The sequence below is a fragment of the Massilia sp. Leaf139 genome (assembly GCF_001424165.1).
GTDB lineage: Bacteria > Pseudomonadota > Gammaproteobacteria > Burkholderiales > Burkholderiaceae_D > Telluria.
In genome coordinates, this window is the sequence record NZ_LMOJ01000027.1 from 1 (window position 1) to 165,867 (window position 165,867).

Below are 165,867 nucleotides of genomic sequence, written 5' to 3' on the forward strand. Positions count from 1 at the left end.
AAGCGCCGGCACAGCTTCAGCAATGACTTGTCGCCGGTCGAGTATGAAAAGCAGTATTTCAAGCGGCTCGCGAGTGTCTAGGAAACTCGTGGCGATTCATATAGCAGTGTGATGAGCATCAGAAATACTTGCGTACGCTAATATGGCGCCCACATATAACAAAGTAAATACAACAAACACCATGAGGGCAATTCGCCTGTAGTTGTTTAGAAGAATTTTATTCTTATCGGTCATTGAAAATTCGGTCGCGGGCGATTAATTGCGTCGACAATTAAAGTATCAACTCTTCGAACTATATCGCCGTTTTCGCATGCAAAGATACCTCCCTACTACCTTGCATTGTCCCTACCGATCCCTTCTAATTGAGAAAGCTGTCGACACTATGTTCCTCGATACGGAGCGGGCTCAATAAAATTCTGTCTGCAATACTGCTCGATCTTTTGCCGCTGTATTTTTATCGCCGTCACATCGTTAACATCAAACCCAACATCACAGCGGCCGCTCTTCCAGCACAAATACCGCAAGACAGTTTCGCCGACCTGCGCCCCACCCGCGTGAAAATATTGTTCAAAAGCGTTTGGATGCGTATTCAGGAACAATACGTCCCGTTCGGCCAAAGAACGCGGTCGTCTAGATGCCTGAGCAGATAGATGAAAGCGCCGTTTTCATCCTTGACGATTTCATCCATCGCCCGCTGTTGCCGCGCGGGCGTGACAGTCAGTTCATCGACCAAAAAGGCGATACGATCGGCCCGGTTGAGGTAGTGGAATTCGTTTTTGATCGACCAGATCCCTGCAACAGCGCAGGCCAGGGCAGCAAGCAACCCGATGCCAAGGGCAATATGGTGCTTCCTGCCGAGTGGTCGAAAACTCATGCTGCCCATCTCCTATCCTTGTCTGGTATATGCGCTAATGGTTCGCATCACTACGCACTCTGGCGATACGCATGTTCTTTTGCTCATGTTCGCATGAACGCTTCAACTGATCATCAAAATTGTTAGCAATGGCAACCGTAAAGTAGCCCCTGCGGTTGGAGCTACGTTGCTAACGCACCCGCTCCGCCTTGTCGCACATGGCGCTGTTCCACGACGCCATCCTGGCCGCCCCCCGCGCGGAGCCGCTAACGTCCACGTTCAGAGCGATTCCTGATCCCGTTGATGAATGCCTCCTGCGATGCGACAGCCGGCACCTGCCTCGTCGCAGCCCAGATGCACTCGTCCTGCAGCGCTTTGAGTTCTAGCTAGCATTTTCGCGGACGAATTCGCGCGCGATCCGGATATTTCGCCGATGCTGGCGGATGAGGGGGCGCCGCATGAGGCCCTAAGGAAGCTGGGCGGCGCCTATGCGTCCGGCCGGGCTTGATCGAGCGCTTGCCCGCTTACACATTGAAACTTTACTTACAGCGAGAACGATCCTTATTTCAACTTTGGATGCCACACTGTGCCCGTACGTACAGAGCGAACTGAGCCATTGCCTTACGCTGGCTCCATTGTTTGAACAAGGAGTGATCGAATGAAAAATGCAACCCAATACATCAAGCACATTGCCGCCTTGCTGACCCTGGCGGCCGCGTCCACCTCGGCCTTTGCCCAGAGCGCCGATTATCGCCGTGGTTACGACGACGGCTATGCCGCCGCCCAGCGTGATGCGCGCGAGGATCGAGGCGGCGGGGATCGCGGCCGCGACCGTTCCTACCTGCAGATTCTGGAAGCGACGTATTACGCGCCGGACGGCTCGTGCAATGCACGCCGGGGCGTGCGCGCTGAAGTCGAGGAGAACCGCGGAGTGGTCGCCGCCAGCGACAAGCTGTGCGGCGACCCCGATGTCGGGGCGCGCAAGACCCTGCGCATCGTCTACCGCTGCGGCGACGACGCGCCCCAGCGGCTCGTCGTGCGCCAATACGAAAAGGCGCGCCTGAGCTGCCGCCGCGGCTGACGCCCTGAATTGTTAGCAATCGCAACCGGAAAGGCGGGCGCCGCGGCGGGCGGGTATGCTGGGAGCGCGTCCATTTTCCTTTGTTGTGACCCATGCCGCTCCCGTTCCATGTCCGTGCCACGCCTGTCCTTGCCGCCGCCCTGCTCGTCGCGGGCGGGGCACAGGCACAAAACGACAGCCGCCTCGTTGCCCTGATCAATGCCTACCGCGCAGCGCCGCAGGACTGCGGCGGCGCCCGTCCCGCGCCTGCGCTGAACACCAATGCCGCGCTGGGACGGGTGCGCATCGGCGCCGGCGCCTTTCCCGAGTCCGCACTCGAACGCGTCGGCTACCACGCGGCCCAGGTCGAGATCATTTATACGCGCGGCGCGCCGGATGCGGCGGGCGTGCTGGAGGCGATCCGCCAACCCTACTGCCGCGTGCTGGCGAACCCCGCGTGGCGCGACGTCGGCGCCAGCCGCCAGGGCGATGAATGGACGATCGTGCTGGCGCGGCCGCTGCTGCCGATTACCCTGCCCGACCAGGCCGTGGTCGGGCGCGAGATTCTGGCCTTCGCGAACGCCGCCCGCGCCGTGCCGCGCCGCTGCGGCGAGCGCGCGTTCGGCGCCGCGCCGCCGCTGGCCTGGGACGATTCTCTCGGCGCGGCGGCGCTGGCGCACAGCCAGGACATGGCAAAGCGCCGACACATGGCGCACCAGGGATCGGACGGCAGCGAAGTGGGCAACCGCGCCGCGCGCGCCGGCTACGGCTGGCGCCTGGTCGGCGAGAACATCGCAGCCGGCCAGACCTCGGCGCGCGAGGCGGTCGACGGCTGGATCGACAGTCCAGGCCACTGCGCCAACCTGATGAACCCGACTTTTACGGAGATGGGCGCCGGCTATGCGATCAGCCGCGCGCGCATGCCGGGCTTCGTGTACTGGACGCAGGTGTTCGGGTCGCGGCGCTGAGTCAGTCAACGCGTGGACGGCGCAGCCGTCGACCCAACCTGGCGGCTGGCCCAGCTGCCGATCAGCTGTAAAACCTGCGGCGAGATCGTTTCGTCGAGCGTCGTTACTTCCGCCATCTCTCCCGTCTGCGCGGTCTGGAAGAAGTGGTTCAAGCCCAGCAGGCGCTCTACCTGCGCGCGCGGGTTGCCGGCCAGGGCCTGCCGCAGCGCCGGAATGTTCTCGCTTGCCGTCACGACCCGATCCATTTCTCCGACCAGCGCCAGCACCGGACATTGCACCTGGCGCAGGGCCGCTTGCGGGTCGAGCGTCAGCAGCGTGCGCATCCAGGGGCTCGACTCTTGCGGGCCGCGCGCCTGCAGCAGCGCGCGCATCGGGACGCCGTTGCCCGCCATGAGCACGAGGAAGGCGATGCTCGGATCCTTGCCCGCCACCAGGGTGCCAATCAGGGCGCCTTCGCTGTGCCCGACCAGGCCGATGCGGCCGGCGTCGATCTCCTGGCGGCTGCGCAGGAAGGAGACGGCGGTGCGGATGTCGTCGGCGAAGTCGAGGGTGGTCGCGTTGTTGAAATTGCCGCTCGACTGGCCGAGGCCGCGCTTGTCGCTGCGCAGGACGGCGAAGCCGCGCCGGGTCAGGTCGTCGGCCAGCACGCGATAGGGCTGGTGCCCGAACAGCGCGCCGTCGCGGTCGACCTCGCCCGAGCCGGGAATCAGCACGATGGCCGGATGCGGGCCGGGCGTCGTCGGAACGGTCAGGGTGCCGGCCAGGCGCGCGCTGGCGTTGGCGAAGGCGACTTCATGGACGCGGTAGGGAAATGGCGCGCTGGGGGTTTGCGGCCGCTGCGGCGGCGCGGCGGGCCGCGTCCAGGCGAACAGAAAGATGGCGCCAAGGAGGAGCAGGCACACCAGGCTGGCAAGCAGGCGATGTCGGCGCGGGATCATGCTGGGCGGGTAGCGATGAAAACGCCAAGGGTAGCACCCGCGCCCCGCCCGAAAAGGCGCACATTGTAATGAATGTATGTCCTTACAACGCGGATTGAAAAACCGGCGCCGCGGCGCCGGTCAGACCCTGCGTCTTACCAGAAGATCACGCGCTCTTCCGGCTTCAGGTACATCTTGTCGCCCGGCTTGACGTCGTACACCTCGTAGAAGCCCGGGTGGTTGCGCATGCTGCCGTTGACGCGGAATTCCGACGGCGAGTGCGGATCGGATTTCACCTGCGAGATCAGGGCCGCGTCGCGCGCCTTGCCGCGCCGCGCCTGGGCCAGGCCCATGAACAGGCGCTGCTCGGCGGTGAAGCCGTCGATCACCGGCGCCGGCTTGCCGTTCAACGAAATTTTATAGGCGCGGGTGGCCATGATGGCGCCGGCGTTGTCGGCGATGTTCTCGCCCAGCGTCAGCTCGCCGTTCACGTTATAACCGGGCAGCGGGCTGTAGGCGCCGTACTGGGCCACCAGCACCTTGCCGCGCGCGGCGAATTTTTCCGCGTCTTCCTTCGTCCACCAGTTGCGCAGGTTGCCGTCGCCGTCGAATTGCGAACCCTTGTCGTCGAACGCATGACTGATCTCGTGGCCGATCGAGATGCCGACCGCGCCATAGTTCACCGCCGGTTCGGCGTTGGCGTCGTACAGCGGGTACTGCAGGCGCGCGGCCGGGAACACGACTTCGTTCAGGGTCGGGCTGTAATAGGCGTTGACGGTCTGCGGCGACATGCTCCAGGCGGCGCGGTCGACCGGTTTGCCCAGCTTGTCGATGCCGTACTGGTGGCCGAACTCGCGTGCGCGCAGCACGTTGCCGACCAGGTCATTGCGGGCGATTTTGAGCGACGAGTAATCGCGCCACTTGTCCGGATAGCCGATCTTCGCGTTCATCTTCGACAGCTTCAATTGCGCTTGCTTCTTGGTCTCCTCGCTCATCCAGTCGAGGGTCTGGATGCCTTCGCGGAAGGCGATCACGAAGTTCTTCACCATCGCTTCGACCTGCTGCTTGCGCTCGGCCGGGAAGTGGCGCTCGACATAGACCTTGCCGACGATTTCGGAGAGGTCGCGGTTGACCTGCGCGATCGCCAGCTTCTCGATCGCGCGGTTTTCCTTGGTGCCCGACAGGACGGCGCCGCGGAAGGCGAAGCTCTCGTCCACGAAGGGCTGCGACAGGTAAGGCGCGTAGCTGCTCAGCAGGCGGAAGGCGAAATAGGAACGCCAGGTCTCGACCGGGGTGGCGGCGATGATCTTGTCCAGGCTGGCCAGGTAGCTCGGCTGACTGACGATGAGCGAGTCGACCTTGCCCTGGATGCCCGTGCCCTTGGCCCAGGTGGCCCAGTCGAAGCCCGGCATCAGGTCTTTCAGCTGCGCGAAGCTCATCTTGTTGTAGCGCTTGACCGGATCGCGGTTCTCGACCGCGCTCCACTGCACGCGCGCCAGTTCGGTTTCCAGGGCCACGATCTGCGCGGCTTCGGCGGCGGCATCCTTGTGGCCGGCCAGGGTCAGCATCTTCTCGATGTGCGCCTGGTACTGGGTGCGGATGTCCTTCAGGCGCGCGTCGTCGAGCAGGAAGTAGTCGCGGTTAGGCAGGCCCAGGCCCGACTGGCCGACCGACACCACCAGGCGGGTCGAATCGCGGTTGTCCTGGCCCACGTACATGTCGAGCGGGGCGCCGGCGCCGATGCGCGAGAAGTGCGCGGACAGGGCGGCGACGCCGCGCTTGTCCTTCAGCGCCTGGACGCGCGCCAGTTCGGTTTTCAGGGGCGCCAGGCCGAGCGTGTTGCGGCGCGCCTGGTCGACGTAGGAGCCGTAGTAGTCGCCCATCTTCTGGTTGGCGGAACCGGCCTTCGCGTTCTTGTCGGCGGCGGCGCTCTCGATGATGGTGCGCACCTGGCCTTCGACGCGGTCGGCGGCGTCGTTGAAGGCGCCCCAGCTCGAACGGTCGGACGGGATCTCGACGTCCTTGAGCCACTTGCCCTGGCTATAGCGGAAGAAGTCGTCCTGCGCACGCACGCTCGGATCGATCGCCTTGACGTCGACGCCCGAGACGGCGGCGGCCACGGTCACCGATGCCTTCGGATGGTCGTCCGAGGCGCCGGCCTGGGAGGCGACGGCGAACAGCCCCGCGATCAGGGTGCTGCACAGGGTACGCTTCATGTTTTCTCCGTATTTCAATGTTGTAATCAAACGATCCTAAAGGAAAAGGCGGGCACTGCCAAGGGATGGGCCGGGCAATCGCATATGCATGGGGTTTTGGCACAACGCCTGTCAGTACAGGCGCTATCGAAAGCCCGGTCGGTGTATTGACGGCTTTTTCGCCATCGGCCGCGACTTCAGCCATAATGGCGGCACCTGCGCCCTGGATGCCATCGATGCCGCATTTCCGCCCTTCCGCTTCGCTCACCCGCTCCCCCTCCTTGGCCGGAGCGCGCGCATGAAGCCGACCTCCCGCGTGTCGCGCCTGTACGAGGTCATGGACTTGATGCTCGACTCGGTCGGCGATCCGCTGGCGCTGAAGAACCTGGCCGCCTCGGCGAGTTATTCGTCCTTCCACTTCGACCGCATCTTCCGCGAGCTGACCGGCTTTTCCGCCGTGGAATACCAGAGAAAGCGGCGCCTGCGCCGCGCCGCCCACCTGCTGCGCCACGAGCCGGACGTGTCGATCCTGCGCATCGCCCAGGATTGCGGTTTTCCCTCGAACGCAGCCTTCGCCAAAGCCTTCAAGCAGCAGTTCGCCATGTCGGCCAAGGCCTGGCGCGAAGGCGGCTGGCGCGCCTACATGGATCAGCAGGTCGGGCGAGAAAGCGACGTCAGTTATTTCGTCGCCGAGCCGGACAACCTGGACGTCATTCTCGCCCCCTACTGCCCGCCCGAGCCGGGCAGCGTGGCCGCGCGCATCCGCGTGCAGGCGCTGCCGGCCATCAAGCTGCGCTACCAGCGCTTCTTCGGCCAGTCCGGCGCCGCCCTCTCGATCGCCTGCAACGATTTCATTTGCGAGCGCGAACGGCGCGGCGATGCCCCGCCCGGCACGCCCTGGTACGGCGTGTTCGACGAAGACCCGGGTTTTACGGGCGAACGCGAATACTGCTACGACTTCGGCTTCGAAGGATTGGTGCGGCCGGATCCAAGCCTGGGCATGCGCCTGCTCCCGGCCGGCAGCTATGCCTGCCTGGATTTTTGCGGCGAGTGGCCGCGCTTTCGCTCGATGTACGAGGATTGGCTCGACCGCCAGACGGTCTGGCGCCTGGACAGCACGCGCCCGCACATCCAGATGGTCGAGCGCGCGCCGGAAGGCGGATGGCGCGGCTGGCTGGCCCTGCCCGTCAAGAAGCGCTGACGGCTTTCTCGGCGCTTTCCAGCCGCACGAAACAGCTCAGCACCAGCACCGGCAGCGCGCAGGCCAGCACCCACAGGAAGAAGGAGCGATAACCCAGCGCCTGCTGGATGTCGCCGCTGACCACCTTGAACAGCACGAAGCCGAGCTGCATGAAGCCGGTGCCGAGCGCATAGTGGGCGGTCTGGTACTTGCCGCTGGCGACCACCTGCATGATGAACAGGATCACGCCGACGAAGCCGAAGCCGTAGCCGAACATCTCGGCGCCCAGCGCCACCGCGACGACCGTGAGCGACTCGGGCTGGGCCGCGCTCAGGTAATAGAACACCAGGTTCGGCAGGTTCATCGCCAGGATCAGCAGCGGCATCGCGCGCTTCAAGCCGATCCAGGCCGTGAAATAGCCGCCAACGATCGAGCCGGCCAGGAAGGCCACCGTGCCGGCGGTGCCGTAGACGGCGCCGACTTCCGCGGTGGTCAGACCGAGGCCGCCCACAGTCCGTGCGTCGCGCAGGAACAGCGGGCCGATGGTCTGGATCTGCCCTTCAGCGGCGCGGAACAGGATGATGAACAGGATCGCCAGCCAGATGCCGTCCTTCGCGAAGAAGGCCTTGACGACGTTGACCAGGGTGGCGGCGATGGCGCGCGCCGACGTCGCCTCGGGCGGCACGTTGAGGGCGCCCGGCAGCGCCCAGGCGTGGTACAGGCCGAGCGCGGCCAGACCGGCGCCGAGCAGGCCGAACACGGCCGTCCAGGCGCCGGCCGTGCCGATGCGTGTTTCGAGGTAGCCGGCCAGGATCACCAGCCCGCCCAGCGACAGGAACTTGGCGCCGTTGAAAAAGGCGCCCTGCCAGCCGGCATAGGCCGCCTGCTGGCGCGCCGACAGGCTGGCAATGTACAAGCCGTCGGCCGCGATGTCGTGCGTGGCCGAGGCCACCGACACCAGCGCCAGCAGCGCGATCGCTACGCCGAACCAGGCCGGCAGCTGCAAGGCCAGGGCGACTGCCGCCAGAGACAAGCCGCCGGCGAGCTGGAACAGTACCACCAGGCGCTTCTTGCTGCGCGCCAGTTCGAGGAAGGGACTCCACAGCGCCTTGAACACCCAGGCCAGGCCGAGCACCCCCGTCCAGCGTGCAATCTGCTCGTTCGGCACGCCCAGGCTCTTGAACATCAATCCGGCCACCAATGCCACCGCATAGAAAGGCAAGCCCTGCGCCAGGTACAGGGTCGGCACCCAGGCCAGCGGGTGGCGCACGGGGGCGGCCGGCGTGGCGATGGCGGCATCAGGCATCGGGAACATCCTTCAGGTCGAGGGTAACGGCGCGGCTGCTGCGCCCGCGCGTGTCGAATGCGGCGATTGTAGCGCTGTGCGTACCCGGCGGGATGGAGAGCGGCGCTTCGTAGCGCGGGCTGCCGGCGTGCGGTGCTCCTTCGAAGCTGTAGCGCAAAGTAAGGCCCGGCAGCGCGGCGTTCGCGTGGATGCGGCCGGCGTCGACGACGGCGCCGGGCGGCGGCAGGCGATAGCCATAGGCCAGCGCGCGGTCGAGCTGGGGCAGCGTGCGCCGGCCTAGGCGGTTGGCGAATTCGTTCCAGTCGGCGTCGATGCGGCGTGCGCGCGCGGCCGGGTCGGCGATGCGTTCCCAATGCGGATCGGGACTCCAGGCCCGCTCGGCCAGCGCCAGCAGGCGCGGCGCCGCCAGGTATTCGACGCGCGCGCGCGAATGGGCGTTCTCCCCCCACAGCTGGCCTTGCAGGCCGAGCACGCGTTCGGGCGCAGCCAGCTTCACCTGGCACGCCGCCGCCTGCGGGTGTAAAGGCCGGCCCATCTGGTCGGCGCCCGGCAGCGCGGCCGTGTCCAGCGGGCAGAAGGCAAAGGCCGTGCGGGTGTCGACGAAGCCGGCCCAATAGTAACCCGGCTCCTCGGGATCCTTGGCATGGGCCAGGTCGAAATACAAATGCGCGGCATTTGCCAGCACGATGTCGTAGCCGGCATTCGCCAGGCGCCAGGCGCAGTCTTCCTGATTCGAACCGGTCGCATTGTTCCAGACGTAGACCTGGAAGCCCGGCCCGGCGAAGCGCGGATCGGCGCGCACGCCCTCTGCGCCGGGCGCAAGCGCGGTATCGTCCCAACCCGCGAAGGCGAGGCCGTGGCGCGCGAGGGTGGCGCGGCAGCGCTCGGTGAAGTCGGCGCGCAGTTCGTGCACGTCCTTCAAGCCTTCGCGCGCCATCCGTGCCTGGCAGATCGGTGAGCCGATCCAGGCGCCGGCCGGCACCTCGTCGCCGCCCAGGTGGATGGCGCGCAGCAGCACCCCGGCTGTACGGAACAGGTCGGCCACCTGCGCCACCACTGCGTCGACGAAGCGGTCGCACGAGGGCCGCGCGATGCAGATCACGTTGTCGTGCCAGAGCTGCACCGACTCGTACTGAGACACGTCGTCCGGATCGTCGAGCCGGTAGGCGTTCGCTCCTTCGACGTCGCCGGCCGCCAGCAGGCGGTCGTGACGCACCCGCATCGCCCGCACCGCCGCGCGCGCGTGGCCGGGCAGGTTGAATTCGGGGATGACCTCGATGTGGCGCGCCTGGGCATGGCGCAGGATGGCGACGAACTCTTCATGGCTGTAATGGCCGCTGCCGGCGGAAGCGGCAGGGTCTGGGCCGGAACCGAAGGATGGCGGCAAGCAGTCCGCGCCCACGCCGCGGCGCGCGCCGACCTCGACGAGTTCGGGCAGCGCGTCGACCGGCAGGCGCCAGCCTTCGTCGTCGGTGAGGTGGAAGTGGAAGCGATTCAGCTTATACAGGGCCATGCAGTCGAGCAGGCGCAGCACCGTGCCGACGTCGGCGAAGTGGCGCGCCACGTCGAGCATCATGCCGCGGTAGGCGAAGCGCGGCGCATCGAGCACCCGGCCAAGCAGCAGTCCGCCCTCGGCGTCGAGCAGCTGGCGCAGGGTTTGCAAGCCGTTGAAGACGCCATGGGCGCCGGCGCCGCGCAGGAGAACGGCGTCACCACCGATTTCAAGTAAATAGGCCTCATCGGGCGCCGGCGTGGCGGCATCGACGGCGCCTGTTTCGAGCACGATCGTCATCCCGGCGCCACCCGGCGCCAGGCCTGCCAGCAGCGCATGCAGGAAGGCGGCCTCGTTTTCCAGGCCCGCTTCGCAGCGCACGCGCGTGTCGCGGCCGATGCGGCAGTGTCCGTCACCAAAGCTTGCCGACAGCGGCCGCGGCGTGATGCGCCCGACCTCGCCGAGCGGCAGCAGAGACACCGCGCCGTTCTCGACGAAGCGGCGCGCCGCATCGCTGGGCGGCACGCGATCCTCGGCATGCCGCCGCAGCTGCGCCGGCCGCGTGAACGGCAGGATGCGCGGGTCGCCCAGGCCGGCCACCTCTCCTGCCGCCGTGACGAGATAAAACCCGAGCGGTGCATCGGTGCGGCTGATGGCCCAATAGCGCGCCTGATAGTCGAGCTCGAAACGCTCGTCCGGCAACCAGGGCGCGTCGTCCCGCCTGCGCAGTTCGAACAGGTCGCCGTTCACATGCGCGATGCTGAAGCCGCCGCTCACCGTCTCGGGCAGCACCTTGCGGCAGGTATTGAAGTACAGGCGCCAGCCCGCTGCGATCGGGGCCTGCGATACGTTGCGCAGGACGAGCCTGGCCGCGAAACGGTCGTCGCCCACGCAATTGGCCAGGCATTCCCAGTCGATCGCGACCGGGACGCCGTCCGGATGTGGTGTCGGCATCGTCTTCCTTTATCCGCATAAAAAAGGGCAAGACCGGAGCCGGCCTTGCCCGAAGCACCGCGCCTGGTATCAGAGCTTGCCGCGGATGCCGACGTAGAAGGTGCGGCCGTTGGAGTAGAAGGCGCGCGGACGGTCGCGGTTTTCGGCGTACATCTTGATGGTCTCGTTGGTGAGGTTCAGGGCGTCGAAGGTGAGCGTCAGCTGCTCGGTGAGCTTGACGTTGACCGAGGCCGCCAGAGACGGCATGTCGTCCACGTGCTGGCTGGCGCCGCGGTCGACGCCGGCTTTGTAGGCCGAGCGGAAGTTGTAGGCCAGGCGCGCGCTGAAGCGCTCGTTCTCGAAATAGCCGGTGAGGTTCCAGGTGCGCTTCGAGGAGTTGAGCAGCTCGCCGCCGTCATCGAGCTCGCCGTCAGCGAAGGTGTAGTTCGCCAGGAAGCCGAAGTTGTTCCACAGGGGCTGCTGCCAGCTCAGTTCCACGCCCTTGTTGGTGCCGGTGGTGTTGAAGGGCGAGGTGATCTGGTACTCAGCCAGGGCGCTACGCTTGTTGTTGTAGTAGGTGCCGGTGCTGGTGCCCTGGGCCACGATCGAGCGCAGATCCATGTAGAAGAAGCCGGCCGAGAGCAGCGCTTTCGGTGCGAAATACCATTCGGCCGAGAGGTCGAAGTTGGTCGAGCGCACCGGGTCGAGATTGACGTTGCCGCCGCTGCCGCTCAGGGCGTCGTCGTTGAGCGAAACCGAGCCGCCGAGCGCGGAATAGTCGGGCCGGGCGATGGTCTTCGCCACCGCCGCGCGCAGCACCAGGTCGTCGCGCGCATCGAATTTGACGTTCACGCTCGGCAGGTAGTCGCGGTAGGTGCGCTTGAAGGTAGTCGGCGTGTAGGGGCCGAAGGCCGACCCAAGGATCGGGTTGGGGCCGCCCGGCAGGTTCACGACCGTGGTCTGGCGCGTCTCCACCGCGCGCAGGCCGACGTTGCCGCTCCAGCGGTCGAGCGCGAATTCGGCCATGCCGTACAGGGCCGAGGTCTTTTCGCCGACCTGGAATTCGTCCATCCAGTTGTGGCGCACCACGTAGTCGAGCAGGCGGTTGCCGGGCGCCGCGCCCCAGGCGCCGAGGGCCGCGCCGTCGTACTTGAAATAGTTCGACGAGAGGTTGCCGCCGAGGTCATTGGCAAAGTCGGACGGGTACATCTGGCCGCTCCAGGCGGGGCCGGGATTGGTGAAGCCGAGCGGGCCGGGACGCGTCTCCAGCGGGTGTTCGGCCGTGCGGTGGTGGTCGGTGAAGCGCGCGCCGAAGCGCAGGGCGGTGACGAAGGAATCGCGCACGCGCCAGTCGGCGTCGAGCTGCGCATACTTTTCCTGGTCGACCGACTGCGCCTCGCCGCCGCCGGCCCAGGCCGTGCTGCCGGGCGAGGTCGTGTTCCCGCCGGGGTAGCTGACGGTGGCGGGCGAAAGGCCGTTCAAGGCATACACCATGCCGCCGTCGACGTTGTTCTGATAAAAGACGTCGTCGCGGTCGTAGCCGACACCGTGGGTCTTACCGAGCTTGCCGGAGATGCTCAGGTCGTCGCTGACCTTGAACTTGCCGTTGAAGTCGAGGTACCAGGATTCGCCGCCGGCGTTCGGGCGATAGATATTGTCGACCTCGCCGTTGTTGACGGCGAAGCCGGCGCCGACCAGGGTATTGCTGCGCACAACCGGGTTCTGGGGAATCTGGTTGGCGCTGTTGATCGAATTGGCGGGCGCGGCCAGCCAGTTGGTGTTCTGGTGCGGCGCCTTCAGTTCGGAATAGAAGCCGTTCAGGTCGAGGCTGAGGCCGCGCACCGGACGCAGTTCGATGTCGAAGGCGCCGCCGCTGCGCTTCTTGGTCTGCTCGAACAGGGTGGCGCCGATGAAGGTCGGCACCAGCACGCCGGCCAGGGACGGATTGGCCAGCGCCGCCGCGCTGCCCGCATTGATCGGCGTGTAGCCGAGAATCTCCTGGCCGTCGCGGCGCACGGCCGCCTTTTCGGAGAAGCCCTGGATCAGGAAGCCGGCCGTATTCGCCGCGTTCTTCCAGGCCACCAGGCCCGAGAGATGGGGCTCGGCCTTGTCCGACAAATCGTTGTAGTTGGCCTGCACCGAGCCCTCGACGGTGAGCTGCTGGCGGAAGTCCAGGGGGCGGCGCGTGATGACGTTGATGGCGCCCGAGACACCGCCTTCGACCAGGTCGGCGCTGGCGCTTTTCTGCACGACGATCGAGCCGACCAGTTCGGAAGGCAGCAGCGAGAAGCTGCTGGAACGGCCGACGTTGCCTCCGATCTGGTTCAGCAGGAACCAGTCGCCGGTGCTGATGGCGTGGCCGTTGAACAGGGTCTGCTGCAGGCTGGGGCTGGTGCCGCGCAGGCTGACGCGGTCGTTCTCGCCGAAGCCGCCCTCGCCGCCCGCGGAGGACTGCGTGTTCACGCCCGGCAGGCGCTGGATGGCGTCGGCCACGTTTTTATCGGGCATCTTGCCGATGTCCTCGGCGGTGACGACCTCGACCACCCCGTCGGCATTGCGCTTCTGGCGCAGCGACTGTTCCAGCGCGGCGCGCACGCCGGTGACGACGACCTGCTGCATGCCGGGGTCGGCGCCGTCGGCCTGCTGCGCCCGCGCCTCGAGCGCCACGCTCATCGTCAACACCATCACCGCGCAAGCGATCGCCGTGATCCTGTATTCCTGCCGTGCCATCGAGTGGTTCATGTTCGTCTCCAAAACATTATGGTTGGCGGGCGCGGCGCCTCGTCGGCGCAGCCGGTCGGTTACCGTGCAAACCCGTTTCGAATGTGTCGGGCGTCTTTTTTGATGGGCGCCTCACTCTTCGTATGGACGGCATTGTGTTGTTATTTTTGTGGCCATGTTTGTCAAATCTTGCTGAGCGCATGCGCGTGTCATATTTAAGACATGCGGGTGTGGCAAGCGGATGGCAAAAAAAAACGCCACCCGGAGGTGGCGTCGTGCCTGGCACGGGAGCCGGTCAGCGCAGGTTGATGGCCACCTGCTTGCCACCCGCCGCGAAGATATACAGCACACCGCGATCCGAGATCGCCAGCTCGCCGCCCAAGGGATAGTTCCACACGACCTGGTGGCTGGCGAGATCGACCGCCACCGTCGCGGTCGGCCCGCTGACGAACAACAGGTTCGATGTCACGGCCATGCGCGCGTACGGCGTGCGGGCCGACCAGTTGCTCAGCCCGGCCGACTTCCACTGGACGACGCCGGTCGCCGCTGCCCGCGCCTCGACCTCCTCGCCGTCATTGGCCAGCGTATAGACGATGCCGTTGGCGAACACGGGCTGGCCGACGGGCGTTCCTTCGGCCAGCCATGCGCGCGAGCGCGTGCGCAGGTCAAAGCCAAGCAGGCGCTTGCCGTGGACGACAAAGCCCATGCCATCCCCCAGCACCAGCGGAACTCCTCCTGGGAACCCGGCCACATTGCCTTGATCCGCGATCGTAAAGGCGACACTACCGTCCGCCGTGTTGAGCGCATACAGCTGGTTCGATGCAAAGGTGTACGCGAGGCTGCCGTCCACCACTGGTGCGCAGAGACTGCTTTCTTTCATGGGGCTGCTCCATTCGAGCAGGCCGGTCGCGGGGTTGAATTTGGAGATGCGGTTGAAGGAGTTGTAGACCATCCCGCCCGCCACCGTCGGCCCGGCCTGGCATTCCGAATAAATGTTCATCAGGTTAATCGCAAGTGCCTGTCCGCTGGCCTGGTCAAACACCGACAGCCTGATCATGCTGCCATACGCGGTGAGGACGACCTTGCCGTCCACGGCGGCCGGCGTACTCGCCTCGACGCCGGTGCCGATGCTGGTGTTCCACAGGATCTCGCCGCTAGCTTCGTCAATGGCGACAAGGTCGCTGTTGCCGAACCGGTTGCCGCGCACCGCAAACAGCTTGCCGTTCACGATGACGGGCGCGCCCAGGGAGCCCAGGGCGGTTTCGGGCTTGCTCCAGCGGCGCGTGAAGCGGGTCGGGTCGAAGCTGGCCGCCGCGTAGGCAGTGTGCGCCGCGTTGCCGCCGTAGTTGCTCCACGCAGCCAGTCCCGGCACCGCCCCCAGCGTCGTCAGGTTCGTACCCGGCTTGACCGTCACTTTTACCGGCACCGTCCAGGGCGATCCGATCACCGGGTTCTTGCACTCACGCGGGTCGTCGTAGCACAAGCGCACCAGGAGCGAGGAGCTGTGTTCGCCCAGCGGCAAGGAAGCCGCGCTGACCAGTTGCGCCCTGTATTGGCCGCGTCCGTCCTGGAAGACCGTCACGTTCGGTGCGATCACGCCGGCACCGCCTGCGACCGCGATCCCGACCGGCACGTCGAATGTGGAGTTGACGGTCACGCCGAGCTGCATCGAGACGGGCTCGCCTTCATAGGCCACCAGGTTGACGGCCGTTGGCATTGTCGTCACGCGTCCCTGTGCCTGCACGACAGGGGCAACTTCGACCGTCAGCGGAATCGACCAGGGCGAACCCGGCAAAGGTTTGCTGCAGACGGCGGCGTCATCCTCGCACAGGCGTACCTGAAGCTTGGTCGTGTGGGTACCCACAGCCAGCGGCACGGTACGCAGACTGAAGATGTACTCGAGGTCGGACTGCTTGCTGATTCCTACCTGGGTCGAGACCACGCCCTGGCTCTCGATGATCGCGACGTTAAAGGGCTTGTCGAACGTGCGGCTCGATTTTGCCCCGATCACGATATTGCTGGTCTCGCCGTGATAGTTCTTGAGCGATAGCGCAGCGGGAGTGAACGTCAGCCACGATCCGTCGGCGGCAACCGGCGGCGTTGCGCCGGTGCCCGGCGTGGTGCCGCCTGCGTTCGCCACTACCGGCGCACTGGCGCCGCCTCCGCCGCCCCCGCCGCAACCAGCCAGGAAGGCTCCGAGTAGCAGGGCCGCCGTTGCCGATTTCACGAAATGCATATCTCCACCTATCATTTTGTTATTAAAAAAAACAAACAAAATTATAAAGGTGAAATTTACTTTTAGATAATTTTTGTTGCCGAAAGGAGTGGCCGAGCAACATCGCGACGGCGCCGGCTGCGCGTGTTCAGCGCCGGAAGAACCACAGCACGATCGAGATGACGATCGAAATCACGATGCAGGTCGCGATCGGAAAACTGAAGCTGAAGCCTTCGCGCACGATGTGGATGTCGCCCGGCAGGCGGCCGAAGGGCAGCTTGCGCAGCCAGGGCCAGGCCAGGCCGATGGCGGCGATGGCGAGGCCGAGAACGATCAGCGTGCGCTGCATGGCGTCCTGCCCGGGGCGCGGGCGGCGGGCGGCAAGGCGCTGCGAGGGTCGGTCATGGTCGGCTCCGGTCGGCGTGAAATCGGCATCCATTGTGCCCCGGCCTGGGCGGCGGCAGGCGCGCGAAAGGCCGCGCACGGGCTGCGCCATGGGGTGCGTCGGGGTAGCGAACCCCGGTGCTATACTCGATTCAAGCGACGATCGAATGAAGATGAACCTGGTCGCGCCGATCGGGAGCCGGCTGTTTTCACTGCCGGCCACACTCGTCCGTGCTCCGCCCTCCGTCACGGCGGTCGGTTGGCCGATGTTCGATGCGTAGTGCCCATGCCGGGTGTACGCGGGCATCGGCGAACCTGACAGGGCTCATCTGTATGCGATCGCCGGTCTTTCGCGTTTGTACCCGGCTCAGGCACACCGCGCCTGGCTGCGGGATCGAACACTCATTCACGATTCATTATTGACAGGGGGTAGCATGCCAACAACCTGGATTATCACGGCCAACGCAGGCCGGGCGCGGTTCTTCTCCGAAGACGGTGCGGGAGAACCGCTGCGGGAATTGGAAGACATGGTCAACAACGGTGCGCGCCTGCGCGACCAGGAAATCAACACCGACCGGGTCGGCATCCTGGCGGCCGGCAAGAGCGGGCACGCCATCGGCGGGGCGCAGGGCAGCCCGGCACAGCATAACGCTCCCGCCGGCGCACCGAACAGCCAGTACGAGCCGAACCAGACGCCGGCCGAACACGAGACCGAACTGTTCGCGAAGGATCTCTCGCAGTACCTGCTCAAGGCCCAGCAGGAAGGCCGCTACCAGCACCTGGTGATCTCGGCCTCGCCGCAATTCCTGGGCACGCTGCGCAGCAATCTCGACTCGCACGTCAAGGCGGTCATCAAGCAGGAATTCAACAAGGACTACACGCAGGTGCCCGTCCACCAGCTGCGCGAACAGCTACAGGCGGCGCAGGCCAAGTCCGCAGAATAAAGCAGCACCGGGATCGAACCCGTCACGCCAGCCCGCACCGGCTGGCGTTTTTTTTCGTCCTGCGCCTGGCCCGATCCGCGCGCGGACGATTCGTGCGGCCGTGTTCGCCGTAGACCTCTACCATGGCGCTATCGAAGAACGAGGATCACCATGAACAAGCGATTGACTCCGACCCTGATCAAGGGAACGCTGCTGGCCACGGTCGTCCTGGTCGGCATGAAGGCCTGGGCCGCCAGCAACGAGACCCATCCGCGCAGCGACCTGGCGACGATACCTGCGCTCGACCTGCCGCGCTACCTCGGCACCTGGTACGAAATCGCCAAGTTCCCGAACCGCTTCCAGCGCAAGTGCGCCGGCTTTACGACCGCCACCTATACCGCCCTGCCCGACGGCCGGGTACAGGTCGAGAACCGCTGCCGCCTCGCTGACGGCGGCACCGACGTCGCCGTCGGCGTCGCGCGCCAGGTCGGCGACAAGACCTCGCCGCGGCTGAAGGTGCGCTTCGCACCGGCGCTGCTCTCCTTCATTCCGATGGTGTGGGGCGATTACTGGGTCATCGACCTCGATCGCGACTATGGCCTGGCCGCCGTCAGCGAACCGGGACGCGAATACCTGTGGATCCTGTCGCGCACGCCGACGGTGAGCAAACCCGCTTATGACGCCCTGGTGGCGCGCCTGTCGGGCCAGGGCCTGGACGTGCGCAAGCTGGTGCGCACGCCGCAGGAGTAAACCGCGGCCAGGTAGACTCGCGCGTGGTCATGGGCGGCGGCGCTATACTCGCCCTTTTCTCTTCTCCGCACCTGCCATGAGCTCCCTGCCGCCCTGCCCTGCCTGCCACTCCACCTACACCTACGAGGATGGCGCCAACCTGGTCTGCCCCGAATGCGGCCATGAATGGTCGGCGCAGGCGGCGCCCGCCGAGACGGCGCGCGTCTACCGCGACGCGGCCGGCAACGTACTGCAGGACGGCGACACCGTTACCGTCATCAAGGATCTGAAGCCGAAGGGCTCCGGCGGCGTCATCAAGCAGGGAACCAAGGTCAAGAACATCCGCCTGGTCGACAGCGACCACGACATCGACTGCAAGATCGACGGCTTCGGCGCAATGAGCCTGAAAACGGAATTCGTGCGCAAGGTGTAAAAGCCGCACGCACCGGACAAACGAAAACACCAGCGCGCGCGCTGGTGTTTTTGTATGACAGCCCGGCCGAACCGGGCCAATCAAGATTAACGGCCGCTGGTGCCGGTGGTCGTGGTGCCGGTACCGGACGTGCCCGAGGTACCGCTGGTGCCCATCGAACCGCTGGTGCCCGAGGTGCCGCTGGTGCCCATCGAACCGCTCGTGCCCGAGGTGCCGCTGGTGCCCATCGAGCCGCTCGTGCCCGAGGTACCGCTGGTGCCCATCGAGCCGCTCGTGCCCGACGTACCGCTGGTGCCCATCGAGCCGCTCGTGCCTGAGGTACCGCTGGTGCCCATCGAACCGCTGGTGCCCGAGGCGCCGCTGCCCATCGAGCCGGTGGTGCCGGTGGCGCCGGTCGTGCCGCTGTCCATCGAACCGCTGGTGCCGCTGGTGCCCGAAGTACCCGAGCTGCCGCTGGTGCCCGAGGTGCTGCCCGATCCGCCCGTGGTGCCGCTGCCGCTGGTGCCGCTGGCGCTGCCGCTGCCGCTGGTGCCCATCGAGCCGGTGCTCGAGGCGCCGCTGGAACCGCTGCTGCTGCTGCCCGACTGCTTGTTTTGCTTGTCCTTCTTGTCCTTCTTCTGCTTTTTGCTCGAACTCATGTTGCTGCTGCTGGAGGTCTGGTCACTCGCCTGCGAACCGGTCGAGCTGCTCGTCTGCGCATTCACGTTCACCGACAGCGCCATCGCGGCGGCGATCGAGGTACCAAGCAAGCCTTTTAACAGTTTATGCATTGTCATGATTATCTCCTAATGATTGGGGCTGGAAAAGCTCAACAATATCAATGACATAATTGAGTGATCCGAGGTGGCCGAGTGTAGAGAGGTCGAAGCGGGAGCAGCGCACGTTAGCCTGTCGGAAAGATATCGGACACATTTCACGGCCTCGCTGCACCCATCCCCACCGCCTGTGCCGCCAGCGTGCCGAGCGCGGTATACAGATCCATGACATTCGCCTTGTCGTCCGGGTAAACGCGGTTCGACAGGAAGACATAGAAAGTGCGCGAACCCGGGTCGATCCACAGCACGCAGCCGGTGAATCCCGTATGTCCGTAGCTGCCGAGCGGGAACACGGTGCCGCGCGGACGCTGGGCGAAGGACGAGTCGATGTCCATGCCGAGACCGCGCAGCGATGCGATGCCGGGCGGGGTCTGCACGGTGGTGAGCAGGCGCACGCTCTCCGGCGCCAGCACCCGCACGCCGTCGAGTTCTCCGCCTCCCAGCAGCATGCGTGCATAGCGGGCGATATTGTCGACGGTAGCGAATACGCCGGCCGATCCGGCCACGCCGCCGATACGGCGCACGGTCGGATCGTGCACGACGCCTTGCAGCAGCGCTCCGGTAGCCGGGTCGCGCTGCGTGGGCGCGATGGAATCCGGCGCCATGCGGCGCAGCGGCAGGTAGCCGGTGTCGCGCATGCGCAGCGGCCTGAACAGGCGCTGTTCGGCGAAGGCGTCCGGTTCCATATGCGAAACCTTGCGCACCAGCTCGCCAAGCAGCAGGTAGTTGATGTCGGAATAGCGGAAGTAGCTGCCCGGCACATGGGTCAGCTTTTGCGCGCAGGCCCGGGCATGAGCCGCTTCCCGTCCCTCCCAGGCCGGCTTGCGCGGCAGGCCGGCGGCCAGGCCCGAGGTATGGGTCAGCAGCTGGCGGATGGTGATCGCCTCCTTGCCCCCACCCGCGCATTCCGGAAGATAATCGACCAGCTTCGCATCGAGGTCGAGCTTGCCGTCCTCGTGCAGCAGCAGGATCGAGGGCGCCGTCGCCAGCACCTTCGACAGCGATGCGGCATCGAAGACGGTGGCCGTGGTCACCGGCGCGGCGTCAAGCGCATAGGTAAAACGGCCGTAAGCGCGCTGGTGGATGGCGCCATTGCGTTCCAGGTGAAAAACGGCGCCCGGCAGCTGGCGCGCGGCGATGGCGTTCTCGATTGCGGCGTCGATGCGCGCGACCTGGGCGGCGTCGAAGCGGGCCTGGCTACCGCTGTCCGGCAAGCCCGCACAGCCGGCCAGCATGGCGAGGCAACCCGTCACGGCCGCAGCCCGCCGCACACCGGAATCGGGGCGCTCCCAGCGGGAAAATATCCTTCGGCGTATCATGAAACGCATGATTCCATTCTCCATACTCGACCTGTCGCCCATTGCCGAAGGCAGCGACGCACGCACTTCCTTCCACCATTCCCTCGACCTCGCCCAGCATGGCGAACGCTGGGGTTTTAACCGTTTCTGGCTGGCCGAACACCACGGCATGCCGGGCATCGCCAGCGCCGCCACCTCGGTGCTGATGGGCTATGTCGCAGCCGGCACCTCCACCATCCGGGTCGGCGCCGGCGGCATCATGCTGCCGAATCACTCGCCGCTCGTGATTGCCGAACAGTTCGGTACGCTCGAATCGCTGTTCCCGGGCCGCATCGACCTGGGCCTGGGCCGTGCGCCCGGTTCCGACCACATCACGGCGCGCGCCCTGCGCCGCAACCTGGCCTCGGACGCGGACGAATTCCCGCAGGACGTGCTCGAACTGCAGGATTATTTCGCCGACTCACCGCGGCGCCAGGTGCGCGCCGTCCCGGGCGCCGGTCTGAACGTGCCGCTGTGGATCCTCGGTTCCAGCCTGTTCGGCGCCCAGCTCGCTGCCCATCTCGGGCTGCCGTATGCGTTCGCCTCGCATTTCGCGCCGCAGATGATGATGCAGGCAATCGAACTGTACCGCGCCAACTTCAAACCCTCGGCACAGTTGGACAAGCCGTATGTCATGCTCGGCTTTAACGTGTTCGCCGCCGACACCGACGAGGAGGCGCAGTTCCAGGCGACCTCGATGCAGCAGGCTTTCGTGAATCTGCGCAGCGGCCGCCCGACACGCCTGCAGCCGCCGGTGCGCGGCTACCTGGAAGCGCTGGGGCCGTCGGAACGGATGATGCTCGACGCGGTGCTGTCCTGCTCGGCGATCGGTTCGCCGGCGACGGTGGCGGCGCAATTAAAAGCGTTCATTGCGCACACGCGGCCGGACGAGTTGATGATCACCTCGCAGATTTTCGATCACGCGGCGAGGTTGCGCTCGTACGAGATCACGGCGCAGGTGCACGCGGCCGCGTAGGGCGGGCATGCCCGCGCGCGCACCGCGCGAACAACGCGGCGTCAAGCTTTATGCCTCGCCCGTCCCCGCCTGCAACGCGTCGATCAACTCGGCCGTCGTACGCACCCGTCCCATCATCCTGAACGTGTTCTTGCACGCGAAATCGTGCGCTTCCGCCGTGATGCCGCTCATCGCATCTTCGGCAAACACCAGCGCGTAGCCGCGGTCGTAGGCAGCGCGGGCCGTCGATTCGACGCCGAGGTTGGTGACGATGCCGCCCAGCACCAAAGTCTTGATCCCGCGCCGCCGCAGCAGCTGGTCGAGCTCGGTGCCGTAAAAGGCGCCCCACTGGCGCTTGGTGATGACGATATCGGTCGCTTCGACCCCGGCATCCGGGGCGAAGTGGGAAGCGTCCGGGGGCGGGGGCGGCGCGCCCGGAGCGCGTAGCGGCGCGTCGGCCGGCGGCGACTGCAGCTCGTTCATCAGCACGCGCACGAACACCACCATGCCGCCGCGGTTGCGCATCTCCTGCGCCAGCAGCACGCAGTTGCCGAGCACGGCCTGGCTCGAATACGGCGCCAGCGTGCGCGCCATGTTGCCGTTCTGCAGGTCAATCAGTACCAGGGCCGTGCCGGCCAGATCGATCGAAAAATCGTCCATCGTTGTCCTCCTGTGGGAACGAGTATCGGTCAACGGCGTGGCCGATGGCGCACGGCCGGGCATGCGTTCTGCGGCTCGCCTGGTGCCAGACTGGTACAGGAGGTGGCCCTGTTGACTTATTTGCATGCAAACCACTGCTAAAAGTTGTTAATTAACCGTCATCGTGGCGCAAAAACCGCGCATCCTCTGCAAAGATAACGAAATCGGAGTATCATCGTCGTTTCTGAACCTAGCGTAAGGATGTTCAATGAACCAGCGACGCTCTTTCCTCAAAAGTTCTGTTGTGCTCGCATCCGCGATCGGCATGCCGGCCTTGGCAAAAGCTGCCCAGACTGGCCCCGTCGAACGTAGCGTGCGCCTGTACAACACCCATACGGGTGAAAGCCTGCGTAGTGTTTTCTGGGCCGAAGGCCAGTTCATTCCGGACGCGCTCAAAGATATCAACAAGCTGCTGCGCGACCACCGCAACAACAAGATCGCCGAGATGGATCCGAAACTGATCGTGCTGCTGAACGACGTCAGCGAAAAATTCGGCGACAACCAGGTGCTGCACATCATTTCCGGCTACCGCTCGCCGGAATCGAACGCCAAGCTGGCCGCCGCGTCCGGCGGTGTCGCCAAGCACAGCATGCACATGGACGGCAAGGCGATCGACATCCGCCTGCCGGGCAAGAACCTGGCCCAGCTGCACAAGGCGGCCATGGCGATGAAGGCCGGCGGCGTCGGTTACTATCCCGACTCGCAGTTCGTCCACATGGACACCGGCCGGGTTCGTTACTGGTAATCGGCTGACCTACGCGATGCGCCCTCTCCTGCGCTGCCTCCCTCTCGTCTGCGCCGCCCTGGCGGCGGCGGGGGCGGGGGCGGGGGCGGCGCAGGAAATCAAACAGGAAGCACAGGAACCAGTTGCGAAGGTCAATGTCTCCACGACACGTGATCCGGTCGACAAGTCCTACCGCAAGATGATCCAGGGCATGGAACGCTTCGAGCGCGAACATGCTTTCGCTCCCCATGCGCCGCTGCGCTTCCAGCTGCTGCCGCGCACTCCCGACGTGAAAATGGACGGCATCACGCTGCGCGTGGCCGGCGATACGGTCTCGGTGCCGGTGCCGATCGGGCCTGACAACAGCTTCGTCCTTCCCCGCAACGAGCAAGCCCTGCGCGAAGACGCCGCCGTGCTCGCCAACCGCAAGACCACCAGCATGACCTGGCGCGCCCTGATCCGCACGCCCGGCTTGCCGCCCGACACGCGCCGCCTCGGCGACCTGCGCCTCGAATGCCGGGTCGGCACCGAAGCCGGGCTGGTGTCGAACAATTCGCAGCTGTTCGCCTGGCTGTCGAACGCCCTGCTCAGCGCCGACCAGGTCTGCAACAGCCTCGAAGGCAACTACCTGTTCTTCGCCGACCGCCCCCTCTTCGGCGTACGCTTGCGCGCCGGCGACCGGGTCGAGGATCTGCCTTTCAATATGCTGTATGCCGGCGGCAACCAGACGCCCGAGATGCTGCGTTTTTGCGATTGCCAGGTGCTGCTCGACCGCACTTATTATGCGCCCCTGTGGGACAAGAGCTGGCCCGACGACACCCTGGTCGAATTCGACTACATGACGGCCCCGGCCGCGCAGGCAGCGCCATGAAGACGCGCGCCTTCCTTCTCGCCACCCTCATCCTGGCCGGCTGCGCCACCGGCGAGACGACGCCCGGCACCCAGGTCGCGGCCGAGCGCCTTGCCGCCGCGGTCGTGCCCGGGCGCACCACCAAGGCCGAATTGCTCGCCGCTTTCGGCAAGACCAAGACCGTCGTGTTCGACAGCGGCTACGAGGCCTGGCTTTATCAGGCGCCCGCGGGCGGCGGCCGCTTCAGCGAATTCGTCATCCTGGTCGATCCGGCCGGGCGCGTTGTACGCACTCGCCAGCGCGCCCCTTCTACCCCTTAAAAGGACACAGAAAGAAATTGCCAGCACGCTCGCGTGCGCGGCTCTGCCGATTAGGCTGGCAGAATCTGCCTCACAGACGTTCCGTTCCCTGTGGAGGCCCACCATGCTGGTCGATCGCGTACGGATGTTCCTCGGCTCCCTGCTGGCGCTGCTGTTCCTGCTCGCCGGTTGCGGCGGTGGCGTCGGCAATCCGGGCACGATCGGCACACCGGACACGCCACCGCCGGCGGCCACCACTGGTTCACTGCAGGTGGTCATCAACGGCTTGCCGGCGGGCGTCAATGGCGCCGTCCGCGTCACCGGCCCGAATAACTATTCCCAGGATCTGACCGGCACGCAAACGCTGGCCAACCTCACGCCCGGCAGCTATACCGTGGCCGCCTCCAGCGCCACCCAGGGCAGCGCCAGCTATACCCCGACGCCGCTTACCCAGAGCGTGGCGGTCACTGCCGGCGCCACCGCCACGGCCACCCTCGCCTATGCGAGCACGGCGCTCACGCTGGCACTGGCCGATATCGGGCCGACCTTTACCAATCCCACCTTCGTCACCGCGCCGCCCGGAGACACGCGCCTGTTCGTGGTCGAGCGGCGCGGCGTGATCCGCATCGTGCAAGGCGGCGTGACACTGACCCAGCCCTGGCTCGACATCAGCCCGAACGTGTTCACCGGCGGCGAAGGCGGCCTGCTGTCGATGGCCTTCGACCCGGACTTCGCGCGCAACGGCTATTTCTACCTCTACTACACGGATCTGGCCCAGAACATCGTCGTCGAACGCTATGGCAGCTCGTCCAACGCCAACCTGGCCGATCCGACCTCGGGCCTGGTGATCCTGCGCGTTCCCCATCCGCAGTTCACGAACCATTTCGGCGGCCTGGTCGCCTTCGGCCCGGACAGCATGCTGTATGCCGGCACGGGCGACGGCGGCGGTAGCGGCGATCCGCAGGGCAATGCGCAGAACCTGAATTCCCTGCTCGGCAAACTGCTGCGGGTCGATGTGCGCGGCGCGACGGGCGCCCAGCCCTACACGATTCCTCCTAATAATCCCTACCTCAACCAGGCCGGACGGCGGCCCGAAATCTGGGCTTATGGATTGCGCAATCCATGGCGCTTCGCCTTCGACGGTACGCAGCTGTATGTCGCCGACGTCGGCCAGGACGCGCGCGAAGAGGTCAATGTGGCCGCCGCCAGCCAGGGCGGCCTGAACTACGGCTGGGACATCATGGAAGGCACGGCCTGCTTCGGCGCGGCCAGCTGCGACCGCAGCGGACTGACGCTGCCCAGCTTCGAATACGAACACGGCGCGAACGACGTCAACGGCTGCTCGATCACCGGCGGCTACGTGTACCGGGGCACGGCGCTTCCCGAACTGGCGGGGCGCTATTTCTATTCGGATTTTTGCCGCGGCTTCGTGAAAAGCTTTTTCCCCACCGAGCCGGCCATCGCCGAGCAGCGCGACTGGAACCTCAACACGGCCGGACAGGTGGTTTCCTTCGGGCGCGACGGTGCGGGCGAGCTCTACGTCGTCAACGCAGGCGGGCGCATATTCCGGATCACCCGAGGCGCAGGGGGCTGAGGCCAGGAACGCACTCCAAAGCGGGTAGAATGAGGAGATGGCACGCTTACACCTCCACTTCCCCGAAGACCAGTATTACTATTCCACGCCGCTGACGGTGCGCGTCACCGACATCAACGGTGCGAACCACCTTGGCAACGACTCGATGATCTCGATGATCTCCGAGGCGCGCGCCCGTTTCCTGTTCGAGTTCGGCGTTCCCGAAACCGAGCGCGACGGCACCGGCATCATCGTCACCGACCTCGCCACCACCTACCGCGCCGAAGCCCATGCGCGCGACCAGCTGCTGTTCGAAGTCGGCGTCATGGATTTTAATAAGTACGGCGGCGACATCACCTTCCGCATCACGCGCCCGAAGGACAAGGCCCTGGTCGCCATGGCTAAGTCGGGCTTCGTGTTCTACAACTATAAAACCAGCCAGGTGGTCGCCATGTCCGACGACTTCCGCAACAAATTTGAACGCGTGAACTGGGTGGACTGATCGAACAAGGCAAAAAAAACGGACTGCAGATGCAGTCCGTTTTTTCATGTGCGACTCATGTGCAACTCATGCGCCGCTTCACGCCCCGGTCGCGCCCACGCCGGCGCTCAGCAGCCACGACACCATCAGCAGGAAGCCCATCGCCAGCGCGAACAGCACCGACAGGCGGCGTCCTGCGACGCCATCCTCGAACAGCGCCGGCTTGCCGTAGTTGCGGCCGATAAAATATGCATAGAACACGGTAGCCAGGTAGTGCACGGCGCCGAACATCTCGCCCAGTTCGCCCTTGCGCGGGTGCTCGATCAGGATGTGCGACAGCGCCACCAGGGCCACGTAGACGACCGATGCGCCCAGCGGCGGCAGGTACAGGCCCATCTGTTCGATCCAGCGCTGCAGCCCCGGACGCTTGCGCGCCAGGAAAGGCAGCACCAGGTTGTGGGTCAGGCCGGCGACCAGGATCAGCTTGAGCAGCACGGTCTTGTGCAGGCTGCCGCTGCCGAGCGCCAGGTTGTGCAGGTTGGTTTCGGCCTGGCGATTATTTTCGAGGAAGAATTCCGGCGAGGCCACGTCCAGCACGCGCTGGAACCAGCTGATCTCTTCCAGGGCGGCCAGCGCCACCAGGGCGCTCAGGCCACCGAGCGCCAGCAGCTCCAACTTGCCGGCGCCAGGCTGCTTGAGGCGCTCGACGAACACGAAGCCGAGCATGACGGCGATCACCGCGAAGCAGAGGAACTGCATCCATTCGACGATGCCGTCTTCGCCCAGCAGGCGCCACAGCGCCTTGGTGTCCGGCCCCGACCAGGCCACCGCCAGTCCGAGCACGAAGACGTTGATGGCGATCGCCATGAGAATGACGGGATGCGTCTGCCATTTGTTAGTTGCCACTTACTGCTCCTTGCTTATTGAAAACGATTCCATCATTGCGGCGGCGCCCGCTACCGGCAAGACCGGTACTGGCTCGACGTCCGCTAGCGTGCTGCGCCGCGCCGCCATGCTGCCCAGCCGGCGCAGGCCGCGCCGTGCAAGCGAGGCCAGGGCCCAGCCCCACAGCAGCGGATCCAACATGGCGTCCCACAGGTTGCCGGTCGGCAGGCGAAGCAGGCTGAACAGCAAGAAGGCGCCCAGCAATGCCGGCGCATGCCAGCCGCCGCCGCGGCGCAGGATCGCCAGCACGCAGGCCGCGCTGCCCAGCAGCGCCAGCGCCGGCGCGGCAAAGGGGCCGAAGCCCGCGTAATACAAGCCCAGCGACAGCACGCCCATCGCATCCAGGTAGAGCACGCTGCCGGCGAGCGCGACCGTCGTCGACAGCGGCAAGGGAAGGAAGGAACCCGGCGCCCTGCCCTGCCAGCGCCGCGTCAGGCACAGTACGCACAAGCTCATCAGGAGACCGCTCGGATACTGGAAGGCCAGGCCGAGCTTCCAGGCCGGCGAGGCGTCGCCCGGCAAGGCCATCATCAGGCCGACGCCGCCCATCGCCACGGCGCAGGCAAGGCGCGGGCGCAGGATGGCGCGCGGCCACAGGGAAAGCAGCAAGGCGGCCAGCACGAACGTCCAGGCCAGCCGGCCATACACGAATTGCCATGCGAGATCCGGCAGGGTCATCAGATCGTTTCTCCGGTCTGGATACGGTAGGTGTGGTAGGCGATCGCCTCGCGCTGGTGGGTATAGGTCACGTGCAGTTCGTTGCCGACCTGGTGCATCGCAGGGTAGGAGAACTCGTCGCCCACCTTGCCGACGACGATGTCGTCGACCGTACGCCACACGTGGCCGTTCTTCGAGATCGACAGGCGCAGGATATTGCGCGCCGAACCGCCGGCGTCGACGTGGTTGTGCAGCATGAGGATGTCGCCGCTGCTGAGGCGGATGGCGGCCAGCGAGGTACTGTGATTCGGCATGTCCAGGGGCGGCAGGTCTTCCCAGCTGGCGCCGCCGTCGCGGCTGGCCGCGTGCTGGATGCGCTGCTCGTCGCTGGCGTCGCGCATCCAGGCGCGCACTTCCGTGTTCGACACCGGCACGATCGCCGGCTGCAGCGTCGACATGCTGCTGCCGATGCGGCCCAGGCGGGTCGGCTCGCCGTTCGCATCGAAGGCCATCAGCATCGGATACTTGATGCCCAGTTCGAAATACACCGGCAGCCACCAGCCGCCGTCGGCCAGCGCGATCGGCGAAGTGCGCACCAGCACGCTGGTATTGAGCAGGGGCGAGAGCGGCAGCAGGCGCCGCGTCGTGAAACTGGCGCCGGCGTCGTTCGATACCATGTGGACGATACGCGAGGCCGCCCAGCCGCCCAGGCCGGTGGCGACGACGTACAGGTGCACCAGGCCGTCGGGCGCCGTCCAGGCGACCGGATTGCCGATGCGGCGCACGCCGAAGCCGAGCGCGCGCCCGAGCGATTCGCGGCTGGCCACTTCCCAGGGCGCGCTCCACTTGCCGTCGCGGGTGCGCGCGGCATACACCTTGACGTCGGGGCCGCTCTCGCGGCTGCCGGCCCACCAGAAGGCCAGCATGCCGCCTGGTACGGTCGCCAGCGAGCTGGCATGCGCAGAAGGCACGTCCTGCGGCATCGGGATCAGCGAGCGCGACATCTCGACCAGGGTCGCCAAGCCAGTCGTGTTCCCAATGGCGCCCTGCGCGGCCAGCGGCACGTCCCCCTGCGGCGCCGCGCGCAGCCAGCGCCCGGCTTCGGCACACAGCGCGGCGAGCAGCGCCAGGGCGCATGCGGCGACGATCCAGTTGCGGCGAGACCGCGGTGATGTAGTGGAACTGTGCATGCTTGCGTGAGGGCGGTGAAAAAAGCGCTCGCCATGTGACGGCATCCGGTTCGCGTTAAACCGTGCCGATGCGTTGCGAGGGGTGAGCAAGGAGGACGCAAGACCGGGCGGCGCCCTACGCGCCGTGTTCGGTTTCTCGACCAGGGTCAGTCAGTTTTGATTGGCGTCAATGATACCAAAAAGCACCATCGGCCACATGCGGCGACCCTTTTTTCAGGCCCGAACGTTGTGCCGCGGACTCAAGGCTGGCGGCTTGTTTCAGCTTTGGCAAAATAAACTGGAACTTTTTCGGGCTCCCACCGGAATATGGGTGAGAGACGACCATGACGATCACACCGACCACGCCCGATGACGAATTATTACGCCGCATGCGCACCGGCGACGCGCAGGCCTTCGCCGCGCTCTACCGGCGCCACCAGGGTCCGCTCTATCGCTACGCCCTGCTGCGCTGCGGCTCGCCCGACACCGCGGCTGACACCGTCCAGGAGGCCTTCATGGGCTTGCTCAGCGGCCGCCTCGCCTTCGATCCGCTGCGCGGCACGCTGCCGAACTTCCTGTTCGGCGTGGTGCGCCTGCTGATCCTGAAGCACGAGGCGCCGCGCCGGCGCGAGTCGCCCTTGCCTGACACCGAGGACGACGACACCGAAGCGGCAAGTGAAGAAGCCTGTCCGCTGACGCGGGTGCTGGCCGACGAAGCGGCCGAGGAAGTGCGGCGCGCGCTGGCCCGGCTGGCGCCGCATTACCGCGACGCCGTCATCCTCTACGAAATGCATGGCCTGTCCTACCTCGAGATCGCCGCGATCTGCGCGGTCGACATCGGCACCGTGCGCTCGCGCCTGGCGCGCGGGCGTGCCGCCCTGGCCAAGGCCCTGCGCGCCCATGCCCTGGACGCTCACTGAATGGACACGATCATGAACAACGACACCCCCGACATAGATGCCGACCTGGACGCGCGCCTGGCGCACCTGCGCGGCGCCAGCGCCGGCCTCGACGCCCCGCGCTGCGTCGAAAAGGAATTGATGCAGGCGTTTAAGGCGCAGTTCGCGCGGCCCCGCCCGTGGTACCGGCGCCTCAATCTCCTCGAGTGGAGCGCGGCCGGCATCTGCGCCGCCGTAACCACCGGCGTGCTCGGCCTGCTGCTGGTGCCGCCCGACCTGGCATACCAGCCCGGCAGCAGCCCGCTGGTGCAGATCGACAACGGCGCCGCCTTCATCGCCCTCGATTCCTTCGAGCGCATCGAAGACGACCCGGCGCCGCGCCTGGTCGAGACCGAAGTATCACGCACCCTGCTGGCCGCGCTCGGCCTGCCGGTCGCACCCGAAGAGGCGGGCGAGGCCGTGCGCGCCGAAATGCTGGTCGGCGCCGGCGGCGAGCCGCTCGCGCTGCGCCTGACATCCATCGACTGATCCGAATTCGACATCACCTACCACGAGGACACCATGAACACGAACCGCCTGCTGCTTGCCGCCCTGCTTTCCTGCCTGCTGCCCCCGGCCCTGGCCGAGGACGCGCCCGCTCCCGCCCCTGCGCCGGTGCCGCATGTCGTACTGGCCAACGGCCTGGAAGAAGGATTGCGCGTCCTTCACCGTGGCCACGGCCAGCCCGTCAAGAATGCCCCCTACAGCGCCCAGGCCGTCACCGAACGCCTGCAGCAGCTGCCCGACGGGAATTCGATCGAGCGGCGCACCCGCTCGGCCACCTACCGCGACAGCGCCGGCCGCACCCGCCACGAGGTGCGCAACGACAAGGGAGAACTGCGCACGGTGACGATCAGCGATCCGGTGGCGGGCACGACCTTCATCCTGAATCCGCAGGAGCGCAGCGCGCGCCGGCTGCCCTCGCGCATGGACATCGAGCGCATCGCCCGCGAGGCCCGCGAAAAGGCGCAGGCCCGGATCGAGCGCCTGCGCCAGGAAGGCCGCCTGCCGGCGCGCGAAGGCCGCGTCGAAGAGCGGGTCGAGGTGAATGTGGAACGCGGCGAGGACGGCCGCCGCGAAGCCGTGCGCGTGATCCGCCTGCCACGCACGCCCGGTGCGGAAGGCGCGCCGCTTCCTCCGATGCTCGCCGGCGTCCTGTCGGGCGCGCTGGCCGACAATAAATGGTCGCGCAAGGCCGTCAGCCGCGAGCTCGGCACGCGCGACTTCGAAGGCGTCAAGGCCGAGGGCAAAGTGCGCAGCTACGAGATCCCGGCCGGCGAAGTCGGCAACCGCAATCCGATCGTGGTGGCCGACGAATCCTGGTACTCGCCGGAACTGCAGGTGACGGTGTATGCCAAGCACAGCGACCCGCGCAGCGGCGATTCCATCTACCGGCTCGAAGGCTTGAAACGCGGCGAGCCGGATGCGGCGCTGTTCACGGTGCCGTCCGACTACCAGGTGCGCGAGACCAGGGCCCCGGGACGCGCCGCGGGGAAAAGCGGAGAGTAAAAACGACGATGCCGGCGCGCGCCGGCATGCGGGGAGGCCGATGCGCCGCGCGGCAGGCGCGGCGGATGGGTCAGCGGCTGGCGAGCGGCACCAGGGTCTTCTCGAACCAGTTGTCGATCATGCGCTTTTCGTAGCGCACGATATCGCTGGGCATGTAGCGGTTGGGGCGATCCAGAAAGGCCGTATCGCGCAGTTCGGCATCGGCTTCGCTCACGACCTGCCCGTTGTTCTCGAGCGCATAGCGCAGATTGATGCGCGGCCACTCGCCGCGGGTCGTCACGCGCATGTCGGTGCGCGCGCCGGACGGCTGCTCGCTGCCGGCCATGTCGACATCCTGCACGTCGATGCGCAGCTTGTAGGCAGCCGGCAGTTTTGCCGCCAGCTTCTCGAAGTGGGCCGCGATGCCGCGCATGGCTTCGCCGCGCTCGCCGCCGGAAGGCAGGTCGGAAAATTTGTCGGAATCGATGTAGTTCACGGTCACCTCGGCGGCCGAGGCCGCAGCTGCCTCCAGCGCCATCAGGCTGCCGAGGGCGAGCTTTCGCATCACGTTGTTCATGACGATCCTTAGGTTGGAATATTGTTATAAACCAATTTAAATATACGCCCGTTTTGGCGGAAAACGGACTCTGTCTTGGGCAAAATTTTGTATCCGTTTTATTTCGTCCAAAAACAGACATGCCGGCACGGGCCGGCATGTCGGAAGGCGTCATGGCCCGGCAAGCATCGCCGGGCCGGTGCATTGGTCAGCGCTGGGCAGCGCGTTCGCGCGGCAGGATCGTGTTCTTGAACCAGTCGTCGATCATGCGCCGCTCGTAGCGCAGGGTGTCGCCGTCGGCATAGCGGCTGAGGCGATCCATGAAGGCCATGTCGCGCAGCTGGGCGTCGCCGCTGCTCACCACCTGCCCATTGCTCTCGAGCGTGTAACGCAGGTCGATGCGCGGCCACTCGGCGCCGTTGCGGATGATGCGCAGCTCGCGCATGCCGCGGCCGGGCTGCATGCGCCCGGCGAGGTCGACGTCCTGTACCTCGATGCGCAGCTTCTGTCCCGGCGGCAGCTTGGCGCCCAGGCTGGTGAAGTGCTCGGTCAGATCCTTCAGCACTTCCTCGCGCTCCCAGGGCGCGAAGGGCAGGTCGGAAAAGCGCTCCGGTTCGATGTAGCTGACGCTCACTTGTGCATTACCTTGTGCATTACCTTGTGCGGTCACTTGCGCGGGCGCCTGCGCCGAAGCTGCGCCGGCGGCAAATGCCAACAGGCCGCTGACGGCCAGTGTGCGAATCACGTTCTTCATGGCGATTCCTCTCTAATCGGTTTCTTGGTATTTATCGCTCGAATATACGCGCCTTTGCAAACGAGCGACGTCTACGGCAAGTAAATTCTGTATCCGATTGTTAGTATCCGCCTCCTCTGTTAGTCCTCGCACAGCCGGCTCCGCCACGGGGCACGCACACTGGCGGCAAGGAGGATCGCCCGTGCCCGAAGGACCATCGCTATTCATCTTGAAGGAAGAAACGGCCCGCTTCGTCGGCCAGCAAATCGTGGAAGCCGGCGGCAACGTGCGCGCCATCGACCCGACGCGCCTGCTCGGCCAGTCGATCCTGTCGCTGCGCACCTGGGGCAAGCACTTCCTGATCGAACTGCCGAACCTGGCGATCCGTGTCCACTTCCTGCTGTTCGGCACCTACCGGGTGAACGAGGATCGCGAAGGAAAGACGCCGCGCCTGTATCTGCGCACCGCCGCCGGCGACGTCCTGAACTTGTATGCCTGCGCGGTGCGCGAGATCGATCCCGACCTCGACAGCCAGTACGACTGGAGCGCCGACGTGATGGGCGACACCTGGGATCCGGCCAAGGCGCGCAAGAAACTGCGCGCCTGCCCCGACATGCTGGCCTGCGACGCCCTGCTCGACCAGGACATCTTTTCCGGCGTGGGCAACATCATCAAGAATGAAGTACTGTTTCGCATCCGCGTCCATCCCGCCTCGACGGTCGGCGCCCTGCCCGCGCCCAAGCTGCGCGCCCTGGTCGAGGAGGCGCGCCAGTACAGCTTCGACTTCCTCGCATGGAAAAAGCAGTATGTGCTCAAGCAGCACTGGCTGGCCCACGCCAAGAAGATCTGCCCGCGCTGCGACATTCCCTTCACCAAGGCCCACCTGGGACGCACGAATCGGCGCAGTTTTTTCTGCGAACGCTGCCAGAAACGCTATACCTGATAAAGGGTTTGACTCATCCGCCCAACACTTCCTTTTCGTTGCACTACGTCTCAATATCTTGCTTGTTGTTAATGCCGCCTAGCCGTACTACAATCGATTCGACCCTGAATGTATAAGGTTTTTCATTCGTATCGACTTTTTACGGTAACGGAAACACCATGTCTTTTCTGTCCCCCGCCACGCCCAAGCTCGCGCCCTGGAAGGTTCTGCTCGTCGATGACGAGCCGGATATCCACGACATCACCAAGCTCACGCTGAACCGCTTCCGCCTCGACGGCCGGGCCTTGACCTTCCTGCACGCCTACAGCGGCGCCGAGGCCAAGGAAATCCTGGCGCGCGAGACCGACATCGCGCTGGTCTTCCTCGACGTGGTGATGGAGCGCGAGGACAGCGGCCTGGAAGTGGCGCGCTGGATGCGCCAGGAGCTGGACAACCAGTTCACCCGCATCGTGCTGCGTACCGGCCAGCCGGGCCAGGCGCCGGAAGAGCGCGTGATCGTCGACTACGACATCAACGATTACAAGGAAAAGACGGAACTCGACCGCACCAAGCTGTTCACCACCACCTTCGCCGCGCTGCGCGCCTACCGCGACATCATGAAGGTGGAAGACGCCCGCCGCGTGCAGCAGAGCTACCGCGAGGGCCTCGAGCGCGTGCTGGCTGCCTCCTCGCACATCTTCAAGCAGCGCAATCTGAAGGACTTCGCCAGCGGCCTGCTGCAGCAGGTCGTGGCCCTGCTGCGCCTGGAGCAGAGCATGCTGCTGCGCCTGAAAGGCGCGAGCATGATCAGCGGCGAGAGCCAGTATGAGGTGCTCGCCAAGATCGGCGAGTTCGGCGACGGCATCGACCCGGCCCTGCTGGCCCAGCTGGACGAAGCGCGCCATAACCGCATCTCCAAGCTGCACGGCGACACCTATGTCGGCTACTTCCCGAACAACAGCGGCAAGGCCTCGCTGCTGGTGCTGCAGGGCGTCGAAGAGATTTCCGATATCGACGCCCAGCTGCTCGAGGTGTTCTGCTCGGGCGTGGCCATTGCTTTCGATAATATTCTGCTGAACCAGGAAATCACCGACACCCAGGCCGAACTCATCCTGCGCCTGGGCGACGTGGTCGAATCGCGCTCGAACGAAGCCGGCAACCATGTGCGCCGCATGGCGCAGGTCTGCCACCTGCTGGCCCAGGCCTCGGGTTTGCCGGAAGACGAGACGGCGGTGCTGATGCACGCCGCGCCGATGCACGACATCGGCAAGATCGCTACGCCCGACGCCGTGCTCCTGAAACCCGGCCGCCTGACGCCGGAAGAATGGGAAGTCATGAAGCAGCACCCGACGGTGGGCCTGCAGATCCTGGACGGCTCGAGCCGCCCGATCCTGAAAGCCGCCGCCGTCATCGCCCACCAGCACCACGAGAAATACGACGGCACCGGCTATCCGCAGGGTTTAAAGGGCGAAGCGATCCACCCCTATGCGCGCATCGTCGCCGTGGCCGACGTCTTCGACGCCCTCAGCCACGAACGCGTCTACAAGCCGGCCTGGCCGGCCGAGCAGGTGACCGGCTACCTGCGCGAGGTGGCGGGACAGCACCTCGACCCGTACTACGTCGACCTGCTGATCAAGAATATGGACAAGGCGGTGGAGATCAATCGGCAGTGGCCGGATTGATTACTGTCGTCGGTGGTATATAAGTAGGGTGGGCGCCCTGTGCCCACGCGGCACGACGCCAACATGACGCGGGCGCGCGCGTGGGCTCGGGGCGCCCACCCTACTAATCCACTCATCAGGCTGCGAGTTTTTGCTCGCGTCGGCTGCGCGGGAAACTCAGTTCATAACGTAAACCCGCCCCCGGTGCGCTCTCCACGCGCACGCTGCCGCCCAGCGGCCCCGTCACCAGGTTGTACAGGATGTGCGCGCCCAGGCCGCTGCCGCCGTTGCCGCGCTTGGTCGTAAAGAAGGGGTCGAACAGTTTGGCGAGGGTGTCGCCGTCCATGCCGGCGCCGTCGTCGGCGTAGGACAGCGAGACCGTCTCGTTGGCGAGCGCGGCCCGGATCGTGATCACGCCCTGCTGCTCGCGTTCGAAGCCGTGCACCAGCGAGTTCACTACCATGTTGGTGACGATCTGCGACACCGCACCCGGATAGCTTTCCAGTACCAGGTCGGCGGGGCACTCGACCTCGACCTTCACCGGCCGCCCTTTCAGCTTCGGCTGCAAGGACAGCAGCACTTCGTTCAGGTAGCTGCGCAGATTAAAGCTGCGCATGTCGTCCGAGGACTGATCCACCGCCACCTGTTTAAAACTGCGCACCAGGCTGGCCGCGCGCTGGGTGTTGGTGGTCATGATGCGCAGCGACTGGTCGACGATGTCGAAGAAGGAGTCCAGGCTGTCCTCGGTCATCTCGCCGGCCGCTAGCTCGGCGCGCGTCAGGCGCAATTCCTCGACCAGGTGGCTGGTCGCCGTGACGCAGATGCCGAGCGGGGTGTTGATCTCGTGGGCCACGCCGGCCACCAGTTCGCCCAGCGATGCGAGCTTTTCCTGGCGCACCAGCTCGCCTTGCGCCTGCTGTAATTGCGTCAGCGCCGTGTTCAGTGCGGCATTCTGCTCTTCCAGTAATTCCTTGGTCTGGCGCAGGCGGCGGTCGGCCTGCATGCGCGCCAGGGCCACGGCCACGTGGCTGGCCATGAAGGCAAGCAGATCCAGATCAGCCTTGGTGTAGACCACGGCCGGATCGTAGCTCTGCACCACCAGCACGCCATAGGGCTTGTCGTGCACCAGCATCGGCGCGCCCATCCAGCTGGCGATCCCGGCGTGGCCGTAAGCCTCCTGCACCTGGCCGCTCGCGACCAGGCGGGCAAAGCTGCCGGCGTCGTGGAGCTGCGCCTGTTTCGAAGCGAGCACGTACGACACCATGCCGCGGCCGTAAGGAAAACGTTCCACCGGCGGGGCGGCATCGTGCCGGTCGACGAAATACGGTACGCTGACTTCGTTCGTGTCCGGGTGATACAAAGCGATCAAGAAATTTTCCGCAACCATCAGTTCGCCGATGATGCGGTGCAGGGTGCTGGTCAGGGCCGCCTTGTCGGCCGCGCTCGCGGACAGGCTGGCGATCTGGTACAGCCCGTGCTGCACCTGCTCGGCGCGGCGCCGTTCGGCCACCTCGTGCGCCAGGCGCGCGGTGCGCTCCTGCACGGCGCGTTCGAGCCGATCCATGCTCTGCAGGCTTTGCAGGGCCACCGAGACGTGGTTCGCGATCACGCCGAACAAGGCCTGGTCCTCCGCGCTGTAGGTGTGTTCGGGGGTATAGCTCTGGATCACGATCGCGCCCAGCGGCAGCTGCTGCTGGTCGAGCAGCGGGCAGCCCATCCAGTGCTCGGCCGCGCTGCCGGCGCCGAAGTCGGAACCTTCCTCCGCGCGCGCCTGGAAATCGGCGGCCGTGACCACCAGGGTCTGGCGGTTCAGGATGACCCAGGCCGTGGGCGACTCGTCGGGGGACGCGAGCGCGACAGGCTGGTTGAGGGGCGGGCCTTCGTCGGATTCGTCGACGAAGTAGACAAAGCGTACGGTGCCGCCGTCGCGGTCGGACAGTGCCACGTAGAAGTTGGCCGCATACATGATGCGGCCCAGCGCGCGGTGCACGCCGCGGATGAATTCGGTGATGTCGCTGCAGCTGGTCGAGGTCTGCCCGATTTCGAGCAACATCGACTGCACCGCTTCCAGCCGGTCAAGACGTTCCATGACTTCCCTTGAAATTAATTCCCAAGGGAAATATTAGCAGCGTGCGCCGTGTAACGCACGCGCTGCGGAGGAAACTGTGGCGTGGCAGTCTCGCAGGGCTGGACAGGCACCCCGCTCGCGTCATCGTCAGCCGCGCGGCGCCTTGAATTCGTTCTCGATCCAGGCTGTCGCCGTGCTCGGCGAGAGCTTGAAGCTGGCCGGCACGCGCACCTGCGCCACCTGCTCGCTCATCCCGTCGGTCGCGGTCAGGATTGCATACGGATCGTCGTCGTCCGGCTTGATGTCGAGCGTGACCTTCAGCTCGCCGGTGGCCTCGGTCCAGACATAGATGCTTTTGTGCAGGATCGCGTGCAGGTGCTGCTCGTGGCGGCGGATGACTTCCGAAGCCGTCTTGATCAGCGTGTTGAAGGCGTTGACGTCGAGCGGCTTGGGATTTTTTTTGTCGCGGCCCATTGTCCAGGGGCCAACCAGCGCCGGCTCCGGCTCGCCATCCTTGTACATGGCGACGGCCCAGCCCTCGTCATCCTCGTTCTTGATCACGCGTGCAGTCCAGCCATTGCCTTGCCACAGGCGCGGCTCTTGCACCGGCGCATCGTCGTCGCCCGATTCCAGGTCGGTGTCGTGGTCGTTCATCGCTCGCTGCTTCCTTCTGAAAGGCTATCGCCCAAAGGTAAGATTTTACGGGAATAGCGGTCGCGATACGATAGCAAAGCTATAAGAACACACGAATGATTGCAGGGTAAACCTGGTCGCGGCCGGGGCGCTAGATGCGCATGCCAGGCAGGCTGGGCCGGCGCACCGGCGGTGGCGGCGGCGTGCGGAAGGGATCGATGATCCGCTCCTTTGGCGCTTCGCGATTGAAGGGATTGATGATGATGGGCGGGATGGTAGGCGGCGCCGATGGCGGCCCCTTCGTCCCTCCACCCGCCAGGCGGCGCGCTGGCGTCGTGCGATGCACCTTCATCGTTGAACTGACGACATGCATGGGAACCCTCCTACAACAGAGCAGGCTGTCAGTATAGGCGGCGACGTGCGCTTTGCAAGGTCGAAAAGCGCGGCCTTCGTCGGCCCCAGCTGCGCTCCGGCCCGTCAAACACGCCGCTCATCGCAGACGGATGGCGCACGGCGAGGTGCATGCCTAGAGTAAAGCCATCGACAACGCCTTTTCATCCACCTGCGAGAGACCACCATGAAAAAGATCGCCCCCTACCTCATCCTCTTCCTGTGCGCCCTGCTGCTCTGGGATGTGCTGTTCACCTTCGGCGACGCCAGCTTCCATATCGACGGCGAGGAATTCGACGGCCCGCTCGGCGCCATGTTCGGCATCCTGCTGGCAGGCGGCGGCACCCTGATCGGGCTGCTGGTCACGCTGGTGGTGGGGGTGGTGCTGGCGGTGGTGTTCGCCGGAGTCGGCGTCGTCATCATCGGCGCCCTGGCGATCGCCGGCGTCGCAGTGCTGTGCGCGATCGTGCCCTTCCTGCTGCCGCTGCTGCTGCCGCTGGCCGTGATCTGGTACCTGGTCAGCCGTTCGCGGCGCAACCGGGTGGTGCACAAGCCGGCCGTCTAGAACAGTAGGGTGGAGTCCCGACTCCACGCGGCTTTCTGCTCGAGCCTAACAAAACCGGTGGAGTCAGGACTCCACACTACGTCGCTGTTAGCCTTTCTCCGCCGCGAATTGCGCATAGCCCCGCGCGCGCAGTTCGCAGGCCGGGCAGGTGCCGCAGCCATAGCCCCAGTCATGGCGCGCGCCGCGTTCGCCCAGGTAGCAGGTGTGGGTCTCGAAACGCACCAGGTCGACCAGCGCCGTGCCGCCGGCCTGCTCGGCCAGTTGCCAGGTCTGTTTCTTGTCGATCCACATCAGCGGCGTCTCGACTTTCAAGCGCGTCGCCATGCCCAGGTTCAGCGCCACTTGCAGCGCCTTCATCGTGTCGTCGCGGCAATCCGGATAGCCGGAGAAATCGGTCTCGCACATGCCGCCCACCAGCACCGTCAGGCCGCGCCGGTAAGCCACCGTCGCCGCCACCGTCATGAACAGCAGGTTACGGCCGGGTACGAAGGTGTTCGGCAAGCCATTTGCCTGCATTTCGATGGCGACATTGCTGGTCAGCGCGGTATCGGAAATGCGCGAGATCAGCGACAGGTCGATCATGTGGTCTTCGCCCAGGCGCGCATCCCATTCCGGCGACAGCGCGCGCATCTTCTCGAGCACGGTCGGACGCACGCTCAGCTCGATCGCATGGCGCTGGCCATAGTCGAAACCGATGGTTTCCACCCGTTCATAACGCTGCAGCGCCCAGGCCAGGCAGGTGGTCGAATCCTGTCCTCCACTGAAGAGAACGAGAGCGGTGTCGGGAGCGTGCATGTGTGGTTTTCCGGGAAGTTAAACGTTCGCCATCATTTTTGCAATTCCGCTAAGATTCGCTCAGCTTTTACACTGACACGGAGAGACATGGTTCTCGCGACATCCAACCGAACCGCAAAGGCGGGGCCAAGGCAATCACGGATTTTGGCACAAATCATGCTCTCCGTGTATGGGTTGCTGGCCGCCCAGGCTGCGCATGCGCAGGCCGCGCCTGCGCCGGCGGCCAACGAACCGGCGCCCGCCATACCGGCGCCGGCCACGAAGGCGGTTAACTACACCGTGCGCATCGACGCGCCGGGGAAACTCGACGATCTGCTCGAGGATAACCTCGACCTGCTGCGCTGGCGCGGCAACCCGCGCGTCGACCTCGAACAGCTGCAGCGCCTGGTGAAGGCGGTGCCGGAAGAAGCGAAAACCTTGGTCGCCACCGAAGGCTATTATTCGCCCAAGATTTCCGCCGGCCTCGACAACAGCGGCGGCACCCCGGTCGCGCGCATCGTCGTCGACCCGGGTCAGCCGGTGCTGGTGAGCGACCTCGACCTCGTGCTGCAGGGCTTTGTGCCCTTCGAGCAGGGCGGCGCGCCCTACGACGCCGGCGCGCTGCGCAACCGCTGGTCGCTGCCGGTCGGCGCCCGCTTCCGCCAGGCCGACTGGGAAGCGGCCAAGCGCGATTTACTGCGCGAAGTGATGCAGTCGCGTTTCCCGCGCGCCCAGCTGGTCGAAACCAGCGCCACCGTCGACCCGGAAGCCTATAAAGCGTCCCTGCGCGTGGTGATCGACAGCGGCCCGGAGATGCGCTTCGGCGAATTGCGCATCCGCGGCCTGAAGCGTTATCCGCGCGAGGTCATCACCAACCTGAATAAAATCAAGCCGGGCGACATGTATACCGAAGCCGCCCTGCAAGCCCTGCAGGCGCGCCTGCAGGAAACCGGTTATTTCGCCACCGTCGAGGTCAGCGCCGACATGCGCGCCGTGCTCAACGCCGAGATCCAGGAATTGAAAGACGACGACACCGGCGCCGCGCCCGCCCCGGCCGAGCAGGACGCCGCCACCGGCCCCGACGCCGTGCCGGGCGCCGCCACGACCGGCGTCAAGCCGCCCACCGTCCCCGGCCCGACAGTGCTGCCGGTGCTGGTACGCGTCACCGAAAACAAGCAGAAGAACATCGAGGTCGGTCTCGGCTTCTCGACCAATACGGGCGGGCGCGCGTCCCTCAGCTACGACGACCTGAACGTGTTCGGCAAGCGCATGAAGAGCGACCTGATCTACGAGCAGAAGCACCAGCTGGCCCGGGCCGACTTCTACTGGCCGACCACGCCGAACGGCTACAACGACAGCATCGGCGGCGGCTTCGAGCGCACCGACCTGCGCGGCGAAATCACGACGACGGCCAGCGTCACCGGACGCCGCGCCTGGGGCACGCCGGAACTCGAACGCAGCATCAGCCTGGAGGCGCTGGCCGAACGGCGCCAGGTCGAAGGCATTGACACCGCCTACAGCAAGAGCATCCCGCTGACCTACAGCGTCACCCGCCGCAAGCTCGACAACCTGCTCTCGCCGACGCGCGGCTACGCGCTCAACTGGCAGCTGGGCATTGCGCCGCTGCCGCTGTTCACGGACGAAAAATTCATTCGCGGCTATGCGCGCGGCGTGTACTACCGGCCGATGGGCGACAGCGGCACCCTGATCCTGAAGGGCGAAGCCGGCGCCGTCGTCTCGAAGGACAAGACCGGCGTGCCGAGCACCTTCCTGTTCCGCGCCGGCGGCGACCAGTCGGTGCGCGGCTACGGCTACCAGCAGCTGGGCGTGCGCGAAGGCGCAGCCATCGTCGGCGCGCGCTACCTGCTCACCGGCGGCGCCGAATACCAGTACTGGTTCCGTCCGCCCTGGGGCGCCGCCGTCTTCGTCGACGCCGGCAATGCCGCCGACAAGGTCGGCGACCTGAAGCCCGAATTCGGCTACGGCGTCGGCGCGCGCTGGCGCAGCCCGGTCGGCCCGATCAACGTCGACGTCGCCTACGGCCAGGCGGTGCGCAAGGTGCGCCTGCACTTCTCACTTGGATTCACGTTCTGATGGACGACCACACTCCCTCCCCCAATACGTCGGCGCAGACGCCTGCGCCGCCACCCCGCGTGCGGCGCTGGCCGCGCCGCGTCGCCATCGGCCTGGCCGTCACCGGCGTCGTCGTCGGCGGCGCGCTCTGGTACCTGGGCCGCGAAACGACGCTGCAGATGATCGCGGAACGCGCCGCGCGCGCGACCGACGGCAAGCTGACCATGACCGGTGTACGCGGCTCGATCTACGGCGCCATGCACATCGACCGCATCGTCTGGCGCACCGAGACCCAGCTCGCCACCGTCACCAACATCGACCTCGAATGGTCGCCGCGCCAGCTGCTCTCGAAAGGCATCGAGATCAACAAGCTGCACGCGGCCGACCTGCGCATGGAAACCCTGAAGGAAACCGACGAGCCGACCACGATGCCGTCCTCGCTCGCGCCACCCTTCAAGATCGCGCTCGACGACGCGCGCCTGGCGAAAGCGACCTTCGTGAACAAGGGCGCCAGCACCGAAATCAGCAACGTGCGCATGCGCCTGCTGGGCGACAAGGTGCAGTGGCAGCTGCGCGATGCGGCAGCGACCACGCCCTGGGGCCAGCTCGCGGCCGACGGCCAGATCGGCGCCCAGAAACCGTTCAAACTGGCGGCGAACGCCAGCCTGTCGCAGGGGAAGGTCGGCCCAGGTGCGACGGTAAGCAGCACTGCGGCCGCGCTCAAACTGCGCGCCGGCGGCGACCTGAATCTGACCACCCTCGATGCCACCGGCAATGCCGGCCGCGCCGACGGTTCGGCGCGCATCACCCTGTCACCCTTCGCCGAGATCCCGCTGCGCACGATGGATCTGAACGCCCGCAACATCGACCCCGGCTTCTTCAACCCCTCGCTGCCGACAGCCGACCTGACCCTGACCATCGCGGCCAAGCTGGACGACGCGCGCGCCATTTCCGGTAATGTGAATCTGGTCAACGACGGCCCGGCCGGCACCATCGACCAGCAGCGCCTGCCGCTGCGCGCCTTCCGCGGCCAACTCGGCGGCAACCTGGACGAAATGCGCATCAGCGAGGTGCTGCTCGACTTCGGCGCCGCCGGCCGCTTCACGGGCAGCGGCAGCGTGCAGCGCGGCGGCGACAAGGACAACATCAAGGAGAAAAGCGACGAGGGCCTGGGCACCGCCAACTTCACCCTGCATACCGACAGCTTCGATCTGAAAGGCATCCACGGCAGCATGAAGCCGACCAGGATCGCCGGCGACATCGCGGTAGCCAATGTCGGCAAGGTGCAGACGCTCGACGTGCGCCTGGTCGAGCGCGGCCTGCGCCTGACGGCCAAGGCCAAGCTCGAAGACAACGTGGTCGACGTGCAGGATGCGCGCCTGGCCGCCGGCAATGGCACCGTGGTCGTCAACGGCAACATGAAGCTTGATGGCGACAAGGATTTCAAGGTGAGCGCCAACGCCAGCCGCTTCAACCCGGCAGCATTGGGCGACTATCCGCAGGCCGACATCAACGCCCTCGTCAACGCCAGCGGCGCCCTCGCCCCGGCCTGGCGCGTCAACACCGATTTCGCCCTGCGCCCGAGCCGCCTGTTCGACCAGCCGCTGTCCGGCAAGGGCAAGCTGGCGGCCGACGCCAAGCACGTCAGCGGCGTCGACGCCAGCCTGGCGCTGGGCCAGAACACGGTCAACCTGAGCGGCGCCTTCGGTGCGCCGGGCGAGCGCCTGGCCTGGCGCGTCGAAGGGCGCAACCTGGCGACCTTGCGCTCCGACCTGTATGGCGCGGTCAATGCCAACGGCGTCGTCACCGGCACCATGGCCAATCCACGCACGACCTTTGTCGCCGACGCCAACGGCCTCGGTTGGGTCGCGGCCCAGCGCAAGGCGAATACCAGCAACCTGCACGTCAGCGGCGAAGCCTGGCTCGCGGGCGGCGAAGGCGCCCGTTTCGTCGAGGCCAAGGGCAGCGGCAACATGGCGCGCTTCAACCCGGCCGCTTTCGGCAGCCCGCTTCCGGGTTCGATCAACGGCGCCTTCGACGCCAGCGGCCGCTCCGGCGCCGACTGGCGCGGCGCGCTCAATCTGAAACTCGAGGATTCGACGCTGGCGAAATCGCCGCTCTGGGGCCATGCGCGCCTGGCGGCCGACAAACGCCACGTGTCCGGCGCGGACGTCGACCTGCATGTCGGCGCGAACGTCATTGCCGCCAAAGGCAGCTTCGGCGCCGGCGGCGACCGCCTCGACTGGCGCGTCGACGCGCCGCAACTGGCAGCGCTCGGCCCCGACTTCGGCGGCGCCCTGCGCGGCGCGGGCAGCGTCAGCGGCACGATGGACACGCCGTCGCTGAGCGCGAACCTGGAAGGGCAGAACCTGCGCCTGCTCGGCGCCCATAACCTGAAATCCCTGCGCGCCAGCGCCAACCTGGGGTCGGGCCGGGGCGGCGCCGACCCGCTGGTGGCCGACATCCAGGTCATCGAGTACGCCAGCGGCGAAACGCGCATTGCCGCGGCCAGCCTGCAAAGCAGCGGCACGCGCGCCTCGCACACGCTGCGCGCGGCGGCGCGCGGCGACGACTTCGACGCGTCCACCGAAGTGCGCGGCGGCTGGAGCGGCAACGCCTGGGCCGGCACCCTGGCCGCCCTGCAGAACAAGGGCCGCTACGCCATGACCCTGGCCCAGCCGGTACCGCTGCGCATCGGCGTCGCGCCCGGCGCCGGCGTTACCGGCCTGGCGAAACCGGAGTCGCTCGCCTTCAACGGCGCCCTGATCCGCCTGCCCGCGGGCACCGTCAAGATCGATACGCTGACCAAGACCGGCCCGCGCTGGAACAGCCGCGGCGCCGCCGCAGGCGTGCCGCTGAACTATCTCGGCCAGTTCTCGGAAGCGCTGCGCGAGAACGTGCAGGGCAACCTGACCCTCGGCGCCGACTGGGCGCTGGATCTGCGCACGGCCACGGCCACCGGCGGCGCCCCTGCCCTGGCCGGCAGCGTGCACGTGTTCCGCGAAGGCGGCGACGCCCTGGTCGGTGCCGGCACGCCGGTGGCGCTCGGCCTGCGCACGTTTGATGTGCGCGCCGACGTGCAGGGCAGTTCGCTGCGCACCCAGCTCGCCATCGACGGCGCGCGCACCGGCACGGCGCGCGTGGACGGCACCGTGCAGATGATCGGCGGACGCGTCAACCGCGACAGCCCGCTGCGCATGACGGCCAATGCCGACATGGCCTCGATCGCCTGGCTGGCGCCCTTCGCCGGCCAGCGCGACCTGGAACTGGACGGCAGCCTGAAGCTCGCGCTGACGGGTGCCGGCACCATCGGCACACCCTCGCTGAACGGCAACGTGAATGGCGACGCGCTGGTGGTGCGCTGGCCGGAACAAGGCGTGCGCCTGCAGAACGGCCAGCTGCGCGCCCAGCTCGCGGGCGACCGCCTGGTGCTGCAGCGCCTGTACCTGCAGGGTGGCTCGGGCAATGCCACTGCCGACGGTTCGATCCGCTTCGGCGCGGGCGACCCGTCCATGCAGCTGAACCTGGTGGCCGACAAACTGGAAGCGCTGTCGCGTCCGGATCGTACCGTGATCGTCTCGGGCAATGCCGCGCTGGTGCGCGATGCGACCCGCTTCTCGCTCGAAGGCCGCGTCAAGGCCGACCGCGCGTTGATCGAGTTCGCGCCGCAGGGCCGGCCGACGATCTCCGACGACGTGATCGTGCTCGGCCGCGGCAAGCCCATGCCGCCGCAAAAGAAGCAGGCGGAGGTGCCCTTGACGGTCGACCTGCGCGCCGACCTGGGCGACAACTTCCACCTGCGCGGCCTCGGCATCGACGCCATGCTGGAAGGCAGTGCCCGCGTGCGCATGACGGGCGGCGGCGCGCCGCGCGTAAACGGCACCATCCGCGTCGCCAGCGGCAATTACGCGGCCTATGGCCAGAAGCTGGCGATCGACCGCGGCGTGATCACCTTCAGCGGCCCCTACGACAACCCGACGCTCGACGTGCTGGCCGTGCGCAAGCAGCCCGAGGGCACGCAGCTGAGCGAGACGAATGTCGAAGCCGGCGTGCAGGTGCGCGGCACGGCGCGCTCGCCGCAGGCCAAGCTGGTCTCGACGCCGAACGTACCCGACAGCGAAAAACTGTCCTGGCTGGTGCTGGGCCACGGCATGGAGGGCACGAGCGGCAACGAGAAGGATGTGCTGAGCGCTGCGGCCGGCGCCCTCTTGGGCGGCAAGGGCGGCACCGGCGGCATCCAGTCCAAACTGGCGAACTCGCTGGGCGTGGACGAACTGGGCATCGGCCAGGGCCGCAACGGCGAAGCCGAGGGCCTGGCCAACACCGTGGTCACGATCGGCAAGCGCATCTCGTCGCGCGCCTACATCAGCTTCGAGCAGGGCGCGAGCACGGCCTCCAGCCTGGTGCGCCTGCGCTATAAACTGACGCCGAAGTTCACGCTGCAGTTCCAGGCGGGGACGAACACGGCGCTCGACGTCTTATATGCCTGGGCCTTCGACTAAAAACAGACCCAGCAAATAATCGGGGTTCCAATGGAACCCCGATTCGTTTAATGCAGGCTGGGTTTCGGATCCGGCACGGGATCCTCGTTCTGCGGCGTATGCACCGGCGCATGGTGCGGATGCGGCGCGTCGAAGGGTTCCGGCAGCGGCTCGTCGGCCGGCACGGGATCGGGTGCGCGGTGCAAGTGCACCGGCATGGGGATGGCTGCGAACATGGGTGAGGTCTCCTGAAAGCGGTGTTGTCACCTTACCATGCCGCGCGCGGGTTCGACGCCCGGTTACAATGCCCGCTTCGACTCAACCAGTACCAACCGGATATCTGCCGCCCCGATGACCATCACCACGCTCGCCCTGCTCCTGTTGACGCCGATCCTCGTCTGGCGCATCTATACGCGCCTGAAAACGCAGATGGAGCGCCAGCGCTCGATCCTGTCGCGCCATTACACGGGCGTGCTGGTGTTCGCCGGGATGATCCTGGTGTCGCTGTCGGAAGTGCTGGTGCGCCCATACGCGCTGGGCGCGCTTGCGGCCGGCACCGCGCTGGGCGTGTTCTGGGGCGTGTTCGCGCTCAAGCGCACGGTGTACGAGGACACCGAGCTCGGCTACTTCTTCACGCCGCCGATGCGCCTCGGGATCGTGATGGCCATGGTGCTGGTCGCGCGCGTGCTCTACCTCGGGGTCGAGATCTACGCCAGCCAGCAAGGCAGCGGCCTGGCGGCGCCGAAGTTCACCGACAGCCCGCTGACCATGCTGTGCGTGGGGCTGACGGCGGGTTACTTCGCTGCGTATTCCGTGGGCCTGCTGCTGTGGCGCAGGAAGCTGCGGCAAGCGATCGAGAAGGCGTAATCTCCGCTCACATGTCCGCGTGGGCACGGGGCGCCTACCCTACAAGACCAAGATGGCCGGTCAGCATCGTAGGGGTGGGCGATGCCAATGGCATCGCTCACGGTTTCACCGGGCGCTCCGTGCCCACCAAACGCACGAACCAAATAAAAAAGGGGCCCTTCCGGGCCCCTTTGCTTTACGCGGCTTTCGCCTCTTCCTTCCGGCGCTGCAGCACGAAGATCGGCTGCGCCCACTGCGTGTCCTTCTTCTTCTTGCTCGTGATGAGCGTCAGTTCCGAAGGGTCGTAGACGTCGGTGTTGTGCGTCAGCGGTGTCGTCATCAGGTACTGGGCGTCGGTGTTTTTCAGGAACTCGCCGACCAGCTGGATGTTGCGGATGTCCAGGTGGGCAAACGGTTCGTCGATGAAGACGAAGCCGCCGGAGCCCTCTTCCGACTTCAGCAGACCGATCAAGAGCACCAGCGACTTCATCACCTGCTGGCCGCCCGAGGCTTCGCCGTCGTTCATGCCGATCTGATCCTTGCCGTCGAATTTGAAACGCACATGCAGGCCGGCCTGCGCCAGCTGCACGTCGTCGTTCTCGAGGCGCACCGGGTCGGCCTGGACGTCGATGCCGGCCAGCTCGCCCAAGTCCTTGATGTTCTTCGAATAGGTCTTGATCGTGTAGCGCAGGCGCTCGATGTAGGCGCCGCGCGCGTTGCTCGTCGCTTCGATCGCGCGGTTGTTCTGGTAGCGGCGCTCCTCGGTCTCGACCTGGCGGCCGGAGAGCTGGTCGTTCAGGCGCGCGTACTGGTCGATCACGGTGGCGTCGAGCTCCCAGTCGTCGCGCGCCAGGGCGTGTTCGAGCGAAGAGATGCGCAGGTTGACCTGGTGCGCGTTCTGGTGCTGCGACACCAGGGCTGCGCGCCGCGCCGCACGCTTCCACGCGGCCGGGATGTTCTTCCAGCCGCGGCGCAGCGCCAGCAAGGCCTTGGCGTGTTCGTCGCGCTGCTCGATCTGGCGGCGGTGGTTCAGGCGCAGGCCCGCTTCCGCTTCCGACAGCGCCATGCGCGCGTTCTGCCAGACGGTATCGGCGCGGGTGCGCGCGACCGTCGCGTTCTTGGTCAGGGTCTGCAATTCGCCCAGGCGCGCGCCGACTTCCAGGCGCTCCGCCTTGATCGGCGCGATGCTGCGCGCCGCTTCCTCGAACTCGGCCTGGCGTGCCGCCAGTTCCTTGGCCGCATCGACGCCGGCGATGCGCGCTTTCAGGGCGCCGACTTCGGCGGCGAGCTTGCTGATGGTGAGGGTCAGCGCGTCTTCCTTCGCTTCCAGCGCGGGTAGCGACTTCTGGATTGCCTCCAGACGCTGGGTTTTACCCGCGGCGCCGAAGCGGTAGCGCGAGGGTTCGACGAACAGCGAGCGGCCGCCGCGGCGTTCGCGGTGGTAGGCGTCCGGCGTGATCCATTCCTCGGTGCCCGATTTGAAACCGGCATCGACCGAATCGACGCGGTCGATGCGCGCCAGCTGGTCGATCAGCCAGGACGGCGCCGGCGCCGAGAAGTGCACCACCGACAGCAGGCTGTCGTCCTTCATCTTCGGCGCTTCGATGCAGTCGGGGACGATGAAGTGGCGATAGCGCTCCTTCTCCGCCAGGCGGTAGGCCGCCGGCGCATCCTTGGCGCGCTCCAGCAGCACCACCGAGGCGTAACCGCCGAGCACACCCTCCACTGCCCCCTGCCATTTCGGATCGGTCACTTCGACGATGTCCGACAGCATTGCGTGCGGAATGCCTTCGTCGCGCAGGGCGCGCCGCATCAATCTCTGGGCCTCGGGTTCCGGCATCGCGCTCTTGCCCTGCAGCGCGGAGATGGTCGCCATCTCGGCCGCGATCTTCGCACCCAGGGCTTCGCGCGCGGCCTTCTGGCGCGCCAGTTCCGCTTCCTTTTCTTCCAGTTGCGAAGCCACTTCCGCCATGTCGGCGCCGGCTTCCGCCGCCAGCTTTTGCAGGCGCTCCTTTTGCTCGACCAGGTTTTCCAGCGGTTTGATGCGGCTGTTGATCTGGGTGAGGCGGCTTGCCAGCACGGTGCCTTCCTGCTCGAGCAGGGTTTCCTGCTGCTGGGCTTCGGTCAGCGCGCGCTGGTGCGCGGCCAGGGCCTGGCGCTTCTCCGTCAGGATGCTGTCGACCTGGGCCAAGGGTTTGCGTTGCTCATGCAGCGCGCGGCTGATGTTGGCCGCTTTTTCGCGCGCCTCGTGGTATTCCAGGGTCGGCAGCACTTCTTCCTTGAGGTCGCGCCGTTCCTTGTGCAGGTCTTCCCACTGATGGTAATTGGCCACGCGCAGGCGCAGGCCTTCGAGGTTGATGCGCGAGGTCTCCAGTTCGGCCTCGAAGCGCTTCAACTCCGTCTCGGTGTCGCGCTGGTGGCGCTTGGCTTCGTCGTAGGCATCCAGCACCTCCTTGTCGCCGAAGACCTGGAACACCAGGTCGAGCAGCTGGCGCGGCGCGTATTCGCACAGTTTATCGGTCTCGCCCTGCTCCAGGGCCAGCACCTTCGACATCGCCGGCGACAAGCCTGCCGAGGCCAGGCGCTTGCGATAGTTCTCGACGCCGAGCCAGTCGGTCGCTTCGGTCACTTCCTCGATGTCGACATTCCCCGGACGCATCAGGTACTGGCGCTTCCAGTCGCCGCCGTTCTTCTGCACCTGGCAGAACAGCGTCACTTCGTCGTCGCTGAAGAAGCCGGAATGGCGGAACGGCCGGTTCGACAGCTGGCGGCCGACCGCCTTGTTGTCGACCACGGCGCGGATCCAGGCGCTTTGCTGGCCCGAGTGGCGCGCATAGTGTTTATAGGTACGCCCCATCGAGCAGTCGAGGCCGAACAGGGTGCGCAGCGCGTCGAGCAGCGTGGTCTTGCCGGAGCCGTTCTGGCCGGCGATGGTGATGATCTTGGCGTCGAGCGGGATGTTCTTGATGCGCTGCCAGTAATCCCAGTGCACCAGCTCGAGTGATTTAATGTGGAACATAGTGTCTCAGTTCGGAGATTCGGTGGTATCGGCGGGCTCGGCTTCGCTTGCGGCTTCATTTGCCGCGTCGTTGGCGGCGTCGACCTTGCGCGGCACGGCGGCCAGCGGCGCGCGCTTGAACACGTCGGACAGGGCGCCGTTGATGATGCGCTCCTTGAGCACGTCGGTGTCCATCATGAGGTCGAGCAGCGGGCCTTCCAGGATCACGTCGCCGCGGCGCTCGATGAAGCCGAGCTTCGAGAGCTGGCCCAGGTTCATGTCCATGCGCGTCTTCTTGCCCAGCTTGTCGCCGAAGTCCGACAGCAGCGCCGTGTAGGAGATGCCGATCGAAGTGTCTTCCGCGCGCGGGATCGGGCTGTCTTTGTCGAACAGGTCGTTCTGGTCGTCGACCACCGTGGTGTGGGTTTCCTGGCGCTCGCGCTTGGGCAGGATGATCTGCGCCCACAGCACGACCAGCAGCGCCACGCCGTCGCGCGTCAGGCCGAAATTATTGTTCTGCCAGATGTCCTTGGCGCCGAAGATCTTCGGCTCGACATTGCGGTGCAGGGCGATCGTCACGTGATCGGCATAGACGTTGTCGAGCAATTTGAGACCGCATTCCAGCAGGCGCTTGTCGACCTCGATGCGGAACTGTTCGTCCGACAGCGCGCGCTTGACCATCTTGTCGTCGCGGCGCAGGGTCTGGTGCGTCAGCAGACGCGCGATCAGGATTTGGGAGTCGTCATTCATGTTCCGGGCCCGGCTCTGTATTCAATGAAAGGGTTGCAAACGACATGGCCGCCACTTCGGGATCGTCCAACTGCACCAGCTCGTCGGTCGGCTCGAAGCGGATCGGCAGGCGCGCCAGTTCGGCGGTGGCGCCTTGCAGGCTGGCCTCGGCGGCGTCGCCCAGCAGCGGCAGCAGCGAGGCGCGATACGAGGCCACGGCGAAACCGGCCGGCAGCAGGGATTCGTGCAGCTGCACCTTCTTCGGCCCGGATTCCGAAAATTCGGGGAAGTTGCCGAGGTTGGCGAAATCGGCCAGCTTGTTGATCCAGTCGTCGAGTTCGGCCTGCATGGCCGGGTTGTCGTTGATGGTGAGGGGTGCGTCCTCGCCGCTCGGCAGGCCTTTCGGCCCGGCGACGATGGTACGTTCCGTCAGGAGTTCGGTCTCGGCCACGTCGATCATCTCGGCCGGCGTGCCGAACAGCGGCACCACCGGGCGGTCGATCGCATCTGCCGCCAGGCTGGCCAGATCCTCGTGCGCCAGCAGCCAGCGTTTGACGTCGGTGGTCGACAGGCCGGACTGGCCCAGGTGCACGCGTTGTCTCTCGATCTGGTTCAGGGCGCGCGAGAACATGCCCTGCATGTTGAGCAAGGCGCTTTGCGCGCGGCCGATCGCCTGGGCTGCTTTATGGGTCGCCGAGTCGGCGTTCGGATCGAGGGTGATGGCGCGCAGGATGACCGAGCCCTTCTCGACCCAATCGCAGGCCATGTGCCACTTTGCCTGCGAATTGCGCAGCTTGAATTCGGAACCGGAGGCGATCGCGTCGCGGAATTCTTCGGTCAGCTCGATCAGGCGCCCCAGCAGATGGCGCAGCTGTTCGACGGTCACGCCGCCGACCGCCTGGGCGCCGGCCACCTGCGACAGCAGGAAGCCCATCTCGGCATCGTCCTCTTCCGGCTTTGCCAGCGCAATCAAGGTATCCAGCGCGGACAGCACGTTGCGCGCGAGCGGCGTGATGCGGTAGACGGCCGAGGGTGCGTCCCAGGCCAGCAGGCCATGGGTGCGCAGGCGGTTCAGCACCGTCTCCAGGCTTTCCGGGATCAGGTAGGCGAGCTTGGTGTTGATGTCGGCGCGCGAAAACGCCGAGCTGCCGGTGTCGGCCGCCAGTTCGCGCAGCACCAGCAGGCGCACCAGGACGCCGTCCTGGCTGCCGTGGAACAGCGCCGTGAACGCGGACAGCATCGGCTGCGCGCGCTTGAGGTGGAAGACCTGCTCGATTTCGTCCGGGGCGATACCGTGCTGGAAATGGGCGGCGAGCGGATCGGGCTCGTCCTGCGTCAATCCATGGGGTTCCGCGGCAAGGGCCGCGCCTGCCTGTATGTCGATCATGTGGGATACCAGTTTTGCGAGCGCGGAATGAGGCGGCGTGTTGTCAGCCGTGTTTCCGCGGGGGGAGCAGTATAACAGTTAAGAACCGGCAACTAGGAGAGGAAAGCGGGAGCGTTGGCAGGAATGACACAAGCTTGGGCAAGGCCGCGTATTGACGCGTGGACGGGAAAACCCGTCCACCCTACGGCTTGCCGTGGCGTGGACGGCTCCGCCCTCCACGCGTCCATCACCAATTATTTCTTGGTGATCTTGGTCACCGTCTGCTCGATGGTCTCGCGTTCGTCGTCGCGAAAACGCAGTTTGACCGGATACCACTCCTGCCCCGGCGCCAGCCAGATGTCGACGCCCTCGCTCTTGCCCTCCGCGCGCGGCTCGCGCGTCACCAGCACGGTATCGAGTTCGCCCATTGCGGTCTGGATCTTCTCTCGCTTGACGACCTTGAACGTCCAGGGCTCGGCGTCGCGGCGGCCGGCGACGACGAAACTCCATTCGCTGCCCGGCTTGAACTTCGCCTCGCCGGCGGCGCGCGCCACCGAGGCCAGTTGCCAGGTGACCGAGGCGCGGTCCTGCTCGCCGCCCTTCAAGGCGCTCGGTTCCTTGGCGTCGGTGAAGGAGATCGATTTCGCATCGCGGTTGAAGGCGGTGGTGGTGGCATCCTTGCGGTAGCGCTTTTCGTAGAATTCGGCAGGGGCCAGGCCGTAGCTGTCGACGGTGCCGTGGCTGCGGTATTCGGTCAGCTTGCCGACCAGGGGCACGCGCGCCTCCACGTTCACCTCGTATTTGCCGTCCTCGCTGCGCCAGGCGATCAGCGCTTCGCCCTTCAGGCCGAAACCGCGCTGCTGGGCGTTCAGTTCATAGGCCAGGTCGGCCGACGGCGGCAGCTCGACCGCGCGCTTGGCCGGTGCCGCGGCCTGGGCGCCGGCGCCCAGCGCCAGCAGGGCCGCCAACAGAGCGCCCTTCAGAAGATTGCTTCGCATTATCATTTTCCTGTATCGGTAAGGGCTATATTATTCACGGTTTGCGTGGTCACTGCACCGTTGGCTTCCGTATTACGAATCTGCACTGGATACCAGCCCCGGCCTGGGGCCAGCCAGACGTCCAGGCGCGAGCGGTAGGAGCCCTCTTTCGGCGGGCGCGACAGGTGCACGGTCTGCAGCTTGCCGAGTTTGGTGTCGAGCTCTTCCTGACCGACGACGACGAAGCGGAACACGACGGCGTCGCGGTCTTCGCCGACCTGGATGTCGATGTCGCCGGCGAGCTGGTTCGGGTCGCCGCGTGCGATTGCCGCCAGCTGCAGCGGCACGCTGGCCTTGTCCTGCGCGCCGGCGACCAGGGGCACCGTCTTTTGCGAGCCCGAGAAGGTGATTTTATTGTGCCCCCAGTCGAAGTGCGTCGCCGTCAATGCGCGCCCGCGCCGCTTTTCCGTCATCTTGACCGGGGCGAAGCCGGTGGCGCCGAGCGCGCCTTCGCTGGTCAGCACGGCCAGGTTCACGCGCGTGAAGACGATGCGGATGCCGGCTTCGAATTCAATGCGGTAGCTGTCGTCGCGGAAGATCCAGGCCAATTGGGCTTCGCCGCTCCAGCGGGTGCCGTCGGCGTCGACCCGGGCCACGTCCATCGTGATGGTGGCCGGCGGCGGCACGTCGACCTTGTAGCGGCGCGCTTCGGGCACCGGTGGCGGTACCGGCGGCGCGGCTTCGGCCGGTGCGGGCGGCGGTTCGGCCGCAGCCACGGTGGCCGGCGCCGGCGCAGTGTTCTCGCCTGTTCCACCGCCGCCTGGTTCGACGGGCGGCCCGACGGCTTCCTCGCTCAGCACGGGCGCACTGTCCGGAGCCAGTTCCGGCAAGGGCAGCGGCGGCAGGGGCGCCGGCTTCGGCAGGGGCAGCGGTTCCGGCTCCGGCACGGCCGGCCGCGCCGGTTCCGGCAGCACCTGCGCCTGCACGAAGTCCATGCCGTTCGAGGCCGGCAGGCGCGGCAACGCGACCGTCCCGGCGATGAAGGAAAACAGCGCGGCGTGCAGGAGGACGATCAGGGCGCCGAGCAGCACGGCGCGGCGCGGCCGGAAGATGGTGGAAACGATACCCATGCCCGCTAGTGTACCCGCCCACGTGCACGCTTGCCGCTCGGCCGTCCGTGACGCCGATTGATACCCGTGTTATTTATCTGCTACGCTAAGAGCGTCTAACAAAACCCCCATGGCTGCGTTGCATCGTCTCGCCGTACTTGCGTACTGTCTTCAACGATGCGCCTTGCCCTGGGGGTTCTGTTAGACGCTCTACGTACATGCTCTAGAACGACAACCTAACGGAGACTTCCATGCTCAAACCACCCTCGCAGAATGTCCCCGGCATGACGGATACGCTCGAATTCGTGAAGAACCTGTGGGGCGGCATGGGCGTGCCCGGCATGGCCGCGATGAATACGGGCGGCCTCGGCAAGCCCGCGCTCTCGACAGACGAGCTCGACAAGCGCATCACCGACCTGAAGGCCGTGGAAAGCTGGCTGAACCTGAACCTGTCGATGCTGCGCACCTCGATCCAGGCGCTGGAAGTGCAGCGCGGCACCCTGGCCGCCCTGAAATCGATGAGCGACAGCATGGCCCAGGCCATGGGCCAGCAGGGCGAACACACGTCTTCGCTGCCGCCCTTCTCCGCCTTCTTCAATGCCGCCGGCACCCAGGAGGCGGGCACCGCGCCGCCGCCCGGCACCTCCCAGCCCGGCCCCGACGGTACCGGTGCCGGCGCCGGTGCCGGCGCGGCGGCCGCCGTCGCCTGGTGGAACCTGTTGCAGGATCAGTTCCGGCAAGCGGTCGCCAGCGCCATGCCGGCCGAAGGCGGCGCCACCGACAAGCCGCAAGAGGGCGCCGTCCCCGATCCGGCCGGGCGCGCGACGACCGGCGGCGATGTCGGTGGCACGCCTGGCACTTCCTCGCAGAAACCTTCCCGAACAAAATCCGACAAAGCTTGATGCGGGCGCAAAGAAGCTGCGTGTTTGCGCCCATGTGTTGATTTGACGGGCATCACACCCGCCCCTGCCGTGCTGAACTTGAGAACGCGGCCGGGGTATCCGGCCGCCGTGTTCCCATGTTGGAGAACGGCATGTCCACCACCGATTTTTCCCGTCTCACGGCCGAGCAGGTCGCCGACGTGCGGCGCAAGCTCGAGAGCGCCGGCTGTCCGGTGCCGCCCAGCGCCCATCGCCTGGAGGAACTGGCCGGCGCAATTGCCGCCTTTCGCAAGGGGCAGGGCCTGCCCGGCGGCGGGCCCCTCGACGAAGCCACCTGGCGCCGCCTGAACGCCGTCAGCGGCAGCGTCTTCGGCGAAGTCTTCCAGAACGAACTGGGCCTGCTGCGTCCGGGGCCGAACGCGCCCAGTGGCGGCCCCGAGGACGTGCAGCCGGCCGCGACCTGTACCCTGCTCACGCGCGCCCACGAGGCGCAGCTGGCCGGTCTTGCCCTCTCGGGCGGCGGCGTGCGCAGCGCCACCTTCAATCTCGGCGCCCTGCAGGCGCTTGCCGAACTGCGCCTGCTGCGCGACTTCGATTATTTGTCCACGGTCTCCGGCGGCGGCTTCATCGGCGGCTGGCTCTCCAAATGCATCCGCGAACGGCGCGGCGACGTGGCCGCCGTCGAGGCGCTGCTCACGCCCGGCGCGGCCGGCCAGGCAGTGGCCAGCGAAGCGGTCGAGATCCAGTTCCTGCGCCAGTACAGCAACTACCTGTCGCCCAAAAGCGGCACCTTCAGCGCCGACACCTGGACGCTGATCGGCACCTATGTGCGCAACACCTGCCTGAACCTGGCCATGCTGGTGGCCTGGCTGTGCGCCCTGCTGATCCTGCCGCGCTTCGCCGTCTGGGCCGTGCACCGCGTGATCGGGCCGGGCGGGCCCTGGGCGGCCTGGTCGGATGCGATCTGGCTGGCCGGCACGGCGCTGTTCCTGTTCGCCGTGTTCTGCATCGCCCTGAGCATTTCGAGCAAGCCCGAAAGTTCGACCGGCCTGCGCCGCTTCCCGCTGCAGCAGGGCGCGGTGCTACGCTGCATCAACCTGCCGCTGCTGGCGGCGGGCTTCCTGGTCAGCATCGGCCTGTGGCGCCATGGCGGCGCGCTGCCGGTGCTGTGGGAAGAAGGTTTGCCGGCGCGCTTTCACGGCTGGGGCGCTTGCTGGCTGCTGGTACCCGGCCTGGTCTACTTCGTGGTCTGGGCCAGCGGCTGGTATCTGGCGCACGACCGCACCAGTCCCTATCGCGGCGCCGGCTATGTGCTGTGCGGCGCCGGCGCGGCCTTTGTCGCCAGCCTGTCGCTGTCGGCGGCGCTCGAATTCACGCCCGGCGCGGTCGCCCACCTGGCCTCGATCGAGATGGCGCAATTGCTGGCCTGGCGCGTCTGCCCGGCGCTGACCGGCCTGCTGGCCGTCTACGGCGGCGCGCTCGCGCTGGAGCAGCGCCTGCGCCGCCATCGGCCGATTCCGGACATTTCGCGCGCCGAACTGTCCGAAGGCCTGAACCACTTCCTGTGCGCCATCGGCGCGCTCGCCGCCGGCACCCTGCTGCTGCTGGCGGGCCTGGCGCTGCTGCCCAATCCGAAGGAACACCCGATCCTGAACAATGCCATCGCCCTCGGCACCTTCGGCATGCCGCTGATGATGACCCTGTTCTCGGTGACGATGACGCTGATGATCGGCCTGGTCGGCCCCCTGTACAGCGACGCCAGCCGCGAATGGTGGAGCCGGCAAGGCGCCTGGTCGTCGATCTTCTCGCTGGCCTGGCTGATCATGTTCGGCGTCGCCTTCTTCTGCGCGCCGCTGCTGCACTGGGCCTGGCTGACCTACGATCCGATCGCGAATGCCGGCACCGCGGTCGGCTGGCTGGTGATGACCTGGATCGGTCTCAAGGCCGGCAGCGGCAGCGCCACCGGTTCGCGCGAGGGCAACTGCGCCAAGCGCGAGATCGCGGCGCGCCTGGCGCCCTACTTCTTCACGGTCGGCATCTTCGCCATGCTCTCGAGCCTGGTGCAGGCGACCGTCGCCGCGCCAAGCGTCGCCTGCCCGTCGCCGGTCTCGCTGCCCTGCGTGTATGCGGCCCATGCGAATGCGACGCTGGCGACCGAGGGCAGGACGCTGGCGACCGCCTTCTGCTGCTTCCTGGGCGCGGCCTTGCTGCTCGGCTGGCGGGTCGACATCAACAAGTTCTCGCTGTATATGCTGTACCGGAACCGCCTGGTGCGCGCCTATTTCGGCGCCAGCAGCGTGCACCGCAAGCCGCATCCCTTCACCGGCTTCGATCCGGGCGACGACCCGCAACTGGCCGAGATGGAAAACCAGCGCCCCTACCACATCGTCAACACGGCCCTGAACCTGGTGAGCGGCGAGGAGCTGGCCTGGCAGACCAGGAAGGCCGCCTCGTTCGCCTTCACGCCGCGCTTCTGCGGTTTCGAGATGCCGCTGATGCCGGCGCAAGGAGCGAATGGCGGCCCGCGCGACGCCCAGCGCGGCGTCTACCGGCCCACGCGCGAATATGCCTCGGGCTCGCGCACGGGCGACGACGACGCCACCGTGCGCCTTGCAATGGCCATCGCCCTGTCGGGTGCGGCGGCCAGCCCGAACATGGGCACGCACTCGTCGCCGCCGCTGAACTTCTTGATGACGATGTTTAACGTGCGCCTGGGGCGCTGGTGCCCGAACCCGCTAAAACCCAGCTGGACGCGCTCCTCACCCGGCATCGGTTTATTCAGCCTCATCGCCGAACTGTTCGGCATGACGAATGCCGACGCCAACTACGTCTACCTCTCCGACGGCGGGCATTTCGAGAACCTTGGCATCTATGAACTGGTGCGCCGCCGCTGCCGCCTGGTGGTGGCTGTCGATGTCGCCAGCGACAAGGCGATGGCCTTCGAAGACCTCGGCAATGCGATCCGCAAGTGCGCCACCGACCTCCACATCAGCATCGAGCTGGACGTCTCGAAGATGGACGTGATCAAGGAAACGGGCCTGTGCGGCGCCAGCTGCGCGGTCGGCGCGATCCGCTACAGCCATGTCGACCCGGACGGCTGCGACGGCACGCTCCTGTACATCAAGCCGGCCATCGTCGGCCTCGAGAACGCGGACGTGCTCAACTACCGCAAAGCGAATCCCGCCTACCCGCACCAGAGCACGGCCGACCAGTGGTTCGACGAAGCCCAGTTCGAAAGCTACCGGGCGCTCGGCTACCACATCACCAAGGCGGCGCTGGCCAGGGCGGCGGCGGCATCGGCCAAGGCCGGGGGCGGGGGCGGGGGCGGGGGCAGGGGCGGGCATGATGTGGTCAAGCTGTGCGCGGCCTTGATGGGTGGGCGTGGGGTGGAGGCGGCGGCGCCGACCGTCTCTCCAATCAGTGAAGATCACGAAACGCGGAACCAATTCCGTTAGCCGATGCGTACCGTAGGGTGGGCACCCCGTGCCCACGCGTTACGGGCGTTTCCGTGAGTCCGAACAGTGATGTACCACCCGCGAACGCGTGCAGCATATTTATTCCGGTGAAGCCGCGGAGCGATGCGTTTGTGCCAACGTCCGAAAGATACGTGCGTAACGCGTGGGCACGGGGTGCCCGGTGAACCCGTCATTGAGGCCATTGGCCCCAATGACCCCTACGTTACTGCCGTGGATGCCTCGGGTGCCGCTGCCTCTTCCTTCGGCGCCAGCGCCGCCAACTGCTCCATCAACTGCGCGAAGCGCTGCTGCCCCGGCTGCAGGCGATCCACGTGGATCAGCACCTCGTGCGCTTCCAGCGCCAGCGCTTCGTCGAAGCCGCGCTCGCGCATGTGCGAGATCAGTACCTGGGCCGCGTTGAACAGGATGCGCTGGTTGTTCGGCAGCTTGGCGCGCGCGCCGCGCATCCATTCGACCGCCTCCTTGAGCTTGCCGGTCTTCCAGAGCAGCACGCCCTGGTTCATCAGATCGGCCGCCTCCTTCTTCGAGGCGCGGATCAAGTCGCCGCCTTCGTCGGTCAATCTCGCCTTGTCGAAGATCGCCTGCACTTCGTCGAGCAGCACCGCGTTGTCGTGGTTGTTGCGGATGACGTAGCAGAGCAGCTCGACGGGCGCTTCCTTGACGCCGACCGCGAACAGCAGGGTCGCCATCTCGAGGCAGGTGGCCGTGTCGGGCCGCTCCTCGCGTGCGCCCAACAAGGCTTCGAGTTCGTCGCCCGCCTTGCGCGCGCGGCGATAGTCGCCGCTTTCGTGCCAGACCAGGCCTTCGGTGATCTTGGCGCGCAAATCCATGTCGGGGTGCGCTTCGCCGAACTCCCGTTGCGCCGCCAGCAGCAGCGCCTGCGCTTCCTTCGGATCGTTCTTCAGGCCGCAGACGCGCGCCAGGCCCAGGTAGGCGTCGGGCGTGCGCCGCACCGAGTATTCGCCGATGGCGATGCACTTGCGGAAGGCGCGTTCGGCCATGCCGACGTTCCCCAGCTTCAGGCAGATCTGCCCGAGGTTGCGCTGGCGCGGCACCGAATTGGGCGACAATTTGGCCGCGCGTTCCAGGATCGAGCAGGCTTCTTCCAGCTTGCCCATGCCCTGGTAGGCCAGCGCCAGCTGGTCATAGGCGTCGATGTAGTACCGGTTCTCGGCGATCACCCCCTGGAACATCTGGCGCGCCTGCTCGAATTCGCCGTTGGCAAGGCGGATCTTGGCCAGGCCCGCGCGGGCCCACTGGTATTCGCGCTGGTTCAGGACGCGCTCGTAGGCCTCTCGCGCCTTTTCCGGCTCTCCGCTCTTCTCCATCAGGCGCGCCTTCATGCGCAGCAGTTCCACCTCGTGTAGCCGGCCGCCGTTTGCCTGATGATCGATCTGCTCGTCGCACAGGCGCGCCGCGCGCAGGTAGTCCTTCTCGGCATAGGCCTGGTCGATCGGCCGGAACACCTGCTTGCGATGCCAGGCGCGGTTCAGGCGCGTGAGCAGCACGCCCTCGGTGATCGGTTTCACCAGATAGGCGTCGGGCTGGTGTTCAGCCGCGCCCATCACCGACTCGACGCTCTTTTCGGCCGAGACCATCATCCACACGGAAGACGGCAGCAGCAGGTTGCGCACGCGCGCTTCTTCCAGTACCTGCTGGCCGTTCTTGCCGTCGCCGAGGTTGAAGTCGCACAGCACCACGTCGTAGCGGGTCTTCGCCAGCAGGCCGATGGCCTCGCCGCCGCTGGCCGCCTGGTCGATGTTGCGCGCGCCCAGGCTGCGCAGGGCCTCGCGCAGCAGCTGGCGCACGCCGATGAAATCGTCGACCACCAGGTAGTTCTTGCCGGCCCAGTCGATCGGCTCGGCCTTGGTCTGCGCCGGGGCGCTGGCGAGGGGCAGGTTCATGGCAGGCTCAGGATGAAGCAGCCGCCGCCCAGCGGCCCGCCGTTTTCCAGGCGCACGCTCCCCGCGCGGCCGCGGTGGCGGTGCATGCGCGCCACTTCGCGCGAAAAATGCAGGCCCAGGCCGGCGCTGTTGGTGCGAAAGTCGATGCCGCTGGCGGTGTCAGACAGCCCTGCCGCGCCGGCAGCGAGCAGCGCCTGCGGATAGCCGGCGCCGTTGTCCTCGACCCGGATCTCGAGCAGGCCATCGCGCTCGCGCAGCGCCAGCCGGATGCGGTCGCGCGTGTAGTGCACGGCGTTGTTGACGGCGTGGACGACAACGCCGACGATCAGGTCTTCGTCCAGGTGCCAGATCAGGTCGCGGTCGAGTTCGACGCCGAGCGCAATGCCCTTCGCATCGAGCAGCACGCGTCCCAGCGCCACCACCTGGTCGGCCAGCTGTCCGGCTTCGATCGGCTGCACGTCGAACGGATAGTCGGGCGTGCCGACCCGTTTATACAGGGCCAGCAGCTGCATCAGGTTGTCGTTCAGGCGGCGCGTCTGGTACAGCATTTGCGCCATCTGCGGATAGGCCGCGTCGGTGCGCGGCGCGCCCTCGACCAGCAGGCGCTCCAGGGTTCCGGAGAGCACGCTGATCGAATTCTTCATGTCGTGGGCCGTCGAGGCCAGGAACAGGAGCAGATCCTGCGAAGGTGCGGTGTCGTCCACAGGAGTCATCCGTGCGCGGCGCCATGGGCGCAAAAAGTTGCCGTGCGTAAATTATACGCTGGACGGACGACACATTTTGGCGGCACACGCCGCAATGCGCTTATTTATGTGCCAAGTCAGCCGCAGATGTTGGCAAATTGCGACCGCTGCGGCGTGCGCGCAACACGAAGCGCGCCGGATCGAGGGCGTCGACCAGGTTCATTTCCAGCGGCAGGGGAGCGTTTTCCAGGCGCGACACCAGCAGTTCCGCGCACAGCGGCGCCCAGATCAGGCCGCGCGAAGCGTAGCCCAGCAGGCCATACAGGCCGGGATGGCGCGGCACGTCGCGCAGGCGTTCGGTGCTGCCCGCCGCCTCGAAATCGGGCAGCGCGCCGACCAGCGGCAACCGGTCGGGCGCCACGCTGCGGAAACCCACGCGCCCGGCCAGCGGCGCGGCGCGCCCGGCGTCCGGCTGCGACACCAGGGCGCGCAGGCGTTCCAGGTTTTCCTCCTGGCTGGCCGCGCGCAGGCGCGGGTCGGTGTCGAGGTCGTAGGTGGCGCCGGCGCAGGCGATGCCGCCCGCCGCCGGGGTCAAGTACGCTTCGCGGCACAGCACGAAGGGCAGTTGCGGCAGCGTGGCAGCAGGCAGATGCGTCACCTGACCGCGCAGGGTCGACAAGGGCAGGCGCGCCGCCTGCGCCAGGCGCGTCGCGCCGGCGCCGCCGGCCAGGATCACGGTAGCCGCGCGTGCGATCGTGCCGCCCGCGCCGTCCAGGACGGCCCATTCGTCGCCGCTGCGCTGCAGCCTCACGATGCCGGCGCCGAAGCGCCGCGTCAGGCGCGTGCCGCAGGCGGCCAGCATCGCTTCGCAGACGCTGCCCGGACGCGCCCAGCCGCCCTGGCGGAACAACCAGGCGCCCTCCGGCGCCGGCAGGCCGAGCAGCGTACTCGCCCTCTCCGCTTCCAGCCATTCGGCGAATTCAGGCGGATAGTGACCGGCAGCGGCGATCGCGCGCGAGGCGGCGGCATGCTGTTCGTCGCGCGCCAGCTGCAGCACGCCGCAGGCGGCGCCTTCGATGGCCCGGCCGATGCCGCCCAGGCTGTCCCAGTAGCGCAGCGCGTACAGGTAGGCGGCGCGCGTCAGGCGCGTCGGGATGTTGTCGTCCTTTGACAGCAGCGGCATGAAGATGCCGGCCAGGTTGCCGGAGGCGCCACGCGCGGGCTCGGGGTAACGTTCGACCAGCGTCACCTCCCAGCCGCGCGCGCACAGGCGCTCGGCCGCCGCGCAGCCGGCCAGGCCGGCGCCGATCACGACTGCCTGGCGCGCGGGCACCGGCGGCAAGAGCGGGCGCGGCTTGCGGCTGGCGAAACGTGCCGTGCCGCCTTCGAACACGAAGCCCTGCGCCATCAGGGCCGCCACCTGCTCGGCCTCGAGCCAGTCGAAGGCGAGGCGCGCATCGACGGCTGCCAGCCGCGCCAGCGCGCGTGCAAAGCCGGTGTTCGGCCCGCGCAGGCCGTGCAGCTGCACGAAGTCGATGCGCGCGGCCAGTTGGGCCAGCGCCGCGTCCAGCGGCGCGCTCACGAGGTCGAGCGTGACGCCGGCCTCGCTTTGCGGAATGCGGTGCACGCCCGGCAGCAGGCCGTCGGTCAAGGCCACGATGTGCAGCCGCGCCGGCCGCTCCGGGTCGCTGCGCCAGGCCTCGATCAACGCCGCCACGCGCGCGCCGTTACCGTAGTGGTTGTCGAACACCGTATAGCGTTCGCGGCCGTGCCAGAAGCGCGCCGGGTTCACTGGGCTCACCGGGATCCCGCGTGGCGGAAGCAGCGCGGATCGTGGTCGTCGACCATGCCGATGCCCTGCATGTAGGCGTAGACGATGGTCGAGCCGACGAACTTGAAGCCGCGTTTGGCCAGGTCTTTCGAGATGCGGTCGGACAGCGCCGTCTTGGTCGGACGCTCGCCGTCCTGCCACTGCGCCACCAGCGGCCGGCCGCCGACGTAGGCCCACAGATAGCTGTCGAGCGTTTCCCCCGCGGCGCGCATGGCCAGGTAGGCGCGCGCATTCGAGATCGCCGCCGCCACTTTCAAACGGTTGCGCACGATGCCGGGATTGGCCAGCAGTTCGGCCACCTTGGCCTCGTCGTAGCGCGCGATCTTTTCCGCATCCCAGCCGTCGAAGGCGGCGCGGTAAGACTCGCGCTTGTTGAGGATGGTTTCCCAGGACAGGCCGGCCTGGGCGCCTTCCAGGTTGAGCATTTCGAACAGGCGCCGCTCGTCATGGCAGGGCACGCCCCATTCGTGGTCGTGGTAGTCGAGGTAGCGGGGATTGGCCAGGTTGGCCCAGCTGCAGCGATGGGTGGTCATGGAGACGAAGTATACGTCAGCGCGGCCGGCCAAACGAAAACGCGCGCCATGATCGCTCATGGTGCGCGCATTGTGTTGAAGGCGCCGCCAGGCAGCGCCCAAAGTGCTGATTTAAGCCGCTTATTTGCCCGAGGTCGTGCCCGACTTCGTCGCCGGCGTCGACTGGGCCGCCTTCAGGTGCTGTTCCACCGTCGGCTTCATCTTCGTGGCCAGGGCCTTGACGTCGGCATCCTTGGCGTTCTTCTCGTTCTTGTTCAGCATGGCCAATGCTTCCTTGTGGCCACCGGTACCGCCGGTCTTCATGTACTCGCGGTCGAATTTCTCGCCCTCGAGCTTGGCCAGCTTGGCCGCCATGGCCTTGTGCTTGGCGTCGAGTTCGGTCGGCAGGGTCACGCCCTTGGCTTGCGCCACGGCCTGCACTTCAGCCAGGCCCTTGGTGTGGTCGTCGATCATCTGCTGGGCGAAGGTTTTCACTTCGGCATTCTGGCTCTTGCTCTGCGCCATCTTGCCCATCTCGACTTCGGCCATGTTCACCATCGCCATGTCCATGATGGCCTTGTTGTCGGCCTTGTTCAGTTTCATGCCGCCGGCGGCAGTGGCGCCCGCGGTGCCCGACTGGCCCGAAGCGGACATGCCCGTTTCCGACATGCCGGTCGCGCCGGTGCCGGTGCTGCCGCTCATGCCGGCGCCGCTCTGGTGGGTCGCGTGGCCGGTGGCGCTGGTGCCCATGCCGGTACCGGTGCCGGTGCTGGCCTTGCTGGTGCTGTCAGCGCTGGTGCTGGTGCTGCTGGAACCGGTGCTGCCGGCCTGGCTCGCGCCGACCTGGCCGCTGCGGTCTTCCATGCCCTTGCTGTTGGTGTTGTTGACGGTGCCGTCACGGGCCGTCTTGCCGGTCATGTTCGACTGGTTCGCGTCGGTCATCTTCTGCATATCGGCCGCGCTCTGGGTGCTGCTGGTGGCGGTTTGTGCCTGGACGCCGAACGTGGCGAACATGGCGGCTGCAGCCGAAACGGCGAGCAGTCCTTTCAACGCTTTATTGTTTTGCATGATGCTCTCCTGGGGGTTGGGAAGGAGCCGGCACCACGTCTCCGATGCGCCGCTCCCGTTCAATGGATCTTTGGTATCCGCACCGGAAGCGCCGTGTCTACGGCAGCGAACCGGCATCAGTATCGAGCCAGGCGGCAGTGTATCGCCGCGTTCGCGAACCCAGCGCGCGGTAGCCTTTTAGCAACATTGACAGGAGAGGACATGCCCGTTGACGCGCCCGCCGCAGGCTTACGACGCCGCGGCGGCGAGGTGCGCGCGCAGGGCCGCCAGCGGCAGCGGCCGGGCGAAGTGGTAGCCCTGGGCCTGGTCGCAGGCCGCCGAGCGCAGGAAGTCGACCACCTCGGCCGTTTCCACGCCTTCGGCCACCACCGCCAGCTTCAGCGCATGGGCCATGTCGACGAAGGCCTTGACGAAGTCGAAGGCGCTGATGCGCTCGTCTTCCTGGAGCACGAAGGAGCGGTCGAGCTTCAGGACGTCGATCGGGAAGCTGCGCAGGTAGGCCAGGCCCGAGTAGCCGGTGCCGAAATCGTCCACTGCCAGCTTCACGCCCAGTTCGTGCAGTTCGCGCAGCATCAGCGCGGTGCGCTCGATGTCGGCGATCAGCGCACTTTCGGTCAGCTCCAGCTCCAGGCAATGGGGCGGAATACCGGATGCCGCCAGCGCTTCGCGCACTTCCCCGACAAAGGTCTGGTGCGCCAGCTGGCGCGCCGAGACGTTCACCGAGACGCAGATCTCGCGCCCGAATTCGGCCATCAGGCGGCGCGTTTGATGGCAGGCTTCGAACAGCACCCAGCGTCCGATCGGCACGATCAGGCCCGTTTCCTCGGCGATCGGGATGAACTGGGCCGGCGAGACCATGCCGCGCTCCGGATGGTTCCAGCGGATCAGCGCCTCCATGCCGACCATCGTCATGCCGCGCAGGTCGATGCGCGGCTGATAGTGCAGCTCGAACTCGCCGCGCGCCAGGGCCGGGCGCAGCGAGGTTTCCAGCGCCATGCGTTCGCGCGTGGCGAAGGCCATTTCCGGCTCGAAGAAGCGGTAGCGGTTGCGCCCCGCCGCTTTGGCGCGGTACATCGCCGTGTCGGCGGCCTGGAACAGCTGCTCCTTGCTTTCGCCATCCAGCGGGTAGAGGCTTACTCCGATCGAGGCGCCGATGATCACGTCCTGGCCGGCGATGGTGATCGGCGCGGTCAGCACGTCGAGCAGTTTTTCGCCGATGCGCTCGGCCGCATCCTTGCCGCGGGCGCAGTGCGCCGCGATCACGAATTCGTCGCCGCCCAGGCGCGCGATGACGTCGCTCGGACGGATCACGCGGCGCAGGCGCGCCGCCACTTCGCACAGCAGGATGTCGCCGAACTCGTGCCCGAAGGAGTCGTTGACTTCCTTGAAGCGGTCGAGGTCGAGGAACATCGTCGCCACCGTTGCCCCATGCGGGCAGGTGTCGAGCAGGCGCTGCACGCGGTCGCCCAGCAGCGCGCGGTTCGGCAGGCCGGTCAGGGTGTCATGGGTGGCCAGCTCGCGCAGGCGGTTCTGCGTCTCTTCGCGCTCGGTGACGTCGCGGATGATGGCCTGAAAGAATTCCTTGCCGCCGTCCTCGAAGCGCGAGATGTGCACGTCGGCCGGGAAGATGCTGCCGTCGCGGCGCCGCTTGTTGATGCGCAGCAGCTGCGTCTGGCCGTCATCCAGCGCCACGGCCAGATCTGGCGTGTAAGTAAACCCGCTGTCGATGTCGGGCACGCGCAGGCGCAGGAATTCCTCTTCGGTATAGCCGAAGTTGCTGCAGGCGCGGCCGTTGGCGGCGACGATGCGGAGGTCGCGGTCGGCGATGATGATGCTGTCGGCCGCCTGCTGGAACAGGCTCCTGAAGCGCTGCTCGCTCTTCCTCAGCGCCTGCTCGGCCTGGTGCTTGAAGGTGATATCGTGGAAGTACACCGACAGGCCCTCCTCGCTCGGATAGGCATGCACCTCGACCCAGACCCCGGACGGCTCCCAGTAGGTTTCGAAGGCGCAGGCTTCGCCCGTCTCCATGGCCTGGCGGTACATGCCGAGCGACGGCGAATGGTGCAGGTCGGGCGCGACCTCGAGCAGGTTCTGGCCGATGACGAGCGATGCGTCGACGTTGACGAAATTGCCGGCCTTGCGGTTGGCGTAGGTGATACGCCACTCGCGGTCGACGGCGAAGAAGGCGTCGCCGATGCTTTCCAACATGGTCTGCTGCTGTTGCTGCAGCTTGGCCAGCGCCTCGCGCGCGGCATGCTGGGCCGTCACGTCGCGCGCCGTCGCGTAGGTCACCCGGCTGAGCGCGCACCAGCGCACCGAGATCGACATGATGACCGGCCGCCCGTCCTTGCGCAGCCAGCGGTGCTGCAGGTCGCGCCGCGCCGATTCGCCGCCGCGCAGGTCGGCGCGCAAGACCTGGAAGCGCGCGACTTCTTCCTCGCCTACCAATTCGCAGTAGCGGCGCCCGACCAGTTCCTCGGGCCGGTAGCCAAGGATGTCGAAGGTGGCCGCGTTCAGGCGCAGGAACCGGCCGTCTGCATCGATCAGGGCGATCAGGTCGAGCGAGTTTTCGATCAAGGCGGTGTTTTCCTCGGCCAGCCTTGCCAGATCCGCCGTCGTTGTCATGTCGTTCAAGTCAGTGTCCATGTGCTGCTGCGTATCGATCGCAAGCCTACCTTCAACCCGTTCGCCGAATGCGGCGAGCCGCTCAGGTTAACGTAATTACCTGAGAGAACTAAATGGTGTTCTGATAATCCAGGTGAAATATATTTTTCCGTGTAGAAATTTTGAGACGCTTTTGGACGTCCTCGTTGTCAACTTGACCTGGAGCCGAAGCCAAGCGTGTTGGCACGTGCACGCGCGCGGGCGTAGACTGCCGTTTCAGAAGCAATGCCAAGAGAGCCCGCAAGTGCAAGCCGAACGACGAAGCGTTGAACGACCCCGGATCGCGCTGGCCGCCATCACGCGGGAGAGCGTGCGCGAGCTGGTCGAAACCGAAGCCACCCACCTGCGCAATGCGGTGGCGGCAGGGCGCAACCGCTACCAGGTGCGGCTCGACCAGCACGACCAGATCGTCGCTTACATGGCCACGCTCAATCCGATCGAACTCGAGCGCTTCTCCACCCTCTACGAACAGGAAGCGGCCGCCGCGCGCGCCGAGGCCGCCCGGCGCGACGAATGGCGTCCGGTCTCCGGGCCGCTGGCTGTGCAGGCCGGCCAGTCGGGCGAGATCATGCGCATCGGCCCCTGGGCGGTGGCGGCGGCCGGCGCGGTCGCGGCCATGGCCACCTTCATCCTCAAGCGCTAAGCCTGTTTAGCCTGCTTTGTGACAGGTCAACAGGGCCGCGCCTGTTGCGTCCCTGCGCCAACAGCAAGTTTCCACAAGGAAAAATTAATGCGGGCTGGGCTGCCCCCGTGTAGACTGGCTCCCTTGTCGTTTTCTCCAACATACCGGGGGTACTTTCCTCCGGCGAGCTAGCGGATTCCCATGTCTCTCGGCCATTACGAACCGACCCTGGTCGTGGTATCGATCCTGGTGGCGATCTACGCTTCCTACACCGCGCTGAGCCTGGCCGAGCGCGTGCGCCACTCGCATGGCCGTGCTACCTACTGGTGGATGGCCGGGGGCGCGTTTGCCATGGGCAGCGGCATCTGGGCCATGCACTTCATCGGCATGCAGGCCTTCCGCCTGCCCTTCCCGGTCGGCTACGACATTACGATCACCTTCGTTTCCTGGCTGCTGCCGGTGCTGGCCTCGCTGCTGGCGCTGTCGCAGATCAGCCGCCCGGCGCCCACCGCCAGCAATTTCGTCATCAGCGCCGTGCTGATGGGGATGGGCATCAACGCCATGCACTACACGGGCATGGGCGCGATGCGCATGCGCCCGGGCATCGAGTACGACCCGCTGCTGTTCGCGATCTCGGTGCTGATCGCCATCGGCGCCTCGGCCGGGGCGCTGTGGCTGGCCTTCCACCTGCGCCACCGCATGCAGCACGGCAAACTGACGCAGATCGCGGCCGCCGTCGTGATGGGCGGCGCCATCATCGGCATGCATTACACGGGCATGGAAGCGGCGCATTTCTCGCCTGGCAGTATTTGCCTCGAAGCGAACGTCGGCATCAGCCAGGATTTATTGGCCGGAATGGTCACCGTCACCGCCCTGCTGCTGCTCACCATCGCCACCCTGGTCGCCGTCTACGACTCGCGCCTGGAAGACCGCTCGCGCATCCTGGCCGCATCGCTGGCCACCTCGGCCGAACGGCAGACCCTGTACCTGCACGAACAGAAGGCGCGCGTGGAAGCCGAGCGCCTGTCCGACATGAAGGACGAATTCCTGTCGACCCTCTCGCACGAACTGCGCACTCCGCTCAACGCCATGCTCGGCTGGGCGCAATTGCTGATGGACGGCGGGAAGGACGAGAAGATGCTCAGGCGCGGCCTGCAGACGATCGAACGCAACGCGCGTGCGCAGTCGCAGCTGATCGAGGACATGCTCGACATGAGCCGCCTGATCGCCGGCAAGGTGCGCATCGAGGTCGACCGCACCTGGCCCTCGGACTTCATCGCCGCCGCCGTGGAAACCGTGCGCCCCGCCGCCATGGCCAAGAACGTGCGCGTGGACATGCTGATCGAAAGCCATGCCGGGCCGCTGGCGGCGGACGCCGGACGCCTGCAGCAGGTGATGACGAACCTGTTGTCGAATGCGATCAAGTTCACGCCCGGCGGCGGCAGCGTGCGCGTCAGCTCGAAGCGCGCAGGCGACAACATCGTGATCGAGGTCAGCGACACCGGGATCGGCATCAAGCCCGACTTCCTGCCGCACGTGTTCGACCGCTTCCGCCAGGCCGACGCCTCCTCGACGCGGCGCCACGGCGGGCTCGGTCTCGGCCTGTCGATCGCCCAGCAGCTGGTCGAACTGCAGGGCGGCCAGCTGACGGCCGCCAGCCCCGGCGAAGGCCAGGGCGCGACGTTTACGCTGACCATGCCGCTGCCGAATGCGGATGGCGCGGCGCCGGCCAGCCCCGACTGCCTGCTCAAATCGCAGGATGGGGACAATGTGCGCGAGTCCGTGCGCGTCGGCACCGGCGCCCTGGCCGGCGTGACCGTGCTGGTGGTCGACGACGAACGCGATTCACTCGACATCGTCCATTACGTGCTGGCCGACATGGCCGCCTCCATCGTCACCGCCGCGAGCGCCTACGAGGCGCTGGAGATGATCGACCGCCTGAAACCCGACCTGATGGTCAGCGACATCGGCATGCCGGGCATGGACGGTTTGGAACTGATGCGCCGCGTGCGCGCGTCCAGCAAACCGCAGGTGGCGACCGTGCGCGCCCTGGCGCTGACCGCCTTCTCGCGCCGCGAGGATCGCCTGCGCTCGCTCGAAGCGGGCTTTGACGAATACCTGGCCAAGCCGGTGGCGCCGGCGGAACTGGTGCGCGCCGTGCTGACCCTGTGCGACGGCCGCATGAAAACTCTTGTGCCGGCGCCGAAGCAGGTCTGACGGTCAGGAATTTGTCACACAGCCGTCAAGAGGCTGTCACATTCCAGCGTCAATATACGGGCTGTTCGAACGAACACGGCAGCCCTGCTGCCCTACCGGCGCCGGCGGTCGGGAAACATACCGGCACCAAATTCCCTCCCACGAGCGCGGCGTCCCCGCCGCCTGGCTGCACCATCCTGCACCTATCCTTGACCTGCACCAGTACCCTCCTCGACAGTGCTGCCTAAGCTGGACAGTGCGCCTGCTTACCACCTATTCCCGCGTGGCATGTTGATTGAGCGCACAAACTGGATCAGGAGGAACAAATGCAAAAACGCACTACCAACGGTCTCGCGTCGCTTCCGCGCCGGCGATTGGGTTTCCTTGTCGCCGCGGCCTGCGCCACGCTGGCGCTGGCCGGGCCGGGCGCCGCTGCCCCGGCCAAGACACCGGCCGCCACCACCTACCGGATCGTTCCGCTGGCGCCCAACAGTTTCCCGGCCGGCATCAACAACAAGGGGCAAGTGGCATTCACGGAATTCGTCGGCGGGCTGCCGCGCGCCCGGTTCTACGATGGTGCGACGGTGCGCGATCTCGGCACCTTCGGCGGATCGAGCGCCGTCGTCAATGCGCTCAACGAGCAGGGGCAGGTCGCCGGCACGGCGGAAACCGCTGTCGGGCCCTTCCACGCCTTCCGCTGGAGCCGCACGGCCGGACTGGTCGACCTGAACCCGCCTGGCGTCGGCAATTCGATCGCCACCGACATCAACGCCAAAGGCCAGGTGGTCGGCACGGCGCAATTTACTCCGCCATCGCCGCGCGACCTCGCCTTCCGCTGGAGCCCGGCTACCGGGATGGTCAACCTCGGCTCGCTCGGCCCGGAATCCGAGTCCGTCGCCTTTGCGATCAACGACCCGGGCACGGCCACCGGCTGGTCCGACGGGCCGACCGGCCCCATCCTGACCCAGGCCGTCAAATGGCCGCCTGGCGGCGGCCTGGTGCCGCTCAACGACTTCCCCAGCATTGCCTCAAGCGGGCTCGACATCAACAATGCGGGCCAGGTCGTCGGCGGCGCGGCCTTCGATTCCCGCCTCAACGACCAGGCCTTCCTGTGGACGCGCGAAGGCGGCCTGCAGGGTCTGGGCACCGAGCCCTCGTTCCAGTCCTGGGCCGACGAAATCACCGAGAAAGGACTCGTGATCGGGCAGTTATATACCACCCCGAGCGACAGGAACGGTGTCATCTGGAGCCGCGAAAACGGCCTGCTCACGGTCGGGACGCCCACGGTGGACTTCTCCGATACGGCCGACGCCAACAACCGCGGGCAAGTGGTCGGCACGCTGAATGGCCGCGGCTACATCTGGACGCGTGCCACCGGCTTCGTCGACCTCACTTCGCGCGTCGTCGGTGCGCCGCCCGACCTGACGCTGTTCAGCGGCCTGGTGCTCAACGACAATGGCACGATCGTCGCCGCGACCGACGCCGGCAACCTGGTGCTGCTGGTGCCGGAAGCCTGTCATGCCCTGCCGCCGGTGAGCGGGCCGGTCAAGATCACCGGAGCGGCGCGCGTGAACGCCCTGCTCTCGTTCTCGGCCAGCTTCAGGGATGTCGACGTACGCGACACGCACAAGGCCGTCTGGTCTTGGGGCGACGGCAGCAAGACCGCCGCTACCCTCAGCGGGAAGAACGGCACGGGCAGCGTCAGCGGCCAGCACGCCTACCGCGCGCCCGGCATCTACACGGTGCGCCTGACCATCACCGACAGTACGGGCAAGAGCAGCACGGCCGAACGCAAGGTGGTCGTCGCCGAAAGCGGAACCGCCGTCGCCGGCCAGGGCGCCTTCGCCTCCCCGGCCAACGCGGCCAGCACGGGCCCGCGCCGCGCCGCCATCGGCAATTTCGCCTTCCTGTCGGAGGGTGCGCGCAACGCCGCCGTCGAGGTCAACGTGGCGGGCCTGGTGCTGCGCAGCACCCAGGTCGATGCGGTCACCAGCGACGGCGCGCGTGTCTCGTACAGCGGACAAGGCACCGTCAACGGCCGCGCCGACTACCGCTTCACGCTGACGGCGACGAGCGGCGCCAAGACCGGCGGCAAGGATCGCGTCCACGTGCGCATCACCCACACCGACCCGGCGTCGAAAGCCGAAGTGGTCGACTACGACAACGGTGCGGGGGCGAAAGGCGCCGCGCAGAAGGCGGCAGCGGCCGAAGGCAGCCTGGTGCTCGGTGAAGGGAAGTTCACGTTCGGCAGCCGCTAAGGGCATGCCGGTTTGACGCGGCCGCGCCGCCCGATGCACGGGCGGCGCGGCTTTTTTGCATGCACTGCGTACGATATCGAACCGAAGCGAGCCTTGGCGAAGGGTACTGTCGCCCTATCGGCCACGCCCGGATGGCGCGGCCACTGGCGGCATGCGCACCGATTCATCTTTGACAGGGAGTTTTTTATGCAACGACAACAGGCCGCCATGATTGGCGGGGTAATTGCAGGGGTCGTCACGAGCGCCGTGATGCTGATGGGCCGCAAGAGCGGTGTGATGACCAAAACGCTGGATCGCGATGCGGTCGACTGGATCGACGAAAAAACGGGTTCGCGCGAGGTGATCGGCGACGCCGGCACCAGCGTCGTCGAATTCGTCAATCACCTCGGCGCGTCCGCTGCCTTTGGCGCCGGATACTGCAAGATCAGGGACATGGCGCCGACGCTGTCGCCGGTCGCACTCGGCGCGCTGTACGGCACGGCGCTCTACGCCGTCAACATCGGCGCCATCGCGCCGGTGCTGGGGATCACCAAAGGCGAGGTCGAAGCCGGCCCGCGCAAGGCGGGCGAGCGCTGGGGCATCCACGTGCTGCAGGCGGTGATCACCGCCGTCATCGCCGAACGCCTGGCCCCTTCCCTGAAGCGCGACTTGATCGAACGTTGAAAAACGTCCGGGTGCGAGAACGGCTCAGTCGAACTTCGAGAAGTCCGGCTTGCGCTTCTGGAAGAAAGCGGTGAACGCCTCCTTCGCTTCGGCGCCGACCAGCATCGCGCCGAACTGCTTGTTTTCGACGCCCATGGTCTCGGCGACGATGGCGGCGCGGGGACGGCGCATCAGCGACTTGGTGGCGCGGATCGAGGCGGCCGGCAGGGCAACCAGCTTGGCAGCCTGGCCTCGCGCGAATTCCAGCAGCTCGACGGCCGGCAGCACGCGCGCGACGATACCCATCTCGAAGGCTTCCTGCGCCGTAAACGCTTCGCCCAGCATCAGCTTTTCGGCGGCGCGGGTATAGCCGGCGGCTTGCGCGACCAGCAGCGACGACGCGAATTCCGGGCACAGGCCGAGCTGGGTGAAGGGCATCGAGAACTTGGCGTTGTCGGCGGCATAGACCAGGTCGCAGTGCATCAGCATCGTGGTGCCGATGCCGACCGCGGCGCCGGCCACCGCAGCCACCACCGGCTTGGTGCAGCCTTCCAGCGCTTTCATGAACTGGAACACGGGACGGTCTTCGGTCATGGCGCCTTCACCGGCGTTGTTCAGGAAGTCGTCGAGGTCGTTACCTGCGGTGAAGATCTCCGGCTTGCCGGTGATCAGGACGGCGCGCACGGCGGGGTCTTGCTCGGCATCGAGCAGGGCTTCGGCCATGGTCGAGTACATGGCGCCGGTGATGGCGTTCTTGCGCTCGAGGCGGTTGAATTCGATGGTGAGGATGCCGTTGGTTTTGTTCGTTTGGATGCTCATGATTTTCTTGTCTCCAGGGTTTTCGTGGGCACGAAAGACGGTGGGCACGGGGCGCCCACCCTACGTAGGGTGGGCGCTCCGTGCCCACGTGGTGATACCTAACGGCCGCATCAACGCACACGCTGATACGGCCACGATTTCACTTAAACGCGCTCGATGATACCGGCCGCGCCCATGCCGGCGCCGACGCACATCGTCACCATGCCGTACTTCAGGTTGTTACGGCGCAGCGCGTGCACGACGGTCGCGGCGCGGATGGCGCCGGTCGCGCCCAGCGGGTGGCCCAGGGCGATCGCGCCGCCCATCGGGTTGACCTTGCTGGTGTCCAGGCCCAGGTCGCGAATCACGGCCAGCGCCTGCGCGGCGAAGGCTTCGTTCAGCTCGATCCAGTCCAGCTGGTCCTGGGTGATGCCGGCCGCGGCCAGGGCGGCAGGAATCGCCACCTTCGGGCCGATGCCCATGATTTCCGGCGGCACGCCGCGCACGGCGAACGACGAGAATTTCGCGAGCGGGGTCAGGTTGTGCTCACGCAGGATCTTCTCGCTGACGACGATCAGGGCGCCGGCGCCGTCCGACATCTGCGACGAGGTCGCAGCGGTGACGGTGCCCTTGGCGGCGAAGACCGGCTTCAGTTTCGCCATGCCTTCCATGCTGGCGTCGGCGCGCGGGCCTTCGTCCAGGTCGACGGTGCGGCGCTTGACCGAAATCTCGCCGGTGGCCAGGTTCGGCGTGCGGGTGACGATTTCGATCGGGGTGATCTCGTCCTTGAAATAGCCGGCCTGCTGGGCGGCAATCGCCCGGCGGTGCGATTCCAGGCCGAAAGCGTCCTGGTCTTCGCGCGACACTTTCCACTGCTGCGCCACCTTCTCGGCGGTCAGGCCCATGCCGTAGGCCAGGCCCACGTTCTCGTCTTTAAACGTGTCCATGTTGATCGACGGGTGGTGGCCCATCATCGGTACCATCGACATCGATTCGACGCCGCCGGCGATCATCACGTCGGCTTCGCCGACGCGGATGCGGTCGGCCGCCATGGCCAGGGCGGTGATGCCCGAAGCGCAGTAGCGGTTGACGGTCACGCCGCCGACCGTGTTCGGCAGGCCGGCCAGCACCACCGAATTACGGGCGATGTTGAAGCCCTGCTCCGCTTCCGGGAACGAGCAGCCGACGATGGCGTCGACGATCAGTGCCGGATCGAGGTTGGGCACGGCGGCCATGGCGCCGCGGATCGCGTGCACCAGCAGGTCGTCCGGGCGGGTCGTCTTGAACATGCCGCGTGGCGCCTTGCCGATCGGGGTGCGGGTTGCTGCGACGATGTATGCGTCTTGAAGTTGTTTGCTCATGTCAGTAGTCCTGTTCTGTCGCGGCTTAGTTACGCACTGGTTTGCCGGTCTGCATCATTCCCATGATCCGCTCTTGCGTCTTCGGGTTGTTCAGCAGTTCGATGAAGGCCTTGCGTTCCATGTCGAGCAGCCACTGCTCCGACACCACGCTGCCCTGGTCGACGTCGCCGCCGGTCACGATCTCGGCGATCATGTCGCCCAGCTTGTAGTCGTGGGCCGAGATGAAGCCGCCGTCGCGCATGTTGACCAGCTGGCCGCGGATCGTCGCCCAGCCGTAGCGGCCGGTCACGGTCACCGGACGCTGCGCTGGTGCGCGGTAGCCGGCGTCGAACATGGCGCGCGCGGTGACCTTCGCCACGTGCAGCAGTTCATAGGTGTTGAAGACGATGATGTCGTCTTCCTTCAGGTAGCCCATCGCCTTCGCTTCCAGCGCCGACTTCGACACCTGCGCGGTGGCCGCGTTGGTGAAACCGGTCTTCAGGAATTGCAGGATGTCGTTGCCCTTGGCTTCCGTGAAGGCGCGCACTGCAGCTTCCTTCAGGCCGCCGCCGGCCGGCACCAGGCCGACGCCGACTTCGACCAGGCCGATGTAGGACTCGATCGAGGCCACGCGCTTCGACGCGTGCAGCGCCATTTCGCAGCCGCCGCCCAGCGCCAGGCCCGCTACTGCGGCGACGACCGGCACGTTCGAATACTTCATCTGCATGAAGGTGTCTTGCAGTTCCTTGACGATCGGATCCATCGCTTTCGCGCCGCCGGCCATGAAGGCAGGCAGGGCCGATTGCAGGTCGGCGCCGGCCGAGAAGGCGCCGCCTTCGGTGGCGTCGGTGTTCCAAATGACCAGGCCCTTGAAGTTCTTTTCCGCTTCCGCCAGGCCGCGCTTCAGGCCCTGGATGACGCCGTCGCCGATGACGTGCATCTTGGTCTTGAGCGAGATGATCAGGACATCGTCGCCGGTATGCCACAGGCGCACCGAGTCGTCTTCGAACACGGTGGTGCCGGCGGTCTTGGCATCAAGGACGCCTGCGCCCAGCACCGGTGCGCGGAAGGCCTGGCGTTCATACACGGCCAGGGTCGAACGCGGCACGTAGCTGTTCGAAGCGGCCGAGTACGAACCTTCGGCGGTGTGCACGCCCTTCTCGGCGACTTGTCCCTCGAAGACCCATGCTGGCAGCGGGGTGTTGGTCAGCGCCTTGCCGGCGTCGATGTCTTCCTTGACCCACTCGGCGATCTGCTTCCAGCCGGCCGCTTGCCAGGTCTCGAATGGGCCGACGCTCCAGCCGAAGCCCCAGCGCATGGCGAAGTCGATGTCGCGTGCGTTGTCGGCGATGGTGTCCAGGTGGACGGCGATGTAGTGGAAGGCGTCGCGGTAGATCGCCCACAGGAACTGCGCCTGCGGGTTGGTCGATTCGCGCAGGGCCTTGAACTTCTTGACCGGATCCTTTTCTTTCAGGATGCGGCCGACGATGTCGGCAGCCTTGGCGCCGCCGGCGACGTATTCGCCGGTGGCGAAGTCGAGGCGCTGGATGTCCTTGCCGACCTTCTTGTAGAAGCCGCCGCCGGCCTTCTGGCCCAGGGCACCCTTCTCGATCAGCTTGGCCAGGACCTCAGGCGTCTTGTACAGGCTGAAGAACGGGTCGTCCTGCAGGGTGTCCTGCATGGTCTTGATGACGTGGCCCATCGTGTCCAGGCCGACGACGTCGGCGGTACGGAAGGTGCCCGATTTCGCGCGGCCCAGCTTGGCGCCGGTCAGGTCGTCGACCACATCCACCGACAGGCCGAATTTTTCCGCTTCGTGGATGGTGGCCAGCATGCCGAAGATGCCGACGCGGTTGGCGATGAAGTTCGGCGTGTCTTTCGCGCGCACGACGCCCTTGCCCAGTACCGAGGTCAGGAAGGTCTCGAGCTGGTCGAGGATGTCAGGGTTGGTGCTGGTGGTCGGGATCAGTTCGACCAGGTGCATGTAGCGCGGCGGGTTGAAGAAGTGGACGCCGCAGAAGCGCGCCTTGAGTTCTTCGTTAAAGCCTTCGGCCAGCTTGTTGATCGACAGGCCCGAGGTGTTCGACGCGAAGATCGCGTTCGGGGCGATGTGCGGCGCGACCTTGGCGTACAGGTCGTGCTTCCAGTCCATGCGTTCGGCGATGGCTTCGATGATCAGGTCGCAGCCGGCCAGGACGTCGAGGTTGTCTTCGTAGTTGGCGACCTGGATCAGCGAGGCATCGTCCTTGTTGCCCAGCGGCGCAGGCGACAGCTTCTTCAAACCCTCGATGGCCTTCAGGACGATGCCGTTTTTATTGCCTTCCTTTGCAGGCAGGTCGAACAGCACGACAGGCACCTTGGCGTTGACGCAGTGCGCGGCGATCTGCGCGCCCATCACGCCCGCGCCCAGGACGGCGACTTTCTTGACGGTAAAATTGGTCATGGTTGTTATCCCTAGAAGTTCTTAGAACAGGTCGGCGTCGATCGCCAGCAGGTTACTCGCGCCCGAACGTGCCTGGCGGATCAGCATCGCGGTTTCCGGGTACAGGCGGGCGAAGTAGAAACGCGCGGTGTGCAGCTTCGCTTCGTAGAACTTGTCGCCCGAGTCTTTCTTGGCCAGCGCGATCTTCGCCATCTGGGCGAAGAAATAGCTGAACACCATGTGGCCGACGATACGCAGGTAAGGCACGGCAGCGGCGCCGACTTCGTCCTGGTTCGTAAAGGCCTTCATGCCGATTTCCATGGTCAGCTTGCCGACTTTTTCGCCCAGCTCGCCCAGCGGGGTCACGAATTCCGACATCGACTCGTCCAGGCCGTTCTCTTCGACGAAGGCCTTGACCTTCTCGCCGAAGGCGCGCAGCTTGGCGCCGTTGTCCATCAGGATCTTGCGGCCCAACAGGTCGAGCGACTGCACGGTGTTGGTGCCTTCGTAGATCATGTTGATGCGCGCGTCGCGCACGTACTGCTCCATGCCCCACTCGGCGATGTAGCCGTGGCCGCCGTAGACCTGCATCGCTTCCGAGGTGGCGATCCAGCCGTTGTCGGTGATGAAGGCCTTGACGATCGGGGTCAGCAGCGCGACTTCGCCGGCGGCTTCCTTGCGCACTTCTTCGTCAGGGTGATTCAGTTCGCGGTCGATCTGCAGCGCGACATACGAGGTCAGCGCACGGGCGCCTTCGGCGTAGGCCTTTGCAGTCAACAACATGCGGCGCACATCCGGGTGCACGATGATCGGGTCGGCTGGCTTGTCCGGTGCTTTCGGGCCCGACAGCGAACGCATCTGGATGCGGTCTTTCGCGTAGACCAGCGCGTTCTGGTAGGCCACTTCGGTCAGGCCGAGCGACTGCATGCCGACGCCGAGGCGGGCGGCGTTCATGAACACGAACATCGCGTTCAGGCCTTTATGCGGCTGGCCGATCAGGGTGCCGACGGCGCCGTCCAGGTTCATCTGGCAGGTCGAGTTGCCGTGGATGCCCATCTTTTCTTCGATGGCGCCGCAGAAGATCGGGTTGCGCGCGCCGACCGAACCGTCCGCGTTCGGCAGGAATTTAGGAACCAGGAACAGCGAGATGCCCTTCGAGCCTTCCGGTGCGTCCGGCAGGCGTGCCAGCACCAGGTGGACGATGTTTTCCGACACGTCGTGTTCGCCGGCCGAGATGAAGATCTTCGAACCGGTAATCTTGTAGGTGCCGTCGGCTTGCGGTTCGGCCTTCGAGCGCAGCAGGCCCAGGTCGGTGCCGCAATGCGCTTCGGTCAGGCACATGGTGCCGGTCCACTCGCCCGAGACCAGCTTCGGCAGGTAGAGCTTCTTCTGTTCGTCGCTGCCGTGTTCCTTCAGGCACTCGTAGGCCCCATGCGACAGGCCCGGGTACATGGTCCAGGCCTGGTTGGCCGAGTTCAGCATTTCGTAGAACGAATTGTTCAGCGTGATAGGCAGGCCCTGGCCGCCGTATTCCGGATCGCAGCCCAGCGCCGCCCAGCCGCCTTCGACGTACTGCTTGTAGGCTTCCTTAAAGCCCTTCGGCGTGGTCACGGACTTGGTGGCCGCGTCGTAATGGCAGCCTTCGCGGTCGCCCGAGTGGTTCAGCGGGAACAGTACTTCCTGCGTGAATTTCGCACCTTCTTCCAGCACCTGGTTGATGATGTCGGCGTCGATTTCCTGGTAAGCAGGCAGGTTCTTGAACTCTTCGGTGACGTTGAGGAATTCGTGCAGCACAAACTGCATATCCCGGATTGGCGCGACGTACTGACCCATGGTTTTCTCCTGATGAAGGTGAGATTTAATTTTGAGACTGAAGAGCGGACGTGGATGCCGGCTCTTTACTGTTGATTGCTTTGAACGGGATTGCGGTAATTCTCGATCAGCCGCGCGAAGCCGCGGTTGGCGCGGTCGAGCGCGCCAGGAACGCGCAGGAAGCGCGCGTCGTGGTGCAGGGCCAGGATCAGCCCGTACATCTCGTAGACCAGCTGCTGCGGGTCGGTGCCCTCCTTCAGGGCGCCGCAGTCGATGCTCTGCTGCACGGCGCGCAGCAGCGCCCCTTGCCAGGCACGCACCATCGACACCAGCGATTCGCGGATCGGGCCTGGCCGGTCATCGTACTCCACCGCGCCGCTGATATAGATGCAGCCCGATGCGATTTCGACCGATACCCGCTTGACCCAGCGCGCGAACATCGACTCCAGGCGCGGCAGGCCGCGTGGCTCTTTGACGCTGGGGAAAAACACTTCCTGCTCGAAACGATGGTGGTACAGCTTGAGCACTTCCATCTGCAGATCTTCGCGCGAGCCGAAGTGGGCGAACACACCCGATTTGCTCATGTTCATGCGATCCGCCAGCAAGCCGATGGTCAGGCCTTCGAGGCCGTTACGGCTGGCGAGTTCGAGCGCGACGTCGAGAATCGCCGCCCGCGTCTGCTCGCCCTTGCGCATGAATTTTGCTGAAGTGTTGATACGTTTCCCCTGCGTGAATCGAAAAATCCGAACGAGCGTACTATTATCTATCGGCCGGTGAATGTCAAACGGGAACTTAGAGGTGCGATTCTAGTAGGGTGGGCACTCCGTGCCCACGTGAACGCTCGCGCGGTGTTGGCTTGTTCCTGGCGCCGCCGATGACGCCACCTTCCGCGTGGGCACTGAGTGCCCACCCTACGGAATCGACGCCATATTGAATGTCCGTATTACCCGCCCGCTCGCGATATCGCCCGCCGATCCCGCTTGGTCGGCCGTCCCTTGATATCCAGGCTCGGCTCCGGAAACAGCCGGCGCGCCGTCTTGTCGTTCTCGCGCTTGGCGATGCTCTCGTCGGTTTCGAAGTAGAGCTCGCGGGCCACCGGCGCCGGGCCGCGCTTGTCGGAGATGGCGGCGACGATCACTTCCCAGCGATCGGAACCGTTATCGATGACCATCTTCTCGTTTACCTTCACGGCGCGCGCCGGTTTCACCGGTTCGCCCGCGACGCGCACCCGCCCGCGTTCCACCGCGTCGGCCGCCAGCGAGCGCGTCTTGAAAAAGCGCGCCGCCCACAGCCACTTGTCGATGCGTACACTCCCGTTTTCCATGTCCTGCCCTTCCTATGCGTAACCGATCGCAAAAATGCGCATCGTGAGTTTATAGAGAAGGTAAGCCATTTCATAGCGCACGCGGCGCACCCAACCGATGCCCTCGAAATCCTCGGCATGCACGATCTCGCCGTCGGCGATGCCGCGCTCGATGTGGGCGCGCACGGCGCGGGCAAAGGCGGCATTCTTGACGACGATGTTCGCTTCCTGGTTCAGGAACAGCGACAGGCCGTCGCAATTGCTCGAGCCCACGGTCGACCAGTCGTCGTCGACGACGGCGATCTTCGCGTGCAGCTGGGTCTTGCGGTATTCCACGACCTGGATGCCGGCCGCCAGCAGCTTCGGATAGAAGGAACGGGCCACCGCGTCCTGCATGCGGAACTCGCCGACGCCGATCAGCAAGGTGACGGCGACGCCGCGGCTTGCCGCCCGCGCTAGTGCCTCACGGAACTTGCGTCCCGGCGCGAAATACGGATTGGCCAGCAGCACGCTTTTTCGCGCCTGGCCGATCGCCTGCAGATACGCGCGCTGGATCGTGCGGCGGTTGCGCAGGTTGTCGCGCACGACGAAGGCGGCGCGCATCGGGCGGGCGCCTTCGGTCGGCGGCGGGCGGCGCGTTTCGCGGTACAGGCCGATACGACTGAACAGATCGAGGCGGCCGGCGCGCATCCATTGGGCCTGGGCCTCGAAGTGGATTTGCGCCACCAGCGGGCCGCGCACCTGCACCGCGAAATCCCAGCGCGGCGCCGGCAGCGGCAGATAGGGCTCGTAGTCATGGCGCATGTCGTCGTTGATGTTGATGCCGCCGACAAAGGCGGTTTCGTTGTCGACGACCGTGATCTTGCGGTGGGTGCGGGCGATCCCGCGCTTGAACCAGGGATTGAACACGCGGTAATGCACGCCGGCGGCGGCGAAGGCCTCGGCGCGGCGGCAGCAGGTGCGGTGGCCGGTGCCGAACCAGTCGACCAGCACCCGCACCTTCACGCCGCGTTCGGCCGCGCGGATCAGTGCCGCCTCGATGCCGCGCGCGACCTCGTCCTCGGCAAAGATATAGGTTTCGAACAGGATGTCGTGGCGGGCGGCGTCGATGGCGGCAATCATCGCCGGGAACAGCTGGAGCCCGGTTTCCAGCAGGGTGATGTCGTTGTTCGCTACATACGTAACGCTGCGCATTGCGTCAGGCCAGCTGCAATTCGGCGACGATAGGCGCGTGGTCGGACAGCTTGGCCCAGATCGGGCCGGCCATCACCTGGGCATTGTCGATCTTGAAACCGCGGACATAAATGCGGTCGAGGCGGAACCAGGGCAGCGCCGCCGGGAAGGTGCGCGCCGGCGCCAGGCGCGGCTGGCGGCCGGCCCAGCTGCGCACCATGTCGCCCAGGGGCGAGCGCGGGCCCAGGCCGTCGAACACCTCGGTCACGCCGAGGGCGTTGCGCAGGCGGTCGCTGAGGGTATTGCGCCAGTCGTTGAAATCGCCGGCAATGATCACCGGCTCGCCATGCCCCGCCGATTTATTTACCGCTTCGATCAGCTGCTCGGTCTGGCGCCCGCGCCCGCCTTCAAACAGGCCCAGGTGCACGACATAGCAGTGGATCTTGCCGGCCGGCGTTTCCAGCACACAGTGCAGGATGCCGCGCTGCTCGTAGGCGTGGTCCGAGACGTCGTGGTTATGGCTGTTCTCGATCGGGAAACAGCTGAGCAAGGCATTGCCGTGGTGGCCGTGGTCGTAGACCGCGTTCATGCCGTAAGCGGAATGGTGGGATTCGCCGGCGAAGTATTCGTATTGCGCCGTTTCCGGCCAGACACGGTGTTCGCGCTTGTGCTGCCCGAAACGCGCGTGATGGCGATCATGCCGCCCCTGCACTTCCTGCAGGAAGACGATATCGGCGTGAAACTCGGCAATCGCCTTCTTGAGCGCCAGCACCCGTGGGGTACTGCGCAACGAGGTGACACCCTTGTGGATATTGTAGGTTGCGACACGAATCTTCATGGGAATATTCTAACCCCATCAGTCCGTGTGCATTTTTATAAGCTTTCTCAATCGTGCGGCACGGGGCGCGGCCTCTGGGAGCCGCTACCCCGGCACACGGCTCACTCGAACGCAGGCGCTGCTTCCCAATGTTGGCGTAGCGCGGCATTGCGGGGCGACGCCAGGTTCTCAGCCTCGGACAAGGGAACGGAAACCAGGCGCGGGCCGGACAGGCGCAGGCCGCAGAGCAGGTCGATATAAAAACAATCGTCATCCACGCTCACTGCTTTCACTTTTTCCTCGTGCTTCGGTTCGAATTGTTTCATGCGTTTTCTCCCAGAATCCGTTGATGGACGGTGTTGCACTTTAAAAACTCGCTTGACGCGAATTCCTGACGATAGGTGACTGGTTTCCGATTGTCAAACGCAGATTCTATTGTGCGCTAGCTAACATAGCAAATTTCCTATGGTCATTTTTCCTAAAGGAACTATATTTAAGTTTCCGGAATGAAAGTTTCCATAGATAATTTGTTCAGCCTGTCCGGGTATTTGTATCAATTTGTATGCACGTTGGCCGAGGTTTCCCGACAGTCCGACGAACTTTCGTTAAGTCATTAACGACTGTTGGTCGCGAAACTGCTTATTTAATGATTGAGGGAAATCATTTGTACGTCTTCATGCAAGCGGTTTGTAGGACAAGAAGAAAGATAACGTTGTATTTGCGCCTACAAACAAAATTCTCTTGACTTATCAATTTCCTACTTTTTTAACGAGATAGTGCAATCTCGCTCCGTTTTGCTCCCTCCAATACAAAAACGCCGCACCAGTCTCCTGATACGGCGTCATGCAAGTTTCCGGGACAATTGCTGGGCAACTGCGTCTATATTTCCTCAATTCAGCTGTTACGCATCTGCGCCTGGGTCACGTTACTGCCCGGCTCGACACTCGTCGTCAGCCACACGTTGCCGCCAATGGTGGATCCGGCGCCCACCGTGATGCGGCCGAGGATGGTGGCGCCGGCATAGATGACGACGTCGTCCTCGACGATCGGATGGCGCGGCGCGCCTTTTACCAGGGCGCCGCTGTTGTCCGTCGGGAAGCGGCGCGCGCCCAGCGTCACGGCCTGGTACAGGCGCACGTGCTTGCCGATGATCGCCGTCTCGCCGATCACGACACCGGTGCCGTGGTCGATGAAGAAGCTGGCGCCGATCTGCGCGGCCGGATGGATGTCGATGCCGGTGAGCGTGTGGGCGATGTCGGCCGCCAGGCGCGCCAGGAAGGGCGCGCCGAGGCGGTGCAGGCAGTGCGCCAGGCGGTGATACAGCACGGCAATCGTGCCCGGGTAGCAGAGCATGATTTCGGCCACGGAGCTGGCGGCCGGATCGCCGGCCAGCGCCGCCTGCACGTCCGACACCAGCAGCCCGCGGATCTCGGGCAGGCTGGCGGCGAACTCGCGCGTGATGGCGCGCGCCCGGTCGGCCAGCTCGGCCTCGGTGATGTTCTCCAGTTCCGCATTGAAGCGCAGCGCGCGCCTTACCTGCTCGACCAGGCGATCGAGCGCGACGTTCAAGGTGTCGCCGACAAAATAATCGATGCTCTCGTCGTTCAGATCGGGCCGGCCGTAATGGGTCGGAAACAGCGCCGCGCTGATGCCTTCGATCACCTGGCGCAGCACCGTGCGCGAAGGCAGTTCGCGCACGCGTCCCTGGTGGCGGATGTTGTGGGTCGATTCGCGCGAGGTGCGCAGCGCATCGATGATGGGGCCGAGGTGCCAATGGCTGGAGCCGGCCTGCTCCGTGGTATCGTTGTCCATTTGATCAGCCTAACCGAAGCGGGGATGAAAATGAACGATTTACATCACACTTCTTTATGCCGAAACAATGTGTTTATTCTCTCTTGAATGTAGGCAATTTTCTTAAACCAACTTCTCGACATAACACATGAATCCAGATCCCATCCTGCTGGGCTTCCTGCTTCTGCTCGCCGGCCTTCCGCTCGGGAACGCCGCGCAAGCTGCAAGCCTGAGTTTTTCCCACTACGACTGGGAAATCGCCTGCGATAACACCCGCACCTGCCGTGCGGCCGGCTACCACAGCGAAAGCGGGGAGCGCCTTGAAGAGGATGGCGAGAGCGAGCAGTTGCCGGTGTCGGTGCTGCTGACACGCAAGGCCGGGCCGCGCGAACCGGTACAGGCGGAATTCCAGATCGGTAATCCGGGCGAAGGCGAAACCTTCGACGGCTGGCCGGCGACCATGACGCTGACCTTGAGAATCGATGGCAAGCCGGTCGACAAGACCGTCATCCGCCAGGGAAAGTGGACAACGCGTCTCGGATCGCAGCCGACGGCACTGCTGCTCGCCGCACTCCTGAAGCAAAGCAGCATCGCCTGGTCGGACGGCAAGCGCACCTGGCGCCTGTCCGACAAGGGCGCGGCGGCAGTGCTGCTCAAGATGGACGAGTTCCAGGGCCGCCTCGGCACGCCGGGCGCACTGACGCGCAAGGGGAAGGAGGACGAGAACAGCGTCCTGCCGCCATTGCCGGCGCCCGTCGTCCAGGCAGCCCCCGTGCCGGCCGACGACCGCGTCCAGCTGCCCCGCGCCACGCTGAACAGCTTGCGCAGCGCCCTCCGCGCCTCCACCAAAGACTGCGAGAAACCCGAGCCGGGCGAATCCCAGCCGGAACTGCACGTGCGGCGCCTCTCGGCCACGAAGCTGCTCGCTTCCATGCCTTGCTGGGCCGGCGCCTACAACACCGGCGAGGCCTACTGGGTCGTCAATGCGAAGCCGCCCTATGCGCCCGAACTCCTGACCCTGGATGCGACCGACTACTCCGCCGGAAAACTGGATGCGTCCCAAAAGGGGCGCGGCATCGGCGATTGCTGGTCGTTCGACGAACGGGTCTGGACGGGACAGCGCTTCGTGCAGACGTCCCAGGGAACCACAGGCAAGTGCATGAACATCGCGGCAGGCGGCGCCTGGTCGCTGCCGCTCTTGGTGACGACCGTGCGTCCCGCGCCCGGAACCCGGCCATGAACACGCCCGTCTTCAACTCAACCGCCAAGGCCCCATGCCCGACCACCTGATCACCGACCTCCCCTCGCTCGAAGCCCTGTTCGGCCCCGTGGCCGCGCCTTCCATCGCCAAGGAAACCGACCACCTGCACCCGCTGTATGCGCGCTGGATCGAACAGTCCCGGTTCGCCGTGCTGGCCACCAGCGGAGCGCACGGACTGGACGTCTCGCCCCGTGGCGACGCCGGCCCCCTGGTGCGGATCGTGGACGAACACACCCTGCTGCTGCCCGAGCGGCGCGGCAACAACCGCATCGACAGCCTGCGCAACCTGATCGGCGATCCACGTGTCAGCCTGATCTTCCTGATTCCCGGCGTGGGCGAAACGCTGCGCGTACGCGGCCGCGCGCAGATCAGCGTCGACCCCGCGCTGCTGGACTCCTTTGCCGTCGACGGGAAGCGGCCGATCTGCGTCCTGCGCATCGCGGTCGACAAGGTCTTTTTCCAGTGCGCGCGCGCGATCCTGCGCTCGCGCCTCTGGCGGCGCGAGGAGCACGATACTGCGCAGGCGCCGTCGCCCGGAACGATGCTGGCCGCGCTGACGGCAGGCGGCATCGATGGCCACAGTTACGACAGCGCGCTGCCGCAGCGCCAGCGCGAATCGCTGTACTAAGAATCGCTGTACTAAGAGTCGCTGTAGTAAGGCTGCGGCCCCACGTGCCGCGGCAGCTGCAGCACCGCCTCCGCATTCGACGACGAAAAGCAGCGATCCGCCGCTTCCAGCAGGGGCAGCCAGGCGTACCGCAGGTGCTCGCGCGGGCTCAATGTGATCGGGATATCGCGTGGCACGCACACCGAGAACACGTGCTCGGTGTTGTGGGTGACGCCGGGCGCGTAGCGGTGGCGCCAGGTCGGATAGATCTCGTAGATGTTCGAGAGATTCCAGTCGTGCAGGCGGATGCGCTCGCCGTCGGCGACGATGCCCGTTTCCTCGAACAGTTCGCGCGCCGCCGTTTCCAGCAAAGGCTCGTCGGGCGCATCGAGCGAACCCGTGACGGACTGCCAGAAGCCGGGCCGGTCGGCGCGCTCGATCAGCAGCACTTCCATCTCACGCGTGTGAATGACGACGAGGACCGATTCGGGAATCTTGTGCACGCTGGGCTTCTCCGTGGAACCAATAAAAAAGGCCGCGGCATCGATACGCCGCGGCCCCTATTCTACCCAGCCCAAAGGCTGAGCGGGATTAACCCACCTTTGGTTCGTTGCGCAGGCGGATATGCAGTTCCTTCAACTGCTTCTCGTCGACTTCCGACGGTGCGTTGGTCAGCAAATCTTGAGCGCGCTGCGTCTTCGGGAAGGCAATCACGTCGCGGATCGATTCCGAACCCGTCATCAAGGTCACCAGGCGATCCAGGCCGAAGGCCAGGCCACCGTGCGGCGGCGCGCCGTACTGCAGGGCGTCGAGCAGGAAGCCGAACTTCAGTTGCGCTTCTTCGGCATCGATCTTCAGCGCGCGGAACACCTTGCTCTGGACTTCTTCGCGGTGGATACGGATCGAGCCGCCGCCCATTTCCCAGCCGTTGAGCACCATGTCGTAGGCCTTGGCGATGCAGGCGCCTGGATTCGTTTCCAGCATGTCTTCGTGGCCGTCTTTCGGGGCCGTGAACGGGTGGTGGGTCGCCGTCCAGCGGTTCGATTCTTCATCGTGCTCGAACATCGGGAAGTCGATCACCCACAGCGGGCTCCAGGTGTCTTCGAACAAGCCGGCCTTCTTGCCGAATTCCGAATGGCCGATCTTCACGCGCAGGGCGCCGATGGCGTCGTTGACGACCTTCGCCTTGTCGGCGCCGAAGAAGATCAGGTCGCCGTCTTCGGCGCCCGTCAGTTCCAGGATCTGGGCCAGGACCTCGTCCGAGATGTTCTTGACGATCGGCGACTGCAGGCCTTCGCGGCCCTTGGCCTTCTCGTTGACCTTGATGTAGGCCAGGCCCTTGGCGCCGTAGATGGCGACGAACTGGGTGTAGGCGTCGATTTCCGAACGCGGCATCGAACCGCCCTGCGGCACGCGCAGGCCGACCACGCGGCCGCCGGTCATGTTGGCGGCGCTGTTGAAGACCTTGAACTCGACCGACTTCATCAGCTCGGTCAGTTCGGTGAACTGCAGCTTGACGCGCATGTCCGGCTTGTCCGAACCGTAGGAACCCATGGCGGTGGCAAAATCCATCACCGGGAACGGGTTCGGCAGGTCGATGCCGGCGGCGTTCTTGAACACGACGCGCATCATGTCTTCGAACAGGTCGCGGATTTCCTGTTCGGTCAGGAACGAGGTTTCGCAGTCGATCTGGGTGAACTCAGGCTGGCGGTCGGCGCGCAGGTCTTCGTCGCGGAAGCACTTGGTGATCTGGTAGTAGCGGTCGAAGTTGGCGACCATCAGCAGCTGCTTGAACAGCTGCGGCGACTGCGGCAGCGCGAAGAAGTTGCCCGGGTTGACGCGCGACGGCACCAGGTAGTCGCGTGCGCCTTCCGGGGTCGACTTGGTCAGCATCGGGGTTTCGATGTCGATGAAGCCCAGGTTGTCGAGGTACTTACGGACTTCCATCGAGACCTTGTAGCGCAGGCGCAGGTTGCGCTGCATCTGGCCGCGGCGCAGGTCGAGCACGCGGTGGGTCAGGCGGGTGGTTTCCGACAGGTTGTCGTCGTCCAGCTGGAAAGGCACCGGCACCGAGGCGTTCAGCACTTCGACCGACGTGGCATTGATTTCGATCTTGCCCGACTTCAGGTTGGCGTTGGCCGTGCCTTCCAGGCGGTTGGTCACGGTGCCGGTGATGCGCAGGCAGTACTCGTTACGCACGTGCTCGGCGGCCTTGAACACGTCGGCGTTGTCCGGGTGGCAGACGACCTGCACCAGGCCTTCGCGGTCGCGCAGGTCGATGAAGATGACGCCGCCGTGGTCGCGGCGACGATGCACCCAGCCGCACAGGCTGACGGTTTGGCCCAGCAGTTCTTCGGTGACGAGGCCGCAATAGTTGGTACGCATGGAGGACATATTTTCTCTATTCCAGGTTGGTGTATCGGTGCCGCGTGCAGCGGCTTTGATTCTTGCTATTGTAGTCCGCTTGAACAGCGTTTATTCAGGTGCGACGACGCCCATCGAGACGATGTATTTCAGTGCCGCATCGACCGTCATGTCCAGCGCGACGACCTTGCTGCGTTCCATCATCAGGAAAAAGCCCGAGGTCGGGTTCGGCGTGGTCGGCACATAGACGCTGACGAAGTCGCCGACCAGGTGGTTCTTCACGTCGCCGCCGGGCACGCCGGTGAGAAACGCGATGGTGTAGGAATCCGCATGCGGGTAGGGAATCAGCACGGCCTGGCGGAAGGCATTGCCCGACGACGAGAACAGGGTGTCGGACACCTGCTTGACGCTGCCGTACAGCGAGCTGACGACCGGAATGCGCTTGAGCAGGCGTTCGCCGATGCGCACGACGTAATTGCCGACCAGGTTGTTTGTCAACAGGCCGGTGATGAACACGATGGCGATCGTCAGGATCGCGCCGATGCCGGGAATGTCGGTGCCGAACAGGGTGCGCGGCTGCCAGCGCTCGGGCACGAACAGCAGCGACTGGTCGAGCGTGCCGATGACCATGCTCAGCACCCAGGCGGTAATCGCCAGGGGCACGAGGATCAGCAAGCCAGTCAGGAAATATTTGCGCATCAAACTCTCATTGTTCTTATTGCTGCGGCCTTGGGGCCGCAGGGAGCGGCGTCAGGACGCGCTCGTGTCGCTCTTCGCTGCCGGGACTGGCGCGGCAGCCGTGCTGCTCTCGCTCGAAGCGCTGGACGTGCTGGACTCGGCCGCAGCCGGCGCCGCAGCACCGGTGGCGGGCGCGGTGCCGGTGGCCGGCGCCTTTCCGCCGCGGAAATCGGTCACATACCAGCCGGTGCCCTTGAGCTGGAAGCCAGCCGCCGTGACCTGCTTCTTGAAGGCGTCCTTGCCGCAGGAGAGGCAGGTCGTCAGAACCGGATCGGAAATTTTTTGCAGTACATCTTTGGAAAAACCGCATTCATCGCAGCGGTAAGCGTAAATCGGCATTGTGATACTCCGCAAAAATCTTCAAAACCCTGAATTATAAAGGTTTTGGCAGGCTCTGACGGATTGATCCGCCCTTCCCGGCGCCGGCGGGTTTGCCTACGAAAGCAGCAGCCTGAAGAAGTGTTGTTTTTAATCACGAATCCAATCAATTCATTTGCCGAAAATCAACTCAGCTGTTTAAATAGCATCTTCGACAGCGCAAGCTGCCGCGGGCGCAAGCCGGCGGGACTAGGTCTAAGAAACAGAAGTTGGCGCGATGTCTCATCGCCGCATGGCCGTACAAGAAGCTGTAGTTAAAAGCCCGCTGATGCGGGCTTTTTTTTGTCCGTCTACCGGCGGGTACACGCACCGTACGGCGTGGGCACGGGGCGCCCACCCTACTGAGCGACGTTTCGTAGGGTGGGCGCCCCGTGCCCACGCGTGACGCCCGCATCGTGTTGGCCGGTTTTTTTGACGAAGCTGACATGGCGTGACTTTCCGCGTGGGCACGGGGCGCCCGGTGAAACCGTAGGCGATGCCATTGGCATCGCCTACCCCTACTGCCGTTCCCACACCATCCAGCGTTCCTGTCCTGCAAAGACGGGAAGCGAATCGATCACCTCCCCTTCCTCGACCAACGCGAACTGCGGCGTCAGCAAGGCTTCCAGTTCCGCCCGTGCGATGCCGAAGGGCGGCCCTTTCGGCGCGGTGCCGAAGAAAAAGAAGCCGGCCAGCAGCCCGCCCGGCGGCAGCAGTTCCGCATAGCGCGTCGTCACTTGCGGCCGCATGCCCGGCGGCAGTGCGCACAGGAAGGCGCGTTCGTAGATCAGGTCGAGCGCTTGCTGCGGCTGCCAGCTGAAGAAGTCGGCTTCCACGACACGTCCAGCCCACTGCCCGACCAGGCGCCGCGCGCGCAGCACGGCGGCGGGCGAGAAATCGATGGCGACCGCATCCCAGCCGCGCTCGGCCAGGTAGGCCAGCTCATAGCCGTTGCCGCAACCCGGAATCAAGGCGGTACGCGGCTCACTGTCGCGCGCCACGAAATCCTGTAAAGCCTGCGGCACGCCCCGCAAATCCCAGGGCGTGAAATCCTGCTCGAAGCGCTCGTCCCAGAAGGCCGGGCTGCTCGGGTCGCGGCTGGTAAATTCGGGCATGTCAGAAGGGGTTGCCGTAATGCGCCAGTACGGCCGCGAAAATGATGCCCGAGGCGATGCCGCCGGCCAGCCAGGCCAGGAAGCCCAGCATCCGGTTACTGCGCCGCACTTCGGTCAGCAGCATCGCCATCATCTCGTGGTTGGTCGCAGCATGGGGATGCGCGTGGTGTTCCAGCGCCTGGTGCATCAGGCGCGGCAGTTGCGGGAAGATGTGGGCATAGCGCGGCGCTTCCGCCTTCAAGCGCTCCACCAGGCCACGCCAGCCGACCTGCTCGCCCATCCAGCGTTCCAGATAGGGTTTTGCCGTCTTCCACAGATCCAGATCCGGATCGAGCTGGCGCCCCAGGCCTTCGATGTTCAACAAGGTCTTTTGCAGCAGCACCAGTTGCGGCTGCACCTCGACATTGAAGCGGCGCGAAGTCTGGAACAGACGCAGCAGGATCTGGCCAAAGGAAATGTCTTTCAGTGGCCGGTCGAAGATCGGCTCGCAGCAGGCGCGCACGGCCGATTCGAGTTCGTCGACGCGGGTGTTGCGCGGCGCCCAGCCCGACTCGATGTGGGCTTCGGCCACGCGCTTGTAGTCGCGGCGGAAGAAGGCGAGGAAGTTCTGCGACAGGTAATCCTTGTCGAAGTCGTTCAGGGTGCCGACGATGCCGAAGTCGAGGGCGATATAGCGACCAAAGCTTTCCGGCTCGACCGAAACCAGGATGTTACCGGGGTGCATATCGGCATGGAAAAAGCCGTCACGGAAGACCTGGGTAAAGAAGATCTCGACGCCATCGCTGGAGAGCTTTTTCAGGTCGACGCCTTCGGCCGCCAGGCGGTCGATCTGCGAGACCGGGATGCCGTTCATGCGTTCCATGACGATCACGCTGCTGGAGCAATAGTCCCAGTACATCTCCGGCACCATCAGCAATTCCGAATCGGCGAAATTGCGGCGCAGCTGGCTGGCGTTGGCCGCCTCGCGCATCAGGTCGAGTTCGTCGTGCAGGTATTTGTCGAACTCGGCCACGACTTCGCGCGGCTTCAGGCGCCGGCTTTCGGCCCAGACGCGTTCGAGCAGGCCGGTGGCCAGGTGCATCAGGGCGACGTCTTCGTCGATGGTCTTCTTCATACCCGGACGCAGCACCTTGACGGCCACCTGCTTGCCGTTCTTCAGCGTGGCGAAGTGGACTTGCGCGATCGAGGCCGAGGCCACCGGCACCGGATCGAAGCTGGCAAAGAGTTGATCGGGATGGGCGCCAAGCGAAGCCGTGATCTGGGCAATCGCCAGCTCCGACGGAAACGGCGGCACCCGATCCTGCAGCAGCGCCAGCTCGTCGGCGATATCGGGGGGCATCAGGTCGCGCCGGGTCGACAGCACCTGGCCGAACTTGATGAAAATGGGGCCGAGTTCCTCCAGGGCGAGGCGCAGGCGGATCGCGCGTGGCGTGGTGATGCGCCTGCGCCAGAAAAACATTCCGCTGACAAACCGCGCCGTACGCGGGGCATCGAAGCCGGACATTGCAATTTCATCGAGGCCGTACTTGGTTGCGACCGTGAAGATTTTAAGCAGGCGCAGGAATTTCAATATCATCAGCTGTCCAGGGTGTGATCCCCGCTCGGGCGGGTTGTCGGAATGAGGGCACTCGGGGGCGCGACCTGCACCGGGTATTGTTCGGCCGGCTTTTGCAGTGCATTGTCGCGAGCTTGTTGCGCGAGCAGTTGTTCGAGGCGGGCGATGCGCTTGGCGGTGCGTTCGACGTCGTCGCGCAGGCGCACCACGTCGGCGCCGAAGCTGTCGACATCGCTCGGGCGGCTCAGCACCGGGCGTTCCTCGACCAGGAATTCGGCCAGGTTCTCGGCCAGGCGGCGGCCGGCCAGGTTGGCGTTGGCGACGACGCTGCGCGCGCCGCCGGCCAGGCGATTCGCGCCGATCGGCCCGAACAGGCGCTCCAGGTCGTGCTCGGGTTCCCAGCGCAGGCCGCGGCTGAGCTGCGAGATCGTATTGGCGAACTCGGCGTCGCCCTCGATGCGCACATAGGAAAAGGCGCGCTCGCGGTTCTGCGCGATCAGCGGCAGGTCGGTCAGCTTCACGTGGATGGTGACGTTCGGCAGCGCATCGGCGTCGGCCGCTTCGAGCAGGCCGTCGGCCGCCACGCGCAGGCGCAGCGCCAGGTGGCCGGTGTCGATCACGGCGATCTTGCCGCTGTGGCGCTGCAGGGAAGCGCGCGCCCAGGCCTCGTCCGCCAGTAAATGGTTGATCGTGGCGACGGCGGACACTGTCAGGGCGCGTTGCGGCGCCAGGGATAAGAGGCTCGGGAACATGAATGGGTCGCTAAAAAACAAAACCGCCCGGGGTAAGGCGGGCGGTTTCGATCTTACCAGTTTGCCCGGCTTAAACCCGGGCGCACAAGAAAGTTTGCAAAAAACATTACGCCAGCTGCTGGATACCCGCGAGCACCCAACCGGTGTTGCCCGACAGCGGCTTTTCCATGTTCCACACCTCGGCAAAGGGTTCGGCCGGCGCATTTTGTGCGGTACGGATCATGCCGTTGAACTGGACGCTGGCCAGGTAATCGCTGGCGGTGGTTTCGATGCCGAGCAGCTGGGCGTCGATCGAGACGACGTCGGTGAAATCGGCGTTGGCGCCGCGTTCGGCGATCTGCATCTTGAGTTCGGCGAAGACTTCCGGCGTCGTGAATTCGCGCAGGTCGGCAACGTCGCCTTTGTCCCAGGCGGCCTGCATGCGGATGAAGGAGGACTTCGCATGACGCAGGAAGGCTTCGCTGTCGAAGTCGGCCGGCACGCCCCATTGCACGTGCGGCGCAGGCGCGGCGCCCTTGTTCAGCGAGACACCGGCGGCGCTGCCCTGGAAGGCTTGCGGCTGCTGATACGGCTGCTGCAGACCCGAGCCGATTTCAGGCGTCATACCGGAACCCGCGCCGGCCGGCACCGGCTGGTTGAAGCCGCCCTTGAACTGGGCATTGGCGGGGGTGTCCTTGCGGCGGAACATGCGCACGATGAACATCACGGCCAGCGCCAGCAGCGCGATCATGAGGATCGAGGACAGCAGCGAGGCCATGGCGCCGCCGATGCCCAAGTGCGAGAACAAGGCACCCAGGCCGAGGCCGAGCAGCGCGCCGCCCAGCAAACCCTTCCACATGCTTGGCTTCGCGGCCTGCGCGGCGCGCGCACCGGCGGCGCCGGCAGTGGCACCCGCAACCGGAGCACCTGGCGCCGGCGTGGCCGCCTGGCGGTTCAGCGGCGCGGCCGGGGCCGGCGCCGGGGTCGGCATCTGGCGCACCGACTGCGACTGGCGCCCGAATGAACGCTTGCCGCCCATCGGGCGTGCCCAGGCTTCGGCAACCATTGCCGTGGTGCTCAAGGCCAGCACCATCGTGACCAGGAATTTTTTCATTTCACATGCTCCTTGAAGTTGAGCTTACAGCTTGATACCGGTATGCAGCGCCGCCACGCCCGCCGTCAGGTTGAAGTACTGGACGCGCTCCAGGCCCGCCGTTTCCATCATGCCTTTCAGCGTTTCCTGATCCGGATGCATGCGGATCGATTCGGCCAGGTAACGGTAGCTTTCGCTGTCGTTGGCAATGCGCTGGCCCAGCCATGGCAGCACCGAGAACGAATACACGTCGTACGGCTTTTGCAGCGGCGCCGCCACTTTCGAGAATTCCAGCACCAGCAGCTTGCCGCCCGGTTTCAGGACGCGGCGCATTTCCGCCAGTGCCTGATCCTTGTGCGTCATGTTGCGCAGGCCGAAGGCAACGCTCACCCGGTCAAAATAATTGTCCGGAAACGGTAACTTTTCGGCATCACAAAGCAAGGTGGGGGTGACCAGACCCTTATTCAATAGACGGTCGCGGCCGACGCGCAGCATCGACTCGTTGATGTCGGTGAGCCAGACCTCCCCGCTCGGCCCCGCCTGTTTGGCGAAGGCCTTCGACAGGTCGCCCGTGCCGCCGGCGATGTCGAGCACCTTGAATCCTGGACGGACACCAGCCTGGGCGATGGTGAACGTCTTCCAGAGGCGGTGCAGGCCGCCAGACATCAGGTCGTTCATGACGTCGTACTTGGCGGCGACGGAATGGAAAACCTTGGCGACCTCGTGAACCTTCTCGTCCTCGGAGACGGTCTTATAGCCGAAATGGGTGGTGTTGGTCATATGCGCATCGCTGTTTGAACTTGTCACATTATACAAGCGCGCCCGGTGCGGGGCGCCCGCCGTGGCGACGGACGGGTGCGACGTGCTTTTGTTAGCTCTTGTATAATCCCTTTCCCGCCCATACATTTCCATTTTGCAATAACTATTCCCATGCGAACCAGGACACGCTTTCTGCTGCTTGTACTGTCTATCCTGGTTCCCGCCTTCATCGCGGCGGCGCTGGCCGTCGCCTATGTCTACCGCGACGCGCAGGCCGCGCAGAACCGCGGCATGGCCGAGACCGCGCGGGCGATGGCGCTGCTGGTCGACAGCGAGCTCCAGAAACGGGAAGAGGTATTGCGCGCGCTGGCAGCCTCGCCCGCGCTGGCCGAGGATCGCCTGCCGAGCTTCTACCGGCATGCCGCCAGTGTGGTGTCGCCGCGGGACTCGGCCATCATCCTGTTCACGCCGGACTGGCGCCAGCTGCTCAATACGCGCCGCCCGTTCGGCACTTCCCTGCCGACCCGCACCGCCGCCAACATACCGGCGCTGATGAAGGTCTACGGAAGCGACCGCGCCCTGGTCTCTGACATGTTTACGGGACAGGTCGCCAAGCGCCAGGATTTCGCGATTCAGGTGCCGGTCAAGTTCGACGGCAATCTCCGCTACCTGCTGACGATGGCCGTGAGCGTCAGCTCGCTGCACGGCCTGCTGCTGCGCCAGCATTTGCCCGAGGGCTGGCTGGCCACCGTGGTCGACCGCAACGGCGTGGTCGTGGCGCGCACCCGCTCGCCCGAGCGCTTTGTCGGCAAACCGATGAGCAAGAGTACGCACGAACGCATTGCCAAGGTCGCCGAAACGATGATCGAGTCGCGCACCCTCGACGGGGTCGATTCGCGCGTCTTCGTCAGCACGGTGCCCGACGTCGGCTGGAAGGTACTGCTGAGTATTCCCGCCAGCGAACTGGACGAAGCGCCGCTGCGCGCATCGGCCCTGCTCGGCGGCCTGATGACCGTGCTCCTCCTGATCGGCCTGGTGGCCGCGCGCCGCTTCGCCAACCGCGCGATCGTGCCGATCGAAGCCCTGGCGACCAGCGCCAAGGCCCTGGGCCAGGGCGCCGAGGTGCGCTACGCGCCGGCCGGCTGGGCCGAACTCGACAACGTTGCCCGCCACCTGGCCGACGCCAGTACCCGCATCCGCCAGGGCCAGACGGAAATGGAGGCGCGCGTGGCCGCCGCCATCGCCGCCACCGAACGCGCCCAGAGCGCCCTGCTGAAGAACCAGAAGCTCGAAGCCCTCGGGCGCCTCACCGGCGGCATCGCCCACGAGTACAACAACCTGCTGCAGACGCTGACCACGGCGCTGCAGCTGGCCGCCTTCTCCACGCGCGAGGAAAAGATCAAAAGCCTGATCCAGACCTGCCAGCGCACGGTCGCGCGCGCCACCACCCTCACCGGCCAGCTCGGCTCTTTCGGGCGCCTGCAGGAAGCGCGCCGCACCACGGTCGACGTCTGCGAACAGCTGCGCAGCGCGGTGCAGCTCATGAAGGGCTCGCTGCGCGGCGACGTCGCGGTCGAGGTGCATTGCGACGAAGGCGTCTGGCCGGTCACGGTCGAACCGCTGCAGTTCGACGTGGCGCTGTTAAATTTGGCGATGAATGCGCGCGACGCCATGCCGGGCGGCGGCCTGCTGCGCCTGGAGGCGCGCAATGTCGAGATCGACGGCACCGACGGCCACTTGGCGCGCGGCGACTACGTCCTGGTCAGCATGGTCGACAGCGGCAGCGGCATGACGCCCGAGATCATGGCGCGCGCCCTCGACCCCTTCTTCACGACGAAACCGCCGGGCCAGGGCACGGGCCTGGGCCTGCCGCAGGCTTACGCCTTCGCCACCCAGGCCGGCGGCACGCTCGTCCTCGACAGCATTCCCGGCATCGGCACCCGCGTCGACCTGTACCTGGCGCGCGCGCAGGCCGAGGCCGTTCTTGCGCCGGCGCCTGATGGCGATGCGCCGGCGGTGCGCGGCAGCGGCACCGTACTGTTCGTCGAAGACGACGCCCTGGTGCGCGAAGCCGTGATGCGCGCGCTGCAGGAGAGCGGTTTCGAGGTGCTGGTCGCGGAAGACGGCGAAGCGGCGCTGCGCCTGCTGGAGACGAACGCGCGCCGCCCGGACGTCGTGTTCTCCGACGTCGTCATGCCGGGCCAGGTGAGCGGCATCGACCTGGCCGGCATCCTGCGCCAGCGCTACCCCGGCCTGCCGGTCATCCTCGCCACCGGCTACACCGAGCAGCAGGTCGCCCTGCCCGACGTGCAGGTGCTGGCCAAGCCGTATGCGATCGAGCAGCTGGTGTCGGTGCTGTCGCAGGCCACGGCGCGCTAGGCGCCACTCATCCCCGCCGGGCGCCGCCCGGCACCTTTTATTTGGCAGCCCCCGTCACGCCGCGATACTGCGCAGGCGCCGGACGGTTCGCACCGGTGCGCCCCGTGCAACCAACCCGACCGCGCCATGACCCTTCGTCCCCTTCTTCTCGCCAGCCTGATTATCTCTTCCCTCTTCCTGCCCGCCGCGGCCGAACCCGGCGTGCGTCCCCAGGACGACCTGTACCTTGCCGCGAACGGCGCCTGGCTTGCACGCACCGCCATTCCCGCGAACCGCAGCGAGGTCTACGCGGCCGACTTGCCGCTGGTCGTCAACGCGCGCGTGCGCGGCCTGGTCGAGGGCCTGCGCCGGCAGCCGCAGGCGCCAGGCAGCATCGGCCGCAAGCTGCTCGACTTTCACGACAGCTACCTCGACCTGGTTGCGATCGAGCGCGCCGGCCTGGCGCCGGTGCTGCCGCCGCTGGCGCAAATCGACGCCATCGACAGCCCGGCCGCATTGGCGCGCTGGCAGGGCGGCATTCAGGGCGTGCTCAAAACGCCGCTGTGGTTCTGGGGCGGCTTTGCCGACTTCAAGGATCCAGGCATCAACCGCGCACTGCTGATGCAGGGCGGCCTGGGCCTGCCGGATCGCGACTATTACCTGAAAGACGAGGCACGCATGCTGGAGGCGCGCGCCGCCTACCTCGCCTACCTGACGACACTGGCGCGGCTGGCCGGCGACCCGGCGCCAGGCGACACCGCGCAGCGCGTGCTGGCGCTGGAAACAAAACTGGCGGCCGCCCACCTGCCGGCCGCCGAGGCGATGAACCCGGCGCGCGTGCGCACGCTCGACGTCGCCGCATTGGCACTTGCGGCGCCCGGCCTCGACTGGCAAGCTTTCCTGGCCGCCGCGGGATTTCCGGACGGCGCCGCCGTGAACGTCGTGCAGCCGGAGGCCGCGCTGGCGAGCGCGCGCCTGATGGCCGAGCTGCCGCTGGCCGACTGGAAGCGCTACTTCAGACTGCGCCTGCTCGACAGCATGGCGCCGGTCTTGCCGGCGGCGCTGCGCGCGGCCCACTTCGCCTTCCACGGCAAGGCCATCGGCGGCCAGGTCGCGCCCACGCCGCGCGCCGAGACCGCCATCGACGTCCTCACCGGCGCCCTCGGCGACGGCCTGAGCGCGCTCTACATGGCCAGCTACTTCCCGCCCGAACAGAAGGCGCGCGTCGAGCGCATGGCGGCGCGCATCCTCGCCGCGGCGCATGAAGCGGCCGGCCGCATCGCCTGGATGGACGCGGCCACCCGGCGCGAGGCGCAGGCCAAGATCGCACGCACCACGATGCGGGTCGGCTACCCGGCGCGCTGGCGCGACTACGGCACGCTCGACGTCCGTGCCGGCGACGCGTTCGGCAACCGGCTGCGCGCGCGCCGCCACGAATGGCTGCGCCTGGCCGCCCAATCCGGCAAGCCGGTCGAGCGCGATTTGTGGACGATGAGCCCACTCGAGCCGAACGCCTATTACGACCCGGTGCTCAACGAGATCAACCTGCCGGCCGGGATCCTGCAGGCGCCCTTCTTCGACGCGGCGGCGAGCGACGCCGCCAACTACGGCGGCATCGGCGCCCTGATCGGCCACGAGATCAGCCACGCCTTCGACACGACCGGTTCGCAGTTCGACAGCCGCGGCGCCCAGCGCGACTGGTGGACGGCGGCCGACCACGCCGCCTTCCGCGCCTTCGGCGCCACCCTCGTCGCCCGCTTCGACGCCGAGGAAGTGCTGCCGGGTGCGCGCGTGAACGGCAAGCTGACGCTGCCGGAAAACATCGCCGACCTGATGGGACTGCAGCTGGCCTGGCAGGCTTATAGCAAGGAGGCGCGGCCGGACGAAGCGCCGCAGTTCTTCCTTGCCTATGCACGCCAATGGGCGGTGAAGCGGCGCGACGAACGCATGCTGCAGCTGCTGGCGAGCGACCCGCATGCGCCCGCCGTCCTGCGCGCCAATCGCCCGGCCATGCAGCTCGACGCCTTCCACGACACCTTCGCCACGCGGCCGGGCGATCCGATGTATCTCGCGCCCGCACAGCGGCTGCGCGCCTGGTGAGCGCGATGGTGAGCTGTATACTCGCGCGATGACCATCCGTTTCCTGCCGCACGACCGCCAGTTCTGGACTTACCACCTGGGCGCCAGCGCCTTTTGCCTGGCGCTGACGCTGCTGCCCATCCTGCTCTGGAGTCCGCTGGTGGCGCAGGACAGCGCCGCCACTCTGGTCTGGCTGCTGCCCTTCACGCTGGCGGTGCTGGCCTTTCGCTGGCTGTACAAGACGCGCGGCTGGCAGCGCCTGCCCATGAACCGGCTGATCCCGCGCGTGGTGGCCTATGGCGCCCTGGCCGCGGTGCTGGTGGCGGGGTTCACGGCGGCCGTCACGCTGCCCTTCTTCTGGACGCCGCTGGCGGCCTGGTATGCCGCCGCCGGCGCGCCGCTCGAACCGCTGCCCTACCTGGTGCGCTCGGTCAGCAGTGCCAGCCTGCAGGCCCACGTCTTTCTCTGCGCCTGGTGCTTCATCTACATCAGCTTCACGGGCAACCGCGACGCACGCGAACAGCTGCTCGCCAACGCGCGCCTGCAGGCCTCGTTGAAAGACGCGCAGCTGCGCAGCCTGTCGAACCAGCTCAATCCGCACTTCCTGTTCAATGCGCTGAACGACATCCGCTTCATGATCCACGAAGACGGGCGGCGCGCCGACACCATGCTGGTCGGCCTGTCCGAGATGCTGCGCTACGCGCTGGTGAGCGACAGCCGCCCCAAGGTGCGCCTGGCCGAGGAGCTCGAAATCATCGAACGCTACATCGCCATCGTCGGCGTGCAGCTGGAAGCGCGCCTGCGTTTCGCGCTGACGATCCCGGCCCAGCTGCACGACTGCCTGGTGCCGCCGCTGCTGCTGCAGATCCTGGTCGAGAACGCGGTCAAGCACGGCATCGAGCCGTTGCGCGCGGGCGGTGCGCTGTCGGTAAGCGCCAGCGACGGCGGCGACCGGGTGCGCTTCTTCGTCGCCAACGACAAGCCGATGGCGCAGCCGGAAGCCGCGGGCCTGGGCATCGGCATGCGCAACGTCGCCCAGCGCCTGGCGCTGCTGTACGGAGACGGTGCCGCGCATGAAGTGCGCTCGGCTCCCGGGCGCCACGAAGTGGTGCTGACCTTGCCGAAGGAGTTCGCATGCGCGTCCTGATCGTCGACGATTCGCGCCTGGCGCGCGCCGGCCTGGCACGCATGCTGGCCGCCTTCCCCGAGATCGAACTGGTCGGCGAAGCCGATCATCCGGATACGGCGCTGCCCTTGATCCGCGAACGCGAACCCGATGTGCTCTTTCTCGACATCCGCATGGCCGGCGCCGATGCCTTCGATCTGCTGGCCCGGCTGGAACAGCATCCGCGCATCGTCTTCACCACGGCCCACGCCGAGTATGCGATCCGCTCCTTCGACTTCGACACGGTCGACTACCTGCTCAAACCCGTCAGTCCCGAGCGGCTGGCGCAGGCGATCCGCAAGCTGGCGCCGCAGGAGACGCCGGCCCCGGCGCCGCTGCAGCCGCCGCTCGAACCGGGCAGCCGCATCTTCATCAAGGATGGCGAGCGCTGCCACATGGTCAGCCTGGCGTCGATCCGCTGCTTCGAGAGCTGCAAGAATTACGTGCAGGTGTTTTTCGACGACCAGCGCGCCTACGTGAAAAAATCGCTGGGCAGCGTGGAAGAGCGGCTGCCGCCACGCATGTTCTTTCGCGTCAGCCGCCAGCACATCGTCAATTTGAATGCCGTGGTCGCCATCGAAGAAGCCATGGGTGCAGGCTATGTGGTCACCCTCGACAACGGTCAGAAACTCGAAATTTCGCGGCGAAATGCGGCGCAATTGAAGGAATCGCTTAGCCTGTGACAAGGTTCGTTTCGCCACGGAACTAAAATCAGGGATTATCGCCAGGCGCTGTCGTTTCGCCCCAACTCAACAGTCACAAGACCGCTTAAATTGTGCTTCACGGATTCAAAATTGTGCCTATAATAATTTCGCTTTGTTAAGACAGTCGCTGAAGTCCCTTGTGGTTCCCCGACGCGCCGTAACAAGGCACATTACAATAAACTTTTGGGGAATTAAAATGACGACTGGCACTGTTAAGTGGTTCAACGATGCAAAAGGTTTTGGTTTCATCACGCCTGACGGCGGCGGTGAAGACCTGTTCGCGCACTTCTCGGCAATCAACACCCCGGGCTTCAAGTCCCTGGCCGAAAATCAGCGCGTGAGCTTCGAGATCACCACTGGCCCGAAGGGCAAACAAGCTGCCAACATCCAGCCACAGTGATGTATTGATTGCGCAGCCCTTGCGGCTGACGCGACCATGAGAAAAGCGCCCCTCGCAGGGCGCTTTTTTTATGGGTAATCGGATGGAACGCGAATGCGGTGCCGTTGTACGCGTGGGCATGCCCACCCTACGGTGCACCACCGCCCGTAGCAAGTTCATGAATCCGTCGCGTAGCGTAGGGTGGGCATGCCCACGGGGTGTACACACGCACCCCCGCTTAGTGGTTGTGGCCACTCCCGCAAACGCCCCCACGCGGCGCCGCGCCTGGCAACACGGTTCCTGGCTCACGCCCGCTCTCGCCTTCGAACCCGGCCGCGTGCAAACGCCCCATGTAATCCGCCCACAGCGCCTCATGCTCGTTGCCGAGCTTGTACAGGTAATCCCAGGTAAAAATCCCGCTCTCGTGCCCATCGTTGAACAGTGGCTTGACCGCATAGTTCCCGACCGGCTCGACGCCGCGGATGCCGACTTCGCGTTTGCCGACCTGCAGGACTTCCTGGCCGGGGCCGTGGCCCTTCACTTCGGCCGAGGGCGAGTACACGCGCATCAGCTCGAAGGGAATCGAAAAGGCGCGGCCGTCATCGAAAGCGATGTCGAGCAAGCGGGACTTCTGGTGGACGGTCAGTTCGGTTGGAATCGGCATGGCTGATCTTTTAGTCTTGATTAAAACGCCGCGCGATGGCCTGGGCCAGCTGCGGCAATAGCGCGCGCCGTGCGGTGAGCGCGGCGGCGTCGGGTTCGCGCACGGCGGCGGCCCACACGGGCGCCGGGAAGTGCGCATCGTCAGTGTAGCGCGGGATCACGTGCCAGTGCAGGTGCGGCACGACGTTGCCGAGGCTCGCCACATTGATTTTGTGCGGCGCCATCGTCTCGCGCACGGCCTGCTCCAGCTGGTACACGGCCTCGTTGAGCAGCAGACGGTCGTCACGGGACAGGTCGCTCATCTCGCGCACGTGGTCGCGCCAGATCACGCGGCAAAAGCCGGGATAGTTGGGGTCGTCGACGACGATGACCGCGAACTTGTCGTTGGCATACGCGGCCGGCGCGGCCAGCTGGCACAGCTCGCAGTTGCGGTCAATCGTCATACCAGCACCCGCTCGATGCCGCCGTTGTTCGCGCGCGCCACATAGTCCGGCAGCCAGTTCTCGCCCAGCAGGTGCTTCGCGATCTCGACCACGATGTAGTCGGCCGTGGTCTTCGAGTCGCCGTTGTAGCGCGACAGGCCCTGCAGGCAGGACGGGCAGCTGGTCAGCACCTTGACCTCACCCTCGAAACCGTCTTCGCGCAGTTTCGCCGCGCCCTTCTCCATCTCGCCTTCCTTGCGGTAGCGAACCTGGGTCGCGATGTCCGGACGCGTCACGGCAAAGGTGCCCGATTCGCCGCAGCAGCGCTCGTTCTTTTCGATCTTGACGTTGTCGAAGGTCGAGACCAGCGCGTTCACGGTCTTGATCGAATCCTGCATCTTCATCGGCGTGTGGCAAGGGTCGTGGTACATGTAGCGCGTGCCTTCCACGCCTTCGAGCTTCACTCCTTTTTCGAGCAGGTATTCGTGGATGTCCATGATGCGGCAGCCCGGGAAGATCTTCTCGAACTCGTAGGTCGCGAGCTGGTCGTAGCAGGTGCCGCAGGAGACTAAGACTGTCTTGATGTCGAGGTAGTTCAGCGTGTTCGCCATCCGGTGGAACAGCACGCGGTTATCCGTCATCATCTTGTCGGCCTTGTCGTACTGGCCTGCTCCCCGTTGAGGATACCCGCAGCACAGGTAGCCCGGCGGCAGCACGGTCTGCACGCCCACTTCCCACAGCATCGCCTGGGTGGCAAGGCCGACTTGCGAGAACAGGCGCTCGGAACCGCAGCCCGGGAAGTAGAACACGGCTTCGCTGTCGGCGTTGGTCGCCTTCGGATTGCGGATGATCGGGATGACCTTGTCGTCCTCGATGTCGAGCAGCGCGCGCGCCGTCTTCTTCGGCAGGTTGCCCGGCATCTTCTTGTTGATGAAGTGGATCACCTGCTCGCGTACCGGTGCTTTACCCGTGGTCGGCGGCGGCGCCGCGGTCTGCTCTTTCGCGAATTTGCGCAGCAGCTGGTTGCCGAGTCGCTGGGCTTTAAAACCGATGCCGACCATCGCCTTGCGGGTGGCATTGATGGTGGTCGGATCGGTCGCGTTCAGGAAGAACATGGCCGCGCGATTCGCCGGTTTGAAGCTGCGCTTGTCCATCTTGCGCAGCAAATTCCGCATGTTCATCGAGACGTCGCCGAAGTCGATGTTCACGGGGCACGGCGTCACGCACTTGTGGCACACGGTGCAGTGGTCGGACACGTCCTCGAACTCTTCCCAGTGGCGGATCGAGACGCCGCGCCGGGTCTGCTCTTCGTAGAGGAAGGCTTCGATCAGCGCCGAGGTCGCAAGAATTTTATCGCGCGGCGAATACAGCAGGTTCGACTGCGGCACGTGGGTGGTGCAGACCGGCTTGCATTTACCGCAGCGCAGGCAGTCCTTGATCGAATGGGCGATCTCGCCGATGTCGCTCTGCTGCATGATCAGCGACTCGTGGCCCATCAGGCCGAACGAAGGCGTGTAGGCGTTGCGCAGGTCGGCGTGGGCTTCCTTCAGGTTGAGCAGCTTGCCCTTGTTGAAGCGCCCTTCCGGGTCGACGCGCAATTTGTAGTCGCGGAAGTCCTGGATTTCGTCGTCCGTCAGGAATTCGAGCTTGGTGATGCCGATGCCGTGTTCGCCCGAGATCACGCCGTCCAGCGAACGCGCCAGCTTCATGATGCGCTCGACGGCTTTGTGCGCGTCTTGCAGCATCGCGTAATCGTCCGAGTTCACCGGCAGGTTCGTGTGGACGTTGCCGTCCCCGGCGTGCATGTGCAGCGCCACGAAAACGCGCGAGCGCAGCACGCGTTTGTGGATGGCGGTCGTCTCGTCGAGGATGCATTTGTAGGCGGCGCCATTGAAAATCTGGCGCAGCGGCGCGCGCAGGTCGTGCTTCCACGAGATGCGCAGGGTGTGATCCTGCACCACGTCGAACAGCGTCGCATCCGGCTGACTGCCGATGCGCATATCGAAGGTGGAAGACAGGTGGCCGAGGCCCAGTTCGTCGAGGCGATGGTGGATGTCGCGCAGCGGCTGATCCAGATTGGCCAGCACGTAAGTCCAGCGCGCCTCGATCGCCTCGACCAGCGCCACGGCCTGCTCCGGCCTATCTCCCATGATCTCGTCGCGCGCGACGGTGTCGCCGCTGGCGTCGTCGCTCTTTTCCAGCGGCAGGTGGCCGCTGGCGAGGTAGGCATGCAGTTCGCCGGCCAGCTGCAGCTTGTTCTTGATCGACAGCTCGACGTTGATGCGCTCGATGCCGTCGGTGTACTCGCCCATCCGGTTCAACGGGATGACGACGTCTTCGTTGATTTTAAAGGCGTTGGTGTGGCGCGCGATGGCCGCGGTGCGGGCGCGATCGAGCCAGAATTTTTTACGCGCTTCGGCACTCACCGCGACAAAGCCTTCGCCGACGCGCGTGTTCGCGATGCGCACCACTTCCGAGGCGGCCATGGCGACGGCATTCTCGTCGTCGCCGACGATGTCGCCGAACAGCGCCATTTTAGGGAGCGTGCCGCGCTTGGATTTGGTGGCGTAGCCGACCGCGCGCAGGTAGCGCTCGTCCAGGTGTTCCAGGCCGGCGAGACGGAGTGTCTCGAATTCCGGCTTGCCGTTCTTCGGCAGCGAATCGAGGTAGTCCTTGATCTCGACGATCGACGGAATCGCGTCGCGCGCCTGGCCGAAGAATTCCAGCGCCACCGTGCGCGTGAACTTCGGCATTTTATGGAGGATCCAGCGGCTCGAGGTGATCAGGCCGTCGGTACCCTCTTTCTGGATGCCCGGCAGGCCGGAGAGGAATTTGTCGGTGACGTCCTTGCCCAGGCCCTCTTTACGGAACTTGCGGCCTTCGATGGTCAGCGTCTCGGTGCGGAACGGCGCGCCGCGCGGCGCCCCTTTCACGGCCGGGTGCGTCCATTCGAGCTTGAACACGGCCGTCGGCGCGTCGTGGATCTTGCCCAGGTTGTGTTCCAGGCGCGTGACTTCCAGCCAGTCGCCGTTCGGGTCGACCATGCGCCAGGAGGCCAGATTGTCCAGCGCCGTGCCCCACAGGACGGCCTTCTTGCCGCCCGCGTTCATGGCGATGTTCCCGCCGATGCAGGAGGCGTGGGCCGAGGTCGGATCCACGGCGAACACGAAGCCGGCCTTTTCGGCCGCCTGCGAGACGCGCTGGGTGACGACGCCGGCGCCGGTGTGGATGGTCGCGTAGTCGCGGTCCACGCCCGGCAGGCGCGTCATCTCGACTTCGCCCAGGCCGATCAGCTTTTCGGTATTGATCACGGCCGACATGCTGGTCAGCGGAATCGCGCCGCCCGTGTAGCCGGTGCCGCCGCCGCGCGGGATGATGGTCAGTCCCAGTTCGATACAGCCTTTCACCAGGCCCGCCATCTCCTCCTCGCTGTCGGGCACCAGCACCAGGAAGGGATATTCGACGCGCCAGTCGGTGGCGTCAGTCACGTGCGAGACGCGGTGCATGCCGTCGAAGCGGATATTGCGTTTATCGGTGTAGGCGCCGAGCACGCTGCGCGCCTTCTTGCGCAGGTCGTACATCTCGCGGAACTCGCGGCCGAAGTCGTCGACGGCCCGGCGCGCGGCCGCCAGCAGCTGTTCGACGGCGGCGTTGCGGCTAGCATCAAGGGCGGCGTCGCCTTCGTGGGCGTCGACCGTGGTGCGGCGCTTGTCCACTTCGGCCAGGCGGTGATGCAGCGCGTCGATCAGCTTTTGCCGCCGCTTCGGGTTGTCCAGCATGTCGTCCTGCAGGTAGGGATTCCTGCGCACCACCCAGATATCGCCCAGCACCTCGTACAGCATGCGCGCCGAGCGCCCGGTCTGGCGTGCGCCGCGCAACTGGTCGAGCAGCTGCCAGGACGCTTCGCCGAGCAGGCGGATCACGATTTCGCGATCCGAGAACGAGGTGTAGTTGTAGGGGATTTCGCGCAGGCGCGCCGGTGCGTTATCGGCGAGCAGGGTCTGGATGTGTACTGGGGCGTTCATGATGGATGAGACGTTTGGTCTGGCCCGAAGGACAACCATTCTAGCTTATTGCGCCGCACAACGCTGGGCAGCGGTATTTTCCAGACAAGCCCTGAAGCAACAAAATGCGGACACAGGCCGGTTCATGCAAATTTTCTTTGCAAAAATGGGCTTGCATGCAGCGAAGATATGCAGCGTGCGCTATCCACCCGAATCACATGAGTCCGCGTGACCCGCGCGAATGACTAGCGTCGTGGCGCGGCGGCAAAGGGTTTGGCGGCCTCGGGCAAGCTCACCCAGGGCAGCTTGTCTTCGCAGAAAATCGCGACGCCCGGCACCAGCGTTTCGTGCCCCTGCACAGTGCCGAGATACAGCATGACCAGCCCTGTATAGGTATGCGGATTGGTGTTGAAGACGGGCGTGCCGCAGCGGCGGCAGAAGTGGCGCGTGGCGCGCTCGGTGACCGCATAGCTGGCGAGCGAATCGTCAGCCGCGGTGACATCGAACTGCGCTTCCTTGACGACGAGGTAGGACGAGAACGGCGCGCCCGTCATGCGCCGGCACATGCCGCAGTGGCAGGCCACGAGCTGCAGGGCCGGGCCGCCGATGCTGTACTGGATCTGGCCGCAAGTGCAGCCGCCGGACGATGCCTCCATACTGCCTCCCGATCTTGAACAGAATGGCAGGAGTGTAGCTCAGCCAAGGAGTAGCTCAACCCGTTATCCGGGTGATCATCTCGCCCAGGTTGCGCCAGAAATCGTCGGGCACGTACAGCAGCACCAGGGTCATGGTCAGATAGCGCCCGAACTTCCCGATCGCCATGTACATCACGCTCGGCCAGAACGGCAGGTGCAGCCAGCCGGCCAGCGTGCAGAGCGGATCGCCGATGCCCGGCAGCCAGGACAACAGCATGGTCTTGGCGCCGTATTTGGCGAGCCAGCCGAACCAGCGGCTCTGGCGCTCCTTGGCAAAGGCGATCTTCGCGCGGTAGCCGAGCAGGTAGTCGACCGCGCCGCCGATGGTATTGCCGAGGGTGGCGACCAGGATCGCCGGCCAGAACATGGCGGGATTGGCCTTGATGACCGCGAACACGGCCGGCTCGGAACCGAGCGGCACCAGGGTAGCGGAGACGAATGCGATGACGAAGACCGACGTGAGCCCGACTGTGGGAGCGGCGAGAACCTTGAGCAGCCAGAGGACAGCGGTTTCGATCATCGGTTGGGGGTTCGGCAGTTGGAGGCGTCCATTATAATGAGGAAAACACATCGCCCCGACACGATACGAAGAGCCTGCAACCCAGATCTTCTTGTCGCACTGCAGCCAGGTCACCCGCCACGGTAAACAGTCTCGCGTCACAGGAACCAGGACACTGGCCACACATCCGCCCTTCCACGCTTTCAAGCTGACCATGACCACCGACTACCTGAAAAAAATCCTCACCGCGCGCGTCTACGACGTGGCCGAGGAAACGCCGCTCGAACTGGCGCCCACCCTGTCGCAGCGCTTTGGCAACCGCATCTATTTCAAGCGCGAAGACATGCAAAGCGTCTTCAGCTTCAAGCTGCGCGGCGCCTACAACAAGATGGCGCATCTCCCGCAAGAGGCCTTGAAGCGCGGCGTCATCTGCGCTTCGGCCGGCAACCATGCGCAAGGCGTGGCCCTGTCCGCCGCGCGCCTCGGCTGCCGCGCCCTGATCGTGATGCCGACCACGACGCCGCAAGTGAAAATCGACGCCGTCAAGGCGCGCGGCGGCAATGCGGTCGAAGTCGTCCTGCATGGCGACTCCTACACCGACGCCTACCACCACGCGCTCACGCTCGAACGCGAACAGAAGCTGGCCTTTGTCCACCCCTTCGACGATCCGGACGTGATCGCCGGCCAGGGCACGATCGGCATGGAGATCCTGCGCCAGCACTCCGGCCCGATCCACGCGATCTTTGTCGCCATCGGCGGCGGCGGCCTGATCTCGGGCATCGGCGCTTATGTAAAAGCGGTGCGGCCCGACATCCGGATCATCGGCGTGCAGTCGATCGACTCGGACGCGATGGCGAAGAGTCTGAAAGCCGGCGAGCGCGTCACGCTGCCCGACGTCGGCCTGTTCTCGGACGGTACCGCCGTGCGCCTGGTGGGCGAAGAGACCTTCCGCGTGGCGAAGGAAGTCGTCGACGAGATCATCCTGGTCGACACCGATGCGATTTGCGCCGCGATCCAGGACGTGTTCCAGGACACGCGCTCCATTCTCGAGCCGGCCGGCGCGCTGGCCGTGGCCGGCGCCAAGGCCTATGTGGAGCGCTCGCAGATGAACCGCCAGCCCGTGAAAAACGAGACCCTGGTGGCGGTGGCCTGCGGCGCCAACATGAACTTCGACCGCCTGCGCTTCGTGGCCGAACGCGCCGAACTGGGCGAGGCGCGCGAGGCCGTGTTCGCGGTGACGATTCCCGAGCAGCGCGGCAGTTTCAAACGTTTCTGTGCGCTGGTCGGCGCGCGCAACGTCACCGAGTTCAACTACCGCATCAGCGACGCGCGCCAGGCGCACGTGTTCGTCGGCGTGCAGGTGGGCAGCCGCGGCGAATCGAGCCTGCTGGCGCACACCTTCGAGCAGCACGATTTCGCCACCCTCGACCTCACCCACGACGAGCTGGCCAAGCTCCACATCCGCCACCTGGTCGGCGGCAAGAGCACGCTGGCGCAGGACGAGCTGCTGTACCGCTTCGAATTCCCCGAGCGCCCCGGCGCGCTGATGCGCTTCCTCGACAGCATGGCGCCGAACTGGAATATCTCGCTGTTCCATTACCGGAACCAGGGCGGCGACGTCGGCCGGATCCTGGTGGGATTGCAGGTGCCGAACGGGGAGATGGACGAGTTCCGGCAGTTCCTGGCGACGCTGGGGTATCGGTATTGGGATGAGACGGCGAACCCGGTGTACAAGCTGTTTTTGTAGTGCGTCTTCCTCGGCGGGCATGCGTGCGTTGAACGCGTGGGCGGCGCATACGCCGCGTCTGTTCGCTTTGCCCGGTGGAGCCGACCACCCTACGTCGTAGCTGGCATACCCGTAGGGTGGGCGGCTACACCCGCATAATGAATCATTGTCGAGGCAAACGCCGCCCACGCGTTCAACCAGCGCCAGAAACCTCGCGCCATTCAAGCGGACACGGCGCGCAAGCCCTCCCATAAAGGTGTACGATACGCCGCTTTGCCGCCGCCGCGCCGGCATCGCAGGGCGACGCACCGCCTGTTGCGCAGCGCCGGCGCATCGAGACCAGACCCATGAACAATACTCCCGATCAATCGCCACTTGGCAAATCCTCCGCCTACCAGACCGAGTACGCGCCCGAGCTGCTGTTTCCGATTCCGCGCCAGCAAAAGCGCGAGGAACTGGCGATATCCGGTACGCTGCCCTTCTTCGGCCTCGACATCTGGAACGCCTACGAATTGTCGTGGCTGAACATGCGCGGCAAGCCGCAGGTGGCGATCGCAACCATCAGCGCGCCGGCCGATTCGCCGAACATCGTCGAATCGAAGTCCTTCAAGCTCTACCTGAACTCTTTCAACCAGACCCGCGTGGCCGGCGTCGACGCTTTGAAATCGCTGCTGCGCGAAGACCTGTCGAACGCCTTCGGCGCGCCGGTGCACATCACGATCACCGAGCCGGAAGGGTTCGGCCAGCTCAAGATGGGCGAGCTCGAGGGCCTGTCGATCGACCGCCTCGACATCGAGGTCAACGCCTATTCGCCAGCGCCGCACCTGCTGACAGCCAATTTCGACGAAGCGCCGGTCGAGGAAACCCTGGTCTCGAACCTGCTGAAATCGAATTGCCTGGTGACGGGCCAGCCGGACTGGGGCAGCGTGCAGATCGAGTATGTCGGGCCGCAGATCGACCAGGAAGGCTTGTTGCGCTACCTGATCGGCTTCCGCGAACACAATGAATTTCACGAGCAATGTGTCGAGCGCATCTTCATCGACATCCTGCGTCAGTGCAAACCGAGCAAGCTGGCCGTGTATGCGCGCTATACGCGCCGCGGTGGGCTTGATATCAACCCATGGCGCGCCAACTTTAGTACCGGGCGCCCGCACAATTTACGCGGTGCGCGCCAGTAAACAGGTTCGCTGTCCTGTACCTTTCCAGCCACAGAAACTGACGAAAAAACAACAGTCGGTATGGCCGAGTTGATTGCCCATTTTTTAGGCAAAAACGGGGAAACCACGGCCAATCGGGCCTGTCTCCCCCCTTTATTCAGTGCGCATCGTTTTTCGATACGGAAATTGCGTGAACTCTTGTGGAAGCGCAAACAGCGCTCACGACACTACTGGCTGAAAGGTCGAATCGGGGCTGCGACAGGCGTAGGATACCGACGCGAAATCGAATTACATGGCCTGGAAACAGGCCTATAATTCCGCTCCGCAAGTCGGCCCTCGCGCCGCAACATGAAAAGCGTGAAATGACCAATCTGAGCAAAATCCTCTCTCTCGAAAACGTCCAGCTCGACATCGAAGTGTCGAGCAAGAAGCGCGCCTTTGAACAGGCCGGCTTGATTTTCGAGAACAACTGCGGGATCGCACGTTCGACCGTCTCCGAGAACCTGTTCGCGCGCGAGCGCCTCGGTTCCACCGGTCTCGGCCATGGCGTCGCCGTGCCGCACGGGCGCATCAAGGGCAGCAAGAGTTTGAAGCAGCCGATCGCCGCCTTCGTGCGCCTGGCCGCACCGATTCCGTTCGAGTCTCCGGACGGCCAGCCGGTCAGCCTGCTGTTCTTCCTCCTGATTCCGGATCACGTGACCCAGCAGCATCTGGAGATCCTGTCGGAAATCGCCGAGCTGTTCTCGGACGAAGCCATCCGCACGGCGCTGGCCACCGATACCGATCCCCGCTCGATCCACGAACGTATTATCAACTGGCAACCTAGCTTGCAGGCCTTGGGTTAAACTCGGGGGAGTTCCCGCCCCTAATTTTCTCTCGCCATGCTGCAGACTCCGCTCACGATCCAACGGCTGTACGACGATAACCGCGACAGCCTGCAACTGGGCTGGTTCGCCGGCTTTCCTGGCGGCGAGCGGCTGATCTCGGGCGACGTCGCCTCGGCCGCCGACCAGGTCGGCCACCTGAACCTGATCCACCCGGGCCGCATCCAGGTCTTCGGGCACCAGGAACTAAATTACTATCACCGCCTCAAATCGAGTTCGCGCAGCCATGTGATCGGCGAACTGATCGGCGGCGGCCCGCCGGCCCTGATCATCGCGCAGGGTCTGGAAACGCCGCCCGACATCCTCGCCATCTGCGACGAGCAGAACATCCCGCTGTTTTCGACCCCGCTGCCGGCCGCCCAGGTCATCGACTTCCTGCGCGTGTATCTCTCGAAGAAACTCGCCCAGCGCGTGATCATGCACGGCGTCTTCATGGACGTGCTCGGCGTAGGCGTGCTGATCACCGGCGACTCCGGCCTCGGCAAGAGCGAACTGGGCCTGGAACTGATTTCGCGCTCGCACGGCCTGGTCGCCGACGACGCCGTCGAATTCTCGCGCATCGCGCCCAACATGATCGAGGGCCGCTGCCCGCCGCTGCTGCAGAACCTGCTGGAAGTGCGCGGCCTGGGGCTGCTCGACATCAAGGCGATCTTCGGCGAGACGGCGGTGCGCCGCAAGATGCGCCTGAAACTGATCGTGCACCTCGTGAAGCGCGGCGTGCTCGACGAAGAAGTGGAGCGCCTGCCCTTCCACTTCCCGACCGAAGAGGTGCTGGGACTGCCGATCCGCAAGGTCGTCATCCCCGTCGCCGCCGGCCGCAACATCGCGGTGCTGCTCGAGGCCGCTGTGCGCAACACGATCCTGCAACTGCGCGGGATCGATACGCTGCAGGAGTTCATGGAGCGGCAACGGCAAGCGATGAGCGGAGATTGAGTGTTGCTAAGGAGTCTGCCCTTGCAAGGGCAGACCGTTACGCAGGCGCGGGACATGTCCCGCGAAACCCCTGCTTCACCAACGGCAAGCGATGAGCGGAGATTGAGTGTTGCTAAGGAGTCTGCCCTTGCAAGGGCAGACCGTTACGCAGGCGATGAGCGGGAATTAAGACTGCACATTCTCCGCTAACTGGTGCGATCGGAACGTATGCACCCCTAACCGGTCAAAATCGGGACGATCGGCGACAAAGCGCTAACGGTTGCGGTATCATCGAGCCATGCACATCGTTCTCATTACCGGTATCTCCGGCTCGGGCAAATCGGTTGCCCTGAATGTCCTGGAAGACGCGGGTTACTACTGCGTCGACAACCTGCCGCCGGCCTTGCTGCCGCAGCTGGTCAAGACGACGTCCGCAGGCACGGCCAAGCTGGCCGTCGCGGTCGACGCGCGCAGCGCCGAGTCGCTGGTCGAACTGCCGCTCACGGTGCGTACGCTGAAGGAAGAAGGCCACCAGGTGAAGGTGCTGTTCCTTACCTCGAGTACCCATTCGCTGGTCGCGCGCTTTTCGGAAACGCGGCGCAGCCACCCGCTGTCGCATACCCTGATGCCGGGCGAGAATCCGGCCTCGCGGCGCACCCTGATCGAGTGCATCGCCGAAGAACGCGAGCGCCTCGCGGCCATCGAGCAGCTCGGCCACGTGATCGATACTTCGGAAGCCTCGGCGAATAAACTGCGCGCCTGGATCAAGGAACTAGCCGAGGTGCAGCATGCGCCGCTGACCCTGTTCTTCGAATCCTTCGCCTTCAAGGTCGGCGTGCCGCTCGACGCCGATTTTGTGTTCGACGTGCGCGCCATCCCGAACCCGTATTACGACCTGGCCCTGCGCCCGCTGACCGGCAAGGACGCCCCCGTCATCGCCTTCCTAGACGCCCAGCCGAGCGCCACCGAGATGCTGCAAGACATCTGCAAATTCGTCGAGAAGTGGCTGCCTTCGTTCAAGACCGACAACCGCAGCTACCTGACGGTGGCCGTGGGCTGCACGGGCGGGCAGCATCGCTCGGTGTACATGGCGGAGCGATTGGCTGCCTACTTCAATGAGACCGAACGGGTCGTGCTGCGGCATCGCGAGCAGTCGTAGAATTTACATTGATATTGGCCGCATCCACGTAGGGTGGTCGGCTCCACCCGAAAATAATGATCGACGCAGCGTATGCGCCGCCCACGCGTTCAACGTACGTGTGAACCGACGCGCATGTTCATACGGCGGTTGAACGCGTGGGCGGCGCCGGCGTTACCGGGTGCTCCGACACCCGGGTGGAGCCGACCACCCTACATCACACCAAATGCCGCAGCGGATGCGCATGCTCCGGCCACACCGGTTCGAAGAATCTCTCCACCATCTCCGGCGTCACCTCTTCAAGGCGAGGGGGATTCCACTGCGGCGCATTGTCCTTGTCGATCACCAGCGCGCGCACGCCTTCCAGCACTTCGCCGTGTTCGAAATTGCGGCGCACCAGCGAGCGCTCCATGCGCAGGCAGTCGGCGACGTCCATCGATGCGCCGCGCAGCAGCATCTCGTGGGTCACGCACATCATCAAAGGCGAACGCTGGCGCATCGCAGCGAGCGCCTTTTGCAGGAACGGATGCTCACCCTTTTCCAGCGAGGCCATGATCGCCGCCACCGAGCCGGCGCCGAAATGCCCGTCGATCGCAGGGCGCTGCGCTTCCAATGTGCCGACGCCCGCGTCCGCGGCAAAGCGTGCGGCGAACGAACGGATTGCGTCCGCCAGTTGCGCGCCCGGCGTCGCCTCGATCAGCGCATTCAGTTCGGCCAATTGCGCGCCCGGCACGAAGGCATCGGCCAGGCCGACATACAGGGCGTCGGCGGCGCCGATCGTCAGGCCTGTGAGACCCAGGTAATTGCCGAGCTGCCCAGGCGCATGCGACAAGAAATGGCTGCCGCCGACATCCGGGAACAGGCCGATGTTCACTTCCGGCATCGCCATTTTCGTGCGCTCGGTAACGATGCGCAGGCCGGTCTCGGGGCCGCCCTGGGCGATGCCCATGCCGCCGCCCATCACTACGCCATCCATGATCGAGATATAGGGTTTCCGATAGAAATGGATCAGGTGGTTCAGCGCGTATTCTTCCGTGAAAAAATCCTCCAGCAGCGCGCTGTTGCCGGTCGGCGTGGCGTGACCGGCCTCGAAGAAGAAGCGGATGTCGCCGCCGGCGCACAGGGCTTTTTCGCTGCTGCTGGTCAGTACCACCGCGGCGACGGATGCGTCGTCGCGCCAGGCCAGCAGGACGTCGGTCAGGCGCCGCACCATGGCCAGTGAGAGGGAGTTCAGGGCTTTCGGACGGTCGAGCGTGATGATGCCGGTGCCGTTGGCAACGCGGGTCAGGACATGGTCGGTCATGGTGAGCAGGATGATGGAAAAGACATGCATTTTACCCAAGACGGAGCCGGACTCCCGAAATTGAAAAGGGCGCCTCCCGGCGCCCTCGTTCAGACGGTGCGTGGTGCGCGATCAGATCGCAGCAGCGGCCTCTCCGCCCTCAGGACGGCGCTTGAGCGCCTCGTGACTATGGTTTTGCAGCATCGATTTGTATTTCATCACCTGGCGGTCGAGCCTGTCCATCAGGAGGTCGATCGCGGCATACAGGTCTTGCGCCACACTTTCCACGTGTACTGTCTTGCCTGACAGGCGCAGGTTAATCTCGGCTTTTTGCCTTTTGTCTTTTTCGGTGAGATTGTCGATCGCGAGGATCACATGGGAATCGATCACTTGATCGAAATGGCGGGTGATGCGTTCGAGCTTGTTCTGTACGTATTCACGGATGGCGGGGGTGACATCGAGGTGGTGGCCACTGATGGTGAGATTCATACACACTCCTTTGATAAATGCGCGGCGCCGCCTGGCGCTTGGGACGCACGTGGGAGCCGCTGTTACAAGGATTTGCGGAGACTGACGGGAGGTATCTTGAGCGCCTCGCGGTATTTTGCAACCGTGCGGCGCGCAATGACCATGCCTTGTTCACCGAGCATTTCCGCGATCTTGCTGTCGGATAATGGGTTCTTTGGGTCCTCTGCTCCTGTCAGCTGCGCAATGAGCGCCCGTATCGCCGTCGACGATGCTTCGCCCCCCGCTTCGGTGGCGACATGGCTTCCGAAGAAATACTTCAGCTCAAACATGCCGTGCGGGGTCAGCATGAATTTCTGAGTTGTTACACGAGAAATGGTGCTCTCGTGCAGACCCAGTGTATCAGCAATCTCACGAAGCACAAGGGGACGCATGGCAACCGCGCCATGGCTGAAAAAGTTCTTCTGACGCTCTACAATTGCCTGCGAAACACGCAGAATCGTGTCGAAGCGCTGGCGCATATTCTTGATGAGCCACTTCGCTTCCTGCAGCTGCGCGCTCATTTGCCCTTCGCCTTTTCCGCCCTTGAGCAGCTGGGCATAGACGTTGTTCACGCGCAGGCGCGGCATGACTTCGTTGTTGAGCGAGACGATCCAGCCGTTCTTCGATTTCCGGACAATCACGTCCGGAACGACGTAGTCCGACACGCTCGATGCAAAGGCCGCGCCGGGGTGCGGATTGCACTGGCGGATCACGGCTTGGGCTTCGCGCAGGTCTTCGTCGTCGCAGTCGAGCGCCTTTTTCAGCTTGGTGAATTCGCGCTGCGCGAACCAGCTCAGGTAGCCCTCGACAATCTTGAGAGCCATGCGCCGCGTCACCAGCGGCACGCCAGGCATGCTGCGGATCTGCAGCGCCAGGCACTCGGCCGCGCTGCGCGCGCCGACGCCGACCGGATCGAGGCTCTGCACCAGCGCCAGCGCGCAGCGCAGCTCGTCCATTTCGACTTCAAGTTCTTCCGGCAGGCGCGCATGGATCTCGTCGAGCTGCTCTTCCAGGTAGCCGTTGTCGTCGATGGCGTCGATCACGAGTTCGGCCAGCGCGCGGTCGCGCGCCGTGACGCCGGTGACGCGGATCTGCTCGCACAGGTGCTCGCGCAGGGTCACGCCGATGGCGCCCAGTTGCGGCCGGCCGTCGTCGTCGCCCTCGCCGCCCGCGCTGCGGCTGCCCTCGCCCCAGTCGCCCTCGGACTCGCCGCGTTCGACATCGCCGCCGCCGTCCAGGCCTTCGCCCGCGTCCGCCGCCGGCGCGCCTTCGTCGGCGCCCGGCGCCGGAGCCTCGGCCGGCTGCACCGGGGCGTCGTTGATGGCGCCGTCGGCCAGCAGGCGCACCGAATGGTCGAGCGGATCGTCGAGCCGCTCGAGCAGCGGATTGTCCGACAGGATTTGCTCGATCTCCTGGTGCAGTTCGAGCGTGGACAGCTGCAGCAGGCGGATCGACTGTTGTAGCTGCGGCGTGAGCGCCAGGTGCTGCGAAGTCCGAAGTTGCAGTGACTGTTTCATGTTTCCGCTTCGATTCCGTTCGGTTGCTACATGCGGAAGTGTTCGCCCAGGTAGACGCGCCGTACCGACTCGTCGGCGATGATATCGTCGGGACGTCCCGACGCCAGCACCGCGCCCTGGTTGATGATGTAGGCGCGGTCGCAGATGCCCAGCGTCTCGCGCACGTTATGGTCGGTGATCAGGACGCCGATGCCGCGCTCCTTCAGGAAGCGCACGATGCGCTGGATCTCGATCACCGCGATCGGATCGACACCGGCAAAGGGTTCGTCGAGCAGCACGAAGCGCGGGTTGGTGGCCAGCGCGCGTGCGATCTCGACGCGGCGGCGTTCGCCGCCCGACAGCGACAGCGCCGGATTCTCGCGCAGCTTCTCGATTTGGAGTTCGGCCAGGAGAGAGTCCAAGCGCGCGTCGATGGCGGCCCGCGTGAGCGACTTGCCGTTCTCGTCGTGCTGCAGTTCCAGCACGGCGCGGATATTGTCTTCCACCGTCAGCTTGCGGAACACCGAGGCTTCCTGCGGCAGGTACGATAACCCCATCACCGCGCGCCGGTGGATCGGCAGGCTCGAGATGTCGGCGCCGTTGATCTCGATGGTGCCGGCGTCCGAGGGCACCAGGCCGACGATCATGTAGAACGAGGTGGTCTTGCCGGCGCCGTTCGGCCCGAGCAGGCCGACGACTTCGCCGCAGCCCACTTCGAGCGAGACGTCGCGCACGACCAGGCGCTTGCCGTAACTTTTTTGCAGCCCGCGGACGACCAGGGTGCTGTGACTGTCAGGTACCACTTTCATCATTTCTTTCCTGCTGCTGCCGGCGCCGCGGCGGGTGCTGCCGATGGGGCCGATGGGGCCGCTGCGGCCGGCGCCGCCGTCGTACGGCGCGGCGCGATGATCAGGGTGCCGCGGCCGCCGCCGACCTTGCTCTCGCCGCTGGCGTCGTTGCGCACGGTCGCCACTTCGCGGCGGCTGTCGTAGGAGATGTAGGCGCCATCGAGTTCGTTGGTCAGGCGCCCGTTTTCGAGTTCCTTCACCACCGCTTTCGAGAACAGCTTGACCACTTCGACCCGCTCGTCGTACTCGATGCGCTCGGCCTGGCCTTCCATCCACAGGTCGGGGCCGCCGTCGCGTTTCTGGCGGAAGGTGGCGACGCGGCCCGGGGCCGAGGTCAGCGTCACGCTCATGTAGCCTTCCGGGGTTTCCTTGATGAGCGCGCGGTCGGATTTCAGGGTCAAGGTGCCGCGCGTGAGCACGACGTTGCCGGTCACGATGCGGGTCTGCGTGACTTCGTCCACGTCGAGCGAGTCGAAGCTGACCACGGCCTGCTTGAGCGAATCGGCGCGCTCGGCCTGGGCCGTCGACAGCGACAGCGACAGCAGCGAAACGAAAGCGGCGGCGAAGAGTTTTTTCATAAAGCGCATTCCTGTTATTGGGGTGGTGCCTGCGGCTGGCGCGGCGGATAAACGATCTGGCCGCGTCCGCCGAGGTGCAGCTTCTGGGTCGGGTTCTCGGCCACCATGCCGACTCCGTGCGCCGTGGCGGCGCCGAGCGTCATCTGCACGGGACGGTCGGTCTTGACGATCTCGTCGTCGGCCAGCACAGTGAGCGCTTCGGTGCGCGCGTGCAGGGCTTCGCTGGTCGGCGTGGCCGGGCGCTTGATGTCGACGTTGCCCATCAATTCGACGCGGTTCTCGCCATGGTAGACCTGGCCGCGGTCGGCGTGCATGGTCATGCGCGGACGCTCGGGCGCCATGCTCTCGACGACCGGTTTGGTGATCTCGGAAACGTCGTTGTGCGGATGGTGGGCCAGGCGCGCGCCCGACATCACGTAGCGCGGCACGCCGTTCTCCGTCATGCGCACGAAGCTGAAGTTCTCGACGATGTAATCGGGCTCGTTCTGGTTGTTCCCCATGCCGGGCGCGTCGTCCGAATCGAAGGCCTGCAGCAGCCAGAAGCTGCCGAAGGCGAAGAACACGGCCGTCAGCATCAGCGCCAGCGTGCGCCAGCGGTGCGCGGTGCGTTTGTTCACGTAGGTCGCCATGCCGTCATGCCTATCACGCGAAATACGGCGCGAGCGCCGCTTCGTAGGTGCCCTGGGCGCGCATCACCATGTCGCACACTTCGCGCACGGCGCCGCGTCCGCCGCCGGCCTTGGTCACGTAATGGGCGCGGTGCTGCACTTCCGGGTGCCCGGTCGGCACCGTGACGGCGAAGCCGACTTTCGTCAGCAGCGGCAGGTCGATCACGTCGTCGCCGATGTAGCCGCACTGCTCGGCCGTGAGGTTCAGCTGCGCCAGCAGTTCGGCAAACGCGACGCGCTTGTCGTGGAAACCCTGCCAGACGTGGGTAATGCCCAGATCCTTGGCGCGCGCCACCACGATCGGCGACTTGCGGGCGCTGATGATGGCGGTGGCGACGCCGGTCTTCTGCAGCAGCTGGATGCCCAGGCCGTCGAGGACGTTGAAGGTCTTGGTGATCTCTCCGTCCGGGCCGTAGGTCAGGCTGCCGTCGGTCAGGATGCCGTCGACGTCGAAGATCATGACCTTCACGCGCGCGGCGCGCTCCATGTGTGCGAGGGGCGTCATCAATCAAATCACCTTGGCGCGGGTCAGGTCGTGGATGTGCAGGGCGCCGACCAGCACGCCGGCCGCGTCGACCACCAGCATCTGGTTGATGCGGAATTCTTCCATGATCGCCACCGCGTCCACCGCCAGCTGCTCGGGGTGCACGGTGCGCGCGCCGACGTGCATGACGTCGCGGATGGTGAGGTTCGAGAAATCCTGCACGCGTTCGATCAGGCGGCGCAGGTCGCCGTCGGTGAACACGCCCAGCGGTTTGTAGTCGGGATCGACGACGGCCGTCATGCCCATGCCCTTCTGGCTGATTTCGAGCAGGGCCGCGGTGAGCGCCGTGTCGGGCGTGACGGCGGGGATGGCCTCGCCGCTGCGCATGACGTCGCGCACATGGGTCAGCAGGCGCCGGCCCAGGGCCCCGCCCGGATGCGAGCGCGCGAAGTCCTCCTCGCGGAAACCGCGCACATCGAGCAGCGCCACGGCCAGGGCGTCGCCCATGGCCAGCGTCACGGTGGTGCTGGCCGTCGGCGCCAGGTTCATCGGGCAGGCTTCCTTGGCCACCGAGATGTCGAGGTGGACGTCGGCGAGCTGCGCCAGGCGCGATTGCGGCTTGCCGGTCATCGCGATCAGGGGCGCGCCCATGCGTTTCACGACCGGCAGGATGTCCATCAACTCGGACGATTCGCCGGAATTCGAGATGGCGATGAAGACGTCTTGCGCCGTCACCATGCCGAGGTCGCCGTGGGCGGCTTCGCCCGGATGCACGAACATGGCCGGGGTGCCGGTCGAGGCCAGGGTCGCGGCGATCTTGCGCGCGATATGGCCGGACTTGCCCATGCCCGAAACCACCACGCGGCCAGTGCAGGCGTACAGCACGGCGACGGCGCGTACCAGGCTGTCGTCGGCGTCGAGCCGCGCATGCACGGCTGAAATGGCCTCGGCTTCGATCGCGAGGGTCTCGCGCGCGAGTTGGAGAACGCGGCGCGACTGGTTCTCGTCAAAACTGTTCAGCATTGTTTTTTCATCGGTTACACTCATTCCGGAAGTATAAACGAATTGAGAAAGCAAAAAACTTGCCAGACGTATCAAACAACGCGCCATCCACAGAAAATGCTTCTTCATTTCTATAACGCATGGCATCCGGCCTCGAACTGACCCTGTTGTTGCTTGGCAGCGCCGTGCTCGGCGTCGTTGCTTTCCGCAGCCTGCACTTGCCGCCGATGCTGGGCTACCTGGCCGTCGGCGTGCTGATCGGGCCGCACGCCCTCGGGCTGGCGGCCGAGACCCACTCCACGCACGCGCTGGCCGAATTCGGCGTCGTCTTCCTGATGTTCTCGATCGGCCTCGAATTCTCGCTGTCGCAACTGCGCGCGATGCGGCGCATCGTGTTCGGGCTCGGGCTGGCGCAGGTGGTGCTGACCATAGTCGCCACCGTGATCGGCGGCTTGCTGCTGTCGATGTGGGCGCCGCAGCTGCACATCAGCTGGCAGGCCGCGTTCGCGCTGGGGGGCGCGCTGGCGATGTCGTCGACCGCCATCGTGGTGAAACTGCTGACCGAACGGCTGGAGCTGGAAAGCGAGCATGGACGGCGCATCATCGGCATCCTGCTGTTCCAGGATCTGGCCGTGGTGCCGCTCCTGATCCTGATTCCGGCGCTGGCGAAAGACCCGGAGAATCTGGTGAAAACCCTGGCCTGGGCCGGCGTCAAGGCGGCGGCGGTGCTGGCGCTGCTGCTGTTCTTCGGCCAGAAGCTCATGCGCAGCTGGTTCACGCTGGTGGCCAAGCGCCGCTCGCAGGAGCTGTTCATGCTGAACCTGTTATTGGTGACGCTGGGCGCGGCCTGGATCACCGAGCGCGCCGGCCTGTCGCTCGCCCTGGGCGCCTTTGTCGCTGGCATGCTGATCTCGGAAACCCAGTTCAAGCACCAGGTCGAGGAAGACATCAAGCCCTTCCGCGACGTGCTGCTGGGCCTGTTCTTCATCACCATCGGCATGCTGCTCAACGTGCAGCTGGTGCTGCAGCACTGGTGGCTGGTGCTGCTCCTGCTGGCCGTGCCCGTGCTATTGAAATTCGCGCTGATCGCGCTGCTGGCCAAGGCCTTCGGTTCCTCCGACGGCGTGGCGATGCGCACCGGTCTGGCGCTGGCCCAGGCCGGCGAATTCGGCTTCGTGCTGCTGAACATGGCCTCGGGCTCGAAGCTGATCGATCCCTTCCTGATGCAGCTGGTACTCGCCTCGATGGTGCTGTCGATGCTGGTCGCGCCGTTCGTGATCGAGAAGTCGGATCGGATCGTCATGAAGCTCGCCTCCAACGAATGGATGATGCAGTCGCTGCAGCTGACGCAGCTGGCCAGCCGCACGATGGCCGCGCAAAAGCACGTGATCCTGGCCGGCTTCGGGCGCAGCGGCCAGAGCGTGGCCACCCTGCTCTCCGACGAAAAGCTGCCCTGGTACGCGCTCGACCTGGATCCGGAGCGGGTGCAGGAGGCGCAGGCGGCCGGTTCCAGCGTCTCCTACGGCGACGCCGGCCGGCGCGAGGCGCTGATCGCGGCTGGCATCAACCGCGCCAGTGCCTTGGTGATCACCTTCGCCGACACGCGCGCGGCGCTGAAAGTGCTGCACCTGGTGCACGAGCTGGCGCCGTCCTTGCCGGTGATCGTGCGCAGCCACGACGACAGCGACCTGGAACTGCTGCGCCAGGCCGGGGCGACCGAAGTCGTGCCGGAGGCGCTCGAGAGCAGCCTGATGCTGGCCTCGCACGCGCTGGTGGTGGTGGGCGTGCCGCTGCGCCGCGTCGTGCACCGCGTGCAGAGCGCGCGCGACGAACGCTACGCCTCGCTGCGCGGCTATTTTCACGGCGCCAGCGACCTGATCGACGATCCGGAACACACCTATGTGCGCCTGCACTCGGTAGTGCTGGGCGAGGAAGCACAGGCGGTCGGACGGCGCATCGACGAACTCGGGCTGGACGAACTGCAGGCTGAAGTGAGCGGCATCCGGCGCGCGCGGATGCGCATCGAACCGGCGCCGGCGACGGTGCTGCAGGCGGGAGACGTGGTAGTGCTGCGCGGGTCGGGCGATGCGGTGACGCGGGCGGAGGGGCGTTTGTTGTAAGCGCTGATCGCGCAATGCTTGCCGAAGAAACGTAGGGTGGACGGCTTCGCCGGCCACGCGTTCAACCAGCGTCCGAACAGCCGCGCGGCATGCATGCGGCGTTCCCGGCAAATCTCAGCCTGCCATCACCACCCGGTTGCGCCCGCCTTCCTTGGCCTGGTACAGCGCCGCGTCGGCCGATGCCACCAATTGCTGCGCCACGACTTCGATCGGGTGCTCGCGCGCGCCGTCGTCGAGGGCGGCGACGCCGATCGACACCGCGACATCCAGGCTCTGCCCGCCCGCCAGGTCGAAGGGTTTATCCGCCACGCCGGCGCGGATGCGGTCGGCGACCATGGCGGCCGCCTGCAGGTCGGCATTGATCAGGAGGACGACGAATTCCTCGCCGCCGAAGCGCGCCAACGCGTCCGAGACGCGCAATTCCATCTTGATGCGCGCCGCCACTTCGCGCAGCACGTCGTCGCCGGCCTGGTGGCCGATGCGATCGTTGACCTGCTTGAAATGGTCGACGTCGATGAACATGAAGGAAATCTGGTAGTGCTGGCGCTGGGCGCGCGCGATTTCCTCGACCAGGCGGCGGTCGATGTAGCGGCGGTTGTAGACGCCGGTCAGCGGATCGGTCAGCCCGATGTACTTCAGCATCTCGTTGCTGATCACGTTTTCCAGGCAGATCGCGATGATCGAGGCCATGTGCTCGACGAAGTCCGTTCCCAGCGCCGCCGTGAAGCGCTCCGGGTCGCAGCTGCCCAGGTTCAGGCTGCCGATCAGGCGTTTATTGCGCAGCAGCGGCACCAGCGCCACGCTTTGCAGGCCGGCTGGCGGGTGCGGGAACATTGCCCCGTGCTCGGCCTTCGTGTACGGCCCCAGGCGCGGACGCGGGCGCTCGCTCGGCTCGAAGCCCAGTTCCACCGCGTGCTCGCAGAACAGCAGGTCGGACAGCGCTTCGAAATCCACGCCCAGCTTGTGCATGACCGTATAAATGTCGGCGTCGGTGTCGACCAGCGACAGGGTCACGGCGTCGAGATCGGAAATGACGGGCAGCAGGCGGAAGATGGTGCCGACCAGCTGCGGGAAATTCGAGGCGCCGACGATCTCCAGGTCGAAGGCCTGGTGCCGCGCCATGATCTCGTGGTTGCGCTGGGCCTGCTCCATGACATAGCCGATCCGCGCGCGCAGGGCTTCGTTCTCGGCAACGAGGTTGCGCAGGTCGGGCAAGACGGCGTCCGGCTGGTGCATGGGGATTCCTTTCAGCAATACCCGTTACATTACGTGAGTTTTCGACACTTGAAAACGGGATTGCCGATTTTTTCGCTTTTGAGAACGGCAGCGCTGCCTTAAAACGACAGGCTGGTCTCGAACGCCTGCCCGACGCGCAGGGTGGCGCCGCTGCCCGCGGCTACGATGCAGTTCATGCCGACGCAGACGGCGCCGTCGAGGATCGCCTTGGCGCGCCAGGATTGCAGGATGTCGAGCGGGTCGGGGCCGGGAATGCCGGTGGCCTGGTCGATGGCCGGGATCGGGCAGCGCGCGCAGGGCTTAACGGGCTTGATCACGATGTCGCCGCAGCGCAGCGCTTGCGTATAGTCCTCTTCGAACGGGTCGCTACCCTCGATCACCAGATTCGGGCGGAAGCGATCCATCGGCAGTGCGGCGCGGCCGGCGGCGCGCATGCGCGCATTGATCTCATCGAGGGCGGCCTGCCCGATCAGCAGCAGCGGATAGGCATCGGCGAAACGCGCCGCCGAGGGTGCGCCGCCTGTCCACTTTTCGCTCGTCGGCCGCGCCAGTTCCGGCTTGAAGCGCACCAGGCGGCAGGCGGTGGACAGCGCTACTCCGAACCAGGCGGCGGCCGCGTCGCCGCAATCGAGGGCGTCCACCAAGTCGTCCCAGATCTGGACGCGCAGCGTCGGGCCGGACGCCTGCGCCAGCGGCAGGCGCAGCGGCGGCAGGCCAGGCGCGCTGACCATCAAGGCGTCGCCGTCGACGCGCGGCACGAGCGTCGCCATGCGCGGAAATTCGCGCTGGGTCAGGAACTGGCCCTCGTGCGTGACCAGCATCCATTCGCGGTCGTGCACGCCCTGCGCGGACAGGCCGGAGACGGTGGCAACCGCCTCCTCGACCGGCATGGCGGCGCAGGATTTGATCGGATAGAGGATGAGCTGGGAAAGTGTGGCCATTGCTGCGTGCCTGGATGTCGGGGCCGACAGTATCGCATCAAATCCTGGGCTTGCCACAGCCAGGCTCTGGAGCATGCCATCTTGTCATTTCATTTAGGCAAGCTCTTGTCGATGCGATCACCGATCGTTGTTTTACGCTGACACAGTTACCGGATTTATCGACTCTGTAAGATGTTTCCTACAAGCAGCGCGATAAAATTACTGGCATCTTTTGTTGCCCAAAATCATGAACAATACTTATCGCCTCGTCTGGAACGCCACCCTCGGCCTGTGGCAAGCCGCTCCCGAAACCGCAAAAGGGCGAGGCAAATCCAAGTCCACGCGCGCGCTGCGTCCGCTGCTGGCCGGGGCGGCATTGAGCCTGGCCGCATCCGCCTTCGCTGCGCCGGTGCTGCCGACCGACGGCAATGTGACCGCCGGCACGGGCAGCATCACCCAGACCGGCAACACGACCACGATCGACCAGGCAAGCTCGAAACTGGCAATCGACTGGCAGGGCTTTTCGATCGGCCAGGGCGGCACCGTCGTCTTCCGCCAGCCATCGGCGAATGCGGTGGCGCTGAACCGCGTGCTGGGCAGCGACCCGTCCGTCATCCAGGGCGCCCTGCGCGCCAACGGCCAGGTCTTCCTGCTTAATCCAAACGGCGTGCTGTTTTCGCCTGGCGCCCAGGTCGATACCGGCGGCCTGCTGGCCTCGACGCTGGACATGAAGACCGGCGACTTCCTCGACGGCCGCTACCTGCTCGAAGGCGCCAGCGCCAATGCCGTCGTCAACCAGGGTGCTTTGCGCGCCGCCCACGGCGGCAGCGTGGCGCTGGTAGCGGCGCAGGTGACGAACACGGGCAGCATCGACGCACCGGCGGGCGGCGTGGCGCTGGGCGCCGCGTCCCAGGTGCTGGTCGACCTGGGCGGCCCGGTCAAGCTGCAATTGCAGAAGGCGGCCGTCGACACCCTGGTCGAGAACGGCGGCGCCATTCGCGCCGACGGCGGCACGGTGCTGCTCACGGCCAAGGCAGCTTCGGAGCTGGCCGGCAGCGCGATCAACCAGAGCGGCACCATCCGCGCGCAGACGCTCGCCACCGGCGAGAGGGGCGAAATCCTGCTGCTGGGCGACATGCGCTCGGGCACCCTGGACGTGGGCGGCACGCTCGACGCCAGCGCCCCAGTCAGCGGCGACGGCGGCTTCATCGAGACCTCGGCCGCGCACGTGGCCAACAGCGCGGGACTGAACGTGAGCGCCGGCGCCGCGCACGGCCGCGGCGGCGAGTGGCTGGTCGATCCCTACGACTACGTGATCAACGCAGCCGCGGCGACCAACATCTCGAACACGCTCAATACCGGCACCAGCGTCACCATCACCACCCAGGCGAGCAACCCGCAGTACGGCGCCGGCGCCAGCGGCAGTGGCGACATCACGGTGAGCAGCGCCATCGCCAAGACGGCCGGCGGCGACGCTGTGCTGACCCTGCGGGCCGACCGCAACGTGATCGTCGGCGCCGACATCGGGGCGACCACCGGCAAGCTGGGCCTGACCCTGAGCGCGGGCAACGGCGCCGGCATCTACGGCGGCGTGCGCGTCAACGGCAACCTGCGTTCGAATGGCGGCGACATCCTGATCGGCGGCGCGCGCGGCACCAGCAACCAGGGCATCGGCTTCGCCGGCAACCTGAACGCGAGCGAAGCGGCGGTGGTCGTCGAGCAGAACAAATCGATCCTGTCGACGGGCGGTCACATCACCATCAACGGCCGCTCCACGGTCGGCTCGAACAACGGCAGCTATTCGGCCGTGACGGGCGGCGTCTACATCAAGTCGGGCGCGAAGATCCTCTCCGGCGCCGGCGACCTGTACATCACCGGCGAGAGCAGCGCCGGCCTGAAAACCTTCGGCCTCGGCTTCGAAGCGAATGCCGGCACGAATACCGTGGTCGGCAGCGCCACCAACGGCGGCAACATGCTGATGAACGGCGTGAACAGCGCGGCCGGCACCGCCGCCGAGCGCGACCAGGGCGCGATCGGCCTGGTCAACTACGGCAGCGTCGAGCGCCTGTCCTTCTACGGCCCTTCGGTGGCCAGCTGGCTGGTGTTCGTCAACGGCGTGCCCCAGCTGTCGGGCTATACGCGTACGCCCCAGCTCAACTGCGTGAACGGCTACCTGAACTGCGGCTACCTGGTGGTGCCCGGCTCGAACAACAGCTACCTGTACGCCGGCTACCAGTCGGTCGACATGGCAACCAAGGCCGCCTACGTGATCCAGAGCGGCGCCGGCACCAAGGTCTACGACGGCAGCACACTGGCCACCAACCTCACCCTGAGCGGACTTGGCGGCCCGGCCGGCTTCACGCCGGCCAGCCTGCAGCCGGCGCCGCTGTTCCACACCACCAGCAAGAACGTCGGCACCTATACGCGCCTGGCGCGCGACGCCGCCAATCCGACCAGCCTCGCGGCGGGCGGCGAGACCTATGCGGTCGGCTACTTCAACAGCGGCAGCTACCAGATCACGCCGCGCACACTGACGCCCACCGTCGCCAACAAAGTCTACGACGGCACCAGCAGCGCCGCCGTCACGGCCACTGGCGTGATCGGCACCGACGACGTGCGCCTGCAGGGCATCGGCAGCTTCGGCGGCAGCGTCATCGGCCAGTACGACAACGTCAGCGTGAGCGGCATCGTGCTCGATGGCCAGGATGCCGCCAACTACACCCTCGGCAGCAATACCGTGTCGGGCATGAGCGGCAGCATCCTGCGGCGCGAAGTCACCCTGAATGCGTCCAAGACCTACGACGGTTCCGACAGCCTGGCGGGCGTGCTCGCCATCGGCAACCTGGTGGCCGGCGAACAGCTGAACTACAGCGGCGCCCATGCCAACAGCGCGCACGTCGACGGCGCCACCCACGTCAGCGGCATCACCCTGCTCGACGGCGCCAACGGCGTGGCCGCCAACTACATCCTGCCTTCGCTGTCGGCTGCGTCGAACGCCAACCGCGCCGCGATCGCGCCGCGCGTGCTGGGCGTCAGCGCCGGCGGCCTGGCCAGCAAGACCTACGACGGCAGCACCGCCGCCCCGCTCGGCTTCCAGCCGGCGTTCGCGCTGACCGGCCTGGCGGCGGCGGACGCCAACGCCACCGTCGCGGTCGGCGCAACCGGCATGGTCTACAACAGCGCCAACGTGCTCGACGCCGATCGCCTGATCGTGTCGGGCATGTCGGTAACGGGCGTCAGCGGCGGCGTCGCCAATGCGTCCGACTACGTGCTCGCGTCGAACAGCGGCCAGGTCGCCGCGCGCATCGACCCGCGTGCGCTGTCGATCGCGGCCGACGCCGCCTCTAAAGTGTATGGCGAGCGCGATCCGCAACTCGGCTACCGCATCCTGGCCGGCAGCCTGGTCGGCGGCGACAGCCTGAGTGGCCAGGTCGTGCGCAGCGCCGGCGAAAACGTCGGCAGCTACACGATCGACGCGTCAAGCCTGACCAATCCGAACTACGCCGTGAGCGCCAGCGGCGCCGCGCTGACGGTGACGCCGCGCGCGATCACGGTCGCGGCCGACGATGCAAATAAAATCTATGGCGAGCTCGATCCGCAGTTCGGCTACCGCATCCTGGCGGGCAGCCTGGTCGGCGGCGATACGCTGTCGGGCGCACTTACCCGTGCGGCCGGCGAGAACGTCGGCAGCTATGTGATCGACGCCGCGGCGCTCGCCAACGGCAATTACCTGGTCACGGCCATCAACGGCACCCTGACGGTCGCGCCGCGCGCATTGACGGTGGCGGTGAACGACGCCGCCAAACGCTACGGCGACGCCGATCCGCTGCTGGGCTACCGCATCGTGTCGGGCAGCCTTGTCGGCAACGACGTGCTGGGCGGCGCGCCGCTGCGCGCGCTCGGCGAAGACGCCGGCAGTTATGCCATCGACGGCAGCAGCCTTGCCAACGGCAACTACGTCCTGACGGTGACTGACGGTCGCCTGACGATCGCGCAGCGCCCGATCGCGGTCGGCGCCGACGCCGTGTCGAAACTGGCCGGCGCCGCCGACCCGCAACTCACCTGGCGCCTCACGAACGGCAGCCTGGTCGGCAACGACACCCTGACGGGCGAACTGGCACGCGTGGCCGGCGAAGGCGCCGGCAGCTATGCGATCGGCCAGGGCACGCTTGGCAACCGCAACTACGCGATCGGGTTTACGGGCGCAGCGCTGCGCATCGACACGCCGCCGGTCGTGGCCGAGCCGGCGCCGGTGGTACCAGCGCCGGTGCCAGTGCCGGTGCCGGTGGTGCCGGCGCCGGCGCCGGTTGTCGCCCAGCCGGCGCCCGTCGTCGCGGAAGCGGCGCCGGTGGCACCGGTGGTGCCGGCACCCCTCCCCGCCATCGTCCCGCCGGTGGCGCCGGCCCCGGTCGTCGAACAGCCGATCGCGGCCACGCCAGCGCCCGTAACGCCGGCGCCGGCCCCGGCGCGCGTTGCCGTGGCTGCGCCCTACACCAACATCGTGCCGGAACTGGTGCCGCCGACCGTCGGCGCCCTTTCCTACGTCGCGGTGGCCGAGCGCGCAGGGGGCGAGAACACAGGCGGCGAGGCCGATGGCCAGTCGCTGGAACGCGCCGCCTCGCATACGCCGACCTCGGGCCGCGACGTCAAGTTCCTGGACGTGATGGTTGTTTCCGGTGGCATCAACACCGGTATCAGCACCGGTATCAGCACCGGCAACGACGCGGCCCCGGCCGCACCGGCGAACTGAGGCGCCGCGCGCCCTCTTGCTTAACGAATCGAACCGACCGACATGATGAAGTTTCCCTCCCTCCTCCCGGCCGCCCTGTTGATCCTGGCAGCCTACCCGGCCGTCGCCCAACAGCTGCCCGACGCCGGCCGCCTGCTGCAGGAAAACACCGCGCCCAAGCTGCAGGCGCCGCGTCCCGCGCCGACGGTCGCCGTCCCCGCGCCCGCCGCGGCGCCGGCCAGGGGCGGCGTCCAGGTGACGCTGCGCCAGGTCGCCATCGAAGGCAACAGCGCGATCGGCACGGCGGCGCTGCTGGCCGCGCTCGGCGACGTGATCGACCAGTCCTACGATTTCGCAGGACTCAAGCGGCTGGCGGCGCGCATCACCGCCCACTACCAGGCGGCCGGCTATCCATTCGCGCGGGCGCTGCTGCCGCAGCAGGATCTCAGCAGCGGCAAGCTGCGCATCCGCGTCGTCGAAGGCCGCTATGGCAAGATCGCCGCCACCGGCGTGGCGCGCCTGGCCGAGTCGGCGCAGGCCTTCCTGGATCCCCTGGCGCCGGGCGCGCCGATCGAAAGCGGGCAGCTGGAACGGGTGACGCTGATCCTGGACGACCAGCCGGGCATCAAGACCAGGCCGACGATCCGCCCCGGCGAGACCTTCGGCACCGGCGACCTGCTGGTCGAGGTGACGCGCGAGCAGGCGCAGACCGGCGAACTGGCGCTCGACAACCACGGCAACCGCCATACCGGCCGCACCCGCGCGCGCGCCGGCGTCGAGTGGAATAGCCCCTTTACCTTCGGCGACCAGATCTCGGTGCAGGCGCTCGTCACGAACGAAAAGATGTGGTTCGGCGCGCTGGGCTACAGCCTGCCGCTGGGCGCCTCGGGCCTGCGCACACGCGCCGGCCTGACCCACTCGTATTACACGCTGGCCGGCGACTTCGCCGCGCTGGACGCGACCGGCACCGCCGACATCGCCAGCGCCGGCCTGAGCTACCCGCTGGTGCGCTCGCAGCGGCGCAACCTGAGCCTGTCGAGCCAGATCGAGCACAAGCGCCTGAACGACCGCCAGGGCGCGCTCGAAGCCGAAGCCGACAAGTCGAGCGTGGTGGTGGGCGCGGCGCTGAACTTCGATGCGCGCGACGAATTCATCCGCACCGGCGTTACCTTCGGCGCCCTGCGCTGGAGCCTGGGCCGCCTCCATCTGGACGACACCCTGGCCCTGGCCGACCGCGCCAGCGCACGCAGCGCCGGCCGTTTCCGCAAGCTCAACCTCGATCTCGCGCGCATCCAGGCCTTGAGCGAACGCGTCGACCTGTACGGGCGCCTGTCGCGCCAGTGGGCCTCGAAGAATCTCGACTCTTCGGAGAAGTTCGGGCTGGGCGGATCGCACGGCGTGCGCGCCTGGCCGAGCGGCGAAGGCTTCGGCGACGCCGGCACCATCGTGCAGGTGGAGCTGCGCTATACGGCCGGCGACTTCGCGCCCTTCGTGTTCCACGACGCCGGCAAGGTGACGGTGAACCGTTCCCCATGGAGCGGCGACGCCAACACGCGCAGCCTGTCGGGCAGCGGCGTCGGCCTGCGCTACCATCGCGGCAACTGGTATGCGAACCTGGCCGCCGCCTGGCGCGGCCGCGGCGGCGCGGTGCAGTCCGATGCGCACGCGGGCTCGCCGCTGGTGCTGGCGGACGTGCAGTACCGGTTTTAAAAACGCGCCGCGTGGTGGCGGCGTGTGAACGCGTGGGCTCGGGGAGCCCACCCTACGAACAGAGATATGCGTAGGGTGGAGTCCCGACCCACGCGTTCGGAGCATGAATGACCAGCGCCTTTATCACCCCTTCGCCAGCTTCGTCTGGCTCAACTCCGCCGTTAGATAGCCGACCGCCGCCCCGAACTTGTCCTTGTAGTTCGCCCGCACCAGCGGATCGAGCGTGCCCTTGACGACGTTGTGGATGCCGCCCCAGTCGCCCGCGTGCTGGAAGTTACTCATGATGTAAGTCCAGCCATTCAGTTCGTCGACCGCATGCAAGCCGGTCGATTCGCCGCCGGCCGGAATCGACATCACGCGCGAGAGCACCTTGGTGTCGACGTTGTACGCCCACAGGAAGTTGTTCACGTGCTGGCCGCTGTCCTCGCCGATGAACAGGGTGCGCATCTTTTCCGAGAATTTCAGGTTGTCCGGATTGCCGATGCGGTCGGGATTGGCCGTGTTGCCGAGCGCGTCGGCGGCGATGTCCTCGCCCGTGAGCAGCGCCTTCAGGTCGGCCGGCATCCATTCGCTGTTGATGGCCGCACCCAGCGTATCCTTCTGGCCGCCCGTCAGTTTTAGCGCCATCACCGCGCCCGCATTCAGCGCCTTCGGGATCGAGACGCCGTTGCCGGCCACGTTCAGCGCATTCCCCGCCACCATCGAGCTCTGGCAGTTCTGCAGCGCCGAATAGGCGATCTTGTCCTTCGCGTTGACGGTCGTTCCTTCCATCTTCGTAAAACCCATCGAGGCGCCGACCAGCGCGGCGTAGCGGTGGGTCTCGAGGAAGGCGGCCGCCTTGTCCATGCCGGGTTTCAGCTTGATCCACTCGATGGCGCCGTTGGCGGCGACCTTCGTAAAAGTCGGATCCTGCGGATCGCTCGTGCGCACCTCCATGATGTCGGTCGGCCTCAAGCTGACGGCCAGCGCGCGGATCTCGGCGCTGGTGGCGGCACCGAGCTTGATCCAGGTGAGCGGCGCCGCGGCGGCGTTCGGGTCGAGCGAGAAGCCGGCGCCGACCTTGGCCACGTATAGGGCGCCGCTCGACAGATCCTTTTCCTTGTCGGCCACGAAGACGAAGTAGCCGCTGTTGGTGGCGTCGTCGCCCATCAGCACCGTGCGCTGATCCGGCATCACCTGCACCAATTCGTGCGAGATGCGGCCCATGCAGTAGTGCTTCTTGATCGAGGCCGTGCCGTCCGGGTTGACCGTCACTTCCGGCAGGTGGCCGTAGTGGTAAGGGTTGGCCGTGGTCTCGCTGCCGTACAGGTTTTTACTGAAGGCCTTGAACTGGGCGTCGCTGGCGGCCGTAAAGGCGTTCGGTTCGTATTCCTCGCTCGACAGGTGGGTGCCCCAGGGCGACAGGCTGGCGCCGCAGGTGATCCACAGGCCCTCCACGCCCGAGGTGTCGACGTTATGGTATTTCACGAGGGTGAGCTTGCCGGTAGCCTGGTCCTGGTCGAGCGTGAGCACGCCGATCGGTGACGGCAGGCGCCCGTACATGCCGGTCTTGCCGTCCTGGGCGAAGGTGGTGTATTCGAACTGCACCACGGCGAACACGGGTTTGCCCTTCACGCCGGGCACGCTGGCGTTCGGCACCGTCAGCAGCGAGGTGCCGTCGGGCGCGTCGGAAAAGAACTGGCGCTCCTTGCCCGGCACGGTGGTGTCGACGATCGGCTGGTTGCGGATGTCGTAGTAGCCGCCGGCCAGGATGGTGCCGCCGCTGCCGTTGGCGACGCGGTCGCCGGTGATGAAGAAGGGCTGGTAGGCCAGCTTGAAATCCAGCTTGCTGCTGTCGCTGAAGTTGACCGTCATGGTCGAGCCGACCGTGTTGGTGGCCATCGCGGCGGCATTCGCCAGCGTCGGCGCGGCCATCGAGCTGAAGGCGACCGAACCGAGCGTGGCGACCGGCGCGACCGGCGCGGTGGCGTTCGGCAGGGCATCGTTGTCGTTGCCGCCGCCGCAGGCGGTCAGCAGCGAGGCGCCGGCCGCGCCGGCGATCGGCAGCATCGGGGCGGCGCCCAGCATGCGCAGCAGGCGGCGGCGGGACAGTTCGGGGGTCGGGTGCATGCAAGTCTCTCCAGGTCAGGGTGGTGCACGGCGGTTGCCGTTCATGGAGGCGCAGCATAGGGGACGCGTGTTTCAGCTTGATGACGACGGCTCCCCTTGCATTCATACACCAATGCTGTTTTAATGCACTGTATGAATACGCCGATAACCCACACTCTGAGCGAGCTTTGTCTTCTCGCCGACCTGCCCGCGCGCACGGTGCGCTACTACGTGCAGATCGGCCTGGTCGACCGGCCCGAGGGAGAGACCCGCGCCGCGCGCTATGGCGCGCGCCACCTGGAACAGCTCCTGTTGATCAAGAAGTGGACGGCCGCCGGCCTTTCGCTCGATCGCATCCGCGAGCTGCTGCACGGCGCCGAAGCGGCGCCGCCGCCGCGTCCGCGCCAGCCGGGATCGGTCGAGGTCTGCAGCCACATCCTGATCGCCGACGGCATCGAGCTCGTGATCGAACCGGGCCGCGCCGGCCTGTCGCCCGAACGGCTGCGCCAATTCCTGGCGGGCGCCCTCGCCCTCCACGCACAGATCACCGAAGCAGGCCAACCCACCGAAGGAGACTCCGCATGACCGAAGCGACCCACGCACGACTCACCTCCCGCAACGGCGGGCAAGCCGTGTTCGACGGCATGCGCGTGGACGGGCGCGTGCACGGCATGCTGCTCGATATCACGGCGACGCAGACCTTCCGCAATCCGGGCAGCGCGCACATCGAACTGGTCTACAGCTTCCCGCTGCCGGCCGATGCCGTCCTGCTGGCGATGACGGTGCGCCTGGGCGAACGGCGTCTCACCGGCACGGTGGTCGAGAAGATCCTGGCCGCCGGGCGCTACGAGGACAGCCTGGCCGAAGGCGACAGCGCCGTGATGCTGGAGAAGACCCACGACGGCAGCTACTGCCTGAACATCGGCAACCTGGCGCCGGGCGAGACCGGCGAGATCGTCCTGCGCTATGCCCAGACGCTGGCTTTTGCCGGCGACGGCCTGCGCATATGCGTGCCGACCGTGATCGCGCCGCGCTACGGCGATCCGCAGGTTGACGCCGGTCTCGCGCCGCACCAGGCGCCGGAACCCGACCTGTGCGCCGAGTATCCGTTCGGCCTGATCCTGGAACTGGCGCCTGCGTTTGCCGGCGCCGCCATCGCTTCGCCCAGCCACCGCATCGGTGTGCGCGCCCATGCCGGCGGCGTGACCGTGCGCCTGGCCGGCGCCGCCGCGCTGGATCGCGATTTCCTCCTCACGCTGGAGGGACTGGCGCATGACTCGACGGCGACCGCGGCGCCCGATCCGCTCACGCCGGGACAGACGGCGGTGCTGGCCGGATTCCGGCCGCGCATGGCGCGGCTTGATGCGAAACCGGTGCGCGCCAGGATCCTGGTCGACTGCTCCGGCTCGATGGCCGGCGACAGCATCGGCGCCGCGCGCAAGGCGCTGCAAGCCATCGTCAAAGGGTTCGACACGGACGACCGCTTTTCGCTGTCGCGCTTCGGCGATACGGTCGAGCACCGCAGCCATGCACTGTGGAAGAGCACCGACGTCACGCGCCTGAGCGCCAGCCGCTGGATCGGCGACCTGCAGGCCGACCTGGGCGGCACCGAGATGGCGGCTGCCCTCGTCTCCACCATGGCGCTCGATCCGGCCGCGGGCGGCGACGTGCTGCTGGTCACCGACGGCCAGATCCACGCCATCGATGCCGTGATCGACGCGGCGCGCGCATCGAAATGCCGGCTCTTCATCGTCGCCATCGGCAGCAGTCCGGCCGAGGGCCACCTGCGCCGGCTGGCGCGGGCGACCCGCGGCGCGATCGATTTCGTCGCGCCCGGCGAAGGCGTGGCGGCGGCGGTCGGGCGCATGTTCGCGCGCCTGCGCTCGCCGCGCATGGACGCCCTGCGCCTGGCCTGGGCCAGCGGGCGCACGGCCACCTGGACAGGATTGCCGGATACCGTGTTCGCGGACGATACGGTGCACGCGGCCGCGCTGGCCGACGGCGAAATAGAGGACGACGAACTGCGCCTGTACGGCCGCGACGCCCTCGGGCGCGAACACGAGATCGGCCGCGCGGCGGTAACGGCGAAACAGGACGACGGCGCCCTCGCCCGCCTGGCCGTGCACGCACGCCTGCACGGCGACGATGCGCCCGGCATCGCCGAACACCGCCGCCTCGCCTGCGCCTACAGCCTGGTCACGGAGCACACCAGTTTTCTCCTGACGCTGGAGCGCGCAGCCGGCGAGAAGGCGCTGCAGATGCCGCAGCTGCGCCACGTCGGACAGATGCTGCCGGCCGGCTGGGCCGGCGCCGGCTCGGTACACGCGGGTGACGGCCTGGGCATGCGTCAACCGGCCGTCTGGCGGCGCGAAGCGGCCAGCGACGCGATCCTCGCCGCCATGCGCGCGACGGACAACGACTTGCCGGCTTTCCTCAGGCGCTCCGACGATGGCGAACGCGCGCCGAAACGCTCGCTCGCGCAATTGATGGCCGGTCTCTGGCACCACGAAACGGAAAGCGTTTATCTGACGCCGCTGGTCTTGCAGCAGATGCTGAGCTCCACGCCGCATGCGCTCTGGGATCGCAGCTACGACGACCTGCTGGCCGCGAAGATCGATCCAGCCCTGGTGGCCTGGCTACGCGACACCTTCGGCGGCACGCACCCCGAGGACGAGGTGGTCGCCAGCTTCCTGCACTGCATGGCGCAGGCGGCGCTGACTTTCGCGAACCGCATCGGCCTGGCGCGGCGCGTCTCTCTGCCCGCTCAAGCCGACGCCGCCCTCGCTGCGCGCATCGCGGACGCGCTGGCCGGCATGACGGCGGATGCCTGGCCTGCCCTGCCGCCAGCGCCGGACACACAGGACGAGGCAGCGCGCGCAGCCGCATGAAAAAAGCCCGCGCGCGGCGGGCTGGCGATCGATGGCCGAAAGCGATCAGCGGCGCCGGCGCCGCAACCAGCCCGCACCCAGCAAGCCGGCGCCGAACAGCGCCAGCGTGCCCGGCTCGGGGACTTCGGTGCCGATCTCGTGGACGTTGTCGACGCTGCCGGCGAGCAGATTCAGGCCCAGGCGCCAGGCGCCGAATGCCTCGTGTCCGTAATACGGCTGGTAGACCTGGTTTTTCTGGTAGCCGCGCAGCGCATCGGCCTCGTCGTAGCCGCGTTTGCCCAGCGTGACGATGTAGGTGCCGGCCTTGGCAAACGTCCAGCCGAAGGCCGAGTCGTACAGGTGCTGGGAACCGTCGTCGTAGGTAAAGGACGAGTCGTCGTTCCAGGTCAGCTGGGTGCCGCCGTCGAACAGGCGCATCACGTTGTCGAACCCGGTGATATGGCCGTCGCCATTGAGGTCGCTGTGCGGCTCCATCACCAGCGAATCGAAGAACAACCGGGTATCGGCGCTGACGGTGAACGCCACCCGCGCCACCTTCAGCTCGGCCTTCTCGCCGTCGCCATTCCCGTCGATGGTGCCGATGGTGCCGTTGATGACGACGGCACTGGCGGTCTGGCACAGTAACAGGGCAGCGCTGGTCAGCAAGGTACGGAATAAGGTGTGCATGGTGGTTGCGGTAGTGACGCGAAAGCCGGGAACAAGCAATTCCCGTACCTTGAGGAAATTAATGAAAGAAATCAATGATTTGGGACGGAAGGCGGCGCGCCGTGCGAACCGACTGTAAAACATCCCGACAGACTCGCGGTTCCATTCCTGGCCGGATGGCGCTGAATATGCAAAAACAAAAGCCCCGCACGCGGGGCCTTGTCGTCGCCGGCAGGCATGCCGGCAAGCCGTGGATCAGACGTTGAACAGGAAGTTCAGCACGTCCCCATCCTTGACCACATATTCCTTGCCTTCCGCGCGCATCTTGCCCGCTTCCTTGGCGCCGGCCTCGCCCTTATAGGCGATGTAGTCGTCGTAGGAAATCGTCTGGGCGCGGATGAAGCCGCGTTCGAAGTCGGTGTGGATCACGCCGGCCGCCTGCGGGGCGGTGGCGCCGACCTTCACGGTCCAGGCGCGCACTTCCTTGACGCCGGCGGTGAAATAGGTCTGCAGGCCGAGCAGTTTATAGGCGGCGCGGATCAGGCGATCCAGGCCCGGCTCTTCCATGCCCATGTCGGCCAGGAATTCCTTCTTGTCCGCGTCTTCCATCTCGGCGATTTCCGATTCGATCGCGGCGGAAATCGCCACGATCGGCGCGTTCTGCTTCTTCGCGAACGCGGTCAGCTGATCCAGCAGCGGGTTGTCGGTGAAACCCGTGTCGGACACGTTGGCGACATACATCGCCGGCTTGGCGGTGATCAGGTGCAGTTCGCGGATCAGCGCCATCTCGTCGGCGTCCAGGCCCAGGGTGCGCACCGGCTGGCCTTCGTTCAGGTGCGGCAGCATGCGTTCGCAGATGGCCACCAGCTTGGCGGCATCCTTGTCGCCCGAGCGCGCCTTCTTGTTTTCGCGGTGGATCGCCTTTTCGACGGCGCCCATGTCGGCCAGCGCCAGTTCGGTCTGGATGACTTCGATGTCGTCGATCGGGCTGACCTTGCCGGCCACGTGGATGACGTTGTCGTCCTCGAAGCAGCGCACCACGTTGACGATGGCGTCGGTCTCGCGGATGTGCGACAGGAACTGGTTGCCCAGGCCCTCGCCCTTCGACGCGCCCGCCACCAGGCCGGCGATGTCGACGAATTCGACGATGGCCGGGACGACGCGTTCCGGCTTGACGATGTCGGCCAGCGCCTGCATGCGCGGATCCGGCACCTCGACCACGCCGACGTTCGGCTCGATCGTGCAAAACGGGTAGTTTTCGGCCGGGATGCCGGCCTTGGTCAGCGCATTGAACAGGGTGGACTTGCCGACGTTAGGCAGGCCGACGATGCCGCATTGGAGACTCATGGGAATTCTTTCATTTCGATAGTGGTGAGCCCGGTTGCGCGGCTCGTAACCCCGTATTGTAACCGCGGACGCCCACGTTTGCCGCAAAAACAGGCGCATGGAGAAACGTCTACGCCCATTTTGCCTGTCGGAATTTTTTACAGCGGAGCAGCTCGATTTTTTCCCGCTAACAAATATTCCTTTCCGTTCAATAACTTATTTCACTGGAACATTAATTGCTTTATAAAAAGAACAAAACAACCAACCAGGAAATTGACATGAAACGCAGCTTGTTCGCCCTGTTCACCGCCACCGCCCTGCTTGCCGGCTCGGCCCACGGCGCCAGCGTGATCGGCGGCCTTCGGGGCGGCGACCTGACCGACCCGGACAACAATGGCTCGGTCGATGCCAACCTCAATTACGACGCGACCTTCCGCTCGTTGAACAAGCCGTATTTCCATAGCGAAGGCGCCTTCAACGTATTCGACAATAGCGTGGGCGCGGGCGACGCCAAGTGGTGCTGTGACCTCAACGGCTGGGTCGAAGCCGACTTCGGCAGCAAGCGTTACCAGCTGAGCAGCTTCACGGTGACGTCGGCCAACGACGTGGAGGGGCGCGATTCGGACGTCTGGCAAATCCTGGGCTCGAACGACGGCAAGAATTACACGCCAATTTTCTCGTACAACAACGAAGGCACGTCGCCATGGCGCGGCGCCCGCTACCAGACCATCGAATACTCCGTCGGCACCGATTTCGCGCTGCCGGCTGCCTACAGCATCTTCCGCTACCAGACCTTCTCGACGGTCTCGGCCGATGCCCACCAGCTAGGCGAGCTCGAATTCTTCGGCAAGGAATACGTCGCGCCGACCGCGGTGCCGGAGCCGGGCAGCGTCGCCCTGCTGGGCCTGGGCATGCTTGCCGCGCTGGGCCTGCGCCGCAAGCGCGGCTGAGATCGGATCTGATCCGCACAAAAAAACCGCTGCCTGCGCAGCGGTTTTTTTATATGCCGGCGATCGCTCAGATCGCACGCAGCCGTGACAGATCCGGCCGTTCGATGAAGGCGGCCAGCTCGTCGCGCAGGCGCTGCCCTTCGCCCATCGCCTGCGTCCAGGCCTTGATGCGGGCATCGTGGTCGAGTCCGTAGAACTTGAAGTCGGCGCGATCCGGCAGCTTGGCGCGCGGCAGCGTTTTCAAAAACGCCGGCGTGGGCGCGACAATCAGCACGTTGTCGAGCCAGCTGCGGTTCGGCCCGCGCGCGCAGCGGCGCCAGGGCATTGCCTTGTCGAGCCAGCCTGGCACGATGTGTTCGTTAAAGTGCGGATACAGCACGATGGCGTCTGGGTCTTCCTTCTCGATGCGGGCATAGGGCAAGGCCAGGTGGTAGTCGATGATGCCGCCGTCCCAGTAACAGCCTGCAGGCGCGCCCGCGATGGCGGTGACCGGCTGCATGATCAGGGGCAGCGTACCCGAGGCGAGCAGGCTGGCGGCCAGGTTACCCGGCGTAAGCGCGGAAAAATGTGTCGTGAAACTGTCGAAGGGTTCGCGCAGCCAGGTGGCCGGGGCACGCGCATCGCCGAGCACGACCCGTTCCAGCAGATTCCCCAGGCGTGCGCGCGAAGCGAAGTTGGTGAGCGCCGCGCTGGCGAAGCCGTGCATCTCGGCACGCCGGTGCGCCGGCTGCGCCAGGGCGCCCTTGCCGCGCACCGCCAGCAATTGCAGGCGGTGCAGCGGGTGACTCAGGATATCGCCCTCGTGGCCGCTGACGAATTCATGCAGGAATCCCTGCACGACCTCGTTGATCTGCTGCGGGCTGGGCTTGGTGGTCGTGTAGCGCTGCCCCGCATACAGCTGCCCCAGGCGGGCGAAGGCCTTCACCGGATCGCGCTGGCAGGCCGCGGCCATGCGCCAGGCGCCGATCGAGGAACCGATCAGGGTGCGCTCGCGCGGGCTGCCCGGGAACCACTCGCCAAACACGTACTGATCGAGCGCCTGGAAGATCAAGCCCTTGGGGCCGCCGGCGGCGGCGGGTACGACGGCGATGTCGGACGCCTGCAGACCGTGTGCGCGGATGCGGGCCAGCGCGCGCGGGCCGGCGTGGAAGGAAAGTGTGCTCATCCTGAAATTATCGCAGGATGGGCAGGTTTGCGCCGGAGCGTGGGCCGGCGCGCGTCAGGCAGTGTGCAGCTGCATCGTCGCCGTGTCGAGCTTGCCCTCGACGGCCAACGGAATGATGCGCAGCGCCTTGTCGATCGATTCCTCGATCAGGCTTAGCTCGTCCTTGCGCGGGCGGTGCAGCACGAAGTCGGCCACGCCCTGCTGCAGGTTCAGGCTGCGCGGGTGGCCGATGCCGAGGCGCAGGCGCCAGTATTCCTGGGTGCCGAGAGCGGCCGTGATGTCCTTCAAGCCGTTGTGGCCACCCGAGGAGCCGCCCTTTTTCAGCTTGGCGACGCCCGGCATCAGGTCGAGCTCGTCGTGCACGACCAGCACCTCGTCCGGGTTGATCTTATAGAAGCGCGCCAGCGCGCCGACCGACTGGCCGGAACGGTTCATGAAGGTCAGCGGCTCGAGCAGCCAGACTTCCTTGCCGCCGATATTCGTCTTCGCCATCATGGCGTTGAAGCGGCTTTCGCGCTGCAGGCGGCAGCCGGGCAGGCTGTTGGCGAGGTTGTCGACCAGCCAGAAGCCGGCATTGTGGCGGGTTTGTTCGTAGTCGGGCCCGGGGTTGCCGAGGCCGACGATGAGGCGGATGGACATAACGGTCGCGTCAGTAAAAGAGGAATTATCGCCGAAATAGCGAGCGGGAATTAAAAAACCCGCCGGCTTGCGCACGGCGGGTTTTGAGAAGAAGAGCCAAACCGGCCTCTTTCAGCCCCCGCTTGCGCGGCGGCCGACAGCGTCCTTCAATTACTTCTTCTCTTCGGTCGCTTCGGCGGCGACGGCGCCACGTGGGATCGACGAGGTGACGATGGTCAGGTTCTGGCCATGGGTCACTGCGGTCACGCCTTCCGGCAGGGTCAGGTCGCCGGTGTGGATCGACTGGCCGGCTTCCAGCTTGCTCAGGTCGACTTCGATGAACTCTGGCAGTTGGCCTGGCAGGCAGGACACGTCCAGTTCGTTCAGCACGTGCGAGATGACAGCGCTGCTCAGCTTGACGGCTGGCGAGATCTCGGCGTTGATGAAGTGCAGGGCGACCTTGGTGTGGATCTTCTGCGAAGCGTCGACGCGCTGGAAGTCAGCGTGCAGCACCAGTTGCTTGTATGCGTGCATCTGGAAATCGCGCAGCAGGACTTGCTGGGTCTGGCCTTCGACTTCGAGGTCGAGCACGGAACCGTGGAAAGCTTCTTTCTTGAGCGCGTGGTACAGGGCGTTGCCGTCCAGGGCGATCAGTTGTGGGGCAGCGGTGCCGCCGTAGATGATGCCTGGGGTCTGGCCAGCCTTGCGCAGGCGGCGGCTCGCTCCGGTGCCCTGCAGGGTGCGGTTGAATGCAACTACTTTCATGTGAAACTCCATAAGTTTGGGATCGCATGCAGGCTATTCCTGCCCGATTTCCCGGTTGTGCCCGCCCCCGCGACCAGGGGCTGGCTTGGCTGAGCGCCCTACAAGCGCTCAAGAAAAACAAATTCTGCTAACGGTACAACGGCGCGCCGGGCATGAAGCCGGGCGCGCCGCAGGTTGCTGCTTGATTCTTTAGTCCACGAACAGCGACATGACCGAGTCGCCCTTCACGATACGTTTAAAGGTTTCGGCGAGCAGCGGCGCGCAGGTCAGCTGGCGGATCTTGCCGCAGGCACGGCCGGCTTCGCTCAGCGGGATGGTGTCGGTGACGACCAGTTCGTCCAGCGGCGAGTTCGAGATACGCTCGATGGCCGGGCCCGACAGCACAGGGTGGGTGCAATACGCCACGACCTTCTTGGCGCCGCGCTCCTTGAGCACTTCGGCGGCTTTGGTCAGCGTGCCGGCGGTGTCGACCATGTCGTCCATGATGACGCAGTTACGGCCTTCGACTTCACCGATGATGTTCATGACTTCCGACACGTTCGCCTTTGGACGGCGCTTGTCGATGATCGCCAGGTCGCAGCCGAGGCGCTTGGCCAGGGCACGGGCACGCACCACGCCGCCGACGTCCGGCGAGACGACCAGCAGGTCGTCGTAGTTGCGCTTTTGCAGGTCACCCAGCAGCAGCGGCGATGCGTAGATATTGTCGACCGGGATGTCGAAGAAACCCTGGATCTGGTCGGCGTGCAAGTCCATGATCAGGACGCGCTCGACGCCGGCTTCTTCGAGCATGTTGGCCACGACCTTGGCCGAGATCGCGACACGCGCCGAGCGTGGACGGCGATCCTGGCGGGCGTAACCGAAATAAGGAATAGCGGCGGTGATGCGGCCGGCCGAGGCGCGCTTGAGGGCATCGACCATCAGCATGATTTCCATCAGGCTGTCGTTGGTCGGCGCGCAAGTCGATTGCAGGACGAAGACATCCTTGCCGCGCACGTTCTCGTTGATTTCGACCATGACTTCGCCGTCCGAGAATTTCGAGACGACGGCCTTGCCGAGAGGAATACCGAGGCTTTTTGCGACCCCTTCTGCTAGCGCCGGATTAGCGTTGCCGGTAAAAACCATCAGGTTTTCGTAAGCCATGGGGAGTCCTGAGAGAAGAGCGTTGATACTTTGAAAAACAATCAGCCGGATATACCGGCTGATTAGCGTTAGGGCGTCCGTCTGGGCGGCTCGCCCGATTCATCCGCTGGACACGTTCGTATCGACAGCCCGGATAAAACGAATGGCAGGGGAACAAGGATTCGAACCTTGGTATGCCGGAATCAAAATCCGGTGCCTTAACCAGCTTGGCGATTCCCCTACGCAACTTACAGCTTGCTGCAGCATCTTGACGACTGCTCGTCAAATCCTGCAACAGGCAAAATTTTATTCTACAACTCATTGTTTTGCAAGAGCGATTTCATCGGATGTCGCTGCAAAGACCGGGCTTTCCATGCGCGCCAGGCCGTTGGAACCTGCCCCAACACCCGATCCGCCGTCGCCTCATCCGGCAGCGCACAAAACACGCAGGCTCCCGAACCAGTCATCCTTGCCGCACCATACTGCCCCAGCCATTCGATCGCCTTTGCTACCGGCGGAAATAAACGGGACGCCACTGCTTGCAAATCATTTTTCCCAAACTCACTTAATAAGTTCGCTTCAGGAAAGTCCGCTATTCTAACGGGCTTCGTGTCGCGCGTCAAATCCTGCGCCGTAAAAATTGCAGGGGTCGGCACCGAGACGCCGGGCTCGACCACGACGTACCAGCAATCGGGCCCGGCCAGCGGCTGCATCGCCTCCCCCACGCCCTCGACGAAAGCGGTCTGGCCATAGATAAAGAAGGGAATGTCGGCGCCCAGCGGCAGGCCGATCTCCATCAGCTCGGCATCCGTGAAACCGGCCTGCCACAGGTGGTTGGCCGCCATCAGCGCCGTCGCCGCGTCCGACGAACCGCCGCCGAGCCCGCCGCCCATGGGCAGGATTTTTTGAATGGCGACGTCGATCCCGGACGCGGCGTGGCCGTGACGTTCTCCATACGCGGTGGCCAGGCGCTGCAAGGCGCGCACGATCAAGTCGGACTCTTCCGGCACACCGGGCACCTCGTTCGTGCGCTGGATGCGGCCATCGTCGCGGACATCGAAATGCAGCGTGTCGCCGCGGTCGATCAATTGAAACACGCTTTGCAGCAGGTGATAGCCGTCGGCGCGGCGGCCGACGACGTGCAGGAACAGGTTCAGCTTGGCCGGGGCCGGGCAATCGTGGAGCGAGCGGCGCATGTTCGTGCCGGTCATGCGGCTGGATCGAGCAGGATGCGGATCGACAGTTCGTCGGCGTCGGCCGTGGCGCTGCGTTCGGCAACGATCTCGCGCGGCATTTGGCCGCCCTCTTTCGCGTTCTGCCAGGAGACGAAACGCAGGCGCCAGCCGTCCTGGGTGAAGACACTGTTGTTCGCCGCCGAGGCGGCAAAGCGCTTGCCGGAGGCATCGGTGGCGTAACCCTGCAGCCAGTCGCGCAGGCCGGAGACCGGCAGCGGCCAGCCGAGGGTTTCCCGGCTCAGCGTATCGATGTCGGCGGCGCTGCGCGGTGCGCGTCCGGCCTCCGTGAAGGTCGCCTGTTGCGGCGTCACGTTGATGGTGGCGGCGATCTGCTTCAAGGGATTGAGGAAGACCACGTCGAGCTGGCCCGGACGCTGCGACCACTCGAAGGGACCGTTCATGTTGCCGGGCTGCCCGTCCTTCTTGTAGCTCACCTGCAGGCGGCCGGTCAGTTCGATGGTCTCGCGGTAGGCAGTGGCGGCGACCGGCGCGCCCGTGGTGGCGGACGGCTGGGTGGCGGTGGTGGCGCAGCCGGCGAGCGCGGCGGCGAGCACGATCAGGGAAACATGGCGGTTATAAAGCATCGGTCAGGGGACGAGTAAAAAAAGAAACGGCGGGCATCCGGCCCGCCGTGATGATTCGACATTATTTCACAGCGACAAACGCAGGCGCGCCAGCGTGCTGCGCAGCGTGTCGTTCTGCGGATCCTTGGCGCGCGCCTCGCGCCACAGCTTTTGGGCATCGGCCTGCTTGCCCTTCTGCCACAGCACTTCACCCAGGTGGACGGCGATCTCGGGATCGCGGCGCAGGCCATAGGCGCGGCGCAGGTGGGCTTCGGCGGCGTCGAGGTTACCCAGGCGATACTGCACCCAGCCCATGCTGTCCATGATGAAGGGATCCTCCGGCGCCATGGCCAGGGCTTTTTCGACCAGCCCGCGCGCCTCTTCCAGGCGGACATTGCGTTCGGCCAGCGAGTAGCCGAGGGCGTTGTAGGCGTGGTGGTTGTCGGGCGCCAGGCGCATCACCTCGCGCAGGGTCTTTTCCATCACCTCGAACTGGCCGTTCTTTTCCGCCAGCAGCGCGAAGTCGTAGAGCAGGTCGGGGTTGCCCGGGAAGCGGCGCGCCGCCTCCTGCATCAGGGTAAAGGCCTGCGCGTGCTGGCCCGCGTCGCGCAGCACCTGCGCCTCCGCGGCGACGACCTGCGCCTGGGCGGCGGGTTCGCTCGGCTTCAGCGAGGCCAGCAGGCGGCGCGCGGCCGGCACGTCGCCGCCCTTGCCGAGCAGCTGGGCGCGGCGCAACTGGGCGCCGAAGGCGGCCTTTTCGTCGCCTTCCGGCAGCTTATCGAGCCAGCCGACGGCGGCCGGGATATCGCCCCGCTCCTCGGCCAGCTGCGACAGGATCAGCAGGGCTTTCGACGGGTCGCGTTCGTCTTCCGGATTGCGTCCGAGCACGTCGACGAAGCGGGTGAAATAGCGCTCGGCGCCGGCCGGGTCGTTCAATTGCGTCGACAGCACGCCCAGCGCGTACAGGGTCGTCACGTTGTCGGGTTGCTGCTTGTCGAGCAACAGGAATTCGTTGCGCGCGGCCTCGAACTGTTTTTCGTTGACCAGCAAACGCGCATGCGCTGCCCGCACTTCGCGCGCGTTCGGATTCGCCGCGAGGAAGCTCGAGAGCAGCTGGCGCACCTGCGCTTCGTTCTCGCCCGCCTGTGCCAGGGTCAATACCGCGATTTCGGAATCGGGCTTCAGCGCCAGGGCGGCACGCGCCTCGCGCTGAGCCTGGGCCTTGTCGCCGCGCGTCATCGCGCTTTGCGCCATGACGACATGGCCCTCGAGAGTATTGCGGTACGGCGCCACCACCCGCTCCAGCATGGCATTGGCCGCTTCCTTGTCCTTGGCGCGCGAAAGCAGTTGCTGCACCTGATAGAGCACGACGCCGCGCACGGGCGCCGGGGCACCCTCCAGGCGCTTGCGGAAAATTTCTTCCGCGTCCGCGATATTGTCGGACAGGATCACCATCCCCAGATAGTACTGGGTCGCTTCGTCGGATTCCGGGTCGAGCTGGCGCCACTGGCGCACGGCGGCCAGGGTGTCTTCGGGCTGGCGCGCGGCCAGCGCCATCTCGGCGGCGCGCCGGGCAAGGCGTGGGTCGCGCGTCTGCTGCGCCAGGCTCAGCATGGTGAGATATGGGCCTTGCCAGTCGCCGCCGCGGAAGGCGAATTCGGCTTTCAGCAGCTGGTTCAGCAGCGTGCTCGTCAGTTCGACCTTCGGCAGGCGTGCCTTTTCAGCCTCGAGCTCGGCTTTCGCATCGCGCTCGGCCTTCGCCTGCGCCTCGGCCTTGGCCTCGGCTTGCTGCTCGGGCGAGAGCTGCGCCGATTGCGCAACAGGCTGCTGTTGCGGCGCCACAGCACACGCCGACAGCAGGCCGGAGAGGGTTACAATGACGAAAGCGTTTTTCAAGGCAAGTCCATGTGTGGAATGATGTTCGATTCTACGCCCAAGCCCCGTTGCGCGTGCGCGGGCGCAACACGAATTTACAAGTATTTTGTCAGATCTTCATGCCTGAACTCCCCGAAGTAGAAGTCACGCGGCGTGGCGTCGCGCCGCACCTGGAAGGCCGCATCGTCGAGCAGGTCGTGTTCCGCCGCGAGGGTCTGCGCTGGCCGTTTCCGGCGCACCTTGCGGAGTCCCTGGTGGGCCAGCGCATCACGCAGGTCGGCCGTCGCGGCAAGTACCTGCTGATCGGCTTCGCCACCGGCACCCTCATCGTCCACCTCGGCATGTCGGGCCATTTGCGCGTGCTGCCGCCAGGCGTCGAACCGAAGAAGCACGATCACTTCGACCTCGTGGTGAACGATGGCGCGCAGTCCCCGTCCCAATCCCAGGTCTTGCGCCTGAACGACCCGCGCCGCTTCGGCGCCGTGCTCTGGCATGCGCATGACGATGGCGATATCGACGCGCACATCCTGCTGCGCGGCCTCGGCGTCGAGCCGCTCGAAGACAAATTCTCGGCAGATTTGCTGTACAAGGCCACGCGTAAGCGTAGCGCGCCCATCAAGCAGGTGCTGCTGGCGGGCGACATCGTCGTCGGTGTCGGCAATATCTACGCCTGCGAAAGCCTGTTCAAGGCCGGCATCAGCCCGAAGACCCCGGCCGGCCGCATCAGCCGCGCCCGCTACGACAAGCTGGCGGCGGCGATCCGCGAGATCCTTGCGGAGGCCATCGTCCAGGGCGGCAGCACCTTAAAAGACTTTATTGCCGTGAATGGTCAATCCGGCTATTTCCAGCAGACGTATTTCGTCTATGATCGTGCAGGAGTGCCTTGCAGAAACTGTGGCGCGCCGGTGCGCCAGATCAAGCAGGGGCAGCGGTCGACGTTCTACTGCGCCACCTGCCAGCGCTAGGCCAATTTCACGGGCAAACCATGCAAGATATCCAAGACTACAGCGCCTGGCGCGCATCGATCGCAGCCGCACTGGACGACTATCGCGCGGCTCTGGCCAGGGCCGACATCGCGGATGCGGCAACTGCCCAGCGCATGACGCAGGCTGCGGCACGGGTGCGCGACGACCGCCTCTCGGTTGCCTTCGTCGCCGAATTCTCGCGCGGCAAATCCGAGCTGATCAACGCGATCTTCTTTGCCGACTACGGCCAGCGCATCCTGCCCTCTTCCGCCGGCCGCACCACCATGTGCCCGACCGAACTGCTGTGGGACGCCGCGTACGAACCCTGCATCCGCCTGCTGCCGATCGAGACCCGCGCGCGCCAGCTGTCGACCAGCGACTTCCGCGAAGATGCCTCCGCCTGGACAGTGCTGCCGCTCGAGCTCGACGCGCCCGAGCGCATGGCGCAGGCCTTCCGCCAGGTCAGCATGACGCGCCGCGTCGCGCCCGAGGAAGCGCAGGCCTACGGCCTGTACGATCCGGAGAACCCGGAGCTGGCCGACGCGCTCGGTGCGGACGGCCTGGTCGAGATCTCGCAGTGGCGCCACGCCATCATCAACCTGCCGCACCCGCTGCTGAAACAGGGCCTGGTGATCCTCGACACGCCAGGGCTGAACGCGATCGGCACCGAGCCCGAACTGACGCTGAACCTGATCCCGAACGCGCACGCGGTGCTGTTCGTGCTGGCTGCCGAAACCGGCGTCACGCGCAGCGACATCGAGGTCTGGCGTACCCATATCGGCGCGGGGCCGGGCCGCATCGTCGTCCTCAACAAGATCGACGCGATGTGGGATGCGCTGCGCAGCGAGGACGAGAATGCGGCCGAGATCGCGCGCCAGCAGGCCAGCGTCGCCCGGCAGCTGGGCCTGTCGCCCGAGCAGGTCTATCCGGTGTCGGCGCAAAAGGCGCTGGTCGGCCGCATCCAGGGCGACATGGATCTGTTCGAGCGCAGCCGCCTGGGCGAACTCGAAGCGGCCCTCTTGCACGGCCTGATCCCGCAAAAAAAGACCATCCTCGGCGGCGCGCTGCGCGAGGATCTGGCGGCGCTCGACGCCGCGCAGACGGCGGCGCTGAACGCGCGCGGACGCGGCCTGGTCGAGCAGCTGCAGGAACTGAAAAGTTTAAGGGGCAAGAATCAGAACGTGCTGGCGCACATGATGCGCCGCATCGAGGCCGAGCGGAAGGATTTCGACGCCGGCCTGCTGCGCCTGCAGGACGCGCGCACGCGCTTCGCGGCGCTGTCGACCGAGCTGTATTCGACGCTCGACATGGACGCCGTGGCGCGCCAGGCCGAGAGCGTGCGCCTGGCCCTGCATGCGGCGCGCTTCGCCACCGGCATGCGCGCGCCGGTGCGCGCCTTCTTCGACAACACCCGCGCCAGCATCGATGGCGCCGCCGCGCAAGTCGCCGAGATCGGCACGGTGATGGACGCCATGGTGCGCGGCTTCGCGGCCGAACACGGGCTTACCTTGTCGCCGCCGGTGCCGCTGTCGCTGGCGCGCTACCGCGACGAGATCGCGGCCGTCGAGGCGCTCTATGTCAAACAGTTCGGCACCGCCACCCTGCTCATGACCAGCCGCAGCACCCTGCTCGAACGCTTCTTCGACTCCATCGTCTCGAGCGTGCGCCGGAGCTTCCGCGCCGCCAACGCCGAGGTCGAGGCCTGGCTGAAGGTGCTCATGGTGCCGCTCGAGACCCAGATCCGCCAGCACAAGGAACAGCTGCGCCATCGTCTCTCGTCGATCCAGCGCATCCACGATGCGACGGACAGCCTGGAACAGAAGATCGCCGCATTCGAGACCAGCCAGGACGAACTGGAACAGCAGCGCCGGCGCCTGGCCGCGCTGAACGATGCCGTCGGCGCCGCACTCGTCGACACCCCTTTGAAAGAAGCCGCTTGAAACGTTTGACCGAATTCGATTCGCTGGAATACCCGGGCTTTGCGCAAGCCGTCATCGACTGGCAGCGCGCGCACGGGCGCCACTCGCTGCCCTGGCAGAACACGCGCGACGCCTACCGCGTCTGGCTCTCCGAGATCATGCTGCAGCAGACGCAGGTGGCCGCGGTACTCGGCTATTACGCGCGCTTCCTGGAACGCTTCCCGACCGTGCAGGATCTGGCGAATGCCCCGATCGAGGACGTGATGGCGCACTGGAGCGGGCTCGGTTACTACACACGCGCGCGCAACCTGCATGCCTGCGCGATCCGCGTGGTGCGCGACTACGGCGGCCAGTTCCCGGCCGATCCGGCCCTGCTGGCGGATTTACCTGGCATCGGCCGCTCCACCGCCGCCGCGATTACCGCCTTTTCGAACGGCACCCGCGCCGCCATTCTGGACGGCAACGTCAAACGCGTGTTCGCGCGCGTGTTCGGCGTCGAGGGTTATCCGGGCGAGAAGCGCATCGAGGACGGTCTCTGGCGCCGCGCCGAGGCGCTGCTGCCGCTCGAGGGCATGGAGTCGTACACGCAGGGTTTGATGGATCTGGGCGCGACCCTGTGCACGCGTTCGAAACCCGACTGCGGCCGCTGCCCGCTGCAGGCGCGCTGCGTGGCCTACGCCACCGGCCGCACCGAGGAACTGCCGGTGCGCAAACCGAAGAAGGCCACGCCGGAAAAGCGCGCCGACATGCTGGTCGTCCTGCATGACGGCCAGGTGCTGCTCGAACAGCGTCCGGACAGCGGGATCTGGGGCGGATTGCTGTCGCTGCCGGAAGCCGCTGGCCACGTCGGCATCGACGTCGCGCATGACGGCGGCATTGCGTTGGCGGCGTCGTTGACGTCGCTCGGCGAGGCCGAGGAGGTGCAGGCGCTGCTGCCGCTGGTGCATGTATTCACGCACTACAAGCTGCATATCCATCCGCACAAGGTGAGCTTGCGCGAACGCGGTGCGACGCCGGAAAGGTATGTGTGGGTGAAGCTGGCCGATGTGGGCGAGGCTGCCCTGCCCGCGCCGGTGAAGAAGCTGTTGTTGGATCTTGCCCGCCCGAGCTTGTTCTAGCCGGCGCCAACTCTGCGCGCGCGATGAACGCGTGGGCTCGGAGAGCCCACCCTACGTTACGCCACCGTTAACGTCAAAACTCAATGGTAGCTGCAGTGCACCGTAGGGTGGGCATGCCCACGCGTACGTGCCCCAACATACCACCACGTTGCTCTACAACTCGTCGAGCGAAAAAATCCGCTTGTGCTCGCGAATCGCATACCGATCCGTCATGCCGGCGATGTAATCGGCGATCTTCCTCGCCTGTTTCATGGTGTCGCCCGAGGCTACCTGGTAGTCCGGCGGCAGCAGCACCGGATCCGTCATGAAGGCGTCGAACAGCTCGCGCACGATACGGCTGGCCTTCACGCGCATGCGGTTGACCTTGAAGTGGCGGTACAGGTTCGCATACAGGAAGCGTTTCAAGGCCGTCGTCTCGGCGCGCATCGTGTCCGAAAAGCGGATCAGCGGCGGCGACGTGCGCACGTCGTCGATGCTGCGCGGCGCGGCGTCCTGCAGCAGCGCGGCCGAGGTGTCGACCAGGTCGGCCGTCATCGCGGTGATCATCAGGCGAATCGTCTCGTACAGCGTACGCCGGCCCGGCAAACCGGGATACTGCGCTTCCACCGCATGCCGGTGGCGCGCGAACAGGTCGACTTCTTCCATTTGCGCCATCGTGAGCAGGCCCGAACGCAGGCCGTCGTCGATGTCGTGGTTGTTGTACGCGATCTCGTCGGCGAGATTGGTCAGCTGCGCTTCCAGGCTCGGCTGGGTCTTGTCGAGGAAGCGCTGGCCCAGCTCGCCCAGCGTGCGCGCATTGTTCAGCGAGCAGTGCTTCAAAATGCCCTCGCGCGTCTCGAAGGTGAGATTCAGGCCGTCGAAGGCGCCGTAGTGCTCTTCCAGGTGATCCACCACGCGCAGGCTTTGCAGGTTGTGCTCGAAGCCGCCGTAGTCCTTCATGCATTCGTTGAGCACGTCCTGACCGACGTGGCCGAAGGGCGTGTGGCCGAGGTCGTGCGCGAGGGCCGTCGCCTCGACCAGGTCTTCGTTCAGGCGCAGGCTGCGCGCCAGCGTGCGCCCGATCTGCGCCACCTCGATCGAATGGGTCAGGCGCGTACGGAACAGGTCTCCCTCGTGGTTGAGGAAGACCTGCGTCTTGTACTCGAGGCGGCGGAAGGCCGTCGAATGGATGATGCGGTCGCGGTCGCGCTGGAACTGGCTGCGCGAACCGGGCGCCGGTTCCTCGTATCGGCGTCCGCGCGAACCCTTCGAATGCGCGGCATACGGGGCAAGGTGGGCGTCGAAATCGATCATGCGGCTTCCTTAATGTTGTATGCAGGCTTCCAGGGTGGCTTCCAGCACTTCCCGCGGCACACTTGCGATGCTCGGGCTGCCCAGTGGCTTCAGCAGGATGAACTTGATGGCGCCGCCCTCGTTCTTTTTGTCCACTTCCATCAGCTCGATCCAGCGCGCGACGCCGAGGTTCGGCGCCACGGTCGGCAGGCCGGCGGCTTTCACCAGCGCGCGCACGCGTTCGACGCTGGCGTCGTCGATCAGGCCGAGGCGGCGCGACAGGTCGGCCGCCATCACCATGCCGCAACCGACGGCTTCGCCGTGCAGCCAGGTGCCGTAGCCGAGGCCGGCCTCGATCGCATGGCCGAAGGTGTGGCCGAAGTTCAGCACGGCGCGCAGGCCGCCTTCGCGTTCGTCCTTGCGCACCACGTCGGCCTTGATCTCGCAGGAGCGCGCGATCGCGTGCGACAGCGCCTGCGGATCGCGCGCCACCAGGCGGGCGATGTTCGCTTCGATCCAGTCGAAGAAGGCGGCGTCGAGAATGGCGCCGTGCTTGATCACTTCGGCCAGGCCCGCCGACAGCTCGCGGTCCGGCAGGGTCGACAAGGTGCTGGTATCGGCCAGCACCGCGCGCGGTTGATAAAACGCGCCGATCATGTTCTTGCCGAGCGGGTGGTTGATGCCGGTCTTGCCGCCGACCGAGGAATCGACCTGCGCCAGCAGCGTGGTCGGGATCTGCACGAAGGGCACGCCGCGCATGTAGCTGGCGGCGGCAAAGCCGGTCAGGTCGCCGATGACGCCGCCGCCGAGGGCGACCAGGGTCGTCTTGCGGTCGCATTTATTCGCCAGCAGCGCGTCGAACACGGCCATCAGCGAGCCCCAACCCTTGTGCTCTTCGCCGTCGGGCAGGACGATCTCGACCACCTCGCGTCCGGCCGCGCGCAGCGGCGCGGCCACCTTGTCCAGATAGAGCGGCGCGACGGTGGTGTTGGTGACGATGGCGACCTTGGTGCCGGCCAGCTGACGCGCCAGCAGCGCGCTGTCGCCGAGCACGCCCGGGCCGATCGCGATCGGGTAGCTGCGCTCGCCCAGTTCGACGTTGAGATTGGTGTGTGCCGTTTGATTCATCGATGCCGCCCTTGCGCGCCGCGAGCGCGCCGAATTGAGCGCGTCGAGCTGGTCCAAAATTGTCTGAACCATCGATTGTACGTTAGGTCGGCCGGTATCGATGACGAGGTCCGCAATCTCGCGGTACAGCGGTTCGCGCTGGGCCAGCAGCTCTTCGAGCTTGCGGCGCGGGTCGGCCGTCTGCAATAGCGGACGGTTCTTGTCGTGCGAGGTGCGTTGCAGGATGCTGCCGATGCCGGCGCGCAGGTAGATGACGGTGCCGCGTTCGGCGAGATGGGCGCGGCTGGCCGCGTCGAGCACGGCGCCGCCGCCGGTGGCCAGCACGATGCCGCGCTGGGCCGTGAGTTCGCGGATCATGTCCGCTTCGCGCCGGCGGAAGCTGGCCTCCCCTTCGATCTCGAAGATCCACGGGATCGTGGCGCCGGTGCGCGCCTCGATCGCGTGGTCGGAATCGACGAAGCGCTTGTTCAGCCGGCGCGCCAGCAGCCGGCCGATGGTGGTCTTGCCGGACCCCATCAGTCCGACAAGAAACACATTTTCGGATTTCACATTAGATTGCGTTGAACTTGAACGCCCTAATATTACCCTTTGGCGTCTTCACCTGGAGCGTAATGTCGCCTACCGCACACGACGCTTCCGGGGTGACGGTCAGCCAATGGATGGTGCCGCCGACTGCATTCGTCGATCCGATCGCCTCCGGCGCCACGATCGAGGCCGTTACCTTGTTCGCGGACGAGACCGTCACAGTCGTGCCCGCCGGCATCGGATTGTCGTGGAGATCGGCGATGCGCACGTACAGGTCCTGCGACTTGCAGCCCGTGCCGGCCGCATCGACCAGTTCGTTGGCGGCGCCGTCGGCCGCCGTCCAGTCGCGGCAGGTGCTGCCCGTGCAGACCATGCGCGTCAGGCTCGCGAACGAGCCGCTGAACACGACCTCGAGCGGCATGCGGATGTAGTTCAGGCCCCACTTGCCGTTGCCGGCCGCGGCGTAGCTGCCGCGGTTGTACGGGAACGGCAGGTCGTTGTCGGCCGGGTTGTAGGTGCCGTTGACGTTGTTGTCGAGGAAGGCGTCGCCCATGTCGGTGAACGGCTCGCCGCCGGAGCGGCAGGTGTCGACCAGCGGACGGTAGGTCGCCGGCACGTTGCCGTTGGCGTCGACGAAGTCGGTGCAGCTGTACTGGCCGTCGCCGTTCATGTCGACGAAGGTTTCGACGCCCTGGGCAAAGGCCAGCAGCGAGACGCGGCCATTGGTCGGACGGAAGTTCTGGCTGCGCAGGTCGACCGAGCATTCGCCGTTCAAAGTCAGGCAGGCGCCCTGGGACGCGCTGCCGATGGCGCCGCCTTCGGTGACGAAGTTGACGGCGGTGCCATCCGACACCGGATTGCCGTACTGGTCGGCCATGCGCGCGCTCACCTTGACCGTCTCGCCGTCGTACTCCCAGCCTTCGAAGTTGACCTTTTCGGCACTCAGCGACATCGAGCGCTGGATCGGCAGGCCGGTCGAGATCGTCAGCGTGTCGGACAGGCCGGTGATGCTGGCGCCGTTGCGGCGCGCGGTGGCGATCACGCGCACCGGCGTCGGGATCGTGCCCGAGGAGACCGTGGCGCTGACGTTGCCCGTGCTGTCGGTGGTGGCGCGCAGCGGGCTGATGGCGAGGTTGCCGGTATAGGTCGTGGCGCTGAAATCGACATCGACGCCGGCCAGGCCGTTGCCCTGCTGGTCGACGACGCGGAAGGTCACCTGCGCCGATTCCGAGCGGCCCTGGCCGCCGGAACCCTTCAGCACGATCGAGGTGCCGGTGGCGCTCGAACTGGCGAACTGCACGGTGCCGATGTTGGCCGCGGTGACGTCGATGCCGATCGTCTGGCTCGAATTGCCGATCGCCGCCGTGATGATGTCTTTCTGGCGCACGCAGCCCTTGTTCGTATAGGTGGCCGTCTGCACGCCATTGCTCATCGCGCCCGGCACTAGGGTCGCGGTGCCGTCGCCGACGCACAGCGAGGTCAGCGCCAGGCCGGTCGACACGTCCGCCTTCTGGCCGGCGCTGGTGACCGGAATGTTCAGGGCGAGGGTGCTGAAGGCCGGCAGCGCGCCGGTCGGGGCCGGCGCGAACGAGAGCGCGCCGACGGTGAGCGGCGCCGCGCCGATGGCGATGTTCATGCCATTGCTGCCGGTCTTGCCTTCGACGACCGCGGTCGCGCTCAGGGCCAGGGCGCCGGCGGTCGTGTAGGTGGCCGGCTTGACCAGCACGGTGGCCACGCCGTTGGCGTCGGTCAGGGCCGAACCGGTCTCCGGCGTGAAGACGACCATGCCCTCGGTCGCGGAAGCGAACTGCACGATCGCATTCGTCGCGGGCTTGCCGTCCGGGCCCAGGACAGTTGCCTTCAGCGTGCCGCTCTGGCCGCCGGACAGGCTGTTCACCGCATTGCCGGAACCGTCGGCCAGGGTCACGGCGACTTTGGTTTCGGTCGCGACCGGGGTCGGGGTCGTCGGCGTGGTGGGCGTGGTGGGCGTGGTAGGCGTGGTGCCGGTGCCGGTGCCGGACTTGGGCGGCACCGCGCCGGGATCGCCGCCGCCGCCGCCGCAGGCGCTCAGCACCGCGGCGGCGATCAGGGTCAGGGCCGCCGTGCGCTTGACGGCCGCGGAAGAAGTACGGGTGGATGCTTGCAGCATGTTGTTGTTCCTGTTCTTTGTCAGCTGTAAAAAATGCCGGAACGTCGACAGGACGATCCGGCACCGGGTGTTGGTTGGGGGTTGGTGTCTCTCAGGCGGCGCTCAGCGCCCTGCCGCCGCGCGGTCGGCGACGATCTTCGGCGTGATGAAGACCAGCAGTTCGGTCTTCGACTTCTCGCGGCCCTGGGTCTTGAACAGGTAGCCGACCACCGGCACGTCGCCCAGCAGCGGCACCTTCGACACGCTGTCGCGCTCGGACTGCTGGTAGATCCCGCCCAGCACCACCGTCCCGCCGTTTTCGACCATGACCTTGGTCTTCACGTGCTGGGTGTTGATGGCGAAGCCGGCGCGCGTTTCTTCTCCCTTCGAATCCTTGCTCACGTCCACATCCAGCACGACGTTGCCGTCGGGCGTGATCTGCGGCGTGACTTCCAGGCGCAGGTTGGCCTTCTTGAATTCGATCGAGGTGGCGCCGCTCGAGGACGCAACCTGGTACGGCAGTTCGATACCCTGCTCGATCACGGCCACCATCTTGTCCTCGGTGACCACGCGCGGGCTGGAAATGATCTTGCCCTTGCCATCCGCTTCCAGCGCCGACAGCTCCAGGTTCAGGAAGCGGTTGTCGGCCGACGAGAACAGGGAAAACGCGATGCTCGACGGCGAGATACCGCCGATCGCCGCTGCCGGCAGGTTCACCATTGTGGTGTTGGTGTACGAATCGCCCTTGTCCGGAGTCTGCAGCGTGTCCTGGCCGACGCCGACCAGATTGCCGCCGATGGCGACGCGGTTGTTGCCGCCGATGCCGTAGCCCTGGTCGCCGCCGCGCAGGGCGCGCATGTCGTTGAAGCCGATCTTGGCGCCGAGGTTGCGCGAGAAGCCGTCGTTCGCTTCGACCAGGCGCGCTTCGATCAGCACCTGCTTCGAGGCGACGTCGGTCTTCTGGATCAGCATGCGGATGTCTTCGATCTTCGAGGCGATATCGGTCACGAACAGCTGGTTGGTGCGCGGATCGATGATCGCGCTGCCGCGCTTGGACAGCACGCGGTTGCGGTTGTCGCCGCTGGTGGCCGCGCCGTTCGCGTCCAGGCCGAACACGGTACGGAAAGCTTCGGCCTTCTGGTAGTTCAGCTGGAAGATCTCCGACTTCAGCGGCTCCAGATCGGAAATCTGCGCGCGCTGTTCGAGTTCGAGCTTTTCCTTGGTCAGCAGTTCCTCTTTCGGCGCGATCCAGATGACGGTGCCGTTCTTGCGCATGTCCAGGCCCTTCGACTGCAGGATCACGTCGAGCGCCTGATCCCAGGGCACGTCCTTCAGGCGCAGGGTCAAGCTGCCGGCGACGGAATCGCTGGCGATGATGTTCAGGCCCGAAATGTCGGCCACCGCCTGCAGCGCGGCGCGCACTTCGATGTTCTGGAAGTCGAAGCTGATCTTCTCGCCGCGGTAGCCCTGGGTGCCCTGCACCAGCTTGTTCGGGTCTTCCTTCACCGGACGCACGGCGACCACCAGCTGGGTGTCGCTCTGGAACACCGATTGTTCCCACTGGCCCTGCGCTTCGATCACCATGCGCACGTTGGCGCCGATGCTGCTGGTGGTCACGCGCGAGACCGGCGTGCCGAAATCGGTCACGTCCAGGCGGCGGCGCAGGGGTTCCGGCAGGCCGGTATTCATGAAATCGACCTGCACCTTGTTGCCGAGCTGGCGCACGTCGACGGCCACCGCATTGTTCGGCAGGTCGACCACGACGCGGCCTTCGCCGTCGTTGCCGCGGCGGAAGTCGAGGTTGCGCAGGGTCTGGCGCGGGGCCGCGGCCTGGGCCGGCGTGTCCTGGGCCGGGGCTGCGGCCGGCGCTGCCGCCGCGCCGCTGCCGGCGACCGTCACCAGGATCGACTTGCCCTCGATTGCCGTCGAATAGCTGGCCTGGCGCTTCAGGTTCATCACCAGACGCGTGCGTTCGCCGGCCTGCACCACGTTCACGCCGCGCACTTCGCCGAGGTTGATCTCCTGGGCGCTCTTGCCGGTGGCATTGCTGGTGGCGCCGAAGTCGAGCGCGATGCGCGCCGGATTCGTGATCGCGAAACCGAGCGGCAGTTTATTCGGGGCGTTCTTCATCGCGATGTTGACCACCACGTTCGCGCCCTGCTGGTTCGCACTGATCGACTCAATGGCATTGTCTTGGGCGTAGGCGGCGCCGCCCAGCGCCAGCAGCACCGGCACCAGCAGCGTTCGTACCGCGCCCTTCAGGCGATTGATTGCGAATGGGGTCATTTCCCGATCTCCTTACTTTCCTGCAATTCCAGCTTCGATATCCGCTCGACCCAATCGCCGCCCGCGTCCTGTACCATTTCCCGGATCTCCACCGCGACCGGGGTCACGCGCGTTACCTGGCCGAAGTTCTGGCCCAGGCGCTGTCCGGCGCGCACGCGATAGACGCTGCGTTCGATCTGCACCAGCGCAAAGCTGACGCCGCCCTTCTGCATCATACCGACCATCCGCATAGTGTCGAGAGGATAGTTCTCCAACGCTTCACGAGGGCGGTTCAAGTCCGGTTGCGCCGCATTCGGCTCCGGCGCCAGCGCGCCCGGCCCTGCCAGCTTGTCAGCGCTGAACGGATCCGGCGCCTGCGCCTGGTTGTAGGCATAGGGCACGAATTCCTTCGGCGCCGGCAGCGGCTTCACCTGCGGTTTTGTCTGCGCCTTGGTTTCTTCCATCCAGGTGCGCACTTCGCGCACGTCGCTGTCGCCGCAGCCGGCCAGCAGCAGGGCCGCCAGCAGCGGCAGGCTCATCTTTGTCGAGATCATGGCGCCGCGCCCTCCGCTTTCTTGTTCTTCTTCGCTTTTAGGCGCGCCGCTTTCTGGGTCGCCAGTTCGTCGGCGTCGAGGTAGCGGAAGGTCTTGGCGATCGCTTCCAGGGTCAGGCCGCCGTCCTTGCCGGTCTTCAGGCGCATGTTGTTCAGGGTGACGATGCGCGGCAGGTGGGCCATGTCGGCCGCAAAGGCGCCCAGGTCGTGGTAGTTGCCGGTCAGTTCGATGGCGATCGGCAGTTCGGCGTAGTAGTCGCGCACCACGATCTGATCCGGACGGAACAGCTGGAAGGCGAGGCCGCGGCCGACGCCCGCCTGGTTGATGTCCGACAGCAGCGCGGCCATCTCGGATTTGCTCGGCAACTGCTTTTCCAGGCGCTCGACCGACTGGTCGACCTGGATCTTCTGCGCCTGCAGCGCTTCCAGGTTCACGGCCTGCGCGATCTTGGTGCGGTATTCGTCGCGCAGCGTCGCTTCCTGGTTCGCCAGCGACTCCTGGGTTTCGAACTGTCCGCTCCAGTACAGGAAGTAGCCGAGGACGACGACCAGCGCCATCACGCCGGCTGCGCACAGCAGGCGCGGCGCCAGCGGCCACAGGCCGGGCGGGCGTCCCTGCAGGCCCTGGAATTGCGCCGACAGGTCGGCGCTCATTTGTTTCAGGTCGATGTTCATGGCTTGCTTTCTTCCGCCTTGGCGATACCGGCCAGCGGGGCTTTCCCTTTGCCTTCTTCGGCTTCCTCGGCTTCGCGGGCGCGCTTGATGTTGACCGCCAGCGTGAACTCGACCGCCTTGCGCACGATCTTGCCCTGGGTGAGCGTGGCCGCCTTCACCTCGGTGAGGTCGGGACGCTCGAGCCAGGGCGAATTGCCCGACAGGTTGCGCAGCAGTTCGGCCACGCGTTCCTGCGACTGGGCGTAACCGTTCAGGATCACGCGCTGGCCGTTCTGCTCGAAGCCGCGCAGATACACGCCGTCCGGCGTCTGGCGCACCAGTTCGTCGAACAGGTAGACCGGCTGGTTGCGATCGCCCTGCAGATCTTCGACGGCCTGCTGGCGCGATTTCAGGGCGTTGATTTCTTCCTTCAGGGTGGCGATGTCCTTGATCTTCTTGTCGAGTTCAGCGTTCTCGGTGGAGAGCACGGTGTTGCGCTGTTCCTGGATGGCGATGCGGCTGGCGTTCCAGCCGCCGACCAGCAGCACGACGGCCACGCCCAGCAGGGCGCCGAGCACCAGCATGGCGACGAAGGCCGTCTGCTTCTGTTTGCGTTTCGCTTCCCGGTGCGGGAGCAGGTTAATCCGGATCATCAGCCAAACCTCCGCAGGCCGAGGCCGCAGGCAACCAGATAGGACGGGCCTTCCGCGCGCAGCTGCGCTTCGCGCAGGCCGGGGGCCAGCAGCATGCCGTCGAAGGGCGCCACCAGGCCGGTCGGGATGCGCGTGCGCCCGCCGACCAGCTCGACCAGGCCGGGCAACTGGGCGCTGCCGCCGGCGAGCCAGATCTGGTCGATGCGGGTGTAGGGCGTCGAGGTGAAGAAGAACTGGATCGCGCGCGTGACTTCCATGGCCGCGCTTTCCAGGAAGGGCGTGAGCACGTCGGCGCGGAAGTTTTCCGGCAGGTCGCCCGACTTCTTGCGGGTTTCCGCTTCCTCGTAAGCCATGCCATAGGTGCGCACGATGTCTTGCGTGAGCGAGTTGCCGCCGAAGGGCTGCTCGCGTTCATAAATGGTGTCACCGTCCTGCAGCATCGAGACGTGGGTCATGCCGGCGCCGATCTGGAACAGGGCCACGATCTTGTCGCTGCCGGCGGGCGCGGCCCGTTCCAGCGCGGCGCGCGCGGCATAGGATTCGATGTCCATCACGGTGGCGGTCAGGCCGGCCGCTTCGGCGATCGCCACGCGATCCTCGACCTTTTCGCGGCGCGCTGCGGCCAGCATCACTTCCATGTCCTCGGGCGAATTGGCGACCGGGCCGACCACGTCGAAGTCCAGGCTCACCTCGTCGAGCGCGAAGGGGATGTACTGACTAGCTTCGGATTCGACCTGCACTTCCAGCTGATCCTCGGCCATGCCGGCCGGGAGTATGATTTTCTTGGTGATGACGGCGGCCGGCGGCATGCCGAGCGCCACGTTGCGGGCACGGGTGCCGCTCTTCTTCCAGATGCGGCGCACGGCCTCGGCCACCTGGTCGAAGTTTTCGATGTTACCGTCGACGACGGCGCCGCGCGGCAGCGCCTCGAAGGCATGGCGCTCCAGGCGCAGCACGCCCTTGCCGGCATCGGCCAGCTCGACCAGGCGCAGGCCCGACGTGCTGATGTCGAGTCCGGCGAGCGGAGGGCTCGACTTCCCGAACAAGGAACCTAGATTGATCACGAGCGTACTCCCTCAGCTGCGGCCTGGCTCAGGCCAAAATATTCAACGCCCGCGTGCGGGAAAAATCTCTGTATGAAAGCAAAACAAGACCTGTTTACCTCAGGCACTGCAGCAAATGCTAGCGAGAATAGTGCGCACCGACAAGATATTTCTACACTGGAACATTACAATCAGACGGGGACGCCACACTCCGATATCCCCTTGGTAATACCTCTTGTCACCTAGGCCACAAAGCCTTTGTCAGCCAGGCCACACCTCCTAAGGCTGAGTCCGCGCCACCGCCGAATCGAGTGACTTATAATGAGGCGGATCAATATTGTGAAACTCAGCATGAAATCTCAAACGACGAATTCTCCGGCGCCGAACAAGTTCAGCCCGAAACGCCTGTTCCTGTGGGCCATTGGCGCACTGGCGGGCCTGGCCCTGGTGGGCGTTCTGCTGGTCGTGTTCGCGCTGGCGATGGCCTACCCGAACCTGCCGGCGCTCGACACCATCACCGACTACCGCCCCAAGATGCCGCTGCGAATCTTCACCGCCGATAACGTCCTGATCGGCGAGTTCGGCGAAGAGCGGCGCACGCTGGTGCGTTTCAAGGAAATCCCGGACGTGATGAAAAAGGCCGTGCTCTCGATCGAGGACGACCGCTTCTATCAGCACGGCGGCGTCGACTACTGGGGCGTGCTGCGCGCGGCCCTGCACAACGCCACCAGCGGCTCGCGCCAGGGCGCCTCGACCATCACCCAGCAGGTGGCCCGCAACTTCTTCCTGTCGTCGGAACAGACCCTGAAACGCAAGGCCTATGAGGCACTGCTGGCCTGGAAGATCGAGAAGAACCTGACCAAGGACCAGATCCTCGAGGTTTACATGAACCAGATCTACCTGGGCCAGCGCGCCTTCGGCTTCCAGTCGGCGGCCCAGATCTATTTCGGCAAAGACCTGCGCGACATCACGGTCGCCGAAGCGGCCATGCTGGCCGGCCTGCCCAAGGCCCCTTCCGCCTACAACCCCGTCGTCAATCCGACCCGCGCCAAGACGCGCCAGCAGTACATCCTGCAGCGCATGCATTCGCTCGGCTACATCACCGACGCCCAGTTCGAGACGGCAAAGAACGAGGAACTCAAAATCAAATCCGACAGCACCGCCTTCGGCGTGCATGCCGAATACGTGGCCGAAATGGCGCGCCAGCTGGTGTACGAACAGTTCAAGGAAGACACCTATACGCGCGGCCTGAACGTGTTCACCACGATCACCAAGGCCGACCAGGACGCGGCCTACCTCGCCGTACGCCGCGGCGTCATGGACTACGAGCGCCGCCATCCTTACCGCGGCCCGGAATCGTATATCGAGATCCCGAAGGACAAGACCGAAGCCGACGAAGCCATCGAAGCGGAACTGGCCGAGAAGCCCGACAGCGACGACATCGTGGCCGCCGTCGTGCTGCAAGCCTCGAGCACGAGCGTGACCGCGGTGCTGGCCTCCGGCGAAGAGATCAAGATCACCGGGCCGGGCCTCTCCTTTGCATCGAGCTGGCTGTCCGCCAAGGCGCAGCCGAACCGCCGCATCCGCCGCGGCGCGCTGATTCGCGTGATGCAGGAAGGCGGCGCCGACTGGAAGATCACGCAGATGCCGCTGGTCGAATCGGCCTTCGTCTCGGCCAGCACCGAGGACGGCGCCATCAAGGCCCTGGTCGGCGGCTTCGACTACAACCGGAATAAATTCAACCACGTGACCCAGGCCTGGCGCCAGCCGGGTTCCTCGTTCAAGCCCTTCATTTATTCGGCCTCGCTGGAACGCGGCCTGTCGCCGGCAACGCTGGTCAACGACGCGCCGATCTCCTTCGATGCCGGCCAGACCGGGGGACAAGCCTGGGAGCCGAAGAACTACGACGCCAAGTACGAAGGGCAGATGACGATGCGCCGCGGCCTGACCAAGTCGAAGAACATGGTCTCGATCCGCATCCTGAACCGCATCGGCGCGCGCTACGGCCAGGAATACGCGACCCGCTTCGGCTTCGACGCCGAAAAGAACCCGCCGTATTTGACGCTGGCGCTCGGCGCCGGCGCCACCACGCCGCTGCAGATGGCCGGCGCCTACGCCGTGTTCGCCAACGGCGGCTACCGAATCAGCCCTTACCTGATCTCGAAGGTGACCGACAGCGCGGGCAAGGTGCTGTCGGAAGCGCGCCCGGATCGCGCCGGCATGGAAGCGAACCGCGTGATCGATGCCAGGAACGCCTACCTGATGGACAGCATGTTGAAGGACGTGGCGCGCTACGGCACCGCGGCCAAGGCCTCGCAAATCCTCAAGCGCAACGACATCGCCGGTAAAACCGGCACGACTAACGACTCGATCGACGCCTGGTTCGCCGGTTACCAGCCAAAGCTGGTCGGCATCGCCTGGATGGGTTACGACCAGCCGAAAAACCTGGGCAACAAGGAGACGGGCGGCGGCCTGGCGCTGCCGATCTGGATCGGCTACATGCAGACCGTGCTCAAGAGCGTACCGGTCGAGGAACGGCCGGTGCCGGCAGGGCTGATCATGGCCGGCGGCGAGTATTACTATGCGGAGAACCCGCCGGGCACGGGCGTGACTTCGCTCGATGGCGGGACGACGCCGGCGCCGGCGCAGCAGAAGGCGCAGGACGCGGTGAGGAACGAGTTGTTTTAAATGGGTTGAAAGAATATTTCGGCGGGTGCTCATCCGTGAAATATTCTTTCATCGATATGCAAACGGCGCGGGTAATACCGCGCCGTTTGTTTTTCGAAGGCCGTAACGCGTGGGCATGCGCGCCCTACGAACGGCGGAACAAGCTAGGGCGCGCATGCCCGCGTTAGGTACGCATCACCCCAACTTAACCGGCGCCCCACCCTGCTGCGTCGCGACATCCGATAACGCGGTAAAAAACTCGCTGTCGTCGCGCGTATTCCGCCACTCGTCGCCCACGCGCTTGTAATGGTACCCACCCGAACGCGCCGCCATCCACATCTCCTGCAGCGGCGCCTGGCTGTTGATGATGATCTTCGAGCCGTTGGCGATGAACTCGACTTCAAGCACGTTGCCGCTGCGCTTGCACTCGACGTCGACCACATCCTGGTCGTTGAGGTTGTCGAAACAGGTTTCGATGCGCTTCAGCGTCGAATCGGCCAGGTCCAAAAATTCGGATTCGGTCATGCTACACTCCAAGGTCTTGATCAAACCGTGATTCTAATCGTGAAGTCACCTTATGTGCTCCCTGCTGCGCTGGCCTTGGTGCTTGCCGGCTGCGGCCAGACCGGCCCGCTCTACATGCCGAAGCCGCCGGCCAGGCCCGTTCCTGCGGCTGCCGCCGCACCCGTGACGCCGGCCAAACCCGTCACGCCAATCGTCGGCCCCGCTTCGGACGCCGCCCCGGTGCCAGCGCAGCCGCCGACCCCGACACCCGCCAACGTCCCCGTCCAATAAGCCATACATGTCCCACTTTTCGTACCAAGACGGCGTACTGCACGCCGAGAGCACCGCTTTGCCGAAAATCGCCGAAGCTTTCGGCACCCCCGCCTATGTGTATTCGAAAGCGGCGCTGCTGGAAAACTTCGCCGCCTATGCCGACGCCTGCCGCGGCCGCGACGCCCTGGTCTGCTATGCGATGAAGGCCAATTCGAACCTGGCCATCCTCGACCTGCTGGCGCGTGAAGGCGCCGGCTTCGACATCGTCTCGGGCGGCGAACTGCTGCGCGTTATCGCCGCCGGCGGCGATCCAAATAAAGTGATCTTCTCGGGCGTGGGCAAGACCGAAGCCGAGATGCGCCTGGCGCTGGACAAGGGCATCCTCTGCTTCAACGTCGAGTCGATCCCCGAACTGCACCGCCTGAACGAGGTCGCCGGCAGCATGGGCAAGCGCGCGCCTGTTTCGCTGCGCGTGAACCCGAACGTCGACGCCAAGACCCACCCGTACATCGCGACCGGCCTGAAGGCGAACAAGTTCGGCGTCGCCTTCGACGATGCCCTGGACACCTACCGCACCGCCGCCGCCCTGCCCCACCTGGACGTGGTCGGCATCGACTGCCACATCGGCTCGCAGCTGCTGGACGACGCGCCGCTGCTGGAAGCGCTCGATAAGCTGATCGAACTGATCGACACGCTGGACACCGAGGGCATCCACCTGCACCACCTCGACATCGGCGGCGGTCTCGGCGTCGACTACGGCGTGGCCGGCGACAAGGCGCCGGTACCGGTCGGCGACTACCTGGGACGCCTGTTCGCGCGCATCGACGCCTGGGGCGCCGGCCGCGATGGCGGCCGTCCGATCAAGGTGATCTTCGAACCGGGCCGCTCGATCGTCGCCAACACCGGCGTGCTGGTCACGAAGGTCGAATTCCTGAAACCGGGCGTGGAAAAGAACTTCTGCATCATCGACGCCGCCATGAACGACATGATGCGCCCGACCCTGTACGGCGCCTGGATGGACATGCAGCCGGTGGTGCCGCGCGAGGGCGAGAAAGCCGTCTACGACATCGTCGGCCCGGTCTGCGAATCGGGCGACTGGCTGGCGCGCGAGCGCGCACTGGCCGTCGAACCGGGCGACCTGCTGGCCATGCTCAGCGCCGGCGCCTACGGCATGACGATGGCCTCGAATTACAACACGCGCGGGCGCGCGGTCGAAGTGATGGTCGATGGCGAGCAAGTGCACGTGATTCGGCAGCGGGAGAATCCGGCGGAGCTGTTTGCGTTGGAGTCGATGATCAAGTAGGCGTCGCCCTGTCGCGTTTCCCAAAACCGCGCTCTCTCATGACGGCGCGGTTTTTGTTTTTAATGAGCAGTTTTATCTGGCGCTAGATGCATCGAAGCGTCACTTGCATTTATGATGAGCTGACACTTACACTGTTTGCGATTGACGTCCGCTTTCGGCCAGAAGCAGACGTCTATGTGGTCAGCGTTGTCGAGGGCGGCGATTACTCATGAGTTTCTTTATCGGAGCACCTATGTTTAGGCAGGGATTGCCAGGAACGGTCACTGTGAGTCACGCCCTGGCCTCTTGCGCCGCCTCCTGCTTCTAAAGCAGAGAATGACCCTATGATGCTCAGAGAAAAAATTCAGGAAGCCGTCGGGGACACGTATCGATTTGGACTGTTTTACAGGTTTCCGGGAAGTC

At 65.8% G+C, this 165,867-nt stretch carries 136 protein-coding genes and 1 tRNA gene; 51 read left to right on the forward strand and 86 right to left on the reverse strand.

The features are described from left to right. Positions 1 to 589 precede the first annotated feature (589 nt). Positions 590 to 874 carry a hypothetical protein gene (locus ASF77_RS22085; protein WP_156648989.1) on the reverse strand — a complete coding sequence of 95 codons (285 nt, stop codon included), beginning with the start codon at positions 872 to 874 and terminating at the stop codon, positions 590 to 592. 637 nt (positions 875 to 1,511) lie between these two features. Here ASF77_RS22085 and ASF77_RS22090 point away from each other — a divergent pair. Together ASF77_RS22090 and ASF77_RS22095 are read left to right on the forward strand one after the other, a co-directional pair. After that, positions 1,512 to 1,934 carry a hypothetical protein gene (locus tag ASF77_RS22090; protein ID WP_056344921.1) on the forward strand — a complete coding sequence of 141 codons (423 nt, stop codon included), beginning with the start codon at positions 1,512 to 1,514 and terminating at the stop codon, positions 1,932 to 1,934. A gap of 92 nt (positions 1,935 to 2,026) precedes the next feature. Then, positions 2,027 to 2,881 (forward strand): CAP domain-containing protein, encoded by an 855-nt coding sequence (locus ASF77_RS22095; protein ID WP_056344923.1) that lies wholly within the window; start codon positions 2,027 to 2,029, stop codon positions 2,879 to 2,881. Positions 2,882 to 2,886: 5 nt separating this feature from the next. Here ASF77_RS22095 and ASF77_RS22100 read toward each other — a convergent pair whose 3' ends face one another. Both ASF77_RS22100 and ASF77_RS22105 read right to left on the reverse strand, forming a co-directional pair. Then, on the reverse strand, positions 2,887 to 3,819 hold the full coding sequence (locus ASF77_RS22100; protein WP_056344926.1) for a S9 family peptidase: 933 nt from the start codon (positions 3,817 to 3,819) through the stop codon (positions 2,887 to 2,889). A 134-nt stretch (positions 3,820 to 3,953) separates the two neighbouring features. Beyond that, positions 3,954 to 6,014, reverse strand: a complete 2,061-nt coding sequence (locus ASF77_RS22105; RefSeq protein ID WP_056344929.1) for a M13 family metallopeptidase — start codon at positions 6,012 to 6,014, stop codon at positions 3,954 to 3,956. Positions 6,015 to 6,291: 277 nt separating this feature from the next. Between ASF77_RS22105 and ASF77_RS22110 the strand changes: the two genes are divergently transcribed. Beyond that, positions 6,292 to 7,194, forward strand: a complete 903-nt coding sequence (locus ASF77_RS22110) for a helix-turn-helix domain-containing protein (protein WP_056344932.1) — start codon at positions 6,292 to 6,294, stop codon at positions 7,192 to 7,194. On the opposite strand, the gene ASF77_RS22115 is transcribed toward ASF77_RS22110, so the two are convergent. The 5 genes from ASF77_RS22115 to ASF77_RS22135 all read right to left on the reverse strand — a co-directional run bounded on the left by ASF77_RS22115 (position 7,181) and on the right by ASF77_RS22135 (position 16,279). After that, complete coding sequence (locus tag ASF77_RS22115; RefSeq protein WP_056344935.1) at positions 7,181 to 8,488, reverse strand: hypothetical protein; 1,308 nt, start codon at positions 8,486 to 8,488, stop codon at positions 7,181 to 7,183. The genes ASF77_RS22110 and ASF77_RS22115 overlap by 14 nt on opposite strands. After that, positions 8,472 to 10,925, reverse strand: coding sequence for a family 20 glycosylhydrolase (locus ASF77_RS22120; RefSeq protein WP_056344937.1), 2,454 nt, complete (start codon positions 10,923 to 10,925; stop codon positions 8,472 to 8,474). The genes ASF77_RS22115 and ASF77_RS22120 overlap by 17 nt, the downstream gene beginning before the upstream one ends. A 69-nt stretch (positions 10,926 to 10,994) precedes the next feature. Continuing rightward, the gene (locus ASF77_RS22125) at positions 10,995 to 13,646 is read right to left on the reverse strand and encodes a TonB-dependent receptor (RefSeq protein WP_056344940.1); all 2,652 of its coding nucleotides are present in this window, start codon (positions 13,644 to 13,646) and stop codon (positions 10,995 to 10,997) included. 274 nt (positions 13,647 to 13,920) lie between these two features. Next, positions 13,921 to 15,852: a PQQ-binding-like beta-propeller repeat protein gene (locus ASF77_RS22130; protein ID WP_229445546.1), complete on the reverse strand. Its 1,932-nt coding sequence runs from the start codon at positions 15,850 to 15,852 to the stop codon at positions 13,921 to 13,923. Between the two features lie 136 nt (positions 15,853 to 15,988). Next, entirely contained in the window at positions 15,989 to 16,279 is a 291-nt protein-coding gene (locus ASF77_RS22135; RefSeq protein ID WP_307181955.1) for a DUF2905 domain-containing protein, read from the reverse strand. Between the two features lie 379 nt (positions 16,280 to 16,658). Between ASF77_RS22135 and ASF77_RS22140 the strand changes: the two genes are divergently transcribed. The 3 genes from ASF77_RS22140 to ASF77_RS22150 all read left to right on the forward strand — a co-directional run bounded on the left by ASF77_RS22140 (position 16,659) and on the right by ASF77_RS22150 (position 18,309). Then, positions 16,659 to 17,168: a host attachment protein gene (locus ASF77_RS22140; protein WP_082494006.1), complete on the forward strand. Its 510-nt coding sequence runs from the start codon at positions 16,659 to 16,661 to the stop codon at positions 17,166 to 17,168. Between the two features lie 150 nt (positions 17,169 to 17,318). Beyond that, positions 17,319 to 17,897: a lipocalin family protein gene (locus ASF77_RS22145; RefSeq protein WP_082494007.1), complete on the forward strand. Its 579-nt coding sequence runs from the start codon at positions 17,319 to 17,321 to the stop codon at positions 17,895 to 17,897. Positions 17,898 to 17,973: 76 nt separating this feature from the next. Next, positions 17,974 to 18,309, forward strand: a complete 336-nt coding sequence (locus ASF77_RS22150) for a zinc ribbon domain-containing protein YjdM (RefSeq protein ID WP_056344950.1) — start codon at positions 17,974 to 17,976, stop codon at positions 18,307 to 18,309. A gap of 86 nt (positions 18,310 to 18,395) precedes the next feature. Here ASF77_RS22150 and ASF77_RS23895 read toward each other — a convergent pair whose 3' ends face one another. Both ASF77_RS23895 and ASF77_RS22160 read right to left on the reverse strand, forming a co-directional pair. Then, entirely contained in the window at positions 18,396 to 19,085 is a 690-nt protein-coding gene (locus ASF77_RS23895; RefSeq protein WP_200934225.1) for a hypothetical protein, read from the reverse strand. 137 nt (positions 19,086 to 19,222) lie between these two features. Beyond that, on the reverse strand, positions 19,223 to 20,377 hold the full coding sequence (locus ASF77_RS22160) for a serine hydrolase (protein ID WP_229445547.1): 1,155 nt from the start codon (positions 20,375 to 20,377) through the stop codon (positions 19,223 to 19,225). Positions 20,378 to 20,450: 73 nt separating this feature from the next. Between ASF77_RS22160 and ASF77_RS22165 the strand changes: the two genes are divergently transcribed. Next, entirely contained in the window at positions 20,451 to 21,437 is a 987-nt protein-coding gene (locus tag ASF77_RS22165; protein WP_056345301.1) for an LLM class flavin-dependent oxidoreductase, read from the forward strand. 48 nt (positions 21,438 to 21,485) lie between these two features. Here ASF77_RS22165 and ASF77_RS22170 read toward each other — a convergent pair whose 3' ends face one another. After that, positions 21,486 to 22,076, reverse strand: coding sequence for an isochorismatase family protein (locus ASF77_RS22170; protein ID WP_056344959.1), 591 nt, complete (start codon positions 22,074 to 22,076; stop codon positions 21,486 to 21,488). Positions 22,077 to 22,359: 283 nt separating this feature from the next. Between ASF77_RS22170 and ASF77_RS22175 the strand changes: the two genes are divergently transcribed. From ASF77_RS22175 to ASF77_RS22195, 5 genes are all read left to right on the forward strand, one after another. Continuing rightward, a complete protein-coding gene (locus tag ASF77_RS22175; protein ID WP_229445548.1) occupies positions 22,360 to 22,860 on the forward strand; it encodes a DUF882 domain-containing protein in 501 nt (166 codons plus the stop codon). A gap of 16 nt (positions 22,861 to 22,876) precedes the next feature. Then, a complete protein-coding gene (locus ASF77_RS22180; RefSeq protein ID WP_229445549.1) occupies positions 22,877 to 23,710 on the forward strand; it encodes a hypothetical protein in 834 nt (277 codons plus the stop codon). Further along, the gene (locus ASF77_RS22185) at positions 23,707 to 24,009 is read left to right on the forward strand and encodes a hypothetical protein (protein ID WP_056344965.1); all 303 of its coding nucleotides are present in this window, start codon (positions 23,707 to 23,709) and stop codon (positions 24,007 to 24,009) included. Before ASF77_RS22180 ends, ASF77_RS22185 begins: the two co-directional genes overlap by 4 nt. Positions 24,010 to 24,112: 103 nt before the next feature. Continuing rightward, positions 24,113 to 25,582, forward strand: coding sequence for a sorbosone dehydrogenase family protein (locus tag ASF77_RS22190; protein WP_056344968.1), 1,470 nt, complete (start codon positions 24,113 to 24,115; stop codon positions 25,580 to 25,582). Between the two features lie 37 nt (positions 25,583 to 25,619). Then, positions 25,620 to 26,063: a thioesterase family protein gene (locus tag ASF77_RS22195; protein ID WP_056344971.1), complete on the forward strand. Its 444-nt coding sequence runs from the start codon at positions 25,620 to 25,622 to the stop codon at positions 26,061 to 26,063. A 78-nt stretch (positions 26,064 to 26,141) separates the two neighbouring features. Here the strand turns inward: ASF77_RS22195 and ASF77_RS22200 are convergent, their stop codons facing one another. The 3 genes from ASF77_RS22200 to ASF77_RS22210 are packed head-to-tail and all read right to left on the reverse strand — an operon-like array spanning position 26,142 to position 28,834. Next, positions 26,142 to 26,948, reverse strand: a complete 807-nt coding sequence (locus ASF77_RS22200) for a hypothetical protein (RefSeq protein WP_056344974.1) — start codon at positions 26,946 to 26,948, stop codon at positions 26,142 to 26,144. Next, a complete protein-coding gene (locus tag ASF77_RS22205; protein WP_056344976.1) occupies positions 26,949 to 27,665 on the reverse strand; it encodes a hypothetical protein in 717 nt (238 codons plus the stop codon). Further along, the gene (locus ASF77_RS22210; RefSeq protein WP_056344978.1) at positions 27,665 to 28,834 is read right to left on the reverse strand and encodes a sialidase family protein; all 1,170 of its coding nucleotides are present in this window, start codon (positions 28,832 to 28,834) and stop codon (positions 27,665 to 27,667) included. The genes ASF77_RS22205 and ASF77_RS22210 overlap by 1 nt, the downstream gene beginning before the upstream one ends. A 323-nt stretch (positions 28,835 to 29,157) precedes the next feature. Between ASF77_RS22210 and ASF77_RS22215 the strand changes: the two genes are divergently transcribed. From ASF77_RS22215 to ASF77_RS22225, 3 genes are read left to right on the forward strand one after another with little or no spacing between them, the layout of a single operon-like run. Next, entirely contained in the window at positions 29,158 to 29,733 is a 576-nt protein-coding gene (locus ASF77_RS22215) for an RNA polymerase sigma factor (protein ID WP_056344982.1), read from the forward strand. A 12-nt stretch (positions 29,734 to 29,745) separates the two neighbouring features. Further along, complete coding sequence (locus ASF77_RS22220) at positions 29,746 to 30,240, forward strand: hypothetical protein (RefSeq protein ID WP_056345307.1); 495 nt, start codon at positions 29,746 to 29,748, stop codon at positions 30,238 to 30,240. 33 nt (positions 30,241 to 30,273) lie between these two features. Then, a complete protein-coding gene (locus tag ASF77_RS22225; protein WP_056344985.1) occupies positions 30,274 to 31,260 on the forward strand; it encodes a hypothetical protein in 987 nt (328 codons plus the stop codon). Between the two features lie 70 nt (positions 31,261 to 31,330). Here ASF77_RS22225 and ASF77_RS22230 read toward each other — a convergent pair whose 3' ends face one another. Then, entirely contained in the window at positions 31,331 to 31,816 is a 486-nt protein-coding gene (locus ASF77_RS22230) for a DUF3016 domain-containing protein (protein WP_056344989.1), read from the reverse strand. A 187-nt stretch (positions 31,817 to 32,003) separates the two neighbouring features. Beyond that, positions 32,004 to 32,549 (reverse strand): DUF3016 domain-containing protein, encoded by a 546-nt coding sequence (locus tag ASF77_RS22235; protein ID WP_056344992.1) that lies wholly within the window; start codon positions 32,547 to 32,549, stop codon positions 32,004 to 32,006. A 181-nt stretch (positions 32,550 to 32,730) separates the two neighbouring features. Here ASF77_RS22235 and ASF77_RS22240 point away from each other — a divergent pair, with 181 nt between their 5' ends. Then, complete coding sequence (locus tag ASF77_RS22240) at positions 32,731 to 33,471, forward strand: DNA-formamidopyrimidine glycosylase family protein (protein WP_056344996.1); 741 nt, start codon at positions 32,731 to 32,733, stop codon at positions 33,469 to 33,471. 158 nt (positions 33,472 to 33,629) lie between these two features. Further along, positions 33,630 to 35,132, forward strand: coding sequence for an HD domain-containing phosphohydrolase (locus ASF77_RS22245; protein ID WP_056344999.1), 1,503 nt, complete (start codon positions 33,630 to 33,632; stop codon positions 35,130 to 35,132). A gap of 115 nt (positions 35,133 to 35,247) precedes the next feature. On the opposite strand, the gene ASF77_RS22250 is transcribed toward ASF77_RS22245, so the two are convergent. From ASF77_RS22250 to ASF77_RS22260, 3 genes are all read right to left on the reverse strand, one after another. Then, entirely contained in the window at positions 35,248 to 37,200 is a 1,953-nt protein-coding gene (locus ASF77_RS22250; protein WP_056345002.1) for a GAF domain-containing protein, read from the reverse strand. A gap of 126 nt (positions 37,201 to 37,326) precedes the next feature. Continuing rightward, positions 37,327 to 37,833 (reverse strand): hypothetical protein, encoded by a 507-nt coding sequence (locus tag ASF77_RS22255; RefSeq protein WP_056345005.1) that lies wholly within the window; start codon positions 37,831 to 37,833, stop codon positions 37,327 to 37,329. A 130-nt stretch (positions 37,834 to 37,963) separates the two neighbouring features. Continuing rightward, the gene (locus tag ASF77_RS22260) at positions 37,964 to 38,185 is read right to left on the reverse strand and encodes a hypothetical protein (protein ID WP_156648991.1); all 222 of its coding nucleotides are present in this window, start codon (positions 38,183 to 38,185) and stop codon (positions 37,964 to 37,966) included. A 204-nt stretch (positions 38,186 to 38,389) separates the two neighbouring features. Between ASF77_RS22260 and ASF77_RS22265 the strand changes: the two genes are divergently transcribed. Beyond that, a complete protein-coding gene (locus tag ASF77_RS22265; RefSeq protein ID WP_056345011.1) occupies positions 38,390 to 38,767 on the forward strand; it encodes a hypothetical protein in 378 nt (125 codons plus the stop codon). 87 nt (positions 38,768 to 38,854) lie between these two features. On the opposite strand, the gene queC is transcribed toward ASF77_RS22265, so the two are convergent. Next, positions 38,855 to 39,562 (reverse strand): 7-cyano-7-deazaguanine synthase QueC, encoded by a 708-nt coding sequence (queC, locus tag ASF77_RS22270; RefSeq protein WP_056345014.1) that lies wholly within the window; start codon positions 39,560 to 39,562, stop codon positions 38,855 to 38,857. A gap of 156 nt (positions 39,563 to 39,718) precedes the next feature. On the opposite strand from queC, the gene ASF77_RS22275 reads away from it, so the two are divergent. Both ASF77_RS22275 and ASF77_RS22280 read left to right on the forward strand, forming a co-directional pair. After that, the gene (locus ASF77_RS22275) at positions 39,719 to 41,635 is read left to right on the forward strand and encodes an autotransporter assembly complex family protein (protein ID WP_082494008.1); all 1,917 of its coding nucleotides are present in this window, start codon (positions 39,719 to 39,721) and stop codon (positions 41,633 to 41,635) included. After that, positions 41,635 to 46,116: a translocation/assembly module TamB domain-containing protein gene (locus tag ASF77_RS22280; protein ID WP_056345017.1), complete on the forward strand. Its 4,482-nt coding sequence runs from the start codon at positions 41,635 to 41,637 to the stop codon at positions 46,114 to 46,116. Before ASF77_RS22275 ends, ASF77_RS22280 begins: the two co-directional genes overlap by 1 nt. Before the next feature lie 47 nt (positions 46,117 to 46,163). Here the strand turns inward: ASF77_RS22280 and ASF77_RS24750 are convergent, their stop codons facing one another. Continuing rightward, on the reverse strand, positions 46,164 to 46,331 hold the full coding sequence (locus ASF77_RS24750) for a hypothetical protein (RefSeq protein WP_200934226.1): 168 nt from the start codon (positions 46,329 to 46,331) through the stop codon (positions 46,164 to 46,166). Between the two features lie 115 nt (positions 46,332 to 46,446). On the opposite strand from ASF77_RS24750, the gene ASF77_RS22285 reads away from it, so the two are divergent. Beyond that, positions 46,447 to 46,962 carry a hypothetical protein gene (locus tag ASF77_RS22285; protein WP_056345020.1) on the forward strand — a complete coding sequence of 172 codons (516 nt, stop codon included), beginning with the start codon at positions 46,447 to 46,449 and terminating at the stop codon, positions 46,960 to 46,962. Between the two features lie 175 nt (positions 46,963 to 47,137). Here ASF77_RS22285 and ASF77_RS22290 read toward each other — a convergent pair whose 3' ends face one another. The 5 genes from ASF77_RS22290 to ASF77_RS22310 form a co-directional block, all read right to left on the reverse strand. Next, the gene (locus tag ASF77_RS22290; RefSeq protein ID WP_056345023.1) at positions 47,138 to 49,960 is read right to left on the reverse strand and encodes an ATP-binding protein; all 2,823 of its coding nucleotides are present in this window, start codon (positions 49,958 to 49,960) and stop codon (positions 47,138 to 47,140) included. Positions 49,961 to 49,966: 6 nt separating this feature from the next. After that, positions 49,967 to 50,689: a hypothetical protein gene (locus ASF77_RS22295; RefSeq protein ID WP_056345027.1), complete on the reverse strand. Its 723-nt coding sequence runs from the start codon at positions 50,687 to 50,689 to the stop codon at positions 49,967 to 49,969. Further along, on the reverse strand, positions 50,682 to 52,055 hold the full coding sequence (locus tag ASF77_RS22300) for a hypothetical protein (RefSeq protein WP_056345028.1): 1,374 nt from the start codon (positions 52,053 to 52,055) through the stop codon (positions 50,682 to 50,684). The genes ASF77_RS22295 and ASF77_RS22300 overlap by 8 nt, the downstream gene beginning before the upstream one ends. 233 nt (positions 52,056 to 52,288) lie before the next feature. Beyond that, a complete protein-coding gene (locus ASF77_RS22305; protein ID WP_056345029.1) occupies positions 52,289 to 53,032 on the reverse strand; it encodes a DUF3108 domain-containing protein in 744 nt (247 codons plus the stop codon). Between the two features lie 2 nt (positions 53,033 to 53,034). Next, positions 53,035 to 54,141: a DUF3108 domain-containing protein gene (locus ASF77_RS22310; RefSeq protein ID WP_056345032.1), complete on the reverse strand. Its 1,107-nt coding sequence runs from the start codon at positions 54,139 to 54,141 to the stop codon at positions 53,035 to 53,037. 230 nt (positions 54,142 to 54,371) lie between these two features. Between ASF77_RS22310 and ASF77_RS22315 the strand changes: the two genes are divergently transcribed. Next, positions 54,372 to 55,022, forward strand: coding sequence for a PhaM family polyhydroxyalkanoate granule multifunctional regulatory protein (locus tag ASF77_RS22315; protein WP_056345035.1), 651 nt, complete (start codon positions 54,372 to 54,374; stop codon positions 55,020 to 55,022). A 131-nt stretch (positions 55,023 to 55,153) separates the two neighbouring features. Beyond that, on the forward strand, positions 55,154 to 58,456 hold the full coding sequence (locus ASF77_RS22320; RefSeq protein WP_082494009.1) for a patatin-like phospholipase family protein: 3,303 nt from the start codon (positions 55,154 to 55,156) through the stop codon (positions 58,454 to 58,456). Between the two features lie 218 nt (positions 58,457 to 58,674). On the opposite strand, the gene ASF77_RS22325 is transcribed toward ASF77_RS22320, so the two are convergent. The 6 genes from ASF77_RS22325 to ASF77_RS22350 all read right to left on the reverse strand — a co-directional run bounded on the left by ASF77_RS22325 (position 58,675) and on the right by ASF77_RS22350 (position 67,121). Further along, positions 58,675 to 60,381, reverse strand: coding sequence for a tetratricopeptide repeat-containing response regulator (locus tag ASF77_RS22325; RefSeq protein ID WP_056345037.1), 1,707 nt, complete (start codon positions 60,379 to 60,381; stop codon positions 58,675 to 58,677). After that, a complete protein-coding gene (locus ASF77_RS22330) occupies positions 60,378 to 61,094 on the reverse strand; it encodes a sensor histidine kinase KdpD (RefSeq protein WP_056345039.1) in 717 nt (238 codons plus the stop codon). Before ASF77_RS22330 ends, ASF77_RS22325 begins: the two co-directional genes overlap by 4 nt. Positions 61,095 to 61,185: 91 nt before the next feature. Then, entirely contained in the window at positions 61,186 to 62,865 is a 1,680-nt protein-coding gene (gene mnmC / locus ASF77_RS22335) for an FAD-dependent 5-carboxymethylaminomethyl-2-thiouridine(34) oxidoreductase MnmC (RefSeq protein ID WP_307181971.1), read from the reverse strand. Continuing rightward, positions 62,862 to 63,428, reverse strand: a complete 567-nt coding sequence (locus ASF77_RS22340; RefSeq protein WP_056345314.1) for a DNA-3-methyladenine glycosylase I — start codon at positions 63,426 to 63,428, stop codon at positions 62,862 to 62,864. Before ASF77_RS22340 ends, mnmC begins: the two co-directional genes overlap by 4 nt. Before the next feature lie 120 nt (positions 63,429 to 63,548). After that, positions 63,549 to 64,475, reverse strand: coding sequence for a DUF4142 domain-containing protein (locus ASF77_RS24470; RefSeq protein WP_056345044.1), 927 nt, complete (start codon positions 64,473 to 64,475; stop codon positions 63,549 to 63,551). Between the two features lie 228 nt (positions 64,476 to 64,703). Next, positions 64,704 to 67,121, reverse strand: a complete 2,418-nt coding sequence (locus ASF77_RS22350; RefSeq protein WP_056345047.1) for an EAL domain-containing protein — start codon at positions 67,119 to 67,121, stop codon at positions 64,704 to 64,706. A 328-nt stretch (positions 67,122 to 67,449) separates the two neighbouring features. Between ASF77_RS22350 and ASF77_RS22355 the strand changes: the two genes are divergently transcribed. From ASF77_RS22355 to ASF77_RS22370, 4 genes are all read left to right on the forward strand, one after another. After that, the gene (locus tag ASF77_RS22355) at positions 67,450 to 67,782 is read left to right on the forward strand and encodes a hypothetical protein (RefSeq protein WP_056345049.1); all 333 of its coding nucleotides are present in this window, start codon (positions 67,450 to 67,452) and stop codon (positions 67,780 to 67,782) included. A 180-nt stretch (positions 67,783 to 67,962) separates the two neighbouring features. Then, positions 67,963 to 69,978, forward strand: a complete 2,016-nt coding sequence (locus ASF77_RS22360) for an MHYT domain-containing protein (RefSeq protein ID WP_056345052.1) — start codon at positions 67,963 to 67,965, stop codon at positions 69,976 to 69,978. A 305-nt stretch (positions 69,979 to 70,283) separates the two neighbouring features. Then, positions 70,284 to 72,215, forward strand: a complete 1,932-nt coding sequence (locus tag ASF77_RS22365; RefSeq protein WP_082494011.1) for a PKD domain-containing protein — start codon at positions 70,284 to 70,286, stop codon at positions 72,213 to 72,215. Between the two features lie 186 nt (positions 72,216 to 72,401). Then, positions 72,402 to 72,878 (forward strand): hypothetical protein, encoded by a 477-nt coding sequence (locus ASF77_RS22370; RefSeq protein WP_056345058.1) that lies wholly within the window; start codon positions 72,402 to 72,404, stop codon positions 72,876 to 72,878. Between the two features lie 24 nt (positions 72,879 to 72,902). Here the strand turns inward: ASF77_RS22370 and ASF77_RS22375 are convergent, their stop codons facing one another. The 10 genes from ASF77_RS22375 to epsC form a co-directional block, all read right to left on the reverse strand. Further along, positions 72,903 to 73,676, reverse strand: a complete 774-nt coding sequence (locus ASF77_RS22375) for an enoyl-CoA hydratase (protein WP_056345062.1) — start codon at positions 73,674 to 73,676, stop codon at positions 72,903 to 72,905. A gap of 143 nt (positions 73,677 to 73,819) precedes the next feature. Next, complete coding sequence (locus ASF77_RS22380) at positions 73,820 to 75,016, reverse strand: acetyl-CoA C-acyltransferase (RefSeq protein ID WP_056345068.1); 1,197 nt, start codon at positions 75,014 to 75,016, stop codon at positions 73,820 to 73,822. Positions 75,017 to 75,041: 25 nt separating this feature from the next. Beyond that, positions 75,042 to 77,438 (reverse strand): 3-hydroxyacyl-CoA dehydrogenase/enoyl-CoA hydratase family protein, encoded by a 2,397-nt coding sequence (locus tag ASF77_RS22385; protein ID WP_056345071.1) that lies wholly within the window; start codon positions 77,436 to 77,438, stop codon positions 75,042 to 75,044. A gap of 21 nt (positions 77,439 to 77,459) precedes the next feature. Beyond that, complete coding sequence (locus ASF77_RS22390; RefSeq protein ID WP_056345073.1) at positions 77,460 to 79,250, reverse strand: acyl-CoA dehydrogenase C-terminal domain-containing protein; 1,791 nt, start codon at positions 79,248 to 79,250, stop codon at positions 77,460 to 77,462. Between the two features lie 65 nt (positions 79,251 to 79,315). Continuing rightward, positions 79,316 to 79,924, reverse strand: a complete 609-nt coding sequence (locus ASF77_RS22395; protein WP_056345083.1) for a TetR/AcrR family transcriptional regulator — start codon at positions 79,922 to 79,924, stop codon at positions 79,316 to 79,318. Between the two features lie 248 nt (positions 79,925 to 80,172). Continuing rightward, positions 80,173 to 80,553, reverse strand: a complete 381-nt coding sequence (locus tag ASF77_RS22400) for an RNA-binding S4 domain-containing protein (protein ID WP_056345085.1) — start codon at positions 80,551 to 80,553, stop codon at positions 80,173 to 80,175. Between the two features lie 12 nt (positions 80,554 to 80,565). Then, a complete protein-coding gene (clsB, locus tag ASF77_RS22405) occupies positions 80,566 to 81,726 on the reverse strand; it encodes a cardiolipin synthase ClsB (protein ID WP_056345088.1) in 1,161 nt (386 codons plus the stop codon). Between the two features lie 4 nt (positions 81,727 to 81,730). Continuing rightward, complete coding sequence (locus ASF77_RS22410) at positions 81,731 to 82,543, reverse strand: endonuclease/exonuclease/phosphatase family protein (protein ID WP_056345092.1); 813 nt, start codon at positions 82,541 to 82,543, stop codon at positions 81,731 to 81,733. Between the two features lie 101 nt (positions 82,544 to 82,644). Beyond that, entirely contained in the window at positions 82,645 to 82,848 is a 204-nt protein-coding gene (locus ASF77_RS22415) for a hypothetical protein (RefSeq protein WP_056345095.1), read from the reverse strand. 568 nt (positions 82,849 to 83,416) lie between these two features. Next, positions 83,417 to 84,334, reverse strand: a complete 918-nt coding sequence (gene epsC / locus ASF77_RS22420; protein ID WP_056345098.1) for a serine O-acetyltransferase EpsC — start codon at positions 84,332 to 84,334, stop codon at positions 83,417 to 83,419. Positions 84,335 to 84,461: 127 nt separating this feature from the next. Between epsC and ASF77_RS22425 the strand changes: the two genes are divergently transcribed. Together ASF77_RS22425 and ASF77_RS22430 are read left to right on the forward strand one after the other, a co-directional pair. Continuing rightward, on the forward strand, positions 84,462 to 85,553 hold the full coding sequence (locus tag ASF77_RS22425; protein WP_056345101.1) for a DUF1176 domain-containing protein: 1,092 nt from the start codon (positions 84,462 to 84,464) through the stop codon (positions 85,551 to 85,553). 34 nt (positions 85,554 to 85,587) lie between these two features. Continuing rightward, a complete protein-coding gene (locus ASF77_RS22430) occupies positions 85,588 to 86,202 on the forward strand; it encodes a pyridoxamine 5'-phosphate oxidase family protein (RefSeq protein WP_056345104.1) in 615 nt (204 codons plus the stop codon). 11 nt (positions 86,203 to 86,213) lie between these two features. Here the strand turns inward: ASF77_RS22430 and nudB are convergent, their stop codons facing one another. The 9 genes from nudB to ubiE form a co-directional block, all read right to left on the reverse strand. Next, positions 86,214 to 86,684, reverse strand: a complete 471-nt coding sequence (nudB, locus tag ASF77_RS22435) for a dihydroneopterin triphosphate diphosphatase (protein WP_082494012.1) — start codon at positions 86,682 to 86,684, stop codon at positions 86,214 to 86,216. A gap of 88 nt (positions 86,685 to 86,772) precedes the next feature. After that, positions 86,773 to 88,566, reverse strand: coding sequence for an aspartate--tRNA ligase (gene aspS, locus ASF77_RS22440; protein ID WP_200934227.1), 1,794 nt, complete (start codon positions 88,564 to 88,566; stop codon positions 86,773 to 86,775). Between the two features lie 90 nt (positions 88,567 to 88,656). Next, on the reverse strand, positions 88,657 to 89,244 hold the full coding sequence (locus tag ASF77_RS22445) for a DUF502 domain-containing protein (protein ID WP_056345109.1): 588 nt from the start codon (positions 89,242 to 89,244) through the stop codon (positions 88,657 to 88,659). Positions 89,245 to 89,295: 51 nt separating this feature from the next. After that, positions 89,296 to 89,622 (reverse strand): FmdB family zinc ribbon protein, encoded by a 327-nt coding sequence (locus ASF77_RS22450; protein ID WP_056345112.1) that lies wholly within the window; start codon positions 89,620 to 89,622, stop codon positions 89,296 to 89,298. Positions 89,623 to 90,158: 536 nt separating this feature from the next. After that, positions 90,159 to 90,755 (reverse strand): methyltransferase, encoded by a 597-nt coding sequence (locus ASF77_RS22455; protein ID WP_056345115.1) that lies wholly within the window; start codon positions 90,753 to 90,755, stop codon positions 90,159 to 90,161. A gap of 1 nt (position 90,756) precedes the next feature. After that, entirely contained in the window at positions 90,757 to 92,331 is a 1,575-nt protein-coding gene (ubiB, locus tag ASF77_RS22460; protein WP_056345123.1) for a ubiquinone biosynthesis regulatory protein kinase UbiB, read from the reverse strand. Next, entirely contained in the window at positions 92,331 to 93,062 is a 732-nt protein-coding gene (locus ASF77_RS22465; protein ID WP_156648993.1) for an SCP2 domain-containing protein, read from the reverse strand. Before ASF77_RS22465 ends, ubiB begins: the two co-directional genes overlap by 1 nt. A 106-nt stretch (positions 93,063 to 93,168) precedes the next feature. Then, positions 93,169 to 94,155: a Tim44 domain-containing protein gene (locus tag ASF77_RS22470; RefSeq protein WP_056345127.1), complete on the reverse strand. Its 987-nt coding sequence runs from the start codon at positions 94,153 to 94,155 to the stop codon at positions 93,169 to 93,171. A 24-nt stretch (positions 94,156 to 94,179) separates the two neighbouring features. Next, a complete protein-coding gene (gene ubiE / locus ASF77_RS22475; RefSeq protein ID WP_056345129.1) occupies positions 94,180 to 94,914 on the reverse strand; it encodes a bifunctional demethylmenaquinone methyltransferase/2-methoxy-6-polyprenyl-1,4-benzoquinol methylase UbiE in 735 nt (244 codons plus the stop codon). Positions 94,915 to 95,064: 150 nt separating this feature from the next. On the opposite strand from ubiE, the gene ASF77_RS22480 reads away from it, so the two are divergent. The 5 genes from ASF77_RS22480 to ASF77_RS22500 all read left to right on the forward strand — a co-directional run bounded on the left by ASF77_RS22480 (position 95,065) and on the right by ASF77_RS22500 (position 101,599). Continuing rightward, positions 95,065 to 97,272, forward strand: coding sequence for a response regulator (locus ASF77_RS22480; RefSeq protein WP_056345132.1), 2,208 nt, complete (start codon positions 95,065 to 95,067; stop codon positions 97,270 to 97,272). A gap of 126 nt (positions 97,273 to 97,398) precedes the next feature. Next, a complete protein-coding gene (locus tag ASF77_RS22485) occupies positions 97,399 to 99,351 on the forward strand; it encodes a M13 family metallopeptidase (protein WP_082494013.1) in 1,953 nt (650 codons plus the stop codon). A 28-nt stretch (positions 99,352 to 99,379) separates the two neighbouring features. Beyond that, complete coding sequence (locus tag ASF77_RS22490; RefSeq protein ID WP_056345138.1) at positions 99,380 to 100,477, forward strand: sensor histidine kinase; 1,098 nt, start codon at positions 99,380 to 99,382, stop codon at positions 100,475 to 100,477. Continuing rightward, the gene (locus ASF77_RS22495; protein WP_056345146.1) at positions 100,465 to 101,178 is read left to right on the forward strand and encodes a LytTR family DNA-binding domain-containing protein; all 714 of its coding nucleotides are present in this window, start codon (positions 100,465 to 100,467) and stop codon (positions 101,176 to 101,178) included. The genes ASF77_RS22490 and ASF77_RS22495 overlap by 13 nt, the downstream gene beginning before the upstream one ends. Before the next feature lie 217 nt (positions 101,179 to 101,395). Beyond that, on the forward strand, positions 101,396 to 101,599 hold the full coding sequence (locus tag ASF77_RS22500) for a cold-shock protein (RefSeq protein ID WP_056345149.1): 204 nt from the start codon (positions 101,396 to 101,398) through the stop codon (positions 101,597 to 101,599). Positions 101,600 to 101,816: 217 nt separating this feature from the next. On the opposite strand, the gene ASF77_RS22505 is transcribed toward ASF77_RS22500, so the two are convergent. The 5 genes from ASF77_RS22505 to ASF77_RS22525 all read right to left on the reverse strand — a co-directional run bounded on the left by ASF77_RS22505 (position 101,817) and on the right by ASF77_RS22525 (position 107,882). Further along, positions 101,817 to 102,242, reverse strand: coding sequence for a gamma-butyrobetaine hydroxylase-like domain-containing protein (locus tag ASF77_RS22505; protein ID WP_056345152.1), 426 nt, complete (start codon positions 102,240 to 102,242; stop codon positions 101,817 to 101,819). A 10-nt stretch (positions 102,243 to 102,252) separates the two neighbouring features. Next, positions 102,253 to 102,684, reverse strand: coding sequence for an HIT family protein (locus ASF77_RS22510; protein ID WP_056345155.1), 432 nt, complete (start codon positions 102,682 to 102,684; stop codon positions 102,253 to 102,255). After that, positions 102,681 to 106,688, reverse strand: a complete 4,008-nt coding sequence (locus ASF77_RS22515; protein WP_056345158.1) for an FAD/FMN-binding oxidoreductase — start codon at positions 106,686 to 106,688, stop codon at positions 102,681 to 102,683. The genes ASF77_RS22510 and ASF77_RS22515 overlap by 4 nt, the downstream gene beginning before the upstream one ends. A gap of 224 nt (positions 106,689 to 106,912) precedes the next feature. After that, complete coding sequence (locus ASF77_RS22520; RefSeq protein WP_056345162.1) at positions 106,913 to 107,323, reverse strand: GFA family protein; 411 nt, start codon at positions 107,321 to 107,323, stop codon at positions 106,913 to 106,915. Between the two features lie 55 nt (positions 107,324 to 107,378). Beyond that, positions 107,379 to 107,882, reverse strand: a complete 504-nt coding sequence (locus ASF77_RS22525; RefSeq protein WP_056345164.1) for a YqaA family protein — start codon at positions 107,880 to 107,882, stop codon at positions 107,379 to 107,381. Between the two features lie 193 nt (positions 107,883 to 108,075). On the opposite strand from ASF77_RS22525, the gene ilvA reads away from it, so the two are divergent. The 5 genes from ilvA (at position 108,076) to rapZ (ending at position 113,699) form a co-directional block, all read left to right on the forward strand. Next, positions 108,076 to 109,608: a threonine ammonia-lyase, biosynthetic gene (ilvA, locus tag ASF77_RS22530; protein ID WP_056345167.1), complete on the forward strand. Its 1,533-nt coding sequence runs from the start codon at positions 108,076 to 108,078 to the stop codon at positions 109,606 to 109,608. 326 nt (positions 109,609 to 109,934) lie between these two features. After that, entirely contained in the window at positions 109,935 to 110,765 is an 831-nt protein-coding gene (gene queF, locus ASF77_RS22535) for an NADPH-dependent 7-cyano-7-deazaguanine reductase QueF (RefSeq protein WP_056345169.1), read from the forward strand. A 341-nt stretch (positions 110,766 to 111,106) separates the two neighbouring features. Then, a complete protein-coding gene (locus ASF77_RS22540) occupies positions 111,107 to 111,589 on the forward strand; it encodes a PTS sugar transporter subunit IIA (RefSeq protein ID WP_056345172.1) in 483 nt (160 codons plus the stop codon). Positions 111,590 to 111,625: 36 nt separating this feature from the next. Further along, positions 111,626 to 112,561, forward strand: a complete 936-nt coding sequence (gene hprK / locus ASF77_RS22545; RefSeq protein ID WP_056345175.1) for an HPr(Ser) kinase/phosphatase — start codon at positions 111,626 to 111,628, stop codon at positions 112,559 to 112,561. A gap of 277 nt (positions 112,562 to 112,838) precedes the next feature. After that, complete coding sequence (rapZ, locus tag ASF77_RS22550; RefSeq protein WP_056345186.1) at positions 112,839 to 113,699, forward strand: RNase adapter RapZ; 861 nt, start codon at positions 112,839 to 112,841, stop codon at positions 113,697 to 113,699. A 196-nt stretch (positions 113,700 to 113,895) separates the two neighbouring features. Here rapZ and ASF77_RS22555 read toward each other — a convergent pair whose 3' ends face one another. The 8 genes from ASF77_RS22555 to ASF77_RS22590 form a co-directional block, all read right to left on the reverse strand. Then, positions 113,896 to 114,981 carry an enoyl-CoA hydratase/isomerase family protein gene (locus ASF77_RS22555; protein ID WP_056345327.1) on the reverse strand — a complete coding sequence of 362 codons (1,086 nt, stop codon included), beginning with the start codon at positions 114,979 to 114,981 and terminating at the stop codon, positions 113,896 to 113,898. 111 nt (positions 114,982 to 115,092) lie between these two features. Beyond that, positions 115,093 to 115,449, reverse strand: a complete 357-nt coding sequence (gene hpf / locus ASF77_RS22560) for a ribosome hibernation-promoting factor, HPF/YfiA family (protein ID WP_056345188.1) — start codon at positions 115,447 to 115,449, stop codon at positions 115,093 to 115,095. Between the two features lie 62 nt (positions 115,450 to 115,511). Next, positions 115,512 to 116,984 (reverse strand): RNA polymerase factor sigma-54, encoded by a 1,473-nt coding sequence (locus ASF77_RS22565; RefSeq protein WP_056345191.1) that lies wholly within the window; start codon positions 116,982 to 116,984, stop codon positions 115,512 to 115,514. A gap of 26 nt (positions 116,985 to 117,010) precedes the next feature. Beyond that, positions 117,011 to 117,772, reverse strand: coding sequence for an LPS export ABC transporter ATP-binding protein (gene lptB, locus ASF77_RS22570; protein WP_056345196.1), 762 nt, complete (start codon positions 117,770 to 117,772; stop codon positions 117,011 to 117,013). Continuing rightward, positions 117,772 to 118,389 carry a lipopolysaccharide transport periplasmic protein LptA gene (lptA, locus tag ASF77_RS22575; RefSeq protein ID WP_056345199.1) on the reverse strand — a complete coding sequence of 206 codons (618 nt, stop codon included), beginning with the start codon at positions 118,387 to 118,389 and terminating at the stop codon, positions 117,772 to 117,774. Before lptA ends, lptB begins: the two co-directional genes overlap by 1 nt. A 14-nt stretch (positions 118,390 to 118,403) precedes the next feature. Beyond that, positions 118,404 to 119,006 carry an LPS export ABC transporter periplasmic protein LptC gene (lptC, locus tag ASF77_RS22580; protein ID WP_229445550.1) on the reverse strand — a complete coding sequence of 201 codons (603 nt, stop codon included), beginning with the start codon at positions 119,004 to 119,006 and terminating at the stop codon, positions 118,404 to 118,406. Positions 119,007 to 119,031: 25 nt separating this feature from the next. Beyond that, complete coding sequence (locus ASF77_RS22585; protein WP_056345331.1) at positions 119,032 to 119,562, reverse strand: HAD family hydrolase; 531 nt, start codon at positions 119,560 to 119,562, stop codon at positions 119,032 to 119,034. Between the two features lie 3 nt (positions 119,563 to 119,565). Further along, positions 119,566 to 120,588 (reverse strand): SIS domain-containing protein, encoded by a 1,023-nt coding sequence (locus tag ASF77_RS22590; RefSeq protein WP_056345205.1) that lies wholly within the window; start codon positions 120,586 to 120,588, stop codon positions 119,566 to 119,568. 95 nt (positions 120,589 to 120,683) lie between these two features. On the opposite strand from ASF77_RS22590, the gene ASF77_RS22595 reads away from it, so the two are divergent. Beyond that, positions 120,684 to 122,663 carry a monovalent cation:proton antiporter-2 (CPA2) family protein gene (locus ASF77_RS22595; protein ID WP_056345209.1) on the forward strand — a complete coding sequence of 660 codons (1,980 nt, stop codon included), beginning with the start codon at positions 120,684 to 120,686 and terminating at the stop codon, positions 122,661 to 122,663. Between the two features lie 114 nt (positions 122,664 to 122,777). On the opposite strand, the gene ASF77_RS22600 is transcribed toward ASF77_RS22595, so the two are convergent. Both ASF77_RS22600 and ASF77_RS22605 read right to left on the reverse strand, forming a co-directional pair. Then, positions 122,778 to 123,899, reverse strand: a complete 1,122-nt coding sequence (locus tag ASF77_RS22600; protein WP_056345211.1) for a diguanylate cyclase — start codon at positions 123,897 to 123,899, stop codon at positions 122,778 to 122,780. 98 nt (positions 123,900 to 123,997) lie between these two features. Next, a complete protein-coding gene (locus ASF77_RS22605) occupies positions 123,998 to 124,840 on the reverse strand; it encodes an MOSC domain-containing protein (protein WP_056345214.1) in 843 nt (280 codons plus the stop codon). 226 nt (positions 124,841 to 125,066) lie between these two features. On the opposite strand from ASF77_RS22605, the gene ASF77_RS22610 reads away from it, so the two are divergent. After that, on the forward strand, positions 125,067 to 129,569 hold the full coding sequence (locus ASF77_RS22610; RefSeq protein ID WP_056345216.1) for an MBG domain-containing protein: 4,503 nt from the start codon (positions 125,067 to 125,069) through the stop codon (positions 129,567 to 129,569). Positions 129,570 to 129,611: 42 nt separating this feature from the next. Continuing rightward, positions 129,612 to 131,258 carry a ShlB/FhaC/HecB family hemolysin secretion/activation protein gene (locus tag ASF77_RS22615; protein ID WP_056345219.1) on the forward strand — a complete coding sequence of 549 codons (1,647 nt, stop codon included), beginning with the start codon at positions 129,612 to 129,614 and terminating at the stop codon, positions 131,256 to 131,258. A 123-nt stretch (positions 131,259 to 131,381) separates the two neighbouring features. Here the strand turns inward: ASF77_RS22615 and ASF77_RS22620 are convergent, their stop codons facing one another. After that, positions 131,382 to 133,367 carry a PhoX family phosphatase gene (locus ASF77_RS22620; RefSeq protein ID WP_056345222.1) on the reverse strand — a complete coding sequence of 662 codons (1,986 nt, stop codon included), beginning with the start codon at positions 133,365 to 133,367 and terminating at the stop codon, positions 131,382 to 131,384. Between the two features lie 132 nt (positions 133,368 to 133,499). Here ASF77_RS22620 and ASF77_RS22625 point away from each other — a divergent pair, with 132 nt between their 5' ends. Further along, complete coding sequence (locus ASF77_RS22625; protein WP_056345224.1) at positions 133,500 to 133,931, forward strand: helix-turn-helix domain-containing protein; 432 nt, start codon at positions 133,500 to 133,502, stop codon at positions 133,929 to 133,931. Further along, positions 133,928 to 136,234 (forward strand): VIT domain-containing protein, encoded by a 2,307-nt coding sequence (locus ASF77_RS22630; RefSeq protein WP_056345228.1) that lies wholly within the window; start codon positions 133,928 to 133,930, stop codon positions 136,232 to 136,234. Before ASF77_RS22625 ends, ASF77_RS22630 begins: the two co-directional genes overlap by 4 nt. Before the next feature lie 45 nt (positions 136,235 to 136,279). On the opposite strand, the gene ASF77_RS22635 is transcribed toward ASF77_RS22630, so the two are convergent. After that, complete coding sequence (locus tag ASF77_RS22635) at positions 136,280 to 136,900, reverse strand: DVUA0089 family protein (protein ID WP_056345231.1); 621 nt, start codon at positions 136,898 to 136,900, stop codon at positions 136,280 to 136,282. A gap of 234 nt (positions 136,901 to 137,134) precedes the next feature. Continuing rightward, positions 137,135 to 138,226 (reverse strand): redox-regulated ATPase YchF, encoded by a 1,092-nt coding sequence (gene ychF, locus ASF77_RS22640; RefSeq protein WP_056345234.1) that lies wholly within the window; start codon positions 138,224 to 138,226, stop codon positions 137,135 to 137,137. A gap of 257 nt (positions 138,227 to 138,483) precedes the next feature. Between ychF and ASF77_RS22645 the strand changes: the two genes are divergently transcribed. Further along, positions 138,484 to 139,155 carry a discoidin domain-containing protein gene (locus ASF77_RS22645; protein WP_056345237.1) on the forward strand — a complete coding sequence of 224 codons (672 nt, stop codon included), beginning with the start codon at positions 138,484 to 138,486 and terminating at the stop codon, positions 139,153 to 139,155. A gap of 67 nt (positions 139,156 to 139,222) precedes the next feature. On the opposite strand, the gene ASF77_RS22650 is transcribed toward ASF77_RS22645, so the two are convergent. From ASF77_RS22650 to ASF77_RS22685, 8 genes are all read right to left on the reverse strand, one after another. Further along, a complete protein-coding gene (locus ASF77_RS22650; RefSeq protein ID WP_056345242.1) occupies positions 139,223 to 140,320 on the reverse strand; it encodes a hypothetical protein in 1,098 nt (365 codons plus the stop codon). Between the two features lie 54 nt (positions 140,321 to 140,374). Then, the gene (pth, locus tag ASF77_RS22655; protein WP_056345245.1) at positions 140,375 to 140,959 is read right to left on the reverse strand and encodes an aminoacyl-tRNA hydrolase; all 585 of its coding nucleotides are present in this window, start codon (positions 140,957 to 140,959) and stop codon (positions 140,375 to 140,377) included. A gap of 150 nt (positions 140,960 to 141,109) precedes the next feature. Next, entirely contained in the window at positions 141,110 to 141,703 is a 594-nt protein-coding gene (locus tag ASF77_RS22660) for a 50S ribosomal protein L25/general stress protein Ctc (RefSeq protein ID WP_056345335.1), read from the reverse strand. A gap of 189 nt (positions 141,704 to 141,892) precedes the next feature. After that, on the reverse strand, positions 141,893 to 142,843 hold the full coding sequence (locus ASF77_RS22665; protein ID WP_056345247.1) for a ribose-phosphate pyrophosphokinase: 951 nt from the start codon (positions 142,841 to 142,843) through the stop codon (positions 141,893 to 141,895). A gap of 143 nt (positions 142,844 to 142,986) precedes the next feature. After that, positions 142,987 to 143,063: transfer RNA gene (locus ASF77_RS22670), tRNA-Gln, on the reverse strand. A gap of 70 nt (positions 143,064 to 143,133) precedes the next feature. After that, on the reverse strand, positions 143,134 to 144,018 hold the full coding sequence (gene ispE / locus ASF77_RS22675) for a 4-(cytidine 5'-diphospho)-2-C-methyl-D-erythritol kinase (RefSeq protein WP_056345337.1): 885 nt from the start codon (positions 144,016 to 144,018) through the stop codon (positions 143,134 to 143,136). A gap of 11 nt (positions 144,019 to 144,029) precedes the next feature. Continuing rightward, positions 144,030 to 144,641 (reverse strand): outer membrane lipoprotein LolB, encoded by a 612-nt coding sequence (locus ASF77_RS22680; protein ID WP_056345250.1) that lies wholly within the window; start codon positions 144,639 to 144,641, stop codon positions 144,030 to 144,032. 66 nt (positions 144,642 to 144,707) lie between these two features. Next, complete coding sequence (locus tag ASF77_RS22685; protein WP_056345253.1) at positions 144,708 to 146,516, reverse strand: tetratricopeptide repeat protein; 1,809 nt, start codon at positions 146,514 to 146,516, stop codon at positions 144,708 to 144,710. Between the two features lie 98 nt (positions 146,517 to 146,614). On the opposite strand from ASF77_RS22685, the gene mutM reads away from it, so the two are divergent. Genes mutM through mutY form a run of 3 tightly spaced genes read left to right on the forward strand, consistent with a single transcriptional unit; the run spans position 146,615 to position 150,497 of the window. Continuing rightward, complete coding sequence (mutM, locus tag ASF77_RS22690; RefSeq protein WP_056345255.1) at positions 146,615 to 147,460, forward strand: bifunctional DNA-formamidopyrimidine glycosylase/DNA-(apurinic or apyrimidinic site) lyase; 846 nt, start codon at positions 146,615 to 146,617, stop codon at positions 147,458 to 147,460. Positions 147,461 to 147,480: 20 nt separating this feature from the next. Further along, positions 147,481 to 149,400, forward strand: a complete 1,920-nt coding sequence (locus ASF77_RS22695; RefSeq protein ID WP_056345258.1) for a dynamin family protein — start codon at positions 147,481 to 147,483, stop codon at positions 149,398 to 149,400. After that, the gene (gene mutY, locus ASF77_RS22700) at positions 149,397 to 150,497 is read left to right on the forward strand and encodes an A/G-specific adenine glycosylase (RefSeq protein ID WP_056345260.1); all 1,101 of its coding nucleotides are present in this window, start codon (positions 149,397 to 149,399) and stop codon (positions 150,495 to 150,497) included. The genes ASF77_RS22695 and mutY overlap by 4 nt, the downstream gene beginning before the upstream one ends. Positions 150,498 to 150,650: 153 nt before the next feature. Here mutY and ASF77_RS22705 read toward each other — a convergent pair whose 3' ends face one another. From ASF77_RS22705 to ASF77_RS22740, 8 genes are all read right to left on the reverse strand, one after another. Next, positions 150,651 to 151,790, reverse strand: coding sequence for a deoxyguanosinetriphosphate triphosphohydrolase (locus tag ASF77_RS22705; protein WP_056345264.1), 1,140 nt, complete (start codon positions 151,788 to 151,790; stop codon positions 150,651 to 150,653). A 9-nt stretch (positions 151,791 to 151,799) separates the two neighbouring features. Further along, entirely contained in the window at positions 151,800 to 153,413 is a 1,614-nt protein-coding gene (gene aroKB / locus ASF77_RS22710) for a bifunctional shikimate kinase/3-dehydroquinate synthase AroKB (protein WP_056345266.1), read from the reverse strand. Between the two features lie 34 nt (positions 153,414 to 153,447). Continuing rightward, positions 153,448 to 155,571, reverse strand: coding sequence for an Ig-like domain-containing protein (locus ASF77_RS22715; RefSeq protein ID WP_056345269.1), 2,124 nt, complete (start codon positions 155,569 to 155,571; stop codon positions 153,448 to 153,450). Positions 155,572 to 155,673: 102 nt separating this feature from the next. Further along, positions 155,674 to 157,836 (reverse strand): type IV pilus secretin PilQ, encoded by a 2,163-nt coding sequence (pilQ, locus tag ASF77_RS22720; protein WP_056345271.1) that lies wholly within the window; start codon positions 157,834 to 157,836, stop codon positions 155,674 to 155,676. Continuing rightward, on the reverse strand, positions 157,833 to 158,369 hold the full coding sequence (locus ASF77_RS22725; RefSeq protein WP_056345274.1) for a pilus assembly protein PilP: 537 nt from the start codon (positions 158,367 to 158,369) through the stop codon (positions 157,833 to 157,835). Before ASF77_RS22725 ends, pilQ begins: the two co-directional genes overlap by 4 nt. Then, complete coding sequence (locus ASF77_RS22730) at positions 158,366 to 159,043, reverse strand: type 4a pilus biogenesis protein PilO (protein WP_056345277.1); 678 nt, start codon at positions 159,041 to 159,043, stop codon at positions 158,366 to 158,368. The genes ASF77_RS22725 and ASF77_RS22730 overlap by 4 nt, the downstream gene beginning before the upstream one ends. Then, on the reverse strand, positions 159,040 to 159,675 hold the full coding sequence (locus tag ASF77_RS22735) for a PilN domain-containing protein (protein WP_056345279.1): 636 nt from the start codon (positions 159,673 to 159,675) through the stop codon (positions 159,040 to 159,042). Before ASF77_RS22735 ends, ASF77_RS22730 begins: the two co-directional genes overlap by 4 nt. Then, positions 159,675 to 160,739, reverse strand: coding sequence for a pilus assembly protein PilM (locus ASF77_RS22740; RefSeq protein WP_056345282.1), 1,065 nt, complete (start codon positions 160,737 to 160,739; stop codon positions 159,675 to 159,677). The genes ASF77_RS22735 and ASF77_RS22740 overlap by 1 nt, the downstream gene beginning before the upstream one ends. A 330-nt stretch (positions 160,740 to 161,069) precedes the next feature. Here ASF77_RS22740 and ASF77_RS22745 point away from each other — a divergent pair, with 330 nt between their 5' ends. Continuing rightward, complete coding sequence (locus tag ASF77_RS22745) at positions 161,070 to 163,406, forward strand: penicillin-binding protein 1A (RefSeq protein WP_056345286.1); 2,337 nt, start codon at positions 161,070 to 161,072, stop codon at positions 163,404 to 163,406. 174 nt (positions 163,407 to 163,580) lie between these two features. Here ASF77_RS22745 and cyaY read toward each other — a convergent pair whose 3' ends face one another. Further along, positions 163,581 to 163,910, reverse strand: coding sequence for an iron donor protein CyaY (gene cyaY, locus ASF77_RS22750; protein WP_056345289.1), 330 nt, complete (start codon positions 163,908 to 163,910; stop codon positions 163,581 to 163,583). A 39-nt stretch (positions 163,911 to 163,949) separates the two neighbouring features. Between cyaY and ASF77_RS23910 the strand changes: the two genes are divergently transcribed. After that, positions 163,950 to 164,180, forward strand: coding sequence for a lipoprotein (locus ASF77_RS23910; protein ID WP_229445551.1), 231 nt, complete (start codon positions 163,950 to 163,952; stop codon positions 164,178 to 164,180). A gap of 7 nt (positions 164,181 to 164,187) precedes the next feature. Continuing rightward, positions 164,188 to 165,465: a diaminopimelate decarboxylase gene (gene lysA, locus ASF77_RS22755; protein WP_056345292.1), complete on the forward strand. Its 1,278-nt coding sequence runs from the start codon at positions 164,188 to 164,190 to the stop codon at positions 165,463 to 165,465. The last annotated feature ends 402 nt before the right edge of the window (positions 165,466 to 165,867 follow it).

What these genes read in the sequence shown, in the direction of transcription:
- ASF77_RS22085 (WP_156648989.1), bottom strand. Translation starts at nt 874, where the DNA reads ATGAGTTTTCGACCACTCGGCAGGAAGCACCATATTGCCCTTGGCATC.
- ASF77_RS22090 (WP_056344921.1), top strand. Translation starts at nt 1,512, where the DNA reads ATGAAAAATGCAACCCAATACATCAAGCACATTGCCGCCTTGCTGACC.
- ASF77_RS22095 (WP_056344923.1), top strand. Translation starts at nt 2,027, where the DNA reads ATGCCGCTCCCGTTCCATGTCCGTGCCACGCCTGTCCTTGCCGCCGCC.
- ASF77_RS22100 (WP_056344926.1), bottom strand. Translation starts at nt 3,819, where the DNA reads ATGATCCCGCGCCGACATCGCCTGCTTGCCAGCCTGGTGTGCCTGCTC.
- ASF77_RS22105 (WP_056344929.1), bottom strand. Translation starts at nt 6,014, where the DNA reads ATGAAGCGTACCCTGTGCAGCACCCTGATCGCGGGGCTGTTCGCCGTC.
- ASF77_RS22110 (WP_056344932.1), top strand. Translation starts at nt 6,292, where the DNA reads ATGAAGCCGACCTCCCGCGTGTCGCGCCTGTACGAGGTCATGGACTTG.
- ASF77_RS22115 (WP_056344935.1), bottom strand. Translation starts at nt 8,488, where the DNA reads ATGTTCCCGATGCCTGATGCCGCCATCGCCACGCCGGCCGCCCCCGTG.
- ASF77_RS22120 (WP_056344937.1), bottom strand. Translation starts at nt 10,925, where the DNA reads ATGCCGACACCACATCCGGACGGCGTCCCGGTCGCGATCGACTGGGAA.
- ASF77_RS22125 (WP_056344940.1), bottom strand. Translation starts at nt 13,646, where the DNA reads ATGAACCACTCGATGGCACGGCAGGAATACAGGATCACGGCGATCGCT.
- ASF77_RS22135 (WP_307181955.1), bottom strand. Translation starts at nt 16,279, where the DNA reads ATGGATGCCGATTTCACGCCGACCGGAGCCGACCATGACCGACCCTCG.
- ASF77_RS22140 (WP_082494006.1), top strand. Translation starts at nt 16,659, where the DNA reads ATGCCAACAACCTGGATTATCACGGCCAACGCAGGCCGGGCGCGGTTC.
- ASF77_RS22145 (WP_082494007.1), top strand. Translation starts at nt 17,319, where the DNA reads ATGAACAAGCGATTGACTCCGACCCTGATCAAGGGAACGCTGCTGGCC.
- ASF77_RS22150 (WP_056344950.1), top strand. Translation starts at nt 17,974, where the DNA reads ATGAGCTCCCTGCCGCCCTGCCCTGCCTGCCACTCCACCTACACCTAC.
- ASF77_RS23895 (WP_200934225.1), bottom strand. Translation starts at nt 19,085, where the DNA reads ATGACAATGCATAAACTGTTAAAAGGCTTGCTTGGTACCTCGATCGCC.
- ASF77_RS22165 (WP_056345301.1), top strand. Translation starts at nt 20,451, where the DNA reads ATGATTCCATTCTCCATACTCGACCTGTCGCCCATTGCCGAAGGCAGC.
- ASF77_RS22170 (WP_056344959.1), bottom strand. Translation starts at nt 22,076, where the DNA reads ATGGACGATTTTTCGATCGATCTGGCCGGCACGGCCCTGGTACTGATT.
- ASF77_RS22180 (WP_229445549.1), top strand. Translation starts at nt 22,877, where the DNA reads ATGCGCCCTCTCCTGCGCTGCCTCCCTCTCGTCTGCGCCGCCCTGGCG.
- ASF77_RS22185 (WP_056344965.1), top strand. Translation starts at nt 23,707, where the DNA reads ATGAAGACGCGCGCCTTCCTTCTCGCCACCCTCATCCTGGCCGGCTGC.
- ASF77_RS22190 (WP_056344968.1), top strand. Translation starts at nt 24,113, where the DNA reads ATGCTGGTCGATCGCGTACGGATGTTCCTCGGCTCCCTGCTGGCGCTG.
- ASF77_RS22195 (WP_056344971.1), top strand. Translation starts at nt 25,620, where the DNA reads ATGGCACGCTTACACCTCCACTTCCCCGAAGACCAGTATTACTATTCC.
- ASF77_RS22205 (WP_056344976.1), bottom strand. Translation starts at nt 27,665, where the DNA reads ATGACCCTGCCGGATCTCGCATGGCAATTCGTGTATGGCCGGCTGGCC.
- ASF77_RS22210 (WP_056344978.1), bottom strand. Translation starts at nt 28,834, where the DNA reads ATGCACAGTTCCACTACATCACCGCGGTCTCGCCGCAACTGGATCGTC.
- ASF77_RS22215 (WP_056344982.1), top strand. Translation starts at nt 29,158, where the DNA reads ATGACGATCACACCGACCACGCCCGATGACGAATTATTACGCCGCATG.
- ASF77_RS22220 (WP_056345307.1), top strand. Translation starts at nt 29,746, where the DNA reads ATGAACAACGACACCCCCGACATAGATGCCGACCTGGACGCGCGCCTG.
- ASF77_RS22225 (WP_056344985.1), top strand. Translation starts at nt 30,274, where the DNA reads ATGAACACGAACCGCCTGCTGCTTGCCGCCCTGCTTTCCTGCCTGCTG.
- ASF77_RS22230 (WP_056344989.1), bottom strand. Translation starts at nt 31,816, where the DNA reads ATGAACAACGTGATGCGAAAGCTCGCCCTCGGCAGCCTGATGGCGCTG.
- ASF77_RS22235 (WP_056344992.1), bottom strand. Translation starts at nt 32,549, where the DNA reads ATGAAGAACGTGATTCGCACACTGGCCGTCAGCGGCCTGTTGGCATTT.
- ASF77_RS22245 (WP_056344999.1), top strand. Translation starts at nt 33,630, where the DNA reads ATGTCTTTTCTGTCCCCCGCCACGCCCAAGCTCGCGCCCTGGAAGGTT.
- ASF77_RS22250 (WP_056345002.1), bottom strand. Translation starts at nt 37,200, where the DNA reads ATGGAACGTCTTGACCGGCTGGAAGCGGTGCAGTCGATGTTGCTCGAA.
- ASF77_RS22255 (WP_056345005.1), bottom strand. Translation starts at nt 37,833, where the DNA reads ATGAACGACCACGACACCGACCTGGAATCGGGCGACGACGATGCGCCG.
- ASF77_RS22260 (WP_156648991.1), bottom strand. Translation starts at nt 38,185, where the DNA reads ATGCATGTCGTCAGTTCAACGATGAAGGTGCATCGCACGACGCCAGCG.
- ASF77_RS22265 (WP_056345011.1), top strand. Translation starts at nt 38,390, where the DNA reads ATGAAAAAGATCGCCCCCTACCTCATCCTCTTCCTGTGCGCCCTGCTG.
- queC (WP_056345014.1), bottom strand. Translation starts at nt 39,562, where the DNA reads ATGCACGCTCCCGACACCGCTCTCGTTCTCTTCAGTGGAGGACAGGAT.
- ASF77_RS22275 (WP_082494008.1), top strand. Translation starts at nt 39,719, where the DNA reads ATGCTCTCCGTGTATGGGTTGCTGGCCGCCCAGGCTGCGCATGCGCAG.
- ASF77_RS22280 (WP_056345017.1), top strand. Translation starts at nt 41,635, where the DNA reads ATGGACGACCACACTCCCTCCCCCAATACGTCGGCGCAGACGCCTGCG.
- ASF77_RS24750 (WP_200934226.1), bottom strand. Translation starts at nt 46,331, where the DNA reads ATGTTCGCAGCCATCCCCATGCCGGTGCACTTGCACCGCGCACCCGAT.
- ASF77_RS22285 (WP_056345020.1), top strand. Translation starts at nt 46,447, where the DNA reads ATGACCATCACCACGCTCGCCCTGCTCCTGTTGACGCCGATCCTCGTC.
- ASF77_RS22290 (WP_056345023.1), bottom strand. Translation starts at nt 49,960, where the DNA reads ATGTTCCACATTAAATCACTCGAGCTGGTGCACTGGGATTACTGGCAG.
- ASF77_RS22295 (WP_056345027.1), bottom strand. Translation starts at nt 50,689, where the DNA reads ATGAATGACGACTCCCAAATCCTGATCGCGCGTCTGCTGACGCACCAG.
- ASF77_RS22300 (WP_056345028.1), bottom strand. Translation starts at nt 52,055, where the DNA reads ATGATCGACATACAGGCAGGCGCGGCCCTTGCCGCGGAACCCCATGGA.
- ASF77_RS22305 (WP_056345029.1), bottom strand. Translation starts at nt 53,032, where the DNA reads ATGCGAAGCAATCTTCTGAAGGGCGCTCTGTTGGCGGCCCTGCTGGCG.
- ASF77_RS22310 (WP_056345032.1), bottom strand. Translation starts at nt 54,141, where the DNA reads ATGGGTATCGTTTCCACCATCTTCCGGCCGCGCCGCGCCGTGCTGCTC.
- ASF77_RS22315 (WP_056345035.1), top strand. Translation starts at nt 54,372, where the DNA reads ATGCTCAAACCACCCTCGCAGAATGTCCCCGGCATGACGGATACGCTC.
- ASF77_RS22320 (WP_082494009.1), top strand. Translation starts at nt 55,154, where the DNA reads ATGTCCACCACCGATTTTTCCCGTCTCACGGCCGAGCAGGTCGCCGAC.
- ASF77_RS22325 (WP_056345037.1), bottom strand. Translation starts at nt 60,381, where the DNA reads ATGAACCTGCCCCTCGCCAGCGCCCCGGCGCAGACCAAGGCCGAGCCG.
- ASF77_RS22330 (WP_056345039.1), bottom strand. Translation starts at nt 61,094, where the DNA reads ATGACTCCTGTGGACGACACCGCACCTTCGCAGGATCTGCTCCTGTTC.
- ASF77_RS22340 (WP_056345314.1), bottom strand. Translation starts at nt 63,428, where the DNA reads ATGACCACCCATCGCTGCAGCTGGGCCAACCTGGCCAATCCCCGCTAC.
- ASF77_RS24470 (WP_056345044.1), bottom strand. Translation starts at nt 64,475, where the DNA reads ATGCAAAACAATAAAGCGTTGAAAGGACTGCTCGCCGTTTCGGCTGCA.
- ASF77_RS22350 (WP_056345047.1), bottom strand. Translation starts at nt 67,121, where the DNA reads ATGGACACTGACTTGAACGACATGACAACGACGGCGGATCTGGCAAGG.
- ASF77_RS22360 (WP_056345052.1), top strand. Translation starts at nt 67,963, where the DNA reads ATGTCTCTCGGCCATTACGAACCGACCCTGGTCGTGGTATCGATCCTG.
- ASF77_RS22365 (WP_082494011.1), top strand. Translation starts at nt 70,284, where the DNA reads ATGCAAAAACGCACTACCAACGGTCTCGCGTCGCTTCCGCGCCGGCGA.
- ASF77_RS22370 (WP_056345058.1), top strand. Translation starts at nt 72,402, where the DNA reads ATGCAACGACAACAGGCCGCCATGATTGGCGGGGTAATTGCAGGGGTC.
- ASF77_RS22375 (WP_056345062.1), bottom strand. Translation starts at nt 73,676, where the DNA reads ATGAGCATCCAAACGAACAAAACCAACGGCATCCTCACCATCGAATTC.
- ASF77_RS22380 (WP_056345068.1), bottom strand. Translation starts at nt 75,016, where the DNA reads ATGAGCAAACAACTTCAAGACGCATACATCGTCGCAGCAACCCGCACC.
- ASF77_RS22385 (WP_056345071.1), bottom strand. Translation starts at nt 77,438, where the DNA reads ATGACCAATTTTACCGTCAAGAAAGTCGCCGTCCTGGGCGCGGGCGTG.
- ASF77_RS22390 (WP_056345073.1), bottom strand. Translation starts at nt 79,250, where the DNA reads ATGGGTCAGTACGTCGCGCCAATCCGGGATATGCAGTTTGTGCTGCAC.
- ASF77_RS22395 (WP_056345083.1), bottom strand. Translation starts at nt 79,924, where the DNA reads ATGCGCAAGGGCGAGCAGACGCGGGCGGCGATTCTCGACGTCGCGCTC.
- ASF77_RS22400 (WP_056345085.1), bottom strand. Translation starts at nt 80,553, where the DNA reads ATGGAAAACGGGAGTGTACGCATCGACAAGTGGCTGTGGGCGGCGCGC.
- clsB (WP_056345088.1), bottom strand. Translation starts at nt 81,726, where the DNA reads ATGCGCAGCGTTACGTATGTAGCGAACAACGACATCACCCTGCTGGAA.
- ASF77_RS22410 (WP_056345092.1), bottom strand. Translation starts at nt 82,543, where the DNA reads ATGAAGATTCGTGTCGCAACCTACAATATCCACAAGGGTGTCACCTCG.
- ASF77_RS22415 (WP_056345095.1), bottom strand. Translation starts at nt 82,848, where the DNA reads ATGAAACAATTCGAACCGAAGCACGAGGAAAAAGTGAAAGCAGTGAGC.
- epsC (WP_056345098.1), bottom strand. Translation starts at nt 84,334, where the DNA reads ATGGACAACGATACCACGGAGCAGGCCGGCTCCAGCCATTGGCACCTC.
- ASF77_RS22425 (WP_056345101.1), top strand. Translation starts at nt 84,462, where the DNA reads ATGAATCCAGATCCCATCCTGCTGGGCTTCCTGCTTCTGCTCGCCGGC.
- ASF77_RS22430 (WP_056345104.1), top strand. Translation starts at nt 85,588, where the DNA reads ATGCCCGACCACCTGATCACCGACCTCCCCTCGCTCGAAGCCCTGTTC.
- aspS (WP_200934227.1), bottom strand. Translation starts at nt 88,566, where the DNA reads ATGCGTACCAACTATTGCGGCCTCGTCACCGAAGAACTGCTGGGCCAA.
- ASF77_RS22445 (WP_056345109.1), bottom strand. Translation starts at nt 89,244, where the DNA reads ATGCGCAAATATTTCCTGACTGGCTTGCTGATCCTCGTGCCCCTGGCG.
- ASF77_RS22450 (WP_056345112.1), bottom strand. Translation starts at nt 89,622, where the DNA reads ATGCCGATTTACGCTTACCGCTGCGATGAATGCGGTTTTTCCAAAGAT.
- ASF77_RS22455 (WP_056345115.1), bottom strand. Translation starts at nt 90,755, where the DNA reads ATGCCCGAATTTACCAGCCGCGACCCGAGCAGCCCGGCCTTCTGGGAC.
- ubiB (WP_056345123.1), bottom strand. Translation starts at nt 92,331, where the DNA reads ATGATATTGAAATTCCTGCGCCTGCTTAAAATCTTCACGGTCGCAACC.
- ASF77_RS22465 (WP_156648993.1), bottom strand. Translation starts at nt 93,062, where the DNA reads ATGTTCCCGAGCCTCTTATCCCTGGCGCCGCAACGCGCCCTGACAGTG.
- ASF77_RS22470 (WP_056345127.1), bottom strand. Translation starts at nt 94,155, where the DNA reads ATGAAAAAATTCCTGGTCACGATGGTGCTGGCCTTGAGCACCACGGCA.
- ubiE (WP_056345129.1), bottom strand. Translation starts at nt 94,914, where the DNA reads ATGACCAACACCACCCATTTCGGCTATAAGACCGTCTCCGAGGACGAG.
- ASF77_RS22480 (WP_056345132.1), top strand. Translation starts at nt 95,065, where the DNA reads ATGCGAACCAGGACACGCTTTCTGCTGCTTGTACTGTCTATCCTGGTT.
- ASF77_RS22485 (WP_082494013.1), top strand. Translation starts at nt 97,399, where the DNA reads ATGACCCTTCGTCCCCTTCTTCTCGCCAGCCTGATTATCTCTTCCCTC.
- ASF77_RS22490 (WP_056345138.1), top strand. Translation starts at nt 99,380, where the DNA reads ATGACCATCCGTTTCCTGCCGCACGACCGCCAGTTCTGGACTTACCAC.
- ASF77_RS22495 (WP_056345146.1), top strand. Translation starts at nt 100,465, where the DNA reads ATGCGCGTCCTGATCGTCGACGATTCGCGCCTGGCGCGCGCCGGCCTG.
- ASF77_RS22500 (WP_056345149.1), top strand. Translation starts at nt 101,396, where the DNA reads ATGACGACTGGCACTGTTAAGTGGTTCAACGATGCAAAAGGTTTTGGT.
- ASF77_RS22505 (WP_056345152.1), bottom strand. Translation starts at nt 102,242, where the DNA reads ATGCCGATTCCAACCGAACTGACCGTCCACCAGAAGTCCCGCTTGCTC.
- ASF77_RS22510 (WP_056345155.1), bottom strand. Translation starts at nt 102,684, where the DNA reads ATGACGATTGACCGCAACTGCGAGCTGTGCCAGCTGGCCGCGCCGGCC.
- ASF77_RS22515 (WP_056345158.1), bottom strand. Translation starts at nt 106,688, where the DNA reads ATGAACGCCCCAGTACACATCCAGACCCTGCTCGCCGATAACGCACCG.
- ASF77_RS22520 (WP_056345162.1), bottom strand. Translation starts at nt 107,323, where the DNA reads ATGGAGGCATCGTCCGGCGGCTGCACTTGCGGCCAGATCCAGTACAGC.
- ASF77_RS22525 (WP_056345164.1), bottom strand. Translation starts at nt 107,882, where the DNA reads ATGATCGAAACCGCTGTCCTCTGGCTGCTCAAGGTTCTCGCCGCTCCC.
- ilvA (WP_056345167.1), top strand. Translation starts at nt 108,076, where the DNA reads ATGACCACCGACTACCTGAAAAAAATCCTCACCGCGCGCGTCTACGAC.
- queF (WP_056345169.1), top strand. Translation starts at nt 109,935, where the DNA reads ATGAACAATACTCCCGATCAATCGCCACTTGGCAAATCCTCCGCCTAC.
- ASF77_RS22540 (WP_056345172.1), top strand. Translation starts at nt 111,107, where the DNA reads ATGACCAATCTGAGCAAAATCCTCTCTCTCGAAAACGTCCAGCTCGAC.
- hprK (WP_056345175.1), top strand. Translation starts at nt 111,626, where the DNA reads ATGCTGCAGACTCCGCTCACGATCCAACGGCTGTACGACGATAACCGC.
- rapZ (WP_056345186.1), top strand. Translation starts at nt 112,839, where the DNA reads ATGCACATCGTTCTCATTACCGGTATCTCCGGCTCGGGCAAATCGGTT.
- ASF77_RS22555 (WP_056345327.1), bottom strand. Translation starts at nt 114,981, where the DNA reads ATGACCGACCATGTCCTGACCCGCGTTGCCAACGGCACCGGCATCATC.
- hpf (WP_056345188.1), bottom strand. Translation starts at nt 115,449, where the DNA reads ATGAATCTCACCATCAGTGGCCACCACCTCGATGTCACCCCCGCCATC.
- ASF77_RS22565 (WP_056345191.1), bottom strand. Translation starts at nt 116,984, where the DNA reads ATGAAACAGTCACTGCAACTTCGGACTTCGCAGCACCTGGCGCTCACG.
- lptB (WP_056345196.1), bottom strand. Translation starts at nt 117,772, where the DNA reads ATGAAAGTGGTACCTGACAGTCACAGCACCCTGGTCGTCCGCGGGCTG.
- lptA (WP_056345199.1), bottom strand. Translation starts at nt 118,389, where the DNA reads ATGAAAAAACTCTTCGCCGCCGCTTTCGTTTCGCTGCTGTCGCTGTCG.
- ASF77_RS22585 (WP_056345331.1), bottom strand. Translation starts at nt 119,562, where the DNA reads ATGACGCCCCTCGCACACATGGAGCGCGCCGCGCGCGTGAAGGTCATG.
- ASF77_RS22590 (WP_056345205.1), bottom strand. Translation starts at nt 120,588, where the DNA reads ATGAGTGTAACCGATGAAAAAACAATGCTGAACAGTTTTGACGAGAAC.
- ASF77_RS22595 (WP_056345209.1), top strand. Translation starts at nt 120,684, where the DNA reads ATGGCATCCGGCCTCGAACTGACCCTGTTGTTGCTTGGCAGCGCCGTG.
- ASF77_RS22600 (WP_056345211.1), bottom strand. Translation starts at nt 123,899, where the DNA reads ATGCACCAGCCGGACGCCGTCTTGCCCGACCTGCGCAACCTCGTTGCC.
- ASF77_RS22605 (WP_056345214.1), bottom strand. Translation starts at nt 124,840, where the DNA reads ATGGCCACACTTTCCCAGCTCATCCTCTATCCGATCAAATCCTGCGCC.
- ASF77_RS22610 (WP_056345216.1), top strand. Translation starts at nt 125,067, where the DNA reads ATGAACAATACTTATCGCCTCGTCTGGAACGCCACCCTCGGCCTGTGG.
- ASF77_RS22615 (WP_056345219.1), top strand. Translation starts at nt 129,612, where the DNA reads ATGATGAAGTTTCCCTCCCTCCTCCCGGCCGCCCTGTTGATCCTGGCA.
- ASF77_RS22620 (WP_056345222.1), bottom strand. Translation starts at nt 133,367, where the DNA reads ATGCACCCGACCCCCGAACTGTCCCGCCGCCGCCTGCTGCGCATGCTG.
- ASF77_RS22625 (WP_056345224.1), top strand. Translation starts at nt 133,500, where the DNA reads ATGAATACGCCGATAACCCACACTCTGAGCGAGCTTTGTCTTCTCGCC.
- ASF77_RS22630 (WP_056345228.1), top strand. Translation starts at nt 133,928, where the DNA reads ATGACCGAAGCGACCCACGCACGACTCACCTCCCGCAACGGCGGGCAA.
- ASF77_RS22635 (WP_056345231.1), bottom strand. Translation starts at nt 136,900, where the DNA reads ATGCACACCTTATTCCGTACCTTGCTGACCAGCGCTGCCCTGTTACTG.
- ychF (WP_056345234.1), bottom strand. Translation starts at nt 138,226, where the DNA reads ATGAGTCTCCAATGCGGCATCGTCGGCCTGCCTAACGTCGGCAAGTCC.
- ASF77_RS22645 (WP_056345237.1), top strand. Translation starts at nt 138,484, where the DNA reads ATGAAACGCAGCTTGTTCGCCCTGTTCACCGCCACCGCCCTGCTTGCC.
- ASF77_RS22650 (WP_056345242.1), bottom strand. Translation starts at nt 140,320, where the DNA reads ATGAGCACACTTTCCTTCCACGCCGGCCCGCGCGCGCTGGCCCGCATC.
- pth (WP_056345245.1), bottom strand. Translation starts at nt 140,959, where the DNA reads ATGTCCATCCGCCTCATCGTCGGCCTCGGCAACCCCGGGCCCGACTAC.
- ASF77_RS22660 (WP_056345335.1), bottom strand. Translation starts at nt 141,703, where the DNA reads ATGAAAGTAGTTGCATTCAACCGCACCCTGCAGGGCACCGGAGCGAGC.
- ASF77_RS22665 (WP_056345247.1), bottom strand. Translation starts at nt 142,843, where the DNA reads ATGGCTTACGAAAACCTGATGGTTTTTACCGGCAACGCTAATCCGGCG.
- ispE (WP_056345337.1), bottom strand. Translation starts at nt 144,018, where the DNA reads ATGCGCCGCTCGCTCCACGATTGCCCGGCCCCGGCCAAGCTGAACCTG.
- ASF77_RS22680 (WP_056345250.1), bottom strand. Translation starts at nt 144,641, where the DNA reads ATGCTTTATAACCGCCATGTTTCCCTGATCGTGCTCGCCGCCGCGCTC.
- mutM (WP_056345255.1), top strand. Translation starts at nt 146,615, where the DNA reads ATGCCTGAACTCCCCGAAGTAGAAGTCACGCGGCGTGGCGTCGCGCCG.
- ASF77_RS22695 (WP_056345258.1), top strand. Translation starts at nt 147,481, where the DNA reads ATGCAAGATATCCAAGACTACAGCGCCTGGCGCGCATCGATCGCAGCC.
- ASF77_RS22705 (WP_056345264.1), bottom strand. Translation starts at nt 151,790, where the DNA reads ATGATCGATTTCGACGCCCACCTTGCCCCGTATGCCGCGCATTCGAAG.
- aroKB (WP_056345266.1), bottom strand. Translation starts at nt 153,413, where the DNA reads ATGGGGTCCGGCAAGACCACCATCGGCCGGCTGCTGGCGCGCCGGCTG.
- ASF77_RS22715 (WP_056345269.1), bottom strand. Translation starts at nt 155,571, where the DNA reads ATGCTGCAAGCATCCACCCGTACTTCTTCCGCGGCCGTCAAGCGCACG.
- pilQ (WP_056345271.1), bottom strand. Translation starts at nt 157,836, where the DNA reads ATGACCCCATTCGCAATCAATCGCCTGAAGGGCGCGGTACGAACGCTG.
- ASF77_RS22725 (WP_056345274.1), bottom strand. Translation starts at nt 158,369, where the DNA reads ATGATCTCGACAAAGATGAGCCTGCCGCTGCTGGCGGCCCTGCTGCTG.
- ASF77_RS22730 (WP_056345277.1), bottom strand. Translation starts at nt 159,043, where the DNA reads ATGAACATCGACCTGAAACAAATGAGCGCCGACCTGTCGGCGCAATTC.
- ASF77_RS22735 (WP_056345279.1), bottom strand. Translation starts at nt 159,675, where the DNA reads ATGATCCGGATTAACCTGCTCCCGCACCGGGAAGCGAAACGCAAACAG.
- ASF77_RS22745 (WP_056345286.1), top strand. Translation starts at nt 161,070, where the DNA reads ATGAAATCTCAAACGACGAATTCTCCGGCGCCGAACAAGTTCAGCCCG.
- cyaY (WP_056345289.1), bottom strand. Translation starts at nt 163,910, where the DNA reads ATGACCGAATCCGAATTTTTGGACCTGGCCGATTCGACGCTGAAGCGC.
- lysA (WP_056345292.1), top strand. Translation starts at nt 164,188, where the DNA reads ATGTCCCACTTTTCGTACCAAGACGGCGTACTGCACGCCGAGAGCACC.